The 230,686-nt window shown below is 67.3% G+C and carries 190 protein-coding genes, 2 tRNA genes and 3 riboswitches (1 of these 195 cut by a window edge); of the genes, 66 read left to right on the forward strand and 126 right to left on the reverse strand.

Annotated features, from left to right (window positions below; translation table 11 throughout):
• Positions 1-135 precede the first annotated feature (135 nt).
• From dnaG to QRM95_RS14030, 9 genes are all read right to left on the reverse strand, one after another.
• A complete protein-coding gene (gene dnaG / locus QRM95_RS13990) occupies positions 136-2,070 on the reverse strand; it encodes a DNA primase (RefSeq protein ID WP_285248167.1) in 1,935 nt (644 codons plus the stop codon).
• A gap of 15 nt (positions 2,071-2,085) precedes the next feature.
• Entirely contained in the window at positions 2,086-2,346 is a 261-nt protein-coding gene (locus QRM95_RS13995) for a ferredoxin (RefSeq protein WP_285248168.1), read from the reverse strand.
• On the reverse strand, positions 2,343-3,599 hold the full coding sequence (locus tag QRM95_RS14000) for an NADH-ubiquinone oxidoreductase-F iron-sulfur binding region domain-containing protein (RefSeq protein ID WP_285248169.1): 1,257 nt from the start codon (positions 3,597-3,599) through the stop codon (positions 2,343-2,345). Before QRM95_RS14000 ends, QRM95_RS13995 begins: the two co-directional genes overlap by 4 nt.
• Positions 3,596-4,153, reverse strand: a complete 558-nt coding sequence (locus QRM95_RS14005; RefSeq protein WP_285248170.1) for a ferric reductase-like transmembrane domain-containing protein — start codon at positions 4,151-4,153, stop codon at positions 3,596-3,598. The genes QRM95_RS14000 and QRM95_RS14005 overlap by 4 nt, the downstream gene beginning before the upstream one ends.
• The gene (locus tag QRM95_RS14010) at positions 4,146-5,207 is read right to left on the reverse strand and encodes an FAD:protein FMN transferase (protein WP_285248171.1); all 1,062 of its coding nucleotides are present in this window, start codon (positions 5,205-5,207) and stop codon (positions 4,146-4,148) included. The genes QRM95_RS14005 and QRM95_RS14010 overlap by 8 nt, the downstream gene beginning before the upstream one ends.
• Positions 5,208-5,283: 76 nt before the next feature.
• On the reverse strand, positions 5,284-5,598 hold the full coding sequence (locus tag QRM95_RS14015; protein WP_285248172.1) for a hypothetical protein: 315 nt from the start codon (positions 5,596-5,598) through the stop codon (positions 5,284-5,286).
• A 123-nt stretch (positions 5,599-5,721) separates the two neighbouring features.
• Positions 5,722-7,053 carry a deoxyguanosinetriphosphate triphosphohydrolase gene (locus QRM95_RS14020; protein ID WP_502934968.1) on the reverse strand — a complete coding sequence of 444 codons (1,332 nt, stop codon included), beginning with the start codon at positions 7,051-7,053 and terminating at the stop codon, positions 5,722-5,724.
• A complete protein-coding gene (gene dusB / locus QRM95_RS14025; RefSeq protein ID WP_285248173.1) occupies positions 7,046-8,224 on the reverse strand; it encodes a tRNA dihydrouridine synthase DusB in 1,179 nt (392 codons plus the stop codon). The genes QRM95_RS14020 and dusB overlap by 8 nt, the downstream gene beginning before the upstream one ends.
• A 105-nt stretch (positions 8,225-8,329) precedes the next feature.
• On the reverse strand, positions 8,330-9,736 hold the full coding sequence (locus QRM95_RS14030) for a YibE/F family protein (protein ID WP_285248174.1): 1,407 nt from the start codon (positions 9,734-9,736) through the stop codon (positions 8,330-8,332).
• Between the two features lie 140 nt (positions 9,737-9,876).
• Here QRM95_RS14030 and QRM95_RS14035 point away from each other — a divergent pair, with 140 nt between their 5' ends.
• Together QRM95_RS14035 and QRM95_RS14040 are read left to right on the forward strand one after the other, a co-directional pair.
• Positions 9,877-10,659 carry an alpha/beta hydrolase gene (locus QRM95_RS14035; protein WP_285248175.1) on the forward strand — a complete coding sequence of 261 codons (783 nt, stop codon included), beginning with the start codon at positions 9,877-9,879 and terminating at the stop codon, positions 10,657-10,659.
• Positions 10,660-10,670: 11 nt separating this feature from the next.
• On the forward strand, positions 10,671-11,498 hold the full coding sequence (locus tag QRM95_RS14040; protein ID WP_285248176.1) for a lysophospholipid acyltransferase family protein: 828 nt from the start codon (positions 10,671-10,673) through the stop codon (positions 11,496-11,498).
• Positions 11,499-11,574: 76 nt separating this feature from the next.
• Here QRM95_RS14040 and QRM95_RS14045 read toward each other — a convergent pair whose 3' ends face one another.
• The 3 genes from QRM95_RS14045 to QRM95_RS14055 all read right to left on the reverse strand — a co-directional run bounded on the left by QRM95_RS14045 (position 11,575) and on the right by QRM95_RS14055 (position 15,118).
• Positions 11,575-12,606, reverse strand: coding sequence for a GNAT family N-acetyltransferase (locus QRM95_RS14045; RefSeq protein ID WP_285248177.1), 1,032 nt, complete (start codon positions 12,604-12,606; stop codon positions 11,575-11,577).
• A 2-nt stretch (positions 12,607-12,608) separates the two neighbouring features.
• Entirely contained in the window at positions 12,609-13,994 is a 1,386-nt protein-coding gene (locus QRM95_RS14050) for a glycine--tRNA ligase (protein ID WP_285248178.1), read from the reverse strand.
• A 128-nt stretch (positions 13,995-14,122) separates the two neighbouring features.
• Positions 14,123-15,118: a DMT family transporter gene (locus tag QRM95_RS14055; protein WP_285248179.1), complete on the reverse strand. Its 996-nt coding sequence runs from the start codon at positions 15,116-15,118 to the stop codon at positions 14,123-14,125.
• A gap of 32 nt (positions 15,119-15,150) precedes the next feature.
• Between QRM95_RS14055 and QRM95_RS14060 the strand changes: the two genes are divergently transcribed.
• On the forward strand, positions 15,151-15,384 hold the full coding sequence (locus QRM95_RS14060) for an RNA-binding S4 domain-containing protein (RefSeq protein ID WP_018763404.1): 234 nt from the start codon (positions 15,151-15,153) through the stop codon (positions 15,382-15,384).
• 31 nt (positions 15,385-15,415) lie between these two features.
• On the opposite strand, the gene QRM95_RS14065 is transcribed toward QRM95_RS14060, so the two are convergent.
• On the reverse strand, positions 15,416-16,066 hold the full coding sequence (locus QRM95_RS14065) for an alpha/beta hydrolase (protein ID WP_285248180.1): 651 nt from the start codon (positions 16,064-16,066) through the stop codon (positions 15,416-15,418).
• A 77-nt stretch (positions 16,067-16,143) separates the two neighbouring features.
• On the opposite strand from QRM95_RS14065, the gene QRM95_RS14070 reads away from it, so the two are divergent.
• Together QRM95_RS14070 and QRM95_RS14075 are read left to right on the forward strand one after the other, a co-directional pair.
• The gene (locus QRM95_RS14070) at positions 16,144-17,013 is read left to right on the forward strand and encodes an SGNH/GDSL hydrolase family protein (protein ID WP_285248181.1); all 870 of its coding nucleotides are present in this window, start codon (positions 16,144-16,146) and stop codon (positions 17,011-17,013) included.
• 49 nt (positions 17,014-17,062) lie between these two features.
• Positions 17,063-17,641 (forward strand): hypothetical protein, encoded by a 579-nt coding sequence (locus QRM95_RS14075; protein ID WP_285248182.1) that lies wholly within the window; start codon positions 17,063-17,065, stop codon positions 17,639-17,641.
• 39 nt (positions 17,642-17,680) lie between these two features.
• Here the strand turns inward: QRM95_RS14075 and QRM95_RS14080 are convergent, their stop codons facing one another.
• The 3 genes from QRM95_RS14080 to QRM95_RS14090 all read right to left on the reverse strand — a co-directional run bounded on the left by QRM95_RS14080 (position 17,681) and on the right by QRM95_RS14090 (position 21,610).
• Positions 17,681-18,817 (reverse strand): zinc-dependent alcohol dehydrogenase family protein, encoded by a 1,137-nt coding sequence (locus QRM95_RS14080; protein WP_285248183.1) that lies wholly within the window; start codon positions 18,815-18,817, stop codon positions 17,681-17,683.
• Positions 18,818-18,941: 124 nt separating this feature from the next.
• Entirely contained in the window at positions 18,942-20,057 is a 1,116-nt protein-coding gene (gene metX, locus QRM95_RS14085; RefSeq protein ID WP_285248184.1) for a homoserine O-acetyltransferase MetX, read from the reverse strand.
• A gap of 12 nt (positions 20,058-20,069) precedes the next feature.
• A riboswitch (SAM riboswitch) is annotated at positions 20,070-20,185 on the reverse strand.
• 99 nt (positions 20,186-20,284) lie between these two features.
• A complete protein-coding gene (locus QRM95_RS14090; RefSeq protein ID WP_285248185.1) occupies positions 20,285-21,610 on the reverse strand; it encodes a bifunctional o-acetylhomoserine/o-acetylserine sulfhydrylase in 1,326 nt (441 codons plus the stop codon).
• A gap of 43 nt (positions 21,611-21,653) precedes the next feature.
• Positions 21,654-21,768, reverse strand: a riboswitch (SAM riboswitch).
• A 186-nt stretch (positions 21,769-21,954) separates the two neighbouring features.
• Here QRM95_RS14090 and QRM95_RS14095 point away from each other — a divergent pair.
• Together QRM95_RS14095 and QRM95_RS14100 are read left to right on the forward strand one after the other, a co-directional pair.
• Positions 21,955-22,593 (forward strand): VOC family protein, encoded by a 639-nt coding sequence (locus QRM95_RS14095; RefSeq protein WP_026265047.1) that lies wholly within the window; start codon positions 21,955-21,957, stop codon positions 22,591-22,593.
• A 216-nt stretch (positions 22,594-22,809) separates the two neighbouring features.
• Positions 22,810-24,462, forward strand: a complete 1,653-nt coding sequence (locus QRM95_RS14100; RefSeq protein WP_285248186.1) for an HNH endonuclease signature motif containing protein — start codon at positions 22,810-22,812, stop codon at positions 24,460-24,462.
• A 43-nt stretch (positions 24,463-24,505) separates the two neighbouring features.
• Here the strand turns inward: QRM95_RS14100 and QRM95_RS14105 are convergent, their stop codons facing one another.
• The 6 genes from QRM95_RS14105 to tdh form a co-directional block, all read right to left on the reverse strand.
• On the reverse strand, positions 24,506-25,285 hold the full coding sequence (locus QRM95_RS14105; protein WP_285248187.1) for a CPBP family intramembrane glutamic endopeptidase: 780 nt from the start codon (positions 25,283-25,285) through the stop codon (positions 24,506-24,508).
• A 134-nt stretch (positions 25,286-25,419) separates the two neighbouring features.
• Complete coding sequence (locus tag QRM95_RS14110; protein WP_285248188.1) at positions 25,420-26,208, reverse strand: DeoR/GlpR family DNA-binding transcription regulator; 789 nt, start codon at positions 26,206-26,208, stop codon at positions 25,420-25,422.
• A 98-nt stretch (positions 26,209-26,306) separates the two neighbouring features.
• Complete coding sequence (locus tag QRM95_RS14115; protein ID WP_285248189.1) at positions 26,307-27,518, reverse strand: amidohydrolase family protein; 1,212 nt, start codon at positions 27,516-27,518, stop codon at positions 26,307-26,309.
• An 11-nt stretch (positions 27,519-27,529) separates the two neighbouring features.
• The gene (locus tag QRM95_RS14120; RefSeq protein ID WP_285248190.1) at positions 27,530-28,645 is read right to left on the reverse strand and encodes an NAD(P)/FAD-dependent oxidoreductase; all 1,116 of its coding nucleotides are present in this window, start codon (positions 28,643-28,645) and stop codon (positions 27,530-27,532) included.
• Between the two features lie 109 nt (positions 28,646-28,754).
• Positions 28,755-29,951, reverse strand: coding sequence for a glycine C-acetyltransferase (locus QRM95_RS14125; protein ID WP_285248191.1), 1,197 nt, complete (start codon positions 29,949-29,951; stop codon positions 28,755-28,757).
• A 9-nt stretch (positions 29,952-29,960) separates the two neighbouring features.
• Complete coding sequence (tdh, locus tag QRM95_RS14130; RefSeq protein ID WP_018763023.1) at positions 29,961-31,007, reverse strand: L-threonine 3-dehydrogenase; 1,047 nt, start codon at positions 31,005-31,007, stop codon at positions 29,961-29,963.
• Positions 31,008-31,139: 132 nt separating this feature from the next.
• Between tdh and QRM95_RS14135 the strand changes: the two genes are divergently transcribed.
• Positions 31,140-32,051, forward strand: coding sequence for a LysR family transcriptional regulator (locus QRM95_RS14135; protein ID WP_285248192.1), 912 nt, complete (start codon positions 31,140-31,142; stop codon positions 32,049-32,051).
• A 100-nt stretch (positions 32,052-32,151) separates the two neighbouring features.
• Here QRM95_RS14135 and QRM95_RS14140 read toward each other — a convergent pair whose 3' ends face one another.
• The 5 genes from QRM95_RS14140 to QRM95_RS14160 form a co-directional block, all read right to left on the reverse strand.
• Positions 32,152-32,781 (reverse strand): hypothetical protein, encoded by a 630-nt coding sequence (locus QRM95_RS14140; RefSeq protein ID WP_285248193.1) that lies wholly within the window; start codon positions 32,779-32,781, stop codon positions 32,152-32,154.
• 209 nt (positions 32,782-32,990) lie between these two features.
• Positions 32,991-34,499, reverse strand: coding sequence for an Asp-tRNA(Asn)/Glu-tRNA(Gln) amidotransferase subunit GatB (gatB, locus tag QRM95_RS14145; protein ID WP_285248194.1), 1,509 nt, complete (start codon positions 34,497-34,499; stop codon positions 32,991-32,993).
• Complete coding sequence (gene gatA / locus QRM95_RS14150; RefSeq protein ID WP_133830279.1) at positions 34,499-36,070, reverse strand: Asp-tRNA(Asn)/Glu-tRNA(Gln) amidotransferase subunit GatA; 1,572 nt, start codon at positions 36,068-36,070, stop codon at positions 34,499-34,501. Before gatA ends, gatB begins: the two co-directional genes overlap by 1 nt.
• A 2-nt stretch (positions 36,071-36,072) precedes the next feature.
• On the reverse strand, positions 36,073-36,369 hold the full coding sequence (gene gatC, locus QRM95_RS14155; protein ID WP_018763018.1) for an Asp-tRNA(Asn)/Glu-tRNA(Gln) amidotransferase subunit GatC: 297 nt from the start codon (positions 36,367-36,369) through the stop codon (positions 36,073-36,075).
• A gap of 145 nt (positions 36,370-36,514) precedes the next feature.
• Positions 36,515-38,017 (reverse strand): CitMHS family transporter, encoded by a 1,503-nt coding sequence (locus tag QRM95_RS14160; RefSeq protein ID WP_285248195.1) that lies wholly within the window; start codon positions 38,015-38,017, stop codon positions 36,515-36,517.
• A gap of 212 nt (positions 38,018-38,229) precedes the next feature.
• Between QRM95_RS14160 and QRM95_RS14165 the strand changes: the two genes are divergently transcribed.
• Positions 38,230-39,999: a sensor histidine kinase gene (locus QRM95_RS14165; RefSeq protein WP_285248196.1), complete on the forward strand. Its 1,770-nt coding sequence runs from the start codon at positions 38,230-38,232 to the stop codon at positions 39,997-39,999.
• Positions 39,992-40,654, forward strand: coding sequence for a response regulator (locus QRM95_RS14170; RefSeq protein ID WP_018763015.1), 663 nt, complete (start codon positions 39,992-39,994; stop codon positions 40,652-40,654). The genes QRM95_RS14165 and QRM95_RS14170 overlap by 8 nt, the downstream gene beginning before the upstream one ends.
• Before the next feature lie 13 nt (positions 40,655-40,667).
• Here QRM95_RS14170 and QRM95_RS14175 read toward each other — a convergent pair whose 3' ends face one another.
• From QRM95_RS14175 to QRM95_RS14265, 19 genes are all read right to left on the reverse strand, one after another.
• Entirely contained in the window at positions 40,668-41,048 is a 381-nt protein-coding gene (locus QRM95_RS14175) for a RidA family protein (protein WP_285248197.1), read from the reverse strand.
• A gap of 47 nt (positions 41,049-41,095) precedes the next feature.
• Positions 41,096-41,599 (reverse strand): GNAT family N-acetyltransferase, encoded by a 504-nt coding sequence (locus tag QRM95_RS14180; RefSeq protein ID WP_285248198.1) that lies wholly within the window; start codon positions 41,597-41,599, stop codon positions 41,096-41,098.
• A gap of 146 nt (positions 41,600-41,745) precedes the next feature.
• Positions 41,746-42,555 (reverse strand): inositol monophosphatase family protein, encoded by an 810-nt coding sequence (locus tag QRM95_RS14185; protein WP_285248199.1) that lies wholly within the window; start codon positions 42,553-42,555, stop codon positions 41,746-41,748.
• The gene (gene ligA, locus QRM95_RS14190) at positions 42,552-44,807 is read right to left on the reverse strand and encodes an NAD-dependent DNA ligase LigA (RefSeq protein WP_502934974.1); all 2,256 of its coding nucleotides are present in this window, start codon (positions 44,805-44,807) and stop codon (positions 42,552-42,554) included. Before ligA ends, QRM95_RS14185 begins: the two co-directional genes overlap by 4 nt.
• A gap of 178 nt (positions 44,808-44,985) precedes the next feature.
• Positions 44,986-45,609: a hypothetical protein gene (locus QRM95_RS14195; RefSeq protein ID WP_285248201.1), complete on the reverse strand. Its 624-nt coding sequence runs from the start codon at positions 45,607-45,609 to the stop codon at positions 44,986-44,988.
• A gap of 122 nt (positions 45,610-45,731) precedes the next feature.
• Complete coding sequence (locus tag QRM95_RS14200) at positions 45,732-50,177, reverse strand: type VII secretion EssC family protein (RefSeq protein ID WP_285248202.1); 4,446 nt, start codon at positions 50,175-50,177, stop codon at positions 45,732-45,734.
• A complete protein-coding gene (locus tag QRM95_RS14205; protein WP_018763009.1) occupies positions 50,174-50,878 on the reverse strand; it encodes a hypothetical protein in 705 nt (234 codons plus the stop codon). The genes QRM95_RS14200 and QRM95_RS14205 overlap by 4 nt, the downstream gene beginning before the upstream one ends.
• A gap of 88 nt (positions 50,879-50,966) precedes the next feature.
• A complete protein-coding gene (locus tag QRM95_RS14210) occupies positions 50,967-52,721 on the reverse strand; it encodes a serine/threonine-protein kinase (protein WP_285248203.1) in 1,755 nt (584 codons plus the stop codon).
• A complete protein-coding gene (locus QRM95_RS14215) occupies positions 52,718-54,778 on the reverse strand; it encodes an FHA domain-containing protein (RefSeq protein ID WP_285248204.1) in 2,061 nt (686 codons plus the stop codon). Before QRM95_RS14215 ends, QRM95_RS14210 begins: the two co-directional genes overlap by 4 nt.
• Entirely contained in the window at positions 54,765-55,700 is a 936-nt protein-coding gene (locus QRM95_RS14220; protein ID WP_285248205.1) for a PP2C family protein-serine/threonine phosphatase, read from the reverse strand. The genes QRM95_RS14215 and QRM95_RS14220 overlap by 14 nt, the downstream gene beginning before the upstream one ends.
• Positions 55,697-57,466: an RDD family protein gene (locus QRM95_RS14225; protein WP_350223885.1), complete on the reverse strand. Its 1,770-nt coding sequence runs from the start codon at positions 57,464-57,466 to the stop codon at positions 55,697-55,699. Before QRM95_RS14225 ends, QRM95_RS14220 begins: the two co-directional genes overlap by 4 nt.
• Entirely contained in the window at positions 57,463-59,997 is a 2,535-nt protein-coding gene (locus QRM95_RS14230; RefSeq protein WP_285248207.1) for a transglutaminase-like domain-containing protein, read from the reverse strand. The genes QRM95_RS14225 and QRM95_RS14230 overlap by 4 nt, the downstream gene beginning before the upstream one ends.
• Complete coding sequence (locus tag QRM95_RS14235; protein ID WP_285248208.1) at positions 59,994-61,337, reverse strand: DUF58 domain-containing protein; 1,344 nt, start codon at positions 61,335-61,337, stop codon at positions 59,994-59,996. The genes QRM95_RS14230 and QRM95_RS14235 overlap by 4 nt, the downstream gene beginning before the upstream one ends.
• Positions 61,338-61,411: 74 nt before the next feature.
• Positions 61,412-62,383: an AAA family ATPase gene (locus QRM95_RS14240; RefSeq protein WP_285248209.1), complete on the reverse strand. Its 972-nt coding sequence runs from the start codon at positions 62,381-62,383 to the stop codon at positions 61,412-61,414.
• A 51-nt stretch (positions 62,384-62,434) separates the two neighbouring features.
• A complete protein-coding gene (locus QRM95_RS14245) occupies positions 62,435-68,557 on the reverse strand; it encodes an Ig-like domain-containing protein (protein ID WP_285248210.1) in 6,123 nt (2,040 codons plus the stop codon).
• 330 nt (positions 68,558-68,887) lie between these two features.
• Positions 68,888-70,066, reverse strand: coding sequence for an adenylate/guanylate cyclase domain-containing protein (locus QRM95_RS14250; RefSeq protein ID WP_285248211.1), 1,179 nt, complete (start codon positions 70,064-70,066; stop codon positions 68,888-68,890).
• Positions 70,056-70,652 carry a PH domain-containing protein gene (locus QRM95_RS14255; RefSeq protein WP_285248212.1) on the reverse strand — a complete coding sequence of 199 codons (597 nt, stop codon included), beginning with the start codon at positions 70,650-70,652 and terminating at the stop codon, positions 70,056-70,058. Before QRM95_RS14255 ends, QRM95_RS14250 begins: the two co-directional genes overlap by 11 nt.
• Complete coding sequence (locus QRM95_RS14260; RefSeq protein ID WP_285248213.1) at positions 70,645-71,553, reverse strand: biotin--[acetyl-CoA-carboxylase] ligase; 909 nt, start codon at positions 71,551-71,553, stop codon at positions 70,645-70,647. Before QRM95_RS14260 ends, QRM95_RS14255 begins: the two co-directional genes overlap by 8 nt.
• Positions 71,554-71,670: 117 nt before the next feature.
• Positions 71,671-72,558 (reverse strand): SDR family oxidoreductase, encoded by an 888-nt coding sequence (locus QRM95_RS14265; protein ID WP_285248214.1) that lies wholly within the window; start codon positions 72,556-72,558, stop codon positions 71,671-71,673.
• 215 nt (positions 72,559-72,773) lie between these two features.
• On the opposite strand from QRM95_RS14265, the gene QRM95_RS14270 reads away from it, so the two are divergent.
• The 4 genes from QRM95_RS14270 (at position 72,774) to QRM95_RS14285 (ending at position 78,125) form a co-directional block, all read left to right on the forward strand.
• Positions 72,774-74,357, forward strand: a complete 1,584-nt coding sequence (locus QRM95_RS14270) for an acyl-CoA carboxylase subunit beta (protein WP_018762994.1) — start codon at positions 72,774-72,776, stop codon at positions 74,355-74,357.
• Positions 74,354-74,596 carry an acyl-CoA carboxylase epsilon subunit gene (locus QRM95_RS14275; RefSeq protein ID WP_285248215.1) on the forward strand — a complete coding sequence of 81 codons (243 nt, stop codon included), beginning with the start codon at positions 74,354-74,356 and terminating at the stop codon, positions 74,594-74,596. Before QRM95_RS14270 ends, QRM95_RS14275 begins: the two co-directional genes overlap by 4 nt.
• 97 nt (positions 74,597-74,693) lie before the next feature.
• Complete coding sequence (locus QRM95_RS14280; RefSeq protein WP_285248216.1) at positions 74,694-76,379, forward strand: DUF885 domain-containing protein; 1,686 nt, start codon at positions 74,694-74,696, stop codon at positions 76,377-76,379.
• A 306-nt stretch (positions 76,380-76,685) separates the two neighbouring features.
• The gene (locus QRM95_RS14285) at positions 76,686-78,125 is read left to right on the forward strand and encodes a dicarboxylate/amino acid:cation symporter (protein WP_285248217.1); all 1,440 of its coding nucleotides are present in this window, start codon (positions 76,686-76,688) and stop codon (positions 78,123-78,125) included.
• A 112-nt stretch (positions 78,126-78,237) separates the two neighbouring features.
• Here the strand turns inward: QRM95_RS14285 and QRM95_RS14290 are convergent, their stop codons facing one another.
• Positions 78,238-78,798, reverse strand: coding sequence for a hypothetical protein (locus QRM95_RS14290; RefSeq protein ID WP_285248218.1), 561 nt, complete (start codon positions 78,796-78,798; stop codon positions 78,238-78,240).
• Between the two features lie 175 nt (positions 78,799-78,973).
• Here QRM95_RS14290 and QRM95_RS14295 point away from each other — a divergent pair, with 175 nt between their 5' ends.
• From QRM95_RS14295 to QRM95_RS14320, 6 genes are all read left to right on the forward strand, one after another.
• Positions 78,974-79,645: a TetR/AcrR family transcriptional regulator gene (locus QRM95_RS14295; RefSeq protein WP_285248219.1), complete on the forward strand. Its 672-nt coding sequence runs from the start codon at positions 78,974-78,976 to the stop codon at positions 79,643-79,645.
• 16 nt (positions 79,646-79,661) lie between these two features.
• Positions 79,662-82,184, forward strand: a complete 2,523-nt coding sequence (locus tag QRM95_RS14300; RefSeq protein ID WP_285248220.1) for an MMPL family transporter — start codon at positions 79,662-79,664, stop codon at positions 82,182-82,184.
• Positions 82,185-82,193: 9 nt separating this feature from the next.
• Positions 82,194-82,838: a Maf family protein gene (locus tag QRM95_RS14305; protein ID WP_285248221.1), complete on the forward strand. Its 645-nt coding sequence runs from the start codon at positions 82,194-82,196 to the stop codon at positions 82,836-82,838.
• A 129-nt stretch (positions 82,839-82,967) separates the two neighbouring features.
• Complete coding sequence (locus QRM95_RS14310) at positions 82,968-84,779, forward strand: acetyl/propionyl/methylcrotonyl-CoA carboxylase subunit alpha (protein ID WP_285248222.1); 1,812 nt, start codon at positions 82,968-82,970, stop codon at positions 84,777-84,779.
• A 17-nt stretch (positions 84,780-84,796) separates the two neighbouring features.
• Positions 84,797-85,234 (forward strand): YybH family protein, encoded by a 438-nt coding sequence (locus QRM95_RS14315; RefSeq protein WP_109863418.1) that lies wholly within the window; start codon positions 84,797-84,799, stop codon positions 85,232-85,234.
• Positions 85,235-85,311: 77 nt separating this feature from the next.
• Positions 85,312-86,043 carry a glutamine amidotransferase gene (locus tag QRM95_RS14320; protein WP_285248223.1) on the forward strand — a complete coding sequence of 244 codons (732 nt, stop codon included), beginning with the start codon at positions 85,312-85,314 and terminating at the stop codon, positions 86,041-86,043.
• Between the two features lie 56 nt (positions 86,044-86,099).
• Here QRM95_RS14320 and QRM95_RS14325 read toward each other — a convergent pair whose 3' ends face one another.
• Complete coding sequence (locus QRM95_RS14325; RefSeq protein WP_285248224.1) at positions 86,100-87,509, reverse strand: MFS transporter; 1,410 nt, start codon at positions 87,507-87,509, stop codon at positions 86,100-86,102.
• A 279-nt stretch (positions 87,510-87,788) separates the two neighbouring features.
• On the opposite strand from QRM95_RS14325, the gene QRM95_RS14330 reads away from it, so the two are divergent.
• The 3 genes from QRM95_RS14330 to QRM95_RS14340 are packed head-to-tail and all read left to right on the forward strand — an operon-like array spanning position 87,789 to position 93,023.
• Entirely contained in the window at positions 87,789-89,264 is a 1,476-nt protein-coding gene (locus tag QRM95_RS14330; RefSeq protein ID WP_285248225.1) for an MFS transporter, read from the forward strand.
• A 1-nt stretch (position 89,265) separates the two neighbouring features.
• Positions 89,266-91,473, forward strand: coding sequence for a molybdopterin oxidoreductase family protein (locus QRM95_RS14335; protein ID WP_285248226.1), 2,208 nt, complete (start codon positions 89,266-89,268; stop codon positions 91,471-91,473).
• Positions 91,470-93,023 (forward strand): FAD-dependent oxidoreductase, encoded by a 1,554-nt coding sequence (locus tag QRM95_RS14340; protein WP_285248227.1) that lies wholly within the window; start codon positions 91,470-91,472, stop codon positions 93,021-93,023. Before QRM95_RS14335 ends, QRM95_RS14340 begins: the two co-directional genes overlap by 4 nt.
• Positions 93,024-93,046: 23 nt before the next feature.
• On the opposite strand, the gene QRM95_RS14345 is transcribed toward QRM95_RS14340, so the two are convergent.
• The gene (locus QRM95_RS14345; RefSeq protein ID WP_285248228.1) at positions 93,047-94,462 is read right to left on the reverse strand and encodes an NAD(P)H-quinone dehydrogenase; all 1,416 of its coding nucleotides are present in this window, start codon (positions 94,460-94,462) and stop codon (positions 93,047-93,049) included.
• A gap of 104 nt (positions 94,463-94,566) precedes the next feature.
• Here QRM95_RS14345 and QRM95_RS14350 point away from each other — a divergent pair, with 104 nt between their 5' ends.
• Complete coding sequence (locus tag QRM95_RS14350) at positions 94,567-95,385, forward strand: purine-nucleoside phosphorylase (RefSeq protein WP_285248229.1); 819 nt, start codon at positions 94,567-94,569, stop codon at positions 95,383-95,385.
• A gap of 58 nt (positions 95,386-95,443) precedes the next feature.
• Positions 95,444-97,186 (forward strand): phospho-sugar mutase, encoded by a 1,743-nt coding sequence (locus tag QRM95_RS14355; protein WP_285248230.1) that lies wholly within the window; start codon positions 95,444-95,446, stop codon positions 97,184-97,186.
• Positions 97,187-97,235: 49 nt separating this feature from the next.
• Here QRM95_RS14355 and nirD read toward each other — a convergent pair whose 3' ends face one another.
• On the reverse strand, positions 97,236-97,616 hold the full coding sequence (gene nirD, locus QRM95_RS14360; protein ID WP_285248231.1) for a nitrite reductase small subunit NirD: 381 nt from the start codon (positions 97,614-97,616) through the stop codon (positions 97,236-97,238).
• A 258-nt stretch (positions 97,617-97,874) separates the two neighbouring features.
• Here nirD and nirB point away from each other — a divergent pair, with 258 nt between their 5' ends.
• From nirB to QRM95_RS14390, 6 genes are all read left to right on the forward strand, one after another.
• Positions 97,875-100,517 carry a nitrite reductase large subunit NirB gene (gene nirB, locus QRM95_RS14365; protein ID WP_285248232.1) on the forward strand — a complete coding sequence of 881 codons (2,643 nt, stop codon included), beginning with the start codon at positions 97,875-97,877 and terminating at the stop codon, positions 100,515-100,517.
• Between the two features lie 2 nt (positions 100,518-100,519).
• Positions 100,520-101,551, forward strand: coding sequence for a uroporphyrinogen-III C-methyltransferase (cobA, locus tag QRM95_RS14370; protein WP_285248233.1), 1,032 nt, complete (start codon positions 100,520-100,522; stop codon positions 101,549-101,551).
• A 14-nt stretch (positions 101,552-101,565) separates the two neighbouring features.
• On the forward strand, positions 101,566-102,714 hold the full coding sequence (locus QRM95_RS14375; RefSeq protein ID WP_285248234.1) for a uroporphyrinogen-III synthase: 1,149 nt from the start codon (positions 101,566-101,568) through the stop codon (positions 102,712-102,714).
• Between the two features lie 201 nt (positions 102,715-102,915).
• On the forward strand, positions 102,916-103,809 hold the full coding sequence (locus QRM95_RS14380; RefSeq protein WP_285248235.1) for an FAD-dependent oxidoreductase: 894 nt from the start codon (positions 102,916-102,918) through the stop codon (positions 103,807-103,809).
• Between the two features lie 132 nt (positions 103,810-103,941).
• Positions 103,942-104,661: a deoxyribose-phosphate aldolase gene (gene deoC / locus QRM95_RS14385; RefSeq protein WP_133832162.1), complete on the forward strand. Its 720-nt coding sequence runs from the start codon at positions 103,942-103,944 to the stop codon at positions 104,659-104,661.
• 53 nt (positions 104,662-104,714) lie between these two features.
• Entirely contained in the window at positions 104,715-104,978 is a 264-nt protein-coding gene (locus QRM95_RS14390; protein ID WP_018762970.1) for a hypothetical protein, read from the forward strand.
• A gap of 78 nt (positions 104,979-105,056) precedes the next feature.
• Here QRM95_RS14390 and QRM95_RS14395 read toward each other — a convergent pair whose 3' ends face one another.
• Together QRM95_RS14395 and mfd are read right to left on the reverse strand one after the other, a co-directional pair.
• Positions 105,057-105,872, reverse strand: a complete 816-nt coding sequence (locus QRM95_RS14395) for a metal-dependent hydrolase (protein ID WP_285248236.1) — start codon at positions 105,870-105,872, stop codon at positions 105,057-105,059.
• Between the two features lie 3 nt (positions 105,873-105,875).
• Positions 105,876-109,571, reverse strand: a complete 3,696-nt coding sequence (gene mfd, locus QRM95_RS14400; protein ID WP_285248237.1) for a transcription-repair coupling factor — start codon at positions 109,569-109,571, stop codon at positions 105,876-105,878.
• Positions 109,572-109,783: 212 nt separating this feature from the next.
• On the opposite strand from mfd, the gene QRM95_RS14405 reads away from it, so the two are divergent.
• The 3 genes from QRM95_RS14405 to QRM95_RS14415 are packed head-to-tail and all read left to right on the forward strand — an operon-like array spanning position 109,784 to position 112,056.
• Positions 109,784-111,289 (forward strand): SDR family oxidoreductase, encoded by a 1,506-nt coding sequence (locus tag QRM95_RS14405; protein WP_285248238.1) that lies wholly within the window; start codon positions 109,784-109,786, stop codon positions 111,287-111,289.
• A gap of 44 nt (positions 111,290-111,333) precedes the next feature.
• Positions 111,334-111,831: a DUF2505 domain-containing protein gene (locus QRM95_RS14410; RefSeq protein ID WP_285248239.1), complete on the forward strand. Its 498-nt coding sequence runs from the start codon at positions 111,334-111,336 to the stop codon at positions 111,829-111,831.
• Between the two features lie 3 nt (positions 111,832-111,834).
• Positions 111,835-112,056: an SCO4848 family membrane protein gene (locus QRM95_RS14415; RefSeq protein WP_285248240.1), complete on the forward strand. Its 222-nt coding sequence runs from the start codon at positions 111,835-111,837 to the stop codon at positions 112,054-112,056.
• A 90-nt stretch (positions 112,057-112,146) separates the two neighbouring features.
• On the opposite strand, the gene sufU is transcribed toward QRM95_RS14415, so the two are convergent.
• The 9 genes from sufU to QRM95_RS14460 form a co-directional block, all read right to left on the reverse strand.
• Positions 112,147-112,596, reverse strand: coding sequence for a Fe-S cluster assembly sulfur transfer protein SufU (gene sufU, locus QRM95_RS14420; RefSeq protein ID WP_285248241.1), 450 nt, complete (start codon positions 112,594-112,596; stop codon positions 112,147-112,149).
• Positions 112,597-112,619: 23 nt separating this feature from the next.
• Entirely contained in the window at positions 112,620-113,945 is a 1,326-nt protein-coding gene (locus tag QRM95_RS14425; RefSeq protein ID WP_285248242.1) for a SufS family cysteine desulfurase, read from the reverse strand.
• Positions 113,946-114,501: 556 nt separating this feature from the next.
• Positions 114,502-117,159, reverse strand: a complete 2,658-nt coding sequence (locus QRM95_RS14430) for a helix-turn-helix transcriptional regulator (RefSeq protein WP_502934975.1) — start codon at positions 117,157-117,159, stop codon at positions 114,502-114,504.
• On the reverse strand, positions 117,146-119,881 hold the full coding sequence (locus tag QRM95_RS14435) for a helix-turn-helix transcriptional regulator (RefSeq protein ID WP_285248244.1): 2,736 nt from the start codon (positions 119,879-119,881) through the stop codon (positions 117,146-117,148). Before QRM95_RS14435 ends, QRM95_RS14430 begins: the two co-directional genes overlap by 14 nt.
• A 109-nt stretch (positions 119,882-119,990) precedes the next feature.
• On the reverse strand, positions 119,991-120,596 hold the full coding sequence (gene pth, locus QRM95_RS14440; protein ID WP_285248245.1) for an aminoacyl-tRNA hydrolase: 606 nt from the start codon (positions 120,594-120,596) through the stop codon (positions 119,991-119,993).
• Positions 120,597-120,698: 102 nt separating this feature from the next.
• Entirely contained in the window at positions 120,699-121,322 is a 624-nt protein-coding gene (locus tag QRM95_RS14445; RefSeq protein WP_285248246.1) for a 50S ribosomal protein L25/general stress protein Ctc, read from the reverse strand.
• 270 nt (positions 121,323-121,592) lie between these two features.
• Positions 121,593-122,573, reverse strand: a complete 981-nt coding sequence (locus tag QRM95_RS14450; RefSeq protein WP_018762958.1) for a ribose-phosphate diphosphokinase — start codon at positions 122,571-122,573, stop codon at positions 121,593-121,595.
• Between the two features lie 2 nt (positions 122,574-122,575).
• Complete coding sequence (gene glmU, locus QRM95_RS14455; RefSeq protein WP_285248247.1) at positions 122,576-124,054, reverse strand: bifunctional UDP-N-acetylglucosamine diphosphorylase/glucosamine-1-phosphate N-acetyltransferase GlmU; 1,479 nt, start codon at positions 124,052-124,054, stop codon at positions 122,576-122,578.
• A 103-nt stretch (positions 124,055-124,157) separates the two neighbouring features.
• A tRNA-Gln gene (locus QRM95_RS14460) sits at positions 124,158-124,229 on the reverse strand.
• A gap of 134 nt (positions 124,230-124,363) precedes the next feature.
• Between QRM95_RS14460 and QRM95_RS14465 the strand changes: the two genes are divergently transcribed.
• Entirely contained in the window at positions 124,364-124,990 is a 627-nt protein-coding gene (locus QRM95_RS14465; protein WP_285248248.1) for a TetR/AcrR family transcriptional regulator, read from the forward strand.
• Between the two features lie 73 nt (positions 124,991-125,063).
• Here the strand turns inward: QRM95_RS14465 and QRM95_RS14470 are convergent, their stop codons facing one another.
• The 5 genes from QRM95_RS14470 to QRM95_RS14490 form a co-directional block, all read right to left on the reverse strand.
• Positions 125,064-126,896: an ABC-F family ATP-binding cassette domain-containing protein gene (locus tag QRM95_RS14470; protein ID WP_285248249.1), complete on the reverse strand. Its 1,833-nt coding sequence runs from the start codon at positions 126,894-126,896 to the stop codon at positions 125,064-125,066.
• A gap of 35 nt (positions 126,897-126,931) precedes the next feature.
• Complete coding sequence (locus QRM95_RS14475; RefSeq protein ID WP_285248250.1) at positions 126,932-127,894, reverse strand: 4-(cytidine 5'-diphospho)-2-C-methyl-D-erythritol kinase; 963 nt, start codon at positions 127,892-127,894, stop codon at positions 126,932-126,934.
• A complete protein-coding gene (gene rsmA, locus QRM95_RS14480; protein WP_285248251.1) occupies positions 127,891-128,763 on the reverse strand; it encodes a 16S rRNA (adenine(1518)-N(6)/adenine(1519)-N(6))-dimethyltransferase RsmA in 873 nt (290 codons plus the stop codon). Before rsmA ends, QRM95_RS14475 begins: the two co-directional genes overlap by 4 nt.
• Before the next feature lie 109 nt (positions 128,764-128,872).
• Positions 128,873-130,039, reverse strand: a complete 1,167-nt coding sequence (locus tag QRM95_RS14485) for a resuscitation-promoting factor (protein ID WP_285248252.1) — start codon at positions 130,037-130,039, stop codon at positions 128,873-128,875.
• 280 nt (positions 130,040-130,319) lie between these two features.
• Complete coding sequence (locus QRM95_RS14490; RefSeq protein WP_285248253.1) at positions 130,320-131,222, reverse strand: TatD family hydrolase; 903 nt, start codon at positions 131,220-131,222, stop codon at positions 130,320-130,322.
• A gap of 163 nt (positions 131,223-131,385) precedes the next feature.
• On the opposite strand from QRM95_RS14490, the gene QRM95_RS14495 reads away from it, so the two are divergent.
• The 3 genes from QRM95_RS14495 to QRM95_RS14505 are packed head-to-tail and all read left to right on the forward strand — an operon-like array spanning position 131,386 to position 136,499.
• Entirely contained in the window at positions 131,386-132,486 is a 1,101-nt protein-coding gene (locus tag QRM95_RS14495; protein WP_285248254.1) for an AAA family ATPase, read from the forward strand.
• A 9-nt stretch (positions 132,487-132,495) separates the two neighbouring features.
• On the forward strand, positions 132,496-133,959 hold the full coding sequence (locus tag QRM95_RS14500; RefSeq protein WP_285248255.1) for a DUF58 domain-containing protein: 1,464 nt from the start codon (positions 132,496-132,498) through the stop codon (positions 133,957-133,959).
• Positions 133,956-136,499, forward strand: coding sequence for a transglutaminase TgpA family protein (locus tag QRM95_RS14505; RefSeq protein ID WP_285248256.1), 2,544 nt, complete (start codon positions 133,956-133,958; stop codon positions 136,497-136,499). The genes QRM95_RS14500 and QRM95_RS14505 overlap by 4 nt, the downstream gene beginning before the upstream one ends.
• Positions 136,500-136,560: 61 nt before the next feature.
• Here the strand turns inward: QRM95_RS14505 and QRM95_RS14510 are convergent, their stop codons facing one another.
• A complete protein-coding gene (locus QRM95_RS14510; RefSeq protein WP_109863442.1) occupies positions 136,561-138,060 on the reverse strand; it encodes an NAD-dependent succinate-semialdehyde dehydrogenase in 1,500 nt (499 codons plus the stop codon).
• A 183-nt stretch (positions 138,061-138,243) separates the two neighbouring features.
• Positions 138,244-139,119, reverse strand: coding sequence for a 16S rRNA (cytidine(1402)-2'-O)-methyltransferase (rsmI, locus tag QRM95_RS14515; protein ID WP_285248257.1), 876 nt, complete (start codon positions 139,117-139,119; stop codon positions 138,244-138,246).
• A 45-nt stretch (positions 139,120-139,164) separates the two neighbouring features.
• Between rsmI and QRM95_RS14520 the strand changes: the two genes are divergently transcribed.
• Together QRM95_RS14520 and QRM95_RS14525 are read left to right on the forward strand one after the other, a co-directional pair.
• The gene (locus QRM95_RS14520; protein WP_285248258.1) at positions 139,165-140,889 is read left to right on the forward strand and encodes a dolichyl-phosphate-mannose--protein mannosyltransferase; all 1,725 of its coding nucleotides are present in this window, start codon (positions 139,165-139,167) and stop codon (positions 140,887-140,889) included.
• Positions 140,890-140,956: 67 nt separating this feature from the next.
• Positions 140,957-142,786, forward strand: coding sequence for an AMP-dependent synthetase/ligase (locus tag QRM95_RS14525; RefSeq protein WP_285248259.1), 1,830 nt, complete (start codon positions 140,957-140,959; stop codon positions 142,784-142,786).
• Positions 142,787-142,798: 12 nt separating this feature from the next.
• Here the strand turns inward: QRM95_RS14525 and QRM95_RS14530 are convergent, their stop codons facing one another.
• Together QRM95_RS14530 and QRM95_RS14535 are read right to left on the reverse strand one after the other, a co-directional pair.
• Positions 142,799-143,911, reverse strand: a complete 1,113-nt coding sequence (locus tag QRM95_RS14530) for a TIGR01906 family membrane protein (RefSeq protein ID WP_285248260.1) — start codon at positions 143,909-143,911, stop codon at positions 142,799-142,801.
• A gap of 124 nt (positions 143,912-144,035) precedes the next feature.
• Positions 144,036-145,028, reverse strand: coding sequence for a stage II sporulation protein M (locus QRM95_RS14535; protein WP_285248261.1), 993 nt, complete (start codon positions 145,026-145,028; stop codon positions 144,036-144,038).
• Positions 145,029-145,114: 86 nt separating this feature from the next.
• Between QRM95_RS14535 and QRM95_RS14540 the strand changes: the two genes are divergently transcribed.
• Positions 145,115-145,915: an RDD family protein gene (locus QRM95_RS14540; protein WP_285248262.1), complete on the forward strand. Its 801-nt coding sequence runs from the start codon at positions 145,115-145,117 to the stop codon at positions 145,913-145,915.
• A gap of 1 nt (position 145,916) precedes the next feature.
• Here the strand turns inward: QRM95_RS14540 and QRM95_RS14545 are convergent, their stop codons facing one another.
• The 4 genes from QRM95_RS14545 to QRM95_RS14560 form a co-directional block, all read right to left on the reverse strand.
• Positions 145,917-147,155 (reverse strand): L,D-transpeptidase, encoded by a 1,239-nt coding sequence (locus QRM95_RS14545; protein ID WP_285248263.1) that lies wholly within the window; start codon positions 147,153-147,155, stop codon positions 145,917-145,919.
• A gap of 64 nt (positions 147,156-147,219) precedes the next feature.
• A complete protein-coding gene (gene ahcY, locus QRM95_RS14550) occupies positions 147,220-148,686 on the reverse strand; it encodes an adenosylhomocysteinase (RefSeq protein WP_109863448.1) in 1,467 nt (488 codons plus the stop codon).
• A gap of 73 nt (positions 148,687-148,759) precedes the next feature.
• Positions 148,760-148,987 carry a Trm112 family protein gene (locus QRM95_RS14555; protein WP_285248264.1) on the reverse strand — a complete coding sequence of 76 codons (228 nt, stop codon included), beginning with the start codon at positions 148,985-148,987 and terminating at the stop codon, positions 148,760-148,762.
• A 79-nt stretch (positions 148,988-149,066) separates the two neighbouring features.
• Positions 149,067-149,453 (reverse strand): DUF3499 domain-containing protein, encoded by a 387-nt coding sequence (locus QRM95_RS14560; protein WP_285248265.1) that lies wholly within the window; start codon positions 149,451-149,453, stop codon positions 149,067-149,069.
• Positions 149,454-149,571: 118 nt separating this feature from the next.
• On the opposite strand from QRM95_RS14560, the gene QRM95_RS14565 reads away from it, so the two are divergent.
• The gene (locus QRM95_RS14565; RefSeq protein ID WP_285248266.1) at positions 149,572-150,084 is read left to right on the forward strand and encodes a metallopeptidase family protein; all 513 of its coding nucleotides are present in this window, start codon (positions 149,572-149,574) and stop codon (positions 150,082-150,084) included.
• 71 nt (positions 150,085-150,155) lie between these two features.
• Here QRM95_RS14565 and QRM95_RS14570 read toward each other — a convergent pair whose 3' ends face one another.
• The 3 genes from QRM95_RS14570 to QRM95_RS14580 are packed head-to-tail and all read right to left on the reverse strand — an operon-like array spanning position 150,156 to position 155,768.
• Complete coding sequence (locus QRM95_RS14570; RefSeq protein ID WP_285248267.1) at positions 150,156-151,850, reverse strand: DUF5719 family protein; 1,695 nt, start codon at positions 151,848-151,850, stop codon at positions 150,156-150,158.
• Positions 151,843-155,208 (reverse strand): glycosyltransferase, encoded by a 3,366-nt coding sequence (locus QRM95_RS14575; protein WP_502934969.1) that lies wholly within the window; start codon positions 155,206-155,208, stop codon positions 151,843-151,845. The genes QRM95_RS14570 and QRM95_RS14575 overlap by 8 nt, the downstream gene beginning before the upstream one ends.
• Positions 155,209-155,237: 29 nt before the next feature.
• A complete protein-coding gene (locus QRM95_RS14580) occupies positions 155,238-155,768 on the reverse strand; it encodes a WhiB family transcriptional regulator (protein ID WP_285248268.1) in 531 nt (176 codons plus the stop codon).
• Between the two features lie 388 nt (positions 155,769-156,156).
• Between QRM95_RS14580 and QRM95_RS14585 the strand changes: the two genes are divergently transcribed.
• Positions 156,157-156,858: a TIGR03089 family protein gene (locus tag QRM95_RS14585; RefSeq protein WP_285248269.1), complete on the forward strand. Its 702-nt coding sequence runs from the start codon at positions 156,157-156,159 to the stop codon at positions 156,856-156,858.
• Positions 156,859-156,870: 12 nt separating this feature from the next.
• Here the strand turns inward: QRM95_RS14585 and QRM95_RS14590 are convergent, their stop codons facing one another.
• A complete protein-coding gene (locus tag QRM95_RS14590) occupies positions 156,871-157,428 on the reverse strand; it encodes a GtrA family protein (RefSeq protein ID WP_285248270.1) in 558 nt (185 codons plus the stop codon).
• Between the two features lie 171 nt (positions 157,429-157,599).
• Between QRM95_RS14590 and QRM95_RS14595 the strand changes: the two genes are divergently transcribed.
• From QRM95_RS14595 to manA, 4 genes are read left to right on the forward strand one after another with little or no spacing between them, the layout of a single operon-like run.
• On the forward strand, positions 157,600-158,796 hold the full coding sequence (locus tag QRM95_RS14595) for a 5-(carboxyamino)imidazole ribonucleotide synthase (protein ID WP_285248271.1): 1,197 nt from the start codon (positions 157,600-157,602) through the stop codon (positions 158,794-158,796).
• Positions 158,793-159,377, forward strand: coding sequence for a 5-(carboxyamino)imidazole ribonucleotide mutase (gene purE, locus QRM95_RS14600; protein WP_285248272.1), 585 nt, complete (start codon positions 158,793-158,795; stop codon positions 159,375-159,377). Before QRM95_RS14595 ends, purE begins: the two co-directional genes overlap by 4 nt.
• 10 nt (positions 159,378-159,387) lie before the next feature.
• On the forward strand, positions 159,388-161,031 hold the full coding sequence (locus QRM95_RS14605; RefSeq protein ID WP_285248273.1) for an LCP family protein: 1,644 nt from the start codon (positions 159,388-159,390) through the stop codon (positions 161,029-161,031).
• Between the two features lie 33 nt (positions 161,032-161,064).
• Positions 161,065-162,306, forward strand: coding sequence for a mannose-6-phosphate isomerase, class I (gene manA, locus QRM95_RS14610; protein ID WP_285248274.1), 1,242 nt, complete (start codon positions 161,065-161,067; stop codon positions 162,304-162,306).
• Positions 162,307-162,312: 6 nt separating this feature from the next.
• Here the strand turns inward: manA and QRM95_RS14615 are convergent, their stop codons facing one another.
• Positions 162,313-163,347 carry a lipid II:glycine glycyltransferase FemX gene (locus QRM95_RS14615; RefSeq protein WP_285248275.1) on the reverse strand — a complete coding sequence of 345 codons (1,035 nt, stop codon included), beginning with the start codon at positions 163,345-163,347 and terminating at the stop codon, positions 162,313-162,315.
• Between the two features lie 89 nt (positions 163,348-163,436).
• The gene (gene glpX, locus QRM95_RS14620; protein WP_285248337.1) at positions 163,437-164,459 is read right to left on the reverse strand and encodes a class II fructose-bisphosphatase; all 1,023 of its coding nucleotides are present in this window, start codon (positions 164,457-164,459) and stop codon (positions 163,437-163,439) included.
• A gap of 138 nt (positions 164,460-164,597) precedes the next feature.
• Here glpX and QRM95_RS14625 point away from each other — a divergent pair, with 138 nt between their 5' ends.
• The 5 genes from QRM95_RS14625 to QRM95_RS14645 all read left to right on the forward strand — a co-directional run bounded on the left by QRM95_RS14625 (position 164,598) and on the right by QRM95_RS14645 (position 169,983).
• On the forward strand, positions 164,598-165,365 hold the full coding sequence (locus tag QRM95_RS14625; protein WP_285248276.1) for a DUF4245 domain-containing protein: 768 nt from the start codon (positions 164,598-164,600) through the stop codon (positions 165,363-165,365).
• Positions 165,366-165,374: 9 nt separating this feature from the next.
• Positions 165,375-165,989 carry a carbonic anhydrase gene (locus QRM95_RS14630; RefSeq protein WP_285248277.1) on the forward strand — a complete coding sequence of 205 codons (615 nt, stop codon included), beginning with the start codon at positions 165,375-165,377 and terminating at the stop codon, positions 165,987-165,989.
• Positions 165,990-166,076: 87 nt separating this feature from the next.
• On the forward strand, positions 166,077-167,504 hold the full coding sequence (locus QRM95_RS14635) for a class II fumarate hydratase (protein ID WP_285248278.1): 1,428 nt from the start codon (positions 166,077-166,079) through the stop codon (positions 167,502-167,504).
• Positions 167,505-167,632: 128 nt separating this feature from the next.
• A complete protein-coding gene (locus QRM95_RS14640) occupies positions 167,633-168,301 on the forward strand; it encodes a TetR/AcrR family transcriptional regulator (RefSeq protein ID WP_285248279.1) in 669 nt (222 codons plus the stop codon).
• Complete coding sequence (locus tag QRM95_RS14645; protein ID WP_285248280.1) at positions 168,298-169,983, forward strand: MDR family MFS transporter; 1,686 nt, start codon at positions 168,298-168,300, stop codon at positions 169,981-169,983. The genes QRM95_RS14640 and QRM95_RS14645 overlap by 4 nt, the downstream gene beginning before the upstream one ends.
• 161 nt (positions 169,984-170,144) lie before the next feature.
• Here QRM95_RS14645 and QRM95_RS14650 read toward each other — a convergent pair whose 3' ends face one another.
• Together QRM95_RS14650 and QRM95_RS14655 are read right to left on the reverse strand one after the other, a co-directional pair.
• Complete coding sequence (locus QRM95_RS14650) at positions 170,145-170,615, reverse strand: NUDIX hydrolase (RefSeq protein ID WP_285248281.1); 471 nt, start codon at positions 170,613-170,615, stop codon at positions 170,145-170,147.
• 44 nt (positions 170,616-170,659) lie between these two features.
• Positions 170,660-171,208: a prepilin peptidase gene (locus tag QRM95_RS14655; protein ID WP_285248282.1), complete on the reverse strand. Its 549-nt coding sequence runs from the start codon at positions 171,206-171,208 to the stop codon at positions 170,660-170,662.
• Positions 171,209-171,268: 60 nt separating this feature from the next.
• On the opposite strand from QRM95_RS14655, the gene QRM95_RS14660 reads away from it, so the two are divergent.
• Positions 171,269-172,063 (forward strand): hypothetical protein, encoded by a 795-nt coding sequence (locus tag QRM95_RS14660; RefSeq protein ID WP_285248283.1) that lies wholly within the window; start codon positions 171,269-171,271, stop codon positions 172,061-172,063.
• A 42-nt stretch (positions 172,064-172,105) separates the two neighbouring features.
• Complete coding sequence (locus tag QRM95_RS14665; RefSeq protein WP_285248284.1) at positions 172,106-172,753, forward strand: GNAT family N-acetyltransferase; 648 nt, start codon at positions 172,106-172,108, stop codon at positions 172,751-172,753.
• A 262-nt stretch (positions 172,754-173,015) separates the two neighbouring features.
• Here the strand turns inward: QRM95_RS14665 and phoH2 are convergent, their stop codons facing one another.
• Positions 173,016-174,434, reverse strand: coding sequence for an RNA 5'-3' helicase PhoH2 (gene phoH2, locus QRM95_RS14670; protein WP_285248285.1), 1,419 nt, complete (start codon positions 174,432-174,434; stop codon positions 173,016-173,018).
• A gap of 239 nt (positions 174,435-174,673) precedes the next feature.
• A complete protein-coding gene (locus tag QRM95_RS14675) occupies positions 174,674-175,435 on the reverse strand; it encodes an isoprenyl transferase (RefSeq protein WP_018761888.1) in 762 nt (253 codons plus the stop codon).
• Positions 175,436-175,584: 149 nt separating this feature from the next.
• Between QRM95_RS14675 and trhA the strand changes: the two genes are divergently transcribed.
• The gene (gene trhA / locus QRM95_RS14680; RefSeq protein ID WP_502934970.1) at positions 175,585-176,328 is read left to right on the forward strand and encodes a PAQR family membrane homeostasis protein TrhA; all 744 of its coding nucleotides are present in this window, start codon (positions 175,585-175,587) and stop codon (positions 176,326-176,328) included.
• 7 nt (positions 176,329-176,335) lie between these two features.
• On the opposite strand, the gene QRM95_RS14685 is transcribed toward trhA, so the two are convergent.
• Both QRM95_RS14685 and mca read right to left on the reverse strand, forming a co-directional pair.
• Positions 176,336-176,665 carry a hypothetical protein gene (locus QRM95_RS14685; RefSeq protein ID WP_109863465.1) on the reverse strand — a complete coding sequence of 110 codons (330 nt, stop codon included), beginning with the start codon at positions 176,663-176,665 and terminating at the stop codon, positions 176,336-176,338.
• 98 nt (positions 176,666-176,763) lie between these two features.
• A complete protein-coding gene (gene mca / locus QRM95_RS14690) occupies positions 176,764-177,669 on the reverse strand; it encodes a mycothiol conjugate amidase Mca (RefSeq protein ID WP_018761891.1) in 906 nt (301 codons plus the stop codon).
• 128 nt (positions 177,670-177,797) lie between these two features.
• On the opposite strand from mca, the gene QRM95_RS14695 reads away from it, so the two are divergent.
• Both QRM95_RS14695 and greA read left to right on the forward strand, forming a co-directional pair.
• Positions 177,798-178,256: a DUF4307 domain-containing protein gene (locus tag QRM95_RS14695; protein ID WP_285248286.1), complete on the forward strand. Its 459-nt coding sequence runs from the start codon at positions 177,798-177,800 to the stop codon at positions 178,254-178,256.
• A 151-nt stretch (positions 178,257-178,407) separates the two neighbouring features.
• Positions 178,408-178,902, forward strand: a complete 495-nt coding sequence (gene greA / locus QRM95_RS14700; RefSeq protein ID WP_018761893.1) for a transcription elongation factor GreA — start codon at positions 178,408-178,410, stop codon at positions 178,900-178,902.
• 108 nt (positions 178,903-179,010) lie between these two features.
• Here the strand turns inward: greA and QRM95_RS14705 are convergent, their stop codons facing one another.
• From QRM95_RS14705 to QRM95_RS14720, 4 genes are read right to left on the reverse strand one after another with little or no spacing between them, the layout of a single operon-like run.
• Positions 179,011-179,625 (reverse strand): rhomboid family intramembrane serine protease, encoded by a 615-nt coding sequence (locus QRM95_RS14705; RefSeq protein WP_285248287.1) that lies wholly within the window; start codon positions 179,623-179,625, stop codon positions 179,011-179,013.
• Between the two features lie 8 nt (positions 179,626-179,633).
• Positions 179,634-180,872: a threonine ammonia-lyase gene (ilvA, locus tag QRM95_RS14710; RefSeq protein ID WP_285248288.1), complete on the reverse strand. Its 1,239-nt coding sequence runs from the start codon at positions 180,870-180,872 to the stop codon at positions 179,634-179,636.
• Positions 180,873-180,875: 3 nt separating this feature from the next.
• A complete protein-coding gene (locus tag QRM95_RS14715; protein ID WP_285248289.1) occupies positions 180,876-182,192 on the reverse strand; it encodes an AI-2E family transporter in 1,317 nt (438 codons plus the stop codon).
• A 25-nt stretch (positions 182,193-182,217) separates the two neighbouring features.
• On the reverse strand, positions 182,218-183,192 hold the full coding sequence (locus tag QRM95_RS14720) for an aldose 1-epimerase family protein (protein WP_285248290.1): 975 nt from the start codon (positions 183,190-183,192) through the stop codon (positions 182,218-182,220).
• 100 nt (positions 183,193-183,292) lie between these two features.
• On the opposite strand from QRM95_RS14720, the gene galT reads away from it, so the two are divergent.
• Positions 183,293-184,447: a galactose-1-phosphate uridylyltransferase gene (gene galT / locus QRM95_RS14725; protein ID WP_285248291.1), complete on the forward strand. Its 1,155-nt coding sequence runs from the start codon at positions 183,293-183,295 to the stop codon at positions 184,445-184,447.
• Positions 184,444-185,625 carry a galactokinase gene (gene galK, locus QRM95_RS14730; protein WP_285248292.1) on the forward strand — a complete coding sequence of 394 codons (1,182 nt, stop codon included), beginning with the start codon at positions 184,444-184,446 and terminating at the stop codon, positions 185,623-185,625. Before galT ends, galK begins: the two co-directional genes overlap by 4 nt.
• 103 nt (positions 185,626-185,728) lie before the next feature.
• On the opposite strand, the gene QRM95_RS14735 is transcribed toward galK, so the two are convergent.
• The 28 genes from QRM95_RS14735 to QRM95_RS14870 form a co-directional block, all read right to left on the reverse strand.
• Positions 185,729-186,646 carry a Bax inhibitor-1/YccA family protein gene (locus QRM95_RS14735; RefSeq protein WP_285248293.1) on the reverse strand — a complete coding sequence of 306 codons (918 nt, stop codon included), beginning with the start codon at positions 186,644-186,646 and terminating at the stop codon, positions 185,729-185,731.
• Positions 186,647-186,794: 148 nt separating this feature from the next.
• Positions 186,795-187,508, reverse strand: coding sequence for an ABC transporter ATP-binding protein (locus tag QRM95_RS14740; protein ID WP_285248294.1), 714 nt, complete (start codon positions 187,506-187,508; stop codon positions 186,795-186,797).
• On the reverse strand, positions 187,495-188,442 hold the full coding sequence (locus QRM95_RS14745) for an ATP-binding cassette domain-containing protein (RefSeq protein WP_285248295.1): 948 nt from the start codon (positions 188,440-188,442) through the stop codon (positions 187,495-187,497). The genes QRM95_RS14740 and QRM95_RS14745 overlap by 14 nt, the downstream gene beginning before the upstream one ends.
• Positions 188,439-189,683: a branched-chain amino acid ABC transporter permease gene (locus QRM95_RS14750; RefSeq protein WP_285248296.1), complete on the reverse strand. Its 1,245-nt coding sequence runs from the start codon at positions 189,681-189,683 to the stop codon at positions 188,439-188,441. The genes QRM95_RS14745 and QRM95_RS14750 overlap by 4 nt, the downstream gene beginning before the upstream one ends.
• Positions 189,680-190,687 (reverse strand): branched-chain amino acid ABC transporter permease, encoded by a 1,008-nt coding sequence (locus QRM95_RS14755; RefSeq protein ID WP_018761904.1) that lies wholly within the window; start codon positions 190,685-190,687, stop codon positions 189,680-189,682. The genes QRM95_RS14750 and QRM95_RS14755 overlap by 4 nt, the downstream gene beginning before the upstream one ends.
• A 153-nt stretch (positions 190,688-190,840) precedes the next feature.
• Entirely contained in the window at positions 190,841-192,073 is a 1,233-nt protein-coding gene (locus QRM95_RS14760) for a branched-chain amino acid ABC transporter substrate-binding protein (protein ID WP_285248297.1), read from the reverse strand.
• 246 nt (positions 192,074-192,319) lie between these two features.
• Positions 192,320-192,393: transfer RNA gene (locus QRM95_RS14765), tRNA-Leu, on the reverse strand.
• 107 nt (positions 192,394-192,500) lie between these two features.
• A complete protein-coding gene (locus tag QRM95_RS14770) occupies positions 192,501-193,967 on the reverse strand; it encodes an NAD(P)/FAD-dependent oxidoreductase (protein ID WP_285248298.1) in 1,467 nt (488 codons plus the stop codon).
• Positions 193,968-194,001: 34 nt separating this feature from the next.
• Positions 194,002-195,408: a S8 family serine peptidase gene (locus QRM95_RS14775; RefSeq protein ID WP_285248299.1), complete on the reverse strand. Its 1,407-nt coding sequence runs from the start codon at positions 195,406-195,408 to the stop codon at positions 194,002-194,004.
• A gap of 4 nt (positions 195,409-195,412) precedes the next feature.
• The gene (locus tag QRM95_RS14780) at positions 195,413-196,360 is read right to left on the reverse strand and encodes a Ppx/GppA phosphatase family protein (protein ID WP_285248300.1); all 948 of its coding nucleotides are present in this window, start codon (positions 196,358-196,360) and stop codon (positions 195,413-195,415) included.
• Positions 196,357-197,028, reverse strand: coding sequence for a DUF501 domain-containing protein (locus QRM95_RS14785; protein WP_018761909.1), 672 nt, complete (start codon positions 197,026-197,028; stop codon positions 196,357-196,359). The genes QRM95_RS14780 and QRM95_RS14785 overlap by 4 nt, the downstream gene beginning before the upstream one ends.
• Positions 197,029-197,055: 27 nt before the next feature.
• Positions 197,056-197,736 (reverse strand): FtsB family cell division protein, encoded by a 681-nt coding sequence (locus tag QRM95_RS14790; RefSeq protein ID WP_018761910.1) that lies wholly within the window; start codon positions 197,734-197,736, stop codon positions 197,056-197,058.
• A 137-nt stretch (positions 197,737-197,873) separates the two neighbouring features.
• A complete protein-coding gene (gene eno / locus QRM95_RS14795; RefSeq protein ID WP_018761911.1) occupies positions 197,874-199,154 on the reverse strand; it encodes a phosphopyruvate hydratase in 1,281 nt (426 codons plus the stop codon).
• Between the two features lie 118 nt (positions 199,155-199,272).
• Positions 199,273-199,845, reverse strand: coding sequence for a MazG nucleotide pyrophosphohydrolase domain-containing protein (locus QRM95_RS14800; RefSeq protein ID WP_285248339.1), 573 nt, complete (start codon positions 199,843-199,845; stop codon positions 199,273-199,275).
• 79 nt (positions 199,846-199,924) lie between these two features.
• A complete protein-coding gene (locus QRM95_RS14805; RefSeq protein ID WP_285248301.1) occupies positions 199,925-201,061 on the reverse strand; it encodes an adenosine deaminase in 1,137 nt (378 codons plus the stop codon).
• Between the two features lie 39 nt (positions 201,062-201,100).
• A complete protein-coding gene (locus tag QRM95_RS14810; RefSeq protein ID WP_285248302.1) occupies positions 201,101-201,832 on the reverse strand; it encodes a DedA family protein in 732 nt (243 codons plus the stop codon).
• A gap of 134 nt (positions 201,833-201,966) precedes the next feature.
• On the reverse strand, positions 201,967-202,596 hold the full coding sequence (locus QRM95_RS14815; protein ID WP_285248303.1) for a DedA family protein: 630 nt from the start codon (positions 202,594-202,596) through the stop codon (positions 201,967-201,969).
• Between the two features lie 6 nt (positions 202,597-202,602).
• The gene (locus QRM95_RS14820) at positions 202,603-203,925 is read right to left on the reverse strand and encodes a thymidine phosphorylase (RefSeq protein ID WP_285248304.1); all 1,323 of its coding nucleotides are present in this window, start codon (positions 203,923-203,925) and stop codon (positions 202,603-202,605) included.
• Positions 203,922-204,353: a cytidine deaminase gene (locus QRM95_RS14825; protein WP_285248305.1), complete on the reverse strand. Its 432-nt coding sequence runs from the start codon at positions 204,351-204,353 to the stop codon at positions 203,922-203,924. The genes QRM95_RS14820 and QRM95_RS14825 overlap by 4 nt, the downstream gene beginning before the upstream one ends.
• Before the next feature lie 4 nt (positions 204,354-204,357).
• Positions 204,358-205,866: an ABC transporter permease gene (locus tag QRM95_RS14830; protein ID WP_285248306.1), complete on the reverse strand. Its 1,509-nt coding sequence runs from the start codon at positions 205,864-205,866 to the stop codon at positions 204,358-204,360.
• On the reverse strand, positions 205,863-207,257 hold the full coding sequence (locus tag QRM95_RS14835) for an ABC transporter permease (RefSeq protein ID WP_285248307.1): 1,395 nt from the start codon (positions 207,255-207,257) through the stop codon (positions 205,863-205,865). Before QRM95_RS14835 ends, QRM95_RS14830 begins: the two co-directional genes overlap by 4 nt.
• Positions 207,250-208,845, reverse strand: a complete 1,596-nt coding sequence (locus QRM95_RS14840; RefSeq protein ID WP_285248308.1) for an ABC transporter ATP-binding protein — start codon at positions 208,843-208,845, stop codon at positions 207,250-207,252. Before QRM95_RS14840 ends, QRM95_RS14835 begins: the two co-directional genes overlap by 8 nt.
• A gap of 226 nt (positions 208,846-209,071) precedes the next feature.
• Positions 209,072-210,184, reverse strand: a complete 1,113-nt coding sequence (locus QRM95_RS14845; RefSeq protein ID WP_285248309.1) for a BMP family lipoprotein — start codon at positions 210,182-210,184, stop codon at positions 209,072-209,074.
• 264 nt (positions 210,185-210,448) lie between these two features.
• On the reverse strand, positions 210,449-211,465 hold the full coding sequence (locus QRM95_RS14850) for an NADP-dependent oxidoreductase (RefSeq protein ID WP_285248310.1): 1,017 nt from the start codon (positions 211,463-211,465) through the stop codon (positions 210,449-210,451).
• The gene (locus tag QRM95_RS14855) at positions 211,462-211,893 is read right to left on the reverse strand and encodes an organic hydroperoxide resistance protein (protein WP_285248311.1); all 432 of its coding nucleotides are present in this window, start codon (positions 211,891-211,893) and stop codon (positions 211,462-211,464) included. The genes QRM95_RS14850 and QRM95_RS14855 overlap by 4 nt, the downstream gene beginning before the upstream one ends.
• Before the next feature lie 44 nt (positions 211,894-211,937).
• Positions 211,938-212,372 (reverse strand): MarR family winged helix-turn-helix transcriptional regulator, encoded by a 435-nt coding sequence (locus QRM95_RS14860; RefSeq protein WP_285248312.1) that lies wholly within the window; start codon positions 212,370-212,372, stop codon positions 211,938-211,940.
• A 158-nt stretch (positions 212,373-212,530) separates the two neighbouring features.
• Positions 212,531-213,748 (reverse strand): amidohydrolase, encoded by a 1,218-nt coding sequence (locus tag QRM95_RS14865; RefSeq protein ID WP_285248313.1) that lies wholly within the window; start codon positions 213,746-213,748, stop codon positions 212,531-212,533.
• A gap of 99 nt (positions 213,749-213,847) precedes the next feature.
• Positions 213,848-214,981, reverse strand: coding sequence for a mannose-1-phosphate guanylyltransferase (locus QRM95_RS14870; protein ID WP_285248314.1), 1,134 nt, complete (start codon positions 214,979-214,981; stop codon positions 213,848-213,850).
• Positions 214,982-215,263: 282 nt separating this feature from the next.
• On the opposite strand from QRM95_RS14870, the gene sdhC reads away from it, so the two are divergent.
• The 5 genes from sdhC (at position 215,264) to QRM95_RS14895 (ending at position 219,727) form a co-directional block, all read left to right on the forward strand.
• A complete protein-coding gene (gene sdhC, locus QRM95_RS14875) occupies positions 215,264-215,644 on the forward strand; it encodes a succinate dehydrogenase, cytochrome b556 subunit (RefSeq protein ID WP_081624141.1) in 381 nt (126 codons plus the stop codon).
• Between the two features lie 3 nt (positions 215,645-215,647).
• Positions 215,648-216,109 (forward strand): succinate dehydrogenase hydrophobic membrane anchor subunit, encoded by a 462-nt coding sequence (locus QRM95_RS14880; protein ID WP_018761927.1) that lies wholly within the window; start codon positions 215,648-215,650, stop codon positions 216,107-216,109.
• A 108-nt stretch (positions 216,110-216,217) separates the two neighbouring features.
• The gene (gene sdhA / locus QRM95_RS14885) at positions 216,218-218,017 is read left to right on the forward strand and encodes a succinate dehydrogenase flavoprotein subunit (protein ID WP_285248315.1); all 1,800 of its coding nucleotides are present in this window, start codon (positions 216,218-216,220) and stop codon (positions 218,015-218,017) included.
• Position 218,018: 1 nt separating this feature from the next.
• The gene (locus QRM95_RS14890) at positions 218,019-218,801 is read left to right on the forward strand and encodes a succinate dehydrogenase iron-sulfur subunit (protein WP_018761929.1); all 783 of its coding nucleotides are present in this window, start codon (positions 218,019-218,021) and stop codon (positions 218,799-218,801) included.
• 161 nt (positions 218,802-218,962) lie between these two features.
• Positions 218,963-219,727, forward strand: a complete 765-nt coding sequence (locus tag QRM95_RS14895) for an alpha/beta hydrolase family protein (RefSeq protein WP_285248316.1) — start codon at positions 218,963-218,965, stop codon at positions 219,725-219,727.
• A 39-nt stretch (positions 219,728-219,766) separates the two neighbouring features.
• Here the strand turns inward: QRM95_RS14895 and QRM95_RS14900 are convergent, their stop codons facing one another.
• Positions 219,767-221,068, reverse strand: coding sequence for an ABC transporter substrate-binding protein (locus QRM95_RS14900; RefSeq protein ID WP_285248317.1), 1,302 nt, complete (start codon positions 221,066-221,068; stop codon positions 219,767-219,769).
• 292 nt (positions 221,069-221,360) lie between these two features.
• On the opposite strand from QRM95_RS14900, the gene QRM95_RS14905 reads away from it, so the two are divergent.
• A complete protein-coding gene (locus QRM95_RS14905; RefSeq protein WP_502934971.1) occupies positions 221,361-223,628 on the forward strand; it encodes a hypothetical protein in 2,268 nt (755 codons plus the stop codon).
• 17 nt (positions 223,629-223,645) lie between these two features.
• Here the strand turns inward: QRM95_RS14905 and QRM95_RS14910 are convergent, their stop codons facing one another.
• From QRM95_RS14910 to glyA, 7 genes are all read right to left on the reverse strand, one after another.
• Positions 223,646-224,752: a YihY/virulence factor BrkB family protein gene (locus QRM95_RS14910; RefSeq protein ID WP_502934972.1), complete on the reverse strand. Its 1,107-nt coding sequence runs from the start codon at positions 224,750-224,752 to the stop codon at positions 223,646-223,648.
• A complete protein-coding gene (locus tag QRM95_RS14915) occupies positions 224,676-225,380 on the reverse strand; it encodes a 2'-5' RNA ligase family protein (RefSeq protein ID WP_285248318.1) in 705 nt (234 codons plus the stop codon). Before QRM95_RS14915 ends, QRM95_RS14910 begins: the two co-directional genes overlap by 77 nt.
• A gap of 4 nt (positions 225,381-225,384) precedes the next feature.
• Positions 225,385-226,428, reverse strand: coding sequence for a tryptophan--tRNA ligase (trpS, locus tag QRM95_RS14920; protein ID WP_285248319.1), 1,044 nt, complete (start codon positions 226,426-226,428; stop codon positions 225,385-225,387).
• A gap of 16 nt (positions 226,429-226,444) precedes the next feature.
• A complete protein-coding gene (locus QRM95_RS14925) occupies positions 226,445-227,278 on the reverse strand; it encodes an exodeoxyribonuclease III (RefSeq protein ID WP_285248320.1) in 834 nt (277 codons plus the stop codon).
• Positions 227,279-227,288: 10 nt separating this feature from the next.
• Positions 227,289-227,852 (reverse strand): hypothetical protein, encoded by a 564-nt coding sequence (locus tag QRM95_RS14930; protein ID WP_285248321.1) that lies wholly within the window; start codon positions 227,850-227,852, stop codon positions 227,289-227,291.
• A 192-nt stretch (positions 227,853-228,044) separates the two neighbouring features.
• Positions 228,045-228,947, reverse strand: coding sequence for a bifunctional methylenetetrahydrofolate dehydrogenase/methenyltetrahydrofolate cyclohydrolase (locus QRM95_RS14935; protein ID WP_285248322.1), 903 nt, complete (start codon positions 228,945-228,947; stop codon positions 228,045-228,047).
• Positions 228,948-228,950: 3 nt separating this feature from the next.
• Positions 228,951-230,249 (reverse strand): serine hydroxymethyltransferase, encoded by a 1,299-nt coding sequence (gene glyA, locus QRM95_RS14940; protein WP_285248323.1) that lies wholly within the window; start codon positions 230,247-230,249, stop codon positions 228,951-228,953.
• A gap of 146 nt (positions 230,250-230,395) precedes the next feature.
• Positions 230,396-230,481, reverse strand: a riboswitch (ZMP/ZTP riboswitch).
• Positions 230,482-230,524: 43 nt separating this feature from the next.
• Between glyA and purU the strand changes: the two genes are divergently transcribed.
• Positions 230,525-230,686, forward strand: the start of a protein-coding gene (gene purU / locus QRM95_RS14945; protein WP_285248324.1) for a formyltetrahydrofolate deformylase. 699 nt of this gene lie beyond the right edge of the window; the window shows 162 of its 861 coding nt (coding positions 1-162); its start codon is at positions 230,525-230,527; the stop codon falls past the right edge of the window.

Consider the following 230,686-nt stretch of genomic DNA (forward strand, 5'->3'; position numbering starts at 1 on the left):
AACCCTTCGATTAACAGTCGAATGCTCTGCCAATTGAGCTAAGGAGGAATGAAGCGGGTATTAGCCTAGCAAACACCTGCGGCGGAAACGAAATCGGGACGCTGTTCGGCCCGCCCACCCGGCGTGCGTGGCCGGCTACGCCTCGGCGCGCAGGGCCCGGCGTTCCATTTCCAGCATCATCAGTTCACGGTTGAGGCGCTGGTAGGTTTCCGGATCCGCCGCCGGATCGAGCCGCTGCAGCTGCCCCATCTTGTCCGCCTTGACCCGGGTGATCTGCAGCTCGAACAGGCGGGAGAGGATGTCGCGGCAATACTTCAGCACGGCTTCCTCCGTGTGCGCGGGCAGCGGCACCACCGCCAGCTCCGAGACCAGCGGCCGGAGGGGTTCGGGAACCTCGTGCATCACGTGTTCCACCCAGCGCACCGGATCACCGGCCGCCTGCCCTGGACCGGTGGCGCGCATGGCGTCGTGGACGGCCTGGAAGGCGGGCGTGGCGAACCGGGCGTCAGCGAAGCGGTCCCAGACGGCGCCGGCCAGCAGGGACGGCTGCTGGAGTGCCACCTCCAGGGCCTGGCGTTCCATCGACGCCACCGGGTCCCGGGGGTCCGGCCGGTGGAAGGAAGGGACCGCGCCCGACGACGGCCCGGCAGCAACGCCGGGGCCGCCGGGTTGGGCTGCGCCCGGCTGGGCGGGGTTGCCGCCCTGCGGGTGGCCGGAGGCGGCCGGACGTCCGGTGTCCCCCCGTTTCACGGCGGCCGTGACCAGGCGGAGGACTTCGTTGGGGTCCGGCATCCCGAGCCAGCCGGTCAGCGCCTGGCAGTAGCCGGTCCGGGTGGAGGCGTCACGAATGGCGGCCACCACGGGCACTGAGGCTTTCAGGCCCTGCACCCTGCCCTCGACGGTGTCCAGGTTGAACTGCTTCAACGTGGTGCGGATGGCGAATTCAAACAGCGGCCGGCGGGACTGGATGAGGGCGTGCACTGCTTCGTCCCCCCTGCTCAGGCGGAGGTCGCAGGGGTCGGCGCCCGTGGGTTCCACCGCCACGTAGGTCTGGGCCGTGAAGCGCTGGTCTTCCTCGAAGGCCCGCAGGGCCGCTTTCTGCCCCGCGGCGTCCCCGTCGAAAGTGAACACCACTTCTCCTCCGGTGCCGTCGTCGGACAAGAGCCGGCGGGCGATCTTGATGTGCTCGGTGCCGAACGCCGTTCCACAGGTGGCCACCGCCGTCGTAATTCCTGCCAGGTGGCAGGCCATCACGTCCGTGTAGCCCTCCACCACCACCAGCTGGCGGTCCTTGGCGATGCTGCGCTTGGCGAGGTCGATTCCGTAAAGGACCTGGGACTTTTTGTAGAGCGTGGTTTCGGGGGTGTTGAGGTACTTGGGGCCCTGGTCGTCCTCGTAGAGCTTGCGGGCGCCGAAGCCGATGGTGTCGCCGGCGATGTCCTTGATGGGCCAGATGAGGCGGCCTCGGAAGCGGTCGTAGATGCCGCGGTTGCCCTCCGAGAACATGCCGGTGAGCTTCAGCTCGGCGTCGGTGAAGCCGCGGCCCCGGAGGTGCTTCAGCAGCGCATCCCAGCCTTGGGGGGCGTACCCGCAGCCGAAGTGCTCGGCCGCTGCCCGGTCGAAGCCCCGTCCGTGCAGGAAGCTCCGGGCCTCGGCGGCACCAGGCGTGAGCAATTGGGCGCGGAAGAACTCGTCGGCAATTTTGTGGGCATCCAGCAGGCGCTGCCGCCGGCCCACTTCCTCCCGGTTGGGCCCGCTTCCGCCATCCTCGTAGCGCAGCTCGTAGCCGATCCGGGCGGCGAGTTTTTCCACCGCCTCGTGGAAGGAGCTGTGGTCCTGCTTCTGGACGAAGGCGATGACGTCACCGTCCTCGCCACAGCCAAAGCAGTGGTAGCGGCCTACCTGGGGGCGAACGGTGAAGGACGGCGAGCGCTCGTCGTGGAAGGGGCACAGGCCCTTCCAGGTTCCCAGTCCGGCGCCTTTGAGCGTGACGTAGCCGTCAACCACTTCCTTGATGTCCGTGCGCTGGCGTACTTCGTCGATATCTTCACGTTTAATCAGCCCAGCCACACAGCAATCTTAGTGTCACCGTCCCGGCTTACGGCTTTCACGTGCCGGCGCCATGCGTTCCTGGAGGCTCAGGGCCAGCTTGGGGCAGAGGAACACGGCCTCCTGCGCGGCTTCCCGGTCCGCGTCCCGCAGCGGAACGTCCGTCCGTTCGCGGCCCGACTTCCCGCGTGCCACGGGGTACCCCCAGTCATCACGGTCCAGTACGCCGGGAAGCAGTTCCGTGCACAGGCCGCGGCCGTCGCAGCTCGTCCAGTCGATATGCAGGATGGCCGTCATGCCGCCACTCCCCCCACGGCGGCACAGTATCCGGAGAGGTGCGCACGGAAGTCCGCGGCGAACACCTCGAGGGCGCTGCTGACCAGTCCAGTGGTCCCCTCAGGATGCCGGCAGGCGCCGCGGCCGGACACCAGCCGTCCCAGGCGGTCCAGTTCGGAGGCGAGGCGGGGGTTGCGTTCCCCGCCCGCGATCCGGTTGAGGACGGACGCCATGGCCGGCAGGCCGAACATGCAGGGTCCGCATTGCCTGGCCGATTCATTGGCGAGGTAGGTGAGGATCCGGGCGGTTGCCCCGATACCGCAGGCTTGCGGATCAAGCGCATGGATCACGCCTGCTCCGGGCCGCACCGTCCCGGCCACCGGCCCCACCGGCGAGAGCACATGGGCTGCGGGCCTTACCCAGCGGCCGTGGTAGCCGCCTACCAGGACGGCGGAGAACGGTTCCGGGTCCATCCCCGCTTCCTTGAGGACCGCGGACAGTTCCACCCCGCCAGGGACCTCAAGCACCACGTCACGGACCGGGGCGGGCCCGGAGACTGACACGAGCCGGGTTCCCGGATCGGTCGCAGTCCCCGCTTCGCGGAACCACTGGGCCCCGTAGCGGGCGATCAGGGCAACCTGTGCCAGGGTTTCGACGTTGACCACCAGCGTGGGGCGGCCGTTCAGTCCCGATTCGCTCAGGCGCCGGCGTTGGTCAACGGGCACCGCATTTCCGGTCGCAATCATGTTGACCACCGCGCTCGACTCGCCCGAAATGAACGTTTCCGGTGCCTCCACCACCCGGACCCGCTTGGTGCCGGGACGCCCGGCAAGGGCCTGCCTGACGCTGGGAAGGCCCGGGGCCGGGGCGTACACGTACGTGCTGGCGCTGCCCAGGGCAGCCGCCAGGGTGAGCAGGCCGTCGATGACCAAGTGCGGTGCGTGGTTCAGGAGCGTCCGGTCTTTGAAGCTGAGTGGTTCGCCCTCGGCGCCGTTGGCGATCACCACCGGCCGGGCCGCAAACAGGCCCTTCCGGCCGGACTCCGCCGTCGCGGTCGCCTTGCGCCACGTTTCGAACGCTGCCCCGCCCCGGCCGGTCAGCCCCGATGCCGCGAGTGCGTCAAGCAGCCCCGGTGCGGCGGCGTCCGCGTCCAGGGGGCCGAAGGTATCCAGGTGCTGGTCCCAGCCGGCTTCCGGGCCGGCCGCGAGGAGACGCGGTTCCTGCCGTGCCGCATCCGGGGGCGCCGGCTGGGAGGTGTCCCTGGCGTGGCTCACGGGAGGTTTCCTTGCCTGGCAGCTGAGGTTTCAAGAAATGTCGGGGAGAGCCGCCACAGCAGCGCCGCGGCCACGGCGACGGCGGAGGCCGCGGCAAGCAGCAGGAACCAGCCGCTTGAGACGTCGGTGCCGTTTCCGAGGGCGTGCGCCATCGCCACCGGCCAGACGCCATAGGTCAGCCAGTGGACTGCCTTGAAGGTCCGTTGTCCGATCCGGTGCCGCAGCAACCCGGTGACAACCACGGCCAGGACCAGGTCAAAGGCCACCGTTCCCAGACCCTGCCAGAACGGTTGGAAGGAGCCCAGGAAGGGCACCACGATGTCCACCGGGTTCAGCTTGGCGAAGGAGTCCAGCAGCAGGGAGCCCACGTGGAGCCCCAGGAAGACAGTGGCGAGCAAGGCGATGTTCCGGTGCAGGAGGCTGATGGAGAACCGCGGCAGCACCATCAGGGGACGGCCGGACCTGTTGAGGATTCCCAGCAGCACGGACGCGGTGAACAGGGCCAGGGAGATGAAGCCGCTCACCCGGCCGAAAGCCCACATTGCCTCATCCATGGCGGCCACCCCCCGCCGCGCCGAGGCCGGCTGCCTGGCGGGGTGGGTCTGCAGGATTGGACCCGGCGCCGCGGGAGCCTTGGCTGTCGGTGGGCCAGCCGCCGGTGGTGACAATCCGGCCGCGGCGGTCCACGAGCCGGGCCACGATATTTTCGGCTCGGAACCAGTCCACGGCGGCGTGGCCGCGGACAATGGCGGCCGTGCTGTAGGCGTTGGCTTCCAGGCATGTGGGTGCGGCCACTGTCACGGACCGCCAGACGGGCTCGGCCGGGAGCCCGAAGCGCGGGTCAAGGATGTGGTGCACGTCGGTTCCCCGGTGCGTCCAGCGCCGCTTTTGCGTGCTGGACGTGGCCAGGGCATATCCGGGCGCGAGGGAGATGTGCTGGGCGGGGTCGGCGGGCAGGTCCTGGACAAGGATTTGCCACTGGCCGGGTTGGCCATCCTCGTGGGGTCCCTGCCCTGCGCTGGCCAGGTCTCCCCCGAGACCTACGAGGACCCCGCAGCCAAGCCGCTGGTGCACTTCGGCGGCGGCGAGGTCCGCCGCGACCGCCTTGGCAGTGGCACCGAGGTCAAGCCGGAGTTCGGCGGGCAGGGTCAGGGTGGTGGTATCGAGGCCGAGCCTGGTCCATCCGGGTGCCCGCGTCGCGGGCATGTCAGGGGATGCGGCCGACGCCGGCGCAGGAGTTCGCGCCGCTCCGTTCGCCAGTGCCGGCACCGGCACGCTGCGGAGCCCTGTCGTGCCCAGTTGGTCCGGGCCGTGGCCCAGTGCGGCCAGGTCCGCCCCGAGGGTGGGGTCGACGTCGCCGCCGGTCATCGCCGCCGCGTCCAGGGCCCGTTGCAGGAGCAGCCGGAACATCGGGCTGACGGCGACGCCTTGCGCCATCCGCGGTTGGAGGACCAGAAGTTCCGAGTCACTGCGGAAACGGCTGCAGGCGGCGTCAACGGCGGCCACAACGTCGCGGACGATCCGTTCCGCGCCAGCCAGGGCGCCGGCGTCGGTAACGGTGACGGAGGCCTCAAGCTCCCAGACTGTCCAGGTTGATTGCGCCGCCATACCGCGTTCCGCCGCCCCAGTGCCGGCCGGGCCGGACCGGCCCATGCGGGCACCGTGCGTGTCAGGACCGTTCATCTCAGGATCCCGAGGACCTGCCGTGGACCGTTCCGCCGTTGCCGGGTTGGACCGGGGTGGTGCTGCCGTAGCTCTTGGAACGGCGCGTGCCGTCCTGCCGGCTTCCGTAACTGTCGTTGCCGGAACCGGTGGAACCGCCCGATTTTGGCGTGGTGCCTTGGGTGCTGTTGTCCGTGGCGGGAGAGGTCCTGGCGATGACGGAGGGCGTGGCGGCGTACACAGCGGCCGCGCTGACGCCGGCAACTGCGACGCTGCCCACGCCCACCGCCACGGTAATCCCGGTGGCGAGGCGCTTGCCCCTGCTGCGAGTACTCATGACCTGCTCCCGTGCTTTAACGGCCTGCCTTTTCCCCTATCTTGCCCCTCGTTCCTGTGGAAACTCTTTGAGCAGGCTGTTGATCTGTCGGGTGTTGGCAGGATCCGCCGTGGCCCCGCGGGGCTACCAGAGCGAAGGCAGGCTCCCCACCAGGCGTTCGTACATGGCCAGCGCCGAACCGTCTGTCAGGGACGCCACCTGGTCGATGACCACCCGGAGCCGTGCGCCGTCGTCGGCAGCGTCCCGCCAGTCGGCGGCAAACATCGGTTCCAGGTGCCTGTCCCCCGTGGCGCTCAGGGCAGTGACCAGGGCGTGGAGCACTTCGCGCTGGCGCTCGTAGATGGGCTGCCGGTGTTCGGTGGTCATCACGAACGTAGTGGCGAGGCCTTTCATGACCGCGATCTCCATCACCGTCTCATCCGGAACCATGAGCTCGGCGCTGTACCGGGTGAGGTTTTCGGGCCCGTAGACGGCTCGGGTGGTTTCCAGGGCGCTCTGGCAGAACCTGCCGATCAGCTGGCTGGTCATGTTCTTCAAGGCGGCCATCGACTTGCGGCTGCCGTCCGCCTCGCGCACCCACACGTCCGTGGCCTCGAGCCGGGCCAGGGCGGCGTCGATCGCTGCGGGATCGTTGTGCGGCAAGTACCACTGCTTCGCATACCCCACAACGCGGGCACGGTGGTCCGGGTTGTCCAGCCAGCGCAACTGGAAGTGGCCGGCCACGATCGCGTCCTCCACGTCGTGCACCGAGTAGGAAATGTCGTCCGCAAGGTCCATCACCTGGGCTTCCAGGCAGGACCGGCGCTCCGGGGCACCCTCGCGGATCCAGTTGAAGATGGGGAGATCGTCCTCGTAGGCGCCGAACTTGCTGGTCCGCTGGCCGTGGATCACCGGGGCCTCCAGGGCAGACCACGGGTATTTCGACGCGGCGTCGAGGCTTGCGCGGGTGAGGTTCAGCCCGGCCGGATGACCGTCAGCGGTGAGCACCTTGGGTTCGAGCCGGGTGAGCAGGCGGAGCGTCTGGGCGTTGCCCTCGAACCCGCCGATCGCGTGCGCCACCTCGTTCAGCGCCGATTCGCCGTTGTGGCCGAACGGCGGATGGCCGAGGTCGTGGCTCAGGCAGGCCGTGTCCACCACATCGGGGTCGCAGCCCAGGGCCCGGCCCAGTTCGCGGCCCACCTGCGCTACTTCCAGGCTGTGCGTGAGCCGGGTGCGGACGAAGTCGTCCGTGTCCGGGGCAACCACCTGGGTTTTGGCGCCAAGGCGGCGCAGGGCCGAGGAGTGCAGTACCCGGGCGCGGTCCCGCTCGAAATCGGAGCGGTACGTGTTCTTGGGCGGTTCCTCCACCCAGCGGGCGGAATCGTGCAGCTCGTAGCCGGGCAACGCGAGCGCCGCGGTAGGCGTTCCGGGTGCCGGAGTGCCCGCGACCGGGGTGCTCAGGGAAGCTTCAGCCACCGGAAACGTCCAGCTCGGCAGCAGCGATGTCCCGGGACTGGTCATCGTTCAAGGCGCGGGAGTCGAGCCAGTCCTTGGGCAGGGCAGGGCGTTTCGGGGAGCCGGCACGTCCGCGCGGGCCCTCGGCGTCCACCCCGGGGTAGGGCGAGTCCAGGTCCAGCTCCGCGAGCGTATCCCGCAACACTTCCAGGCTGGTGACCAGGGCCAGCCGGGTGCGCAGTTCGCCGCCCACCACGTAGCCCTTGAAGTACCAGGCGATATGCTTCCGGATTTCACGCAGCGCCTTGCCCTCGTCACCGAAGGTCTCCACCATCAGTTCGGCGTGCCGGTAGACACCCTCGGCCACCTGGCGCAGGTTGGGCCGGTGCCGGACGTCGCTGCCTTCGAATGCCGCCTGAAGGTCGCCGAACAGCCATGGGCGCCCCTGGCAGCCGCGGCCCACCACCACGCCGTCCACGCCGGTTTCGCGGACCATCCTGACGGCGTCCTCCGCTGACCAGATATCGCCGTTGCCCAGCACCGGGATGTCCGGCAGGGCCTCGCGGAGGCGGGCGATGGCGGACCAGTCCGCCTTGCCGGAGTAGAACTGGGCGGCCGTGCGGCCGTGCAGCGCGACGGCGGCAACCCCGGAGTCGCGGGCGATGCGGCCGGCATCGAGGTACGTCAGGTGGTCATCGTCAATGCCCTTGCGCATCTTGATGGTCAGCGGGATGTTGCCCTTGGAGGCTTCCTTGACGGCGGTCTGGACGATCGAGGTGAAGAGGTCGATCTTCCAGGGCAGGGCGGACCCGCCGCCGCGCCGGGTCACCTTGGGGACAGGGCAGCCGAAGTTGAGGTCGATGTGGTCCGCCCGGTCTTCCTCCACGAGCATCCGCACGGCGGCACCGACGGTGCCCGGGTCCACGCCGTACAGCTGGACGGAACGGACTTTCTCGTCGTCGTCATGCGAAATGATGCGGAGTGATTCAGGGGTCCGTTCCACCAGGGCGCGGGAGGTGACCATCTCCGCCACGTACATGCCGCCGCCGTATTCACGGCAGAGCCTGCGGAAGGCGGAGTTGGTGATGCCGGCCATGGGGGCCAGGATCACCGGGGTGTCAACGGTGATGGGTCCCAGCTTCAGGGGCGGGAGTTCCAGCTTGGGGGCGGGAGGGGTTGCTGCAACAGTCACCTGTCCATTGTTGCAAAGCCGGGCAAATCGGAGGTTCCCGCAGTGGCACGAGGCCTCTCCGGCGGGGCCCCGCCCCGCGCCGCAGGCAGGTTGCCTCGCGTCACGTCAGGCGCGGTCCGCCCTCCGGCCCCGGCGGGTGGCGGTTTCCCCAGCTGGTTCGACGCCGGCCCGCCGGTTGCGCTCCCCCAGCGCGGCTGCGGCGAGCGCCCCGGTGTCCGTCACGTCTCCGGCGTGGACGTGGCCGTCGTCGTGCGCCCCGACCCCGGCACGGCCCTCAACTGCCCTGATGCCGGTGGCCTTGACCACGAGCACGGCGATCAGGGTGGTGACCGGGATGGCCAGGACCAGGCCGATGGAGCCCACCAGCGTGCGGATGACCTCCTCGGACAGTTCCGAACTGGTGAGGGTGTCCATCAGGGGCCGGTCGTAGAGCATGACGATGATCAGGATGGGCAGCGCAGCCCCCGCATACGCGAAGGCGATGGTGTACACGGTGGAGGCGATGTGGTCGCGGCCGATCCGCATGGCGGAGGTGAACAGTTTCCGGGCGCTGCTGCCCGGTGCCAGTTCGTAGAGCTCCCACACGGCCGAGGACTGGGTGATGGTGACGTCGTTCAGGACCCCGAGTCCCGAAATGATGAGCCCGCACAGGATCACGCCGGAGATGGAGATGTTCGCCGAGGTGTTCACCAGGGTGGCGGCGTCATGGCTGCCGACGCCGGCGAGGTTGGCGGCGTCCGTGGCCCAGGCGGCCAACAACGACGTGATGCCGAGCCCGAAGATGGTGCCCAACAACGCCGTGGACGTCCTCGCCGAGAATCCGTGGGCAAAGTAGAGCACCCCGATCATGATCACGGTGGAGCCCACCAGGGTCAGGAGCAGCGGCGGTTTGCCCTCCACCAGGCCCGGGAGCAGGAAGTTGGCCAGGACGAAATAGGCGCCCACGAGTCCGACCAGCGCGCGGAGCCCGCGCCACCGGGCGACGGCGATGACCACCGCGGCATAGAGCACGGCGAGCAGGACAATGGGCAGCGTACGGACGAAGTCCACGAAGACGTAGGCCGGCGAACCCTGCGACCCGGTGGCCCCCTGGACCTTCGAGAGGTTCAGGTAGCGGATCTGGTCCCCGGGTTTGACCCCGTGCGAAGAAGCCACATCCGGGTTGATGACCACCTTGACCGGGCTCCCGCCCTTGTCCGGCTCCGTGAACGCGAACGTACAGTCCGAGCCCTGGCGGGGAGCCTGCCCGGCGGTATCCTGGCCGGATTGCTGGCCGCTGCCCTGCTGGCCGGTGCCCTGCTGGCTGGTCCCCTGCATGCAGTTCTCGGCCACCACGCTTTGGATGGTTCCCGTATCGAACGTCACGCCCGGAGCCGTGGAATACGGGTTGGCGAGCGTGATTCCTTCCTTGCTGCCGGACGGCCACAGCGCGGCCATCCCGGCCAGGGTCAGCAGCGCCAGCGGGATGAGGACCGCGGCCAGGATGCGGTTCGCCTTGCTGCGGGCAGCCATCGCTTGGGGTGTCGGCTCCGAATGGCTCTCGGAAGTGTGGGAGTGACCGGCGCCCATCAGCAGTACAACCTCATGGCTTGTACTCTACGTGCGGCGCCATAGGGTTTATAAATGGACCATCGGATGGGGAGGAACCAGGCATGGACAACGGTGGGACACATGGAACCGATACCCGCGGGACGGGAAGAAGCGGCGGGGAACAGGGCGGGCACGCTCCTGCGGCTCCCCAGCACCGTCCCGTCCTGAGCGTCCTTGAGGCATCCGGTGCCACCAAGGGAATGGTCTTGGTCCTGCACGGCGGGAGGGCGCACAGCCGCGCACCCGTGGAGGCCCGGCACCTGAGCCCGGCCAGGATGGTCCCGTTCGCCCGGGACCTGCACCGCATGGGCAGGAAACACGGATTGGCGGTCTGGTCCTTGCGCAACAGCGTCCGCGGCTGGAATGGCCCGGACATGACCCCGCTGCAGGACGCACGGTGGGCGCTCCGGCAGATCGAGGAACAGCACCCCGGCGTACCGATCTTCCTGCTGGGCCATTCGATGGGCGGACTGACGGCCGTCTGCGCCGCCGACCACCCGCAGGTTGAAGCCGTGGTCGCCCTTGCGCCGTGGCTAAGCCCGGAGACCCCGACCACCCGGGTTGCCGGGCGGAAGGTGCTGATCGTGCACGGCACCACGGACCACATGACAAGCCCCAGGCAGTCGCTGGCGTTCGCCCGCCGCGCCACCGCGGAAGCGGCAAGCATGCAGTATGTGTCCCTGCAGGGTGTGGGGCACTTCATGCTCCGCAAGATCCGGGTGTGGCAGACGCTGGCCTCCGGGTTTGTCATTAAGTCCTTCGCGGAGAGCACGGGCGCCCCTGTCCGACCGCCCCGGGCTTTTACGCAGCTGCTGCCGGAATCGTCCGTGCACGTTACCCTCTAGGCGCGGTCCCGATGCCTTGGCGTCCTCCGCCCAACGACACCTTCTACCGGGTCATCGTCCGTACCGGGCAGTTCCTGCGCTGGGCCCTCCGGCTGGACATTCAGGCGACCGGCCTGGAAAACCTGCCCGCGAAGGAACCGGCCACCGGCCCTTCCCGCCGGGCGTCCCCCGGAAAAGGAGCGGTCTTCGCGGTCACGCACTTCGGCTACGTGGACTTCGCGGTGGTCGAGCTGCTCCTGTGGGGGCGTACGCGTGCCCAGCTGCGGTTCCTCGTCCATCAAGGGGCCGCGGACCACTGGCTGGCCGGCCCCGCCATCAGCGCCAGCGGCCATGTGGTGGTGGGCTATGCGGACCGTTCAGACGCCTACGATGCCGCGGTGGCCAAGCTGGGGGCCGGCGAGTACCTCGCGGTCTTCCCGGAGGCCGGGGTGAGCCGCAGCTTCACCGTCCGCGAATGCAGGACCGGCGCCGTGCGGATGGCTGCCGAAGCCGGGGTTCCGGTCATTCCCGTTTCGGTCTGGGGTGCCCACCGGGTGATGACCCGCGGCCACGGATTTTCCCTCCGGCGCAGCTGGCGGGCGCCGGTGCGGCTTGAAGTGGGAGCGCCGATCGTCTTTGCGCGTGACGTTGACGTGGAGGAAGCCACGGAGGGGCTGCGCGGCACGCTCCAGGCCGGGATCGACCGGTGCACTGCAGGCTTTCCGCTGCAGCCGGAGCCCGGGGCGTGGTGGATGCCGGCGCACCTAGGCGGCGGCGCACCTTCGGACGCCGAGCGGCAGCGCCTGGACGCCGCGGACGCCGCCGCGGGCCGGCGTCGTGGTTCCCGCCAAACCAAGTAAGCGCCAGGTTTTGCCGTGAAGGTCACGGCAAAACCTGGCGCTGCCTTGGCTGCCCGGGTGGGCAGGCCGGCCCCGGTCAGTCGGAGACCACCAGGGTTTCCGCCGCGGCGAGGCGGGCCTTGCCGGACTCCAGGAGGGGTTCGACGGCGGCGCGCAGCGCGGTCATGGAGTCGTCAAGTTCCAGCATGACCGGGTGCTGGTACGCGATGAGGGCGAGCATGTCGCGCACGGCCTCGGCGGCGTCCGCGGCGGACAGTGCCGGCTCGTGTCCCACGAAAACGTCCGTGGGCGTGTCCGGTCCTGCGGACTCGGTCCCCGGGGCGGCGTCGGGATCGGCGGGGGCCGCGTAGCTGACGGCGAAGGCCCGGATGCGGCCCTTCTTGCTCGGCGCCACGCCGGCCCCGAAAGCCGATTCCGGTTCGGCCCGCAGCACGATGGCGCCGTGTGCGCCGGTGAGCTCGTCCAGGAACAGTTTCTGCACCTGTCCCACGGAGAGGACCCCGGGTGAATCCCAGTCATGGATGGCGGTGTAGTAGCGTCCCACCACGTCGGTGAGCTCCACCGAACCGGTAGCCAGGTCCATGACAACGTCGGAGCCTGCGTTCTCGCCGCCGGCCGCACCGTCGCCGTCCTTGGCCGGGAAGACGGGCAGCCGGAGGGCGCCCGGTTCCACGACCACCAGGCGCGAGCGCTGGATGGGTTCCAGCCCGAACGCTTCGGCGAAGGCGGCCCCGGCAGTACCGGGCTCCACCTTGGCGCGCAGCCTGGTGACACCCGACGGCGCGTTTTCGGCTTCGCGGCGCAGCATGGTCAGCAGGCTGGCGCCGATGCCGGCGCGGCGGTGGTCCCGGGCCACCTCGATGTAGGTCCAGAGGCGTTCCGGGTGCAAGGACGCTTCGTAGACGACGCCGGCGGCAACCGGGATGCCGACGCCTTCAATGACGTCCTCGGCCACGATGCAGCGGCGCCATGGGGTGCCATCCCTGCCGTTGGAGGACAATGCCAGGGCGCCGCGGAACTGGCGGGCCTCGCCGGTGTCCGGGTCACCCCAGATTTCCAGCAGCGCAAGGTCGTCCCCGTCGCGCCATGGGCGGTATTCGATGGCCACGCTCAGGCGCCGATCAGCCGCGCGGCCAGGTAACCCTCCACCTTGTCCAGGGACACGCGTTCCTGGCTCATGGTGTCGCGCTCGCGGATGGTGACGGCCTGGTCCTCGAGGGTATCGAAGTCCACGGTGATGCAGAACGGGGTGCCGATCTCATCCTGGCGGCGGTACCGGCGGCCGATTGCACCGGCGTCGTCAAAGTCGATGTTCCAGTTCTTGCGCAGCTGGGCGCCGAGTGCCTTGGCCTTCGGTGACAGGTCCTCGTTGCGGCTCAACGGAAGCACGGCGGCCTTGACGGGGGCCAGGCGCGGGTCAAGCTTCAGCACCGTGCGCACGTCCACGCCGCCCTTGGCGTTGGGGGCCTCGTCCTCGTTGTAGGCGTCCACCAGGAACGCCATGAAGGAACGGGTCAGGCCGGCCGCGGGCTCGATCACGTACGGGGTGTAGCGCTCGTTGGTGGCCTGGTTGAAGTAGCTCAGGTCCGTGCCGGAGGCCTTCGCGTGGGTGGAGAGGTCAAAGTCGGTCCGGTTGGCGATGCCTTCCAGTTCGCCCCATTCCGAGCCCTGGAAACCGAAGCGGTACTCGATGTCCGTGGTGCCCTTGGAGTAGTGGCTCAGCTTCTCCTTGGGGTGCTCGAAGAAGCGCAGGTTCTCGTCGCGGATGCCCAGGCCGGTGTACCAGGCCATGCGCTCGTTCATCCAGTACTTGTGCCACTCTTCATCCGTGCCGGGCTCGACGAAGAACTCCATTTCCATCTGCTCGAACTCGCGCGTGCGGAAGATGAAGTTGCCCGGCGTGATCTCGTTGCGGAAGGACTTGCCGATCTGGCCGATGCCGAACGGCGGCTTCTTCCGGGACGTGGTGAGGACATTGTTGAAGTTCACGAAGATGCCCTGGGCGGTTTCGGGGCGCAGGTAGTGCAGGCCTTCCTCGCTGGCGACCGGTCCCAGGTAGGTCTTGAGCAGGCCGGAGAACTCCTGCGGCTCGGTCCATTCGCCGCGGGTGCCGCAGTTGGCGCAAGCAATGTCCTTGAGGCCGTTTTCCGCGGGGCGGCCCTTCTTTTCCTCGTACTCTTCCTCGAGGTGGTCGGCGCGGTACCGCTTGTGGCAGGAGAGGCATTCCACCAGGGGGTCGGAAAAGACGTCGACGTGGCCGGAGGCCTCCCACACCTGGCGGGGCAGGATGACGGAGGAGTCAAGTCCCACCACGTCCTCGCGGCCGCGGACCATGGACTGCCACCACTGGCGCTTGATGTTTTCCTTCAGCTCAGCGCCCAAGGGGCCGTAGTCCCAGGCAGAACGCGAACCTCCGTAGATCTCACCGGCCTGGAACACGAAGCCCCTCCGCTTGGAGAGGGAAATGACCTGGTCGAGAACGGATTTTGCTGCCATGGGGTAACTCCAATTTCTACAGGGCCGCTGGGTGCGGTCCGCGGTGTGCAAACCCCGGCTGCGGCGTGCAGGGCACACCGGGCACCGGGTGGGCGGATGAGGGAAAGATGCGTCGAAAGCTGCGTGTACTAGCCTACCGGCCGGCGCCCCCGGAGCGCGCCCCGGGGCCAGGGCAAGGTTGCCAGGATGATGGCGCAGAGGGTGAGCAGGGTCCCCAGGACCGTGGCGGGGGCGACGACGGTGCCGGGCGCGGGCAGCACCAGGTCCAGTGCCAGGGACCCCAGGAGTTGGCCCGCGATCATGCCAAGCCCGGTGACCAGCACGCCGAGGCTGCGGACCAGCAGGGCGCCCAGGCCGATGAACACGCAGCCCATGGGACCGCCCAGGTAGTACCACCAGTCGGCGGGCAACGGATTGCCCGCCCCGGCTACCGCGAGCTTCACGGCGAACGCCGCCCACAGCACGATGGTGCCGGCAACGAAGTTGACCAGGGTGGCGGCGATGGGGGTGCCGTAGTGGACGGTGGCGGTGCCGTTCATGGCCTGCTGGAAGCTCATAAGGAAGCCTGCCGCCACCGGAAGGAGCAGCGGAACGAGCAACGCACCCGGGCCGGCGTCGGTGCCGGCGCCTCCCCCGCTGAACCGCGGCGACACTGCCCAGGCGACGGCGGCGATGGTCAGAACGCAACCGATGATCCGGATTCCCGTGACGGACTTCTTCCCGGCCGGGCCGATCCCCAGCCGGTCCACCAGCAGCCCGCTCACTGTCTGTCCCGTGACGGTGGCGACGGTGAAGAGGGCCACCCCGAGGAGGCCCACGGTAAAGGACTGGGCGAAGACGAACAGCGCGCCGATGGCACCGGCCAGCACGTAGATGCGGGGAAAAGCCCTGGTACGGACGGCCGGGAGGATGGCCGCCAGCCCGGCCCGGCCCCGCGGCAGGACCAGCGAGATCAGGATCATCACCAGCAGGCCGGTGCTGAAACTGACCACGGCTGCGGCTATACCGTCGTTGAGGCGGGCGCCGAGCGCCCCGTTGATGCGGCCTTGGACGGGGATGGCCAGGCCGGCACCCACCGCCAGGGGCAGGCCTGCGAGGACGGGCAGGCGTGGAGGGGAGGTCATTGGATCCACCTTAGTTCAGGCATTATTGCTGTATGAGCAACCCCATTGACGACGTCCCCATCCGCGACAGCATGATCCGGCTGGGCCAGCTGTTGAAGCTTGCCAACCTCGTGGAGGACGGCGTGGAGGCAACGGAGCTCATCAAGAACGGGCTGGTGAAGGTCAACGGCGAAATCGACGACCGCCGCGGCCGCCAGCTGCACCACGGCGACACCGTCACCGTGAACGGGCACACCGTGAAGGTGGTCGCGCCGGAGGCGGGCTGACCGCCAAGGCCGCGGCGCCGTCGTCGTACGCCTATTTGTTGAGCACCTCGTGGGTGAGGAATTCCCCCACGTGGCCGATCTCTTGCTGGTTGATGCCGTGCCACATGCCTGTGTAGAGCACCTTGGTGAGCTTGACGTGCTTGCGCACCCAACCCATGGTGAACTCGATCTTGTCCTGGGTAATCACCGGGTCCTGCTGGTCCCGGCCCCAGAACATGGGGATGGTTCCGTCCAGTTCGGCGTCCTTGAAAGTGGGGTCGCCGGCGGCGTCCACCACGAAGCCGGAGAGTCCGACGACGGCTGCGAAGTCCGTGGGACGCTGCCGGAGGAGGGTGGTGGCCATGGCCATGCCCATGGAGAAGCCCAGCAGCGAGACGGAAGGGTGGGCCTGTTTGATGGTGTCGATCCATTCCAGGACGTAGGCCGACGCCGCCTTGACCCGGTCCAGGGAGTAGTCGATGGACGCCGTCAGCGGGAACCAGGTGAAGCCCGGGCCCATGGCGATCGGCGCCCGGACGGACGCCACCGCGAAGTCCCCCGGAAGCATCCCGGCAAGGCTGAACAGGTCCTGTTCGTTGGCGCCGTAACCGTGGAGCAGCACCAGCAGCGGCTTGCCGGCACGCTGGTCTTCGGGGTGGGACCACAGGACAACGGGAGCGGGAAATACTTCGGCGACAGTCATGGTTTCCATTCTTACAGTTACCCGAAAGTAACAACCTACGTTGGCGTAGCCATTGAAGCGGAAGGCAGGATAGGACAGTGACTGACGCAAGTGCCATCCAGACCCCGTCCGTGCACCCCGGATCCCACCCCTGGAGCCGGTACGTGGCGATGGGCGATTCCTTTACCGAGGGCATCGGCGACCCTGAGCCCGCAAGCCCCGGAGGCCACCGCGGCTGGGCCGACCGGGTAGCCGAAGAACTGGGCCGCACCAAGCCGGACTTCGCCTACGCCAACCTCGCCGTCAGGGGCCGGCTCCTGCAGCAGATCGTGGACCAGCAGCTGGCTCCGGCCTTGGAACTGAAGCCGGACCTGGTCACCTTGTCCGCCGGCGGCAACGACCTCATCCGCCCGGGCGGCGACCCCGACGCACTGGCCGAAAAGCTCGATTCCGTAGTCCAGATCCTGTCCATGGGCGGCGCCACCGTGGTCCTGTTCAACGGACCGGACACCGGTTCCTCGGTCCTGGGCAGGATCCGGAGCAAGGTGGCCATCTACAACGAGAACCTGCGGACTGTCGCGGCCCGGCACGACGCCATCATCGCCGATATGTGGTCGCTCCGGCAGCTGAGCGACCCGCAGATGTGGGACCAGGACAGGCTGCACTTCTCCCCGTTGGGGCACCACACCATCGCGGCCATGGTGCTGGACTCGCTTAACGTTGAACATTCGCTGGAACCGCTCCAGCCCAAGGAGCTGCCGCCCCGGACCTGGCGCGAAGCAAGGACCGGGGACCTGGTGTGGGCGCGCGAATACTTCGTGCCCTGGGTGCTGCGCCGGCTCCGGCACCAGTCCTCCGGTGACGGCATCACGGCGAAACGGCCGACGCCGGGTCCCGTCTTCGGCCCGGGCGTTCCGCTCGGATCCGGCGAGGGTCCGCTGGGAACCTCGGAACCCAGCCGCCGCTAAGACCACCCGGGGTTACGCTGGAAGGACAACCTTTGAGAGGCGCGGCACCGTGAGCAGCTTGTTTTTGTGGATCATCATCCTGTCCTTCGTTGTCCCCACGGCCATGCGGATGTACCGGCGGTCCATGGCACGGCGGGACCGGGACCAAGGCTTGCCGGGCCAGTACCCCGGCCAGTTTCCGGGGCAGTACGGGCCGGGAGGGTTCCCCGGGTCCGGCCAGTATCCGGGCCAGTTTCCCGGGTCCGCGGGGCCGCAGAGCAACCAGCCCCGCGACGGCTACACCCAGCAGGACTACTACTCCGGCGGCTTCCGCCAGCCCCGGCCGGCCGGTGAATCACAGCCACAGCCCTACCAGTACGGGCAGCCGCCCCTGCCGGACAACGGGTACGGCGCTCCGCAGGAACCGCCGTTCCAGCAGTTCCCGGGTCAGCAGCAGGGTATGGGCCAGCAGTTCCCCGGCCAGCAGCAGGGTACCGGCCACACGCCGGCTGGCCCGGCGGTTCCCCCGCCGGGAGCGCCCCAGGGATTCCGTGCCCGGAAGCTCGCAGAACTGGACCAGCAGTACAGCAACGGCGAAATGTCCATGGAGGACTACATGAAACGCCGCGGCGACATCATGAACGGCTGACTGCCTGCGGCCGCCACGCCTCAAGCCCGGAGCAACGCCTCAAGCCCGGAAGAGCCGCCTGACCACTTGCCCGTACGCCAGCGCATCCAGGCCTTCATTGATGTCGGCCAGCGGCCGGGTATCGGTGTGCAGCAGTTCCACCGGAAGCCTGCCTTCCCGCCAGTAGCCGAGGTACGCCGGGATGTCTCGGCGGGGAACCGCGTCACCCATGTAGGAGCCGAGGAGCCGTTTGCCGGCTCCTGCGAACTGCAGTGCGGGAACGGCCAGTTCAGCTGACGGATGGGGCAGTCCCACCGAGACAACCGCGCCACCCCGTGTCACCAGATCAAGGCAAGTTGCTATCACGCCGGCCGAGCCGACTGCTTCGACGGCAACATCCACCCCGTCACCGGCAGCCTCGGCAACAAGACGGGGCGCATCCGCAGGCGTTCCCACCGCCGTGGCACCGGCGTCCAGGGCCAAGGGGTGCTTGCCCGGATTGGGATCGATGGCAATCACTGCGGCGGCCCCGGCGAGGCGGGCCGCCATGACGGCCGACAAACCTACTGCGCCGAGGCCGAAGACTGCCACGGACTGACCCGGACGGACGGACGCCGTGTTGAGCACGGCCCCCATTCCGGTGAGCACGGCGCAACCGAACATCGCCGCGACGGTGTCAGGGACGTCGTCGTCAATCACCACTGCCGATTCCCGCGCCACCACGGCGTAATCCGCGAACGCCGAGACGCCCAAATGGTGGTTGATGCGCTCCCCCGCCGGCGTGCGCAGCAAGGCCGGCCCGTGCAGCAGGTCACCGGCGCCGTTGACCTCCGCTGCGCGGTGGCAAAGCGCGGGCCTCCCGGCCCGGCAGGCACGGCAGTGGCCGCAACTGGGCACGAAAACGAGGACCACGTGGTCTCCCACGGACACATCGGCCACGCCGTCGCCCACGGACACCACCCGCCCCACCGCTTCGTGGCCCAATGCCATCGGAAGCGGCCGGACCCTGGAGCCGTCCACCACGGACAGGTCCGAATGGCACAGGCTCGAATAGGTGATGGCAACCCCAAGCTCACCGGCGCGCGGCTTTGGCTGGTCCAGGTCCTGAACGACCAATGGCTTCGCGTCAGCGTAGGTGGGGTTTCCCGATGCCTGTCCGGCGGCGGGAACGGTCGAATACAGGACGGCGGCTTTCATGACACGATCATGCCGTACTTCTGCTCCGGGCCTGCTGCACTGCGGCGCCGCGGCGTCCACGGCAGCGTGCACCGGAAGCGCCGCCGTGGGTCAGCGGCCCGCTGCCGGGAGACGGCGGGCGCGGTTAGACCAGGAACGACGTCCGGAGCTGGTCCCCCAGCTGTCCGATCTCGGTCAGGAAGCCGTCATGGCCTATCGGTGCCGTGATCATGTGCACGTCAACATCACCGGGCAGGGCCTGGGCCAATTCGCGGGACTGGGACGGGAAGTAGAGCCGGTCCGAGTCCACGGCGGCAACGAAGAACCGGGCGGTGGCGGATGCCAAGGTTTTGGCCAGCGGCCCGCGGCCACGGCAGATGTCGTGGCTCATCAATGCCTCGGTGAGGGCGATGTAGCTGTTGGCGTCGAACCGGCGGACGAGCTTCCTGCCCTGGTGGTCCAGGTAGCTTTCCACCTGGTAGCGTCCGCGGTTTGCCAGCAGTCCGCCGTGCAGCGGCGACTCGGGGGCCTGGGGTTCCCGGCCGAAGCGTCCTTCCAGTTCCGCGGCGGACCGGTACGTGATGTGGGCAATCCGCCGTGCAAGTGCCAGTCCGTCTTCCGGGCACGGGCCGCCGTAGTAGTCGCCGCCGTTGAAGTTCGGATCCTGGCGGATGGCCAGTGTCTGGGCCTGGGCGAAGGCGATCTGTTCAGCCGTGCTGGCAGCGCCGACCGAGATGACGGCGCAGCGCTGCACCCGGTCGGGGTAGGTCACCGCCCATTCCAGGGCGCGGGCACCACCCATGGAGCCGCCAAGGACGGCGTACCAGCTCCCGATGCCCAGCTGGTCCGCCAGCCGGGCCTCAGCCACCGTGCTGTCCCGCAGGGTGACCAAGGGGAAGCGGGAGCCCCAGGGTGCTCCGTTGGGCGCGGCCGACGACGGGCCCGTGGACCCGTAGCAGCCGCCCACAATGTTGACGGACACCACGAAGAACCTGTCCGTATCGACGGGCGCCCCGGGACCGGCCAGCTGTTCCCACCAGCCCTCTTCGTCGGTGTCGCCCCGGGTCACGTGGGTGCTGCCCGTCAGGGCGTGCTCGATCAGGATGGCGTTGCTGCCGTCCGCGTTCAGCGTGCCCCAGGTTTCGTACGCCAGGGTGACATCCGGCAGGTAGCCGCCGCCCTCGAGCTCGAGTCCTCCAATGGAGGCGTAGCGGACAACTCCGTGTTCGGGAATGGTGGTACGGGCGACGGTAACCGTCATGGCAAGACCTCTTCTACGCGCTTGCCTGCCGTCATTTGACCGGCAGGCCAGGTCTTCACCCGGGGCACCCCACCGCGGAAGGAGGGTTGCCGGCCAGCAAGCCGGGGCTGTCACTGGCACTCATGACCTGGTTCGAGTGTACGAAACACCCCCCGGTCCAGGCCAAGAGTGTGACTGGTTGTGACTTCCCGGCGCTGCCGGCCGGCAGCGCTCCAGCGTGCCTGCGGTCAGGCGTCGGCGCCGCCCTTGGCCGCGCGGAAACCGGCCTCCAGGTCGGCCAGGATGTCGTCGATGTGCTCCAGGCCCACCGACAAGCGGACCAGCCCCGGATTGACCCCGGCCACCACCTGCTGCTCGGGCGAGAGCTGGCTGTGCGTGGTCGACGCCGGGTGGATGACAAGCGAGCGGACGTCACCGATGTTGGCCACGTGGGAGTGCAGTTCCAGGGCGTCGACGAAGCGCTTGCCCGCCTCCGCGCCCCCGGCCAGGTTGAAGGCGACGACCGCGCCGGTCCCCTTGGGGCCGTACTTGCGGCCCCGTTCGTACCAGGGGCTGGACGGCAGCCCCGCGTAGGCGACCGATTCGACGTCGTCCCTTCCCTCCAGCCAGCGCGCCACCTCCGTGGCGTTGGAAACGTGCCGTTCCACCCGCAGGCTCAGCGTTTCCAGGCCCTGCGAAATCAGGAAGGCGTTGAAGGGCGAAACCGCCGAGCCGAGGTCCCGCAACAACTGGACACGGGCTTTGAGGATGTAGGAAAGGTTGGCGCCCAGTGCGCCGCCCTCGCCAAGATCCCGGGCGTAGACCAGCCCGTTGTAGGTGGGATCCGGGGTGTTGAAACCGGGGAACCGGCCGGGGTCCTTGCCGAAATCGAACTTGCCAGAGTCGACGATGACGCCGGCAATGGCCGAGCCATGGCCGCCCAGGTATTTGGTGGCGGAGTGGATCACGATGTCCGCACCCCACTCCAGCGGCCGGATCAGGTAGGGCGTGGACAGGGTGTTGTCCACGATCAGGGGAACGCCGGCGTCGTGGGCCACCTGGGAGATGCCTTCGATGTCCAGGACGTCCTGGCGCGGGTTGGAGACCACCTCGCCAAAGAACAGTTTGGTGTTAGGCTGCACCGCATCGCGCCACTGGTCCAGGTTGTCCGGATCTTCCACGAAGGTGACGGCGATGCCGAACTTCTTCAAGGTGTGGGCGAACAGGTTGTAAGTGCCGCCGTACAGGCTGGGGCTTGCCACGATGTGGTCCCCGGCCTCGGCGATATTCAGGACGGCGAAGGTCTCCGCAGCCTGCCCCGAGCTCAGCAGCAAAGCCGCCAGGCCGCCTTCGAGGCTGGCGATCCGCTGCTCCACCGCGTCCTGGGTGGGGTTGCCGATGCGGGTGTAGATCGGCGCCAGTTCGGCCAGGGCAAAACGGTTGGCTGCGCTCTCGGCGCTTGGGAACACGAAGGACGTGGTCTGGTAGATGGGCAGGGCCCGGGCTCCGGTGGCGCTGTCAGGCTCCTGGCCGGCATGGATCTGGCGGGTTTCGAAGGACCATCCGTTGGACATCTCAGTCTCCTATGACATGGGCCCGGCATGCTGGGAGCACCACGGGCCGCGCTTGCTTCCGGCAATTGCCGGACAGCCTGGTCCTCACCCGGGGCACCCCACCGCGGATGGAGGGTTGCCGGCCAGCGAGCCGGGGCTTGGCGCTGGCACTCATGACCTGCGCCCAGTGTAGGAAGATCGCTCCGGCCGGGACAGCATTGTGACGAACATGGTCTTGCCGCGGCGTGCGCGCCGCGCGGCCCGCGAGGGTCGCAGCTGACGGGCGGGGGACGGCCCGAACAGCCACGATTCCAGTAAGGGTATCCTTAGCTGAGAGCCCGATCACAAAGTGCCAAGATGTTGCCATGCGCATGGATCACGTCTCTTACGCCTGTGAACACGATGGCCTCGCGGCCACTACCGAACGTATTTCAACTGCCCTCGGCGTTGAGGCAGTGAAGGGCGGGGTCCACCCCCGGTTCGGCACCCGGAATATGATCATCCCCCTCGCCGGGCACAAATACCTCGAAGTTGTGGAGGTACTGGACCACCCTGCTTCGGACAAGGCACCGTTCGGACAGGCAGTCCGTGCCCGGTCCGCTGCGGGCGGCGGCTGGATGGGCTGGTGTGTCGAAGTTGACGACCTGGCCCCGTTCGAGGAACGCCTGGGCCGAGCTGCCGTGAACGGCAACCGCAAGTTCCCGGACGGCCGCGAGCTCGTGTGGAAGCAGATTGGCATCCTGGGCCTAATTGCGGACCCCCAGGTCCCCTACATGCTCAAATGGGAAGGCGACCCGTCCCTGCACCCCTCCAACGCCTACGAGAGCAACCTCAAAATGAGCTGCCTGACCATTGCCGGCTCCGCGTCGCGGGTGACCGAGTGGCTGGGCGAGCCGGTGGAGAAGCCGCTTGAGGACGTTGCGGTCGAGTGGGTAGCCCCGCACGGCACTCCCGGCATTCTGTCCGTCACTTTTGAAACCGCCAACGGGGCCGTCACGATCTGATTACCCCTCCCGCTCTCCGGCTTGTTTCCGGAGAGGGGCCGTAGGTACCTGCGCCCAAAGAGCTTCGGCCGCCATCGGGTGGTGACAACGGCGTCACCACCCGATGGCGGCCGAATTCATTTAAGCGTCCCCGGGGAGGATCGCTGAATTATTCGGAAGGGCGCTGAACCACAAGCCTCTTCCATAAATGTCGGACCCTGGTTGGATGATTTCTTTATGGGAATCGTTGCGGATCTGGCGGTGGTGATGGAGGGTGTTTCTGCCTCTGTTGCTGCGCTGTGCGGGCTGGTTCTGGAGGATGCTGCGCTTTGTTCCGGCGCCGATGTTGGTGCTGAAGTGGACGTGGTGCAGCGGCGGTATGGGCTGCGCCTGGAGCGGCTGGAGCTGGTGGCCAGATTGGAAGCTCAGCTCGCGGCGGTGAAAGCCCAAGACGTGGCGGATGCCGTTGACATCCAGCATGCTCTGCTGCCGCCGGACGCCCCGGTGGATGAGCGCACCTACGCGGAGATGTCCGCGGTGGAGGAGATCGCCGGGATCCTCACCATCAGCTCGGGGGCGGCCGGGGCGCTGGTGGAGCAGTCCCGGCGGGTCTGTTCACTGCCACCAGTGTTCGAAACCCTGTCCACGGGTGGGGTGTCCTGGCAGCACGCCCGGATCGTCGCCGACGAAACCGAAGGACTCACCCCCGACTCTGCCGCCGGCCTGGTGGCGCATTTCTTCGACCCCGACACCCCCCCGGCCCGGGGCGCCGCGCCCGGCGACCTTGTCCCGTCCCGGTTCCGGGCGAAGGTCCGGGCCTGGCGGGAACGCCACCACCCCGAGTCCTTGGAGAAACGGCATGTGAAGGGGGTGGCGGACCGGCGGATGGACTACGCCCCGGACCGCGACGGGATGGCCTGGCTCTCGCTCTACCTGCCCGGGGACACCGCGTGCGCGATCTGGAACCGCAGCACCGCCACCGCCCGCGGCCTCCAACGCCCCGATGAGCCCCGCACCCTCACCCAGCTCCGCGCCGACGTCGCCGCGTCCCTCCTCCTCGGCGCCGGGCTGCAGCCCACCACCACCACCGCCGCCGCGGCCGCTGACACCGAGCCCGCCGCCGCGGCTGCTGGTGCCGCTAATGACGCAGGTCCGGGATGCGCTGCCACTGACATCGGCAAGATCCCCACACCCCGGGCCGACGTCCTGGTCACGGTCCCGGTGTTCTCACTGCTCGGCCTCACCGAGGAACCCGCGGTGCTGGACGGATTCGGGCCGGTCCCGGCGTCCATGGCACGGAGGCTCGTCGCCGGCGGGGCGGAAACGTTCTACCGGGTCCTGGTCGACCCCCGCGACGGGGCGCCCCTGGAAATCGGCCGCACCCGCTACCGGCTCCCCGAAACCATCAAACAATGGATCCGGCTGCGGGACCGCACATGCACCTTCCCCGGCTGCACCAACCACACCCCCGACAACGACACCGACCACCTCAACCCCTGGCACCACGGCGGCACCACCGATGCCCGGAACCTGGCCCAGCTCTGCCCGAGGCACCATAGGCTCAAACACGCCCGGCCCTGGACCCCCGACCCGGCCACACGGAATGAACCACCCGGCTGGACCTCACCCACCGGCCGCCACTACCAACCCGAACACCACGACCCCCAACCAACCCACTGGCCACCAGGAACCCTGCCACGTGCCGAAGTTCAAGCGTGGCCGGCTCCGGAGACGGAGGATCCGGAAACGGAGGAGCCTGACGGAAACAACCTGCTGGATCCCGACGAGCTTTGCGCGACTGATGCCCTCTGGGACGACTTCTACGCGAAACCCTTCGTGTTGCCACCAGACCCGCAAGCACAGTGGCCCTTGCTGTTGTCGCTGATGTGACAGCACATGTACGGGTTGAGCCGCCGAGGCTAATTCACCACTCCTACCCCAACCCCACGGCCTTGCCAAAGAGACTGAAACCGACGAACGCCACGATGTCCAGCAGCGCGTGGGCGATGACCAGCGGCATGACGCGGCGGGTTCGGGTGTACAGCCAGGCGAAGACCACCCCCATGATCGCGTTGCCGATAAATGGCCCAAAACCCTGGTAGAGGTGATAGCTGCCGCGGAGCAGGGAACTGACAGCGATAGCGAGAGGCGTGCTCCAACCGGACTTGCCGAAGCGGTCCAAGAGGTAGCCCACCACAATGACTTCTTCCAGGACGGCGTGCCTGATTGCGGACAGGATCAGGACAGGCACCGTCCACCAGTAGGCGTCGAGCGCACTGGGAATGATCGCCGTCGTGATTCCCAACGCACGGCCGGCGGCGTACAGCCCCAGCGACGGGATCCCGATCAGGGCCGCCAGCCCCAGGCCCTGCAGCAGGTCCCTTCCGGGCCGCGCAAAGTTGAACCCAAGCTTCCGGAATGCCGAACCTGATGGACCGGCGTCGCCCGGCGCGGCCTGGCGCTGGTCCGTGAGGAAGTAGAGGACCAGCAGCACGGGAACCAGCGCAAAGATGATGTCCAGCAACTGGTAGGTCAGGTCGAAGTACTCCCGCGTACTCTGCGACCGGTTCAGCGTGGAAGTGCCCTCCGCCAGCGGCGCACGGGTCATCTTATCGAGCAGCTGCACCACGGAGTACACAGCCGATTGGCCGAGTGACAGGCCCAGAACGATCCAGACTTCGAGCCGCAGGCGACGGCGGGAGGGAACCAGCATGTTCCCATCTTGCCCTCAGTTTCTGGATCCGGGCTGATGGAGCGGCCGTAGGGAACCATAAGCCGGGGCAACACCAAGGAGCCAGGCAGCACACCAGAGGGCGCACGGGCCACGCTGGCACCAGCTGCCGGGCGTTAGGCAGGCGCGATAATTACTTCCGTACCCCGGGCTTCGAAGGCCGCCTTGTCGTGCGCAGAAATGCCGGAATCAGTGATGAGCCGGGTGAAGTCGTAACCGTCCATGGTGGCGAAGGCCCGGACGCCAACCTTGGACGAATCTGCCAGAACGTACGAGATCCGGGCGCGGCTGGCGAGCAACGCATTGACCGAGGCCTCGCCTTCCCCGGTGTTGGTGGGTCCCACCTCGGGGTCGATACCGTTGACGCCGATGAATGCGATGTCCAGTACCACTTTTTGCATGATGATGTCCGTATAGGGCCCAACCAGCTCGTAGGAGCGGGGGTTGAGGATGCCCCCGGTGACCATGACTTTGATGTTGGGCCGCACCGCGAGCTGGCCGGCGATGTTGATGGCGTTGGTGACCACGGTGAGGGTTGGCTGGTTGGACGGGGCGTTCAGGTCTTCCCGCGTCGCCAGGATCTGCGCCAGGGCTGTGCTGGTGGTTCCCCCGCACAGCCCAATGACTGCTCCAGGCCGGATCAGGGCTGACGCACACTGCGCGATTTGTTCCTTGGCCTCTGCGTGGTCGTCACGGTTGTAGCGTCCGGGCAGGTCATAGGCCAATGCGCCTGTGGTGGCGCCGCCACGGGTCCGGGTTAGCAGCCGCCGCTTGGCGAGGCTGTCCAGGTCGCGGCGGGCAGTGGCCGGAGAAACATTGAGGCTGCTGACGATCTCATCAACTTCCACCTGGCCGGTCTTGGCCAGGAGGTCAAGAATGGCCGTCAACCGGTCAGTGCGCGTCATGCAGGAGGCCTTTCAGTACACCAGCCACCCTATCGGATGACGTTTCCTGATTATAAGCACAGGCAAACAATCAAGAACAATCACAAATTCGGCAACTTTTACCGCGCCCGCACTCCGGCCCGCCACACAGCGTACGTCAGGGGCATGCCCGGGCGGTAAGCGAGGTGGGTGGCGGAGGGTGCGTTGAGCAGGTGAAGGTCGGCCCGGTGGCCGACGACGATCGAACCTACGGCCCGTTCGCCGTCCGCGTCACGCCCCGCCTCCCGGTGCAGCGCCAAGGCACCGCCATACGTCGCAGCACGGACCGCCTCGTGAACGCTCAGGTGCATCTGCAGAACGGCGGTGGTCACGCAGAATGCCATGGAACTGGTGTAGGACGTGCCTGGGTTGCAGTTGGAGGCCAACGCCACCTGCACGCCGGCATCAAGGAGTGCCCGCGCGGGGGCCAGCGGCTGGCGGGTGGACAGGTCGCACGCAGGCAAGCAGGTGGCCACCGTACCCCGCTCCCCGGTGCCGGTGGCGGGGTCCCACGCAGACCACGAGGCCGCCAGGGCTTTGACGTCTTGCCCGGATAGGTAGTTCACATGGTCAACACTGGCGGCACCCACCTCGACGGCTAGTTGCACTCCCGGCCCTTCGCCCAACTGGTTGCCGTGCACGCGCAGGCCGAGTCCGGCGTCGCGGCAGGCCAGGAGCACGCGGCGCGACTGTTCGGCAGTGAAGGCGCCTTCCTCGCAGAATACGTCCGCCCACTGGACATAGGGCCTGGCGGCGGCCAGCATCGGCCCACAGACCAGGTCGGTGTAGGCCTCGGCATCCTGGCCGGCGGGAACCAGATGGGCACCAAGGTAAGTCACCTGGTCTGCCACTGTGGATGCGATCCGGGCGCTCCTGGCCTCATTCTCAATGTCCAGGCCGTACCCGGTCTTCGTCTCCAGGTAGGTGGTCCCCTGCGAGACGGCCTCAGCCACCCGGCCCATGGCCAGGCGCGTGAGGTCAAAATCGGATGTGGCCCGGGTGGCCTTCATGGTGACGGCGATGCCGCCGGCAGCGTAGGCCTCACCGGCCATCCTGGCTTCGAACTCGGCGGTGCGGTCCCCGGCAAACAGCAAATGGCTGTGGGAGTCCACCCATCCCGGCAGCATGGCCCGCCCGCCGGCATCGACGGCGTCGTCCGCGGCAGGTGCATCGGCCGCCGCGCCGATCCACGAGATCCGTTCCCCTTCCACCACCACGGCGGCGTCCCGCAGGACCCGATGTTCAAGGTCCTGCGTCATCAGCTCGGCGATATTGGTGATCAGGGTGCTCATGGGACCATTCTTCAGCGTCGAATGGACCAGCGTGTGGCAGCCAGTGCCTCCACTGTCCGGGATGCCGGACCGGCCCCGCTCGCACCGCCGCCACCGGATTGCCCGGCAAGGATCTGGGTGGCTGCAAACTCCGCCATGGCTGCGGAGGTCTGGAATCCGTAGCCGCCCTGCCCTGCGAGCCAGTAGAACCCCGGCGCTTCGGCGTCGAAGCCCGCCACCGGCACCCCGTCCGCCGCTTCGGTGCGCAGGCCCGTCCAGGCACGCCGGATGTGGGTGATCCCGAGGGCGGTCGTGGAGTTCAACATGGCCACCAAGCGTTCCACGTCGCCTGGCCGCGGACGCGCATCCTCGGGGCCGCTGGGCACCGTTTCGGACGGGGAAATCAGCACATCCGGGCCGTCCGGCCGAAAATAGAAAGAATTGTCCGCGGCGGCCACCATGGGGCTGTGTCCAGGCAGGGAGCGTTCGACGGCGGCAATCGCCGCAGTCCGCCGGTACGGCTGGAGGCCGAGCTTCTCGACGCCGCTGATCACGGCGAGTTCATCGGCCCAGGCACCGGCCGCATTGACCAGGATCCCGGCCTCAAAGCCTTCGCTTCCGGCGCCCACCTGCCACCCTGAGCCCTGCCGCTGGGCCGAGTGGACGCGCGCGCCCGTGATGATGTCCGCCCCGGCGGCGAGCGCCCTCTCGCGGTGATCCGCCAGCAGGACGGGGGCGTTGCATCCGAAGGACCCAGTGTCCAGCCCTGCGGCGGCAAACGTGTCCGGCAAGAGCGCCGGGGAGAGCTCGAGGGCACGGTCCACCGTGATCGGCTGCATGTGTCCGCTCGCCTCGGATGCCACATCCGGCTCCGAGCCGATCAACATGAAACTGCGCGGCGCCAGAACCGGTTCGGGCAGTTCCCTGTCGCGGGCGGCAAGCAGTTCGAGGGTCCGGACGGTGAGTTCCTGCACCACGGGAGGCCCGTAACTGGGGATGAGCTGGCGGGCGGAGCGGGAGGACGTGTGGTACGCCAGTTCGTGCTCCGCCTCCACCAGCGCAACGTTGCAACGCCCCGCCAGCGCGGACGCCAGGGACAGGCCGGCGATGCCGCCGCCTACGATCAGGACATCGTAATGTGCTGCCATTGGTCCATCCTCGCAGAGTTCACGCCAAGCGGGGGTTCACGCCAGGCGGGAGTTCAGGCCACGCGTGGGTCCATGCCGGGCGTGGGTTCAGGCCAGCCGGCGCTGCCGTCTAGGCTGCCGCCTCGGCACGGCTGGCGACGAACGCACTCACGCATGCTTCGACGTCGTCCGCTGTATGCGCGGCGGACAACTGCACCCGGATCCGGGCGGCACCGCGCGGTACCACCGGGAAGCTGAAGGCGGTGACAAAGACACCGTGCTGCAGCATCCGGTCCGCCACCTTGGCTGCCATGACGGCGTCCCCAAACATGACGGGCACGATGGCGTGCTCGCCCGGGAGCAGGTCGAAGCCTTCCTCGGTCATCCTGCGGCGGAACTGCGCGGCGTTCTCGAACAACCGGCGCCGGAGCTCCGCGGAGTTCTCCACAAGGTCAAGGGCTTTGAGCGTCGCGGCCACGATGGCGGGCGCCAGTGAGTTGGAAAACAGGTACGGGCGCGCCTTTTGCCGCAGCATGGCCACAATCTCGCCGCGGCCGGACACGTAGCCGCCGGACGCCCCGCCAAGTGCCTTGCCGAAGGTTCCGGTGTAGATGTCCACCCGGTCCGAAACCCCTGCATGCTCCGGGGTGCCCGCGCCGCTTGCCCCCATGAAGCCCACCGCGTGGGAATCGTCCACCATGACCATGGCACCGTATTTTTCGGCGAGGTCGCAGATGGCCTCGAGCGGGGCGAGGAAACCGTCCATGGAGAACACGCCGTCGGTGACGATCAGCTTCCGCCGCGCGTCCTGGGCCTCCTGGAGGCGGGCCTCGAGCTCGGCCATGTCCTGGTTGGCGTACCGGTAGCGGCGGGCCTTGCACAGGCGGATGCCGTCGATGATGGAGGCGTGGTTGAGGGCGTCTGAAATGACGGCGTCGTCCGGGCCGAGGAGGGACTCGAAAACGCCGCCGTTGGCGTCGAAGCAGCTGGAGAAGAGGATGGTGTCCTCGGTTCCCAGGAAAGCGGAAACCCTGGCCTCGAGGCTGAGGTGCAGGTCCTGGGTTCCGCAGATGAAACGTACGCTGGCCATGCCGAAGCCGCGCTCGTCCATGGCGGTTTTTGCGGCGCTGATGATGTCCGGATGGTCGGCAAGGCCTAGGTAGTTGTTGGCACAGAAGTTCAGCACGTCACTGCCTTGACCGCCGATCCGGCCCGCGGTGATGTGGCTTGACTGCGGTGAACTGATGCTGCGTTCGGTCTTGTAGAGTCCCGCGGTGCGGATCTCCTCCAGCTCGCCGCGGAGCTGGTCCTTGATGGAGGTGTACATGGGGGTTCCTTAGAGTCGGGTCCAGTCGAGGACAACTTTTCCGCCCACGCCGCTGCGGGCAATGTCGAAGCCCTTCTCCCAGTCCGTGGCGGGCAGCGTGTCCGTGACCACGGCGGAGATTCCGGCGTGCAGTACCGGGTTGGAGGAAAGCATGGCGCTCATGGCGTACCAGGTTTCGTACATCTCCCGGCCGTAGATGCCCTTGAGCGTGAGCATGTGGGTGACCACCTTGCCCCAGTCGATGGTGATGTCCTGGCTGGGCAGGCCCAGCATGGCGATCCGGCCGCCGTGGTTCATGTTGTCGATCATCTCAGGCAGGGCGGTGGGGTGGCCGGACATTTCCATTCCGACGTCGAACCCCTCCCGCATGCCCAGCTCCCGCTGGGCATCGCGGACGCGGGTCGTGGAGACATCGATGGCAAGGTCGGCGCCCAGCTGCTTGGCCAGTTCCAGCCGCGGCACCGACACATCCGTGATGGCGATCTTGCGCGCGCCTGCGTGGCGGGCAACAGCGATGGCCATCAGGCCGATGGGACCTGCGCCGGTGATGAGCACGTCTTCGCCCACCAGGGGGAAGCTCAGCGCCGTGTGGACGGCGTTGCCGAACGGGTCGAAGATGGCGCCAAGCTCAGGGGTGACCGAGGGGTCGTGGTGGACCCAAACGTTGGTCTCCGGGATGACCACGTATTCGGCGAAGGCGCCGTCCCGTTGGACTCCCACGCTGACCGTGTGGATGCACATCTGCCGGCGCCCTGCACGGCAGTTGCGGCAGATACCGCAGACCACGTGGCCTTCGCCGGAGACACGGTCTCCCACCTTGACCTCGCGGACGTCCTCGCCCACCTCCACCACTTCTCCATAGAATTCGTGGCCGGCGATGAGCGGAGCCTCGATCATGCCTTGCGCCCAGGCGTCCCAGGACTGGATATGGAGGTCGGTTCCGCAGATCCCGGTGGTCATCACGCGGATCTTGACGTCGGCCGGACCCGCCGTGGGTTCCGGCCGGTCGACGAGTTCGAAACCGGCGTGCGGGCCGGCCTTGTACAGGGCCTTCATTGGCGTCCTTACTTCTTGGCATTCACATCAGCGGGGTTGGTGTCCTCCTCATTGAAGCCCCGCGAAAGCATTAGCACAACAGGAATCTTCTCAATCGACGATTTAGATTTTCCTAATGGATACACTGGCGGAGTGGAAATACATCAGCTGGAAATCCTCCGCGAACTCGGGGCGCTGGGCAGCGTGAAGGCGGTGGCCGACACCCTTATGGTCACCCCGTCGGCGGTCTCCCAACAACTGGCGCACCTGCAACGGACGGTTGACGTGCCGTTGACGCGCAAGGAGGGCCGGAACCTTGTACTGACCGAAGCCGGCCAGGTCCTCGCCGACGCCGGCGCCGCTGTCCTCAGCGCCATGGCCGATGCCCGTGGGGCTCTTGGCACTTACCACGGTTCGCCCGCCGGCCGGGTCACCGTCAGTGGGTTCCACAGCGCCGGGCAGGCCCTGTTTGGCCCGCTGGCACGGATGCTGGACCAGCCGGGACATCCGCGGATCGAACTCTCCGACGAGGACGTCGCCCAGCAGGACTTTCCGGCCCTCACCGCCCGGTACGACCTCGTGCTGGCGCACCGCATGGACCACAGCCCCCGCTGGCCCACCGAGCGAGTTGCCGTGATCCCGCTGGCCCACGAGCCGCTGGACGTGGCCCTCCCTGCCGGGCACCCGCTGGCCAGGCAGGACACCGTCACGGTGCACGACGTCGGCGCCGAAGCCTGGGTGACCAGCCACCCCGGCTACTCCCCCGCCGACGTGCTCTCCGCCGTCGCGGCCGTCTCCAGCCGGGAACCGAACATCGTCCACCGCATCAACGACTACTCCACGGTGGCTGCCCTGGTGGCCGCAGGCGGGGTGGTGGGGCTACTGCCCAGGTACACCGCCGGGCCGGTCCTGAATCCAGACATTGTCCTGCGCCCGCTCGAAGGCATCAGCACCCGGCGCCGGATCGACCTGCTCGCCAGGCCGGAAAACCTCAAGCGGCGTGCAGTAGTGCTGGTCTGTGAGGCCCTCGAGGACATCATGGCAGGACTGGTGCAGCAGGGGTAAGCGGGGCTGGCTGGTGCAGCAGGGGTAGGCGGGGCTGGCTGGTGCAGCAGGGGCAGGCAGCGGCCATCGACCCGAGGCAGGCGTGGCCGGACCGGCGCAGTTACGCCCCTTCACCATCCTGCTGGTTGCCCGCACCCATCTTCTTGCCCATGCCATGCCCGCGTCCCGACCCCAAGCCCGGGCCGTCACCGGCACCGTCGACGATCCGCTTGGCGGTGGCTTTGTCACCGTCCTTCACGCCGGCCACGCGCACGGTGTCGCCGGTGGCGATGTCCGCCGTCGTTCCGGCGGCCGGCTTGCGGCTCGCACCATTGTCTGCCGCCGGAAGCTTGGTGATCTTGGTGTCCGCGTTGACGGCGTAGGACTGGATGAAGCCGTCCTCGCTCTTGACGGTGATGGCGGAGTCGCTGACGGATTCCACGGTTCCGCGCTGTTCGAGGACCGTTTGGAAGGTCCCGTCGGGCTGCTTGACCACGGCCTCACCGTGGAGCGGTTGGGCATGCCCAGGCTTCTGCTGCCCGGGCGCCTTCTGCTGGCCCGGCGCTTTTTGCTGCCCGGGCGCCTTCTGCTGGCCCGGTGCAGTCTGGGAGGGGTTCGGCGCGGCCTGGGAGGGGGACGGCGTTGGCGTCCCGGTGGCCGACCACGCCAGGGCAGCACCGGTTCCGGAAAGGGCCAAGGCCACCGCCCCGGCCAGCATTGCCTTGCGCATCCTCAATGGGTCCCGGACCATGGTTGTTCCCTCCGCAGCACTGCCAGGGCATCACCGCCCTGTGCCCTCCTGTGCCCTGTGGGCTCCAGTCTAAGTCCGCCGCGCCCGTGCGGCCACGGGTACTTTGCGGCCGGTGGCACCTGAGTACTTAAAGCCCAACCGGGCCACAGTCAATATCGTTATGGATGCTTCAAACGACATCTGCTGCGACCCGGTTGGGTATGGGAGTGCTAAGCGGTGACGCCCAGCTTTTCCAGGATCAACTCCTTGACGCGTCCTGCGTCGGCCTGCCCGCGGGTGGCCTTCATGACCCCGCCCACGATCGCTCCCACGGCCTGCACCTTGCCGGCGCGGATCTTGTCCGCGACGCCGGGCTGCGCGGCCAGTGCGGCGTCGATGGCTTCCAGGAGGGGTCCGTCGTCGGACACAACGGCGAGGCCGCGCGCTTCGACGATCTCTTCCGGGGTGCCTTCGCCGTCGAGCACGCCGTCCAGTACCTGGGAGGCCATCTTGTTGTTGATCTTGCCGGCCTCCACCATGCGGCTGAGCTCCACCACCGTGGCAGCCTCGACGCCCAGCTGGCCGGGGTCGACATCGGCAGCCTTGGCGCGGCCGACGATCTCACCCATCCACCATTTGCGGGCCACGGAGGCGGACGCCCCGGCGGCGATGGTTTCCTCGATTTCGTCCAGGACACCGGCGTTCACCACGTCGCGGAATTCCAGGTCGGAGTAGCCCCAGTCGGCCTTGAGCCGCTTCCGGCGCTCGGCGGGCGGCTCGGGCAGCGTGGCACGCAGTTCCTCCACCCATTCGCGTGAAGCGACCACCGGCACCAGGTCAGGTTCCGGGAAGTAGCGGTAATCGTCGGCGTCGGACTTGGGCCGGCCCGAGGTGGTGGTGCGGGTGTCCTCGTGCCAGTGGCGGGTTTCCTGCACCACCGGGTTTCCGGAGTCCAGGACGGCGGCGTGGCGCTGGATCTCGTAGCGCACGGCGTGTTCGACGGCGCGCAGCGAGTTCACGTTCTTCGTTTCGGAGCGGATGCCGAAGCGTTCGCGGCCGTGCGGGCGCAGCGAGACGTTGGCGTCGCAGCGGACGTTGCCTCGTTCCATCTTTGCGTCGGAAACGCCGAGGTTCTTGACGATTTCGCGGATGGCGGCCACGTACGCCTTGGCGAGCTCCGGTGCGCGGGAGCCCGCACCCTCGATGGGCTTGGTGACAATTTCCACCAGCGGCACGCCTGCACGGTTATAGTCCACCAGGGAGAAGTCGGCACCCTGGATGCGGCCGGTGGCGCCGCCCATGTGCGTCAGCTTTCCGGCGTCCTCTTCCATGTGCGCGCGCTCGATTTCCACCCGGAACACGGTGCCGTCTTCGAGTTCAATATCCAGGTAGCCGTCGTACGCGATGGGCTCGTCGTACTGCGAGGTCTGGAAGTTCTTGGGGGTATCCGGGTAGAAGTAGTTCTTCCGGGCAAACCGGCAGGATTCGGCGATCTTGCAGTTCAGCGCCAAGCCGATCTTGATGGAGGACTCCACCGCCGTCTTGTTGACCACCGGCAGGACACCGGGCATCCCCAGGTCCACCTCGTTGACGTTGGTGTTCGGCTCGTCGCCGAAGACGTTGGGCGCGGAGGAGAACATCTTGGTCTTGGTGTTCAGTTCGACGTGGACCTCGAAGCCGAGGACGGGGTCGTACTTCTCCATGGCCTCTTCGAAGCTCAGGATTTCGTCGGTGCTCATTATTTTGCCTCCTGGGTTTCGAGGGATTCAGCGCCCAGCGCGGGAGCCTGAGCCAGCAGCGGGCCGCCCCACTTTGCTTCCAGCAAGGACTCCAGGACAGCACCCACCCGGTAGAGGCGGGCATCCTCGCGGGCGGGGGCCAGCAGCTGGATGCCCACGGGCAGGCCGTCCTCGTCCGCCAGTCCGCCGGGCAGGGACAGCCCGGGGACGCCGGCGAGGTTCGCCGGGATGGTGGCGACGTCGTTGAGGTACATGGCCAGGGGGTCGTCCAGTTTTTCGCCGAGCGGGAAGGCCGTGGTGGGGGCGGTGGGCGAGATCAGGACGTCGGCCTGCTCAAAGGCGGCCTCGAAGTCCCGCTGGACCAGCGTGCGCACCTTCTGGGCGGACCCGTAGTAGGCGTCGTAGTAGCCGGCGGAAAGGGCGTAGGTGCCCAGGATGATGCGGCGCTTAACCTCGTCGCCGAAGCCGGCGGCGCGGGTGGCGCCCATGACGCGTTCAATGGTCATGGGACCGTCTTCCGGGAGGACCCGCAGGCCGTACCGGACGCCGTCGAACTTGGCCAGGTTGGAGGAGGCCTCGGACGGCATGATCAGGTAGTAGGCGCCCAGGGCGTACTGGAAGTTGGGGCAGGAGACCTCCACGATCTCGGCGCCGGCTTCCTTGAGCAGCTCCAGTGCATCGTTGAAGCGGTTTTCGACGCCGGCCTGGTAGCCCTCGCCGTGCAGTTCCTTGATGATGCCGATCCGCAGGCCCTCGACGTTGCCGGTCTTCGCTGCGGCAACGAGGTCAGCCAGCGGTTCCGGCAGGGAGGTGGAGTCGCGTGGGTCATGGCCGCCGATGACCTGGTGCAGCAGGGCGGAGTCCAGGACGGTGCGGGTCACGGGGCCGATCTGGTCCAGGGAGGACGCCATGGCGATGGCGCCGTAGCGGGAGACACTGCCGTAAGTGGGCTTCACGCCCACGGTGCCGGTGACGGCGCCGGGCTGGCGGATGGATCCGCCGGTGTCCGTGCCGAGCGCCAGCGGGGCCTCGAAGGCAGCCACGGCCGCAGCCGAACCGCCGCCGGAGCCGCCCGGGATCCGGTCCAGGTCCCAGGGGTTGCGGGTGGGTCCGTAGGCGGAGTGCTCGGTGGAGGAGCCCATGGCGAACTCGTCCAGGTTGGTCTTGCCAAGGATCGGCATCTTGGCCGCGCGCAGGCGCTCGACGACGGTGGCGTCGTACGGGCTGTGCCAGCCTTCGAGGATCTTGGAACCGGCAGTGGTGGGCTGGCCGATGGTGACGATGAGGTCCTTGACGGCGATGGGCACGCCGGCGAGGACGTGCAGGGCTTCGGCCTCCGCACCGCCGGCTGCGCGGATGGCGTCCACCTCCGCGGCGACAGCAAGGGCTTCCTCGGCGTTGACGTGGAGGAAGGCGTTGACCTGCCCGTCGACGGCGGCGATGCGGTCAAGGTACGCCTGGGTGGCCTGGACGGCGGTGACCTCGCCGGCAGCCAGCTTCTCAGCGAGCTGCGCGGCGGAAAGGCGGATCAGGGTTTCGGCGCTGACGCCGGTGGAGTTCTGTTCAGTCATGGTTATGCCTCATCCAGGATGGCCGGGACCTTGAAACGGTTGTCATCGGAATCCGGGGCGCCGGAGAGTGCCTGTTCAGCCGTGAACGTGTGTCCCACGACGTCGTCGCGGAAGACGTTGGTCAGCGGGATGGGGTGGGAGGTCGCCGGGACGTCATCCCCTGCGGCCTCGCTGACGGACTTGACCGAATCGACGATGACGGCAAGTTCGCCGGCCATCCTGTCCAGCTCTTCGGCACTCATCTCGATGTGAGCGAGCCGCGCGAGATGCGCGACGTCGTCACGGTTGATCGCAGCCATGGATCTCCCCTGCAAAGTTCGAATTGTTTTCCGATCCAGTCTAGTGGGGAAACGCCGATGCCCGTCTGACATCCCCCAGCGGGCGTCAGACGGGCACCTTCGTGCCAGGCCCTGCCTCGGGGACAGGAGCACAGGCAGCTACAGACTAACCGATTCCGATGGCTCCGGTCAGCATCCCGACGCCAAGCATGACAAGGGAGATGACGGCGGTACGCCACAGGACTTTCTTGTGGTGGTCGCCCAGGTCCACCTTGGCCAGCGAGACCAGCAGCAGGATGGCCGGAACCAGGGGGCTCTGCAGGTGGAACGGCTGGCCGGTGATGGAGGCCCGGGCCATGTCCGCGGCGCCGACACCATAGTGCGCGGCCGTCTCGCTGAGGACGGGAAGGACGCCGAAGTAGAAGGCGTCGTTGCTCATGAAGAACGTCATGGGGATGCTCAGCACACCGGTGATGACGGCCATGAACGGGCCCATGGATGACGGGATGATCTGGACCAGCCAGGCGGACATCGCTTCGACCATGCCGGTGCCCTTGAGGACGCCGGTGAGGACGGCGGCGGCCATGACCATGCTGACCACGGCGACGATGGAGGGTGCGTGCGCAATGAGCTGGGCGCCCTGGTCCTTGACCTTGGGGAAGTTGACCAGCAGGGCGATGGCCGCGCCCACCATGAACACGAACGGCAGCGGGATGACGTTGGCCACGAGGACCACCATGACGGCGACGGTCAGGGCCAGGTTAAACCAGAACAGCTTGGGACGCAGGGTGCTGCGGTTCGGATCCAGGGCGGTATCGGTGAGCCCGGCACCGCTGTCCTCAAGGAGGGCGTCGGTGCGCTCCAGCACGGCCACGGAGGATCCTGCCGGGGAGCCGCCGACGGCGGGGGCTGCTCCGCCGGGGTTGCCGCCCTTGCGTCCGGTACGGGGCGCCGTGCCGCCGGTGCGCGAACCGCCGGCGGTGGTACCGCCGTCGAACCCGTCCGCCGTGAAGGGCTCTGCCGAAGACGGCGTTCCCCAGATTTCCGGAGCAACAGCACGGAGGCGGTTGCGTTCCTGAAGTCCCAGGAGCCAGGCGAAGGCGAATACCACGACCAGGCCGGCCACCAGGGACGGGATCATGGGGACAAAGACGTCGTTGACATCGATCTTCAGGGCGGTGGCGGCGCGGGCGGTGGGACCACCCCACGGCAGGATGTTCATGGTGCCGTTGGCCAGGCCGGCCACGCAGGTGAGGACCACGGGGCTCATCTTCAGGCGGAGGTAGACCGGCAGCATGGCGGCGGTGGTGAGGATGAAGGTGGTGGACCCGTCACCGTCCAGCGACACGGCGGCCGCGAGTATGGCGGTGCCCAGGACCACCTTGGCGGGGTCGTTGCCCAGCTTGCGGAGGATGAACTTCACCAGCGGGTCAAAGAGTCCGACGTCGATCATCAGGCCGAAGTAGATGATGGCGAACATCAGCAGGGCCGCGGTGGAGGTCATGGACTTCATGGAGTCCATGACCATGTCGCCGATGCCCAGGCCGGCGCCGGCAAAGAGGCCAAAAACGGTGGGGACAATGATCAACGCCAGCACTGGCGTCAACTTCTTCGTCATGATCAGCACCATGAAAACCGCGATCATGGCGAATCCAAGTATTACCAGCACAGCCGGCTCCTTCTTGTGAACAGCGGCACAGCGGTGTGACGCGTGCTACAGACTGTAGGGTGGCGTCCGTCACGGCGGTGCCTTTGGCGCAATTGATTGGCATACTGCTTATTGGGAGCATTTTGCTCATTGTGCTCACGCTGATTCGGCGCCTGCTGGCAGCCGATACGGTTGAGCCATACCCGTCACGCCACGCCCGTCAAGGAGGATGAATGCAGCGCCCCGCGCCCCGAAAGCCGCTGCGCTTTTCCACCCAGACACTCCTGCTGCAGGTGGCCGTCGTTCTCCTGGTGGTCCTCCTGAGCGCCACGGTGCATGCCTGGCTGACGTACGACCGGGTGGGCAGCGACGCGGAGAACCAGGCCCTGACGCTTGCCCGGACGGTGGCATCCGATCCGGAAGTCAGGGCAGACGTTCTGGCCATCAGCGAACAGCCAGGCACTCCCCCGCCGGCCGCGCTCCTCGCGGGTCCGCTGCAGGCCTCCGCAGAGGCCGCACGAACCAGGACCGGGGCGCTGTTCGTGGTGATCACCGACGAAACCGGGATCCGGCTGGCCCACCCGGATCCGCAGCGGCTCGGCGAGAAGGTGAGCACGGACCCGTCCGAGGCGCTGTCCGGGCAGGAAATCACCACCCGGAACACAGGAACCCTGGGCCCTTCCGCCGGAGCAAAGGTTCCGGTGTACGCCCCCGGCACCGCGACGGTGGTGGGTGAGGTGAGCGTGGGCTACTCCATGGAGACCGTGGCCCAGAGCGTGAGCCGCGACATCGGCCCGGTGGCCCTGACCGCCGCCGGCGCCCTGCTGGCCGGGGTCCTCGGATCCTTCCTGCTGCGCCGCCGCCTCCAGCGGCTCACCCTGGGCCTGGAACCGGAAGAGATCAGCACCCTGGTCCACGACCAGGTGGCGGTGCTGCAGGGCGTGGACGACGGCGTCATCGGCGTCCGTGCCGACGGCCGGGTCAGCGTGTTCAACGCCGCGGCGCAGCGCCTGCTCGATTTGCCCGACCTGTCCGGGACGCGGTGGGAGGACGCCCCCGTTCCTGCGCAGCTGAAGTCCCTCACCAGCCCCGCCCCCGTTGCTGCCGCTCCGCGGTTGGCTGCCGCCGGGCCGGAAGGGAATGCCGCGGGGCCGGATGCCCTGGAACTGGTGGCGGCCGGCCGGGTCCTGGTGGTGAACGCCCGCAAGGCGCTGCACCGCCGGGAGGACCTGGGCTGGGTGATCATGCTCCGCGACCGCACCGAGCTGCAGGAGCTCACCCGGCAGCTGGACGCCGTGGGCACCATGTCCACGGCACTGCGCGCCCAGCGGCACGAGTTCGCCAACCAACTGCACACCCTGGCCGGTTTCCTGGGCATCGGGCAGCACCAGGAGGCGCGTGACTACCTGGCCGGGCTGGCCGCCACCGGTCCGCTGAAGTTCCCCGTGGACCAGGCCGAACTGCTCCAGGACCCCTACCTGCAGGCGTTTGTGGGGGCCAAGGGCGTGGAAGCGGACGAACGCGGCGTCGCCCTCCGCATCGGGCCCGAAACCCTGGTCCGCGGCCAGGTCACGGAGGCCCAGGATGTGACCACTGTGCTGGGGAACCTGATCGACAACGCCGTCAACGCCGCCGTGGCGGGATCCTCAACGGACCGCTGGGTTGAGCTTGAGGTCCTGGATGAGCCGGGCGACGACGGCGGGACGCTGCACATCGTGGTGGCGGACTCGGGCGACGGGCTGGCGGACGGAACCGATCCGGAAGGCGTCTTCGCCGAAGGATTCACCACCGCCGCGGGCCCGGTCCGCGCCGGTGGCGGGCAGGGCTTCGGCCTGGCCCTGGCCCGGCAGCTGGCACGCCGCCGCGGCGGCGACGTCAAAGTATTGGATCGTGGCACCGCCGGCGGCCCGGGCGCCGTCTTCATGGCGGTCCTCCCGCACACGACGGCGGGAAACCCTGCCGCGAAGACCCCCGGGGCAGCCGGAAAGGACAACAATGGCTGATGATTTTCGGGTCCTGATCGTGGACGACGACTTCCATGTGGCCAAGCTCCACGCAGCCTACGTGGACTCGGTGGCCGGGTTCCTGGCCCTGGCCCCCGTTGGCACGGCCTCGCTGGCACTGCAGGCGATCCACAGCCTGCGCCCGGACCTGGTGCTGCTGGATGTCTACCTCCCCGATGCGTCCGGCCTCGACCTGCTGCAACAGCTGGATGTGGACACGATCATCCTCAGCGCCGCCTCCGATGCCGCCTCCGTCCGGGTGGCATTCCGCCGGGGCGCGTTGGGGTACCTGCTCAAGCCCTTCACCGCTGAGTCGCTGTCCCAGCAGCTTCGTTCCTATGCCAGGTACCGGCGCCTCCTGGGCCAGGCCGGGGCCCTGGACCAGGAGGCCGTGGAGCGCGCCAAACGGTCGCTGATCCCGGGGGATGTCACGTCGTCGTCGAAACCCCGCTCGGCAACCGAAGCCGCGGTGCTGGAATCACTGGCTCCGGGCGAACAGTATTCCGCCGCCGAGGTGGCCGCCCGGGTAGGCGTCTCCCGCGCCACGGCGCAGCGCTACCTGTCGTCGCTGGCCGACGACGGCGCGGTGGACATCCAGCTGCGCTACGGCACCACGGGCAGGCCGGAACACCGCTACGGCCTGCCGGCAAGGTAGGGCTGGGAGAGCGTCAGGCAGCTTTCTGGGCGACCAGTTCGATCTCGACGAGCATGTTCGGGTCCAGGAACGGCAGCACATGGACCAGGGAGAGGGTGGGGCGGATCTCGCCGAATACTTCGCCGTGCGCCCGGCCGGCCTCTTCCCATTTGCTGATGTCGGTCAGGTACAGCTTGGACTGCACCACATCTTCGTAGGCGAAGCCGGCGTCGGCCAGGACCTTGCCGAGTTTCTGCAGGATGTACTGGGTCTGCGTGTAGAAGTCGTCTCCCACGATCCCGTCGTCGCCGCTGGCCGCGGTGGCGGAGATGTAGAGGGTGTTGTCCACCTGGACGGCGCGGGAATAGCCGAGCGTCTGTTCCCAGACGGAGCCGGTGCCGAAGGTTTTACGCATGGGTGGGCCTTTCAAAGCTGGAATGGGTCGCCACCACTGTAGGGCCGCTACAGGTCGCGCCGGTAAACCAGCAGTTTTGTGTCGGTTCCGGGAACGAACCAGTCCCGTTCGGGCACCCGGTGGAAGCCGGTCCTGCGGTACAGGCCATGCGCGCTTTCCCAGTCTTTCCCCGTGGTCAGTGCCACCGCACGGATACCCGGCAGGGTTCGGGCGTGGCTGATGATGGCTTCCACCATGGCGCGTCCGGCGCCGCTGCGCTGGACGGCAGGGTCCACCACCAGCATCCGGAATTCCAGTTCGTCCGGCAGGGCAATGTCAGCGTACGGTTCACCGGCGAGTGCCAGGGTGACCGAGCCAATGACCGCCCCCTCCCGTTCAGCCACCCAGATGGTGGCCTGCTCCGCGCGCGCCGCAACGTCCATGACCTTGATCATGTACGGGTGGGCGGCGTCGTCGAAATACCCTGCGGCGAGGTAGGAGTCGGCGGTGATGCGGGCGACGTCGCTGAAGTCGGCTTCGACGGCGGGACGGATGGTTGGCTGCGGCTGCACCCGTCAATGGTAGTGGCGGGTGGGGCCGCCGCGGGCCCAAATCGGGCTTTCCGTGATCGAACTATCAGTACCGGGACCAGTTACCGCCGCGCCGAGGCCGGCCGGCCGGGGGGGCAGCCGGGGGCGGCACGCCCGGCTCGGTACACCTAGAGCGGAAACTTCCCTGACAGTTCCAACCCGGCCGCGCAGGTCCAGGCGTCCAGGCGTTCGTCGTCGGAGGGACCGCCGTCGAGCGGACTGGTCAGCCGCGGCCGGCGCACCCAGCAGCCTGCTTCCTCGGCGATCAGGGCACCGGCCGAGAAATCATGCTCGTTCAGGCCGCGTTCGCCGTAGGCGTCGTGGGTTCCGTCCGCCACCATGCACAGGTCCAGGGCAGCGGAGCCGAGCCGCCGCACGTCGGCGAAGCCGTCCATCAGCGTGGCGAACGCTGCCGCCTGCTCGGAGCGGACGGCAGGCTCGTAGCTGAACCCGGTGGCCAGGATCTGCCCGGTGCGGCCCGAAACCGGCCCTTCCAGCCGGGTGAGCGCTCCCCGCTCCTCCAGCCACGCGCCTTGGCCGCGGGCGGCGTAGTACACCCGCCCCAAGGCTGGGGCGTTGACGACGCCGGCCTGCCAGACGCCGTCGGCATCGGCCACCGCCACGGAGGTGGCGTAGTAGACGATGTTGCGGATGAAGTTGGTGGTTCCGTCCAGCGGGTCGATGGACCAGCGGTACCCGGTGGGTTCAGCGGGGCGGGTCGTTCCTTGTTCCTCCCCGGTGACAAAGTCGCCGGGGCGGGCGGCGGCGATCACGGCGCGCACGGCGTCCTCGGCGGCGACGTCGAAGGCAGTGACCCAGTCCCCGGCCGCACCTTTGTTACTGGGATCCAGGGCATTGCCGTCCCGGCCGGACAGTACCTGCGCACCGGCTGCAGCGGCCTGCCGGGCCACATCCAACAGTTCAGAAGCGGACGTCATGCGCTTTCCTCCACGGTGGTGTCATCGGGTGCGGCGTCGCCGGCACTGTCTTGGTCCGCGGCGTCGGCGTCCGATGGAGTCCCGCCGGGTGCGGCGTCGCCCAGGGCTGCCGGCCCGCCGTCGAGCAGCTGCCTGAAGCCGTCCTCATCCAGCACCCGGATTCCCAGCTGTTCGGCCTTGTCCAGCTTGGTCCCGGCACTTTCTCCCGCCACCACGTAGCTGGTGTTCTTGGAAACGGAACCCGCGGCCTTGCCGCCGCGCAGCAGGATGGCTTCCTTGGCTTCGTCGCGGCTGAAGTTGGGCAGCGAGCCGGTCACCACCACCGTGAGGCCTTCAAGGGTCCGCGGCGTGGACTCGTCCCGTTCGTCCTCCATGCGGACGCCTGCCGCCGCCCAACGGTCCACGATCTCCACGTGCCAATCTTCGGCGAACCACTCTTTGAGTGCGGCTGCGATGGTAGGTCCTACGCCGTCAACGTGGGCGAGCTCCTCCTCGCTGGCTGCCCGGATGCGGTCCATGGTGCCGAAGGCCTGCGCCAGGGCGCGTGACGCCCGCGGGCCCACGTGCCGGATGGACAGCGCCACCAAAACCCGCCACAGGGGCTGCGTCTTGGCCTTTTCCAGTTCCTTGAACAGTTTCTGGGTGTTGGCGGTTGGCTTGGATGGCGACTTCGCGGTGCCCTTGCTGTAGAAGTACGGCACCAGCTCGAACTCCCCGGTGGGGACGCCCTTGGACTTCTTTTCCCGGCGGATCCGTACCTCGGCCAGGTCCTCGGGCGTGAGGTCGAACAGCCGTGCTTCAGACGTCAGCGGAGGCACTTCAGGTTCAGCCGGCTGGGTCAGGGCGATGGCCGCTTCCCAGCCCAGGGCCTCAATGTCGAACGCCCCCCTGCCGGCCACGTGGAATACCCGCTCGCGGAGCTGGGACGGGCAGGACTTGGAGTTGGGGCAGCGGACGTCCACATCGCCCTCTTTGGCGGGGGCCAGCGGGGTTCCGCAGGAGGGGCAGTCGGCGGGCATCACGAAGTCCCGGACCGGCGGATCCTGCTGGTCGCGGAGGGCCAGGACCGGGCCAACGATCTCTGGGATGACGTCCCCTGCCTTCCGCAGGATGACGATGTCGCCGATCTTGACGCCCTTGGCTTTCACCACGTCCTGGTTGTGCAGGGTGGCCATTTCCACGGTGGATCCTGCCACCTTGACCGGCTCCATGACACCGAAGGGGGTTACACGGCCGGTGCGGCCTACGTTGACCTGGATGTCCAGCAGCTTGGTGTGCACTTCTTCGGGCGGGTATTTGTAGGCCACCGCCCAACGGGGAACGCGGGTGGTGTTGCCCAGGGCGCGCTGGGTGGCGAAATCGTCCACCTTGATCACGATGCCGTCGATTTCGTGGAGCAATTTGTGGCGCTGGTCCCCGTACCGCTGGATGAAACCCAGGACGTCCTCGCGGGCCGCCAGCACCTCGAAGTACGGGCTGACGGGCAGCCCCCATTCTTTGAGCTGCTGGTAGGTTTCCGACTGGCTGCGGGCTTCAAGCCCTTCACGGGCGCCGATGCCGTGCACGAACATTTTCAAGGGCCGCTTGGCGGTTTCGGCAGGGTCCTTCTGCCGCAAAGAACCCGCCGCCGCGTTGCGGGGGTTCGCCAGCGGGGCCTTGCCGGCCTCGATCAGGGCGTCGTTGAATTCGGCGAACGCCTTGGAGGGAATAAAGACCTCGCCGCGTATTTCCATCTCGGCGGGAAAGCCGCTGCCGTGCAGTTCCTGCGGGATTTCCTTGATGGTGAGCAGGTTGTGGGTGATGTCCTCGCCGGTGGTACCGTCGCCGCGGGTGGCCGCGCGCACCAGTTTTCCGTCCCGGTACAGGAGGTTGACGGCGAGGCCATCGATCTTGAGTTCGGTCAGCCACGCGGCTTTGGTGCCGCCATTGCCGATCTTCCCGATGCTTGCCTCCGCCCGGTTGAGCCAGGCTTCGAGTTCCTCCAGCGAGAAGACGTCCTCCAGGCTGTACATCCGCTGCAGATGCTCAACCGGGGCGAACGCGGCGGAAACCTCGCCGCCGACTTCCTGGGTTGGCGAGTCATTGGCCACCAGTTCAGGATGCAGGGCCTCGATCTCTTCCAGTCGGCGGAAGAGGGTGTCGAACTCGGCGTCCGACACCAGGGGTGCATCCTCCTGGTAGTAGGCGAACCGGTACTTCCGCACCAGGTCCGCGAGGTTTTCGTATTCCTCGCGGAGGGCTTCGGTGGGGATGGCCTCGGGCTCGTGCGGGGCCGCGGTCCGGGCGGCGGTCTGTTCTGCGGGTCCTGGTCCTGTACTCACAGACCTATCTTGCCCTACCCCTCCGACGTTTTCCTTGGCAGGGCGGCGCGGCACGGGACAGGGCGGTGCGGGACAGGGCGGTGCGGGACAGGGCGGTGCGGAGGCGGCGTCAGTGCGACCGGAGCCGGTTGCGGTTCCACCAGGCGAACGCGCCGGCCGCTATGGCCAACAGCACCGTTCCCAAGGCGATGGGCAGGAGCGCCGGGCCCCCGGGGCCTTCGCCCCGGGCTGGGGAAACGGCAGCCAGCTGGGTTGGCGCCGCGGACCGGGTGACCGGGCTGTTCCAGTCCTTCCCGCTGGACGGACCGGTGGGCGGGCGGTACCCGGCGTCAGCCGATGGGACTGCCGAGGCCGCACCGTCGGTTGTTGCTTCCGCGTCTGCGGGCGGCACCGAAGCGTCGGCCGGGGGTGCGGTGGCCGCCGGTGGCCCGGCGGGCTGTGGCGGCTGGACCGTTCCTTCGGCGGGGGGAGGCGCGGGCTGGGCGGTCGGCGGTACCGGGTCCCTGGACCTGCGCGGCCGCCCGCTTTGGCCGGTGTCCGGGCTGCTGGCAAGGACGGGCAGGCAGAGCAGCCCGCAGTCCGGCGTCGTTTGGGTCCCCGACGCCTGGGTGGGTGAAGGCTGCGGGGTGGCGGCGGCCGCCGGGCCGGTCGGGAAGATGCCGAAGGCCAGGGCCATGACAGCTGCTGTTGCCGTCGTCGAAACAGTGCGGAGAACCGGTGCGGACGGGGCCATTGCTACCTTTCGCTGCGCGCAGTCCCCCCACCGCGGCTTTCTGGTGTCCCCGGTAGTCTTCTACAGCGCCCTGCGGGGCCGCAAATCAACGGCTGCGGCGGCCCCGCCCATCCCCGGGCGGCTCAGTCCCGGTTTTCAGGTGGCAATGCCACCTGGATCTTCCGTGCCTTGCCGCGTCCCACCACGTAGCCCCGGCCGGGAATGAAGTCCGGGCTGACCCGGCCCAGGGAGGTGTTGAGCAGGCTGTCGCCTTCGATGTCCCCCGGGTTGAGCAGCAGTCCCCGCCGGCCGGATTTGAAGGGCTGGGCAAGCTGCCAGGCCGAGGACCAGGTGGAGGACTCGGACTCGCCGATCACCCACTGGTCTGCCTTGAGGGACGCCGTGACCAGCTGGGCAATGCCCGATTCCGCGATGGTGTCCGTGAACTCGGTGAGGCCTTCGATGAAGATGGCCACCGAACTGGGATTGCCGGTGGAGTGCTCCACCAGGTCCTCCACCACCTCGGCGAGGTCGTCCGGACCCACCACGGAACGGTTCCAGATGGGCAGGGAGGCGACGGCGGAGCGGCGGGAGCCGAGGTAGATCAGCTCGGTGGCGGGGTTGGACCGGCGCAACGCGTAGGCCAGGGTGACCAGCGCAACGGTGCGCCCGGAACCTGGCGGGCCCGCCAGGAGCAGCGGGCCGCGGGCCATGACCTCGGCCGGCTGCAGCGATTCGTCGTCCACGCCGATGACGGGCAGGTCAGGGCTGCCGGCGGGCAGGACGTCCAGGTCCACCTGGTCCGGGAGCCGTTCGATTCCCGGAGCGGTATCCAGGCCCTGGCGCTGCATGGCTTCGCTGAGCTTGTGGACTTCGCGGGCCTGCAGGGCCAGGTTCGAGTTGCCGCCCAGGACTGCCAGCTGGACTTCGAGCCCGTCGAGGAGCCCGCGTCCCGGGGGCGAGGTGGCGGTGAGGACGTCCCTGGGCACATCCAAGGAAATGTAGTCGTCCTCGGAAGAGAGGCGCAGGACCAGCCTGCGCTGGATCGAGGCCAGCAGGGAGGCCGGCACGGCGTTTGGCCGGTCGCCCGTCACCACCAGGTGGATGCCCAGGGTGCGGCCGTCGGTTGCCAGCTGGAGGAAGATGTCCCACAGTCCGGAGAGCTTGCTGTGCTCGTACGCCTCACGGAACGCCGACATGCCGTCAACCAGCACGAAGATCCGCTTCTCGTCCGGCCGGTTCGCGAGCTTCCGGTATTCAACGATGGTGGACGCCCGTACCTCGGCGAACTGCGCTGACCGCAGCTCGGCGATGTCGCGCAGGAGCCGCAGCAGCCGCCCCACGCGTTCGACGTCGTCGCCGTTGATGATTTCGCCGACGTGCGGAAGCTCCTCGAGCATCCGCAATCCCGCGGAGCCGCAATCGATGCCGTAGACGTGGACCGGTCCGCCGCGCGGAGTCACTGCGGCGGCAATCGCGATGCCCCGCAGCGCGGCCGACTTGCCGGAGCCGCCCGTGCCGTAGATGGCCATGTTGCCGTCCCTGTCCGGTTCGTAGAACACGGTGGGCTGGTCCTGGTGCACGGGATCGTCGGCAACGCCCAGCAGCAGCTGTTCGTCCGTGCGGGGGTTGGGCAGTTTGGAGAAGTCGTAGGTCTTTGCCAGTTCATCCAGCCACGGCTTGCGCGGCGGCCTGATGTCCAGCGAATCCGCCGCGTGCACGATCGTGGACGTCATCCGTGCAATGTCGTTGGGGCCGGCGGGCTCCTGCGCCACAGGCTTTTCGGGCGCGGGCGCCTCCCAGCTGGGACCGGAGCCGAAGGCCATCTCCACGATGTCGATTTGCGGCCGCTGCGGCTTGTCCGTGGTCCAGCCGCCGGCGTAACCGGTCTGGAACCCCTGGATCCTGCCCGGACCGGTTTTGGCTGCGCCGCGGCCGGGGATGGCGGGATCGAAATAGGCGGCGTCCGGGACGCCGAGGATGTCCGTGGCGTCCTCCTCGTCGGCCATGCGCAAGGCCACGCGAAGGTTGGTGTTGGCGCGGAGGTTGTCCTTGATAACACCGGCCGGCCGCTGGGTGGCCAGGATGAGGTGCAGGCCCAGGGACCGTCCACGGGCCGCCACGTCCACCACGCCGTCAACGAACTCGGGAACCTCGTTGGCCAGGGCGGCGAACTCATCCACGATGATGATCAGGTAGGGCGGTGCGTCCGGGTCGGCTTCCCGCTGCAGTGCCAGCAGGTCCTTGGCTTTCTTCCGGTTCAGCAGCTGTTCCCGGTAGTGCAGCTCGGCGCGCAGGGACGTCAGGGCCCGGCGCACCAGGTGCGGGGAAAGGTCGGTGACCAGGCCCACCGTGTGCGGCAGGTTGATGCAGTCCGCGAACGCGGCGCCGCCCTTGTAGTCGACGAACAGGAAGCTCACCCGGTCTGGGCTGTAGGCGGCGGCCATGCCCATGACCCAGGACTGGAGGAACTCGGATTTTCCTGCACCGGTGGTGCCGCCCACCAAGGCGTGCGGGCCCTCATTCTTCAGGTCGAGGTAGAGCGGTTCGATGCCTTTGGAACCCACGAGGGCGCGGAGGGTGCCGTTGTCCTTGCGGTTCGCCACGGCGGTGGCGTGCACGGAGTTGTTTTCGGTCCAGCGCTCGGCCACAGCCTGCGGGTTGTCCAGGAAGTCCTTGCCGATCAGGGTGGCGTAGGAAACGGCCCGCGGCAGGTCGGAATCGTCGTTGACCGGCTTGCCCACGTCCACCACGGGAGCCAGCATCCGCGCGAGCTGGGCCGCCAGCTCCGCGTCCACGCTCTCGCAGCTGACCGGGTAGGTGTGCCGGCCCAGGCGCACCTGTCCGGTGGTGGTGCCGTGGTCGCCGTCCACCACCATGAAATCTCGGCATGCTGCCGGCAGCGCCTGGATGTCCGTGGCCACCCACAGGACGTGGACGCCCGAATCGGGTCCCCGCTCAGCCAGCCGGGTCAGCCGGCCACGGTCGACCGGCGCATCATCCTCCACGACCACCAGTACGGCGGGCAGGACAGGTTCTTCGAGGTCGTGCTTGGCGGGGTCGACGCCCGGGCGCAGTTCCGGGCCTGACCGCTTGGCTGCGGCTTCGCGGGCATCCACCAGGTCCTCAAGCCGGGCCAGCAGGGAGGATCCGCCGGCAGAGCCGGCCGCAAGGTGGTCCCCGCCCAGCGGGCTGTGGCCCGAACCGACATGCGGCAGCCACTGCAGCCAATCCCAGCGCCCGCGCGACTGGGCGGACGTAATGGCGGTGAGGACAACCTCGGCCGGTGAGTGCAGGCCTACCAGTTGCAGCACCATTCCGCGGGCCACATCGTCCACCAGGCCGCGGGCACCGGCGATGCCCAAGGCACCGGAGGTCCGCAGCTGGGAGACCACGGGAACGCCTTCGATCTCGCTGAACTGCTTGATGCAGTCCTGGATTTCGCGGCTGTACTGGACTTCGGTGTCATTGCTGGAGGGTTCCTCCAGCGGGATGCGGGACGGCGCCGTGCCCAGCCCGAACCGGAGGCCCAGGAACGAGGAGTGCTCCGGACGGTGGGTCCACAGCAGCGGGCCCAGCTTGTAGATGGCGTCCACCGTGTCACTGACCGACGGCGCTTCCTGCAGCCGGACAGCACGTTCCACCTGCTGCAGTTCCGTCAGGTCCTGCCGGAACGCCGCCATGGATGCCCGGAACTGCTTGAGCTGTTCCTTCTGCTGCTTCCTGGTCCGCATCTTCTGGTCCACGTAATGGCCCACGATGAACAACGGCATCATCAGCATGAAAATCATGGACAGCACGTTTTGCGTGACCGCGAAGATCACGGCGCCCATCATCAGCGGGGCCACCAGCATGATGTACGGAAACGGGTGGTCTTCGGGGCGTTTGGGGCCGGCGGGCACCACGCGTTTGGGCACCTCGAAGCGGGGCACCACCCGCGGGGATCTGTTGAAGTCCACCAGGGGCGACGTCGGCGCTGCCGCATGGTTGTGGCCCAGCGGAACCACGGTGATCGTGGTGTCCCCCAGTGTCACCGTGTCGGAGGAGTTCAAGGTTGCGCGCGTGACGGGAAGACCATCCATCAGCAGGCCGTTGGCGGAGTTCGTGTCCACGATCTCGATGCCCTCCGCCACCGTGATCCGGGCATGCCGCTTGGAGGTGAGCGGGTCCGTGAGGCGGATGTCGACGTCCCGGTCCCGGCCGATGTAGCTGGTACCGGTAGGCAGCGAAAATTCGCGGCCGACGTCGGGCCCGGACAGGACACGCAAGGTGGCCGCAGCCGGTCCGCGGCCGGCGCCGGGCTCATGGAATTGTTCGCTGACCTGGGCCAGCGATACCACCGAGCCGGGGCGCAGGCCCGACTCGAGCAGGTTGTCCTGGCGGGCCAGGACATTTCCGCTGATGCCGGCACCGACGAACGCTTCGTCGATGCGCAGCGAGAGGTTCTCCGGAGGGGGCGTTCCCTTGCGGTCCGGATCAGCAGCCCACAACACGGTGGCGATGTCGGCCACGGTGGCCAGGCCGTCCACCGTGACGGCGAGGTCCTTGGCGTCGGCCGGCTCGCGGCGGAGTGTCAGGCGGATCCTCATCCTTCGTCCACGCCCCTCATCTTCTCCAGCAGGTACAGGTCATCGGGTGTTACCAGGTGGGTGGTGACGGCGTGCTCCACCAGCCGGGCACGGCGGTTGGTGGCCAGTTTGCCGCCGCCTCCGCGCAGCCCGACGACGCCCACCCGGTCCAGCTTGTCGCAGACGTTGTCCAGTTTCCGGTTGAAGCGGGTCAGCGCCCAACCCAGCGTCTTGGCGGCCGCGGCCGAGGACGGAATGGTGCTGAAGCCGGTGCCTTCGCGCCGGAGGACCGGCTCGGCGAGCGCCACGATCAGGGCCTTCTGGGCATCCGTGAAGACCACCGGTCCGATCGTCGTGTCGCCGCCGCTGCTGTCCTCACGGGCTTCCTGCCGGAAGGACGGCGTCTTTAGGTGCACGGCGAACTCGTAGGTGGTGGGGCCGGCCGTAAAAATAATGTTGGTGTGGCTGAACACCAGCGGGATCCGGGCGCCGGGGGAAAGCCACGCCTGCATGCCACCGGAAGCGTCGGCCACGGTGGCGGAGAGCATGCTGCCGACGTTGCTGAGCCACCAGATGCCGTCGTACCGGGCAACCTGCAGGAACTGCCGGTGCAGGTACGGGTTGTCGTCCACTTCGAGGTCGCCTTCGCGGCCGATGTTGAAGATGTCCTCGTCGGATGGCTCGTACCATTCGCCACAGAAATCTATTGCTAGATCCCCCATGATCTGTGCCTCCTCAAGGCAGAAGTGTTGCGGTAACCGTCAGTGCTGGTGGTGCGGAGCGTCCGCCCCGCTGGTGCGTGCAGGCCGCTCATTGGCCGGCGCAGGCGATGGAGCCCTCCTCCATGGGTGAAAAGGCGCCGTCGGTGCGCACGATCATCACCTGGATGCAGGTCTGTCCGCCGGGATTGGGCCGGATCTTCACGGGCGGTTTCGCGACGGACGTGAATTCCGCGCTGTTGCCGCCGATGGTGTACACCTTCCACTTGTAGGTGTCCCCGTCCTTGGGCTGCGGGTTGGTCCAGGTGAAGGTGGCTTCCCCGTCGGCCCCGATGGCACCCTTGAGCCCTTCGACGTCGGGGACGGTGCCGTTGTCCAGGGCGTCCGCGGGAGGTTTGCTGACCTGTTGGGTTTCCACGGCCTTGGGGGTGCCGGTGGCCGAGTTCGCCACCACGACGCCCACCACCGCCGCAAGTGCCAGCAGGGTTCCGCCGGCGAGGGCGAGCCAGAGGTTGCGTTTGCCGTGGTCGGCCTCGGGCGCCTGCCGGGGCTCCGCGGTTTTTACCGCCCGCTGGACCGTAGCGTCCGCGGCGGACGCCGGATCTTCCCTGCTGCCTGCCGGGCCGGTGACGGGTGCGCCATAGTGTGGTGCCGCGGCGCTGCCCCGGAGCACGGTGGACTGTGCCCACTCCCCCGCCCCGGCGCCGTCGGCTGCCTCCGGTGCGGCCGGCCCGGCAGGAAAGTTGGGTACGGACGGGGCGGCCTGCCATTGGCCTGGCGCGGCGGGAGTGAAGTGCGACGGCGGGGCCGCACCTCCCCTGGGACTGGTTGCGTCCGTGCCGCCGGCCTGGCTGGGCCGGGTGCGCGCGGGGAACGTCGGTGCGCTGCCGGTCCTTTCGGGATCGATGGCGGCAATGCTGCGGACCCGGGTTTCCTCGGTTCCGTCGTCCGGGTGGCTTTCCTCCTGCTGCGGCTCTTCCAGCACTTCGAACGGTGTGACGGAGAGGTTCAGTTCGGCCTGGATGCGCTGCAGTGCCAGGGCGAACGCGTGCGCGGAACTGTAGCGGGACTGTGCGGACTTGGCCATGGCCGTGGACAGGGCCAGTTCCAGGGATTCCGGCACGTCCGCCCGGCCCAGCCGCGGCAGGGCCATGTTGCTGATCCTGTTGATCAGTTCGCGTTGGGAGTTGTCCGCCCCGGGCATGACGAAGGGCGAGCGGCCGGCCAGCAGGGTGTACAGGGTGGCGCCGAGGGCCCATACGTCCACCATGACGCCGTCAACGCTTCCATCCCGGAACTGCTCGGGCGGGGACCACGGGATGGACATCCCCGAGTCGTCGTCCGTGTCGCCTGCCAGCGTTCCGGAGATTCCGAAGTCGGTCAGGGCCGGGCGGTTGTAGTCCGTCACCAGGATGTTGGCCGGCTTGATGTCGCGGTGGGCGATGCCGGCACGGTGCGCGGTTTCGACGGCGGACGCCACCTGGATGCCGACGGCCAGGACCTCGTCCACGCTGAAGCGCTGCCGCCGGTAGCGCACATCCAGGCTGGGCCGGGAGCAGTACTCCATGGCCAGGTAGGAATGTCCGTCGTCGGTCACTTCCGCTTCGAAAATGGTGACGATGTAAGGGTGCGAGGACAGCTGGGCCATCAGGTTGGCTTCGGACTCGAAACGCCGGCGGGCGCCCTCGGTCTTCAAATCGGAGAGCAGTACCTTGACCGCCACCTTGCGGCGCGGCCTGTCCTGTTCGTACAGGTAGACGTCGGAGAACCCGCCCGAGCCGAGCAGGCTGATGTACGTGAACCCCTGGATCCGGGGCGGCGGCGCTACTGGCCGTTTGGAACTCAAGGAATCTCCTCAAAACGCAGTGAGATGTTCTCGCCCAGCTCCGCGATGTCGCCGTCGAGCAGGATGGCCATCTCGTTCTGGGCCAGGCGGCGCGGCGGCTGGCCCTCACGCACCAGGACGGTGCCGTTGGTGGCTTTCAGGTCGCAGAGCATGACGTGCCAGCCTTCGAGCCGGACCTCGACGTGGGACCGGGAAATGTCACCGCCCGGGCTCGCCACCTGCACCAGGCGCGGCATCACACCGCCCTGGACGCGGGATACCGACGGTTGCCGCCCGATGACCATCGACTGGTCGAGGTCCAGCACGTCGCCGGTGGACAGGCGCACCCGTCCCAGCCTGGGGCGGGCCACCTGGACGGCATCCGGCAGCAGGCTGCCCCCGCAGGCGCTGCACAGGGCGCGGGTAGGCGGGTTGGCGTGACCGTGCGCGCAGACCCGGGCCAGCACCACTGGTCCATTGGCGGGGTCCTGGCCGGCGGCCGGAGCCGCCGGATGCGGAGCCATGCCGGGGAGGCTGCTCTTCATGACCGTCTCGCCGTCATGGTCGGGATCGAAGCCGGCGGCAGGGGCCTGGCTTGCGGTGAAGGCCTGCGCGGGACCAGGGTTCGCTGACGCTTCAGGGCCTGCCAGTGGAGTGAAGGCGGGCGGTGTACCCAGGGGTGGGCCGGATGGGGCCGACGACGGAGCGGTCGCCTCTCCGCGCGTGCGCCACGGTACGGAATCGATGAGGCCGCCCGCGGCAGGCGGGGCGGGAGCCTGCGCTTCCGGCCCGGGATCCGGGGCGGGGTTGGGGGCCTGCCTGGCGCCCAGGGCTGGGTCGCTGCCTGCTGAACCGTCTGCCCCGGCGCCCGGCCCGGCGTCGGAACCGGTCTGCTGTCCGGCCGTGGATGCGTCGCCGCCCGCGCCCACGGCGGCGGGCTGTTCGGCCGCCGGCAGCGCGGGCTGCTGGCTGACAGCCACGAGGCCGGAGTCGGCGTCGGGGTCCTCACGGACTGCCGCGTCCTCGATATTCCGCATCACGGTGCGGTCCCACAGGTGGTCGTAGGAGGTGGTCATTTCCACCGCGGGAGCGGCGTCAGACAGTCCGGCGTCACCGGCCGGCGGCGCCTCCTCCGCCGGCCCAACGTCGTCCCCCCTGCCGGACGCGTCCGCCGGGTCCGTGGGGATGATGGCGCCCGGGGCAATCGTGGCATCGGGGTCGGCGGCTTCCCCCGCCGTTTCCGGGGCGTCTCCGGTGTCCTCGGGGAGCCCCTCCTGGTCTTCCTCAAGCACTCCCAGCACCGTCTCGGCGGATGCCCCGTGCTCGGGAACGAGGGTACCGGGGAGCTCGTCCAGCCCGGCAAAGTCGGTACCTGTTGAGCTGGCTTCTGCACCCGGGTCCCCGGCCGTCCCTGCGGAATCCAGCGCAACCACACTCTCGACGACAACGGGAGTTTCGACCGGAACGGGGTTTTCGACGACAACCGGGTTGTCGACCGCAACCGGGTTGCCGGCGTCGTCCGGGCCCTGTGCCTCGCCAGGACTTTCTCCTGCAACCGCGTCTTCCGTGGCTGCAGCCGGGCTTTCCGTGGCTGCGGCCCCTTCCTGGGCGGCTGGGGCTGCAACGGCGGCGGGCCCGGACGGGACGCCGAACGTCAGCGCCTGCAGCAACACCACCCCCTCGCCGAGCGGCAGCTCGGGCTGGCCACCGCCGGCGTCAGCGATGTCCAGGCGGCACATCCCGGGGACGACAAACCGGCGTTCATTCCAGGTGGTGACGTCACGGCCGTCCAGGTCCACGGCTCCGCCGGGCTGCTCCACGCGAAGGTCGAGGTTACCGCGCAGGAAGACCCTCAGCGAGCCATTGAAGTCCAGGATGCCGAAGGAGGGTATGCGGGCCAGTGACCCGCCAGAGCTGCTGCTCACGGCAGCGAGGACCTCATGCGGTTCCGGGCGGGCCGCCAGGAGTTCCCAGAGGGCACCGGCGAGTTCGGCCGGTGACTCGGGACCCAGGAGGACGGCGGTGCCGGACCGGACGACACCAAGCCAGCTGCCCGGAATGTAGCTAGCGGCCGTCATTGCCGGCCTCCCCCTCGACGTCCCTGCCGGCCTCCGGCTGCTCAGGCAAGGGCTGCGTCGACGCGCCGTTGGCCAGCGGACGCGGCAGCGTCTCCTCGTCCCGGTCCGCAGGGCTGTAGCGTGGCGCGGTGGTGCCGGCGCCGTCGTCGCTCGCCACGTTCCTGGCGTCCACCACGATGGCCGTGACGTTGTCCCTGCCGCCGCTGCGCAGGGCGGCCTGGATCAGCGCATCCACGGCGTCCTGCGGTTGGGCCACTGTGCTGAGGATGCGAAGGATGTCCTCGTCCGCCAGTTCACCGGTCAGCCCGTCCGAGCAGACCAGGACCCGGTCTCCTTCCTCGACCGGGAGGAGCCAGTAGTCAGCCTCCGTCTCGTCCCCCGTGCCCAGGGCCCGGGTAACCACGTGCCGGCGGGGATGCACGGTGGCTTCCTGGGCGGTGATCTCGCCCGCGTCAACAAGTTCCTGGACCTCGGAGTGGTCCACGCTGATCTGCTCGAACCGGCCCTGGCTGAGCCGGTAGGTGCGGGAGTCGCCGATGTTCAGCACCAGCCAGTAGGGCATGCCCATCTGTTCCACCACCACCGCGCCCGTGAGGGTGGTGCCGGCGCGTGCCCCGGCGGCTTCACGGATCGAGTTGTCCGCCCGCACCAGGTACTGCTGCAGGACCGCGGCCGTAATGCTCCGCTCACCGGTGGCGAGCTGCGGAATCCCGGCCAGGGCCCTTACGCACAGGCCGCTGGCGATCTCGCCGGCCTCGTGGCCGCCCATGCCGTCCGCCACCGCGAAGACGGGATCCGCCGCAATGTAGGAATCCTCGTTCAGCTCCCTGCGGAGTCCCCTGTCCGTCCCGTAGCCGTAGGTGAGGCTAAGGCCCGGCCCCGGCTGGATGGTGGAGGAAACACTGGCGGGGTGCTGGTTCATGCCTGTCCTAGGTAAAAGGTGCGGTCTCCAAAATGCACGCTGGAGCCGGGGGTAACAAACGTTGGGACGCCCGGCGCCAAGGGGGTGCGGAGGCCGTCAGGGGTGGTCACGGCGCTGCCGTTGGTGGACTGCCGGTCCGTAACCCAGATCCCCGCACCATCGGTGAGCAGATGCATGTGGGTCTTCGAGATGGAGCGTCCGGGATCGTCCACAGTCAGCAGCTGGGCATGCTGTTCCCCGGGCTGGCCTACCGGGTTGCGGCCCACCAGGACGCTGCGGTCCAGCTGGAAGTCGCGGCCGTCGTCCAGGCGGATCCGCAGGACCGCCACGGGGGCGGGCCCGCCGGCATCCGAACGCACCTGGGTGCGTTCGACGTCGTCGTCAACGTGCGGCCCGGGCACCCGGTGGCCTGCCGTGGACGCCTGGACCCCCGGGGCGAACCCGTGGCTTCCGGCGGCCGGCTGGGCCGCGTTCGGCGGGACGGGCTGAGGGTTCTGGGTCGTTGCGGGATACGGGGTGGCAGGATACGGGGCGTCCTGCACGGACGGCGGTGCGAAGGAAGCAGGGCTGGTGTAGGGCATGGTCGGCGATGGAGTCGCGGCGGCCGGTGCCGGAGCCTGGTGTGCCGCCGCCTGGGGTGCAGCAGCCTGCGGTGCAGCAGCCACCTGCGGCGGCGCGAATTGCGGCAGCGGAGCCTGGGCGGCCGGCGGCTGGGCCGCCAGCGGCTGCGGGGCGGCCTGCGGCGTTGACTGCCGGGCTGCCGTGGCGTGGGCCGTCGCGGCCCCGGCCACCGGGGACAGTACCTGCTGGACGGGCGGAAGGTCCAGCGGCGCGAAGCTGTAGGGGCCTTGGATGCCCCCCGTGGTGATGGGGTCGCGGCCCGCCTTGACATCGAACATGAGGGTCTTGGCGGCGGTGTCGTTCCAGGCCCGCACGCCGCCGTTTTTGTCCCACTGGCTGGAAACCACCACCAGCACCGCCCACACGGCACCCAGCAGGAGCAGGGGGCCGAGGATGAACAGGGCGGCGTCAAACCACTTGAACACCACCACCAGGACGGCAGCCAACAGGGACAGCAGGACACCCGCGCCAGTGATAACGCCCCGAAGGAAGACACCTCCGGCCCCGGGCGCGTAGCCGTCCTGGTCCGCGCTGCGGATGCCCATCAGCAGGTTGCCGGGAGTCTTGCCGGTACGGGCTTCGAGGCCCAGCACCACAAACAGGTAGGCAAGGGTCAGCCCGAGGCCGATGCCGCCGAACAGCACCAGGGACGAGGTGTCATAGACAATGAAGCCGCCGCTTCGGGTACGGGTGATCCCGGCGAAGCCGATGGCGAACGTCACCACCAGCACCGCCACGCCGGGCAGCCAGTCGATGACGGCAGCGCCCAACCGCTTGCCCGCCGCAGCCGGAACAAGCTCGAGGTTTACTGCCATTCCCGTTCCTCCCCCTGGAGCGGCCCCCACCCTGGTGGAACCGCCGGCACTGCCCGGATCGGTGCCCGCACGAGCGGTACCCGGATATGCGATGCCCGCCGGCTGTGCTGCCGGGGGCCTTTCTACTACCGGGATAGTACCGGGAATCCCCGGCGCATGCGCGGCATGCCCGTCCCGGGCGCCGGCCTGGTCATCGTGCGGGCCGGGGCCCTGGGCACGGTTGCGGCGCGCCGCCCGGTTGGGCAGCGGCGCACCGCAGGCCGCGCAAAAGGTGGCTCCCGCGCGAACCGTTTGCTGGCACCGCGGGCAACGGTCGACGTCGGAGGTCACTGCTGGCTTGGTCCTTGCTCGTTGGTTCCCGGCTGGTTGGTTACCTGCTGGGTGGTCTCAGGGCGGCGACGGCCGGCGGACAGGGCCGCCAGCGCAGGCAACCCAGCCCGGAAGCGGCGAAGGGACAGCCCACCGCCCGAGTTCATCGCGGTTCGGGCGTCGCTAAGCAGCGAACGGGGTGAGAAACGTGCCTGTTGCCGGCGCCAGAACCCCACGGTGGCAGTCATCTCCTTGAGCGAGCCGTCCACGATGGTCCAGTACTCCTTGACTTCCTCTTCCGTGGGCTGGCCGGCGCCGAAGATGGAGGCATCGGCCCGGCGGGCCAGGAGTGTTGTGGTTCCCTGGCTGGCAGGGAACGCCTCGGCCAGCACAGCGGCGCTTTCCCGGCGTGTCGACCGGGCGTCGACGGCGGCACCCATGTCCGTGGCGAGGCTCACCACTTCGCTCCATCCTCCGCCGACGCGCTGGGCCGGATGGCCGTCGCGGAAGCGCTGTTTCCGGCGTCGTGTCTTCAGCAGGGCGATCAGCAACAACGGCAGCGCCAGGATCACCACGGGGATGGCGACGACGCCCAGGGCACCCAGCAGGGCGCCCCAGAACAACCACGGATTGTTCTTCTTCTGGTCGGCGTCCAGTGCGTCCGGCGACGAGTCCGGTGGCAGGTCCGCGGGCTCCTGCGGCGGGGGCGGCGGCTGCAGCACCTGCGGCTTGGGCTTTGACTTGCTTTCCGGGTCCGGCGGAATGGGGATGTTGTCCTTGGGCGGGGTGGGGTCAAAGCTGACCCAGCCGACGCGCTCGAACGCAACCTCCACCCAGGCGTGGACGTCCTTTCCGGTGATCTTCACTTCGCCGGCACCGTTTTCCGGGCTGGTGGGCTCAGGATAGAAGCCCATCACTACCCGGGACGGGATGCCCAGGTGCCGGAGCATCAGGGACATGGCCACGGCGTACTGCTCATCGTCGCCCAGCATCTGCTTGGCGGTGAGCAGGCTCCGGATCCGGGCCGAACCGTGGCCGGAAACGCTGGGCAGCTGTCCTTCGCTGACCAGGCCGTTGCTGAAGGCACCCGTCTTCTGGAAATGGGCCTCGATCTGGCGGACCCGGTCGATTGCCGTGGGGGCGTCCGCGGAGAGGTCGTTGGCCTGGGAGCCGACCACGGGCGGCACTTCCAGCGGATCCGGGAGGGAGACTTTCGCGAAGTCGTACTGGGTCAGCTGGCCGTGCTCAAGCTTGACGGGCTCCGACACCTGGACGCTGTACGAATCACCGCGGGTGAGGCCGTTGGTGGTGACGGCGGTGTCCGTCCCGGGGTTGAAGTAGAGGCCTGCGGCCGCAGCGGAACCGGACTGGTCAAAACTGATGCCGGTGGTCTTCCGGCCGCCGGGGACGAAGAAGCCCTGGTAGTCCTCAATGTTGATGTTGATCGAGTAATCCTTGGTGGGCACTCCCCCGGCCGAATCGGCAAGGGTGTTGATGGACTTGGCATCGCCCACCTTGCTGAAGTTGCCGGAGCCGTTGGGGTCCATGTTGTAGTTGGTCCCGTTGAAGGCGTCCAAGGCACCCAGCCGGACCCGGCCGTCCCGCGGCAGCCCCTTGACCACGAACAGGGTGTCGTCCTTCTTATCCTTGACGTAGGTCCGGAAACTCGCCAGCGGCGTGACGTAGTCCTTGGGGTCGAACGGCGGGACCACCACGTTCCGGAGGACTTTCCGGTCCTCGCCGGCGTTGACCAGGGGCGCGGCCACGGCGGTGACGCCCACGCTGAGGGCAATCACGCCCGCTGCCATTCCCAGCCGCCGGATTTGGGCACGCCGGGCCGTGCCGCTGTCAGCCTGCGGGGTGTTAACGGCAACCCGTCGGGTGCTGTCCCGCCTCAGGATGTCACGGCGGAACGTGGCCCAGGCTATGCCGAGGACTGTCAGGCCAATGCCGCGCTCCAGGGTCAGGAACGCCGCGTTGGTGCTGAAGGCAATGCCGGCGACGAACAGGACCAGGACCGGCAGCAGGGGCAGGTAGGGGCTCCGCGCGCGCCACGTCAGGAGCGCGGCCACGAGTGCGGTGATAAGCGAGCTGAGGAACGGCACGATGAGAACGCCGCCGGCAGTTCCCACCGGCACCCCGACGGTGAGCATATCCTTCCAGGCGAACACGACGCCCAAGAGCAGGGTCCGCAGGGAATCCAAGGAGGGGACAAAGCCGGCGATGGCCGAGTCCGGCACCGCAAGCCAGGTCCCGAAGACCAGGTACGCTGCCAGCGCCAGGGCCGTGGTGATCAGCAGGCCCAGGCGCAGCTGCGCGTTGGCGGCGCCAATGCCCAGGCCAAGCATGATGCCGCCGAATCCGGACAGCAGGTAGTAGGGATCGCCGCCGAAGCTCAAACCGAAGCCGAGCAGGCCCAGCCCCAAGAGAACAACCAATGCGCCGGCGTCGAGCAGGAAATGCCACGGCCGGCCGTGGGCAAAGGCGGACTCCGGGCTTGCGGCCTTGCGGCGTGAACGGGTTTGCGGGATCTGGCCCGGTGCGGCGCTCATGCGGCAGCCTTTCTCAGCACGATGGCAAGGTCGGCCAGGTCGCCGAGGGTCAGGACGGTCAGGTCTGCGATGTTGGCCCGGGTGGGTGCTGCCCCGGCTTCCACCCGGACGGCCAGACTGCGGACTCCGGGCGGGACGGAGGCGGCTGCGGAACGGAGTTGGGTGGCGGTCACGTTGCTTCCCACCACGAAGAACACCACGGACGCGTTGGGGACGGTGTCCGCCAGGGTCCGGGCAAGGTCGACGGCGGTGCGGCGCATTGGGGCGCCGACGATCCGGGTCATGTCATCGAGCAGGTTGCGGCCGGTTTCACAGCGCAGCGGCCCCTTCTGGGTGAGGACATCCAGTTCGCGCTGTTCTCGGATGGCCTGCCGGCCGATGGACCCTGCCACCGAGATGGCCAGCTCGAATTCGTTCTCGGAGGCGTATTCCTCCGTGTTGATGGACAGCGAGATGGCCAGGTGGGCGCGGCGGGTTTCCTCGAACTGGCGCACCATCAGCTTGTTGGTCCGGGCGGTGGTCTTCCAGTGGATGTGCCTGCGGTCGTCCCCGGGCACGTAGTCGCGCAGGGCGTGGAAGGAAACGTCGGCGCTGGACAGGTCCGTGGTTGGCATGCCCTCAAGGTCGCGGATGAAGCCCGCCGCCGAACCGGCGAGGGCTACGGTCCGCGGATGCACGAACAGGTCTTCCGGCTCGGTCCAGAGGACCTGCCGGCGCAGGAGGTGCAGCGGGTCGGCCCGGACGGAGCGGACCGGTCCCACCACGATGACGGCACGCCGTGCGGTGGGAATGGTGAAGAGGTCCTCGTGGACCTGGCCCGGCTTCATCCGGGGCAGGTGGAATACGGCGGTGGTGCTGCCAACCGGAAGTTCCAGGGCCGCAGGCAGCAACGGCCGGGCGGAGGTATTGGAGACGGCGATGCTTCCGACGGCGCTGTCCCCCACCGCCACGCGGGTCCGGGCAAGGTCCAGGACCACGCCGTAGGAGGACCGGCCCAGGATGAAGGCGACCGCGATCACGAACATGGCGAAGGCGGCGATGGCGGCTGCCGTGGCTTCCTGCCAACCGAACGCCTGGCCGGTGGTCCACAGCAGGACGGCAGCGGCGATCACGGACCAGCCCAGGATGCTGACCACGGACAGCACCGGCCAAACGTACTTCAGCCAGGTGGTCCGGATGGTCCGCCAGGCCGGGGTCAGGGCAAGGAGGGCCGTGTTGCTGGCTTCAGACCACACCGCAGCGGGGTGCAGGCGGGTGGGGCGGCCGTTCCGGTGGAAAAGGAGCTGGATCCGCTCCCCGAGCCGGGTCAACGGGGTGCCGCTGGACGTGCCGTCGGACATGTGGGTGTGCCTTCGTTGTTGCGGTGGAAAGGAAAAGGGGCCGGCGTGCAGCCGTTGGTTGCGCGCCGGACCGGTCAGGCGTTGGTGCGCTGCTGCGGGGCGGCGACGTCGGCCAGGATCCTGGCCAGGACGGCCTCGGCGGTGGCGCCGGAGAATTCGGCCTCCGGGTCCATCACGAACCGGTGCGTCCACACCACGGGCGCCAGTTCCTTGATGTCATCCGGCAGGACGAAGTTCCGTCCCTGCGAGGCAGCCCAGACCTTGGCGGCCCGGACCATGGCCAAGGCACCGCGAACGGACACGCCCAGCCGGGTCTCGGGAGCGCTGCGGGTCTCCTCGCACAGCCGCGAAATGTACTCCAGCACCGCGGTATCCACGTGCGCGGTGGCGGCGAGGTCTGCCATGTCCGCCACAGCCTGGGTGGTGATCACGGCGGACAGTTCCTTGGAGCGGTCCTTCAGGTTGTTGCCGCCCAGCAGACGGACCGTGGAGGCGTGGTCCGGGTACCCGATGGAGGTCTTGATCAGGAACCGGTCCAGCTGGGCTTCGGGCAGGCGGTAGGTACCGGCCTGTTCGATCGGGTTCTGGGTTGCCATGACCATGAACGGCCGGCCGGCGGAGTAGGTGACGCCGTCCACAGTGACCCGGGACTCTTCCATGACTTCCAGGAGCGCCGACTGGGTCTTGGGCGAGGCGCGGTTGATTTCGTCAGCGAGCACGATGTTGTTGAAGACCGGCCCCTTGTGGAACTCGAACTTCTGCGTCTTCTGGTCATAAATGGTCACGCCGGTGACGTCGGACGGAAGCAGGTCAGGGGTGAACTGGATGCGGTTGTTGGACCCCTGCACGGTGGCCGCGAGGGCCCGGGCCAGTGAGGTCTTGCCGGTTCCGGGCGCGTCCTCGAACAGGACGTGGCCCTCCGCCAGCATCGCCGTGAAGGTCAGCCGGATGACGTGTTCCTTGCCCAGCACCGCCTGCCCCACGTTGGCAACCAGCTTTTCGAACGTACCGGCAAACCACTCGGCCTGCTCCATGGTCATGGTCATGAAAAGTTCCTCACTTCATAAGACGTTTCGGTGAAAGTAAGCCCGGTGAAATCAACATCTGCCGACGTCCGGGCCACTGATGTCGATGGTTGCCAGCTTCACGTACCAGCCCGGGTGCGGACCGCCGTCCATCCGATACCACTTGTAGTAGGTGGGCGGATTGGATGATTCGCTTGAACCGTAGATGTTCATCCAGCATGCGCTGGGGATCCAGCCGTCCGAGTAGGACACCCAGTTCGCACTGTTGCCTCCACACGAAGGAGGCGGCGAGCTGAAGCGGTCGGGGACCCCCGGTTTACCGGGACAACTGTTGACGTCGGAAGCCTTGACCCTGACCTTGGTCTGGGCGGGGGGCGGGGCGGGGTCTGCACCGGAGGTGGAGGTTGCGGGACCCCCCACGGCGCCATCCACCACCGTTACTGCTTTGACCCGGAGATTGTGGCTCTTGCTCCAGCCCCCTGCACCGGCATCGAACTTGTTGGCCGTGCCGACATTTTGCCACCCGCCATTATCCAGGCTGACTTCGTAGTGGTTGAGCGCACGGCCATTGGTAGCGGGATCATTCCACGTCCAGTGCACCTGGCCGTCGCCCTTGGTGGAGTTTTGGCCATTCACGTTCGGCGCGTTTGCCGGTCCGTACGGATTGCCGGTACCCACAGCCTTGGCGTCGCTGGACATAGTGTTCTTCGTGGACGTCGCCACAATGGTCACCGTGATGTCCCGGCCGTTGGTCATGCCGCCGATGGTGCCGCCGCCTGCGGCGATCGGGCCGCTCTTGCCGTCGGCGTTGTACGAGTAGGTGATCTCGCTGGCCGTGGAGCCGTTGCGCTGGGCCTCGCCCAGCGGCGTGAAGGTCACCTTGAGCTGACCGCTGGTGCCCGTCTCAGCGACGGAGCCGCTGCTCACCGGGCTCGGCTTGCCGGCCGCCCGGATCGCCGCGGACTGCGGACTGGTGCCGCCGGTCCCCGCCTTGTTGGTGGCGGACACCGTGAAGGTGTAGTTCGTTTCTGAGTTGTCAACGGTGACGTTCTGCGAGGTGCCCGAAACCTGCTGGCTGGCCACCGGAGCCCCACCCCGCAACGTAGTCAGGGTGTAGGCGGAGACGGCGTCGCCGTTGTTGTTGGGGGCGGACCAGACCACCCGCAACTGGCTCTGGGAGCCCAATGGGGTTGCCTGGGACACGTTCGGAGCGGTGGGCGTCGCGGGAACTCCGGCGGGGACCTCGGCCGCCGAATACGGGCTCCATTCGGACGGTTCCTTGGCGTCGTTGCGCGCCAGGACCCGGACCTTGTAGGACACCCCGTTCTGCAGCCCCTTCCACACGTAGCTGACTGACGTCAGGTTCTGGATCTGTGCGTTCTGGCCGGCCGGTGCAGGAGAAATCTCCAGGTCGTAGGACTTCACCGGTGATCCCTTGCTTGCCGGCTGCGTCCAGTTGACGGTCAGCTGTTTGTCGCCGAAGGCCAGCGAGGGCGCCATGGGGGTGTCGGGCTTTACGTCCGGCCGGACATCGGCCGAGGCCGGGGAGCGGTCGGACTCACCGAACTCATTCGTGGCCGTCACCTGGAAGTGGTAGGTGGTGTTGTTCGTCAGGCCATTTAGGGTGCAGGTGTTGGCCGGACAGTCCTGGCGGAACCCGCCCTCGCCGTACACGGTGTATTTGGTGATGACAGAGCCTCGGTCCGCCGGGGCGGTCCAGTTCAGCAGCGCCGTGCGGTCACCCACGCTCTGCGCCTGCGGTGTGGTGGGTGCCGCCGGCTTGTCCTTGACAGTCAGCCGGATCCTTGCTGTTGCGTTGCGGGAATCGTCACCGGTCTTGTCTGCCACCGTGTAGGCCACCACCATGGTTCCCGTGAAGCCCGGGGCGGGCGTGACAGTCACCGAGTCGCCGTTGACACTTACAGAGCCGCTGCCCGTTTCGGTGTTGGCGGCAATGATCTTCAGCGGGGTCTCGGGGAACGGGTTGGCGTCGTTGGCCAGCACGTTGATGGTGACGGGCTTGCCCGCGGCGGCGTTCGCTTCGACGTCGTCGTTGGCTACCGGTTTGGGCCGGTTGGAGGCCGTCACCGACAGCTGGTAGGTGGCCTTTGCCTCAAGGCCGCGCGGATCAGTCGCCTTGACCTGGACGGCGGCCTTGGTACCCGTGGCGGTGGAGTCTGCCGCCGAGGCCTTAAGGGTCTTGCCGTCGATGCTTACGTTGAAGCCGCCGGGCGATCCGCCCACCAGTTCATATTTCATCTTCTCGACGTCGCCGTCGTCAGGGTCAGAGGTCAGCTTGCCCAAGTCGGTGCCGGCCGAGTCACCCTTGGGAACGTCCACGTTGGCGCCCAGCAGCTCCGGCGGGTGGTTCTTGTTGGGGTCCGGCAGGACCTTGGTGCGGATGCTCAGGGTGGATTTCAAACCGGCGGGATCGTCGGGTCCGGTCCCGTCGGTCACTTCGAACGTGAGGGATCCAGGACCCACGTAATCCGTCCCGGCGGTGTATTTCAGGCCGGTGCCGTCGCCAATCACGGGGTTGCCGCCGTCGGCGCCGATGAGTTTGATCCGGTCCGCCTGGGTCAGCCGCGGCGACCTGCCCTCGCGGACCTTCACCCATTCGCTGAGCTTCACGTCAAGAGACTGACCAGCCACCACTTCCAGGACGTCGTCCTTGGCCAGGGTGGGAACCTGCTGTCCCAGGCCCGGCACCCAGATGATGGCCGTGGACTGCAGCCCGTCCACGTCTTCCACGGTGTACGGGATGAGCTGTGGATCCTTGGTCAGGTCAACCAGGACGTTGCGGTTGCCGCCAGGCCTGGCGGTGGTGGCCTCCGTGCTGATCTTGAGGTTCTCGCCCACGCCGTCAGGGTCCTCGTCGTTCTTGAGGACCGGGACGTCCACGGCGGTCTTGCCCATTGCCTGGGCGGACGTCACCCGGTCATCGCGGGCGATCGGCGCCTTAAGGGGCACGTCGTTATCGACCACCAGGCGGATGGTGGCCTGGGCGGTGGCGTCCCGGTCATCGGCGATGGTGTACCGCACACTGTAGGTCCCGGCTTCGTTGGGAGCCAGCAGGATAATCCGTCCGCTGTTCTTGCTCACGGTGGCCTGCAGCGCGGGGTCGGCCTCTATACCGTCGGTCATGATGCGGATGCGGTCGCCGTCGGGGTCGGTGTCGTTCGCGATGGCGTCGACGGCGATCTGCCGGCCGGGGCGCACCCGGACTTCGTCGTCAACGGGGGTGGGCTTTTGGTTCGTGTCACCGCGCGGCGCGATGCCCACCGTAACGGTGCCTGTGTTCACTGCCCCCTGGCGGTCCACCACCTTGTAGCGGAACGTATCGGTACCGGCCCCGTCGCCCGCGGCTATGAAGTCGATGAAGTTGCTGCCCACCGTGGCTGTTCCCATAGCCGGGGTGCTGTCGATTCCCGTTAGTTGGACGGAGTCGCCGTCGGGATCGATGCCGTCCAAGGGAACCGGGATCCGGACCGTCCCGGCAGCCACCACCCGGGCGGTGAGGTTCCTTGGCTGGGGCCGGGAGTTCTGGGCGCCTTCCAGCGGAAGGATGTGGATGGTCACCGCGGCGGCACTCTTCTGGCCCTGCGGATCGACGGCGTTGTAGATGGCGCGCACCGTCTTGGGCTGGCTGCCGGCGATAAAGCGGACGGTGTTCTCGGAGACGAAGCTCTTGCCGTCAGCCGGGTCCACGGCCTGCGGCAGGACGGGGTCCACGGTCAGTTCCTGCCCCTGCGGGTGGGTGTCGTTGTCAAGGACGGGAATGGTGACGACGTCGTTGACGCGGACGTTTACTTCATCAGGCTTGGGCTGGGGTGCTTCGAGCACGGCCGGCGCCGGGACGGGCACCACGGAAACACTGCCGGTCGCGGATTTCTTGCCGTTGGACATGGTGTACTCGAACAGGATGGGATCCTTCGTCCCCCGGATGTCGGTGATCCGCAGGACGCTGTGGTTGATCACGCTGACCGATACCGGGGCGTTGTCCGGGATTTTGACGGATTGCAGCACCAGGACGCCACCGGAGGGGTCGGAGTCGTTGGCCAAGGGATCCAGCAGGACACTGCCTCCGGTGGGCATCAGCGCGACGTCGTGGACCGCGACGGGGTCGCCGCCGTCATTGCCGGATTCGACGTCGACGCGGATCAATCCCTGGCTGCTCTGCGGCCCATTGCTGGCAATGTACGTCAGGTACACCGGCCCGGGGGTGCTGCTGCGAAACGTGAAGGTGCCGCCGTCCGTGACGGGCCCGAGTTCGGCCGGTCCGTTGGCTTCCACCTGGGCCAGCCGGAGGGCACCGCCGTTCGGGTCGACGTCGTTCTTCAACGGCGAGATGACCAAGTCCTGGCCCACGACGGCGGTGACATGGTCCGCGTTGACCACCGGCGCCAGGGCGCCGGGGGGCTGGACGTTGACCACCACCTTGCCGGTGACCGTGGCGCGGCCGTCCCAGATGGTGACCTGGACGTTCTTCTTGCCGGCGGTCGCACCGGAATCCTGGAAGGTGAGCAGGCCGTCGCGCCGGACCTTGACCTGGTCCTGGTCGTTGTCGGCCTTCGCGTCGAGGAGGACCAGATCATCGCCGTCGGGGTCGATCCAGTCCGTCAGGATGTTCTGGCTAACCGTCTTGCCCTGCTCCACCAGCATGGTGGTGTCCTCGCCGCGCTTGAACTTGGGCGGCTTGTTTTCGTCAGGCCCCACAACGCTGAGCGTGACCTGCCCGGTGGCGGAGAGCCCGCGGCCGTCGGAGGCGCTGTAGTTAAAGGTCTCAGTGCCTGGTTTGGCATCCGCCGGAACGGTGATCTGGAAGGCAGTGCCGCCGTAGATGCTTTCGAGGGTGCCCGATTTGGGTGCTGCTTCCGGCGCCACGGCAGCGGTCAGGACGTCGCCGTCGGGGTCCGAGTCGTTGTCCAGGACGCTGAGGATCGTAGTGCGGCCAGGGCGGACGCCGATGGCGTCGGGCTTGGTTTCCGGTGGCCGGTTGGGTTTAGTGCGGTCCGGCAGGACGTTGATGGTGTTGTTGTCTGCCGATTCCTGGTCCTGGTCATCGGACTGGTTCTTGGGGGGGACGACGTCGTCCCAGTTGTTGACCAGCTGCATGTTCTGGTTAACCAACCACACATTGCCCGAATTCACATCATTCAGGACCACCAGGTCCCGGTTCACCCGGAACACATACGACGGCGACGCACTCGCCTTCGGCACCGCAACATTCTTGTCGTCCGCATCATTGGTGCAGTCCCGGATGTACTTGTTGGCTCCCGACCACGCCGCGTGCACACACCCGCCCAACTGCACCGGAGCCGCAGGCACGCCCTCACCATCGAACGAGACCGTCTTCGCCGTCGCCCCGTCCAGGGGCTGCTTCAACAACGCCTTCCGCGTCGCAACGGCAACAAAATCACTGCCCGGCCCTGACTGCTGCAACTTCGCATCCCGCGCATTCTCCAGCACCAGCCGCTTACCGCCCGGCAAAAACAGGTTCCCCGCCGCGGCATCCAGCACCACCGGTTTGTCCCCCACCACCGTCATCTGCAGATCGCCGGAACCCTTAAGCCCCTCCCAGGTACTGGACTCGGAGGACGTCACCGCACCATTGGCATCCACCCCTGTCACGGACACCACACCGGACTTCGGGTCCGCCGAATAAATCCGGTCATCAGACCCCACCGCGGAAACAATTCCCTCAGAACCCACCATGACGGGCTCCGATGCTTCCTCATCAAAACCATTCACCGTCGACGGCGACACGGCCCAGACCTTGCCCGACGCCGGATCCGTCACCGAAATTGTCTGCGCCCCAAAGCTCACTGCCGCGGAACCCGGCAGCTGCTTGTCTCCACCCAGGCGCATATTCGCCGGGGACACCTGGTTCAGCGTCGAACCGGTCGCGTCGTCAACAAACACCTCGCCTGCATGCTGCAACACATCAAACGTGGTGGACGCCGGCGTCACAGCACCATCAAGCACCCGCGAAGGATAATTCAACCGCCCAACAGCGTTCTTGGACTTTGACACCACCCACACGCCGCCATCGTTCAGCTCAACCTCAGTGGTCTTGAACCCCGGGTACAACACCGCACCGGTCACCACCACTGCCACCGCCACACCAAACGCAGTCCCGGCGGCGGCCTTCTTGTGTCGCTTCTTCAGCCCAAGCTTCCCCAGCAGAGTTGTCACAGCGTTACTTTTCCCTCAGATTGTGTTGCCAGATACGGTCCTGTTCGCGGGACAGGCAGTAGGCTTTCTTTCCCCGGGCCAAGAGTACCGAAGCCCCGCAAGACCCCGCGATGGGGACCTCTATCCGGGGCTTCCAGGGCATGGCGGAACCAGGATTTTCAGCGCGCGTTTGGTCGCGTCGGTTCATGCAGTCTTATCCCCCGATAGCTCTCTGCCCCTGCCGGCAGCCGGTGGCACTGGACCCCGGGCACCACAACCATACCGCCATCCGCCAACAAGTGGACAAATTGTTTTCGGGCCGCCCTCGGCACCCGTGGCCGGATGGTGCCCTTAGTCCAGGACCAGGCCCTGGCCGCGCCCGCGGGTGAGGCGGACCGGTTTAATTTCGCCGAAACCGCGGACATTTTCCGGATCCTGGGGAATCATGACGAACCGCTCGTCGTGCTCCAGTGCGGAGGCGGTCATCGAGTCCACCAGCACGGTTCCCGGGTCCGCGAGCGTGGTGAGGCGGGCCGCCAGGTTGACGGTGGGGCCGTAAATGTCACCGAGGCGGGACAGGATCCTTCCCCACACCATGGCCACCCGGGCTTCCGGGAGGATTTCGTCTGCGGTGAAGGCTTCGGCGAGCGCCAGGGAGATCTCGGCACCGGCTGCGGGTGTTTCGGCAATGTACAGGACTTCGTCGCCCACGGTCTTGACCAGCCGGCCGCCGCCCACCGAAATGATTTCAGCGCATTTGTTTTCGAACCGCTGGACCAGGCGGGCCAGGGTTTTTTCGTTCATCCGCCGGGACAGGCTGGTGTAGGACACCAGGTCGGCGAAGCCAACCGCGCGTGCCAGCGGCAGCGGCGCATCGTCCTCGTCGCCTTCCCGGCCTTCCTCGCTGGCCTGGAGGCCGGCCTCGGCGCGCACGGCGAGCCGCTGGACGCCTGCGTTGAGCTGGCGGCGCCATGAGTACACGAGCACTTCCTCGAGCGCGTCCACGAGGGCCGGCAGTTCGTTGACCAGGCGCTTGCGGGCCACGGCGTCCGTGACCCCCTGTTCGTGGACCATGTCCTCCACCAGGGCCTCGATCTGCCACACGACCATGCGGTCCGTCATTTGGCCGATCGCGCGGGTGACTGAAATCGCCGCTTCCTCGGTGAGTTTTCCGGCGCGGACAAGGTCCACCACGGTGGACAGTGCCGCCTGGTCGCGTTCGGTGAAGGCAACGTCTTCGTCGCCAAAGTTCGGGAAGCCAAGGGCGCGCCATAGTTTGCGGGCGGAGAGGAGGGAAAGACCGGCGCCGGCGGCCACTTCACGACGACGGAGCTTGCGTTCCCCGCCAAGGAGGCGCGCTTCCAGGGCCTTCATGGCGAGGCGCTCGGCGGACATGGCCCCGGTGGGCGGGTGCCTGTCCGCGCCGGTATCGTGCGCGGAGGTGTCGGGCGCGACGGCGGCGGCGTCGTCCATGGCGGCGATGCCGGGATCGATGCTGCTGACGCGTTCCTGCTGGTCCTCATCGGTCATCCCGTCCACCTTCTCTCATGTCCTCCGGAAAAGCACCGGCGGGATAAAACGTCGCACCCGGCACGGCATCTGGCTGGTCCGGCAGTTCCCCGATGGCGTCGAGGATAAAGTCGCGGAACCGGGCAACCTCGGGCACGTCCGGAAAGGTCACCACGCCCTGGTACCCGGTTTCCAAGGATATATTCCCGGAGCGCACCAACCGCTGAAGGAGCGATTCGTGGACGGTCAGGTTACGCACGGATACCAAGTTCACTTGTTGGTCGCGCCGGTTCAGCATGCCGCACCGGGCCACCATCCGCTGGCTGGTCAGGGTGTAACGGGTTCCCTGCCAGCGGAGGAGCCGCGGCAGGCAGTAGCCCAGCCACACGGCGGCGACGGCAAGGACGCAGCCGGCCACGAGCCAAGATGTCCATTGCCGGTTCAGGACCGGCGCCACCCGGGCAGCACCGCCGCGGATGATCCAGGCGCTGGCAAAGGCTGCCAGCGCGGGGGCGAGCACGAAGGCTGCGGCGGCACCGGCGAGCTTCCTGGGCTGCGGGCGGGTGGTGACGATGACTTGTTCCCCGGGAAGGAGGCTCTTACGCATAACCGCCTTGGCCGGAGTCTTCCGGTGCTGTCCACGCCCTCAGGTGCACCACGTCGCCGGCCGTCACCACATGCTCCCGCGCATCGCGGTCCACCACCAGCAGGGAGCCGTAGTCATCCAGCCGGGAAGCGTGTCCAATGATCTCGTGGTCGCCGGGCAGCTGTGCACGCACCTGCTTGCCCAGCGTGACCATCACAGCCTCTATCCGCTTGTGCAGGGAAGGGCCGCCGGCCATCCCGGCAGTGGGGTCGCCGTCGGCGTTGCAGAAACTGCGGTACAAGGTGGCGAAGTGGGTGAGGTAGCTCTTGAGCAGGACGGTGCGGTCGGTGGTCCGGGCGCCTTCGAGTGCCACCGAGGTTGCGGTGGGAACCGGGAGTTCGCGTTCACGCAGGGTGACGTTCAGGCCGGTGCCGAGGACCACCGCGGGCACCTTGCCGTCAGCCATCGGACCAAGCTGGGCCAGGATGCCGGCGATCTTCCGGCCGCGCACCAGGACGTCGTTGGGCCATTTGAGCTCGGCCGGGATGCCGGCGGTATCCAGCAGGGTCTCGCGCAGTGCGAGGGCGGCGATGAGGGACAACCAGGAGTAGCTCTGGGTGGGGAGGGGCCGGCCCTCCGCATTGACGGGACGCAGCACCACGGAGACGGACACCGAGCTCAGCGGCGGTGCTTCCCAGCGCCTGTCCAGCCGGCCCCTGGCGGCTGTCTGGTATTCGGCGGTCAGGACTGAGAGGTCCGGCCAGGCCGACGGGTCCACCGTGACGGCACGAAGGAGGTCCGCGTTGGTGGAACCCGTCGAATCCACGACGTCGATCCGGGGAATGCCTGTGGCGGAGAGGAAACGCTGGTCGGCCAGGTCCACTCGGTTCAGGGGGGTGCCCGGTACGTGCGTGTCATCCATACCTGAATCCTACCGAGCGAAGCTGGAGACCACCCATCAGCGCAGATTCCTCCCGGGACCACGCCTCACCGGCCGCAACGGGGCGGCGGTCCGGGCGGTCCGGGCGGAACCACCGGCCTAGAGGAAGATGTCCGGAACCAGTTGGTCCTCGGCCGCACCGAGGCTGTAGGGCCGGAAATCAGCGACGCCGGCGCCCGCCAGGACCTGCTCGTCCGTGTAGAAGTTGCCCGATTCCGCGTCTCCGGCGGCAAGGTGGCTTCCGGTCAGGATGGCGTGGGCGGCATCGGCCATGATCTGCGGGCCCCGCGCGGCCAGCACCATCGTCGAGCCGTGGGGCATATTGCGAATGGCGGCCGTGTCGATCAGGGTGCACGGCCAGAGCGAGTTCACCCGGACGCCGTCGGCCTTCAATTCCTCGGCCAGGCCCAGCGTGGTCAGGCTCATCCCATACTTGGCCATGGTGTAGGCGAGGTGCTTTCCCGCCCAGGAGGGGTGGAGGTTCAGCGGCGGGGACAGCGTCAGGATGTGCCCGTGCGCCGAGGCCCGGAGCGCGGGGAGCGCCAGCTTGGAGAGCAGGAAGGTACCGCGGACGTTGATGTCCTGCATGAGGTCGTACTTTTTCATGTCGACGGCGTCCGTGGTGGACAGGTCGATGGCCGAGGCGTTGTTGATGACGACGTCGATGCCGCCGAAGCGCTCCATGGCTGCGGCCACGGCTCCGGCCACGTCCTCGTCCCGGCGGACGTCGCCCACCAGGGGCAGCGCCTGGCCGCCGGCCTCCACCAGTTCTTCGGCGGCGGTAAAGACTGTTCCCGCCAGTTTGGGGTGGGGCGTGCCGGTCTTGGCCAGCAGCACGATATTGGCGCCGTCCCGGGCCGCCCTCTTGGCGATGGCCAGGCCGATTCCGCGGCTTCCGCCGGAGATGAGGATGGTGCGTCCTGCCAGGGAACCGGCTGCCCGGTAAGGGCTCCGGGGTGCCTGCAAAGCCTCGTCGCTTGAAGTCATGGGAACACTGTAGCCCAACTAAGTTACTGGCGGGTAACATAGCGGAGAGGGTGCTGGAACGGCAGAAAATTGTAGGTTCCCTACAGCTGCGGGCGCACAAACCGTCATTAGACTTGCCACCAGGGTTCTTCTTTTGTGTGGATGCTACTTAAAGCTCCCGCGAATGCGGACCGCCAGCCAACAGAACTGACTTGCTACAGAGCCGGAGACACTTGATGAGCCACGATCTGACAACGACAGCGGGAAAGATCGCAGATTTCCGCGACCGCCAGGCGCGTGCCGCACAGCCCTCCGGCCCCGAGGCCATCGAAAAGCAGCATGCCCGGGGCAAGAACACGGCCCGCGAGCGCATCGAGCTGCTGCTGGACGAAGACTCGTTTGTGGAATTCGACGCCCTCGCCGTGCACCGTTCCACGGCGTTCGGCATGGAAAAGAAGAAGCCGCTGGGCGACGGCCTGGTCTCCGGCTACGGCACCGTGGACGGCCGGCTGGTGGCCGTCTACAGCCAGGACTTCAGCGTCTACGGCGGCTCGCTGAGCCAGGTCAACGGCGAAAAGATCGTCAAGGTCCAGGAATTCGCCCTCCGCAATGGCTGCCCCGTGGTGGGGATCCTGGACGGCGGCGGCGCACGCATCCAGGAAGGCGTGGCATCCCTTGCCATGTTCGCGGACATCTTCCGCAACAACGTGCACGCCTCAGGCGTCGTGCCGCAGATCTCGCTCATCATGGGCCCCTCAGCCGGCGGTGCCGCCTACTCCCCTGCCCTCACCGACTACGTGGTGATGGTGGACAAGACGTCCCACATGTTCATCACCGGCCCGGACGTCATCAAGACCGTCACCGGCGAGGACGTGGACATGGAAACGCTGGGCGGTGCCCGGCAGCACAACGCCACCACCGGAACGTCCACCTACCTGGCCTCCGACGAAACCGACGCCATCGAGTTCGTGCGCGAACTGCTGGACTTCCTTCCCTCCAACAACCTGTCCGAGGCACCCGTGCTGGGACACCAGCAGGAATTGGAGGTCGACGACGACGACCTCGCCCTGGATGCGCTGGTTCCGGACTCCGCCAACCAGCCCTACGACATGCGGGCCGTCGTCGAACAGATCGTGGACGACGGGCACTTCCTGGAGATGCAGGCCCTGTACGCCCCCAACGTGATGATCGGCTACGGCCGCGTCGAGGGCCACACGGTGGGCATCGTGGCGAACCAGCCGCTGCAGTTCGCCGGCACCCTGGACATCGCCGCCTCCGAAAAGGCGGCCCGGTTCGTGCGCCACTGCGACGCCTTCAACATTCCCATCATCACCCTGGTGGACGTTCCCGGCTTCCTTCCGGGCAAAGACCAAGAGTTCCAGGGGATCATCCGCCGCGGCGCCAAGCTCCTCTACGCCTACGCCGAGGCGACCGTCCCCAAGCTCACGGTCATTACGCGCAAGGCCTACGGCGGCGCCTACATCGTGATGGGCTCCAAGAAGCTCGGCGCCGACCTGAACCTTGCATGGCCCACCGCGCAGATCGGCGTCATGGGCGCCCAGGGCGCCGTCAACATCCTCTACCGCCGCGACCTTGCCGCCGTCGCGGAAAACGGCGGGGATGTCGAGGCGCGCCGCGCCGAGGTCATCCGCCAGTACGAGGAAGAACTCCTCAACCCCTACCAGGCGGCAGAGCTGGGCTACGTGGACGCCGTGATCGCCCCCTCCGATACCCGGGTCCAGATCATCAAGGGCCTGCGGGCACTGCGCGACAAACGCGCCAGCCTCCCGGCCAAGAAGCATGGGAACATCCCGCTGTGACGCCGGGTCAGGAGCCGGTGGTTGAGCCTGCCGAAACCCCGTCCGCGCCGCTGTTCTCTGTCGTCAAAGGGCAACCGAACGCCGAGGAACTCGCCGCGCTGGCCGCCGTCGTCCTGTCCCTTGGGGGCCCGGCGCCGGACAAGCCTGCCGCACCCAGCGTGCGGCACTGGGTGCGCCGGCAGCAGTTGCGGCTCGCCCCGTCACCCGGCCCGGGCGCCTGGAAGCGCAGCCACGGCTGACCCTCCCCACCGCCTCCCAGGTACCGCTTCACCTGACGCGGGTCCATCCCCACCGGCATGGGGCCGCCCTGTCCGCCCGGCCGGGTAGTCTCGGAATGTGACTACAGACACTGCACCCGCCGCGCGCCCGCATACCCGCATCGACGCCGTCGCCGACGACTACACGGACACCCTCATCAGGCTCAACCCGACCTTCGCCACGACTCTTGGCCTGCCGGGCCACGAGACGGAATACCAAGACTTCTCGCCTGCCGGCATCGCAGGTTTCGCCGAGGCCGCGCGAGACGCGCTGGCCGCACTGGAGGGCCTGGAGCCGGAAGACGACGTCGACGCCGTCACCCTGGACGCCATGCGGGAGCGCCTCGGGCTGCAACTGCTGATCCATGCCTCCGGTTGGGAGTATGCCGAGCTCAACAACATCGCCTCGCCCGCCCAGGACATTCGGGCCATCTTCGACCTCATGCCCTCCGACACCGCGCAGGACTGGGAGCACATCGCGGGCCGGGCCGGCAACGTGCCGGCGGCCATCAGCGGCTACATCGAGTCCCTCCGCGTCGCCCGGGACGCCGGCAAAGTGGCCGCCGCGAGGCAGGTCCGGATCGTCATTGAACAGGTCACCAAGTACGCCGCCGACGACGGATTCTTCGCCAAGCTGGCCGCCGGTGCAGCCACCCCCGACGGCCCGCTGCCCGCGCCGCTCCAGGAAAAGCTCGACGCCGGAACCGGCGCGGCCCGGACCGCCTATGTGGGACTGGCAGAGTTCCTGCGCACCGAGCTGCTCCCGGCAGCACCCGAAAAGGACGCCGTGGGCAGGGCACGGTACGCACTGGCGTCACGATCCTTCCTCGGCGCCGAAGTGGACCTGGAAGAAACCTACGCCTGGGGCGTCCAGGAGCTGGACCGCCTCATCGCCGAACAGGAACGCGTCGCCCACAGCATCAAGCCTGGCGCCACCATCGCGGAGGCCAAAGACATCCTCAACAACGATCCCGCCCGGCAACTCAAGGGGACCGATGCCCTGCAGGCCTGGATGCAGGACCTCTCGGACAAGGCCATGGCCGGGCTCGCCGGCGTCCACTTCGACATCCCCGACGTCATGAAGACCCTCGAATGCCGGATCGCCCCCACGGACGAGGGCGGCATCTACTACACCGGCCCGTCAGATGACTTCAGCCGTCCCGGCCGCATGTGGTGGTCCGTCCCGGCCGGCGAGGACACCTTCACCACCTGGGCCGAGACCACCACCGTCTACCACGAAGGCGTCCCAGGCCACCACCTCCAGGTGGCCACTGCCACCTACCGCCGTGAACTGCTCAACAACTGGCGGCGCAACGTCTGCTGGACCTCCGGTCACGGCGAAGGCTGGGCCCTCTATGCCGAGAAGCTGATGCAGGAGCTGGGCTACCTCACGGATCCCGGCGACCACCTGGGAATGCTGGACATGCAGCGCATGCGGGCCGCCCGCGTGGTCTTCGACATCGGCGTCCACCTCGAACTGGACATGCCCGGGCGCTGGGGATCCGGCACCTGGACAGCAGAGACGGGCTACGGCTTCCTCAAGGAAAACCTCCCGATCAGCGACGGCCAGCTAAACTTCGAGTTCACCCGCTACCTTGGCTGGCCCGGCCAGGCACCCTCCTACAAGGTGGGCCAGCGGCTCTGGGAACAAATCCGCGCCGAGCTCGAAGCCCGCCCAGGGTTCGACCTCAAGGAGTTCCACACCAAGGCCCTCAACATCGGCTCCGTAGGACTGGACACCCTCCGCCGGGCGCTCTTGTCTTGACCCTGAACTGCGCGGCCCCAAGGGGCCCATCCTCTGCGCGCTGCTCGTTCCTCGCGGCTGGGCCCACGCCGGCAGGGTTCCCTGGCCGAGCTTGCGAGGTTAGGGGCCGGTGGGGAGCGCGCTGCCGGATGGGCCCCTTGCTGCCTCCGCGCGAGACATTAAGCACACCCACCGCGGGAATAAGTAACAAATGCCGCCGCCTGCCCTGTATTTCCTAGTATTTCCAGTGCATAGCACAATTGCTGCCGCGTAATATTTCTCAATATTCTTTCGACGTGGTATGCGTGACAGGTCTAGCTTGTTCTGGTGACCACTCAGACAAGCACCCCATCCTCCGCGGGGAAGACCGGATTCCAGTTGCCCAAGTGGGCTTCCTCCTTCGGCTTCCAGATCATTGCGGCCCTCATCGTGGGCCTTGGCCTCGGCCTGCTCGCCAAGTACACCGGCAGCACCAAGACCAACCCGAACGCCCTCGGCGCCACGCTGCAGACCATCGGCTCGAGCTACGTCTCGCTGCTGCAGACCGCCGTGGTCCCGCTGATCTTCACCGCCGTCGTCAGCTCCATCTCCAACCTGCGCCAGGTATCCAACGCGGCAAGGCTGGCATGGAACACGCTCCTGTGGTTCGCCATCACGTCCCTGATCGCCGTGCTGATCGGCATCGGCCTGGGCGTGCTGCTGCAGCCCGGCGCCAACACCGGCATCACCGAGGAAGCCAAGTACACCGGCAAATCCGGTGACTGGTGGGCGTTCCTCGTGGGCCTCTTCCCGAAGAACTTCTTGGGACTCGGCGCCAGCTCCACCGTCGGCGACTCCGGCGCAGTGACCACTTCGGTCAGCTTCAACGTGCTCCAGATCCTGGTGATCGCCATCGCCGTCGGTGTTGCCGCCCTCAAGGTGGGTAAGGCCGCCGAACCCTTCCTGAACCTGAACGCCTCGGCCCTTGCCGTCATCCAGAAGGTGCTGTGGTGGATCATCCGCATCGCCCCGCTCGGCACCATCGGCCTGATCGGCAACGCCGTCGCAGTCTACGGCTGGGACACCATCGGCTCCCTCGGCAAGTTCGCCGTCGCGATCTACGTGGGCCTGGCCCTGGTCCTGTTCGTGGTGTACCCCATCCTGGTGCGCAGCCACGGCCTGTCCATCAAGCAGTACTTCTCCGGTGTATGGCCGGCCGTTCAGCTGGCCTTCGTGTCCCGCTCCTCGGTGGGCACCCTGCCGCTGACCCAGCGCGTCACCGAACGCAGCCTGGGCGTCCCCCGGGCCTACGCTTCCTTCGCAGTGCCGCTGGGCGCCACCACCAAGATGGACGGCTGCGCGGCCATCTACCCGGCCGTGTCCGCCATCTTCGTCGCCCAGTTCTTCGGCATCCACCTGGACTTCAGCCAGTACGTGCTGATCGCCCTGGTCTCCGTGCTGGGTTCCGCAGCGACCGCCGGAACCACCGGCGCCGTGGTGATGCTGACGCTGACGCTCTCCACGCTGGGACTCCCGCTGGCCGGCGTCGGGCTCCTGCTCGCCATCGACCCCATCCTGGACATGGGCCGGACCGCCGTGAACGTGGCCGGCCAGGCACTGGTTCCCACCATCGTGGCCAAGCGCCAGGGCATCCTCGATGAATCGCTGTACAACGCACCGCGCAACGGCACCCCGTTCGTGGATGACAACGAAACCGCTGCCGGTGAGCCCACCGACGGCACCAGTGCCGACACGGCACCGCGCGAACTGCAGGACGCGAAGGCCTAACGGCAGCCGCACAGCAGCATGAAGTCCCCCGGGAAAACTTCCCGGGGGACTTCATGCTGTTAAGCGCTCCTGCCGCTCAGGGGAACCGTGGTCCCCCAACCGCGGGCTTCAGTCAGCGTCCGCCGCCACCGATCACGCCGTTCTGGACCGCCTTGGTCACGGCATCGGCTTCAGCCTGCGTCAGCTTCCCGTCCGTCACAGCCTTGTCCAGGCGGGTCTTGAGCTCAGCAGCGTGCTCAGACTGCTCATCGCTGCGGATCTCCTGGAGGGCCGCCGTCACCTTCGCTTCGTCGATGCCCAGTGCGGCGGCCAGCGACTTGGCCAGCGCCGCTTCCCTGGCGGCCGGGTCCGGCTTCTGTCCCTCAGCCGGGGCGGAGGGCTTGTTGGCATCACGGAAGGCCTTGAGCGCGTCCTGGACCTTGGTTTGGTCCACGCCGAGTTTCGTGGCCAGCGCAGCAGCCTGGTCCTCGCCGTGTCCGCCGCGGCCACCGTGCCGGCCCATGCCATCGGGGGCGGCGCCGTTGCCTCCGTCGGTCGGAGCGCTTGAGCTCGCGCTGGGCGTAGGCGTGGGCGTCGTGGTGGTTGCGGAGGCCATGCCGGCCACTCCGATACCGGCGCCGAGGACCAGCGCAGCCGCTGACAAGCCCAGGGTCATCTTCTTGGTACGTGACATCTTTCGTCTCCTGATTCGCCGTCCTGCGACGGCTGTAGGTTTATGCCTCTCTCACTGAGACATTCCAAGCATCCACCACGAGCTTCAGGAAAGGCTGTTGGGAACCTTTCGTTCTCCTGTGAATCCACGCGCAAAATACTTGCATGTAGTGCAAAGTTGCACGTAGTGTAATCCTGTGCCAACCACCTCCCCCGACGCCCAGCAGGCACCCCCTTCGAGGCGGGAGCTGAACAAGGCAGCCACCCGGCAGGCCATCACGGACGCCGCCCTGGAACTGCTGCGCGCCAAAGGGCCGGGCAACTTCACGGTGGAGGACATCGCCGACGCCGCCGGGATCTCGCGCCGCACCTTCTTCAACTACTTCAGCAGCACCGACGCCGCGCTGGCGTCCATCGTCCACGGCTTCCTGGACACCGCCATCCAGCAGTTGCGGCTCCGCCCGGCCGACGAACCGATGCTGGAATCGGCCCAGGCGGCCTTGGTGGCCCTGGCCGATCCCGAGGCCGTCGCCCCGTTGGCGGAACTGTTTACCTTGACCCAGCAAAGCCCGCTGATGGCCCACTCCGAACTGGAGGCATGGGACCACTGCCGGGCACAGGTCTTCGCCGTCGCCCGCGAGCGCCTCGCCGGCACCCCGGGCGGGCAGGACGAACTCTATGTCCACGCCTTGGCCGGCTCCATCATCTCCTGCGGCAAGGCTGCCATGGAGGTCTGGTTCAGCCGGCGCGGGCCGGACCTCACGGCAGGTTCCCTGACCGAGCTGCGTCAACTGTTGATTGACTCGATCGCCCTCCTGGGCACAGGCTTCGCTCCCCCTGCTTCATCTTCCGCTGTCCGCACCTCCTGATCAGATCGGTTTCCGCATGGCACTCCTCCTCTACCGCCTGGGCAAGTTCTCCTACCGCCGGCGCTGGCTTGTCATCTCCTTGTGGCTTGCCGTGCTGGTGGCCGTTGGCGGCTCGGCCGCAGCGTTCCACGGCACCCTGTCCAACAACTTCCAGATCCCGGGCACAGAGACCCAGCGGATCGCTGACAAGCTCAAGCAGGACCTGCCGTCGGCTTCAGGCGGCAGCGCCACGATCGTATTCGAAGCCCCGCCCGGCGGGTTCACGGACCAGGGCCGCGCAGCCGTCACGGACGCGCTGAAGAAGCTCCAGGCCCTGCCCGAGGTCCGCGGCACGGTTGACCCGTTCGCCACCCAGGCCCAGGTGGACCAGGCAGCCAAGGCGATCACCGACGGTGAACAGCAATTGGCCGCCGGCCAGGCCCAGCTGGACTCCTCACGGGCACAGCTGGAGGCAGGCAAGGCCCAGCTGGCCGCGGCTGAGCAGCAGCTCACGGCCGCAGGGGCACCGGCTGCGGTGATCGACGCGCAACTGGGCCAGCAGAAGGCGGCACTGGCAGCAGGCCAGGCCAAGCTCGACGCCGGAACCCGGGACCTGGAGGCCAGCAAGGCCAAGCTGGAGCTCGGCAAACGCCAGGCCCAGGCGGCCTCCGCCATCCGCTTTGTCTCGGAGGACAACCAGGCCGCCGTCGCCCAGGTCCAGTTCAACACCTCCATCAACGGGCTCTCCCCGGCGGTCCGGAAACAGGTCCAGGACATCGCCCATGAAACGTCCTCAGCCGGCGTCACGGCACTGGCCAGCAAGGAGATTACGGAGGACATCTCGGCCCTGTTCGGCACGGCGGAGATCGTGGGCATCGCCGTCGCCGCGCTGGTCCTGATCCTCATGCTGGGTACCCTGATCGCCGCCGGCCTCCCGCTGCTGATGGCCATCATCGGCGTCGGAGTTGGCGTCGGCATCACCTTCGCACTCTCCGGCCTGTTCGACATGAGCTCCATCTCCCCCATGCTGGCCCTCATGCTCGGCCTCGCCGTCGGCATCGACTACTCGCTGTTCATCGTCAACCGGCATCGGACCCAGCTCCTCGCCGGGATGGACGCCGAGGAATCGGTGGCCCGGGCCAACGGCACCTCGGGCAACGCGGTGGTCTTCGCCGGCCTCACCGTGATCATCGCCCTCGCCGCCCTGGTGGTCCCCGGGCTGCCGTTCCTCACCGTCATGGGCCTTGCCGCAGCAGGGACCGTAGCCGTGGCCGTGCTCGTGGCCATCACGCTGACCCCCGCCATGCTGTCCCTGATCGGCCGCCGCATCATCTCCCGGCGGGCCTGGGCCAAGGCCGAGGCGCACAACGCCGAGCCGGGCCATGAAGCCGCGGACCTCGCCACCGACCGCCAGCGCAGCACCCGCGGCTGGGGCGGACTCGTCACCCGGCACCCGTGGGTGGCACTGGTGGCCGGCGTCCTGGTACTCGGCACCCTGGCGCTGCCGGCAACCCAGCTCCAGCTGGCCCTGCCGGACGGCGGCTCCGAGCCCGTGGACTCGGAGGCCTACCAGGCCTACGACCTGACGGCGCGCAGCTTCGGCGAGGGTGTGACCGGTCCGATCGTGGCGGTGGGCGAGTTCCCGGCGAACCTCGACGCGGCCCAGGCACAAAAGCTGCAGTACGACATCGCGGACAAGCTCCGCGCCGTGGACAACGTGGTGGCCGCCGTGCCGGTGGCCCTCAGCGATGACCGCCGGACCGCCGTGTTCCAGGTCATTCCCAAGGAAGGCCCCGCCAGCGCCAGCACCGTCAAGGTGGTCGCCGAACTGCGCGGACTCAACGGCGAAATCCAGTCGGACTACGGCGTGGCCATGGGCCTGACCGGTCAGACGGCCGGCAACGTGGATGTCTCCACCAAGCTCGGTGCCGCCCTGCCGCCGTACCTGGCGATCGTCGTCGGTCTCTCCCTGGTCCTGCTGTTGCTGGTCTTCCGCTCCATCGTTGTCCCGCTGCTGGCCACCGGCGGCTTCCTGCTGTCCCTGTCCGCGGCCTTCGGCGCGGTGGTGGCGGTGTACCAGTGGGGCTGGCTGGGCGGCGTGTTCGACGTCGCCAACCCGGGAGCCGTGCTCAGCTTCCTGCCCATCATCCTGATCGGCGTGTTGTTCGGCCTGGCCATGGACTACCAGGTGTTCATCGCCTCCGGGATGCGTGAAGCGTACATGCACGGCTCCGAGGCCAAGGAAGCTGTCCGGGTGGGCTTCCGGCACGCAGCCGCCGTGGTGACGGCCGCCGCGATCATCATGGTCAGCGTGTTCTCCGGCTTCATCTTCAGCCACCTCACCATGGTCCGGCCGCTGGGCTTTGCCATGGCTTTCGGTGTCCTGTTCGACGCCTTCGTGGTCCGGATGACCATTGTCCCGGCCGTGATGTACCTGCTGGGCGCCAAGTCCTGGTGGCTGCCGCGCTGGCTGGACCGGATCCTGCCGGACGTGGACGTCGAAGGGGCCAAGCTCAACCGCGGCCAGGCCGCTCCCACCCCCGGTGAACTGGTCCACTAGGCTGGAACCGTGCACCACCTGATTCTCGCGTCCCAGTCCCCCGCCCGCACCAAGCTCCTGGCCGAGGCCGGCATCCGGCACACGGTCCTGGTGTCCGACGTCGACGAGGAAGCCGTCCAGGAGCGGTACGGCGTCACCGACCCGCATGACACCGCACTGCTGCTCGCCCGGGCCAAGGCCGAGGCCGTGGCGTCCCTGCCGGAAGCGGAGGGCGCCCTGGTGCTGGGCTGCGACTCCGTCTTCGAGTTCGACGGCGAGGCGCACGGCAAGCCGTACACGGCCGACGTCGCCCGGGGCCGGATGCTGCGGATGAGCGGCAGCGCGGGGGTGCTGCACACGGGACACTGGCTGGTGGATTGCAGGGACACGGACGACGACGGCCCCGGCGGCCGCGGTTCGGGCGCCACGCTCGGGGCGGTCGCCTCCGCCGAGGTCACCTTCATGGACATGGACCCGGCGGAAATCGACGCCTACATCGCCACCGGCGAGCCGCTGCACTGCGCCGGTTCGTTCACCATCGACGGCCTGGGTGGGGCCTTCATCCGGAAGGTCGACGGCGACCCGCACGCCGTCGTCGGCCTGTCCGTCTCCACCCTCAGGGGCCTCCTGGCCGCCGCCAATGTGCGCATCACGGATCTCTGGCCCGCGGGCTAAGTCCTCCATTTTCGGGGCGCCTTGTAGCTTCCCTACAAAGGAAGGCTGGTTTACACGCGGATTCCGCAAGTAATATCGGCGGAACCCTCAAAACCGCGCTAGGCTCCCTGAAGGAAAGAAGGAGACGCCTTGTCAGCAAATTTGGAGCAGTCCGCAGGTCCCACGCAGTCGACGACCCTCACCAAGGTGCTGATCGCCAACCGCGGGGAAATCGCCGTCCGCATCATCCGTGCGGCCCGGGACGAAGGCATCGCCTCGGTGGCCGTCTACGCCGACCCCGACCGTGACGCCCTGCACGTCAAACTCGCCGACGAGGCCTATGCCCTGGGTGGCACCACGGCCGCCGAGTCGTACCTGGTGATGGACAAGATTCTTGACGCCGCCCGCCAGTCCGGCGCCGACGCCATCCACCCCGGCTATGGATTCCTGGCGGAGAACGCCGATTTCGCCGCCAAGGTCATCGCCGCCGGGATCACCTGGATCGGCCCCTCCCCCGAGGCCATCTCCGCCCTGGGCGACAAGGTCCAGGCCCGCCACATCGCCGAGAAGGTCGGTGCCCCGCAGGTCCCCGGCACCGCCGATCCGGTGGAATCCGCCGAGGAAATCCTCGAATTCGTGGACAAGTTCGGCCTGCCCGTGGCCATCAAGGCGGCCTTCGGCGGCGGTGGACGCGGCATCAAGGTTGCCCGCACCCGCGAGGAAATCCCCGAGCTCTTCGAGTCCGCCGTCCGTGAAGCCGTCGCAGCCTTCGGCCGCGGCGAGTGCTTCATCGAGCGCTTCCTGGACGCTCCCCGGCACGTCGAGACCCAATGCCTCGCCGACGCACACGGCAACGTGGTGGTGGTCTCCACCCGCGACTGCTCCCTGCAGCGCCGCAACCAGAAGCTTGTGGAGGAGGCCCCGGCCCCCTTCCTCACCCCGGAACAGAACCAGCGGCTCTACGAATCCTCCAAGGCCATCCTCAAGGAAGCCGGCTACCTCGGTGCCGGCACCTGCGAGTTCCTGGTAGGCCAGGACGGCACCATCTCCTTCCTTGAGGTCAACACCCGCCTCCAGGTGGAGCACTGCGTCTCCGAGGAAGTTACCGGAATCGACCTGGTCCGCGAGCAGTTCCGGCTGGCCCGCGGCGAGGAACTCGGCTACGGCGACCCCGAGGTCCGCGGCCACTCCTTTGAATTCCGCATCACCGGCGAGGACCCGGGCCGGAACTTCCTGCCCTCCCCCGGCACCATCAGTGTCCTGAAGAACCCCACCGGGCCCGGCGTGCGGATCGACTCCGGCGTGGAGCAGGGCGATGTCATCAGCGGCAACTTCGACTCGATGCTCTCCAAGCTGGTCGTTACCGGCGCCACCCGCACCCAGGCACTGCAGCGCTCCCGCCGTGCCCTGGAGGAAATGGTGGTCGAGGGCATCCCCACCGTCATCCCGTTCGATCTCGCCGTGGTCAGCAACCCCGACTTCGCCCCCGCGGAAGGCCCGTTCAAGGTCCACACCCGCTGGATCGAGACCGCATTCGTCAACGACATCCCCGCCTGGACACCCAGCGGCACCACGGAAGTAGAGCCCGACGCCGGCGAACGCCAGCGCGTCGTCGTCGAGGTGGGCGGCAAGCGCCTGGAAGTGGTGCTCCCCGCATCCCTGGGCACCCCCGGCACCGCCGCAGCCGCCGGCAAGCCCGGCAAGTCCAAGAAGCGCTCACGTTCAGCAGGTCCCGCCGCAGCCACGGGCAATGCCCTCACTTCCCCCATGCAGGGAACCATCGTGAAGGTCGCCGTTTCGCACGGTGACGTGGTGTCCGAGGGCGACCTGGTGGTGGTCCTGGAGGCCATGAAGATGGAGCAGCCGCTGACGGCGCACCGTTCCGGCACCATCACGGGCCTGACGGCAACGGCGGGCGAAACGGTGTCCGCCGGCGCCATCATCGCCACGATCGAAGACTAGAAAGCGCCGCGCCGGACATGCTCGCACCAAGCTTCCAGGAAGAAGTGGACCGCTACCACCAGGCGGTTCCCGAAATCACCCGGGGCAACCCGGCCCCGATCAAGGACCTGTACTCCCGGCAGGACGATGTCACCCTGGCCAACCCGTTTGGCGGCATCGCCCGCGGCTGGGCACAAGTGGAGGCCCGTCTTGACCAGGCGGCCCGGCAGTTCCGCGACGGCGAGATGCTGGGCTTCGACACCGTCACCTCCTACACGGCCCGCGACACCGCCTACCTGGTGGAAACCGAGCACTTCCGGGCGCGGCTGGACGCCGCGGCCGCCACGGAGGAATTCGCCCTGCGCGTCACCAGCATCTTCCGCCGCGAGGAAGGCTACTGGAAGCTGGTGCACCGGCACGCGGACCCTGCCGCCCGGCCCCAGTCCCGGCGCTCCCTGACGCAGCCCGCCGCCTGACCTGCCCCCGCACCCGGTTCGCCGTCGGGACGGCCCGGGTGCTGGCAGGGCTCGGCAACAGCAGGCAGACTTAGCAGATGCTGCCTTTCCTGCTTCTCGCATCCCGCGCCGAGGATGCCGCCGCCGACGACGAATACGCGGCCTACCTGAGGTACGGCGCACTGGAAGAGCGCGAACTTCACCGGGTCAGGCTGGAGGCCGCACCGCTGCCCGAACTGGACCTTTCGCGGTACTCCGGGGTGATCGTCGGCGGCAGCCCGTTCACCTCCAGCGATCCACCCGGGGACAAGAGCGCAGTACAGCACCGGGTGGAACGGGAACTTTCGGGCCTGCTGGACCAGCTCGTGGCGCTCGACTTTCCGTTCCTGGGCGCCTGCTACGGCGTGGGCACCCTGGGCACGCACCAGGGCGCGGTGATCGACCGGACCTACGGGGAACCGCTGGGAGCGGTGGAGATCGAACTGACGGAGGCGGGGCTGCAGGATCCCCTCCTGCAGGGGCTGCCCCGGACGTTTACGGGCTTCACCGGCCACAAGGAGGCCGTCAGGTCGCTGCCGGCGCACGCCGTCCTGCTGGCGCGCTCCGCCACCTGCCCGGTCCACATGTTCCGCATCAACGCAAACCTCTACGCCACGCAGTTCCACCCCGAACTGGACGCGGAGGGGCTGGTGACCCGGATCGATATCTACCGGCACGCCGGGTACTTCCCGCCGGAATCCGCCGGGGAACTGATGGCGGCGGCACGCCGGTCCACCGTGACCGAGCCCATGACCGTCCTGAAGAATTTCGTGGCACGCTACGCCCGCTGAGCATGAAAATGCCCGGCGGGCCGGATGGCCTCGCCGGGCATTGTGGCGTTGGAGAATCAGGCCACGTTGTTCTCGTAGTCAAGGTCGCGGGTTTCGCGGGTGAGGAACAGCGCGATCAGGGTCAGCACGGCCATGGACGTCAGGTACACGCCGACCAGGACGGGGCTGCCCTTGGCCGCTTCCCACAGCGCGACGGCGATGAACGGCGCCACGGCTGCACCCAGGATGCTGGAGAAGTTGTAGCTGATGGCAGAGCCGGTGTAGCGGACATTCGTGGGGAACAGTTCCGGCAGCAGCGCCCCCATGGGCCCGAAGGTCAGGCCCATCAGGGAGAAACCGAGGATCAGCAGGCCCATGGTGCCCACGAAGCCGCCGCTGAACAGCGGGACGAACAGCAGGCCGAACACGAAGATGCCGGCGGTGACGGCCATCAGCATCTTGCGGCGGCCATACTTCTCGGCCAGCGGGCCGGAGACCAGGGTGAAGATGCCGAAGAAGACGACGCCGGCGATCAGCATCCAGAGGAAGTCGTTGCGGGTGTACCCCAGGCCGGGGACGAACGAGGCAGCGGCCGCCTCCGTCATGGGCTTTCCGGCCTTTTCGGCGGCCGCCTGCGCACCGGCCAGCGTGGGCTTGGTGCCGTAGGTGAGGGTGAACGTGGTCATCAGGTAGAAGAGCACGTAGGTGGCCAGCATGATGAAGGTGCCCAGGATCAGCTGGCGCCAGCTGGTCTTGAAGACGCGGCCCAGCGGAAGTTTCGCCACCTCGTTGGATTGCACCACCTTGGTGAAGGCCGGGGTTTCGATCAGCTTCAGCCGGACGTACAGGCCCAGGATGACCATGACGGCGCTGAGCAGGAACGGCACGCGCCAGCCCCAGGCCGCGAAGGCTTCCGGCGAGAGGGTGTAGCTGGCCACGAGGAAGATAACGTTGGCGATGATGAAGCCGATGGGGGCGCCCAGTTGCGGGAAGGTGCCGTAGATGGCGCGCTTGTTGGCGGGGGCGTTCTCCGTGGCCAGCAGGGCCGCGCCGCTCCATTCGCCGCCCAGGGCCAGGCCTTGGGCAAAACGCATGATGACGAGCAGGGCCGGTGCCCAGAACTCCCAGCCGGGTACCAGGGCGGTGGGGAGGCAGCCGATCAGGAAGGTCGCGATGCCCATGGTGAGCAACGACGCCACAAGGGTTCCCTTGCGGCCAAACTTGTCACCGAAGTGGCCGAACACGATGGAGCCAAGCGGACGTGCGACGAACGCCACGCCAAAGACGGCGAAGGAGCTCAGCAACTGGGTGGTCTCGTTCTGGCCCGGGAAGAAGAGCTTCGGGAAGACGAGCACGGCGGCAGTGGCGTAGACGTAGAAGTCGTAGAACTCCACGGTGGTGCCGATCAGGCTCGCCACGATGACGCGGCCGCGGGAGTTCACCGGCTGGTGCGAACCGGGCACCGTGGTGGTATCGGGGGATGACATAGGTAAGCGCTTTCGTGAGACCGGCCGGGCACAGGCAGGTCCGCCTCCCGGCTCGAATAGTTAGAGTTCGATCTTACTTCGCCGCGTCCAGTCAATGGACGAATCGTCCACCATGTGGACCTGTGTTGTGCGTCTCACCATGCGGGCCACCGCGCCGGGCCTCACGCCGCCGTGCAGGCCCGGATAGGCAAAAGTCACAGCGCGTTAACAAACATCGTCCGTCCGCGAAACGAGCCGTCCCTACCTTGGAGGAACAACATCCCCTGAAGGAGGTAACCCGTGACTGTTGACCGCACCGTTGATGCCGGCGCCGAAAATACCCTTGACCTCGAAGAGGCCGCTGGACCGGCAGCCGTTGCCGCATCCGCCAGCGCACAGCCCGGCCGTACCCGCACCACAGACGCCCCTGCCCTTGAATTCCGCCCCGGCCGCTGGATCGCCAACTGGGATGCCGAGAACAAGGAGCAGTGGGAAACCGCCGGCCGCGCCATCGCCCGCCGCAACCTGAACTGGTCCATCTTCGCCGAGTTCCTCGGCTTCGTCGTGTGGCAGCTGTGGTCCATCGTGGTGGTCCAGCTTCCCGCCGCCGGCTTCACCTTCTCCACCTCGGAGATCTTCTGGCTCATCTCGATGCCCAGCCTCGTGGGCGCCACCCTCCGCATTCCCTACACGTTCATGGTCCCCCGCTTCGGCGGACGGAACTGGACCATCGTCTCCGCACTGTTGCTCCTGATCCCCTCCACCGGACTGGCCCTGTGTGTCTCCAACCCGGACACGCCGTTCGGCGTCATGCTCCTGGTGGCCGCCCTCGCCGGCTTCGGCGGCGGCAACTTCGCCAGCTCCATGGCCAACATCACGTTCTTCTACCCGGCGAGGGAAAAGGGCTGGGCGCTGGGCCTGAACGCCGCCGGCGGAAACCTGGGCGCCGCCGTCGCACAGCTTGCCGTCCCGATCGTCATCACCCTCCTCGCTGCCGGCACCGTCAACCTGCCTATGGCCGGCTGGATGTGGGTCCCGTTCATCCTGCTGGCAGCATTCGGCGCCTTCAAGTACATGAACAACCTCACCAGCGCCAAGGGCGACGTGGCCGGCTCGGTCGCGGCGCTGAAGGAACCGCACCTGTGGATCATGGCCCTGCTGTACATCGGCACCTTCGGCTCCTTCATCGGCTTCGCCGGCGTGTTCCCCAAGCTCATCAAGGACTACTTCCCCGCGTTCTCCTCCATCGGAGTGGGGACCGTGGCCCTGTCCCTGGCCTTCCTCGGCCCCCTGGTGGGTTCGCTGGCCCGCCCGTACGGCGGACGCATGGCGGACCGGATGGGCGGCGCCCGGATGACCGTTGCCGCCTTTGCCTCCATGGCTGTGATCACGCTGACCATGATCTGGACCCTCCCGCTGAAGAACTTCCTGCTCTTCCTGGTCCTTTTCCTGATGCTGTTCACCGCCAGCGGCTTCGGCAACGGCGCCACCTACAGGATGATCCCGGTCATCTTCGCCACCTCCAGCCGGGCCGCCCGCAACGGTGCCAACCCCGTGGCCACCCAGCGCCTGGCATCCTCAGCCCTGGGCCTGATCTCCGCGATCGGAGCCTACGGCGGCTTCGTCATCCCCCAGGTGCTGAATGCCTCCAGCACCGCCAGCGGCTCCTACACTCCGGCCTTCTACGGATTCGTCGGCGCGTATGTCCTCATGCTGGTGGTCTGCTGGACCTGCTACATCCGCAACGCCGGCCGGAACGCGATGGGGCACGTCTAACATGACCAAAAGCGCCGACACGCACTGCCCCTACTGCGCCCTGCAGTGCGCCATGACGCTCACGTCCCCCGCGGACCTGGCCCCGGCTGCACAGCCGGGGCCAGGCCCCGTGCCTGGCATGAACCCCGCGCCCGCACTGGAAGTTGCCGGCCGGGACTTCCCCACCAACCGCGGCGGCCTCTGCCGCAAGGGATGGACCTCCCCCACGCTCCTGAACCACGCCGGCCGGATCACCGAGCCGCTCCTGAAGGGTCCCGACGGCGTCCACCGGCCCATCGGCTGGGACCAGGCCCTGGACCTGGCCGCCTCGGCAGTCCGGGATGCCCGCGCCCGCCATGGGGCCGACTCCGTAGGTGTTTTCGGTGGCGGCGGACTCACCAACGAGAAGGCCTACCAGCTGGGCAAGTTCGCCCGGCTGGCCCTGGGAACCTCCCGGATCGACTACAACGGCAGGTTCTGCATGTCCTCGGCAGCGGCCGCCGGCATGCGCGCCTTCGGCGTGGACCGCGGCCTGCCCTTCCCGCTCGAGGCCCTGGATTCCGCCGGCACCATCCTCATGCTGGGTTCGAACGTCGCCGAGACCATGCCGCCGTTCGTCCAACACCTGCAGGGTGCCCGCAATGCCGGCGGACTGATCGTGGTGGATCCGCGCCGCTCCGCCACGGCAGCCTTCACGGCCGACGGCGGCGGCATCCACCTCCAGCCGCTGCCGGGCACCGATCTGGCCCTGCTGCTGGGACTGGCGCACGTGGTCATCCACGAAGGCCTGGTGGACACCGGCTACCTGCAGGAGCGCACCACGGGCTACGACGCCGTAGCCCGCAGCGTCAACGCCTTCTGGCCCGAGCGCGTGCAATCCCTCACCGGCGTGCCCGCGGACCTGATCCGGGAAACCGCCCGCAGGCTGGCCGCCGGAGCACAGGCAGGCGGCAGCTACATCCTGACCGGCCGCGGCGTGGAACAGCACGTGGACGGCACCGACACCGCCACCGCCGCCATCAACCTCAGCCTCCTGCTCGGCCTGCCGGGCTCGGCCCGCAGCGGCTACGGAACGCTCACCGGGCAGGGCAACGGCCAGGGCGGCCGCGAGCACGGCCAGAAGGCGGACCAGCTCCCCGGCTACCGCAAGATCACCGACCCCGCCGCCCGGGCGCACGTCGCCGCTGTCTGGGGCGTCCCCGAAGCGTTGATCCCCGGGCCCGGCCTGCCCGCCGTCCAGTTGCTGAAGTCGCTGGGCCAGCCCGACGGCGTCCGGTGCCTTTTCGTGCACGCCTCCAACATCGCCGTGGCCGCCCCCGACGCCAACGCCGTCATCAAGGGCCTGCGCAGCCTGGACTTCCTGGTGGTGTGCGACTTCTTCATGTCGGAGACCGCTGCGGAGGCCGACCTCATCCTTCCGGTCCTCCAGTGGGCTGAAGAGGAAGGCACCCTGACCAACCTGGAAGGACGCGTCCTGCGCCGGCGCCGCGCCATCTCCCCGCCCTCCGGTGCCCGCAGCGAACTGTGGATCATGGCCCGGCTGGCTGAGCGGCTGGACGCCCCCTCCACCTACAGCGAGGACCCCGAGACGGTCTTCGAGGAACTGCGGCTTGCCTCCGCAGGCGGCCTTGCCGACTACTCCGGCATCGACTACGCCATGCTGGACCGGGGCGAAGCCGCCTACTGGCCCTACCCCGCCGGCAGCAACGGCACGCCGCGGCTCTTCCGGGACGGCTTCGCGCACCCCGACGGCAAGGCGGTCATGGTCCCGGTGGTTCCCCGCCGCCGTCGTCCTTCCGCTGCGGACGCCGGCGCAAACGCGGCGGCCGGCGCCAAGGAAATGACCCTCATCACCGGACGCCTCCTGGAGCACTACCAGTCCGGCGCGCAGACCCGTCGGGTCGACGAACTTCTCGCCGCCCAGCCGGACGCGAAGGCCCAGATCCATCCCGCGGCCGCCGAGGCACTCGGCATCACCGCCGGCTCGCTGCTCTCCGTGGCCAACGGCCGCGGCGAGGTGGTCTGCCGGGCGGAACTCAGCACCGCGATCCGGCCCGAAACGGTCTTCCTGCCCTTCCACTTCCCGGGATCAGAAAGCGCCAACCGGCTGACCGAAGCCGCCACCGACCCCATCTCCGGGATGCCTGAATTCAAGTTCAACACCGTGTGGGTCCGGCCCGTGGCCGCCCCCGATTCCGCCCTTATGCTGCAAACGACGGAGGCCTCATGAGCGAGCAGATTGTGATCGTGGGATTCGGCCCCGTGGCCGCCAGGCTGGTGGACGAGCTCCTGCCCGCCGTCCGTGACGGGCACGCCCGGCTCACAGTGGTGGGTGGGGAGTCCGAGGCCGCCTACAACCGCGTCCTGGTGGCGGACCTCGGCGTCGGCCGCACCACCGCCGGCGCCCTGGCCCTCGCCGACGCCGCCGGCCTGGCAGCCCAGGGGGTGGATGTCCGCCTGTCCGTGCGGGTCAAACGGGTGGACCGGGCGCGGCAGCAGGTCCTGCTGTCCGACGGAACCGCCGTGCACTACGACCGCCTGGTGTTTGCCACCGGATCCCGGCCCGTCATCCCCAACCTCACCGGCATCAACCCCGACCCGGCCTCCCCCGTGCTTCCCGCCGGGGTCACGGCCTTGCGCGACCTCCGCGACGCGGACGTGCTCCGGCAGGCGGTGGACGGCGGCAAACGGGTGGTGGTCCTGGGCGGCGGCGTCCTCGGCCTGGAGACGGCGCTGGCGGCCGCGGAAGAAGGGGCTACGGTCACCGTCGTCCACAACGGGCCGCACCCCCTGGGCCGCAACATCGACCGCGGCGGCGGCGCCGTCCTGGCCGCCGGACTGCGCCGCTGCGGCGTGAGGGTGGCAGGCAACGCCCGCTCCACCGGCGTTGAGCACAACGCGCCCGACGGCGGATTCTCGGCGTTGCTGCTCGACGACGGGTCCGCGATCGACGGCGACCTCCTGGTCATCTCGTGCGGGGTCCGTCCCCGGACCGAGCTGGCCGAAGGCTGCGGACTGTCCACCGGCACCGGGATCCTGGTGGACCACCGGCTGCGGGCGCACCACGAACCGCACATCTTTGCCATCGGCGACTGCGCTGAGGTTCGCTGCCCGGATCCGGGCTGCGCCGCATGCAGGAACGCCGTGGGCCCGTCCGGGCTGGTGGGCCCCGGCTGGCGCCAGGCCGAATGGTTGGGCGGCTACCTCACCCTGCTGGCCGAAGGGGCCGCTGCCGAGGCGGACCTGCTGCCGGCCCTGCCTGCGGAACAACCCGCCGTCGTGGTGTTGAAGGCCCGCGGCCTGAACATGGCGGTGGCCGGGAACAACGGCGCCGACCCCTGGGACGAAGAAGCGCTCACGGCAGGTGCCGTCAACGGCAGGCCGCGCCTGCAGATCGCCCAGTGGGCCGATCCGGAACACGGCCGCTACGTCAAGATGACCACCCGAGGCGGCGTCCTTGAGGGCCTGGTGTCAGTGGGAATGCCGCGCACCGCGGCCGAACTGGTGGGCCTTTTTGAACGGGGCGCGGAACTGCCCGCCGACCGTTCCCTGCTCCTGCGCCTGGACGGGCCGGACCTGGTCCCTGGCGCCGCCGACCCCGCGGGCACCGTTTGCCGGTGCGCCGGTGTCAGTGGAGCGGCGATCCAGGGCGCCGTGGAGGGCGGCTGCTCAACGGTGGCGGACGTGTCCAAGGCCACCCGGGCAGGCACCGGCTGCGGCGGCTGCCACGAAGACATCAAGGGACTTATCGAGAAGCACTTCTCCCCGGCCTTCCCCTAACCCCGCAAGGACACACGGGCCGCCTACATGTGGACGTGCAGGCGGCGGGCGGCCTCGGAGATGGAACCGGTCAGTGACGGGTACACGGTGAAGGTGCTGGCAAGGTCATCCACGTGCAGCTTCTGCTTGACCGCGATAGCGATCGGGAAGATCAGCTCCGACGCGTTGGGACCGACCACCACGCCGCCGATTACGGTTCCGGAGCCCTTCCGGGCAAAGATCTTCACGAAGCCGTCCTTGGCGTTGCGCATCTTGGCGCGGGCGTTGCTGCGCAGGGAAAGCTTGATGATGTCCGCCTGGTACTTGCCGGACTCGATCTCCGACTCGGACACTCCCACGTTGGCGATTTCCGGGGACGTGAAGATGTTCGATGCCACCTGGTGGAGCTTGAGCGGGGTCACGCCGTCGCCCATGAAGTGCGCCACCGCGATGCGGCCCTGCATGGCGGCCACGGAGGCCAGCGGCAGGACGCCGGTGCAGTCCCCGGCAGCGTAGATATTCGGGGCCGTGGTGCGGGATACCCCGTCAACCTTGATGTGGCCGCTGTCGCTGACGGCCACGCCGGCTTCTTCAAGGCCCAGTCCGGCGGTGTTGGGGATGGAGCCCAGGCAGAGCAGGCAGTGGCTGCCGGTCACGGTGGAGCCGTCGGCGAGGGTCACCACCACGCCGTCGTCCGTGCGTTCCACGGACTGGGCGCGGGAGCGGGAGAGGACCCGGACCCCACGGCGTTCGAAGACTTCCTCCAGTACCACCGCGGCGTCGACGTCGGAGCCCGGCAGCACCCGGTCGCGGCTGGAGACCAGGGTGACCTTGGATCCCAAGCCGTTGTAGGCGGACGCGAATTCGGCGCCCGTCACGCCGGAGCCGACGACGATCAGTTCCTCGGGAAGTTCGTCAAGGTCGTAGATCTGCGTCCAGTTGAGGATCCGCTCACCGTCCGGGCGGGCAGTTTCCAGTTCGCGGGGGTGCGCGCCGACAGCCAGCAGGATGGTGTCAGCTTCCACCGTCTCGGTGCCGTCAGCGGTCAGGACCTCGATGGTGTGGTTGTCCACGAGGCGGCCGGACCCGGCGATGATCCGCACGCCCACCTTCTCCAGGCCGTCGCGGATGTCGTGGGACTGGGTGCGGGCCAGGTTGAGGAGGCGGTCGTTGATGTGCTTGAGGTCAGCGTGCATCACCGGCACGAAGTCCCCGCCATCGACGTCGAACTTCACGCCCAGCTCGCCCGCCTCAGCCACCCGGGCCATGAGGTCGGCCGTGGCGATGAGGGTCTTGGAGGGAACGACGTCGGTCAGCACGGCGGAGCCGCCGAGCCCGGCACGTTCGATGATGGTGACCTTCGCCCCCAGCGAGGCGGCGACCATGGCCGCTTCGTATCCGCCGGGACCGCCTCCCAGGATCGCGATTCGGGGGGAACTGAAATCTGGATGCGTAGTCACAGTCATCCATTCTCGCCCATCTCCGGCCGGACCACCAAGAAAACAGGGCGCTTTCCGGGCCAGCCGTGATGAGGGCAACAGTGGCGGCAGGATAACTTGTACTGGTGAGTACAACAGACTTCCTGAACACGGACCCTTTTGCCGCCGCCCGGGCCGCCGCTGACTACATTGCCGAGGAGACCGGGGTGGACCGCCACGACGTCGCCCTGGTCCTCGGTTCCGGCTGGGGCGAGGCCGCCGACCTGATCGGCGAGACCACCGCCACACTCTCGGCGGAGGAGGTCCCCGGTTTCCATGCCCCCGCCGTGGAAGGCCACGTGGGAACCATCCGGTCCGTACTGGCCAAAGACGGAAAACGCGCCCTGGTCCTGGGTGCGCGGACCCACTACTACGAAGGCAAGGGCGTCCGGGCAGTCGTGCACGGCATCCGGACCGCTGCGGCGGCCGGCTGCAAGACCCTGGTCCTCACCAACGGCTGCGGCGGACTCAATGAAGACTGGACACCCGGCACCCCCGTACTGATCAGCGACCACATCAACCTCACCGCTGCGTCCCCGCTGGAGGGCGCGACGTTCGTGGACCTGACGGACCTGTACTCACCGCGCATCCGTGGGCTGGCCCGCGAGGTGGATCCCACCCTGGACGAGGGCATCTACGCCCAGTTCCCCGGCCCGCACTACGAAACCCCGGCTGAAGTGCAGTACGCCAAGCGGATCGGGGCGGACCTGATCGGCATGTCGACGGCACTGGAGGCCATCGCCGGCCGCCACGCCGGAATGGAAGTGTTCGGCATCTCCCTGGTCACCAACCTGGCAGCGGGCATCAGCCCCCAGCCGCTCAGCCACCAGGAAGTCATCGAATCCGGCCAGGCCGCGGGCCCGCGCATCTCCCGGTTGCTGGCTGACATCATCGCCCGGCTCTGAACGCCCCTGGCCGCCGGGGTGCGGGCAACGGACCTGCAATGACGATAGCGTTAGGCCCATGACGTCTTCCGATGCCGAACTTCGCCTGCTTGCCGAGGCCCGGGAATGGGCCGCCCTGGATCCGGATCCCGCAACACAAGCATCGCTGCTTGGGCTTGTGGGCCTCGTTGAAGAGGGAGACCCCGCGGCCCGGCAGGAACTCGAAGACAGCTTCCGGGGCACGCTGCAGTTCGGCACGGCGGGGCTGCGCGCCGCCCTCGGACCCGGGCCGAACCGGATGAACCGGGTGGTGGTCCGCCGCGCCGCAGCCGGACTGGCCGCCTTCCTGGTGGACGCCGTGGCCGAAGCTGCTTCCGGCACCCGGCCGCGCGCCGTCGTCGGCTATGACGCCCGGCACAACTCGGATGTCTTCGCGGCCGAAACGGCTGCCATCTTCACCGCTGCCGGCATCGAGACCTTCCTGCTCCCGGCAGCCCTCCCCACTCCCCTGCTGGCCTACGCCGTCCGCGCCCTGGAATGCGACGGCGGCGTCATGGTCACCGCCAGCCACAACCCGCCGCAGGACAACGGATACAAGGTCTACCTCGGCCGGCACGCAGTGTCCGCCGACGGCGACGGTGCCCAGATCGTGGCGCCCTATGACGCCCGGATCGCCGCGCGGATCAGCTCCGTGGGCCCCGTCGACTCCATCGAACTGGCGGCAGGCGGGTGGACCGTGCTGGACGGCTCGCTGGCCGCCGACTACCAGCGGGCGATCGCTGCGCTGGCCATGCCGGACCGCTTCCCCGCCCGCGACCTGCGGATCGTCCTGACCCCGCTGCACGGCGTGGGTGGCGCGACGGCACTGGAGGTCCTGGACGCGGCAGGTTTCACGGATGTCACCATGGTGGCCGAACAGGCCGAACCGGACCCCGAATTCCCCACCGTCAGCTTCCCCAACCCGGAAGAACCCGGGGCACTCGACCTGGCCCTCGAATCGGCCGAACGGCTCGACGCCGACCTCGTCATCGCAAACGATCCCGACGCCGACAGGGCTGCCGTCGCCGCCAAGGACCCGGACACCGGTGCCTGGCGGATGCTCCGCGGAGACGAAGTGGGCGCCCTCCTGGGGGCCCATATCGCCGCAAGGCTCGCCGACGCCGGCACTGAAGCGGACCACCAGGGTGTCTTCGCCAACTCGATCGTGTCCTCCCGCCTGCTGGCGCGCGTTGCCACCGCCGCCGGCTTCGCCCATGAAGTAACCCTGACCGGGTTCAAATGGATCTCCCGGGTTCCGGGCCTCACCTACGGCTACGAGGAAGCGCTGGGCTACTGCGTCGCACCGGACCTGGTGAAGGACAAGGACGGCATTTCCGCCGCCGTGCTGATCGCCGAACTCGCTGCCGCCGCCAAGGCCGCCGGCAAGACCGTCCTCGACACCCTCGATGAGCTGTACCTCCAGCACGGCCTGCACGCCAGCGACCAGCTGAGCATCCGGGTCGCGGACCTGGGCCTCTTGGACGCCATGATGAACCGTCTGCGGGTTTCGCCGCCGGAATCGTTCGGGCAGTCCGCCGTGGAAGTCTTCACCGACCTGGCAGAGGGAAGCGGCCAGCTGCCGCCCACGGAGGGCCTGCTGTATATCACCAGGGACCTGACCCGCGTGATCATCCGGCCCAGCGGCACGGAGCCCAAACTCAAGTGCTACCTGGAAGTGATCCACCACGTGGGATCCGCCGCCGAACTCCCGGAGGCACGCCAGGCGGCGCGTGCCTCCCTGGACGAGGTCCTGCACGACGTCAGCGAGGCACTGGGACTTTAACCGAGGAAAGGGGCGCCGCCTGGCGCCCCTTTCCTGTGTGCGGGAAATCCTAGAGTTCCACCTCGACGAACCCATCGGTGATCCGGGTGCTGAAGGCGGCCAGGCGCAGGCCCGGGGTGGTGAAGCATTCACCGGTCTCGAGGTCGTAGATCTCTTTATGCAACGGCGAGGCGATCGTGGGGCGCGTTCCCTTGGAACCAAGGATGCCGCGGGCCATGACGTGGGCTCCGGTGGCCGGATCCTCATGCGCCACGGCGAAGACTTCGCGTGGACCGGTGCGGAACAGGGCCACCTGGCGGCCGGCAAGGAGTGCTGCCTCGCCCCAGGCGGGTTCGAGGTCGTCCACCGCGCAGACGCGGTGCCAGCCCGTCCCGGATCCGGCGGTGTCTGATTCGGCGGCGAGCGCCCCAAGTTCCAGTGTTGCCGTCATGTCCGGCTCCTCTCCTGTGCCTGTCATCCCTGCAAGCGGCTGCTTGTGATGCCGTGTCCAACGCTAGGTTCCGGGTGTTTCACAGGGGTGCGGTGAATGTGTCCGGCGGGTAAAAGAGACCTCACGCGGCCGGAAATGCGTTCGTGATGCAGAAGTTAAGTTGACGAAACAAATGGGAAACTGAGGCGAAACTGCCCCTCCCTAGGCTGGAAGCACAAGCTGCAGAGCACCGTCTGCGGCCCATGCGAAAGGCCCACAGTGACCGAACAGACTTCAAGCACCGAGACTCCGCGCCGCATCGTCGTCGCCGGCGGCGGCCCTGCGGCCCACCGTTTCGCGGACGCCATGCATGCCCGCGGCCTCGACGGCTGGGATGTCACGGTCCTCACCGAGGAAGCCCACCTCCCCTACGACCGGGTGGCCCTCTCCAAGGCCCTCACGGACACCGGTGTGGACCTGACGCTGGGAACGGCCACCATGTGGGAGCACGGCTCCTTGTCACTGAAGACCGGCGAACGCGTCGTAAAGGTCAACGCCGGCGCCAAGACGGTGGAGACGGCCGCCGGCAACACGTACGAATATGACGAACTGGTAGTGGCCACGGGCTCGGACGCCGTCCGCCTGCCCATCCCCGGCGCCGGGCACGCCCACGTCTACCGGACGCTTGAGGACGTGTGGGCCATCAACAAGGCCGTCGCCGACCTCACCGCGAAACTCGGCCGCAAGATCAACGCGGTCACCATTGGCGGCGGACTCCTGGGACTGGAATCCGCAGCCGGCACCGAACAGCTCGGCGCCACCCCGGTGGTCATCAACGGCGCCCCTTGGCTGATGAATACCCAGCTGGACGAGGGCGCGGGCCAGGCCTTGGGACGCCTGATCGAAGCCAAGGGCTTCGAGGTCCACGGCGGTGTCTTCCCCTCGGAGATTCTGGCGGACGACGACGGCCAGGTCACCGGAGTGCTGATGGCCGACAACCGGATCATCCCGGCCGACCTGGTCATCGTCGCCGTCGGCGTCAGGCCCCGTGACGAACTCTTCCGCGCGGCCGACGGCGAAGAGCAGCTTTTCAGCCTGGGCCAGCGCGGCGGCGTGGTCATCAACGACTACTGCGCCACCGAAGTCCCCGGCATCTGGGCCATTGGCGAGGTGGCCAACTTCGGCGGCATGTGCCTTGGCCTGGTGGCGCCCGCCAACACGATGGCCGAGATCGTCGCCGACCGGCTGCACGGCGGCGACGCCACGTTCCCCGGTTTCGACACCGCCACCAAGCTGAAGCTCTCCGGCGTGGACGTGGCCAGCTTCGGTGACGCTTTTGCCCGCACCGAACACGCCCTCGAAATCGTCTATGCGGACCCCGCCCGCGGCGTCTACCAGAAGATCGTCACCACGGACGACGCCAAGACCCTCCTGGGCGGCATTTTCGTCGGCGACGCCTCTCCCTACATGAGCCTGCGGCCGCTCCTGGGCCGTGAACTCCCCGCAGAGCCCGGCGCGTTCCTGACCGCGGCCGGCGGCGGCGAAGCTCCCGAGACCGAGCTCCCGGACGACGCCACCCTGTGCTCCTGCAACAACGTCACTGCAGGCACCATCCGCGATGCCATCAACGGCTGCGGCGCCTGCGACGGCAACGCCCCGGTCCAGGAACTGGGCGAACTGAAGGGCTGCACCCGCGCCGGCACCCAGTGCGGCTCCTGCGTGCCCATGCTGAAGAAGCTGCTGGAAACCGAGCTCACCAAGTCCGGCGTCGAGGTCTCCAAAGCCCTGTGCGAGCACATCGAACTGTCCCGCCAGGAACTGTTCGACGCCATCCGCGTCCTGGAGCTGACCTCCTTCGAGGAGATCATGGCCAAGTACGGCACCGGGGCCGGCTGCGACATCTGCAAGCCGACCATCGCCAACATCCTGGCCAGCCAGAACAGCGCCTACGTGCTGGACGCCGGCCGCGGCACCCTGCAGGACACCAATGACCGCGCCCTGGCCAACATGCAAAAGGACGGCACCTACTCGGTGGTCCCCCGCATCGCCGGCGGGGAGATCACCCCCAAGAAGCTCGGCGTGATCGCCGCCGTCGCCGAAAAGTACGGCTTGTACACCAAGATCACCGGCGGCCAGCGGATCGACATGTTCGGTGCCCGGCTGGAGCAGTTGCCGGAGATCTGGAAGGAACTGGTGGACGCCGGCTTCGAGTCCGGCCAGGCGTACGGCAAGAGCCTGCGCACGGTGAAGTCGTGCGTCGGGTCCACCTGGTGCCGGTTCGGTGTCCAGGACTCGGTGGCCATGGCCATCCAGCTGGAGCTTCGCTACCGTGGCCTGCGCAGCCCGCACAAGCTGAAAATGGGTGTCTCCGGCTGCGCCCGTGAGTGTGCCGAGGCACGCGGCAAGGACGTGGGCGTGATCGCGACCGCCGACGGCTGGAACCTGTACGTGGGCGGCAACGGCGGAGCCACCCCGGCCCACGCCCAGCTGCTGGCCAAGGACCTGGACGACGAGACCCTGATCAAGTACATCGACCGCTACTTCATGTACTACATCCGCACGGCGGACCGCCTGCAGCGCACGGCCCGCTGGCAGGAAGAGCTCGACGGCGGCATCAAGCACGTCGAGGACGTGGTGGTCAAGGACACCCTGGGCATCGCCAACGAACTCGAAGCCGCCATGGCCAAGCACGTGGACACGTATGTGGATGAATGGGCAGACACCCTCAAGGACCCCGAACGCCTCCGCCGGTTCCGCTCCTTCGTCAACGCTCCCGACCAGAAGGACGACTCGATCACCTTCGTCCCGGACGAGCGCGGCCAGATGCGCCCCGCCACTCCGGAGGAAAAAGGCAAAGTCCTGATCGGCGCTTCCATCCCGGTCCGCTCCGCCACCACGGAAACCCCTGGAAACGAGGCATAGCCATGCAGCTCAGTATCGACCTCACCGGCCGGAACGTCCTGGTGGCCGGAGCCCCTGATGCCGCGCGGCAGGCGGTGCGGCGGTACGAAGCCGCGGGCGCCGTCGTCCACCGCCTTGGAAGCCCAGCCGAGGCGCGGCTCGTCCATGTGCCGGAGCGGCTGTTCCTGGTTGCCGCCGTCGAGGACGGTCAGCACGGCTGGGACGCTTTCCTTGACCGCTGCCGGGACGCCGGCATCCCGGTCGCTGCCGAGCCCGCCGCCGGCCCGGCCGGACACGTCACCCTGGTGGGCGGCGGCCCCGGCACCGGCGACCTGCTCACCGTGGCTGCCGTCAAGGCGCTCCGGGATGCCGACGTCGTCTTCTACGACCGGCTGGCCCCGTACCAGGAGCTGCCGCTGCTGACCTCTGCGGAGCTGGTGGATGTCGGAAAGAAGCCGGGCCACCACAAAGTCAGCCAGTCGGACATCGAACAACTGATGGTCGAAAGCGCCCTGGCCGGCAACAACGTGGTGCGCCTCAAGGGCGGTGACCCCTATGTCTTCGGCCGGGGCGGGGAGGAAGTTGCCGCGTGCGTGGCCGCCGGCGTCAAGGTGCACGTGGTGTCCGGCGTTACCAGCGCCATCTCGGTCCCGGCCGCGGCAGGCATCCCGGTCACGCACCGCGAGGTCAGCCACATGTTCACCGTGGTGTCCGGGCACGCGCCGCTGACTGAGAAGGAGCACCACCACCTGGCCGGCCTGGGCGGGACCATCGTGGTGCTTATGGGCATCGGCACCTTGCACCAGCTGGCAGCTGGCTTGCGCCGCGCCGGAATGCGCCCGGACATGCCCATGGCCGTGGTGGAACGCGGCTACCGGCCCGGCCAGCGCACCACCATCGCGGACCTGGGCACCATCACCTCCGCCGCTGCGGGCTGCAGCAACCCCGCAGTACTGGTGATCGGCGAGGTGGTCCGGGTGGCCGAAGCCAACCGGCAGCACGCCGGAGCCGCCGCCGACCTGGACAGGCTGGCGGCCTCGCTGCTGGGATCATGAAAGGATTGACCCCCATGAATGCACTTGCACCGGCCGAACCCACGCAGGTTGAAGAAGCAACAGATGCCGCGGAATCGCCGCTGGAGGGGTTCCGTATCGGCGTCACCTCGGACCGGCGGTCCCGGGACCTCATCGAGGCGCTGGAAAGGCGCGGTGCCGAGGTGCTGCATGCTCCTGCCTTGAAGATCGCCCCTGTCCAGGAGGACATGCGCCTGATCGAAGACACCCGGGCCATCATCGCTGCAAAGCCGGACCTGTGCATCGCCACCACGGCCTACGGCATGCGCCGCTGGTGCGAAGCGGCAGACTCCTTCGGCCTCGGCGACGAGCTGCTGGAAACGCTGGGAGGCTGCCGGATGTTCGTCCGGGGCCCCAAGGCCCGCGGTGCCGTGCGTGCGGCCGGCCTCGCCGACGTCGGGATCAGCAGCGACGAAACCACTGCCACGCTGGTGGACATGCTGCTCACCGAAGGCGTCCGGGGCAAGACCGTGGCCATGCAGCTGCACGGCTACACCGACGTCCGCCAGATCGAACGGCTGCGGATGTCCGGCGCCACGGTCCTGACCGTGACGCCCTACCGCTGGGTCAAGCCCGACGGCGAGGACAAGCTGCCGCGGTTGATCGAGGCCGCCTGCAACGGAAACCTGGATGTCCTCACGTTCACCAGCGCCCCCGCGGTGGACGCGATGTGGAGCACGGCCCACGAGATGGGCCTGTACAAGCAGCTGGTGGAGAGCCTGAAACTGAATGTCACCACCGCGGTGGTGGGGCCCGTCACGGCGCAGCCCCTGCTGGACGCCGGGGTGACCCCGCTGATCCCGGAACGGTTCCGGATGGGAGCACTCATCCGCCTGGTGTGCGAGCACCTGGCCTTGAACCACGTCCGGCGGCTCGACACCCGCTCCGGAAACATCGAACTCCGGGGCCGCAGCCTTCGCATCGACGGCCGGCAGGTGGAACTGGCCCCGGCTCCGCTGCTGCTCCTGCGGGCGCTGCTCGGTGCCGGCGGCGCGGTCCTGTCCCGCGAGTCCCTCTCGGACCTGCTGGAACTCCGTGGATCCGTCCACGCGCTGGACATGACCGTGAGCCGGCTGCGGTCATCACTGCCGGACGGCAAGCTCATTGAAACCGTGGTCAAGCGGGGCTACCGGATCCGCGTTTGAGGTCCGGGGACGGCCGAATGTGTCCGCCCGCTCCCGGATGAGAGGTGCGTCACGGGTTCTGTTACCGGCCGGTAAATACTGGCGAACAGCACCCTCCGAAACAGCAATGGACGGGTAACACAACCGAAAAGGCAGGCCCCTACGCTGGGTTGCATCACGAAGTTCCGGCCGGTTACCGGCCACCAGCGAAAGGGCCAGCACATGTCCGCTCCGGCACCCTCCCCGTCCACCTCCGAGGCAACCCGCATCGTCATCGCCGGGGCCGGACCGGCCGCCCAAGCCCTGGTCGCCCAGCTGGACCGCGCCCGCTTCACCGGCACCATCACCGTGCTGAGCAACCGGGACGACACTCCCGCCGAACTGCTGGAGCTGGCCATGCTGCCGCAGGTTTCCGTGCGCTTCGGCCAGCCCGCAAGCCACATCGACGCCGCCAACCGCACCGTGGCCACCGCCGACGGCATGGAGTTCGCGTACGACCAGCTGGTCATCGCCACCGGTTCCGCCCCCGCAGCCAGCCCCGTGGACGGCGCCGCGGAGTGCCTGAGCTACTCCACCATCGATGACGCCCCGCGCATCGCCGAAGGCGTCCAGGACATCACCCGTGAACTGGGGCGCAGGCCCGTCGGCATCCTCGTCGGCACGGGCGCCGCCGCCGGACAGGCCGAAGCCGTCCTCCGGGCCAAAGGCGTGCGGCCCATCCGCACCACGGCCCGGCCCGCCGCCGTCGTTCCTTCCGTTGTTCCGGGCGGGTCCGCTTCCGGTCTGGCTTCCTCGGCCGTCGTCTTCGAGGACGGCAGCAGCATGACCGGAGACCTGGTGGTCCTGGCCGAGGAACGGGTCTCGCGTGACAGCCTCGCCGCCACGGCCGGAGTCCGGACGGCCGCCGGCGGCGGCATCGTGATCAGCCGCGACTTCCGCACGTCGGTCCCCGGCATTTGGGCCATCGGTGATGCTGCGGCGTTCGACGGCGTGCGGCTGGGCCTGCTGGTGGCGGCCGCGTCCGCGGCGGGGGCCTGCGCCACCCAGTTGCTGACCGCCGTTGCCTCTGCAGTCCCGTCCGCCGTTCCCGGGCCGGCGCTGCCGGTGGCCGCCTGACCGGTCCGGCCGGGTTCGCGCCCGGCGTCCGCCTCCGGGCATCCGGTGCGGTCCCGGCGCGCTGTGACAAGATGGTTTCCGAAACGAGTCACTGACGCGCCGGGCCCACGAAGCCCCTCGAGAGGACCATCCATGAGCAATGAAGCCACCGTTCACGCAGGCACCGCCACACCGGCCGGTGACGGGAACATCGCCTCCTATATCGACCACACGCTGCTCAAGCCCGAGGCTTCGGAAGCCGAGGTGCTGAAAGTCTGCGCCGAGGCCGCCGAGTACGGGTTCAAGTCGGTTTGCGTCAACCCTGTCTGGGTCAAGACCGTCACCACCGCGCTGAAGGGCTCAGGGGTCCTCACCTGCTCCGTGGTCGGCTTTCCGCTGGGGGCGACCCCCACGGACGTGAAGTCCTTCGAGGCCCGCGGCGCGGTACTGGACGGCGCTGACGAGGTGGATATGGTGATCAACATCGCCGCTGCCCGGGCAGGCGACAAGGGCGCCCTGGCCGATGACATCGCCGCCGTGGCCGAGACCGTGCACGCCGGTGGCGCCATCCTGAAGGTCATCATCGAAACCGCGCTCCTGACCGACGAACAAAAGGTCCTGGCGTGCCAGGCGGCAGTTGAGGCCGGCGCGGACTTCGTCAAGACGTCCACAGGCTTCAACGGTGGCGGCGCCACCGTTGAAGACGTGGCGCTGATGCGCAAGGCCGTGGGCCCGAACGTGGGGGTCAAGGCCTCCGGCGGTGTACGGTCCCTGGCCGACGCTCAGGCTATGATTGCTGCAGGTGCAACACGAATCGGCGCCAGCTCCGGGATTGCCATCGTCAAGGGTGAACAGGGTTCAGCCGCTTACTGACCGGGACCGGACGGCCGCCACAGACCAAGCCCCGCGGGGCCGAGGAGGAACACATGTCCAGCAAGATCAACGCGTCCAGCCGGGACACGACGTCGAACCAGGACATGGTCCGCACCCCGCAGAACGAGAACAACACGGCCACCAGCGCTGTCCTTTTCGTGGTCAGCTTCGCCCTGTTCCTGGGCGCCATCTACTCCCTGTCCTTCCTCAGCCTGGACAACCCCTGGCCGATGGCGGTGTGCCTGGTCCTGTTCGCCCTGGCGTTCTGGATCCCGCAGACCATCCTCGGACGGTCGGACTCCGCAGGCGAGCACTGATCCCCACGCAGATAGCAAAGGACCCCGGACACAGTGTCCGGGGTCCTTTGCTGTCTGCTGCGCGAAACCTGCCTGCCGCTAGAACCACAGCCTGATCCAGGCCCCCGCGGCGGCGGCCACCGGGCGCCAGTGGTCCCTGGCGATGGCCCAGCCGGCCATGGACATGCCCACCATGGCGTAGGCACTGACCGGGATCAGCACCAGCCACTCCCGCTTGGATCCTGCCCGTCCCAACAGGGGCACCGAGAGGGCGCCGTTGGGGCGCCAGACGTTCCGCAGCAGGGGCAGCCGTCGCAGCAGCCGGGGTGGCCTGATCACCAGCGGCCACAGCAGCGGCACTCCCCCGGTGGTGACCAGGTCGCCGACAATATGGACCACCACGCCGATCAGCATCGAGGTGGGCAGCCAAGTCCATTGGTCCGGCGCGAAGAACGTGACCAGTCCGGCCATCGCCAGGGCGAAGATCCAGTTCGAGATGAAGCCGCCCTTGGGAAAGAGCTTCAGCGCCTTGGCCGCGATGTTGATCAGGAACATGCACAACAGCCCGGCGCCGACCGACAGGTGGCCCCACGGGGTGTCCATATGGACCTGCGATGCCAGGCCGGCCAGGAACACGAACACGGCGGCGCCCAGGATGGAATGCGTGCCCTGCCGGTGGCCGCCGCTGGCGTTCTCGATGCCACGCGCGATCACATTGGACAGCGGCGGGAGCGAGTGCGCCACCGTGCTGGCGCGGTGGTCCCAGTCGCACACCAGGGCCGTGCCCGCCGTCGCCATCCCACCGATGAGGATGCCGGTGGGATCCAGCGGATACCAGCCCAGCGTGTACGGTCCCGTGGACGCAACAGCAACCCACGCCGCAGCTCCCGACGCGGCGTGGTGTCCTCCCATCATCCCCTAACCGACAGTCAGGGGAGCATCGGAGAAGATGTTCCGGATCACACCGTTGGCCCAGTCGAGGATCTCGGCGTCCTGCAGGTCCCGGCCGCCGATCCGTGCGGTTTTCGGTTTGGGGATGAGGACCGCGTCCAAGGCGGGCTTGGATTGGGCGCCCGGGTACATGCGGTTCAGTCGCATCACCTTGGATTCCGGCAGGGTGGCCGGGGAGAACTTGATGAAGTTGCCCTGCAGCGCGACGTCGGTCAGGCCGGCCTCGCGTGCACCCACCCGGAACCTGGCCACGGCCACAAGGTTCTGCGCCGGCAGCGGCAGTTCGCCGTAACGGTCCACGAGCTCCGCCATGACCTCGTCGATGGCCTCGTTGGTGACCGCGGAGGCGAGCTTCCGGTAGGCCTCCAGGCGCAGCCGCTCGCCGGGGACGTAGTCGTGCGGCAGGTGCGCGTTGACAGGCAGTTCGATCTTCATCTCCGCAGCCTTCTCTTCGGCTTCGCCGCGGAAGTCCGCCACGGCCTCGCCCACCAGGCGGATGTACAGGTCGAAGCCCACCCCCTGGATGTGCCCGGACTGTTCACCGCCCAGCAGGTTGCCGGCGCCACGGATCTCCAGGTCCTTCATGGCCAGCTGCATGCCGGCGCCCAGTTCGTTGTGGGCGGCCACAGCTTTGAGCCGCTCCAGGGCCACCTCGCCCAGCGGCTTCTCCGAGGGGTAGAGGAAGTAGGCGTAGGCGCGCTCCCGGCCACGGCCCACCCGGCCGCGAAGCTGATGCAGCTGGGACAGGCCGTACTTGTCCGCGCCATCGACGATCAGCGTGTTGGCATTGGAGATGTCCAGCCCGGTCTCGATGATGGTGGTGCAGACCAGGACATCGAACCGCTTCTCCCAGAAGTCCACGATGATCTGCTCCAGCCGGCTCTCGGACATCTTGCCGTGCGCCACCTCCACGCGCGCCTCCGGCACCAGTTCGCGGATCTTCGCGGCGGTGCGTTCAATCGTGGAGACCCGGTTGTGGACGAAGAACACCTGTCCCTCGCGCATCAGTTCGCGGCGGATCGCGGCGGAGGTCTGCTTGTCCGTGTAGGGGCCCACGTAGGTCAGCACCGGATGCCGTTCCTCCGGCGGGGTGGCCAGGGTGGAGGTTTCCCGGATGCCGGTCAGGGACATCTCCAGGGTGCGCGGAATCGGGGTGGCGCTCATGGCCAGGACGTCCACGTTGGTGCGCATCTTCTTCAGCGCTTCCTTGTGCTCGACGCCGAACCGCTGCTCCTCGTCCACGATCACCAGGCCAAGGTCCTTGAACTCGAAATCCTTGGAGAGCAGCCGGTGCGTGCCGATCACCACGTCCACCGTGCCGTTCTTTACGCCCTCGGCCGTCTCCTTGGCCTCCTTGGCGGCCTGGAAGCGGGACAGCGGCTTGACCCGCAGCGGGAAGCCGGAGAACCGTTCGGTGAACGTCTCATAGTGCTGCTGCGCGAGCAGGGTGGTGGGCACCAGCACGGCCACCTGCTTGCCGTCCTGGACAGCCTTGAACGCCGCCCGCACCGCAATCTCGGTCTTGCCGTAGCCGACGTCGCCGGAGACCAGGCGGTCCATGGGGATCTCCCGTTCCATGTCCGCCTTGACCTCGTTGATGGTGGTGAGCTGGTCCGGGGTCTCGACGTAGGGGAAGGCCTCCTCCAGTTCCCGCTGCCAGGGCGTATCCGGGGCGAACGCGTGCCCGCGGGAGGCCATCCGGGCCGAGTAGAGCCGGATCAGTTCACCGGCGATCTCCTTGACGGCCTTCCGGGCCTTGGACTTGGTGCTGGCCCAGTCGGCGCCGCCCATCTTGCTCAGGACGGGAGCGTCACCGCCCACGTAGCGGGTCACCTGGTCCAGCTGGTCCGTGGGGACGAACAAGCGGTCGCCGGGCGCCCCGCGCTTGGCCGGCGCGTACTCCAGCACCAGGTACTCCCGCACGCCGTCACCGCCGCCGGCCACCTTCCGCTGGATCAGTTCCACGAACCGGCCGATGCCGTGCTGTTCGTGCACCACGTGGTCCCCGGCCACGAGCTGCAGCGGGTCGACGGCATTGCGCCGCTTGGAGGGCATCCGCCGCATGTCCTTGGTTGACCCGGCGGAGGTCCGGCCCAGGAGGTCGGCCTCCGTCAGCAGGCCCAGTTTGAGCCCGTCAAGGACAAAACCGCGGCCGACGGCGGCGGTGGTCACTTCGATGATGCCCGCCTGGGGTTCGTGGTCCAGGCTGTCCACCCGGGCGCACGGAATGTCCGCGTCATGGAAGAGCTCGGCCAGGCGCTGGGCCGGGCCGGGACCTTCGGTAGCCACCACGATGCGCCACTGGTCGCGGACATGCGAGCCGATGAACTCCATCATTTCCGCCACATCGCCCTGGTAGCCGCGGGGTTCGCGGGCATGCAGGTTCAATACGTCGATCTCGGGGAGCAACTCCGCGTCCTGGGCCAGGGAGGTGATGGACCACCAGGAGACCCCGTGCCCCAGGGCGGACGCGCGGGTTTCTGCAAGCGACCGGAAGCTCGCCGAGTGCAGCGCCGCGCTGGCCTGGGAGCTGAGGTCCAGGGGCGCCGTCCCGCCGTCCGAGGCCGTGGACCAGGCCGCCTCGAGGAACTCCTCGTTGGTGGCGGCGAGGTCGTGGGCGCGGGTGCGCACCTTCTCGGGCTCGATGACCACCGCGATGGAATCGGCGGGCAGCTGGTCCACGAACGGCACCATCGCGTCCACCAGCACCGGGGCCAGGGATTCCATGCCTTCCACGGCGATGCCGCCGGCGATCTTTTCGAGCATGTCCGCTGCAGCCGGCAGCTGGGCCTTCAGCGTGGCGGCGCGGGACATCACGGACGGCGTGATGAGGATTTCGCGGCATGGCGGCGCATGCAGCTCCGTGGGGTGGTGGATGCCCGGTGCGGACAGCGAGCGCTGGTCGGCCACGGCGAACCAGCGCATCTGGTCCACTTCGTCCCCGAAGAACTCCACCCGGATGGGGTGGTCCTCGGTGGGCGGGAAGACGTCGATGATGCCACCTCGGACGGCGAATTCGCCGCGGTGCGTCACCATGTCCACGCGGGCGTAGGCAGCGTCCGCGAGGCGCTTCACAACATCGGAAAACGGGACCTCCTGGCCCACTTTCAACGTGACCGGCACCAGGTCTCCCAGGCCGGCCACCACCGGCTGGACCACGGCGCGGACGGGCGCGACGACGACGCGCAGCCGGGCCGTCGTCGAACTTTCCGGATGGGCCAGGCGGCGAAGGACCGAGAGCCGGCGGCCCACGGTATCCGAGCGCGGCGAGAGCCGCTCGTGCGGAAGGGTTTCCCAGCTGGGGAACTCGGCCACGGTGTCCGCCGGCAGGTACGCGCGCAGGGCCGCGGAGAGGTCCTCGGCTTCCCTGCCGGTGGCGGTCACGGCCAGCACAACGCCCGGTTCACCGCTGCCCGCCGCTGCCGCCAGGCCGTCTGCCATCTCCGCCAGCAGCACGGGCCGCAGGCCGGCGGGGGCGCTGATCTGGTAGTCCTGTCCACGAACTTCGAAGCCCCGTGCAGCCTCGGCCCGGACCCGGCCGAATGTCCGGTCCGGTTCAAGGGCACGGCGCAGGCCATCCAGCGTAGGGACGGCGCCGGAGGAGCCGGCGCGTGTTTTGCCGGTGCTGGACGTGCCGGCGGCGGACTGGCCGGAAAGACTCATGGCAGTAGCTCCTGTGCTGTTCATCAAATCGCAGGCAACGCGAAAACCCGAAATTCGCTGCGAATCCCGGGGAGCTTCCAGCCTACCGCGCGGGACCGACATGGCAGTCCCGCGATTGCAGGCCTAGGCTGGCAGTGCCACCGCATTCGGCGTCGGAGCAGCCGTCCGGACAAGCCGCCGCTCCGAACCACAAGGGACGAACAGGAGCCAGTATGAGCGAAATGACTTCCCGGCCTACGCCCAAGACCGTCCTTGTCACCGGGGCCACCGGCTACATCGGTGGCCGGCTCGTGCCAAGGCTGCTGGAAGCGGGCCATACGGTGAAGGTCCTGGTCCGCTCCCCCGACAAGATCGCCGGTGTGCCTTGGCGCACCAAGGTTGAAGTGGTGGAAAGCAGCCTTGACGACGGCGACGCCCTCCGCGCGGCCCTTGCCGGCGTCGACGTCTTCTACTACCTGGTGCACTCCATGGCTGCAGGTGCCGGTTTCGAGGCGAAGGAAAAGGCGATGGCCCGGACGGCGGCGGATGCCGCCACGGCGGCGGGCGTCCGCCGGATCGTCTACCTGGGCGGCCTGCACCCGAAGGGCGTGGAGCTGTCCACCCACATGCGCTCACGCGAGGCGGTGGGCAAGGTCTTCCTGGACAGCCCGGTGGATTCGATCGTGTACCAGGCGGGTGTGGTGATCGGTTCCGGCTCCGCTTCCTTCGAGATGATCCGCCACCTGTCCGAGACCCTGCCCCTCATGCCGGCGCCAAGCTGGGTGCGCAACCGGATCGAGGCCATCGCCGTCCGCGATGTGCTCTACTACTTGGTGGCTGCGGCGTCCCTGGAGGGCCCCATCAACCGGACCTTCGACATCGGGTGCCGGCAGGTGCTGACGTACGCCAGGATGATGCAGGAGTACTCAGCAGTGGCCGGCCTGCCATACCGGGTGGTGTTGGCCCTGCCCGTGCCGGCGCCCAAGCTGGCCGGCATGTGGGTGGCCCTCACAACCCCCATTCCGTGGTCCATGGCGGTCCCCCTGGTCCAGTCGTTGCAGCATGACGCGGTATCCAACGAGCATGACATCGACCAGTTCATTCCGCAGCCCGACGGCGGCCTTACGCCCTACCGCACCGCGGTGGCCTTGGCCCTGGGCAAGGAACGGGACGGCCAGGTGGAGACCACTTGGGCGAATGCCGGCGCGGATTCCGACCCGCTGCCCAGCGACCCCGAGTGGGCCGGGCACAAGGTGTACATCGACGAACGGACGTTCCACGGAGACGTGGACCCGGCGCACGTCTGGACCATCATCGAGGGGATCGGCGGCCGCAACGGCTGGTACTCGCTGCCCTTGGCCTGGCAGGTCCGGGGCTGGCTGGACAAGTTAACCGGCGGCGCCGGGCTGCTGCGGGGCCGCCGGCACCCGCACTCGCTGGCCGCCGGCGAAGTGGTGGACTGGTGGCGGGTCGAGCGGATCGACCGCGGCCGGCTGCTCCGGCTGCGGGCCGAAATGCGCGCGCCCGGCCGTGCCTGGCTGGAGCTCTCCGTGGAGCCCGACGGCGGAGGCAGCCGGTACCGGCAGCGGGCCATCTTCTTCCCGAAGGGCCTGAGCGGACGGCTCTACTGGCTGGCCGTACTTCCCTTCCACAGCCTGATCTTCCCGGCCATGGCCCGAAACATCACCGCGGCCGCCCAAAAACTGGCCGATGCGGACCGCGCAGAGGTGACCCCGTAGGATGTTGGAGGCGTAAATCCTTTCCCGACGTCCCAGGAGGACCCATGGCGCTGAGCGCAACCACCACCCTTCCGCACTCCGTTGACAGCGTTGCCGCTGTGCTGGTGAACGAGGATTTCCAGCGCCACGTCAGCCAGCTGGTGGGCGGCGAACTGGAGTCCTTCAAGGTCGACGGCGACACCGCCGGGGCGTTCAGCGCCACGTCGGTGCGGACCCTGCCCACCACCCGGCTGCCCGAGATTGCCCGCAAGTTCGTCGGCGAGCACCTCAAAGTGACCCAGGTGGAAAACTGGGACGCACCCGCCGCTGGCGGCTCCCGCCAGAGCAACATCTCGCTGAAGATCGCCGGCGCCCCGGTGGATGTCACGGCCGTGCAGCGGCTGGTGGCCGACGCCGGCGGAACCCGGGTGGAGCTTGAGGGCGCCGTGAAGTCCTCCGTTCCGTTCCTGGGCGGCAAGATCGCCGACGCCGCCGAGCCCATGGTGGCCAAGGCGTTGAACCTGCAGGCCACGCAGGCGCAGGCCTGGCTGGAAAGCCACTAGTCCATGGAGCTGCCCGTTTTCGCTGCGCTGGTCCTGATTGTCGCCGGCGTCTGGTCGCTGGTGGTCTGGCCGCAGTTCCTGCGCCGGGTCATGAACGACCCCCGTGCCCGCGACAGTGCAGGCAAGGCCACCAAATTCCTCACGGTGCACGTGGTGCTGGTCAGCATCTCCATGGTGCTGGGACTCGCCACCGCAGTCATCGGCATCCTGGGGCTGTTGGGCTGACCCTTCCGCGCGGCAGCCACGGCTCCGGCATGACACAGCCCGGGCCTTCCTCCGGAACGAGGAAGGCCCGGGCTGTTCTGTTCCCTTTGGTTATGCCGCCTGGTTGAGCGCGTCCTCCGCCGCCACCCAGGAAATCATGGCGCACTTGACCCGGGCCGCGTAGCGGGCAACCCCTTCGAAGGCGGCGGCGTCCCCCAGCACTTCGGGATCGGCCTGGACCTTGCCGCGTGAACGGAGCACCTCGCGGAAGCTCTCGATCACCTGGTGCAGTTCGGCAACGGTCATGCCGTCGGCGAGTTCGGAGAGGACCGACGCCGAGGCCATGGAAATGGAGCAGCCGGCTCCGTCCCACGCCACCTGGACCACCTTGCCGTCCTGCACCGCCAGCCGCAGGGTGACTTCGTCTCCGCATACCGGGTTGAGCTGGTGGGACTGGCCTGTTGCCGCGCCGGCCGGGGCGTCGGTGGCGGCCAGCCCGCTGCCGTGGCGGGCCTTGGAATGGTCCAGGATGATCTGCTGGTACAGCTGGTCGAGGCTCATGGTGTCACCCTTCGTATTCTCCGCTAGGCGCGGAAGTAGGCCCGGACGCCGGCCACGGCTTCAAGGAAGCGGTCCACGTCGTCGGTGGTGTTGTACAGGTAGGCGCTGGCGCGGGTGGTGGCGGTCAGTCCCAGCCGCCGGTGCAGCGGCTGGGCGCAGTGGTGCCCGACGCGCACGGCGATCCCGCGGGCGTCCAGGAATTGCCCGACGTCGTGGGCGTGGACGCCTTCGACGTCGAACGCGGCCAGGCCGATCCGTTCCCTGCCTGCGGCCGGGCCAAGGACCCTGACGCCGGGAATGGCTTCCAGGCCCACCACCATGCGCTGGCCGAGTTCGGATTCCCAGGCGTGGATCCGGTCCAGCCCGGTTTCGGTGAGGTAGTTGGCTGCAGCGGCCAGTGCCACGGCCTGGGAAATGCGCTGGGTGCCGGCTTCGAAGCGTTGTGGTGCCGGCAGGTATTCTGCCCGCTCCATGGTGACGGTGGTGATCATGGATCCGCCGGTCAGGAACGGCGGCAGGATGTCCAGGAGTTCCTGCCGCCCATACAGCACGCCGATGCCTGTGGGGGCGAGCATTTTGTGGCCGGAGAGGACCGCGAAGTCCACGTCCAGTTCCTTGACGTTCAAGGGCAGATGCGGGGCGGACTGGCAGGCGTCCAGGACCACGAGGGCGCCGGCGGCGCGGCCCAGGGCCGTCAATTCCTGCACCGGGTTGATGATGCCCAGCACGTTGGAGGCATGGGTGAAGGCCAGGACCTTGGTCCGGGGTCCGATGACCGCGGCCGCAGCGTCCATGCGCAGGCTGCCGTCGTCATTGATGGGAATATGGCGGAGCGTCGCACCGGTACGGAAAGCCAGCTCCTGCCACGGAATCAGGTTGGCGTGGTGCTCCATCTCAGTCACCACGATCTCGTCGCCGGGCCCCAGCGCCAGTTCCCGCAGGCCGCGATCGCCGCGGCCTTGGGCAGCCCAAAGGGCTGCGTTGGACAGGGCATAGCTGATGAGGTTCAGCCCCTCGGTGGCGTTCGAGGTCCAGATGGTCTCTTCATAGCGGGAGCCGATGAAGTCGGCGATGGTTTGCCGGGCATCTTCGAACGCTTCCGTGGCCTCCACCGCAAGATGGTGCGCGCCGCGGTGCACGGCGGCATTGCGCTGCTCGTAGAACTCCTGCTCGGCTTCGATGACGCTGACCGGGTTCTGCGAGGTGGCGCCGGAGTCGAGGTAGACCAGCGGCTGACCGTTGACCAGCTGGTTCAGGACGGGGAAGTCGTTGCGGATGCGCAGCACTTCCGCGTTGTCCATGGCCGGCAGGGCACGTTCCAGCGTGGCTGGCGTTGATACTACGGCCAAAACGAACTCCTTGGGCTGCCAATGTCTGACACCCAATTGTCCCACAACACGGCTGTGGCGGCCGCCCGGAGGGGCTGCCGCCACCGCTGCCCCGGGCTTCGGCCGAGGGAGCAGAGGGCCGGCGACGGCTGGGGGGAGAGTCTCGGTCTCAGAAGACTCTGACGTCGCCGGCCCCGTCTGTGCCCGGTCCGTGGGGACCGGAAATCTGAGGGGCCTCAATGTCCTGATCGGCTGCTCCGCGGCTTCCAGCCTGCCGCTTTGCTTTGCCTCCTTAAGTAAATCCGGTAGCGCCCTCCCGTACACGAGTAGGGTGTACTCGAATCCTCGGGGGTGCACTACCGGGCCGCGGCCAGGTGGCCATGCAGGGGCGCATGCTGCGGCCGGGGCCCGGTTCCGCGGCGCGCGGAAAAGGGCGTCACAGGGCACCTACGACGCGGTGGCGTACGGCGCGCGGAAACGGCGTGCAAGGCACCCGCGGCAAGGGGCGGCCGCGGCAAGGGGCGGCCGCGGCAAGTGGGCGGCCGTGCAGACCGGTACCGGGGAAAGGCAGCCGGGGCTACTTGGGCAGGGCCGTCTCCAGCTCATCGCGGCTGCGGACGCCAAGCTTGACGTAAGTACGGTAGAGGTGGCCTTCCACCGTGCGCACCGACACCATCAGGCGCTGGGCGATCTCCCGGTCGGTCAGTCCCTGGACGGCAAGTTCGACAATGTCCTGCTCGCGGCGGGTGAGGTGAACCGCCGGTGCGGCGGCGATGAAGCGTCCCTCGCGGAAGCGCTCGCCGAGTTCGTGGTCGCACTTTTCCCGCTGGGCCACCGCCTGCCGGGACCGGCGGCGTTCGCCGGCCTGTTCCAGCACCGTGCTGGCACGGGCATATGCTTCCCGGGCCAGGTTGACAAAGGCTGCTTCCTCCAGCGAGGCAGCCGTCGCCATCAGGGCGTCGCCGTCGGCGTTTTCCCACGCCGTGGCCAGCGCACGCAGCGCCTCCGCCCAGCGGCCTTCCACGCCACGGGCAACCGTCTGGACCATGGGGATCACCGAGGGGTCCCCGAGGTCCCAACACATGGCCAGGACTTCGAGGAGGTTGCCGGCCCTGGCGGCTGCCTCCGTCGTCGTCATCAGCGTCTGCAACGCAGCCAGTCCCTTGCCGTCACGGGCGGTGTACTCTGCCCCCGCTGCCACGTACGCCTCGGCCAGGAGGTCATGGGCGGGGCCGCCGGCGAAGGCGTCCTTGTGATCCTGTTCCAGCCGTCTTGCCTGTTCGGCATCCCCGAGGCGGGCCGCCACGTAGTAGCCCAGCGCCGTGCCAAAGCGGTACAGCTGCAACGGATCGTTGAGCCTCAAGGCTTCCACGGCAGGCAACAGGACCTGATAGGCCCGTTCCATCCGGCCTTGCCGAAGCAGGGAGTAGCCGCGGAGTATGTTCAGGCTCCCGTCAAAAGTGGCCGCACCGGCGCCGTGGCCTGCCGCGTAGCCGTTCAGTTCCCGCTCGGCCGATTCCCATTCGCCCATGGCCAGGTAGTTGGAGACCAGCCGTCCCAGCACAAACTCAGGGAAGAAGAACAGGCTGCCTTCCAGCGGAGGAAGCTCCGACGCCGCCATCATGGCAGCATCCAATCCCTGGACGGGACGCCCTGCAGCTGCCAAGGCATGGGCCAGGAGCGCCTCGGCCAGGGCACGCAGCGGCTCTCCTCCGGAGCCGGCTGCGCCACGTTTCCGGATCCTGTCGACTTCCTCGCCCAGTGCCTGGAAGTTGACCTCGGCCCCGAGCTGCAGCACCTTGAGCAGCTCCGCCTGCCAGCTTCCATCCTGGCCGAATTGGGGAATGGCCCGCTCCACGTCCTCCGCTACATCTGCCAGCATCCGGCCATTGGCCTGGTGTGCCGATACCCGGAGCACCAGGGCTGCCGGCCCCTGCGGGTCCCCTGCCAGCGGGAGCCAGCACTCGTCCAGGAGGGCCGCCGCTTCCTGGTAGGAGCCGTCGTTATACAGGGCCCGGGCCTGGACCGCCTGGGCCAGGGGAATCAAGGCGGGATTGCGGATCTTGGCGGCGATGGACCGTGCGCTGTGGTTGCGGTACTTGAGCAACGCCACTTTGGCGGCCGCCAGCAACTCGTCGTCGCCTACCCGGAGCCCGCACTCCAGCGCCCACTCCACCGAACGGAGCCGGCCTTCCCCCTGCAGCAATCCGGGGTCCTGGTGTGCCGTGACCTTCTCCAACAGCTGGAGGCTCCGGGAGACCGATACCGTGTTCCTGATGGCACCGGCGAAGAGCGCGTTCCAGAGGTACAGTTCCGAGGGAACTCCTGGCGTCTCGACGATCATCTGCTGGTCCAGCAGGGACCGGACAACCGCTGCCCCGCTGATGTCTTCGACCACCTTGCGGCCCACCGGGCCGGCCAGGGCAATAAGCTTCAGGGCTTCCTGTTCCTCGGGTCCGCGGCGCAGGTGGTCCTTGGCAACCACCGCTGCCAGCCGGGGCCCGTCGGCAGGAAGGTCACCGAGCAGGATCCAGATGCCGTTGCGTTTGGCCAGTACCCCGGCCTCCGCGGAGTCATGCAGCAAGGCGTCCAGGATCCGTGGATTTCCGCTCGAGGCGCTCCACATGGCGTCCACCGTGGCAGCCGGAACGGTTCCGTCCAGGACGTGGGCCAGGACTTCCTCTATTTGCTCCCGGTTCAAGGGTCGAAGATCGACGCGCTCGGCAAGGCCGTCGTACCAGAGCTGCTCCAGCGGCTGCGGAAGGCCGGGCCGGGGCCGGGCGGCCGCCAGCACAGTGGCCCAGCCCGCCGAGATCAGCTCAGCCAGTACCCCTGCCGAGGCCTCGTCCAGGTGATGTGCGTCATCCACCGCAAGCAGGACTGCCGAGCCATTGCCGGTTTTCAACTTTTCAAAGTAGGACCACATCGACCGCAGGACAGCCACCGGCGAGACCGACTCCTCCGCCGTGAGTTCGCCGGTATAGGGGGTCAGGACCCCGAAGGGCACCCCGGAGAGCGCGGAACTGGCATGGATGCGCACCACGTTCAGGTGCCCGGCGAGCCGTTCGGTGACGGCGTCGGTCACCGCCGATTTTCCAATCCCCGGGCCTGCCATGACGAAGACCGCATGGCTGGTGCCATTGCGCACCAGGTTGCAGATCCGGTCCACGGGCTCCCGCCGTCCGGTCAGGAGCCGGTGGGCAGATGTGGGTTTGTGGCCATTAGACGAGTCCAGTCAGATCACCCCTTGAAGTTACGCCCAGCTTGGTGAACACCTGGTACAGGTGGCCTTCGACGGTGCGGACTGAGACACCCATTTCCAGGGCAATGTCACGGTTTGAGGCACCCCTGCCGGCCATTCGCGCAATCTGACGCTCGCGGCTGGTCAGCAACGGGCTGCCGCTGCTGGGCACGATGGGGAGGTTGGCTACCGTAGCGGCCAGGATGTCCAGCCTTGCCTGCGCGGTCCGCGCCGACAGGGCGTCCCCATCCTGGCGCGCGAAGTCCACCGCCAATGCCATGCAGCGGGCTTCGACGGCGTCGAGTTCCAGGGTGGCCGCGAGTTCGCCGCCGGCGAGCAGCGCCTTGGCATCCTTAGTCCGGCTTCCCACCGCTATCAGCCGGGAAACTTCGGCCAGCGGGCCTTGCCGGTGGCCCGCGATCTCCTCCAGGAAGCGGAAGTCTGCGTCGTTGCCGTTCACCGTTGCCGCCAGCAAGTAGATCCCTGCCATGGTGTACCGGCCTGCTTCGGCGTTCGCACGGGCCCCCTGTTTGAGGCTTGTCACGGCGTCGGAGTCGCCCAGCCACCGTCCGGCCACCAGCGTGCAGAACTCGATGATGCTCTCCACGGCAAACCCCGACCTGCCGGGCATCCGCTGGACTTTCGTCAGGTACTTGCGTGACAGCGCGGCGTTTCCGGTCTGCGCGTAGGCCAGGGCCGTGGCCGCGTACGCGGTACGCAGCGCACCCTGGACCGGCTGCAGCTCCAGCTGCGCTGCGGCAGAAATCAGGGGTTCCAGGGCAGCTTCGCCCCGGCCGGAAAACGCGAAAGCTATTCCGGCAGCGATTTCCGTGGCCGCGCTGCGGTAAGGAAGCCGGAAGGGCTGGCCGGCGCTGAACGGGGCCATGAGGTCAATGCAGCGCCGCCACTGGCCGGCCAACAGAAAGACGAGGTAAGCCTCCCGGGTAAACCGTTCCCGAAGGCCCACAATGTGCGAGGCATCGCTGAGTTGGCCGCCGATCTGGCGCACGAGGCCCAGGGCGTCCATCTCGCGGCCCGTCATGGCAAGGGAGCTCATCAGGATTATCGCGCACTGGAGCCGGTAGCCGGTGTCAGGGTTGCCGGCTGGATCCACGGCCCGTTCAAGGGCCGGAATCATGGCGGCGTACCTTCCCGCGTGCGCCTGGTACTCGAATTCACTCAGCGAAATGCGGTTGGCCGCCACCGCGGCCGGCGCAGGCCAGTCTTGGTGGTTTCCCGCAGCGGACAGGCGTTCGCGGGCAGAGGCGAAGAGCGCCTCCACCGAGCCGGACCGTTCCGGAAGGCAGAGCATGACCCGGGCCTTGGCGGCCACCACGTGGGCGTACTCTTCGAGGTCGAGGGCCTCCAGTTCCGGTTGGGTAATGTCCTCAAGGGCGGAAAGGGCCTGGACCGCCATGTCCAGCTCCAGGTACGCTGCGGCCTTTTGCCGCTGCGCGGATGCCCACAGGGTATCCGTCCGCTGGATCATCTCGGCATAGGTTAATGCGAACCGGGGATCGAAGAGCTGGACGGCGGCCTGGGCGGCCGCAAGCGCCAGCGCCGGGCTGAGTTCCGCCTCGCATTCATGGGTCCAGGCGGCGAACGACATCAGTTCATCGACGGTCATGGCCGCGGGGTCGGGCTCCGTGCCGCCCAGCAGCACGGAGCGGAGCTCCCGCCGCCGGGAAATGCTCAGCCAGGTCCTGACGACGTCGCCGATGTACTTCTCCCGAAGCGACACCCAGCGGTACTCGGAGCCGTCGATCTCGAGCAGCCCGGCGTCCTCCATGTCCGCCACGACGTCGGCGCCATAGATGGCAGTCAGCCGGGACAGTTCCACCCGGCGGGCGCAGGACAACATTTCAATGACTTCGCGGGTCTCCGGTGTTTCCCTTGTCCAGCGCGACCTGACGATGTCATCCAGGCTCGCGGCGCCGTCGAGCACCACTTTGTCCCGGAGCGTCCAGACCGATTCGGACAACACGAGGTTCCCGGAAAGCTGCTGCTCGGTGACCAGGGCTTTGAGCAGCAAGGGGTTGCCCCCGACCATCTGGTGGTAGGTGGTGACCAGGGACGATGCGACACGGTGCCCCAGGAGGGACAGCAGGACCTGCCGGGTCTGCAGTTCATTGAGGTTGCTGAGCCTGACTTCGGTGAGCTTGCGGTCCGTCAGGAGCCAGTGGAAGTCCGCCGGCAGGTCGCTGGCTTTGGGAGCGACGGCGATGATCCGTGCCGTGCCGGTCAACAACACGTTCAACAGCACCCCGGCGCTCATGTCATCGACGGCGCCGGAGGTGTCCAGCGTGATGACGCACGGCCTGCCCGCCGCATCGCTCCGGATCAGGGAGGTGATCCCGCGCAGGATGGCCGTGGGTGAACCCATGTAGGCCTGCGGCAACCGGGCCAGGAGGAAGGAAAGGCAGCCATAAGGGGTGTTGGAGCCGGAGGGTGCGCTCCGGAGTTGCAGCGACCAGATGTCCGGGCCCAAGTCTGCTACTGCCGCCCTGGCCAAGGAGGATTTACCCACTCCGCGGGCGCCCGTGATCACGGCTCCGAAAGAGTGTTCGCTGGTCAACGCTGTGCGGACGGCGTCAAGATTGGCACCTCGTGCCGGCACGGACCATTGCCGGCCCTCCGGCACTGCGGAGGATCCCGTGGCCTGCCCATCACCCTGAGGTGTTGACCCACGTCCCCAGCTGAGTGGCTCGATTGACATGAACTTGTCCCCTACATCCTGCAATAGCGGGATGTAGCCCCATTGCTCCCCCGCATAGGAAGAAGAGTACCCCTTGCCACTAACAAGGAAACAGGGCACAAGGGAACTTTTACGATTCTCCCTGGCGTGATCCGGACTTGGCGGGGTGGAATTTCTGCTGCGTGGCAGTGAGTCCTTCCCGGAGCAAGGACTCAACGGCATCCGCTGCGTCGTCGAGCAGGAAGGGCAATTCCTTCCGTTCCGCGGTGCCGAAATCGCGCAGGACGTAGTCTGCCGTGTCCATCCGGCCGGGCGGCCGGCCCACTCCCACCCGGACCCGCAGGTAGTCCTTGGTGTCGAGTGCTTTGGAAATGTCGCGCAGGCCGTTGTGGCCGCCTTCGCCGCCGCCGAGCTTGAGTTTCACCGTGTTGAAGGGGATGTCGATCTCATCGTGGACGGCCACCACATGGTCCGCGGCGATCCCGTAGAAGTTGGCGAGGGCAGATGCGGGGCCGCCGGAGACGTTCATGTACGTCATCGGTTTGGCCAGGACCACCCGCGGACCCCCGATTCCCAGGCGGCCCTCAACGACCTGGGCGCGGGCTTTGTGGGCCTTGAAGCCTGCGCCCATCCGGGAGGCGAGTTCATCGAGGACCATCTGGCCAATGTTGTGCCTGTTGCCTTGATACTGGGCCCCGGGGTTGCCGAGGCCGACGATCAGCCAGGTATCAGTCATGGATCAATCCTATGGGGGCGGTTGGGCGGGAACGGCACTGTGCGGACACGACAGTGGCCGGCCCCGTGCGGGGTCCGGCCACTGTCAGGGAGTGCGGAGTGCTTACTCTGCGGCTGCTTCTTCGGCTGATTCGGAAGCTTCCTCGGCTGCGCCCTCGGACGCACCTTCGGTTTCCTCTTCCTCTGCGATTTCAACGGCCTCGGAGATGTTGATGACCAGTGCCTCGGCGTCGGTCAGCAGGACGGTGCCCTTGGGCAGGACCAGGTCGGAGCCGTGGATGTGCTCGCCGGCGCCGCGGCCTTCGATGCTCACGACGACGGACTCGGGCAGGTGGGTGGCCTCGGCTTCGAGGGACACGACCGTCAGTTCCAGGTTGTGGACGGTGCCGGGAGCGGATTCGCCCTCAACGTGCACGGGAACGTCGACGGTGACCTTCTCGCCCTTGCGGACGGTCAGGAGGTCGATGTGCTCGATGATCTGCTTTACGGGATCACGCTGGATGTCCTTGACCAGGGCCAGGTGGCCTTCGCCGTTGATGTCCAGGGACAGCAGGGCGTTGGGGGTGCGGACAGCCAGGGTGGTGGCCTTGGCCGGGAGGGTGACGTGGATGGGCTCTGCGCCGTGGCCGTAGATGACGGCCGGGATCAGGTTGGCCATCCGTGCGCGGCGGGCGTAGCCCTTGCCGAATTCGGTGCGCAGTTCTGCTGCGAGCTTCTGCTCAGACATGGAAATCTCCTTGAAGACGAAACGGTGTTCAGCAAGGGCGGAGGTCTGGTGTGACCTTCAACGCCGGGCGGCCGGTAAGCGGCCCTTCAAGAAGGCAGTCCCTCTTATCAAGGAACAAGCAGACCCAGTCGATAACGGAGACATTGCTCTCCCTCGCCAAGGTATCGGAGTCAAGCCTACCAGCGCCGGGCCCGAATATTGAAAACGATGAGGCGGCGGTGGTTGCCTGCCGAAACCGCTGTCCCGGGTTCCGGCAGGCTCAACCGGCTGCTAGGCCTTGCCGTCGAAGAGGCTGGTGACGGAACCGTCGTCGAATACTTCGCGGATGGCGCGGGCGATCAACGGCGCGATGGACAGCACCGTCAGCTGCGGGAACCGCTGGGATGCGGTCAGCGGCAGGGTGTTGGTGACCACCACTTCGCGGGCACCGGACTCGGAGAGGCGGCGGGCGGCCGGCTCGGAGAAGACGGCGTGCGTGGCCGCGATGATGACGTCCTTGGCCCCGGCGTTCTTCAGCACGGTCACGGCCCCGGAAATGGTTCCGCCGGTGTCGATCATGTCATCGATCAGCACGCAGGTGCGGCCCTCGATCTGGCCCACCACCGTCTTGGAGACAGCCTGGTTGGGGACTGTAAGGTCCCGGCTCTTGTGCACGAAGGCGAGGGGTGCCCCGCCCAGGCGTTCGGCCCACTGTTCGGCGACGCGGACGCGGCCGGTGTCCGGGGAGACAACCGTGATGTTTTCGGCGTCCACCCGGGTGCGGATGTAGTCGGCCAGCAGCGGGATGGCCATCAGGTGGTCCACCGGACCGTCGAAGAAGCCCTGGATCTGGGAGGTATGCAGGTCAACGCTCATGATGCGGTCCGCGCCGGCAGTCTTGTAGAGGTCTGCCACCAGCCGGGCGGAGATGGGCTCGCGGCCGCGGCCCTTCTTGTCCTGCCGCGCATAGGGGTAGAACGGCGAAACCACGGTGATGCGCTTGGCGGAAGCCCGCTTCAGCGAATCGATCATGATCAGCTGTTCCATCAGGTGGTTGTTCAGCGGTGCCGGGTGGGCCTGGATCACGAAGGCATCGGTGCCGCGGACGCTTTCACCCGCGCGGACGTAGATCTCGCCGTTCGCGAAGTCGTAGGCATCGACGGGCAGGAGGTCAGTGCCGAGTTCCTTGGCGATTTCCCGGGCCAGCTCCGGATGGGCCCGCCCGGTGGCGAGCACCAGCTTCTTTTCGCCGTGCGCCGTAATTTCGCTCATTGTTACTTGCCCTCTTCTGTAGATGCCTGGGTACTGGAGGAGTTCTGGGTGGCCGCCTGGGCCAGTTCGGCGGAGCGGGTTCCCGGACGGTTCGCGGGGACCCAGCCCTCGGCGTTGCGCTGCGCGGCGACGCTCAGTGCGAGCGCGCCTGCAGGGACGTCCTTGCGGATCACTGCGCCGGCGCCGCTGTAGGCACCGTCCCCCACGGTGACCGGGGCAACAAAGACCGTGTTGGAGCCGGTACGCACGCCCGAGCCGATTACCGTGCGGTGCTTCTTCTCGCCGTCGTAGTTCGCCGTGATGTTTCCACAGCCGATGTTGGTGTCTTCGCCGATTTCGGCGTCGCCTGCGTAGCCCAGGTGCGACAGCTTGGAGCCGCGGCCGATGGTGACGTTCTTGGTTTCGTAGAACGCACCGATCTTGCCCGTTTCACCAAGCACGGTGCCTGGCCGCAGGTAGGTGAAGGGGCCGACGGCGGCGCGCGGACCGATCACCGAGCCGGAACCGTGGGTACGGACCACCGTTGCGCCCTCGCCGACTTCGACGTCGGTCAGCGTGGTGTCTGGGCCCACGACGGCGTCCCGGGCCACGGTGGTGGCGCCGTGCAGCTGGGTGTTGGGCAGCAGCCGCACGTCCTCGTCCAGGGTGACCGACGCGTCGATCCACGTGGTGGCCGGGTCAACTACGGTGACGCCTGCGCGCATCCACGCTTCGACCGTGCGGCGGTTCAGTTCGGCGCCGAGGGCGGCCAGCTGGACGCGGTCGTTCGCGCCTTCCACCTGCCAGCGGTCAGCGGTGACGACGGCGGCAACCCGGCCGCCGGCCGCACGCGCCAGGGACAGGACGTCGGTGAGGTATTTCTCGCCCTGGGCGTTGTCCGTGGTGACCTTGCCGAGGGCGTCCCGGAGCACTGCGGCGTCGAAGGCGTAGATACCGGAGTTGACCTCGCGGATCAGGCGCTCGGCATCGGTGGAGTCCTTGTGTTCGCGGATGCCCGTGACGGAGCCGTCCTCGCCCCGGAGGATGCGGCCGTAGCCGGTGGCGTCCTCGAGGATGGCGGTGAGGACGGTGACCGCGTTGCGGTCACGCTCGTGGGTGGCCACGAGTTCGTCCAGGAGTTCCCCGGAGAGCAGCGGCACATCGCCGTAGGTGACCACAACCGTGCCGGCCAGGCCTTGTTCCGCGTGAAGGGCGTCGAGGGCGGCTTCCACGGCGCGGCCGGTGCCCGGCACGTCGTCCTGGTCCACGATGACGGCGTCGGGGTCCAGTGCCGATACATGCCCGGCAACCAGGTGACGTTCGTGCCGTACCACGATGGCGAGCCGCTGAGGTTTGATGCTGCGGGCCGCACGGAGGGCGTGGCCCACCAGGGAGAGGCCGCCGATTTCGTGGAGGATCTTGGGTGTACGCGACTTCATCCGGGTGCCGGCGCCTGCTGCCAGAACGATGACAGCGGCCGGGCCGGCATTCTCGGGGATCACGTACGGGCTCTCCTTGCTAGGTTGTGCTGGCGCATTGGGGTGTCCGGCGGCCATGTCCGCCCGGCACCGGGTGCCATCCTACTGAACGCTCCTCGCACAGCAGTTCCGCCCATAGGATTCGAACCTATACTCCACGGCTCCAAAGGCCGGGGTGCTGCCGTTACACCAGAGCGGACCGTGCCGGAGGACTCAAGGCCCGGGCACAAGTCCCTATTTTGCCATGGGTTCGGGGCACCGCGCGACACCGGCCGGTTCCCCCCTGCCGGCCGGGCGGAATCGGGCCCGTTGCCGGTGGGGCATGATGGGATTGTGAGCAACAACCTGCCGCGGATGCGGATGACCGGCCTGCAGCGGCGTAGCCAGTTGATCGACGTCGGCCGGGGCCTTTTTGCCGTCCGCGGACTCGACGGGACCACCATTGAGGAGATCGCTGCCAGCGCGGGCGTGTCCAAGCCGGTCATCTACGAGCACTTCGGATCCAAGGAAGGGTTGTACACGCAGGTGGTGGAGTGCGAGTTCCATATCCTGCTGGACGCCATCAATACCGCCCTCACCGAGGAAGCCAAACCCCGGGTCCTCGTCGAACGCGCCGCCCTTGCCCTGCTGACCTATATCGAGGAGCGCACGGAGGGCTTCCGGATCCTCATGCGCGACGCTCCCCCGTCCCAGCCCGAGGGTGCCTTCTCCACCCTGCTTTCCCAGGTCACCGCCCGCGTGGAACACATCCTCTCCGACGAGTTCTCCCGGCGCGGCTTCAGCGGCGAGGACGGCGCCATGTACGCCCAGATGCTGGTTGGCATGGTGGCCATGACCGGGCAGTGGTGGCAGGACAGCCGCCAGCCGGACAAGCAAACCGTCGCCGCGCACCTGGTCAACCTCGCCTGGAATGGCCTCACCGGGCTGAAGAAGGAACCTGAGCTGCAGTCTGAGGCGTAAGCCCAGGCCGTTTTCGCCGTGGTCACTTACGCGGCGCAGGGGCCCAGCTCCGCTCTTGCCCGCGTCGCCTTTGTCAGTCCCCCAAGAGTTCTGAGGACTCCAACCATTCCATTTCCAGGGCGTCTTTTTCGTCCGTGAGGTTCTTGAGCTGCTTGTTCTGGTCGGCGAGCTTGTCGAAATCGCCGGCCTCGGTGGTCTTCAGCATCAGGTCGTGAAGCTTCTTTTCCTCTTGATCCAGCTTCTTGATTTGCCGCTCGATCCGGTTGAGGGCCTTGCGGGCCTCCCGCTTCTCCGCCTCGGAGGGGCCTCTCCCGGTGGCTGGGGCCGCGGTGCCCTGGCCCGCACTGGTGACGGGGTTGCCGCCGCCGGACACCGTGGAGCCGGCCAGGGCGGCCTCGCGCAGCTCAAGGTACTGGTCCACGCCGCCGGGCAGGCCGCGGAGCTTGCCGTCGCCCAGGAGGGCCATCTGGTGGTCGGTGACGCGCTCGAGCAGGTAGCGGTCGTGACTGACGACCACCAGCGTGCCGGGCCAGCCGTCCAGGACGTCCTCCACGGCCGCGAGGGTGTCGGTGTCAAGGTCGTTGGTGGGCTCGTCGAGCATCAGGACGTTGGGCTCCCCCACCAGCAGCCTCAGCAACTGCAGCCGCCGCCGCTCGCCGCCGGAAAGGTCCTTGACCGGGGTCCACTGCTTTTGGTTGGTGAACCCGAGCTGCTCCACCAGCTGGCCTGCGGTGAATTCCTTGCCGCCCACGTTGAAGGAACGCTTTTCCCGCTCGATCACCTCGATGACGCGCAGGTCCGCGACGTCGTCGAGCTCCTTGACCTCCTGCGTGAGCACCGCGGTGACTACGGTCTTTCCCCGCTTCAGCTTCCCGGCGTCGGGCGCGATCTCACCGTTGAGCAGCTTCAGCAGGGTGGTTTTGCCGGCGCCGTTGACGCCCACCAGCCCCAGCCGCTCTCCCGGCGCCAGGCGGAGGGTGATGTTGTCGAAAAGCTTGCGGCCGTCGTCGCTGCCCCGGAAGTTCAGGGAGATGTTTTCCAGGTCCAGGACGTCCTTGCCCTGGCGGGCGGTGGCCATTTTGTTCAACGCCATGGAGTCGCGGGGCTCGGGGACATCGGCGATCAGGGCGTTGGCGGCCTCGATCCTGAACTTGGGCTTGGCGGTCCGGGCCGGGGCGCCGCGGCGAAGCCAGGCCAGTTCCTTCTTGACCAGCTGCTGGCGCTTGCCTTCGACCACGGAGGCCATCCGGTCACGCTCGGCCCGGGCCAGGACGTAGGCCGCGTATCCACCTTCGAAGGGGTCCACGATGCCGTCGTGCACTTCCCAGGTCTTGTTGCAGACTTCGTCGAGGAACCAGCGGTCGTGGGTGACCACCAGGAAGGCGCCCTGGTTGGCCCGCCAGCGGGTCTTCAGGTGCCGGGCAAGCCAGGCAACTCCTTCTACGTCGAGGTGGTTGGTGGGTTCGTCGAGCATGATGACGTCGTGGTCCTCGATGAGGAGCTTTGCCAGGGCCACGCGCCGCTTCTGGCCGCCGGAGAGGGCGTGCACGTTGGCATGCCAGTCGACGTCGGACACCAGCCCGCCCATGATCTCCCGGATTTGCGGGTTCCGCGCCCACTCATGATCCGCTTGGTCGCCCACGATCGCGGCGCCGACGGTCAGGTCGCCGTCGAGCACGTCGCTCTGGTCCAGGTAGCCGACATTGACGTCGCCGCGCTTGGTGACGCGGCCGGAGTCGGGCGTGGAACGCAGGGCCAACAGGCGCATCAGGGTGGACTTGCCGTCGCCGTTCCGGCCCACCATGCCGATCCGGTCGCCCTCCTCAAGGCCCAGGGTGATGCCGTCCAGGACGGTGCGGGTCGCGTAGGAGACTGTGAGGTTCTCGCCGCCAAGAAGGTGTGCCAAAAGGAACTGCTTTCTGCTGCCGAACTAAAAGGGGTCTAGAGATGCGTGTCGGAGATGATGCGCGCCCCGGGAACCGGGCCGTGCACGTGGAGGGCTGCCAGGCCCTGGTGCCGCAGGTCATCGGCCAGTGCTTCGGCCGCCACGGGATCCTCGGCGAGCAAGGCCACGGTGGGGCCGGAACCTGACACGATTCCGGCGATCGCGCCGTGGGATTCGCCGATGCCCAGCGTATCGCGCAATGCAGGGGCCAAGGAGATGGAGGCACGCTGCAGGTCGTTGACCAGGACACGGCCCAGGGATTCGGCGTCGCCGCTGCGCAGGGCCGCCAGGATGTGCGGGTCCACGCCGCTGGGCTCCTCCGCAGTGATGCCTTCGGCATCCCGCAACCGGTCCAGGGTGCGGTACACCTCCGGGGTGGACAGGCCGTAGTCCGCCGCCACCAGCACCCAGTGGGTTTGCGCCTTGGCCAGGGCCGGGGAGAGTTTGTCGCCCAAGCCAAGGCCCACGGCGGTGCCGCCAAGCAGCGAGAAGGGCACGTCCGCACCGAGTTCCGCGGCAAGGTGGGCCAATTCTTCGCGGGACAGCCCGCTGTTCCACAGGGCGTCGCAGGCCAGGAGCGTGGCGGCGGCGTCGGCTGACCCGCCGCCCATGCCGCCGGCGACCGGGACGCGTTTGGTGATCTCCAAGTGCACGCCGGTGGCGTGCTCGGAGACGTCAGCCATGATGGCGGCTGCCTTGTAGGCCAGGTTGTTGCTGTCCAGGGGAATGTCGACGGCGTCGAGGTCCAGGGTGCTTTCCGCGCTGAGGCTGAGCGTGATTCCCGGCGTCGCGGTACTGGTGGCGGCAACTTCCTCGTAGAGGGATACCGCGAGGTAGACACTGGCGACCGAGTGGTAGCCGTCGGGACGGAGCGGACCCACGGCCAGCGATACGTTGACCTTGCCGGGTGCTTTGACCCGGACCGTCCTGGCCGCAAAGCGACCTGCCGGGGCGTTCACTGCCGTGATTCCTTGGCTTCGGCAATCCTGGCGAAGGCTTGGATATCGATGACCTCGCCACGGGCAGTGGGGTCCACGCCGGCTGCAACGAGGCAGCGCTCCGCTTCGGGGGCTCCGCCCGCCCAACCGGCGAGGGCGGCCCGCAGCGTCTTGCGGCGCTGCGCGAACGCGGCGTCCACCACCGCAAACACCTGCTCACGGGTGGCAGTGGTGGCCGGCGGCTCGCGGCGGGTGAAGGCCACCAGGCCGGAGTGGATTTTGGGCGCAGGCCAAAAGACGTTCATGCCGATGACGCCAGCCTTGCGCATCTGGCTGTACCACGCCGCCTTGACGGACGGCACCCCGTAGGTCTTGGACCCCGGGCCCGCGGCCAGCCGGTCCGCTACTTCGTCCTGCACCATCACAAGTCCGTGCCGCAGGCTTGGGAAATGCTGCAACAGGTGCAGTACCACCGGAACCGCCACGTTGTAGGGCAGGTTGGCCACCAGCGCGGTGGGTTCGACCGGCAGTTCAGTGACCTTCATGGCGTCGTCGTGGACCAGGTGGAACGCGTTGGCGGCGGCCGGGCGCCATTCCTTGACGGTTTCCGGCAGCTTCGCGGCCAGGACGGGGTCAATTTCGACGGCGACGACGGTCCTCGCGGCGTCCAACAGACCCAAGGTCAGGGAGCCCAGGCCCGGGCCTACCTCGAGGACGGTTTCATCCGGCCCCACACCGGCAGCGGTGACGATCCGCCGGATGGTGTTGCCGTCGATAACGAAGTTCTGGCCCAAGGTTTTGGTCGGTCTGATCCCGATTTCCTCTGCCAGCCGGCGGATGTCGGAGGCGCCGAACAATGGTGCGGGCACGGCAGGGATGGGTTCAGTCACCTAGGTATCCTATCCCGCGCGGCAGCTCCGCCCTGTCGGCTTAACGGCAGTGGCCGGGCCCGGATATCCGGGCCCGGCCACGCTGTGGGCGTCGTGTTCGTCCGCTGAATCAGCTGCTGGCTGCCCAGCCGCAACCCCACGGTGAGAGCCCGCGCTGGGCGTAGACCCGGTTGGCGATGTCGATCTGCTGCGCCTTGGTGGCGAGGCTGGCGTTCGGGGCGTACGCGCCGCCGCCGGCTCCGATCCAGGTGCGGATGTCGAACTGGAGGCCGCCGTAGTAGCCGTTGCCGCTGTTGATGCTCCAGTTTCCGCTGGATTCACACTGGGCGATCTTGTCCCACATGGCTTCGTTCATCATGGCTGGCGCTGCTGCCCCGGTGTTGGCGGCTGCTGCCGCGGGCGCTGCCTGGACGGCGGGCTTGGCCTTGGTGCCCACGGTGACCTTTTCGGTTACGGGCTGCACCGCCACGTTCTCGGACACGAGGGTGCGCGACGCTTCCCGGCCGTCAACGAGCACCAGCTTGAAGGTGCGCTCGATCTTTCCGGCCGCCCCGGCCTGGGTCACCTGCTTGTCACCCTTGAGCATGTCGGCGCTTTCGGCGGTGACCGTGTCGAAGGGGACGTCTTCGCTGGTAACGGCGGTCTTGCTGGTGTCCACCCGGGAGACCTTGATGACCATGTTGTTCACCACGTTGGCGTTGGCCGGCTGGGAGGAGCGGTCGTTGGCGCCCAGGGTGACACCGGAATCCTCCAGGACCTTGCCCACGGTTGCGGCGGTGGTGGTGGCGGTGTTCACCTTGCCATCGGCCACGATGCTGACGGTCTTGGGCGTGGAGATGGAGACATAGGAGCCGGCCAGTGCGAGTGTGGCATCCTTGGGCACGGAGACGGCCGATGCGCTGGCGACGCCGAGCTCGCTGACGAGGCCTTCCACGTCCTGGGCGGTGGTGTTAACGGTCTTTTCGGCCCCGTCAAGGCTGACCTTGACCTCTTTGGCCTGGTTGACGTTGATGACGGTGCCGTTTTGCACCGAGGCATCCAGGGAGGGTGATACGCGGTCGCCGGGCTTCAGGTCCAGGTTGGCACTCTTGACCACCTGCGCCACTGTTCCACCAAAGGACTGCACGGACGAGGCTTTGCCGTCCACGTTGAGCGTGATTGTTTTGTTATTGCCCACGAAAGCCACGAGGCCTGCGACCAGGCCGCAGAGCACCAGGAGTTGGGCGCCAACCTTGATATAGCTGAACTTGCCGTCCGTTGTGAAGAACTTGATCACGATTGCCCGTAACTCTAGGTCCATCCGGGCACGGGGAATCGCGCAAGGGAATGCCCGGAACAACCTCAAATGGACCGTCCGGGCATCGATGCACCGCCACACTCCGCGCAACGGCATGGCCGGGAACTGACGTTCCCGGAGCGGCTGCGAATGGAGCGAAATTACCCGTTGGCCTTCCCCGACCCCGGCTAATAGTTGTCCACTGTAACCGTAGCGTTATAAAGCGACCAACATTTTTGCATACCAGGTATTGCCCAGGATCACGGAACGGTGTGGGATTTCAGGTCCAGGATCCGTATGCCCGCACGGTATTTTCACTGATGGCGTTGCATAGCCCGGCGAGGTCGGAGCCTGTCAATTCTGCCATGGAGCGGACCGTGTACGGGACCATGTAGCTGGCATTTGGCCGCCCGCGGTGCGGATGCGGCGTCAGGAACGGCGCATCCGTTTCCACCATGATGAGTTGGCGGTCAGCGACGGCAAGCGCGGCGCGAAGGTTCGCGGCGTTCTTGAAGGTCAGGGTCCCGGCAAAGGACATCCACCAGCCCTGTTCGTTGCAGGTCCTGGCAAGCTCCTCGTCACCGGAGAAGCAGTGGAACACCACCCTCTCCGGGGCGCCTTCCTCCCGCAGCACCCGCACCACGTCGTCGTGTGCGTCCCGGTCGTGGATCTGGAGGGTGAGGTCCAGGCGCTTGGCGATGTCGATGTGGCGCCGGAACGAATGCTCCTGGTGGCGCAGTCCTTCGCCTTCCGTGCGGTAGAAGTCCAGCCCCGTCTCGCCGATCGCACGGATCCGCGGATGCGCCGCGAGGCGTTCGATCTCGGCCAGGGCCGCTTCCAGTTCGCCCCGGGCGGCGTAGTGCGGGGCATCATTGGGATGAAGGGCCACGGCGCCCAGGAGACGGTGGTCCTGGTCCACGGCTTCCACCGTGAACCGCGACGACGCCAGGTCGCAGCCCACCTGGACCGCGCCCTGGACTCCCACCGCCGCTGCGGCATCGAGCGCGGCCTTGATTCCCACCGGCGCCGTTCCATCAGGAAAGTCCAGGTGGGTGTGGTTGTCCATGACGGGGACAGGCAGGGGTTCAGGCGCGGGCGGATACTGCTTGCGGGGCGGAGCTTCCGGGTCCAGGGGGCCTGTGTCAGGTGCCCGGTAGGCGGCGGGAGTCAGCGGATTGCACATCCAACCAGCCTATCCGCCGAAAGCGGTGGCATATTTGCCGGAACTCTCTGTCAGGCATGGCAGTTGTGTTAGTAGTCTGGAACGAACACACGCGCACGCCCACCGACGGGCGAAGGCAGGCTTGCTGTCCCGTCCAGGTGAAACCCGGGCTGAAAGGTTGCCGATGGAACCCCACCGACGCACTGCCAACAATGGGAGCGCACCAAACCTCAACCTTGCCGGCGTGACGGATGCCGTCAGCCGGCTGAACGGGCACCGGGCCGCCGCCATGGACCCCGAGTCCTTCCATGCCGCGGCCCAACGAATCCTCACCACCGTCAACACGGTGATTGACGGCAAATCGGATGCCGCCAAGCTGGCGCTGACTGTCCTGCTCGCACAGGGCCACCTGCTGCTGGAGGACGTGCCCGGCGTCGGAAAAACCCTCCTCGCCAAGACCCTCGCCCGGACCATCGACTGCACCGTCAACCGCATCCAGTTCACCCCGGACCTGCTGCCCTCGGACGTCACCGGGGTGTCCATTTACAACCAGGCCTCCCGGCTTTTTGAATTCCGGCCCGGCGCCGTGTTCGCGAACATCGTGATCGGCGATGAAATCAACCGCGCCTCCGCCAAGACCCAGTCCGCCCTGCTGGAATGCATGGAGGAGCACCAGGTGACGGTGGACGGCAATACGTACAAGCTTGATGAACCCTTCATGGTGGTGGCCACCCAGAATCCCATCGAGATGGAAGGGACGTACCCCCTGCCCGAGGCCCAGCGGGACCGTTTCATGGCCCGGATCTCCATGGGCTATCCGGACAAGGAAGCCGAGATCGAAATGCTCGAGACCCACCAGGCGGTATCGCCCCTGGCCACCGTCAGCCCGGTGGTGACGGCATCTGATGTGGCGGCCATGACCACCACCGTCCAGCAGGTCTACGTGTCCCAAGCCGTGAAGGAATACACGGTGTCACTGGGCCGCGCCACCCGGGAAAGTCCCCTGCTCCGCCTGGGGGCGAGCCCCCGTTCCATGCTCCAGCTGCTGCGTGCGGCCAAGGCCACGGCCGCGTTGGACGGAAGGGACTTTGTCCTGCCGGACGACGTCGCAGGCGTCGCCGAGGCCGTGCTGGCGCACCGGATCATCGTCGAGCGGAAGGCTGCCGGCTCGGGTGAAAACCCGCACAGCGTCCTGCAGGGAATCCTCTCGCGCCTGCCCGTGCCGCAGGCGCCCCCCGGCCAGGCGACGCGGCCCGCGGCGGCGGCCGGCGGCAGGAACCGCTAGGGGCGGACCATGGCGTTCCTGGACAAGCTTCCCCGGCACCTGTTCACCGGGCGCGGCTGGGGCATGCTTGCCGCCGGGGCATTCGCGCTGGCCGCCGCGCAGGTCATGGGCCGCCGGGACCTGTTGACGCTGGCGCTGCTGCTGCTGGTGCTGCCGCTGGTGTCCTTGGCCGGAATCCGGCTGGTGAAACCGAAATTCCGGGTGTACCGCGAGTTCAATCCTTCACCCGTGGAAACATCCGCGCCAACCATCGTCCACTTGGCGGTGGGCCGGACGGGCCCGGGAACCGGCCAGGTGATCATGGAGGAGCGCCTGCCCCCGCACTTTGGCCAGGCGCCGGCCTTCCGCTTTCCTTCCCGTTCCGCAACTGGCGGCACCAGCCGCTACGAATACCACTTGACGTCCGGCTACCGCGGCTTGTTCCGGATCGGGCCGGTCACGGCGGAGTTCACGGACCCGTTCGGACTGTCGCTGCACCGCCAGGCCATCGACGACGGCGACATCCTCACCGTGACGCCGGCCGCCGTCGTGCTGCCTGCCACAGAGCTGGACGGAGCGCGGGGCAACGACGGCGTCACCGCCACACGCACCCGCGCGAATCCGAGCGACGACGACGTCATGACCCGCGAATACCGGCACGGGGACCCCATGCGCCGGGTCCATTGGGCCGCCACGGCAAGGCACGGCGAACTGATGGTGCGCCAGGAGGAATCGGTCACCACGCCGGAAGCCACCATCATCCTGGATCATCGTTCCGCTGCCTTCGGCGGCGCCTCCGGGACGACGATGCCAGGGCTGCCTGGGCGGCACGGGCATGGACTGGCCACCAGCGACACGTTTGAATGGTCGGTCGTTGCCGCCATGTCAGTCAGCGCCCACTTGGCGGAACGAAACTACAGCCTCCGGATCCTCGATGCCGGCGGCAACCCGGCCTTCCTGCATTCACCGTCGTCCCCGGAACCCGGGGCCGAAGAGTTCAGTGGCACCTCCGGGCTGCAGTCCATAGCCGAGAGCCTCGCCGCGGTCCACCTGTCCGGGCCATCCCACGCGCGGCGGGACGGTGCGGGCCGGGACGCCCAGGGCAGGAACAGTCGGCACCTTAGCGCCGGTGGAGGAATGCCTCCGGGCGCGGACCAGGAGACGCCGGCCTTTGACGACCACCTGATGGACAAACTGACCGCACACCGGATGCGCGGACCGTTGATCGCCGTGCTGGGAAGGATCAGTGCCGAGGAAGCGACGGCGCTGGCACCGGCCGCAGCCTTCGGAACCAACGCGTTCGCCCTCCTGGCCGTGGACAAGCCGGCCGACTTCGCCGGCGTGTTGGACGTGTTGCGGCAGAACGGCTGGCGCGCTGCCGCCGTGACGCCGCGTTCCGGGCTCGCGGCGGCCTGGGGACAGTTCGGCGAGGACCCTGCCGTGCCCGTGGCCCCTGCATCCGAGGTCCGGCGTGGAGCAGGAGTGGCCACATGACAATGGCACCGGCCCGGCCCTCGGGCACCGGGAATGAAGCCCGCAACCAGCCCGCACCGCCGGCCGGGCGTTCGCGGGCGGGTGCCTATCCGTGGGCGATGGCGTTGGCCATTTCGGTGGCTGTCTGCGGGGCGGCCTTGTCGCTGAACGGCGTACTTCGGGGCTGGAACTGGTTCTGGCCCGTCCTGACCACCGTGCTGGCGGTCAGCGTAACCCTGGCGGCCCTGCGTTCGGTCCGCGCCCAGCCCCTCCTGGTCACGGCAGGCGGATTCATCTCCCTGGCTGCCGTCCTCACGCTGACGTTCTTCCGCGGTTCAAGCTTCCTGTGGGTCTTTCCGACCGGCGCCACGCTCCCCGACCTTGACCGGTTGATGCGGCGGGCCAGCGAAACCGTCCTGTCGGAGACAGCGCCGGTGGCTCCCAACGCCGGAATCGTCATGGTGGTCTGCGCGGTCCTGGGCCTGGCGGTCATCCTGGTCGATGCCCTGGCCGTGCCCCTCCGCATGCCGGCCGCCTCAGGGGTGGGCCTGCTGGCGCTGCTGGTGGTTCCGGCCATGATCAAGCCCCAGAGCGTGGGTGGGTGGAGCTTCGCCGCCACTGCGGCCGGCTACCTGCTGATCCTGGCCTGCAGCCAGCGGTTTGCACCGGACGGCCGGCTGCAGTCCGGCGCGCCCCGCAGCCCCGGCCTGGCCAGGCGGGCAGCGTTGACCGGGGCCGCCGCCCTGGTGGCCACCCTGCTGCTGCCGCTGGCGATTCCCGGTTTCGACCAAGGCACTTTCCCGCAGGGGTCCAGGCTCAACCCGTGGGGCGGCGCCACCGGCCTGAACCCGATGATCACGCTGGGCAGCAGCCTGCGCGCACCGGACGGGAGCGGACGGATCACCTATGCCACGAATTCCCCCACGCCGCTTTACCTGCGCTCTGTCACCGTGGACAATTTCGACGGCGACTCGTGGGGTCCGGATGACCGCACCGCGTCCCGGGTCCCGCTGGACGGCCGGATCGATCCCGGTTACGCAGTGCTCGCGGACGAGCAGGTGCGCCTGGTCACCGCCGTCGACACCGGTTCCTTCACCAGCCCCTACCTGCCGGTCCCGTATGCGCCCGAAACCATCCGGGGCCTCGGCGGCGAGTGGACCTGGGACCCTGCCACGCTGAGCATCAAGGGCACCGACACCACCACCCGGCGCCAGGAGTACGTCGTGACGTCGACCGAGCCAAAGCTCTCGGCCGCGCTCCTGGCCCAGGCGACCGGCCCCGTCCGGGGAATCCCTGACGATTTCAGCCGAATTCCGGGCAATGTCCCGGACATCGTCAAGTCCACCGCCAACACGGTGGCCGGCACTGCGGGAACGCCGTACCAGAAAGCGATGGCCATCCAGAGGTACCTGCGCTCCTCCGAGTTCACCTATTCCCTCCAGTCCCCGGTCCAGGGCGGCTATGACGGGAACGGGCTCTCTGTCCTGGCGGATTTCCTGCAGCAAAAAAGCGGATACTGCATCCATTACGCCTCCGCCATGGCCGTGATGGCGCGGCTGGAAGGAATCCCCAGCAGGATCGCCGTGGGATATGCCCCGGGCCGGCTGACAGGCGCGACCATAACCGTGGCCGGGCAGGGCGCGCTCCCGGAATACGAAGCGGACGCCCGGGACGCCCACGCGTGGCCCGAGCTGTACTTCCAGGGCTTGGGCTGGGTGCCGTTCGAACCTACGCCGTCGCGGGGCGTGGTCCCGGACTACGCCACCGACGCGCCGGCGCCCGCGGTCCCGGACACCTTGGGCAACAATGACGGCCTCGTCCCTGAAGCTGCCCCGGCGCCCTCCGCCTCCCCAAGCGCCACGGCCTTGCCGGTCCCCGGCGGGACGGGCGGCGGCGAAGGCGATTCGGCCGGCGTGATGCCGTGGCTCCTCGGCACCGCAGCGTTGCTGGGCGCCTTGCTCCTGGCAGCCGCACCGCACCTGGTCCGTTCCGGGTCCAGGACGCGCCGGTTGAACCCGAGGTTCCCGGAACAGGCCGTCCCCTTGGCGTGGAACGAGCTGACGGACCTTGGCATCGATTACGGCCTTCGAGCCGCACCCAGCGAGACTCCAAGGGCGTATTCCGCCAGGTTCCGGCAAACACTGCTGGGGGAACCCGACGGGTTGGACCATGAAGCGCACCAGGCAGTGGCGCTCCTGACGTCCGCCTTCGAGCACCACAGGTATGGCCGGCCGGACACCAGCTCCGCGGCAACCAACCAGCCGGGCCACCCTGCCGGCCAGGACATCCAGGACGGGGTCGCCGCACTCGCGGCCTCGCTCCGGCAGAACGCCACCCTGCCGCGCCGCCTGCGGGCGGACTGGCTTCCGCCGTCCGTCATTCGCCGCTTGGGCCTGCTGCTGGGCCTGCCGTTCCGGGCAGCCGGCAGCGGCATCCGGAAGGCCGCCCATGCGGCCGCCCATTCCCGAAAGGGCCGTGCCGCCACAACGTCCGGAGCACCGGTGGCGGGGCGTCCGGAAGCAGCGGCGGACGACGGCTGGCGTGGGCCGGGCAGGGGCTGAACGCAAAAGTGCCGGCCAGGAAGGATCCCGGCCGGCACGTTCGGAATTGGAACAGCCGAAGCTATCCCGCGTAGGGGTCGGCGATGCCGATGTACTGGGTGTAGAGGTACTCCTCGATGCCTTCGAGTCCGCCTTCACGTCCGAGGCCGGACTGCTTGACGCCGCCGAACGGCGCGGCGGCGTTGGAGATCACCCCGGCGTTCAGGCCGAGCATGCCGGTCTCAAGCCGCTCACCCATCCGGAGGCCTCGGTTGAGGTCCTTGGTGAAGACGTACGCCACCAGTCCGTACTCGGTGTTGTTGGCCAGCCGCACGGCTTCATCCTCGGTGGAGAAAGTGATGATCGGGGCGACGGGCCCGAAGATCTCCTCCGAGAGGATACGGGTGCCTTCGGAGACGCCGGACAGGATGGTGGGCTGGTAGAAGTAGCCCGGGCCCTCCACCGGTGCGCCGCCCAGGACCGCCTTCGCGCCGGAGGCGACGGCGTCGGAGACCAGTTCGTGGACCTTGTCCCGGCTCTTGGCATCGATCAGCGGGCCCACCTTGGACTCGGGTTCGGTGCCGCGGGCGGTGGTCATGTCCTTCATCTTCGCCGCGAACTTCTCCGCGAATTCGGCGGCCACGGATTCGTGCACGATGAAGCGGTTGGCTGCGGTGCACGCCTCGCCCATGTTGCGCAGCTTGGCCAGCATCGCACCGGTCACGGCGGCGTCCAGGTCGGCGTCCTCGAAGACCAGGAACGGGGCGTTGCCACCCAGTTCCATGGAGGTACGCAGCACAGTTCCGGAGGCATCGGAGAGCAGGCGGCGGCCCACCTCGGTGGAACCGGTGAAGGAGAGCTTGCGCAGCCGGGAGTCCTTGATCAGCGCCCCGGTGGTCTCTCCGGCCGTGGAGGTGGGGATGAGGTTCAGGACCCCGGCGGGCAGGCCGGCCTCCTGCATGACGGCGGCGAACAGCTGGGACGTCAGCGGCGTCAGGTTGGCGGACTTCAGCACCATGGTGCAGCCTGCGGCAACCGCCGGGGCGATCTTGCGCGTGGCCATGGCCAGCGGGAAGTTCCACGGCGTGATCAGCAGGCAGGGGCCCACCGGCTTCTTGGTCACCAGCAGCCGGGACTTGCCGTCCGGGGAGACCGAGTACCGGCCGAAGGCCCGGACGGCTTCCTCGGAGAACCACCGCAGGAACTCGGCTCCGTAGGTGACTTCGCCGCGGGCTTCTGCCAGCGGCTTGCCCATTTCCAGGGTCATCAGCAGCGCAAAGTCCTCGGCCCGTTCGGTGACCAGCTCGAACGCGCGGCGGAGGATTTCACCGCGCTCACGCGGGGGCACCTTGGCCCAGGATTCCTGGGCAGCAGCGGCAGCGTCCAGGGCCGCAGCGGCATCGTCCGCGCCGGCGTCGGCAATGCTCAGCAGCACCTTGCCGGTGGCGGGATCCTCGACGTCGAACGTCTTGCCTGAGGCGGCGTCGCGCCACTCACCGTTGATAAGCAGCCCGGTGGGAACAGAGGCCAAAAGCCGGGTTTCGCGCTCGGCGGTAACGGCCGGCTGTGCAGTGACAGTCACGATGACTCCCTCGTCAGTAGGGTTTCTGGCAGCCCTGCGCCGCGGCCGGAGTGACCGGGATCATTGGGCTGATTAACAGCCAGACTACTGCGGGCCCCTCCCCCGGTCTACGCCGTTGCGCACTGCCACATCGGCCCTACGCTGTGCATCTGCACAGATTCGAAGGCGTTCCGGGAGAGGCCGCTACCGGGCTGCGAGAACTGCCGAGTAGAGCTCCCGCTTGCTGACCCGGACGTCCTCGGCCACGGCTGCAACCGCTTCCTTCAACCGGATGCCCTGGGCCACCAGCTCGTTGACGGCGGCCACATGGTCCTCCGGCTTGCCCGCGGCCTGTTCCGGAGCGCCGCCGAGGACAACAGCGATCTCGCCGCGGACCTCGTTGCCTTCGGCCCACTGGAGCAGATCACCGGTGGTTCCGCGAATCACTTCCTCGTACGTCTTGGTCAGTTCCCGGCACACGGCGATAGGCCGGTCCGGGCCGAACCGCTCGCGCAGCGCCCGGAGCATCGCTTCGAGGCGGTGCGGGGCTTCGAAGAACACCATGGTGCGGCGTTCCGCGGCGAGGTCGGCCAGGCGCGACGCCCGCTCTCCGGCCTTACGCGGAAGGAAACCCTCAAAGCAGAACCTGTCCGTAGGCAGGCCGGATAACGCCAGTGCCGTAAGGACCGCGGACGGACCGGGGACGGCGGTGACCGGAAGCCCGGCCGCGATGGCGCCCTCCACCAGCCGGAAGCCGGGGTCCGAGACGGCCGGCATACCTGCGTCGGTCACCATGACCAGCGTGCTGCCGGCCCGCACCTGGTCAAGGAGCTCTGCCGTCCTGGTCGCCTCATTGTGTTCGTGGTAGCTGATAACCCGGCCGGACACTTCCACGCCCAGGCTCTGGACCAGGCGGTGCAGGCGCCGGGTGTCCTCTGCCGCCACGATGTCAGCGGTACCCAGCAGCTCCACGAGCCGGGCAGAGGCATCACCGGTATTCCCGATCGGGGTGGCGGCCAGGACGATCCGTCCCGTCGTCAACAGCACTGGATCAGGAAGGGGGCTGGGGTTTGGGTCCACCCGTCAAGCCTACTGCCGCCGGGTCTTCCAGCCGCAAAAGGTAGCATGGGGCTCGTGACGCAGACCTCGACGCGGCCGGCCGGCGCCGGTGAACCCACCCCGCCGCCTTCCCCGGCCGGAGCCGCTGCAACGGCTGCCGGGCGCGGAGAACCCACCCATCGATGGGTCAGCAGGCCGGAGGAAGCGTTCACCGTCCAGGCCCTGACGGCACGGCTTCTGGGCGCACACGCATCCTGGCGGGACCACCCGGCATCCCTGCGGCTCTGGTTCATCCTGGTTCCGGTCCTGACGGCGCTCATCGGCGGGGTCCTCCGGTTCGTGCGGCTCGAGGTACCGCACAAGCTGGTCTTCGACGAGACCTACTACGTCAAGGACGCATACTCCTACCTGATCAGCGGCTACGAGCGCAGCTGGCCGGACAAAGCCAACGACTCGTTCAATACCGGCAATCCGGACGTCCTGCTGAATACGCCCGAATATGTAGTCCACCCGCCGGTGGGCAAGTGGATGATCGCGGCAGGGATGTGGCTCTTCGGGCCGGAGAATCCGTTCGGCTGGCGCTTCGCCGCGGCGCTCACGGGAACCCTCACGGTGCTGCTCGTCTCGCTGATCGCCCTGAAACTGTTCCGTTCGCTTCCGCTGGCGGGCGCGGCCGGGCTGCTCCTCGCCGTCGACGGCCACCACCTGGTCATGTCCCGCACATCGCTGCTGGACGTCTTCCTGGCGTTCTGGATCCTTGCAGCATTCGGCGCCCTGCTCATGGACCGGGACGACGGCAGGCGCCGGCTGGCGGCACGGCTGGCGCGGATTGCCGCCGCGCACGGCGGGCAGCCGCCGGGCGGAGCGCTGCTGGCCGGGCCATGGCTTGGCGTACGCTGGTGGCGGATCGCCGCCGGGATCTGCCTGGGCCTGGCCGTGGGCACCAAGTGGTCCGGCCTCTTCTTCCTGGCCGGGTTCGGCATCCTCACGGTGCTGTGGGACCTCAACGCGCGTCGGGTCGCGGGCATCCGGGGCTGGATCAGTGGCGGTGTCATCCGGGACGGCATTCCGGCCTTCGGCGCGTTGGTACCCGTGGCCGGCGTCGTCTACTCGGCCACATGGACGGGCTGGTTCCTCTCGGACAACGCCTACTTCCGCCATTGGGCCGAGAGCAACCCTTCCACCGAATGGGGCTGGCTCCCGGACTCCGTCAGGTCCCTCATCCACTACCACCTCGAAGCGTACAAGTTCCACCAGGGCCTGAGCTCCGAGCACCCGTACCAGTCGAGTCCCTGGAGCTGGCTGGTGATGGGACGGCCGACGTCGTTCTTCTATGAATCCCCGCCGCAGGGCACCCCGGGCTGCGACGTGGAAAAGTGCACCTCCGCCATCCTGTCCGTGGGGAACCCCCTGATCTGGTGGGCGGCGGCCATCTCGCTGGTGGTCCTGCTGTTCTGGTGGGCGGGCCGCCGGGACTGGCGTGCGGGCGCAGTGCTGGCGGGCGTGGCGGCCGGTTACCTGCCGTGGTTCATGTACCCCGAGCGCACCATGTTCTACTTCTACGCGGTGTCCTTTGAGCCGTTCCTGATCCTTGCCCTGGTGTATTGCCTGGGCCTGGTGCTGGGCCGCGCCACGGACCCGCCTTGGCGGCGGCGCTCAGGCCTGTACCTGGTGGCGCTCTACCTGGCCGCCGCGGTCCTGCTGTCGGCATTCTTCTACCCGATCTGGACCGCCGAGGTCATTCCCTATGTCGACTGGAAAGTCCGGATGTGGATGCCGTCCTGGATCTAGGGCAGGATGGCAATAGAGACCTGTTAGAGCCGCCGCCGCGGCGTGGCAGCGGAAACGGAGACCTGCTGTGAGAGAAGCGAGCACGGAACTGCTGGTGGAGCTTGATGCCAACAGCAACGTGACTGACCTGCTGCTGGAGCAGCATGCCGCCAACCCCGCCCACGCCCTGTACCGGCGCAAGGGCCCAAACGGTTGGGTGGACGTTTCCGCGCAGAAGTTCCGCCAGGACGTCAGCGCCTTGGCCAAGGGGCTCATCGCCGGCGGCCTTGAGCCCGGCGACACGGTGGCGGTGATGTCCCGCACCTCCTACGAGTGGACCCTGGTGGACTTCGCCATCTGGTTCGCCGGCGGCGTCACCGTGCCGATCTACGAAACGTCATCCGCCAGCCAGGTGGAGTGGATCATTCAGGACGCAGCGGTCCGCCGCGTGTTCGCCGGCGACCACGCGACGGTACAGCTCGTGGGCGGCGTCCTGGCAGGTTCCGACGCGCTCAGGGACCGCCTGGTCAACGTGGTGCGGATTGATTACGACGGCGAGGCCCCGAACCTTGCCAGCCTTGCCGCGGCCGGCGCCGGAGTCAGCGACACGGAGCTGGAACGGCAGCGCAGCCACGCCGGACTGGCCGACCTCGCGTCCCTGGTGTACACGTCGGGCACCACCGGCAAGCCCAAGGGATGCGAGATCACGCACGGGAACTTCGCACTGGTGGCCAAGAACATCGTTGCTTTCCTGCCGGAAATCCTGCAACAGGGCCAGCCCCGCACACTGATGTTCCTTCCGTTGGCCCATGTGCTGGCCCGGGCCGTCCAGGTGGTGTGCCTCACCGCAGGGGCAACCCTGGGGCACACCCCGGGCGCGGCGCAGCTGCTGGAAGACCTGGGCTCGTTCCGGCCGACGTTCCTCTTGGTGGTGCCGCGGATCTTCGAGAAGGTCCGGGCAACGGCTGCCCATAAGGCTGCGGTGGCGGGGAAGGGCCGGCTGTTCGAGGCGGCCTCGGCGGCAGCGATCGAATACTCAAAGGCGCAAGACCGGCAGCACCGGGGCGACGGGCCCGGCCCCGGCCTGCTCAACCGCGTGCGGCACGGACTGTTCGACCGGCTGGTCTATCCCCGGCTGCGGCAGGTGCTGGGCGGCGAGGTGGGATACACCGTGTCCGGGGCCAGTCCCCTCGCATTGGAGGACGCGCACTTCTTCCGGGGTGTGGGCATTCCCGTCCTGGAAGGTTACGGGCTGACCGAAACCACGGCGCCGTGCACGGCCAACACGCCGACCCGCACCAAGGTGGGAACAGTGGGGATCCCCGTTCCGGGTACCACCATCCGGGTGGCCGAAGACGGAGAGATCCTGGTCAAGGGAATTGGCGTGTTCCGTGGCTATCACGCAAACCCGGCCGCGAACGCCGAGGCGTTCGTGGATGGTTTCTTCCGGACCGGAGACCTTGGCGTGCTGGACAAGGACGGTTTCCTCACCGTCACCGGCCGGAAAAAAGATCTGCTGGTCACCGCGGGCGGCAAAAACGTGGCGCCCGGGCCGCTGGAAGAGAAGATCCGGACCCACCAGCTGGTGGGACACGCGGTGCTGGTGGGCGACGGAAAGCCGTTCGTGTCCGCCTTACTCACCCTTGACCCGGAAGGCGTGGCCAACTGGCGGGAGGAGCGCGGCCTCCCGCCGCTCCCCCTCAGCGAGGCCACCAGCGATCCCCAGGTCCTGGCCGCCGTCCAGGAAGCGGTGGACCTGGCCAACCAGCTGGTGTCCAAAGCCGAGTCGGTGCGCACCTTTACGCTGCTCAACACCGAATTCAGCGTGGAGTCCGGGCACCTGACGCCGTCGCTGAAACTGAAGCGGGCCACCGTCGTTCAGGAATACCAGGCGGAAATCGCCAAGATCTACGGCTGATCAGCCGGCGATCTACGGCTGATCAGCTGGCGCCGGCTCCGCGGCGGAGTCGGCGTCTTCCCGGACAACACCGCGACGGCGGCGGGTGGGCCAGGTCAGCACCAGAGTGATGATGGATGCCAGGAGCACCATGCCGCCGATGCCGATGCCGGCGTCGATCCAGAACTGGCTCGGGAACAGCCGGATCAGGGTGTCGTCCAGGCTGAAGGTCCAAGACCCGTCGGCAAAGAAGATCCGGTGGAATTCGGTAAAGAACTGCTGCCAGCCCAAGGCCGCCAGCGTGCCCAGGCCCAGGATCAGCACGAGGGTAATGATGGAACCGGCGAAGAGGGCGCGCCGGATTCCGCCGGTGCTGCGCCTGCGCAGGTACACGATGGCGATCAGGGCGAGGATAAGCAGCGCGGTGCCGGCGCCGAAGGTGGAGAGGATGACCACCTTGACATCAGCCATGTGGCTGACTTCGCCGTCCTTGAAGAGCTTTTCGCCGCCGCGCTGCACCAGGTCCCCCAGGTACCGCGGGCCGGCCCAGTTACTCAGGTAGTCAACGGCGTAGGAGCCATAGGTCATCCTGTCGTCGGTGCTGAAGCCGTATCCGTCTCCGGGGAAACCGGGACGGTTGTATTCCACCCACAGGAAGAGCGGGCTGGTCACGGCCCGGACAGCCAGGATGAGGAGAATAAAGGGGTAGATGATGGCCAGCAGGACCTGCATGACGCGGGGGGCAACCGGTTTGGCGTTCGCAGCGCTTTCGCGCTGCGCGTTGCGGCGTTCCACCTCTTCCTCGGGCGGCCGGACGTGCAGGGCGGAGGTGGGAAGCGGTTCCTTGAAGACCTGGCCGGCGGTGCCGCGCGGTTCATCGACGGAGGTCCCGGCAGCCACCTGCGAGGACCCTTCGGCCGGAGATCCCGTGCCGGAGGAGGCGGCGGATTCGGCCGCCCGGCGGCCTGCCCTGCTGTCCGCCTGCGGTGCTTTGGTTTCCTGTACAGCCTCTTCCCGGCCGGATTTCTTGCCGCCGGCAGGTGTCAGCCAGGAAAACGCGGGCTCGTCGGAATCCCCGGAGGTGTCCAGGATCGGTTCCGGCTGCGGCGCTTCGCTTTTGGCGCGGGCCGGTGTTTCGTCGTTCACAGCAGCGTCACTTCCGTCAGGTTCCGCACCGGTCCAAGTCTGCCGGCGCGATTCATTCTGCCCTCGAGCCTACCGTCCGGAACTTCTGCTGGGCGAGGAACCACCCCGGCTGGATTACAACGATTCAGGCAGCGATTTCCGCGTAACCGGCATCTTCGCTGCGAAGGTCCCCGCGTTCCCCTGCCAGGAAGGCCCGGCGGCCCCACACCAGGACATAAACCCAGTACGCAGCAAGAACCGCCGCGCCGATGCCGATTCGTGCCCACGCCGGCAGCGGACTCGGCGTCACAAAACCTTCCACAAGGCCGGAGACGAGCAGCACCAGGACCAACCCCAAGGCCACCGTAACCAGCGACCTGCCCTCTTCCGCCACGGCGCGGCTCCGGGTCCGCGGACCCGGTGAGACCATTGCCCAAAAGATGCGCAGGCCGGCGGCCGCGGCCACGAAGACGGCGGTGAGCTCCATCAGGCCGTGCGGCAGGATGTAGCTGAAGAACACATCGGATTTGCCGGCCGATGCGAAGATCCCGGCCGCAATCCCCACGCCCTGGGCGTTGTTGAACAGGATCATCGGCACCCAGACGCCGGTAATTCCGAGGGCCACCGCCTGGGCGCAGATCCAGGCGTTGTTGGTCCACACAGCACCGGCGAAGGACGCTGCCGGATTTTCCGAGTAATAGTTGATGAAGTCCTGGTCGACATACTGCGCAGCGGCGGATTCGGATGCCACCGCACGGAGGGCATCCGGGGACGTTCCGATCCACGCCGCGTAGGCGGCAGCGACAAGCACGAAGACTGCGCCGCAGGCCACTGTGAGCCACCTGAGCCGGTACAGCGCCGCCGGCAGGGCCGCCACGAAGAACCTTGCGAGGTCGGCCATCGCGTTGGACCGTGCACCGGTGAAGCGGGTCCTGGCCAGGGCGAGCGTGGCGGAGAGGGAGGCGGACAATGCACTCTCCGGGGCAATGGAACGGACCAGTGACAGGTGTCCGGACACGGATTGGTAGAGGGCCAGCAGTTCATCGGCCTCGGCACCCGTGAGCCTGCGTTTGGCAGCGAGCTCCTTCAGCCGCGACCATTTGTCCGCATTCACAGCGGAGAAGGCGTCCATGTCCACGGCTACAGCCTAGCGCCCGGCATTAGACTTTGACCGTCCACACCGTGCGGTCGTCCGCATCACCAGCTGCGAAGGGCAGGGACGCAGTGAGTCCGATCATCACCGGCGAGGCAGTCGTCCTCGAACTTCGGCCGGCCACCTTCGCCGCCCGCGCTCTGGGCCTGGTCATCGACGTCGTCTTGCACGTGGTCCTGCTGGTGGGATTCATGTTTGGCCTGGCCGCCGCCGGCAGGGGCCTGGATGAGGCCGCCGCACGTGCGCTGGCCCTGGCCGCCGCGGTGTTCTGCCTCGTGGTTGTCCCGGTGGGTGTGGAGACCCTGAGCCGGGGCAGGTCGCTGGGCAAGTTGGCCACCGGCCTCCGGGTTGTCCGCGAGGACGGCGGCAGTATCAGGTTCCGGCACGCGCTGATCCGGGGGCTGACTGGCTTCCTCGAAATTTACCTGACGTTTGGCGGCTTGGCATGTGCCGTGGCGCTCTTCAACGACAAATCCCGCCGCCTGGGCGATTTGTTGGCCGGCGCCTACGCGGTCCGCAGCCGGGTGCCTGCCGACGAGGCAATCCGCGTGTTCGTGCCGCCGCACCTGCAGCCGTGGGCAGCGGCCGCGGACATCGGCCGGATTCCGGACGCCACGGCCCGCAGGGCCGCACAGTTCATTCGCCAGGCCGGCCGGATGGCGCCGCATTCCAGGGCGCAGATGGCCGCGGCGATCGCCTCCGAACTGTCGGCGCACGTATCCCCCGCACCACCCCCGGGGACCGGCCCTGACCATTTCCTGGCGGCCGTCGTCGCCGAGCGCCGGAACCGGGAGTTCACCAGGCTTTCTGAATCGCGCCGCCGGAATTCCTCGGTGGGTCAACGGCTCCAGCGGCTGCCGTTCAACGGCTGACTCAGTTGGCGTACTCGTTCCACGGGATGTTCCAGTCCCCGTAGCCGTCGGTGTTGGCCGCGTAATCACCCTCGGTGTTGATGATCTGGACCACGTCTCCGGTTCCCATGTTGTCGAACACCCAGGCTGCGCCGTCGGGCAGGAACCCGATGCAGCCGTGGGAGACGTTGGTGTTCCCGATATAGGGATAGGCGGATTCGAGCGCCTGGTGGATGTAGGCGCCGCTCAGGGTGAGGCGGATGGTGTATTCGACGTCGGCTTCACCGTAGTAGGCGGGGTCACCGGGTTTCAGTCCGATGGTGGAGGCCCGGAAATGGTCAAACCTGTTCTTCTCCATCAGCACCGCGTACCCCTTGGCCGAAGGGAACCGCTTGTCCCCCATGCTGACAGGCAGGGTCTTGACCGGCTGGTCGTTGACGCTGAGCGTGAACGTGTGCGCGGTGGCATCCGCGACCGCCACCTTCTTGTCTCCGATCGAGACGTTGACCTTCTTATTGAAGTTTGCGATCTGGCCGTTGCCCAGGTCCACACCAAAGAGCTGCATGTCCATGGTGATGGTGGAATTGGCTGCCCAGAAGTTTTCAGGCCGGTACCGGACCATGGTGTCGCTGTGCCAGTGGAACGCACCACTTTGGCCTGCCGTTGTGGTGACCTTGATGGCCTTTTCGACGGCGGCGCGGTTGACTACCGGCTCGCTGAAGATGATCTGCAAGGGCTGCCCCACGCCCACCTTCATGCCGTTGAGCGGATAGATGGCGGCATCCGCCTCATGCGAGCTGGACACTGTGTTGAAGGCCTGGGTGGTGCTGGTTTCGCGTCCGGCCGAGTCCTTGACCACGTACGTGTAGCTGTAGTCCGTGTTGAACTCCAGGGGGCCGGAGGCGGTCCATGCCGTCCCGTTGGCGTCGATGCTGCCTTCGACGATCTTCCCGGCGGTACTGGTTAGGGTGACTCGCTGGATGGTCCCGTTGGCCACTTTGAGGGAAACCGGGGCCGCGGGGTTGACCTGCTTGGCGCCGTTGGCCGGCGACGCATCCAGTGTCACCGGGGGCACGACGGGAGAAGCGATTCCGGGGGACGTGCGCAGTGCGGAGGCTGCTTCAGATTCGAGCGGACCCCCTGCAAGGCCCGGTGCGACGGCGGCGAAAACCCCGCCCACGGCAGCCAGGACACATACGGCTGCTACGGCGAGAATTTTCTTTACGCTCCCCCGGCGGCGGGGCTTTTCCTCAGGCTCCATAGTGTCGATCCTACGTGCAGAAAATAACGGCCCGGGCGCGTTGCTGCGCCCGGGCCCTCACGTGTCAGTAACGATAGTGCTCGGGCTTGTAGGGGCCTGCCGCGTCAATGTCCAGGTATTCAGCCTGGTCCTTGGTCAGCTCGGTAAGCTCCACGCCCAGGGCATCCAGGTGCAGCCGGGCGACCTTTTCGTCCAGGACCTTGGGCAGGACGTACACCTTGTTTCCGTACTCGTCCTGGTCCTTCTTGGTCCACAGCTCGATCTGCGCGATGGTCTGGTTCGCGAACGAGTTGCTCATCACGAAGGACGGGTGGCCTGTGGCGTTGCCCAGGTTGAGGAGCCGGCCCTCGGACAGCACGATGATGGAGCGTTCGGCATCACTGCCGGCGTCGAAGACCCACTCGTGGACCTGCGGCTTGATCTCAACCTTCTTGACGCCGGGAACGCGGGCCAGGCCGGCAATGTCGATTTCGTTGTCGAAGTGGCCGATGTTGCCCACGATGGCCTTGTTCTTCATGCCCGCCATGTGCTCGGCCATGATGACATCCTTGTTGCCCGTGGTGGTGATGAAGATGTCGCCCTGTGCCAGGACTGATTCCAGCTTGGCCACCTGGTAGCCGTCCATGGCTGCCTGCAGCGCGCAGATGGGATCGATCTCGGTGACGATCACCCGTGAGCCTTGGCCGCGGAGGGCCTCCGCGGCGCCCTTGCCGACGTCGCCGTACCCGCAGACGACGGCGACCTTGCCGCCCATGAGCACGTCGGTGGCACGGTTGATGCCGTCGGGCAGGGAATGGCGGATGCCGTACTTGTTATCGAACTTGCTCTTGGTGACGGAGTCATTGACGTTGATGGCCGGGAAAAGCAGCTTGCCCTGGTCCGCGAGCTGGTACAGGCGGTGGACGCCGGTGGTGGTCTCTTCGCTGACGCCCTTGATGGTGGCCGCGGTACGGGTCCACTTCTGCGGGTCCGCGGCGAGGGAGCGGCGGAGCACCTCGAGGAAGATGCCGTACTCCTCGGAATCTTCGGGGTCTGCGGAGGGGACGTTGCCCGCGGCCTCGAACTCGACTCCCTTGTGGACCAGCATGGTGGCGTCGCCGCCGTCATCCAGGATCATGTTGGGACCCAGTTCGGGGTTGGACTCGGCACCGGGCCAGGTAAGGATCTGTTCGGCCGTCCACCAGTATTCTTCGAGGGTCTCGCCCTTCCAGGCGAAAACGGGCACGCCCTGCGGGTCCTCGACGGTGCCCTTGCCCACGACGACTGCCGCTGCGGCCTCGTCCTGGGTGGAGAAGATGTTGCAGGAGGCCCAGCGGACCTCCGCGCCCAGCGCGGTGAGGGTTTCGATCAGCACCGCGGTCTGCACCGTCATGTGCAGGGAGCCTGCGATCCGGGCGCCCTTGAGCGGCTGCGTTGGCCCGAATTCTTCGCGCAGGGACATCAGGCCGGGCATTTCGTGCTCCGCCAGTCGGATTTGGTGCCGCCCGGCTTCCGCCAGGGAGATGTCGGCAACTTTGTACTCAAAAGTCATGAATGGTCCTTTGCTTGAGGCGGGGTCCTGGTCCCCGTCCTGCTGTTTCTCGTTGCGGGCTGGTGCAAGTGGATTATTGCCCTGCCGCGGCAGGATCGTGCTGGTCCGAGCCCGCTGTTGCCGCTGCCGCCAGCAGTTCCGGCGGCAGGAGCAACGGAATTCCGTCTTCGATGGCGTACCGGTTATTGACGCCGGCTTCATCTGCCGTGGTGGCCACCAGTTCTTCGCCTTCCTGGACCAGGGGCGAGCCGGTCACGGGGCAGCGCAGGACGGACAACAGCTCGGGACTGATCTTTGGCATGTGTTCTTGCTCCCTGGCGGGCGCGCTCGCGCCGGTAGCGGAAAAGATGTGCAGCAACCAGCCTACCGCCAGATGCCGGTCAGGAAGGTTCTCGAAGGACGCGCAGGTGCCCCCGCCGGGTCCCTTCGGTTCCGGCCGGCGCTTCGAGGGCGGAATGGTGCCCGCGCTGGGTGGGCGGCTGTGGCTCCGCCGGGCGCGCCGCGGCATCACGGACGGCGTTTGCGAGGGCCAGGAGGTCGTCCGGGCCGGGCTGTTGCGGGGTGGTCGGCATGGCCAGCCGCAAAACTTCCCAACCGCGCGGAACCGTCAACGAGCCTGCATGCTGTTCACAGAGGTCGTAGCAGTGCGGCTCGGCGTAGGTGGCCAGCGGACCGAGGACGGCGGTGGAGTCCGCGTAGACATACGTCAGGGTCGCTACCGCCGACTGGCGGCAGGCGGACCTTGAACATTGACGGATAGCTCCCACGACATCACAGACTACCCTTATATCCCTCGAAACCCGTGCATTGGCTGCAGTCACCGACGCGCACGGGCCGCCACGGGAATATATCGCGTAAATCCGCCCCCGGGTTTAGAGTCGGTATATGCAGTCATCGAACCATGAATCAGGTTTTTCGGTCCGGTTGGCTGACCCGGACGCCTCGGCTGCGCCGGGCGTGGAAACCACCGGCAGGAGCTTCCTGCGGCGGCGCCGGAACCGCCACGGACGCGGCCTGCGCGGCGAAGTAATGCTTCCCACCCACCCCGGCTACCGGACCCGCGGCGACCGCTTCGACGATCTGGTCCTGGACTCGGCGCATCGGCTCCATGACATTTGGGGCAAGACCCTTGACGGCGTCCGGTTCGGCGTCGACGAAATCCCGCCGGACCTCGAACAGTTGGCCGCCAGCGGCACCACTGCGCCCATGGGGGCTTACACGCCCGCCGCTGGTGGCGAGGGGCCCATGATTACGGTGTACCGCCGCGTTGTTGAGAACGCGTGCTCCAGTGTGGAGGAGCTGCAGGACCTGGTCCACGACGTCGTGGTGGAGCACACCGCGGAGATGCTCGGCGTGGCCCCGGAGACCCTGGACCCGGTGTACCGCCGCCGCTACTGACCCCGGCGCCGGGCAGCCGCGCGGCGGCCACTCCTTGGGTCCTTGGGCGGGCATCCCGGCTGTGGGGAATCCTAGTAGCCCAGGGTAACCGGGACGGTTTCCTGTCCGGCGGCAGCCGGCAGGAATGCCAGGGTGGAGACGTCGTTCCGCCCGTCCTGGCCCAACAGCACGGAACCGTAGGCGGCGTCCCCCGACGCCGACACCACATACCCGACGACGTCGGCTCCCTCAGCCTGGTCCGGAACGGTGATGGTGGCAGTGGTTCCGCCGGCGATGTCCGCAGTGGCGGACGGCCGGACCTTGCCATCGGCGGTGATGGGCGCGTAGGTAATGGTGGCCCGTGTGTCCAGGGCGCCGAACACCAGCTGGCGCAGGCCGCCCTTGGGGACCGGAACAACATGCTGGCTGCCCAGCCGCACGGCGGACCCCGCCCACGCCACATCCGAGGGTTGCCCGGCCTGGAGGCCGCGGCTCATTCGGGCGGCCGCCACGAAGGAAACGTCCGATGAGGCGGCAACGGTGTACTGGCCCGCCGGAACCCCGGCCAGGGACACTTCCGTGACGGAGCCGGCCTTGGCGGTGACCACGCCGCCGGCGGGGAGTGCGGTTTGGCCGTCCCGTCCATACAGCTTGATCTCCACCACGGCGTCCGAAGCGCCTGGAACCGTCAGCTGGAGCGCCGGGGCGGCATCCCCGTAGCCGTTGCGGGACGTCAGCGCGGCGAGCCCGGCCGGATCCTGGATATCCACTCCGGGCACTACCTGGCGGACGGCCGGCGCCGTCCCCGGCGCAATGAAGTCCACGCCGCCGGGGGTCAGCCCGCGCAGGACGCTTTGCTGGATCGAGGCAGCCACGGGCCCACCGGCGCTGCGGACGCGCACGGTGAGCTGGGGAACGTTGGGCGCCAGGCCGGCAAGGACGACGCTGCGGGTGGTGCCTGGGGCCACCAGCAGGCCACGGCTGCCCGGCGCCTGGATCTGCCCTGCGCCACCGTACAGTTCCAGGCTTACCGTGGCAGGGGTGCTGGAGGCGTTGGTCAATGCCAGGACGGAAGTCCGGCCCACTGTGGTGCTGGCACCTGCCAGCCACTGGTCGTTGGAAGGTTGTCCGCAGGTGGCTGCCGCACTCCCCTGCAGGTCGCCGTCGGTGGCGGTGTACTTCATGGCCCCGGCTGCGGACGCGTTCTGGTTGGCCACGGCATTGGCACTGAGGACGTTGACCTGGTCTGCGGCCCGGTCCGCCACCACTCCGGCGCGGAGTTCCTGCGGTGTTCCGGCCGCCGGAGACTGCCCGGCGTCCTTGGCGATCTCGACGACGGCCGTCCCGTCCAGGCGGGTCAGGCGGCTCGCAGGCAGCACGCCGCCGGCGCCCAGCACGGCGGCGGTGACCTTGGTCGCGGCGGTGGCCGACTCCGGCCGGAACTGGGCGTCGGTACCGGTGCCCGTACCCTCCAGCAGCCTCGCAGGCCCCGGGCACACGCCAACACTGGCTCCTGCCGGAACAGCTGCCCGTGCCACCGGCAGAACACGGCTCGACGCCGGCCCCTGCACCAGCGACCCGGCAGCCACTACGGCCCCAGCGCCCGCGAGGATGAGCACCCCTGCGGCTGCTCCGGCCACCCGCGCTGCCCGGCCCCTGCCGCGAGGCACCCGGGTGGAACCGCGGCCGGGCCGTTGGGCGTCACCGCCGGTTTCGCTTTGGACTGGAGCCGGTGCGTGGACCGGGGCGGGAGCCTCGGCAGCCGCCGGCGGGGTGTGCTCATGCATTTTGGTGTTCCTTACGCAGGGAGCCCTCGTCGCGTGAGAGGCCGGTCCGCGGCCGTTGCGTCGGCATCGGGACAGCGAGGATCACGGTCAGGCCGATCACCGTGATTTGGCCTGCAGCTGCCCAGAAAGCCCACGGGTTGTCGTAGCGGACCGTCAGCTGGCCGGCCGAGGCCGGAAGGGTGAAGGCCTGGGCCCAGCCGGACGTGGTTGATGTCAGCTTGCGGCCGTCGAGCCAGGCGCTCCAGCCCGGGTCCGCGCGCTCGGCAAGCACCACCAGGCGGCCCTCCGGACCGGCGGGGACGGCAGCGTCAACGCCGTCCCGGCCGGAGGGGACGGAGGTTGTGGTGGCACCGCGCGGATCCACGATGCGGACGCGGTGGGCGACGTCCGCAGCCTGCAGCACCGCCTGGTTCGACGGGCTGATGCGCCAGAGCCAGCCGACGTCCGTCTGCCCCACCGCCACCAGGCCAGGTACGGCATCCATGCGGCTGGCCGTCAGTTGGGCTGCCGTGTCTGCGGCCCGCAGCACCACGAAGCCGATGCCAAGTTGTTCGAGATCGGCACGGGGATCCACTCCCTGCCCGGCAACCAAGGTGGCGACGACACGGCGGACAGAGGCCGTGACGTCGTCGTCGTCGCGGACCTCTTCGGCGCCCGGGGCACCGATGATGGTGCGGGCGGACGCTATGGCCGAGAGGTTGTCCAAGGTGGTCCCGGACCCCCGCATCAGGGAAGCCTTATAGGTGCCGTCGTCACTGGTGCTGATGAGCAGGGTGCGGGTCTGTTCGGGTCCGGTACCGCGGTCGATTGCCGTAGCAGGCAGGGACCGTGCGTTCGCGGCTTCCACCAGCCGGGCGGCGCCGAGTGCTCCGCCGGTCCCGGAGCCGGATGGCGCAGGAGTACCCGCCGGTGCTGCCGGTGCAGCTGCGGGGGCCGCCGCAGGACGCAGGAGGTTCTGCGCGGACCACGCCGCCATCCCGGCCAATGGTCCGGCCAGCAGGACTATCAGGCCCACTGCCAGCCCGGCGCGTGCCGCAGTGGTGGCCTTGGACCCGGCAGCGGACCGGCGGTCCACTGCCGACATGACTTGGCCGGCGCCCAAAATTGCGGCGGACAGCAGGGCGAAGGAGGCAGCCGAGACCGCCGGGCCCGGGAACGGGGTCACCAGGGAATCGGCATTGATGCCGGTGGCAACGTGGCTGGTCAGCCATCCGCTGGCCAGTGACACCAGTGCCGCAATCCAGAACCAGCGCACGGCCCGGGCCGGGCGTCCCGCGATAAAGAGGCCAAGGATGGCGAGGGCCACAACCGGGACAGCGATCAGCAGTGCCATCAGCAGGGCCCAGGGCACCTGTCCGCCGGAGAACAGTCCCAGTCCCTGCAATCCGCCGGCGGGGTCGAATGCCAGGGGCTGCCCGATAATTTGCTGCCACAGCGGCGCGGAGTCGAAGCTGAGCGGGAGTCCGGGGTCGGCCAGGAGTGCGCGCGGCCTGTCTATGGTGGAAAGGGCGAAGGGTACGAACAAGGCCGCACTGGGCAGCAGGGCCCACCAGACGGTCCGCCCCCGACGGCCCAGCAGGACCCCGCAAAGGACAATGAGCACAACGGCCGGGACAAGCAGGGAAGGGGCAGAGGCTGTGGTGACGGCCAGGGCCAGGCCGGCTGCGGCGGATGCAGTCCAGGACGGCATGCCGTTGACGCCCGGTTTGGCAGGCGTTTGGTCGGCCGGACGTGCATCACCCGGGGTTTCCAGGCTGAAGCTGCCGTGGCCCACGGCTGAACCAGTGGCCCGCAGCAGGCCCAGGACCACCAGCGGGATCATGATGTGGGCTATGAGTGCGCCGGCGCGGCCTTGGTTGAGTGCTACCTGCAGGGCCGGGGCAGCTGCCCAAAAGATGGCGGCTGCGAGCCGGAGCCGGCGCCGGGCAGTCAGGCCGCCTGCCGCAAACCAGGCGGTAAGGCCGGAGAGCGGGGCGCCCAGGAGGAGGAGCCACGCCATGGCCGGGTTGGCATCGCCGCCACCCAGGACACCTATGATCCACAGCACATAGCCAAAGGGGTCGCCGTGGCCGGGGAGTCCGGCTCCCAGGCTGATCCACCAGCCGGAGGCGTTGTGCCAGATGTCGCCCAGGCCGGCCGAAACCGGGATCAGGCCGCCGCCGGTGACGGCATTGGCCCGGAACAGGCCGGTCAGGGCCAGGAGCGAGGCGATGGACGCAATGATGACGGCGGCGAGGGCGCCGTTGCCCACCCATCCCCTCCTGGCGGTGGCGAGGGCGGCAAAGTCATCAGCGGCGTCACCGGTGGGCTGGTGCGCGAGCGGATCCTGCACCAGGTGGTCAGCGCCGGATCCGTCCGAGCCCAGCGCCTCCATCAGGGACCGGCGGTGGCTCCACACCTCGCGGCGTGGTGTTTGCAGCTTGCGGATCACCGAGCGGCGGATCCGCCGGGTCCGTTTGGCCGCCCTTCGCGCTTTTGCCACCGCCCGTGGACGGCCCAGGGCCGCACAGGTGGCCACGAGCTGTGAAATGCCGTGGCCGGGATCCTTGACCACAATGCTCAGGATGAGTTTGAAGAGGCTGCCCAGCAATGCGCCCAGGGCGTGGACGGGCACCATCCAGAGCGGGCTGTGCTTGAGCCGCAGGTGCACCTGTGCCTTGCGGGCTGCTGCGGGGTTTCCCAACGCGTGGGGCCGGTGCGCGACGTGGAACATGCGGGCTGCGGGGACCACCACGACGCGGTGGCCGGCCAGCCGGTTCCGCCAGCAGAAGTCAACGTCGTCGCCGCTGCCAGGCAGGGCGGGGTCGAAACCGCCCAGTTGTTCCCAAACATCGCGGCGGACCAGCATGCCCGCGGAATTGACGGCGAAAGTGTCGGTGCGGCCGTCGTACTGGCCTTGGTCCAGCTCATCGGCGTCGATCAAGGTGAGCCGCTCAGCCCAGCGGCTGGTGGAAAGTCCGACGTCGATGAGCCGGCGCGGCGAATGCCAGTCGAGCTGCTTGCAGCCGGCCACGGTCACGGAGGGCGCGCGCTCCACGGCACCGAGGAGTTCAGCGAGTGCATCAGGCGCCGGGGCGGCGTCGTCGTGCAGCAGCCAGATCCATTCCGTTCCGTCGCCGCTGCCCGACCCGGCTTTGGGAACCAGACCGGCGAGTCCTGCGGAGATGGCAGCCCCCATGCCGCCCTTGGTCCGCGGGCAGGCCAGGACGCTTGCGTCGCCCAAGGATTCCCGAAGCAGGCTGTAAGAGTCGTCGGCGGAACCGGCGTCAACGCCGATGGCACGGTCGACAGGCCGGGTCTGGCCAGCCAGGGCTGACAGGGTTCTGGGCAGATAGGCACTGCCGTTGTGGGCGACCACAACGGCAGTGACATGGACATCCTGAAGAATTAGATCGCTCGCTTCCTAAGCCGCCGGCGCTCACGCTCGGAAAGGCCTCCCCAGATGCCGAACCGTTCGTCATTGGCCAGCGCGTACTCCAGGCATTGCGACCGTACGTTGCAGGCGCCGCACACCTTCTTGGCGTCGCGGGTGGAACCGCCCTTTTCCGGGAAGAACGCCTCCGGGTCAGTCTGGGCGCACAAAGCGTCAGTCTGCCAGCCCAGTTCGCCTTCGTCATCGAAGTCCTGCTGGAGTGGCAGCCCGATCCATACCGGCTGCGCACTGCCGGGGGCGGCAAGCTCCATGGGCGGATCCAGATCGTCCTCCGGCTCCGCGCCGTCCAGCAAGGCCTCATGGGCCGCGAGGAAGGCCGTGGCCTGGTCTTCAAGGACGCTGCCGGAATTCCTTTTGTACCGTTCCGCAGCATCAGGATCGGCAGGGTCAACGTACCAATCGCTTGGCACCCCCCGCGCACGGTACTTTGCCGTTGCCTGGCCGGCTACGACGGCATCTTCCTGGATACGCTCTGCTTGCCCCACGGCGACCCTCCTGACGTTGCAGCCACTGCCTTGATACATGGACACTCGGTTGTGTGCCGGTATTTACGCAATTGCTTTAGATACCTAATTACACGCGTGTAACTAGGGCGAGTCAAGCCGTAGCCGGGATAATAGACAGTTAAGCCTAAGAACTTTGCGCACGCCACGCCCGGGTTTTTTGCCGGCCCCGGCGTGGCGCGTGCCGGAAGCAGCATATTCCGGGCAGGAAAGCCGCAAAAACAGCGCAACGACGGGGAAAATACCTTCTACGGGCTAAAATAGCAAGCACACTTAGCAGGTATGGTGATAAACATCACTCCGGCGGTGGAAGGGGAAGCACTGTCCCGCCGCTGGCGACCCGGGGAATCCGGGATGGCAGGATGAAGCCATGACATCGATCCCCGCCATCACCCTGATGGGCAGCCTCCGTTCCGGCAACTCCACGGCACCGCGCCTGACCTGGTACGGGCCGGATTCGGAACGCGTTGAATTGTCGGGCCGGGTCCTGGACAACTGGGTGGCCAAGACCAGCAACCTGCTTCAGGACGAGCTCGACGCAGAGCCGGGCATGCGCCTCGGACTTGCGCTTCCGGCGCACTGGAAGGCTTTGGTCTGGGCGCTGGCAGGCTGGCAGCTTGGCCTGGAAGCAGTGCTCGACGGCGGCCCGGCAGACTTCCTGGCGACAGCCGCCCCTGCCGACGCGCCAAAAGGGCAACACGCCGTGATCGCCGTCGCGCTGCCCGCCCTCGCCATGCGCTGGCCGGGGGAACTCCCGGGTGGCTGCATCGACTACGCGGCAGAGGTACGGTCCCACGGGGACGTGTTCATGCCGCACGGGGACCCGGATCCCTCAGCCCGCGCGCTCCTTACGGGCGATGGGCGCCCGGTGGAGCACAAAGACCTGCTCACGGACTTTGGCGCATCCCATGGGGAAGGCGTCCGCCTCCACATTCCAGCGGGCAACGGCCTCGAGTCGGCGCTGTCCAACGCGCTGGGCGCCTGGCAGCACGGCGGCTCCGTGGTCCTTACCCACCAGGATGTTGAACTCACGGACAAACTGCTGGCCGACGAACGCATCCACGGCAGCTAGCAAGCGCGGGGCTTAGGCCTTCGGGCCACCGTCGACAGGGGCGGAAGCGGGACGTTCAGCGCGGGCTGGCTCCCGGTGCGGATGCGCTTCGATGAGTTCGTGGTCGTGCGAGAACTCCGGCTCCTGGTCCAGTTCCTGGTTGAACACCAGGAAGCGGTACGCGAAGAATCGGACCACAGTGGCGACGAGGATGCCCGCGACACCTGCCAGGAACAGCAGGTTCTTGTCGTCGATACCCATCCCATACTTGGCCAGCGCGGTGAATCCGGTGGAGATCCCGATCCCGATGCCATTGATGATGACGAACATGACGAACTCGCGAAGCACATTGGCCTGGCGTCTGTGCCGGAAGGTCCAGAAGCGGTTCGCGACCCACGAGAAGACCGTGGCCACGGTGGCACCCACGAAGCGCGCCTTCGCTTCGCTGTCCGACATCGGGCCGTGCATCAGGTAGTACGTCAACCCGTTGTCAATGACGAATGCCACACCGCCTACGGCCCCGAATTTGGCCACTTCCCGCCAGAAGAGCGAGGCAAGCCCCCGGATACGATCTGCAAGTGCGCTAAACATGACCCTCCATGGCCGTCCGAACTGTGGGCCACTCGGCCAAGGACCTATTTTAGCCCCCAAAGCTTTGGACTGGCCCCGGGCTGCCCCCCGCTGCCGGCCACAGCAGAAAATGTCGCGCTGCTGCCGGGCCGTAAAAGCGGGATACGGTGCGTCTTCGGTAGGCTGGCATACGTGACTTTTCCAGTAATAGGTGTAGTTGGCGGCGGCCAGCTTGCGCGAATGATGGCCCCTGCCGCTACAGCACTCGGCTTCGAACTCCGTGTCCTTGCCGAAGGCGAGGACGTTTCCGCGGTCTCTGCCGTACCGGCCACGCCCGTGGGCGATTACAAGGACCTGCAGACCCTCCTGGACTTTTCCCGGGGCCTGGACGTGATGACGTTTGACCACGAGCACGTGCCGACGGCACACCTCAGGGCGCTCCAGGAAGCCGGGGTCAATGTCCAGCCCGGACCCGACGCCCTGGTCCATGCACAGGACAAACTGGTCATGCGCGCAGCCATCGACCGGCTGGAGCTGCCCAACCCCGCCTGGGCGTCAGTGGACAACGTCGCGGACTTGGTCAGCTTCGGCGAGGAAACCGGCTGGCCCGTGGTGCTGAAGATGCCGCGCGGAGGGTACGACGGCAAGGGCGTCCGGATTGTTGCCTCCGCAGAGGAAGCTGCCGGCGCCGACGAGTGGTTCGCCGCCATGAGCCCCTTGCTGGCCGAAGCGAAGGTGGAGTTCACCCGCGAACTGTCCGCCCTGGTGGCGCGGACCCCGGACGGCGAAGCCCGGGCCTGGCCGGTGGTCCACACCATCCAGGTGGATGGTGTCTGTGACGAGGTAATCGCACCCGCACTGGACATCCCGCTGGAGGTGGCCGCAGCCGCCGAGGACGCCGCGTTGCGTATCGCAGCGGAGCTCAACGTCACCGGCGTCCTCGCTGTTGAACTTTTCGAAACGCCAGGCGCGGGCGCCGGCTTCCTGGTCAACGAACTGGCCATGCGGCCACACAACACCGGCCACTGGACCCAGGATGGCTCCATCACCAGCCAGTTCGAACAGCATCTGCGCGCAGTCCTTAACCTTCCACTGGGTGCCACCGACGCGTTGGCCCCCGTCACCGTGATGAAGAATTTCCTGGGCGGGGAAAACCAGGACCTCTTTTCCGCCTACCCGATGGCCCTGGCCAGCGAGCCGGCCGCCAAGGTCCACTGCTACGGCAAATCTGTGCGGCCCGGACGTAAGATCGGCCATGTCAACCTGGTGGGAAGTTCGACGACGGACGTTGACTCGGTCAGGCGCCGGGCAACGGCGGTTGCGGCCATCATCCGTGATGGACGTGCCGGCGCCGAGGAACCTTCCCCTATCTTCGAGGAGAACGCATGAGCGCCGAAGCCACCCCAGCCGCCGGTACCGGGGCCAGCCCCCTGGTGGGCCTGGTGATGGGCTCCGACTCGGACTGGCCCGTCATGGAGGCAGCGGCCGAGGCCCTCGCCGAATTCGGCATCCCGTTTGAAGCCGACGTCGTCTCGGCACACCGGATGCCGACCGAGATGATCCGCTACGGCCAGACGGCGCACGAGCGGGGGCTGCGCGTCATCATCGCCGGGGCCGGTGGCGCTGCGCACCTGCCGGGCATGCTGGCCAGCGTCACTCCCCTGCCGGTCATTGGTGTCCCCGTCCCGTTGAAGACCCTTGACGGCATGGACTCGCTACTGTCCATCGTCCAGATGCCTGCAGGGGTGCCGGTGGCAACGGTATCCATCGGCGGTGCACGCAATGCGGGCCTCTTGGCCGTGCGGATGCTTGCCTCCGGTACGGATGAACTCGCCGCGTCACTGCGCGCCGACCTCCTGGATTTCGCCGCCGACCTCAACGCCGTCGCCTCGCGCAAGGGCGCCAACCTGCGGCAGAAAGTCAGCGAAGTCTTCCCTGACGTGTCCGGCTCACTTCGGGGCAGCCGTTAGGGCGGCGGGCATGGCCAGCAGCACGCAGCAACCGGGCACCGGAGCGATCTTGACTGATCCGGTCCGTTACCCGGCCGGCGCTTCCCCGGCAGTCCGCACCAAACGGGCCTTTGTGCTGGTCCTCCTGACGCTGCTGGTACCGGGGAGCGCCCAGCTCGTGGCCGGCGACCGGAAGCTGGGCAGGATCGCGTTGCGCGTCACGCTCTGCGTCTGGGCGCTCCTGGTCCTGGCAGTGGTCCTCTTGCTGCTGGACCGGACGCTGGTGATCAATGTGTTCACCAACCCCGTCACGTCACTGGTACTGGTGATCCTGCTGACGGCCCTGGCTGTTGGCTGGGCCCTGCTGTTCGTCAACACCCTGCGAATCATCCGCCCGGTCCTGCTGGCACCGCCGGCCCGCCCCGCCGTCGGAATCGCCCTGGTGCTGGCTTTGGTCCTTGGCAGCGGGTCCCTTGGCTACGCCGCCTACCTTCTGAACGTGGGTCGGAATGCGATCGGTAGCATCTTCTCGTCCGGGCCCGCCATTGAGCCAGTGGATGGAAGGTACAACTTCCTGATGATGGGCGGCGACGCCGGCGACGACCGCACCGGTCGCCGCCCCGACAGCCTCTCCGTGCTGAGCGTTGACGCCAAGACCGGCCAGACGGCCATCATTTCGATCCCCCGTAACTTCCAAAATGCCCAGTTCAGTGCGAATTCACCCATGCGCGCCCTCTACCCAGACGGCTACGACTGCGGGGACGAATGCCTGATCAACGCCATCAACACCGAGGTCACCAACGAGCACGCCAATCTCTACCCGGGCGTGGCGGACCCGGGCGCACAAGCCACCCTGGAGGCCGTATCCGGAACGCTTGGCATGGACATCCAGGCCTACGTCCTGGTGGACATGGACGGCTTTTCCAAGTTGATCGATGCCATGGGCGGCATCAGGATCAAGGCCGGCGGCTGGGTGCCCATCAGCGGTGAAACCATCGACGAAGCCAACGGCATCCACGGCATGCCCTTGGGCTGGATACCGGCCGGCGACAACACCCTGGACGGCTACCACGCCCTCTGGTACGGGCGGTCACGCGAATTCGTGGACGATTACGCCCGCATCGCCCGCCAGCAGTGCGTGCAGCAGGCCATGCTCAAGCAGCTGGACCCGGCCACCCTGCTGTCCAAATTCGAGGATATTGCCAACGCTGGCACCAAGGTGGTGGAGTCCAACATCTCCTCCACCCAGCTGGGCAGTTTTGTGGACTTGGCCATCAAGGCCAAGGGCAAGGAGGTCAAGCGGCTCACCATCGGGCCGCCGGACTTCGACCCCGCATTCTCCACCAACCCCGATTTCGACCAGATCCACAACCGTGTGGACCAGCTGCTCGCGTCAGCGTCCGGAGCCCAGGCAACGGGGGCGGCCGACGACACGATCAACGCACCGGCAGCCGGTGCCGGGCACGTCCAGGCGGCTGGGCCGGCCGGGCTTTCGCGGGCCATGACCGGAGGACTGCCGCAGGAGTCCACGGCGCCGTCGGACTTCACACCGGTGACCACCACCCCCGACGGCGAGCCGATCACGGAGCAGATGCTCGACGATTTCAAGCGCCAGGGCAACGAGCAGGCCATCCGCAACCTCGTGGCCACCAACGGCCAGTGCGCCGCACTGTAGCCGTCCCAACACACCTAGGGAAACGGAACATCCTTGTACGAGATCGAGAACGTCCTTCGGGATTACGCATGGGGCTCGACGACGGCGATCGCCTCGCTGCTCGGCCGCCCCGAATCCGGGCGGCCCGAGGCCGAACTGTGGATCGGCGCGCACCCTGATTCGCCGTCGGTGGCCCACACTCCCGACGGCGGACGACGCCCGCTCGACGACCTGATCGCCTCCGACCCTGAGCATTTCCTGGGCGCGGAATCAGTGGCCGCTTTTGGCCCCCGGCTGCCCTTCCTGGCCAAGATCCTGGCAGCAGCCCAGCCGCTGTCCCTCCAGGTCCATCCCAGCCTGGAGCAGGCAAGGGCCGGGTTCGCGCGGGAAAAAGATGCAGGGCTCGACCCCCATGCCGCCAACCGGAACTACAAGGACGACAACCACAAGCCGGAAATGATCTTCGCCCTCACGCCGTTCGAGGCGTTGTGCGGATTCCGCCCGGCGGCCGAGACCCGGAAGATCCTGGACCACGTTGCCGGGGCCTTCCCATCGCCGAACGAGTGCCCTGCCCTGGTGCAGGACCTCTTGTCCGAGCTCTCCGCGGCAGATGAAGGAGCCGGCCTCCACGCCGCCTTCGAACGGCTCATCACCGGCGGGCAGGCCGTGGCCGAGGCTACGGCCCTCGTGGTGGCAGCATTGCTTTCAGGTGCTCCCCTGGCGCCGTACGAGGCCGAGCTCGGAACCGTCATCAGCCTCAATGAGAAGTACCCTGGCGATCCCGGCGTCCTGATCTCGCTGCTGCTGAACAGGATCTCCCTGCAGCCCGGCGAGGCCGTCTACCTGCCGGCAGGAAACGTCCACGCGTACCTGCATGGCCTCGGCGTAGAGGTCATGGCGTCCTCGGACAACGTCCTGCGCGGCGGCCTGACCCCCAAGCACATCGACGTGCCGGAGCTCCTGAAGACCATCGACTTCCACCCGGTGGGCGTTCCGATGCTTCATGCCGGGAAGACCATGATGGACCAGGAAGTGTACCGGCCGCCGTTCGGGGAGTTCCAGCTTCAGCGCATCGAGTTGGGCCCGGACTCCGGCCCCGTCCCGTTGGCCCAGTCGGGCGCCTCCGTGGTCATAGTGGTGGCCGGTGCCGTCTACCTGGACTCACCCAAGGGCGACCTGGAACTGTCGCGCGGTTCCAGCGCGTTCGTGGCTGCTGCCGAGGCCCCGGTCAACGTCCACCGCGCGGCAGGCAGCAATGAGCCCGCCCTCGCCTTCGCCGTGACTACGGGACTCTAGCGCCGCTTAATCAGCGCCTGCCGCCCGGCCCGCCGCGCCCTTGACCAGCCGGCGGGCCGTCTGGAGGCCTTTGCGGGCCAGCGGCATGGCTGTGGAGTACGCGGGGTAGAACGGCGACAACGGCTTCTCCCACGTGCCCAGGAGCATGTCCTCGTGCTTGGCGAATTGCTTCTTGAAGTCGGAGATGCCGTCGTTCAGGAGGCCGTTGAAGTCATAGCGGCTGCAGCCGTCTTCCCGCATCGACTGCAATGCCGCCCACTTGACCCCGTAGTTCACGCGCTGCTTCTGGCCCTCGGCGGACACGCCGCCATAGAGTTCGAACGCGGTGGTGCCGCTGCGGGAAAGCCAGGTGAACGCAAGCATCTGTTCGCCGTCGAACGCGGCGATGATGGGCGAGGCATCCCCCAGGTTCCGGAAGATGTCGCGGTAGTACTGGTCCTCGTGGATGCCGAAGCCGGCACGTTGGGCCGTGTCGTGGTAGATGGCAAGCACCTGCTCAAGCTCGGCGTCGTTCTTGACCTTGCGGAATTCCACGTCGCTGCGCATCGCCTTGCGGATGTTGGCCCGCGTCGACTTGGACATCTCCGCCATCAGTTCGTCGTCTGACCGGGTGAGGTCCAGGATCAGTGTCCTGGGGATCAGGACGGTGTTGGCTGATTCCCGGAAGCCGGCAGCGGCGACGGCACCGGCGAAGGCAGAGCCGCGGTCCCAGTCCGGTTCGATGCTCAGGGCAACGCCCCGGTGGCGGAGGGCGGCGTGCTCGGCCAGCCGGTTGAGCACCTCCTGCGCATTTTCCACGGTGCACATCGGACCGCGCGGGATGTAGACCAGGGCGCGGAACGGTGCGGGCAGCTTCCGGACCAGCAGCTGGGCGCAGCCAATGGTTTCGTCGCCGGCCTTGACGAGGACCCGGTCCACCGACCAGCCGTGCATCGCCTTGGTCTCTCCCCAGCCCCACAGCTGCTGCGGGTGGCCCTGGAACCGGTCGACAAATTCGTCCCAGAGGGCGCGGTCAATACAGGGCACAACGGCAGGAATCATGGCTTAAACCCTATACCAAGGCGTTAACGCCAAAGCCCCGGGAACGCGCACGGCGCCCCGGGGCCCTGGTATCCGTTTCCGGACGCGGATCAGCTCTTGCGGGCGTAGCCCTCCCACTTGCTGGCCTGGTGCTCGCCGTCCACAAAGCGGATGGTTCCCGACTTTGAACGCATCACGATGGACTGGGTCAGGACCTTGTCCTTGGAGTAGCGGACGCCCTTGAGCAGGTCGCCATCGGTGATGCCCGTCGCGGCGAAGTAGCAGTTGTCGCTGGAGACGAGGTCGTTGGTCGAAAGCACGCGGTCCAGGTCGTGGCCGGCGTCGATGGCCTTCTGCTTCTCTTCGTCGCTGGTGGGCCAGAGGCGGCCCTGGATGACGCCGCCGAGGGACTTGATGGCGCAGGCGGCCACGATGCCCTCAGGGGTACCGCCGATGCCCATCAGGGCGTCCACGCCGGTGCCGGAGCGGGCCGCCGCGATGGCCCCGGCGACATCACCGTCCATGATGAACTTGGTGCGCGCGCCGGCCTCGCGGATTTCCTCCACCAACGGGCGGTGCCGGTCCCGGTCCAGGATCATGACGTTGAGCTGGTTCACCTTCACGCCCTTGGCCTTGGCGATCAGGTGCAGGTTCTGCTTGACCGGCAGGCGCAGGTCCACCATGTCCGCCGCTTCAGGACCGGTGACGAGCTTTTCCATGTAGAACACGGCGGAGGGATCGAACATGGAACCCCGCTCGGCTACGGCCAGGACGGCCAGCGCATTGTTGATGCCCAGGGCGGTCAGCCGTGTTCCATCAATGGGGTCCACGGCCACGTCAACCTCGGGGCCGGTGCCGTCGCCGACGCGTTCGCCGTTGAACAGCATCGGGGCTTCGTCTTTTTCGCCTTCGCCGATGACCACGACGCCGTTGAAGTGGACCGTCTGCAGGAAGGAGCGCATGGCATCGACGGCCGCACCGTCGGCGGTGTTCTTGTCGCCGAAGCCGACCCAGTGGCCGCCGGCAATGGCCGCGGCCTCGGTGACGCGGACGAGTTCAAGGGCAAGGTTGCGGTCCGGCTCGTCGTGGCCCACCGCAAGGGACGGTGAAATCGTGGAGTACTTCTGGGTCATGGACGCTGGTGACACGTGAACCTCTTCTTCGAGTGGCGATCATTGAACCCGCTTGCCGGTGCAGCAGAGCGGTGATTCCTCTGGTACCGATCATAGTCGCGGCGCCGCGCGGCGGGCGGCCCATGACGCGACGGCGCAATGTGCCCGGACATCCGCCGCCGCGGCCTGCTGACCCCCGAATGGAACTACGGCTCCGGGATGGGCGACTATAGAGAAGTGAATGACATGCAGGAAGCCACCAGCCCCAATTCCGGCCAGGCACAGCCCGGGGGCCGGCCCGAGGCCGCAAGGACCGGTGCGGAAACCCCCGTAAAGCCCGTCATTCCGGCGGCGGCCGCCAAACGGGCCAACGCCTCGGTGATCGGCATGATCATTGCCCTGGTACTCAGCATTGCCGCGTTCCTGCCTGTGGTCCTGATGAACCCACAGCCGAAGAGTGACGGCTACCGGCCGGATATCGACGTCGCGTCGGTGGCCCGGAACGCCGCGGATGTGGCTGGATTCACACCCGTCGCGCCGGATACCGGCAACGCCTTCCGCGCCAACTACGCGCGGTGGGAGGCCGGGACGGGCAGCGGGGTGCCCACGTGGGAAGTTGGCTATCTGACGCCCAAGACCTCGTTCATCGCCCTCGTGCAGACCAAGAGTGCCAACCCCACCTGGCTCCTCCAACAGACCAAGAACGCCCCCGTTACGGGTACCCGGAACGCCGGCGGCCAGGACTGGGAACTGCGTGACACCGGCAAGGGCGAAAAGTCGATGATCCTGAACTACCGGGGCAGCACCGTCATCCTCTCCGGCGCCGCCCAACTGGACGAATTCTCCACGCTGGCGGCCGCCGTCGTGACCTCCCTGGACAGCAGCCCGGCCGTCACAGTTTCACCCTCGGCGGCCCCCACGCCGTAAGGTGGGGCCGTGACGACTAACCTGACCCCTGCACTGGCCTGGCGCCGCCTGCGCGAAGGCAACGAACGTTTCGTAAACGGCGAGTCCTCCCATCCGAACCAGAACGCGTCCCGCCGTTCATCGCTGGTGGAGACGCAGAATCCGTTCGCGGTGATCTTCGGCTGCTCCGATTCCCGGCTTGCGGCGGAGATCATCTTCGACGTCGGCCTGGGCGACGTCTTCGTGGTCCGCACCGCCGGCCAAGTGATCGACGACGCCGTCCTGGGCTCCCTGGAGTACAGCGTGGGAGTGCTGAACGTGCCCCTGATTGTCATCCTCGGCCACGACAGCTGCGGCGCCGTGACGGCCACCAAGGACGCCGTAGAGACCGGCGAGATGCCGGCAGGCTTCATCCGCGACCTCGTCGAGCGCATCACGCCCTCTGTCCTGACCTCGCTGCGCAACGACCAGCACGAGGTCAACGACATGGTGGTGGAGCACGTCAAGCAGACCTCGCAGCGCCTGGCGGACAGCTCCCGTGTGATTTCCGACGCAATCGAGGCCGGCCGGACCGCCGTCGTGGGCCTTTCCTATCGCTTGGCGGAAGGCCGCGCTGACTTGGTTTACGGAATCGGCGAGCTGTAGCCACACCGTCCAGGGGGCTGCACGGGACCTCCGTGCGGCCCCCTTAACGGTTTTCGATGGGGCGCCTGATCGCCATAAGCTAGCCCCATGACTTCCACTGAAGAGTTCCGCATTGAACATGACACGATGGGCGAAGTCCGCGTCCCCGTGAACGCACTGTACCGCGCGCAGACGCAGCGGGCAGTGGAGAACTTCCCCATTTCCGGCAAGACCCTGGAACGCACCCACATTGAGGCGCTGGCCCGGGTCAAGAAGGCTGCCGCCCAGGCCAACGCAGAACTGGGCGTGCTCGACGGCGAGCTGGCCAAGGCGATTGCAGACGCTGCCGATGAGGTGGCCGCCGGCAAGTACGACGGCGACTTCCCCATCGACGTTTTCCAGACCGGCTCCGGCACCTCCTCGAACATGAACACCAACGAGGTCCTGGCAGAGCTGGCCACGCGCGCCCTGAAGGCTGCCGGCAGTGACAAAGTGGTCCACCCGAACGACCATGTCAACGCTTCGCAGTCCTCCAACGATGTGTTCCCCACCTCGGTCCACGTCGCCGCCACCTCCGCCCTGATCAACGACCTGATCCCCGCGCTGGGCTACCTGGCCGAGTCGCTGGAGCGCAAGGCCGTCGAGTTCAAGGACGTGGTCAAGTCCGGCCGCACCCACCTCATGGACGCCACCCCGGTAACCCTGGGCCAGGAGTTCGGCGGCTACGCCGCGCAGGTGCGCTACGGCATCGAGCGCATCAACGCCTCGCTCCCCCGCGTCGCCGAGGTTCCGCTGGGCGGCACCGCCGTGGGAACCGGCATCAACACCCCCGCAGGCTTCCCGGAGCGCGTGATCGAACTGCTCGCCACGGACACCGGCCTGCCGCTGACCGAGGCGCGCGACCACTTCGAAGCACAGGCAAACCGCGACGGCCTGATCGAAGCCTCCAGCCAGCTGCGCAACATCGCCATCTCCTTCATGAAGATCAACAACGACCTCCGCTGGATGGGCTCCGGCCCCAACACCGGCCTCGGCGAAATCGCCATCCCGGACCTGCAGCCGGGCTCCTCCATCATGCCGGGCAAGGTCAACCCGGTCATCTGCGAGGCGTCCATCATGGTGGCAGCCCAGGTCATCGGCAACGACACCGCCATCGCCTGGTCCGGCACCAACGGCGCGTTCGAGCTCAACGTGGGCATCCCGGTCATGGCCGCCAACCTGCTCGAGTCCATTCGGCTGCTGGCCAACACCAGCCGGGTCATGGCGGACAAGATGATCGACGGCATCACCGCCAACGTGGAGCGCGCCCGCTTCCTTGCCGAGGCTTCCCCGTCCATCGTCACCCCGCTGAACAAGTACATCGGCTACGAGAACGCCGCCAAGATCGCCAAGACGGCCGTCAAGGAGGGCTTGACCATCCGCCAGGCCACCGAGCAGCTTGGCTTCGTGGGCGAGGGCGACGGCAAGGTTTCAGAGGCAGACCTGGAGAAGGCCCTGGACGTCACCACCATGACGGCTCCGGCGCACAAGGCATAACACGCCACAGCGTCCGACGGCGGCCGGAACCTTTCGCAGGAAAGGTACCGGCCGCCGTCGTCGTTTAAGTCCCCTGCGGCTTCCCAATAAACTTGCACTTGTTTAGACTTAGTGCAAAACTTTACTTTGTGAATAACAGTGCAACTTCGGACCCTGGCCTCCGTGAACGCAAACGGGCCGCCACCCGGCGCGCCATCACAGCCGCTGCCCGCAGCATGACCGCCGAGCACGGGCTCAACGGTTACACCGTGGAGGAAGTCTGCGAGGCTGCGGGTATCTCCCGCCGGACCTTTTTCAACTACTTCCCCACCAAGGAAGACGCCATCATCGGCCACGCCGAGGACGACGTTCCGGCCGATGCCATCGAGGAATTCGTGGCCGGTGCCGCCGGCTCCCGCCCCGGCGAAATTTCGCCCACCCTGTTCAGCGACCTGGTCCGGCTCTCCCTCCGCCTGGCCGAGGGCATGACGGAGTCCGAGGAAGAAACGCGGCAGCTGATCGGGGTCGTCAAAAAGGAGCCGCAGCTCATCCTGAAAATCATCGGGGTCACGGAACAGCGCGAAGCCCAGTTCGCCCGGGACGTCGCCAGGCGTGAGGGCGTGGCGCCGGACCACCCAGTGGTGCAGATGGCAGTGGTCCTGCTCAGCACCATCGCCCGCAAGAGCAGCATGGCCTACTTCTCCGACGGCAATACCCGCAGCTATCCGGACCTGCTGCTGGAGAACATTTCCGCCGCCAGCCTCCTTTTCTCCCAGCCATTCGACAGCACGGCCACCGCCGCAGAAGGAAACCAATGAGCACCGCAATCGCCAAGCCGCCGGCAGGACCCCTGCTGTTGACGCAAAAACGCATCTGGATCATCTTCTCCGCGCTGATCGCCGGAATGCTGCTCTCCAGCCTGGACCAGACCATCGTCTCCACGGCAATGCCCACCATCGTGGGCAAGCTCGGCGGCGTGGAGCACCAGGCGTGGATCACCACCGCCTACCTGCTGGCCACCACCATCGTGATGCCGATTTACGGCAAGTTCGGTGACATCCTGGGGCGCCGCAACCTGTTCCTGGTGGCCATCGCGCTGTTCACCCTCGCGTCGGTGGGCTGCGCCCTGGCCACCGACTTCTGGGGATTCGTCATCTTCCGCGCCATCCAGGGCCTGGGCGGCGGCGGCCTGATGATCCTCTCGCAGGCGATCATCGCCGATATTGTTCCCGCCAAGGAGCGCGGGAAGTACATGGGTCCGCTCGGTGCAATCTTCGGCCTCTCCGCCGTGGCCGGCCCGCTGCTGGGCGGCTTCTTCGTGGACCACCTGACGTGGGAATGGGCGTTCTACATCAACATCCCCGTTGGCCTTGCCGCCTTTGCCATCGCTTGGTTTGCGCTGACCCTGCCCAACAAGAAGGCGGAGAAGCGGATCGACGTCCTCGGCGTCGTCCTGCTCTCCGCCGCCACCACCTGCCTGATCTTCTTCACCGACTTCGGCGGCAAGAAGGACGAGGGCTGGGATTCACCCCTCACCTGGGCGTTTGGCGCGGGCCTGCTGGTTTCTGCCGCCGCGTTCGTCATGGTGGAGCGGCGCGCCGAGGACCCGATCATCCCGTTGAGCCTGTTCCGGAACCGGATCTTCATCAACGCCACCGCCATCGGCTTCACCCTTGGCCTGGGCATGTTCTCCGCCATCGCGTTCGTCCCCACGTTCCTGCAGATGTCCTCCGGCACGTCCGCTGCAGAATCCGGCCTCCTCATGCTCCCTATGATGGCCGGCCTCATGGGCACCTCAATCTACTCCGGCATCAGGATCTCCAAGACCGGCAAGTACAAGGTGTTCCCCATCCTGGGCGCCGTCTTCACCATGGCGGCCATGCTCTGGATGACCACCCTTGCGGCCAGCACCCCCATCTGGGTCATCTGCCTGCAGCTGTTCGTTTTCGGAGCCGGCCTGGGCCTGATCATGCAGGTGGTGGTCCTGGTGGTCCAGAACTCGGTACCGGCCGACCAAATCGGCACCGCCACCAGCACCAACAACTACTTCCGCGAAGTGGGCGCCGCCATGGGCGTGGCCGTCTTCGGGTCCATCTTTACCACCCGCCTCTCCGAGGCCCTGACCAGCGCTTTTACCGGCGCGGGAGCCTCCGCCGAGCAGGCCGGGCAGTCCACCCGGACGCTGGACCCGCAGGCGTTAAGCCAGCTCCCCTCACAGTTGCGCGACGCCATCGTGAACGCCTACGCGGATTCGCTTGCACCCGTGTTCTGGTACTTGCTGCCGTTCATTGCCCTGGCGCTGCTGCTGGCCCTGACGCTTAAGCAGATCCCGTTGTCGGATACCGCAGGTATGGTGGCACGCGGCGAGGCGGTCGGCGGGGAGGAGGCAGAACGGCTCGCCGCCGGGCTGCCCGCCAACTCCGCGGCCCGCGCTGCGGACGCCGGCGTGGACGAGCATGCCAGGGACGACGACGGCGAGCTGGTCTCCCCGGGCCGCTGACCGTCGTCGGACGCCTGGGGCAGCCGTGGCCGGCCGGGTGCCGGTCCGGGGGCCTCAGGGCGGCCTGAGGCCAACAGGGACGCCGCAATCTTGGGGGTTGCGGCGTCCCTGTTCCGTACCGCCAACCTTGGCGTCGGGCGCGGAGCCGGGTCCGGGCACTCCTACGGCTCGAAGTAGACGGCTCCAGCCGGCGTCAACGCCTGTCGGATGCTGATGAGGTGGCCCGGCATGAGCTCGGGAAGCTCGTCCAGTCCGAACCAGCCAACCGCCAGGGATTCGTCATCGTTCACCCTGGCTTCGCCGGACACATACCGGCACAAGAACACGACGTCCAGGAATTCGCAGACGTCGCCGTTCGGGTAGGTCACCGGACCCACCGCCCCCACGGATACCACGCGCTCGGCTTCCGCCACCACGGCCGTTTCCTCGAAGATCTCCCGGACCAGACCCCGGGCAGGCTGCTCCCCCGGGTCCAGCATCCCGCTGATCAGAGCCCACTGCCGGTTGTCTGCCCGCTGGGCCAGCAGGATCCTGCCCCCGTCATCGACCACCACGCCCCGGACGCCGGGAACCCAGAGGGGGTCGTTGCCGATCTTCTCGCGCAGTTTCAGGACGTATTCAGGTGCAGGCATAATGCCAGCCTACCGAAGGTCAAAGACGGCCCAAGGCCGTACACCTACGCCGGCAGCAGCATGGCGGCCGCGGCCCCTGCCAACATGAACGGGCCAAACGGTATGGCGGACTTGAGCGTTCCCCTGCGGGCGGCCAGGAGCGCCAGCGACCACAGGCCGCCGAGCAGGAACGCCAGGAAGGTACCGGCAAAGAGATGTCCCCAACTGAGGTAGCCAAGGTACATGCCCAGGACGCCCGCCAGCTTCACATCGCCGAATCCCATCCCGGGCGGATAGGCGAGGCGAAGGACGAAGTAGAAGAGCCAGAGGATCGCGGCCCCCGCCAACACCCTGACGATCGGCAGGATGGGGTTGCCGTTCGGATTCCCCACGGCCGCCACCGCCCCGCCCCAGGCCGCCACCGCCGCTGCGGCCAGGAGAAGGAATCCCGCCACGGCATAGGAGGGGAACACGATGCGGTTGGGCAGGAGATGGTGCCGGACATCGATAACGGTGAGCCGCACGGCCATCACCACAAAATAGAGGCAGGCGGCCAGCACCAGCCAGAAGGCCACGGGGGTGTACTGCCAGAGGTCGCCCAGTCGTCCGATCACCCCTCGGATGCTACTGGATCCAGCCGTACCGGCCGTAGCGCTGCCGCGTAAACTGTGGATATGTCGACCTGGGAGTCCCGGCGCCGGACGGTTCCGGACCCTCCTGGCACGCCCGCGGACCCGGCTGCCGCGTTCCGGAACCTGTGCCGGTCATCCCCCTGGAAGTGGCAGTCCCTGAGGTTCGAGTACTGGGACCAGCCATTCGATGCGGCTCCCGGACCGGGGGCGCCGTTCGTCCGGGCCTGGCTGCGGCGGCCCGGGGCGCTCCGGCTGGAAAGTCCGGATGGCCTGGTGCTGCACAGCACCACGGGCATCAACGATTCCCGTGGCGACTTCTACGTCAGCGCCACCCGCAAGTCCTGGCTCCTGCCGCCCCATTTGGTCACGCCCGTCTACGACGACGCCGGACAGGTCCGCCGGAGGCCTGAGGCAGCGTACGGCGAACCGGGCTTCGGCAACGGTCGCTTCTCGGCCGCCCTGGACCCCGTTGAGCTCGCCGGCAATGCTCCGGTTCCCATCGAATTCCCGGGCAGCAACGCGCTCGATATCAAGGAGGTCCAGTATGTCGAGCACGAGGGCAGGCCCGCCCTGGAAGCTGTGGTGGTCCCGAACGCCGCCTACCACCCGGGGGATGCCGCTGCTCCGCTGTGCCTTCCCGGGCGCACGCGCCTCCGCGTGGACGTGGGCACCGGGGTCTGCGTCGCCAGCCTGTCACTGGAACCGGGGACCGGGGATTATGGGCACTGGATCCGGATCATCGCCGTGGACGAATACATGCTCGATGACCTGTTCCTGGCCCAGTCCATGAACCTCACGGACGTCCGGCGGCATATCACCTGGGACCTCCCCGCCTGAGTGTGACAGGTACCGGTGGCAGCGATCAGCTAGGCTTCGCGGATGACTTCCCTGAGCTCCATCTGGCCCCTTTTCGACCTTCGGCTGGCCACGCCCCGGCTGGAGCTCCGGCCCATCACCGATCAGGACGTGCCCGCCGCCGTGGCAGCGGCCCGCAGCGGCATCCACGAGGCCGGCCGTAACCCGTTCAGTATGCCTTGGACCGAACTTCCGGAAGACGAACTGGGCCCGAACATGGCCCGCTGGTACTGGCGCTGCAGGGCGGAATGCTCGGCGGAAAACTGGACGTTGCTGCTTGGCATCTGGCATGAGGGACGGTTTGTCGGCTGCCAGGACATTGGCGCCAAGGACTTCGCAAACCTCAAGACCGTCCGCACCGGCTCCTGGCTTCAGCAGTCCGTCCAAGGGCGCGGACTGGGGAAGGAGATGCGTGCCGCCGTCGTGCTGTGGGCCTTTGACTGGCTGGGCGCAGAGGTGGCCGAATCCGAGGCCGCGGCCTGGAACGACGCCTCCTTGGGAGTCTCGCGCTCCCTTGGCTACGAACTGAACGGGATCACCCGCAAAGCCTGGGGCACCAAGGTCGAAACGCTCCAGCACGTCCGCCTCACCCCGCAAACCTTCCACCGCCCCGGCTGGACGCTGCAGGTTGAGGGCCACGAGGCGGCGGCGAAGTTCCTGAAGGTCACGTAAGTCCGGGCTGGGTTGGGCGGGCAGTGGCCGGGTCCGTCCGCTTCGAGCCCTTCGCCGTCGCTTAGACACCTCCCGGCGCGCCGCTACGGTCGCTGGGCGACCTGCGCAACGCTCTGGTCGGCGATGCGCTCCTACGCGAAGGACTCGAACCGGACATGTGCGCAACTCGCCGAACGACCGCAGGTGCCCCTATGCGTCGTGTCTAAGCGACGGCGAAGGGCCGTGGCCCGGCGAACCCGGCCACGGCCCCTCACTAAGCGACCTACCCTTCGAGCATCTCTGTCACCAGGGCGGCGATTGGGGACCTTTCGGAGCGGGTGAGGGTGACGTGGCCGAAGAGCGGGTGTCCTTTCAGGGTTTCGACGACGGCGGCGATTCCGTCGTGGCGCCCGACGCGGAGGTTGTCCCGCTGGGCGACGTCGTGGGTGAGGACGATCTTGGAGTTCTGGCCCATCCGGCTCATGACCGTCAGCAGCACGTTCTTCTCCAGCGACTGGGCCTCGTCCACGATCACGAAGGCGTCGTGCAGGGAGCGGCCGCGGATGTGGGTGAGCGGCATGACCTCGAGCATGCCGCGGTCCATGACTTCCTCCACCACTTCCTGGCTGACCAGGGCCCCGAGCGTGTCGAAGACGGCCTGGGCCCAGGGGTTCATCTTTTCGGATTCCGAACCGGGCAGGTAGCCAAGTTCCTGGCCGCCCACGGCGTAGAGCGGGCGGAACACAATCACCTTCCGGTGTTCCCGGCGTTCGAGTACGGCTTCCAGGCCCGCACAAAGGGCGAGCGCCGATTTTCCGGTGCCGGCGCGTCCGCCAATGGACACGATGCCGACGCCCGGATCCATCAGCATGTCGATGGCGAGCCGCTGCTCGGCGGACCGGCCGTGGAGCCCGAAGACATCGCGGTCGCCCTTGACCAGGCGCACCTGCTTGTCCGCGCCCACCCTGCCCAGGGCCGAGCCGCGGTTGGAAAGCAGGACCAGTCCGGTGTTGACCGGCAGTTCCGCCGCGGCGGGGATGAACACGGGTTCGTGTCCGTACAGGGTGGAAATTTCCTGTTCGTCGGCTTCGATTTCGGCGACGCCGGTCCAGCCTGAGTCCTTGACGAGCTCGTTGCGGTACTCGTCGGCGGTGAGGCCCATGGCGGACGCTTTGACCCGCATGGGGAGGTCCTTGGAAACCACCGTGACGTTGCGGCCCTCGTTGGCGAGGTTCTTGGCGACGGCAAGGATCCGGCTGTCGTTGTCACCGCTGCGGAAGCCGAGGGGCAGGACCTCCGCCGAAATGTGGTTGAGCTCCACCACCAGGGTGCCGCCGTCGTCACCAATGGGAATGGCCTGGTTCAGTCCGCCGTGCTTGACCCGGAGGTCGTCCAGGAGCCGCAGGGCCTTCCGGGCGAAGTAGCCCAGTTCGGGGTCGTGCCGTTTTGCCTCAAGTTCGGTGATGACAACGATTGGCACCACGACTTCATGCTCGGCGAACCGCAGGAGTGCCCGGGGGTCCGAGAGCAGGACGGACGTGTCGATGACGAAGGTGTGGATGTCGGCTTCCCTTCCGGAGACAGCGAAACCGGCCGCAGCATCAGTTGCTGCGCCGGTTTCAAAAGTGGCGCGCTCGGCGCGAGAGGTAGCTTTTCCGCCCTGTCCAGCCAGGACCTCGGGCAGTTGTTCAGAAGTAGCCACATCGACTCCAGCCCCGGGCACCAGCCCGGAATTGTTATTGGTGAGGCGGCTCGGCCACGAGGCCGGGTCCGGCCTCCCATACAACCGGTGCGATGTTTCGCTCCATGTATTGGCCTCCCCGATCAGCCGGCGGTTTTGCCTGCTGATGGATATAACGTAAATCCACCCGGGCAAGTTTCCGCAACCATTACGCGGCGATTCCCGTTGCGCGTCGATTAACTCGTTCTGAACCGTGGTTGTCAGGCGCCGAAGCGCCGCTGCCGGCCGGCGTAGTCGCGCAGGGCACGGAGGAAATCGACCTTGCGGAAGGCCGGCCACAGGGCTTCGCAGAAATAGAACTCGCTGTAGGCGCTCTGCCACATCAGGAAGCCGGAGAGCCGCTGCTCCCCCGATGTCCTGATTACCAGGTCCGGGTCAGGCTGGCCGCGGGTGTAGAGGAAGCGGGAGATGTCGTCGACGCACAGGTCGTCGGCGAGCTTGGAAATGTCCATGCCCTTGGCGACGGCGTCGTGCAGGAGTTCGCGGACGGCGTCGACAATTTCCCGTCTTCCCCCGTACCCGACGGCCACGTTGACGTGGATCTTTTCCCGCACCGGGGTCCGCGCAGTCAGCTTGTTGAGCCGCTCGGCCAGGTAGTCCGGAAGCAGCTCAGGGGCACCCATCGCGTGGACGGAAATGTTGGCGTCGTCGTCGAGCCGGTCCAGCGTGTTGGCGATGATGCCCATCAGGAGGTCCAATTCTTCGCTGGACCGGTTCATGTTGTCAGTGGACAGCATGTACAGCGTGACCACCTTGACGCCGAGTTCCTGGCACCAGCCGAGGAACTCATGGATCTTGTCCGCTCCCGCCTGGTGGCCCTGGCTGGTGGGGGCGTTGAACTGCTTGGCCCAGCGCCGGTTGCCGTCCACCATGACGCCAATGTGGCGGGGAATCCGGTCGCGCGGGAGATCTTTCAGCAGCCGGCGTTCGTAGTAGCCATAGAGGAACCCGGGCAACTCCACGCGTCCACTCACCTGACTTTCCTGCCGTACGTACATCCACATCCTAGGCTACCGCCAGCAGCGCTCCGGGACGCGCCGGGGTCCGGGAGGCGGGCCGAACGGTAAGTTACCGACAAGTAACTTACCGTTGCGTAAGTTATTCTGGACCAATGAACAGCGACGCTCCGCACAGTTCCCGGCCGTCCGGGCCCGAGGACAGGAACCCCGGCGACGGGCCCGGGCCCAACGCAGTGGATGATGCTGCCGTCCGACTGGCGGAACTGCTGATGATCAAACCGAAATGGCGGGGCTGGATCCACACAGTCACCGCCCCGCTGGCGCTTGCCGCGGGGATCGTCCTGGTTGTCCTGGCCCCTACTGTGGACCGGCGGATTACGTCTGCCGTCTTTGCGGCCACCGGCGTGCTGTTGTTCGGCGTCAGCGCCGTCTACCATCGCGGCAATTGGTCTCCGCGGGTCAAGCTGGTCCTCAAGCGGCTGGACCACACCAATATCATGCTCGTCATCGCCGGCACCTACACGCCGCTTGCATGGACGCTCCTGGAACGCCCGCAGGCGGTGATCCTCCTGTGGGTCATCTGGTCCGGTGCCATCCTTGGCGTGCTGTTCCGGTTGTTGTGGACCGATGCGCCCCGCTGGCTGTACGTGCCCATCTATATCGCACTGGGCTGTGGCGCCCTGTTCTACCTGCCTCAGTTCTTCCAGGCGAGCCCGGCTTCAGCGGTCCTGATCTGTGTGGGCGGAGTTCTCTACATCACGGGCGCCGTCTTCTACGCCCTGAAAAAGCCAAACTTCAGCTACCACCACTTCGGCTTCCACGAACTGTTCCACGCACTGACGGTGTTCGCCTTCGCTGCACATTTCGTTGCCATCGCCCTGGCCGTCCTCGCCTGAGGGCGGTTTACTCCCCCGGCCGCTGGAGCCCGTTTCCGTTGGACTCCGGCGCTGCCGGGCGCGGGCCGTCGTCGAGCCCGTCCTGCGCGTCAGCCGCCTCCACGTCTGCCGCGGTTGCGGCCGCCATACGTTCTTCCTCCACCTGGGCCCGGTAGCGCACCCGGCGGATCCGCCGCACCATATCGACGATCAGCAGGGCCGTGGCCACCACGAAGAAGGCCGTCATGACGAACCCCAGCAGGCCGGGGGTTACCTGGTCCTCGGAGATCCCGTCCCGCAGCGTCGGCGTGGGCAACGGGGTCGGCGTGGTGGCGAGGCGGAGGAGCAATGAATGCACGATTGATACCTTTTGGTGGAACGGATGCAGCAGGAGGCGGACAGCACGGGCCTGGGCCGCACCCGACTTCTACGCTGGATAGAAAAAGCCTGCTCTGACTATCTTAGCCCGGCGAACAGGTCCTTCTCCGGGAGCTCGGACGGCACCCTCGAATGGATCAGGGAGTAGTCCTCCCAGGGCCAGGTCCGGCGCTGCATGTCGGGTGAGACGGCGAAGAAGAACCCCAGCGGGTCCACCTGCGTCCGGTGGGCGCGCAGGGCGTCGTCACGAACTTCGAAGTAGTCGCCGCAGTCGATCTGTGTGGTGGTGGGGTGCGGCGCCGGCGGCGGGGTGTGGCCCTCGGCATCGGATTCGAGCCACGCGGCCAAACGCTCGGCATACGGGGACTGGAGGCCCGCCTCTTCCAGCGCAAAGTGGAGCGCCCGGAACCGTTCGGGGCTGAAGGCACGGTCATAGTAGAGCTTGCTCGGCTCCCATGCCTCCCCGGCGTCCGGGTAGCGTCCGGGATCGCCGGCGGCTTCGAAAGCTTCCACCGCCACGCGGTGGGCCATGATGTGGTCAGGGTGGGGGTAGCCGCCGTTTTCGTCGTAGCTGAGGATGACGTGCGGCTTGAAGGAACGGACCAGCCGCACCAGCGGTGCCGCAGCCCGTTCCAGGGGCAGCGTGGCGAACGAACCAGCCGGAAGCGGCGGAAGGGGATCGCCTTCCGGAAGTCCCGAGTCCACGAATCCAAGCCACGCCTGCTTGATGCCCAGGATGGAGGCTGCGTTGGCCATTTCCAGCCTGCGGGCACCGGCCATGTCCCGCTTCGGGTGTGGCTCGCCTTCGACTGCCGGGTTCTGGATGTCGCCGCGCGACCCGTCCGTGCACGTTGCCACCATGACGTCCACGCCCGTGGCTGCGTACATGGCCATGGTCGCAGCGCCCTTGCTGGATTCGTCGTCCGGGTGGGCATGGACTGCGAGCAGCCGGAGCGGCACCTGGGAGTTGCTGGACGCTGTCATGGAAAGGACGGCTCCTTATTCTTGTTTCGCGGCTGGTGGCAGCCGAAGGATATTGTCGCGGGCGTAGTGCCTCACCGGCGGCCACGGCCGCCGCAGAGGGCCGGCGGAAAGGGCACTAAACTGGTCTGGTGACTTCCCCGGACCAGCCGGCCCAACCCGCGCCCGCAAACACTAGCCTAGCCAATCGGTATGGTGCTAAAAAGCGCCGGTTCACTCCCAAGGCCACCCGCACCGCCATCGGAATCGCCCTGGCGGCCGGAATCGGGTTCCTCGCCTGGGTTTCGACGTCGAATTCGTTGTCCGGGGTGACGTATAAGGACATCGGCTACAGCACCACCGATTCCACCGTCGCCGAGGTCGACTTCCAGGTCACCCGCGAGCCCGGGAACGCCGTAAAGTGCGCCGTCAAGGCGCTGGATTCCAAGTTCGCCGTCGTGGGCTGGAAGGTGGTTGACATCCCGCCGTCGGCGGCGGACGGAACGGCCGACGGCGGCAGGACAGTCGCCCAGCGCGTCACCCTGCTGACCGAGTCCGAGTCCGTGTCGGGCCTGGTGGACAGCTGCTGGATTCCCAGCCAGGCGCAATAAGGGATGTGACCCGCGACTCGTCCAGGTTGGGTTATCTCCAAGTGATTGACTACACTGGAGAGATACCTTTACCCCGCTGAGCTGGTTGCTGCTCCACAAGTGGCCACCATGGCGGGGTCTTTTGCATGTAGGACCACCAGAGGAGAAGTCCGTGTCTACCACCAACAGCGCTTCTGCGGCCTGGCTCACCCAGGAAGCTTTTGACCGCCTGAAGGCAGAGCTGGACCACCTTTCCGGCGCAGGCCGGGCGGAGATCGTCCAGAAGATTGAAGCAGCGCGGCAAGAGGGCGACCTCAAGGAAAACGGCGGCTACCACGCAGCCAAGGAGGAGCAGGGCAAGATTGAAGCCCGCATCCGCCAGCTGACGGTGCTGCTTCGGGATGCCCACGTGGGTGAAGCACCTGCCGATGACGGCATCGTGGAACCGGGCATGATCGTGGTGGCCAAGATCGCCGGGGACGAAGAGACGTTCCTGCTGGGCTCCCGTGAAATCGCCGGCGACTCCGATCTGGATGTCTTCAGCGAAAAGTCGCCGCTGGGCGCCGCCATCGTGGGCCACAAGGAGGGCGACACCCTCAGCTACGTCGCCCCGAACGGCAAGGACATCAAGGTGGAGATCCTCTCCGCCAAGCCCTACGCAGCCTAGCCTTCGCCCGCCTGGTTGACGCCGGTACACTGCGGCGGCCGTCCCCTCAGGGGAGACGGCCGCCGCAGTGTTTTAAGTGCCGCCCGGGTCGGCGAACCGTTACCCCGCTCAGGGCTCCACGGCTGCTGGGATGCGGGGCCGAAGGAGGAGCGCCGCCACGACGCCGCCGGCAGCACCGCCCAGGTGGGCTTGCCAGCTCACGTAGCCCGCAACGAATGGCAGTGCGCCCAGCAGGATGCTCCCGTATCCCATGAACAGGACCACGGCGAGCAGGATCTGCCGCCAGCTCCGGTTGAAGAACCCGCGCACCAGGAGGAACGAGAACAGCCCGAAGACCAGGCCGGATGCCCCCACGGTAACGCCGTCGCCAATGAACCACACGGTCAGGCCGCTGCCCAGCCAGCTGAAGGCCAGCGCAGTCAGGAAGACGCGCAGCCCGGACAGGAACACCAGGAACCCGAAGATAACCAGGGGAAAACTGTTGGAGAGCAGGTGGTTCAAGTTGGCGTGCAGCAGCGGGAAGGTGAAGATGTCCAGCAGCCCGTCGACGCTCCTGGGCCGCAGCCCGAACGTCCTCACCAGCGCGCCCATCATCAGCGAGTTGGCCACCTCCAGGGCGAACAACAGGGCAAGGAAGCCGCCCAGCACCGCCAGGCCGCCCTTCGCGCGCGACGCCAGGGTTTGGCGCCCGGGGAAGCGTGCGTTACCAGCAGGTCCGGCCATGCGCTGTCCTAATGCACCACGATCGGCTGGAAACCTTCAGCGCGGAGTGCGCTGAGGACCTGCTCGCCGTGCTGGTGGCCCTTGGTTTCAAGGTTCACCGTGATGGATACGTCGCCCATGCTGATGGAACCACCCACGCGGGTGTGGTCCAGGCCGGTGACGTTCGCATCGTTTTCGGCGATGATGCGCGCAATGGTGGCCAAGGAGCCGGGACGGTCGTCCAGCATCATTCGGACGGTCATGTAGCGGCCCGCGGCGGAGAGGCCGCGCTGGATGACCTTGAGCATCAGCATGGGGTCGATGTTGCCGCCGGAGAGAACCGCCACCGTGGTTCCCGGGTTCTCGATCTTGCCGTCCATCAGGGCCGCGACGCCCACCGCGCCGGCGGGCTCCACCACCATTTTGGCCCGTTCCAGCAGGAAGATCAGGGCGCGGGCCAGGGAGTCCTCGCTGACGGTGACCACGTCATCGACCAGTTCGCGGATGATGCTGAAGGGCAACTGTCCCGGGCGGCCCACGGCGATGCCGTCAGCCATGGTGGAAACCTTCTTCAGGGGCACCAGGGCATCGGCGGCCAGCGAGGGCGGGTAGGCGGCGGCATTCTCCGCCTGGACCCCGATGATGCGGATCTCCCGGCCGAGCTCCCTGGCCCGGGCCTTGATGGCGACGGCGACCCCGGCAAGGAGCCCTCCGCCGCCCACGCCCATGAGTACGGTGTCAACGTTGGGTACCTGTTCCAGGATCTCAAGGCCAACGGTCCCCTGCCCTGCCACGACGTCCACGTTGTCGAACGGGTGGACAAAGACCATACCGGTCTCGTTGCTGTAGCGCTGTGCTTCGGCGAGCGCTTCGTCAACGTTGTGGCCATGCAGGATCACTTCGGCGCCATGGCTGCGGGTTGCCGCGAGCTTGGGCAGCGCCACTCCCAGGGGCATGTAGATACGGGCTTTGATGCCAAGGCTTTTGGCGGCAACTGCAACGCCCTGGGCGTGGTTGCCGGCCGAAGCTGCCACGACGCCCCGCTTTTTCTCTTCCGGGGAGAGCCGAGCCATGCGGACGTAGGCACCGCGCACCTTGAATGACCCGGCCCGCTGCAGGTTTTCGCATTTGAAGTAGACGTCGCCGCCCACCATGCCGCCCAGCGCGCGGGACGATTCCACGGGGGTGCGCGCAATAATCCCGTCAAGCAGCTTCTGCGCCTCAAGGACATCGTCCAGTGTGACGGGAAGGGTTTCAAGGATCTTCACGGACTACTCTCCTCTGGATTCGGCTCCGGTGCCCTCTCGGGAGGCGGTGCGGGCATCGCGGTGTTCGGCTGTTGCGCCGGCCGCCTCGAGCCCGGCATCGGATGCAGCCTGCGGTTCAACGTCCTCGATGGTGTTGTCCCCGCCCGCTCCGGCTGTGATGGGCTTTCCGGCGATGACCGGCACCTGTTCATGTTCCCACGTTCTTGCGGCAATGTAGCGAACGGCCGAGTTTGCTACGGCCAGGATGGGTACCGAGAACAGCGCCCCGGGGATTCCGGCGAGGTACGAGCCCGCCGCCACACTGAGGATTACCGCCACCGGATGCAGCGAGACTGCCTTGCCCATGACCAGGGGCTGCAGGATGTGGCCCTCGAGTTGCTGGACCAGCAGGACGATGGCCAGCATCACCAGGGCATTGACCCAGCCGTTGGCCACCAATGCGAGCAGGATGGCGACGGCGCCCGTCACCAGGGCGCCCACCACCGGGATGAAGGAACCGAGGAAGACCAGCACGCCGAGCGGAAGGGCCAGCGGGACACCGATGATGGCCGCTCCGACGCCGATTCCGATCGCGTCGACGGCAGCCACAAACATCTGGATGCGCGCATAGCTGACCATTGACGCCCAGCCCTTCCGGCCTGCACCGAAGGTCGCGGCCCGGGCCTTTCGGGGCAGCAGCCTGACCAGGAAAGCCCAGATCCGGTCTCCTTCCAACAGGAAGAAGATGAGGATGAACAGCGACAGGAGCATCCCGGCGGCGAAGTGGCCGGCGGTGCTGCCGAAGGAGAGCGCACCGCTGAGGATGCTGCTGCTGTTGTTCTGCAGCGCGTCGCTGGCGTCCTTGACGTACTGGTCCACCTGGGCGTCCGTGAGGTGCAGGGGGCCGGTGGACAGCCAGTCCTGGACCTGCCGTATGCCTTCGAGGGCCTGTGACCAGAGCTCTCCAAACCCGACGGCAAGCTGGCGGCCCACCAGTGCCAGCGCACCCGCGATGACCCCAATGAAGCCCAGGACCGTCACGGCGACGGCGAGCCCGGCGGGCAGGCGACGGCGTTTCAGCCAGTGGGTGACGGGGCTCAGGAGTCCCGCGAGGAGCGCGGCCACCATGATCGGAATGATCAGGAGCGTGATCTTGCTCAGCAGCCACACGAGGGTTCCTGCCATCAGCAGGATCAGGCCCAGCCGCCAGGACCAGGATGCCGCAATGCGGACGCCGTAGGGAATGTCCTTGTCGAGTTCACGATCCGTCAGCACCCTCAGCGGGGCGGCGGTGGCAGAAGGTCGGCTTGCCTGGGTCACGGCGTCCTCATGTGGCGTCATAACCCAATCCTTCCGCAGCCTTGCGCTAATGGGAAACCAACGCCCCGGCCTGGGCCGGGACATAGTCGATCCCCCATTCGATGCTGAAGGATTCGCCCGGCACCAGCCAGCGAAGGCCGTCTCCGGAGTTGAAGGCGTTCGCTGGACCGGTCATCGGTTCCACGGCCACGGCGCGGGCCCGTCCGGGGTACTCGGTGCTCACGAAAACGTGGACGTAGCGGCAGGCTTCATCCTGCCAGAGCGACACTGCGGCGCCGTCGGCGGCGGCCAGGGTGTGCCGCGCCCTGCCCCCTTCGTAGCGCAGGCCGGTCAAGGCAACATCCACTGCGAGATTGGCAATGGCGCTGCCGGAACGGAAGTCGGTATCTCCTTCCACCGGCGCCGTGCTGCGCGGAATCAGGCGGTCATCGGCCACCAGCCGGGTTTCGGCGGCGACTGTCAGCACCAGCTCCTCAACCGGGGTGTCGCCGACCCGCAGGTAGGGGTGTGCGCCCAGAACGAACGGGGCCGGCGCCGTGGCATCGTTGATGAGCGTCTGCCTGACGTGGAGTCCCAAGTCTTCGGTGAGCTGGTACTGCACCCGGTGCCGGGCCAGGAAGGGGTACCCGTGCTGGGGAAAGATGGTGGCTTCAAGTTCCACCGAGTCCTCCGACTTCCCCACGAGGGAGTAGCCGGTGTTCCGGAGGAGTCCGTGGCTGGCGTTGTTGCGGGACACTTCCGTGATGTCCAGCTGTTGCTTCTTCCCGTCCAGGTACCAGGTCCCGTCCTCCACCCGGTTGGCCCAGGGCGCCAGCGTGATACCGGTGGCGCCGGGAGCGATCTGGTCATCGCCGTACGTTTCGGTGAGCAGGACACCGCCACGGCGGTACGAGCGCAGGCCTGCGGCCAGCTCGGTGACCACGGCCGCGGCATCACCGCGGCGCAGTTCGTATTGGCGGCCGGTGGCGCAGGACGGGAGGGACGCGGCACCCTGGTTTTCGGGTTGGGAAGAGGCAGTCATGGGCTTACCGTACAACGGGCGGCGTCGCACCCGCATGAGCGTCACTGTTACTTTTTGTTGTTAACTATTCTTTATTGAGCGTTTATGAGAAACTTTTGCCATGACAGGGATGACCACCACCACGCTCTCCGACGGTCGGGAACTGATGTACTTCGACGATGCGGGCACCACCACGCCACGGACCGCGGAACTCACCAAGGACCATCGCGGGCTGCCGCCCAGGGGCGAGCCGGGCGAGCTCCGCTTCGACGCACTGACCGGGGAATGGGTGGCTGTGGCTGCCCACCGCCAGACACGAACACACCTGCCTCCGGCGGACCAATGCCCCATTTGCCCCACCACGGACTCGAACGCGTCAGAGATTCCGGCTTCCGACTACGACGTGGTGGTATTCGAAAACCGCTTCCCGTCCCTCGGCCCTGCGCTGGGGCCCGTTCCGGCAGATCCGGGATGGGGAACGAAAGGTCCCGCCTACGGCCGCTGCGAGGTGGTCTCCTTCACCCCGGAACACACCGGTTCTTTCAGCGGACTGACCCGGGAACGGTCCCGCACCGTGATCGAGGCGTGGGCACAGCGCACCGCTGCGCTCAGCGCCATGGCCGGCATCAAGCAGGTGTTCCCGTTTGAGAACCGGGGCGCGGATATCGGCGTGACGCTGCATCACCCCCACGGACAGATCTACGCCTACCCCTACGTCACACCCCGCGCCGGCGTCCTGGGCGCTGCCGCCCGGAAGTACTACGACGCCAAGGACGGGAGCGATACCCTGACCGGCTCCCTGCTGCGTGCGGAACGCGAAGACGGCAGCCGAATGGTGGTGGAGGGCACGCATTTCAGCGCCTATGTGCCCTTCGCCGCCCGGTGGCCCTTGGAGATCCACTTGGTCCCGCATCGCCACGTCCCCGACCTCGCTGCCCTGGACGGGGAGGAAAAGGACGAACTCGCGGAGGTGTACCTCGACCTGCTCAAGCGGGTGGATGCCCTCTACCCCACGCCCACGCCCTACATCTCCGCATGGCACCAGGCTCCCCTGGATGATGTCCTCCGCCCGGCCGGCTACCTCCACCTGCAGCTGACCTCCCCGCGCAGGGCAGCGGATAAGCTGAAATACCTCGCCGGCTCGGAGGCAGCGATGGGCGCGTTCATCAACGACACCACGCCGGAGAGCGTGGCGGAGCGCCTGCGCAGCGTCTCTGTCCCGTCGTCGACAAAGCCGTCCGCCATGGCGGCCGCACCAGAAGGAGCTTCCGCGTGAGCAGCCAGGACCAGGCCGGCACAGCCCCGGTCTCCGCCGACGATCTCGCCGCCCGCTTCGCCGAGGCTTTCGGTGGCACTCCCGACGGCGTGTGGCAGGCGCCGGGACGGGTCAACCTCATCGGCGAGCACACCGACTACAACGAAGGGTTCGTCCTTCCGTTCGCCATCGACCGCACGGCCCGGGTGGCCGTCGCGGTCCGCCCGGACCGGACCGTGCGGCTGCTGTCCACCTACGGTGACCAGGGCACCGTGACCACGTCACTGGACTCCCTGCACCCCGGAACGGCCAAGGGCTGGACCAAGTACCCCTTGGGAGTCATGTGGGCCCTCCGGCAGCGGGGCATCGACGTCCCCGGCCTGGACCTGCTCCTGGACTCCACCGTGCCGCTGGGCGCCGGCCTGTCGTCGTCGCACGCCATCGAATGCGCCGTGATCTCAGCCCTCAACGACCTCACCGGCGCCGGGCTTGGGGCCGAGGAGATGGTGCTGGCAACGCAGCGTGCGGAGAACGACTTCGTGGGCGCGCCCACCGGGATCATGGACCAGTCCGCGTCGCTGCGCGGCGCCAAGGGCCATGCGGTGTTCCTCGACTGCCGGGACCAGAAAGCCGCCCTGGTTCCGTTCGAGACAGAACCCGCCGGCCTGGTGCTGCTGGTCATCGACACCAAGGTGTCCCATTCCCACGCCGACGGCGGCTACGCCTCCCGGCGCGCGTCCTGCGAGCTCGGGGCGGAAGTCCTCGGGGTCAAGGCGCTGCGGGACGTCCAGGTGGGTGACCTTGAAGAGGCTGCCGGGCTGCTCGATGAGGTGACGTTCAGGCGGGTACGGCACGTGGTGACCGAAAACGACAGGGTGCTCCAGACCGTCGAACTCCTGGACGGTGCCGGTCCGGTTGCCATTGGGCCCCTGCTGGACGCCAGCCACGCCTCCATGCGCGATGATTTTGAAATTTCGTGCCCGGAGCTGGACCTGGCCGTTGACACGTCCCGGGCGAACGGGGCCCTCGGCGCCCGCATGACCGGTGGCGGATTTGGCGGGGCCGCGATCGCCCTGACCCCCGTGGATGCGGAGCATCAGGTTCGGACCGCCGTCGCCAAGGCCTTCTCCGACGCCGGCTTCAAGGCACCGGACATCTTCACTGTCTCCCCGGCCGCCGGAGCCATGCGTATCGTCTAGGCGCGCGGCCCTGACGGGCTGCGGCACGTAAAAAGGCCGTGGGCCCCACCGTTTGGTGGGGCCCACGGCCGTTGCTGACGACGGCGGCAGTAGCCGCCGGTGCCTAATCGTCGCCGCGCAGGATGGCCAGCAGGCGGATGATCTCCACGTACAGCCAGACGAGCGTGACAGTCAGGCCGAAGGCGGCGGTCCAGGAGAAGCGCTGCGGAGCACCGCTTCGGACTCCGGCCTCGATGCTGGTGAAGTCCATGACCAGCGAGAAGGCTGCCAGGCCGATGGCCAGCAGGCCGATGAAGACACCCAACGGGATGCCGAAGATCTCAAAGGAAGTGCGGAGGCCGAACGGAGACTGCACGGCTCCGGTCCACATCATCACCATGTTGATCAGCGCGAAGACGGCATAGCCGATCAGGGCGATCATGAAGAAGCGCATCGCACGGGGCGTAGCGCGGACTTTGCCGCTCTTGAACAGCACCAGGGTCACGGCGAAGACGGAGAGGGTGCCGATAACGGCCTGCAGGCCGACGCCGGGGAACATGCCGTCCAGGATCCGTGTCAGGCCGCCGAGGAACAGGCCCTCCAGGGCGGCGTAGGCCAGGATCAGCGCGGGTGAGGGCTGCTTCTTGAAGGTGTTGACCATGGCCAGCACGAAGCCGCCCAAGGCGCCGACGATCATCAGCAGGGAAGCCAGGCCCTGCGCCACCACCAGGGTGACTGCTGCGCCCACCACCACTGCACCGAGGCAGGCTGCGGTCTTCATGATGACGTCGTCGAATGTCATCCTGCCGGTGTCGGCGGGGCCAGCAGACGGCTGGTTGTACATCTGCTGGAGTTGTTCGTCCGTCATGCCCTGGGGTTGGGTGCTCCACCCCTGCTGGCCATACGACGGCTGGCCGTACGGCTGCTGACCGTAGGGTGCCTGGCCGTAAGGAGCACCGTAGGGTGCCTGCGGGACAGGCTGTGCCTGGGTGGCGCCACGGAAACTCTTTCCGTTGAAGATCGGGTTGCCGCCAAGTGCCATTGCGGAATTCCTCCATGTGGGTGTGGGTGATGAGCTGTTGGTTACGCTACCAAGTCCCACGTGGCGGCTGTGGTGAAAGTTCCCGCGGGGCCCGGTTGCAACCGAACCGTGACCGTTGCCTCCCGGACAACCGGGCCCCGCCGGGCGACTATCCCACGCCCAGGTAGGCCTCTTTGATGGAGGGATCTTCCAGCAGTTCCTTGCCGGTGCCGCTGTGCGTGATCTCGCCGGTCTCCAGGACGAAGGCCCGGTGCGCTCCCGCCAGGGCCTGGTTGGCGTTTTGCTCCACCATCAGCACAGTGGTTCCCTGGTTGTTGATCTCCTTGATGATCTTGAAGATCTGCCGGATGAACTGCGGCGCGAGGCCCATGGACGGTTCATCCAGCAGGAGCAGCTTCGGGTTGGACATCAGGGCCCGTCCGATGGCGAGCATCTGCTGCTCACCGCCGGACATGGTTCCGCCGAACTGCTTCTCGCGTTCCTTCAGGCGTGGGAACAGGTCAAAGACGCGGTCCAGGTCCTTGGATACACCGCTTCTGTCCTTGCGCCCAAAGGTGCCCATGTCGAGGTTTTCCATCACCGTCATGCCCGGGAAGATCCCGCGGCCCTCGGGCGCCTGCGAAATCCCGTGCACCACCCGGATGTGCGCCTTCATCTTGGTGATGTCCTGGCCCGCGAAGGTGATCTTTCCCTCGGAGCAGTTCAACAGGCCGGAGATGGTGCGCATGGTGGTGGTCTTGCCGGCACCGTTGGCGCCGATCAGCGCCACCACTTCGCCTTCCTCCACGGTGAAGGAGATGTTCCGCAGTGCCTGGATGCGGCCGTAATGGACGGAAACGTCCTCAAGTTCAAGCAACGTCATCTTCAGGCTCTCCTAGGTAGGCGGCAACGACCCTCGGGTCTTCGCGGATCTCGCGCGGCAGTCCGTCCGCGATCTTCTTGCCGAACTCCAGCACCACGATCCGGTCGGTCACACCCATCACGAGCTTCATGTCGTGCTCGATCAGCAATACGGTGTAACCCTCGTCCCTGATGGTGCGGATGAGCGCCATCAGCTCCTCTTTCTCGGCCGGGTTGAAGCCGGCTGCCGGCTCGTCGAGGCAGAGCACCTTCGGATCAGTGGCCAGTGCCCGGGCGATCTCCAGCCGGCGCTGGAAGCCGTAGGGCAACTGGCGGGACAGGACGTGGGCGTGGCTGCTGATGCCCACGAAGTCCAGCAGGGCCATGCCGCGCTCGATGGCGGACTTCTCCTCCTTGATGTGGGTGGGCAGGCGCAGCAGGGCCCCGCCCACGCTGGTCCGGTGCCGCGCATCCAGGCCCACCACCACATTTTCCAGCGCCGTCATCTCGCCGAAGAGCCGGATGTTCTGGAAGGTGCGGGACAGGCCCAGGCGCGTGATCTTATGCTGCTTGATGCCGTTCAGGACCTGGCCCTCCAACACCACTTTCCCGCTGGTTGGCTTGTAGACCCCGGTCATGGCGTTGAAGCACGTGGTCTTGCCGGCGCCGTTGGGACCGATAAGTCCCAGGATCTCGCCGCGCTTGATGTTGAAGCTGATGTTGTCCAACGCCACGAGGCCGCCGAACTTGATGGTGAGGTTTTGGACCTCCACGATGTTGTCGCCCACCGCAACCGCGATATCGCGGTCCGGCGCCACTTTTTCGGCCAGTTCCTGGTCCACCCCTGCTTCGGCCAGGGCCTCGATGTCTATTTCGGGTGCTACAGCTGCGGGGCTGCCCTTGTCCGGCTGCTCCTCGACGCTGCCCGGGCCGGCCTGCCGTTCCTCGGAACTCATGCCTCCGCTCCCCTCTCTCCGGCCGTGCGGGTCCCGGGGCCGGCTGTTGGATTGTCCGTGTCTTTGGTTTCCGTGTCCCGGGCCGTGACCTTATTGAAAGCCGTCCGGCCGTAGGCGAGCAGGCGCTGCCGTGCCGGGAGCAGCCCCTGCGAGCGGAAGATCATGATCAGCACCAGGGCGATTCCGAAGATCAGGTACTTGTATTCGGCGATGGCCGTGAACCTCAAGGGAATGTAGCTGACCAGGGCCCCGCCCAGGATGGCACCGACCTTGTTTCCGGCGCCGCCGAGCACGACGGCAGCCAGGAACAGGATTGAGGTGGTGACGTCGAACTTCTGGTTGTTGACGAACCCCACCTGCCCGGCGAAGAGCGCCCCCGAAAGGCCGCCGATCGCGGCGCCGATGGCGAATGCCCACACCTTGTACTTGAAGGTGGGAACACCCATGATTTCAGCTGCGTCCTCATCCTCGCGGATGGCGATCCAGGCCCGGCCAACCCGGCTGCGCTCCAGGTTGCCCACCAGGAGGGTGACGATGATGATGATGGTCAGGGTCAGCCAGTACCAGGGCACACCGTTCGAGTTGGAGAAGATGGGCGTACCGTCAGCTTCGGTGCCGGGCGGATGGCCGACGTTCTGGAAGCCGACCTGGCCCTTCATGGCCGGAATGATCGTGGCCAGGATGCGGACGATCTCACCGAATCCAAGCGTCACGATGGCCAGGTAGTCGCCGCGAAGCCGGAGGGTGGGGACACCCAGCACCACGCCGAAGAACATTGTCACGGCCATGGCCACCGGAATGGTCCACAGGTACGGGATGTGCAGGAACGGTGAGTCGGGGCTGGTCAGCATCGCCGCGCAGTAGGAGCCGACGGCGAAGAAGGCGACATACCCAAGGTCCAGCAGGCCTGCGTATCCCACCACCACGTTGAGGCCTACCGCGATGAGGGCAAACCGTGCCATGTCGAAGCACGCCAGGGCGAAATTGTTGCCCGGTTCGGTGGTGATGATGGGCGGGTTGAGCAGCGGGAGCAGGTAGGCCAGGACAACGACGATGACCAGGAAAGCCCACTGTTGCTGGCGGGACAGGGCGTGCCAACGGTCGGAGAAGTACCCGGATTTGCGTTTCCCGCGCTGGCGCAGATCGCTCTTGCCGGCCGCCTTGGACGAGGCTTCCCGGTCCTCAGCCGCCTGCGCGGCGGCCGCCGTCTGCAGCGGCGTGGGTCCATCCGTCATGCTCATGCTTTGCTCCTTCCAAGGGACGTTCCCAGGATGCCTTCGGGCCGCAGGAGCAGCACGAGCACCAGCACCACAAAGGCCACGACGTCGGTCCACTGCGAGTTTCCGAGCAGGATCTGGCCGTAGTTGCCGATCAAGCCAAGCAGCAGTCCACCCAGCAGGGCGCCGCGGACGTTGCCGATGCCGCCGAGCACGGCTGCGGCGAAGGCCTTGATGCCGAGGACGAATCCGCCGCTGTACTGGACACCGGAAGGGATTTTCATGACGTAGAACAATGCGGCGGCTCCTGCGAGCAGGCCTCCGATGATGAAGGTGGTAATAATGATGCGCTCTTTGTTGACACCCATCAACGTCGCGGTGTCCGGGTCCTGGGCGACTGCCCTGATGCCGCGGCCGGTGCGGGACTTGCTGATGAAACGGTCAATGCCGACCATCATGATGACCGCCGCGATGATGATCACCAGCTGCTGGGAATCGACGATGGTGCCGAAGACATCGAAGATGGGGGTTGGCCGGAACATTGTCAGCGCAAGTTCGGGGCTGGGGCCGCGCCACAGGTAGATGAGGTACTGGATGGTGAATGAAGCGCCGATGGCGGTGATCAGGAAGACCAGGCGCGGGGCGTTGCGTTGCCGAAGCGGTTTGTATGCAATCCGCTCCAGCAGGAAGGCCGTGACTGCGGAGGCCAGCATGGCCAGGACCAAGGCCAACAGCAGGTTCAGGATGATGGCCCAGATGTCGAGGCGGGGAACGGAAGGGCCGAAGCCAAGGCTGCTCAGGGTGAAGAAGACGGCGTAGCAGCCAACGATGAACACCTCAGAGTGGGCGAAGTTGATCAGGTTCAGGACGCCGTAAACCAGGGTGTAGCCAAGGGCCACCAGCGCGTAGATGGCGCCGAACGTCAGGCCGTCAAAGGTGGCACTCCAGAAATTCTGGGCCAGGGACGGTATATCGAAAGTAATCCAGTCATTTTCAGTCGGGAGCAGTGGGACGAGAGAGGGAAGCATGGGAACATCCTGATCCAGTTGCACGGGGCCTTGTGGGCCCGGCCGTGGGACTTGTGTCTAGTGACGTAGCTTGGTCCTGGGTTTGTTGCCAAGCGAAGAAAAGGCTGTGGGGGCCCGCAGTGCTGGCCCCCACAGCCGATTCCCGCCGGGTTGCTACTCCCCGATGGGGCCGATCGGAACGATCTTCCCGTTTTCCACCTTGTAGCCGTAGACGGTCGGAGCCTGGAGCTCGCCCTTGGCATCCCACTTGTAGTGCTTGCTGAAGCCGTCCTTGTCGTAGGACTTCACCCACGACAGCAGGTCTGCGCGGCTCTGCTTGCCCGCGTCGATGCCGGACAGGAGCACCGTTGCGGCATCGTAGCCTTCAATGGAGTATGTGCCGGGCTCGGCACCCTTTGAGACGTCCTTGTACGCGGACGCGAAGTCCGGGATCAGTTCACCCGGGAGGCAGGGGCAGGTGAAGTAGGCGTTGTTCGAGGCGTCGCCTGCCTGCTTGATGAACTGGTCATCCTTGACACCGTCGGGTGCCACGAACGTTCCGGTGAATCCCTTTCCGACCAGCTGCTGGTCGAACGGTGCGCCTTCGGCGTAGTAGCCGGCGTAGAAGACGGCGTCGGCCTTGGCGTTCATGATCTTGGAGATGACTGCGGAGAAGTCCTTCTGCCCCGTGGTGACCTTCTCCGTGCCGGCCAGGGCGCTGCCCAGGCCTGCGGAGGTGGAGGTTCCCAGGCCGATGCCGTAGTCGGAGTCGTCCTGGACCAGGTAGACCTTCTTGGCCCCGAGCTTGCCGGTGAGGAACTTCGCGGCCGCCGGGCCCTGGACGGCGTCGTTGCCGAGGCCTCGGAAGAAGGTGGTCCAGCCGTTTTCGGTCAGCGTGGGGTTGGTGGCCGACGGGGTGATGTGGACCAGGCCCTTCTGCTCGAAAATGTTGCCGGTTGCCTTGGACTCACCGGAGAACGGCAGGCCGATGACACCAAGGATGTCGGACTCGCTCACCAACTGGGTCACCGGGCCGGTGGCCTTGTTGGGGTCACCTTCGGTATCGAACTTCTTGAACTGGACCTGGCAGCCGGGGTTGGCTTTGTTGTGCTGGTCGATGGCGAGCTGGATGCCGTTGAAAATGTTGACGCCCAGCTGGGCGTTCGGGCCGGTCTGCGCGCCGGCATAGGCCAGCGTGGTGGTGGCCGGGCAGGTTGCCTTGCCGTCGCCGGCCGGCTTGACCGCGCCGGAAGGAACATCCACCTTCGAAATGGCGGGGATGTTCACTTTGCTGGAGGAGCCGGAGCTTTCGGTGGTGCCGGGGCCCGCCTGGTTGGCGCAGGCCGACAGCAGCATGCTGAATGTGGCTGCTGCTGCCAACGAGGTGAGGACTTTCTTTCGGTACATTTGTCTGCCTTCCGAAACAGGGCCATGCGATGCGCGTGCGGATCAATGGGGCGCTGCGGCGCCCGAAAATGGGACCAGGTATTCCTGATTTAGGTTCAAGCTAGTGCATGGAGGGCAGCGAATCTAAGTGACTGAGGTCACAGCCTTATAACAGTCGTTGCCTATGTGGAATTAAATGGCGAAAGCCGCCTGCAATGCAGGCGGCTTTCGATCGTGGGGGCGTCGGTTCCCCGCGCGTGGCAGTTGTACCCCAGGTGGGACTCGAACCCACAACACGCGGATTTTAAGTCCGCTGCCTCTGCCAATTGGGCTACTGGGGCGCCGGGTCAATGGTACCTGCCGGCGACGCATTGCCGGGAAACGCGGACGGCGGCCGTCCCCGGAAAGGGGACGGCCGCCGTCGGCGTGCTGATGCGGCGTGGACGCGCTACTTGGCGTTGGCCGCCACCGCTTCCTTCGGAGCGGGCGTGGCGGATGAACCGGAGCCGGACGCAGGAACGGCTGCGGGTGCAGCCGCAGGCTTGGGAGCCGGGGTGGCCGCCGCGACGAAGGCGCCGCGCGGGTTGTCCAGGTCCAGCAGCTGCGTGGTGTCGCGGCCGGCAAAGAAGCTGATGATCCAGTTCAGGATGACGCGGAACTTGCGCTCAACGGTGGGCATGGCCATGCCGTGGTAGCCGCGGTGTGCCAGCCACGCGAGGCCGCCCTTGAGGCCGATCCGGCCCAGGAGGTTGATGTTGGCAACACCCTTCCATTCGCCGAAGCCGGCCACAGCACCGAGGTTCTTGTGCTTGTAGTCCCCCAGCGGCTTCTCCCAGCGCGAGGCCCAGAGGTTTTTCGCGAGGCGCTTGGCCTGGCGGAGGGCGTGCTGGGCGTTCGGGACGCAGGTGCCGTCCGGAAGGCCCTTGCCGGTGAGGTCCGGAACAGCCGCGATATCACCGGCTGCCCAGGCGTTCTCCACGATGCCTTCGTCGCCCGCGATGCGCAGGTCCGGCAGGACGCGGACGCGGCCGCGCGGCTCGAGCGGGAAGTCGGTGGAACGGACCATGGGGTTGGCCTGCACGCCTGCAGTCCACACCAGGGTGTCGGCCTCGAATTCCTGCGCGGGGGTCTTGTCCGGCAGGTTGATGAGCTTCAGGCTGCCCTCGGCGCTGTCCAGCGACGTGTTCAGCAGGACCTCGATGCCGCGGCTGCGGAGGTGCTCCACTACCCAGTCGGCCTGCTTGGCGGTGACCTCGGGCATGATGCGGCCCATGGCTTCAACGAGGACGAAGCGGATTTCCTCCTGCTTGACGCGCGGGTTGTTGCGCACGGCGGCGCGGGCGAGGTCTTCCATTTCGGTGATGCATTCGATGCCGGCGAAGCCGCCGCCGACCACCACGAAGGTGAGGGCCTTGGCGCGTGCAGCGGGGTCCGTCATGGTGGAGGCAACTTCGATGCGCTCCAGCAGCTTGTTGCGCAGGGCAACGGCTTCCTCGATGGTCTTCAGGCCGATGCCCTTATCCGCCAGGCCCTTGATGGGGAACGTGCGGGTGATGGCGCCGGCTGCGAGGACGACATCGAAGTAGGGAACCTCAAAGTTCTCGCCGCCGTCGGAGGGAGCCACCACAGCCGTCCGGTTGACGTGGTCGATCGAGGTGACGCGGCCCTGGATCAGTTCCGTCTGCTTGAGGTGCTGGCGGTGGGACACCACCGCGTGGCGGGCTTCGATGTTGCCGCCGGCTACTTCGGGAAGGAAGGGCTGGTAAGTCATGTAGGGCAGGGGATCAACGACGGTGACGATGCCACCGGCATTCGCGATCTTCTTCTGCAGTTTCAGTGCTACGTACAGGCCGACGTACCCGCCGCCGACGACGAGTACCCTGGGACGGTCCTGGAGCTGTGGGGTGGTTGCCATAGTTTAAGGATAGCGCAGTTTGTGAAAATCTTCACTAACTTGGTCGCTGGTCCGTAACGTGGGATTCACGGGGCAGATTCACCCGTTCCACCACTCCTGTTTCCGGGTCCTCCCCGGCCAGGGCCGGGTTGCGGGATGCCCGCCTGAGCTGGAAGGCGGCTGCCGCGACGATGGCCACGAACAGGGCGGCGAAACCAATCACGACGGCGGCGCCGATGGCACTGTCGCGCTGCGAGGGGGCCTTGGCGGCCGGGACGGTTGCCTCCGGCAGGGTCGGCGCCGCGCTGGGCGCCGGGGTGGCGGAGGGAAGCGGGGTTGCCGGTGCTGCGTTGCCGCGCCGGTGGACACGGATCCATTCGGCAATGGTGCCCAGCGGGTTCACCGACACTTCCGGGACGTCGGCCTTGAGCGCGGCCTCCGCGTTGAGGATGCCGTAGCCGTACAGCGGGTCCTTGCCGGGCGCACCGGCATCCCTAGCCGTCGAGACGATCCTGTTAATGACCTGCTCCGCACTCATGTCCGGCCATTTGGACCGGATCAGGGCGGCCACCCCGGCAACGATCGGCGTGGACCCCGACGTTCCGGCCCACTCCGCGTAGCTCCCGCCGGGGAGCCCGCCCACCAGGTTCTCCGCCGGCGCGGCCACACCGATGCTGATCCCCTGCGACGAAGCATCCACGCTGGCGGTGTTCTTGCGGTCCAGGCCGGCGACGGTGAGGACACCGGGAATGGTTGCAGGAGCGCCCACCTGGGTGTTGCCACCCACCCGGTTGCCGGCCGCGGCCACGATGACCACATCCTTTTGTTCGGCATACAGGAACGCCGCGTCCCAGCTTTGGGGCCACTGGGGTGTCGTGCTGCCGAGCGAAATGTTGATGACCTTGGCACCGTTGTCCACGGCCCAGCGGACGGCCTCGGGAATCTGGTCCTGGTCGCTCTTGCCGGACGGGTTCGGTGAACCCAGCCAGGTGGAGACGGAAAGGAGCTGCGCTTCCGGTGCCACGCCCATGATCCCGTCCGGCGGCGTGCCCGCAGGCCCGGGGCTGGGGGTGGGTGAGGCATTGGCCGGCTGGTGCCCGCGGCCTGCCAGCATGGTGGCCACCAAGGTGCCATGTTCGGGCTTGGAACCAACGCTTTTCTGGCCGTCCGGCTGGCCCGAGCCGGACGCGTCATATCCGCCGGTGACCGCACCCTTGAGGTCCGGATGCTGGGCGTCAATGCCGCTGTCGATGACGGCTACCTTGACTCCGGCGCCCTTGGAGACCTCCCAGGCCTTGGTGATGCCGGAATCTGCCAGCCAATATTCTTTGTCGCGCCAATCGTCGGCCTTGGCCGCGGGGGCGGTAAAGAGGCCGGCGCACAGGAAACATGCTGCGAGCAGGACAGCGACAAGGGCGGCGGCCCGGCGCGGAAGCGGGGTCGGAGCTGGGGTGGACTGCATGGGACTAGCCGATGCTCAGGGCGATGCCGTCAAGGATGTCGTGCTCGCTCGCGGTGGCGGACGTGATCCTGCCGCCGGTCAGCGTGCCCATCCGTTCCAGGATGCGGCGCCATACCAGTCCCCCGGCGCCAATCACATCCACCCGGCCCGGGTGCATGTACGGCAGTCCGGCGCGCTGGGTCCGCGTCATGGTGAGCAGGTCGGTGGCAGCGGCGCGCACTTCCCCAAGGGGCAGCTCAGCGCCGTGGATGGCCTGCGGCGAATATTCGGGCAGGCGGAGGGCGTGCGCGGTGATGGTGGTGACGGACCCGGCCACACCGACGACGGCGGCGGCGCGTTCCAGCGGAACGTCGCGTCCGGCACGGGCCAAGGCGGCGTCGACGTCGGCTTCGGCGGCCGCCACCTGTTCGGCGGTGGGCGGATCGTCACGCAGGTGCCGCTCAGTGAGGCGAACGCAGCCGATGTCCACGGACTTGGCGGCCGTAACCCCGAAGGCGGTGCCGAGGACAAATTCGGTACTTCCGCCGCCGAGGTCCACCACCAGGACTTCGCGGCCGTCGAGGATGGGCAGCACACTGCTGGCGCCGGCGAAGGACAGGGCCGCTTCCTCGTCACCGGAGATGACCTCAGGTTCGACTCCCAGCAGCTCCCGGATGCCGTCCACGAAGACGTCACGGTTGCGCGCGTCGCGGCTTGCCGAGGTCGCGACGAACCGGGTGCGTTCCGCCCCGTGCTCACGGATGAGGCGGGCATAGTCGGCGGCGGCGGCAAAGGTGCGTTCCAGCGCTTCCGGAGCCAGCTCGCCCGTGGCGTCCACCCCCTGGCCCAACCGGACCACGCGCATTTCCCGGACGACGTCGGTCAGGGCCGCGCTGCCGCTGCTGCGGTCGATATCCGCGATCAGGAGCCGGATGGAGTTGGTGCCGCAGTCGATGGCGGCCACGCGCGTCATTCCGCCACCCCGGCGTCGCGGGAAGGCTTGCGGACGGGCGCAGGGCGGCCGACGATGCCCGGCAGGCCCTGGGGGCCGTGGCGGCTGAGGTCCCTGGACGGGGCTTCCCCGGTGGTGTCCCAGGCGCCGTCGCAGTAGCACTTGTCCGCCGTCCACCACTCGCTGATCATTCCAAGGGCCTGGTCGCCGAGCGGGTTGACGCCGGGACCGGACGCCAGGGAGTGGCCCACCAGGACGTGCAGGCACTTGACGCGTACGGGCATACCCCCGGCCGAGACGCCGTCGATTTCCGGCACCGGGCCGATGCCGGAACGCTCGCCGATCGCATTCCGGGCGGCCAGGTATTCGTCATGGGCCGAACGGTAGGCCGCCGCGAGCGCGGGGTCCCCGGCGAGCTGGTCATTCATCTCATTCATGACGCCTGAGGCTTCCAGCCGGGACACTGCGGAGGTGATCACCGGGTGGGTCAGGTAGAACGTGGTGGGGAACGGGGTCCCGTTGCTGAGCCGGGGTGCGGTCGCGGCGACCAGCGGGTTGCCACAGACGCACCGCGCCGGAATTTCCACGACATCGCGGACAGGACGCCCCAGCTGCCTGCTCAGTACGTCAAGGTCGTGTGCTGTCGGTTGGCGGGATTCGTCCCGGGCGGCTTCCGTGCTGTGTTCCATTGTCGCGGGCCGTCCTTCCTGTGCGGTTCAGTCTGTGGCCGCACGCCTGATGGACTCCCACAGGGAATCCACCCACGGCAGATCGGCGGGGTCTTGTGCTGTTGCGCCGGCGGGGCTACTGCTTTCTCCAGCCGGTTCATCGCTGCCAAAAACCCAGTAGCCGGTTTCGCCCGGCATAACCATGTTAATGCGGTCGCGGGCCTGCTGCTTGACGTAGTTGGGGTCCTGCCACCGCGAAACCTGCTGCCGGAGGGCATCACCCTGGGCCTGGCGTGCGGCGATATCGGCGTTCAGCGCGTCGATTTCGGCCTTTTTGTCGAAGAAGATCTTCACCGTGGGCGCCAGCATGATGGTGATGGCCACCATCACCACGGCCAGGGCCAGCATGCGGCCGGAGAACGCCTTGGCGGGGACAGGGTGCTGATCGTCATCGCCGCCCCGGCCGTCCTTGCCGTCAACGGAGCTGCTGCCCTTGCGTCCGGCGGACGTCTTCGTCGTGGTTGCGTCCCCCGGTTTTCCGGCGGGCCGGGCTGCAGTTCCGCGGCTCCCGTAGCCGTGCCCCGGTGACGCGCCTGCTGTGCCGGCGTCCTTCGCCGGGCGGAAATCCGCCCGGATGACCTCGGCCCCGCCGGAGGTACCGTCGTCGGCCGTATCCTTTGCCGGACGTGCGGGGGCGACCTTGGGAACTTTGGGGCGGCGGGTAGCCATGACACTCCTGAAACGCAGCCTCCCTGGGCCGCCACTATCTGTGCTGGACAAACACTGCTGAGACCAAAGCTGCGGAAAACAACAGCGGTGGCTATGGTCTTCCAACCATAGCCACCGCCGGTGCGTTTAGCCGGTTACTAGCCCTTGAAACGCGGGAACGCGCTGCGGCCGGCGTAGCGTGCGGCGTCGTCGAGTTCCTCTTCGATGCGCAGCAGCTGGTTGTACTTGGCAACGCGCTCGGAGCGGGCAGGTGCACCGGTCTTGATCTGGCCTGCGTTGGTGGCCACCGCGATGTCGGCGATCGTCGTGTCCTCGGTTTCACCGGAACGGTGCGAGGTGATGGTGGTGTAGCCTGCGCGCTGGGCCAGGCTGACGGCATCCAGGGTCTCGGTCAGGGAACCGATCTGGTTGACCTTGACCAGCAGGGAGTTGGCCGTCTTGGTGTCGATGCCGCGCTGCAGGATGGACGGGTTGGTGACGAAGAGGTCATCGCCCACCAGCTGGACCTTGTCGCCGATGGCGTCGGTGAGGGTCTTCCAGCCTTCCCAGTCGTTCTCGTCCAGCGGGTCCTCGATGGACACCAGCGGGTAGTCTGCAACGAGTTCGGCGTAGTAGGCGCTCATCTCGCTGGCGGACAGGGCCTTGCCTTCGAACTGGTAGGCACCATCCTTGAAGAACTCGGAGGAGGCGACGTCCAGGGCCAGGGCGATGTCCTTGCCCGGGGTGTAGCCGGCGTTCTTGATGGCTTCCTGGATCAGGTCCAGTGCCGCGCGGTTGGACGGGAGGTTCGGGGCGAAGCCGCCCTCGTCACCCAGGCCGGTGGACAGGCCCTGTTCCTTCAGGACGGACTTGAGGTTGTGGTACACCTCTACGCCCCAGCGCAGGCCCTCGGAGAAGGTTTCGGCGCCGATGGGGGCGATCATGAATTCCTGGATGTCGACATCGGAGTCGGCGTGGGACCCACCGTTGAGGATGTTCATCAGCGGCACAGGCAGGACGTGGGCGTTCGGGCCGCCCAGGTACTTGTAGAGGGGCAGGTCGGCGGATGCTGCGGCAGCGTTGGCGACGGCCAGGGAGACGCCCAGGATGGCGTTCGCGCCGAGCTTGCCCTTGTTGGGGGTGCCGTCCAGGTCCAGCATGGCCTGGTCGATGCTGCGCTGGTCGGTAGCGTCGAAGCCGGTCAGGGCGGGGGCGATCTGGTCGATCACGGCGTCGACGGCCTTCTGCACGCCCTTGCCGAGGTAGCGGCCCTTGTCGCCGTCGCGCAGTTCAACGGCTTCGTGCTCACCGGTGGAAGCACCGGAGGGAACTGCGGCGCGGCCGATCTGGCCGTCGGACAGCAGGACCTCAACTTCAACAGTGGGGTTGCCGCGGGAATCAAGGATCTCGCGGGCGTGGATGGCATCGATAAGCGCCATGAATTTGCTCCTTATGGGCGATTAACGGGGGGAATCAGGCAGAAAACTCGACGTACTCGTCAGGGACTAGCGTAGTCGAGAGTGCTCCGGGTTACTCAAACCGGTCAAGGCCCGGACGTCATGATGCTGCTTGGTCGCCGTGGTAGCGGCGTACGGCGGTACGGAGGGCACGCTCGGCGTCCATGCCGCGGTCCCGGGCGGACCGCACGACGGCGAGCAGCAGGGTTCCCAGTTCCTCCTCGCTTTCGGGGACGGGAACCCCTGCGGGCAGCCCGAGTCCTGCCCGGGCTGCACGGTCGAGCGATTTTTGCGCCTTGGCCAGTGCCGGGAGGGCAGCGGGGACTCCTTCGAAGGCATGGCGCCGCTCCGGGCGCTCTGCCCGTTTGACCGCGTCCCACGTCTGCTCAATTTCCGCCACCGTGGCAGGGAAGGTGTCCTGCAGGGATCCGTCGGGCCGGAAGACGTGCGGGTTCCGGCGGACCATCTTGGCAGCCAGGCCGCGCGCCACGTCGTCGAACGTGAACGCCCCGCGTTCCTCTGCCAGACGGGCGTGCAGCACCACCTGGAGCAGGACGTCACCGAGCTCGCCCTGGAGTTCGGCGTCGGGGTGGCCCTCCTCGATGGTCTCAGCCACCTCGTAGGCCTCCTCGAGGAGGTATTCCACCAGCGAGGCGTGCGTCAGGGCAGCCATCCAGGGGCAGTGCTCGCGCAGCTGGGCCATCTTTTCCAGCAGCTCCGCGGTGGCGGAGCTGCCGGGAGGAGGAACCTGGTCAGCCAAGATTGGCGTAGGCGTCGTTGATGTATTCCACCAGCGCTTCCTTTTCCTCCAAGGGCAGGAAGGATGCCTCGGCGGCGTTCAGGGTCAGTTCCAGCAGGTCGTCAAGGTCGTAGTCGAACGTCTCCACCAGCAGGTTGAACTCGTCCGTCAGCGTGACGCCGCTCATCAGGCGGTTGTCGGTGTTGATGGTCACGTTGAAGCCCAGCTGGTACAGCATGTCCAGCGGGTGGCTCTCGATACCCTCGCCGAATTCGGCGATGGCTCCGGTCTGGAGGTTGGAGGACGGGCAGATTTCCAGGGCGATGCCGCGGTCACGGACCCAGCTGGAGAGGTCGCCGAGGGTGACCAGGCCGACGGTGTCGCCGGCCTCGTCGTTCTCGTCGAATTCCACCATGATGTCCTCGGCGATCCGGACGCCGTGTCCCAGGCGGAGGGCCCGGCCGTCCACCAGTGCGGACTGGATGCTCTCCAGCCCCGCGGCCTCGCCGGCGTGCACCGTGGCGGGGAAGTTGTGCTGGGCCAGGTACGTGAAGGCGTCCTTGAAACGGCTGGGCAGGAAGCCGTCCTCCGCGCCTGCGATGTCAAAGCCCACAGCGCCCTGGTTGCGGTGGCGCACGGCGAGTTCGGCAATTTCCTGGCCGCGGTCTGCGTGGCGCATGGCGGTGATCAGCTGGCCCACCTGGATCTCCCGGCCGGACTCGGACACGGCCTCGACGCCGGCTTCCAGGCCGTCCTGGACCGCTTCCACGGCTTCATCCAGGCTGAGCCCCTTCTGCAGGTGCTGCTCGGGTGCCCACCGGACCTCGCCGTAGACAACGCCGTCATCCGCCAGGTCTTCGACGAACTCCTTGGCCACGCGGAACAGGCCGTCGTAGGTCTGCATCACGGCCACGGTGTGGTCGAAGGTTTCCAGGTAGCGGACCAAGGAGCCGGAGTCGGCGGATTCGCGGAACCACTCGCCCAGGGCAACCGGGTCCGTCGAGGGGAGGGTGTGCCCTACGGCTTCGGCCAATTCGATGATCGTGGCCGGACGGAGTCCCCCGTCCAAGTGGTCGTGAAGGGAAACCTTGGGCAGGCTCTTCAGGTCGAAATCAATGGCAGGGGCAGCGTCAAGAATGGGCTCAGTCACGTTCCCACCTTAGGGTGGGGCGGGGTTCAAAGCCAGCCGCTACTTGGCTGCGGGACCCGCATCCGCCGATGGCACCGTGAGGGGCCGGGTGCCGGGCCGTCCTTCCTGGCCCGGGGCGTTTTCGGCCCACCCGTCCACGTCGGCGTCAGCCTCGGGCGCATCATGGCGTCCCAGCCGTTTGTGCCACCAGCGCAGGGCGTGGTCGATCACGACGCCCAGGACTATCGCGAAGATGACGGCGATGCCGGCGCTCAGGAGCGGGTTGTGGTGCAGCCACGGGAAGGAGCTGGCCAGCACGCCAATGCCCAGCGAGTAGCCCACCCACGTGACGCAGGCAAAGGCGTCGAAGACGAAGAACCTGCGGTGTGAGAATCCGGTGCTGCCGGCCACGTAGTTGACGGCCACCCGTCCCCAGGGGATGTACCGGGCGGTGAAGATGAGTACCGCTCCGCGCTTCTCGAGCTCGTAGCGGGCCCAGGCGAAGACTTTCCGGACCTTGGGCCGGCGCATCCACGCCCACCGGTCCAGTCCGATCTTTCGGCCGAGCATATAGGCCATGTTGTCGCCGCAGATCGCGCCGATCAGGGCCGTCAGGCCAAGGATCCAGAGATTGGGTTCGCCGCTGTGCCGGGAGAAAGCCGCCAAAGCCACAATGAGGGTTTCGCTCGGGACCACCATGGCGAAGCCGTCCACGAAGAAGAACACCAGCAGCACGGGGTAGATCCACCACTGGCCCGCTGCATGGAGCACGGCCTCATTAATAAACTCCACGCGGTGTTGCTCCTGTAAAAAAATGGCACGGCCGAAGCGCCGCAGCCAAAGCGGAAATCGTTCCTAAGTGTCCCATGGCGGGGACGCAGTCCGCTACGCCCCGGCGCGCGGAATTATCCGGTTAAACGCGGGGCTCAGGCCCCGGGTTCCCGGATCCGTTCCACCACATTGGGTTTACCCCGGAATTTGTTGATCACCAGGTCCACCAGAATGCCCAGGGCTACGGCACAAACAATGGCGATCGCGGCACCCAGGACATGGTTGTCCTCGAACCATTGGCCGAAGAACAGCCCGATCGTCACGGAGTATCCGGCCCACAGGCTCGCGGAGAGGACGGTAAGGCCAACGAACCGCAGGTGCGGATAGTGGGTGACGCCGGCGGTCAGGTTGACCGCCACGCGGCCGATCGGAACGAACCGGGCCACCAGGATCAGCGACGCCGGCCGCTTACGCAGTTCCCGGCCCGCCCAGCGGAAGGCGGCCTGCATCCGCGGTCCGCGCATCCAGGCCCAGCGGGTGGTGCCCACCCGCCGGCCCAGGAGGTAGGCAATGTTGTCGCCCGCGAAGGCTCCGGCGGCAGCCACTCCGGCCAGGAGCAGGGGGTTGGGTACATCCGCGGTGGCGGCGACGGCGGCGAGGCCCACCACCACGGATTCGCTGGGCACGGGCGGGAAGAAGCCGTCAATGACGCAGCAAGCCAGCACCAGGACCAGCACCCAGGGCTGTCCGGCTGCGGCGAGGATGAAGTCGTTGATGGCCTGCATGGGTCCCTATGCTATGCGGTCGATGATCAGCTGCTGGGCAGGCCGCGAACCATCCGGAGCGATGACCACCGCGTGTTCGAGTGCTTCCCGGGCGCGGGCAAACCGGTCCGGGGTGTCCGTGAGCAGGGTCATCAGGGGTTCTCCGGCCCGGACGGTGGCGCCCGGTTTGGCATGCATCCGTACCCCGGCGCCGGCTTGGACGGCATCCTCCTTGCGGGCACGGCCTGCCCCCAGCCGCCACGCGGCCACACCGACGGCCAGGGCGTCGAGCTCCACCAGCACCCCGTCCGCGGGGGCGTAGACGACGTCGGATTCAGCGGCCACCGGCAGGGCTGCGTGCGGATCGCCTCCCTGGGCGGAGATCATCCGGTTCCACACGTCCATGGCGCGGCCGTCCTTGAGCGCGGCGGCGGGGTCGGCGTCGTGCACTCCTGCGGCGGCGAGCATCTCCTCGGCGAGCCGGACGGTCAACTCCACCACGTCTTCCGGGCCACCGCCGGCGAGGACCTCCACGGACTCCTCGACTTCGATCGCGTTGCCGGCGGTGAGGCCCAGCGGCGTGTTCATGTTGGTCAGCAGCGCCACCGTGTTGACGCCGGCGTCCTTGCCCAGGGCCACCATGGTCTCGGCCAGTTCCCGGGCCCGGGACTCGTCCTTCATGAACGCTCCGCTGCCCACCTTGACGTCCAGGACCAGCGAGCCCGTGCCCTCGGCGATCTTCTTGCTCATGATGGATGAGGCGATGAGCGGGACGGCTTCCACGGTGCCGGTCACGTCACGGAGCGCGTAAAGCTTCTTGTCTGCGGGGGCCAGGCCTGCACCGGCGGCACAGATCACTGCCCCGACGTCCTGAAGTTGGGCCAGGATCTCGCGGTTGGTCAGGTTTGCGCGCCACCCGGGAATGGACTCGAGCTTGTCCAGGGTGCCGCCTGTGTGGCCCAGTCCGCGGCCGGAGAGCTGCGGGACGGCGACGCCGAACACTGCCACGAGCGGGGCCAGCGGCAGGGTGATCTTGTCCCCCACCCCGCCGGTGGAGTGCTTGTCCGTCGTGTACTTCAGGCCGCCATCGGGGCGTCGAAGGCTGGAGAAGTCCATTCGCTCCCCGGACGCGATCATGGCGGCGGTCCAGCGGGCAATTTCCGCCCGGTCCATGCCGTTGAGCAGGATGGCCATGTTCAAGGCCGCCATCTGTTCGTCGGCAATGGCTCCACGCGTGTAGGCGTCGATGGTCCAGTCGATCTGTTCGGGGCTCAGCGTGCCTTTGTCCCGCTTGATGCGGATGATGTCCACGGCGTCGAATGCCTCGGCGTTGCTGGTGGTTTGGGTCACCGGGTCTCCTCCAGATGTTGGGGGCCAAATGCGTCGGGCAGCACCTGGTCCATCGTCCTGATGCCTTGGGTGGTCATGATTTCCATGTCCGGGGCGCGGAATTCGTACAGCAGCTGCCGGCAGCGGCCGCACGGCATCAGGACCGTGCCGCCGGCGTCGACGCAGTAGAACGCGCGCAATTGGCCGCCGCCGGTCATATGCAGGTTGCCTACGAGGGCGCATTCGGCGCAGAGGGTAAGGCCGTAGCTGGCGTTTTCCACGTTGCAGCCGCTGACGATCCGGCCGTCCGTGGTGAGCGCGGCCGCCCCCACCGCGAAGTTCGAATACGGCGCGTAGGCATTCGCCATGGCGGCTACGGCGGCAGCCTCAAGCGCGGCCCAATCGACGCCGGGATTCCCTTGGGTGCCGGGGGCTTCGGTTTCCGTCACCTGCTCACCCCTTGACGTACGGGATGCCGTCGGCTGCGGGCGGCCGGGACCGCCCCACCAGGCCTGCCACGGCGATGACGGTCAGGGCGTACGGCAGCATCGCCATGAACTGGCTGGGCACGGGCGAGCCAATGATGGTGATGATGCTCTGCAGGTTGTCGGCGAACCCGAAGAGCAGCGCGGCCAGGAAGGCTCCGATGGGATTCCAGCGGCCGAAGATCATGGCGGCAAGGGCGATGTAGCCGCGGCCGCCGGACATGTCCTTGCTGAACGCGTCGACGGAGACGAGGGTGAAGAAGGAGCCGCCGATACCGGCGATCGCCCCGCCCATCAGGACGTTGATGAACCGGGTGCGGTTGACGTTGATACCCACGGTGTCCGCTGCTTGGGGGTGTTCACCGACGGCGCGGACGCGCAGGCCCCACTTGGTGTGGAAGAGCCCGACGTACACCACGATTACGGCCACGTACATCAGGTAGCCCACCAGGGACTGCCGGAACAGGATGGGTCCGATGATCGGGATGTCGGCGAGGAACGGGATATCCACTGCCTGGAGCCGGCCGGGCTTGTTGAGGTGTTCCGGATCCGCCGTGAGCAGGGTGGAGAACAGGAAGCTGGTGAGCCCGCTGATCAGCACGTTGAGGACCACGCCGACGATGATCTGGTTGACGAGGTACTTGATACTCACCACGGCCAGGACCAGGGACACAAGTGCACCGGCCACCGCCGCCGAGATCAGTCCCACGTAGACATTGCCGGTCACGGTGGCTACGACGGCGGCGGAGAACGCACCGAGCAGGAGCTGGCCTTCGATGGCGATGTTGACCACGCCGGCCCGTTCGCACAGCACGCCGGACAGCGAGCCGAACACCAAGGGTACGGCCAGCGTCACGGCACCTGCCATCAGGCCGCCCAGGGAGATGGAGGGTTCGGGGTCACGGCCCCCGGCGACGATCCAGATCATGAACCCGACCAGGAAGACGACGGCGAAGAGACCGCCCAGCCATCCGGGGGTGCGCCGCCGCTGCAGGGTCAGCAGGATGGCGTACCCGGCCAGGCCGAGCAACAAGAGGGCGCAAATCCAGCCGAAGACCATCGACGGCACGGTGATCTTTTCCACCTGGGCGACGCCGAGGGCGGCCAGTCCCAGGACCACGACGGCAGCGATGGTGGTGGCGGGAATCCAGCGGTCCACTCCCCCACCCTCGCGGCGCTGGCTGATCCAGCGGTAGCCGACGTAAGCGGCGGCAGCCAACGCCACGACAAGGGTGATCCACGCCGCGGTGGAGGAAGCGTTTGGGTCGCGGGCTTCAGCGATCCGGAATCCGGCAGATTTTGTGTTGGCGAGGAATCCAAACAGCACGGTGCCCAGGATGGCGAGCAGGCCCAGGCCGACGCCGGCCTTCCAGCTCACCAGTTCCGTTGTCCCTGCCCGGCCTCCGGCACGGTTGGCTCCGGTGGTTTTCCCGGTTCCAGGTTGTTTGCTCGCGGGAGATTGTGTGGTGGCGCTCATGCTGCCGCTCCGCTCTTGACGCCGCCGGTATGCGAACCGGCGGTCCCACTTGTGGTGGTCTTCTTCTTACGGGGGTTGAGTCCGAATATCGCACGGACCAGCGGCGGTGCTGCGATAAACAGCACGATCAGGGACTGGATGACGAGCACAATGTCGATGGGGGTTTGGGTCTGTGCCTGCATTGCCACGCCGCCGGCACGGAAGGCGCCGAACAGCAGGCCCGCAAAGAAGGTTCCCCACGGCGTGGAGCGTCCCAGCAGTGCGACGGTAATGGCGTCAAAACCGATGGAGGCGGCGACACCGCCGGAGAGGTACTTTTCCGTGCCGGACACCTGCGCCACACCGGCCAGGCCGGCCAGCGCACCCGCGATCGCCATCACCAGGATGGTGCTGCGGGCAACGTTGATGCCGGCGGTACGGGCAGCACTGGGGTTCGCCCCAACGGCGCGGAACTCAAAACCGATCGTGGAGCGGTTCAGCAGCCACCAGACGAAGGCGGTGGCCGCTATCGCGACCAGGAAACCGGCGTGCAGGCGGAACTGCGGTCCGAGCAGCTCCGGGAACAACGCGGTGGAGTCAAGGAACGGGGAGATCGGGTTGGTGGAACCCTTGCGCTGGAAAGCGGGGGTGGTGAGCAGGAAGAGCAGCAGGAAGTTGGCGATGTAGTTGAGCATGATGGTCACGATCACCTCATGGGCCCCAGTCCGCGCCTTCAGCAGGCCCACGACGCCGCCCCAGACCGCGCCGCCAACCAGGCCGGCGAGGATGACGACCAGCAGGTGCAGGCCGATGGGCAGGTGCCAGGCGAAGCCGACGTAGGCGCCGAAGAGCGCGCCGAAGATGATCTGCCCCTGGGCGCCGATGTTGAACAGGCCGGCGCGGAACGCCAGCGCGACGCCGAGCCCGGCGCAGATCAAGGGGGTTGCGACCGTGAGGGTCTCGGTGATCGGGTACAGCTGGGCGGCCAGGTCGGCGCCGGCCCAGTTGAAGATGGATCCCTGCACCAGTGCGGTATAGGGACGGATGACCTCGGCCAGGAGGTCTCCGGGCTGGGCGAAGAAGTAACCGGCCGTGACGGCGACCTTGGGGTTGGTCACCGCCATCAGGATGCCGCCGAGCACGATGGCGAGCAGCACGGAGAGGAAGGAGACCATGGCGTTGCCGGTGAAGATCTGGTGCAGGACGGATCCGTCCCCGTCCCGGTGGTCCCGGCCGCGCAGCTGGGTGGCCGCCGGAACGGCGGACGGCGGCATCTGGCCCCCGGCGGTGTCCAGCGCGACGTCGGAGGCGACGGCCTCGGAGGTGGTGCCGCCTGGCACCGGGGCAGGGGCAGGCTCGGGGGCGCTGTTATGGCCCGTGGCCTGCGGGTCCGGGGTTGTCTTCTCAGACATGGGTTTCTCCTTCGTGGCCGGCAGGCTCGGATACCGTCGGTGCGACCGTTGCGCCGGAAGCATGGGCGGCGGCATTGGCTTCGGCTTCCGCGGCCGGGACACCGGCCATCATCAGGCCCAGGACGTCGCGGGACGTGGTGGCAGGCACAATTCCCACCAGCCGGCCGCGGTAGAGCACCGCGATCCGGTCTGCCAACTGCAGTACTTCGTCAAGTTCCGTGGACACAATCATGACGGGTGTTCCGTGGTCACGTTCGGCGATGACGCGCTTGTGGACGAATTCGATCGAGCCGACGTCAAGCCCGCGCGTGGGCTGCGAAGCGATAAACAGGCGCAGCGGGCGGGAGAGCTCACGGGCCAGGACGACCTTCTGCTGGTTGCCGCCGGAGAGGGTGCCCACCGCGGCGGACACGGAAGGGGTGCGGACATCGAATTCCTCGACCTTCCTGGTGGCGTTCTCCGCGATGACGCCCGGTTTCATCCCCACGCCGCGGGCGAAGGGTGCCTTGTCGTAGAGGTCCAGGATCATGTTCTCGGAGATGGTGAACGTGCCCACCAGGCCGTCAAGGGTGCGGTCCTCCGGGACGAAGCCCACGCCCGCACCGAGCACATGCTTGACGCTCTTGCCCAACAATTCCTCGCCGTCGAGCGTGATGGACCCGGCTACGTGCGGCTGCACGCCGAGGATCGCCTCGGTGAGCTCCGTCTGGCCGTTGCCCTGCACCCCCGCGATGGCGAGGACTTCGCCCTTGGCGATGTCGAATGACAGGTCATCGACCACGTGCTGGCCGTTGTGGTCCGTGACGGTCAGGTTGCGGACTTTGAAGGTCACGTCACCGGTCTTCGCCGGTGCCTTGTCAAGCGTCAAGCTCACGGTGCGGCCCACCATGGCGGACGCCAGTTCGGTGGGGGAAGCTGTGGGGTCAGCCTGCCCCACCACCTTGCCGCGGCGGATGACCGTGATGGTGTCCGAGATGGCTTTGACTTCACGCAGTTTGTGGGAGATGAAGACGATCGACTTACCGTCGCGCTTCAGCTGCCGGATGATGTCCAGGAGTTCGTCGGTTTCCTGCGGCGTCAACACGGCGGTGGGTTCGTCCAGGATGAGCACCTCGGCGTCGCGAACCAGTGCCTTGATGATCTCGACCCGCTGCTGGACGCCGACGGGGAGGTCCTCCACCATGGCGTCGGGGTCGACATCGAACCCGTATTGATCCGAGATGCGGCGGATCTTCTCGCGCGTGGCTTCCAGGTTGAGCAGGCCGGCGGCCTTGGTGGTCTCATTGCCCAGCGCCACGTTCTCGGCCACGCTGAAGACCGGGATGAGCATGAAGTGCTGGTGGACCATACCGATGCCGGCCGCCATGGCCTCGCCGGGGTCTTTGAAGACGACGGGCTTGCCATCGACCAGGATTTCGCCTTCAGTCGGATCGTACAGGCCGTAGAGCACGTTCATCAGGGTGGATTTCCCTGCGCCGTTCTCTCCCAGGAGGCAGTGCACCTGCCCCGGTTCGACGACCAAATCGATGTGGTCATTGGCTACCAAGGACCCGAATCGCTTCGTGATCCCCTTCAGTTCGAGTTTCAAAACCCCAACCAATCTGTGTGTGTATGGATCTGCTCCGGCGCGCTGTCGGCGGCAAGGCAGCGGGTAGTCCCAGCCTAGTGTCACGGGTGGTTCCTGGGCAGGGCGGGCAGGCGGGAAAAAGGACCGCCTGCATGGCGCTGGCGGCAGTGCGTTGCCAGCAAAACAGAACGCGCTGCCCTCCGGCCGGGGTAACGGCGGAAGGGCAGCGCGCCCCGCTGTTCAGTGCTTACTTGGTGGGGCTGGACTTCGACTCGACCTTGACGGTGCCGGAGATGACGTCCTTCTTGAGCTGGTCCAGTTCGCTCTTCAGGTCCGCCGGCACGGCGGAATCGAGGTCGTGGAACGGAGCCAGGGCAACACCGCCGTTTGCAAGGGTTCCGATGTACGGCGAGGCGTCGAACTTGCCGTCCTTGTCGTCCTTGATGACCGTCTCCACAGCGGTGGCCATGGTCTTCTGGACAGAGGAAAGGATCACGGACTTGTAGTCGGGGGCCGTCAGGTAGCCATCGGAGTCAACCCAGATGAGCTTGGCATCCTTGCCCTTGGACTTGGCGTCGAGGATCGCGCTGCCCGCGCCGCTGCCTACGGGTCCGGCCACGGGAAGGACGATGTCTGCGCCCTGGTCAAGGAAGCCCTGGGTGAGGACCTTGCCCTTGTCCACCTGCTTGAAGTCGCCGACGAACGTGCCGTCCTGCTTGTCCTTGTCCCAGCCGATGAGCTGGACGCTCTTGCCCTTCTTCTCGTTGTAGTACTTCACGCCGTCGGCGAAGCCGTCCATGAAGATGGTGACGGTGGGGATGTTGATGCCGCCGAAGGTTGCGACCTTCCCGGTCTTGGAGGTGCCTGCTGCCAGGTAGCCGGCCAGGAACGCTGCCTGGGCCGTGTCATAGACGATCGGCTTGACGTTCTTGGGGAACGTGGGGTCGTTGTAGTCGATGATCGCGAAGTGGCTGTTCGGGTTGGCCGTCGCGATGGACTTGGTGGCATCGCCGAGCAGGAATCCGACGGTCACGGTGAGCTTGCAGTCCTGCTGGACCATGGAGCGGAGGTTGGGGTCGTAGTCGGTGTCAGCCTTGGACTGGACGTGCTTTTCCTTGATGCCAAGGTCCTTGACCGCGGCCTGCAGACCCTCGTAGCCGGACTGGTTGAACGACTTGTCGTCGAATCCACCGGAGTCGGACACCATGCAGGCGGTGTAGTCCGAGGCGGTGGCTGAACCCGAAGGGCCGGACGCGGACGGGGCGGCCCCGCAGCCGGTCAGCAGCAAGGCGGACGCACCGAGGGTGGCCACACCGGCCATTGAACCGCGCTTGAAGCCGGCACGCAGTGATTTCTTCAATTTTCCTCCAGGGATGATGCGAGTGGCACTACGGGCTGGAATTCAATGAGTGTCCGTTTCGGCGCTGAAATTCTGTTTTCACTGAAGGCACGCAGCACTGCGCCGGAGCGCACTGATGCCACTTACTTTAGTGGCCTGCGCCACGTCCCCATAGCACGTCGGAAGCCGACCCCGGAGATTGTTTACAAGTTGTTACCAAGCAGTAGGGGCGCCCCCTTAGGAGGCGCCCCTGCTGCTGATGGTTCTTGAGTTGTGACCGCCGGACTACAGCCGGACGAGCATCTTTCCGGTGTTGGCACCGTCCAGGAGATCCATGAACGCCTGCGGCGCGTTCTCCAGTCCGTCCACGATCGTCTCGTCGTAGCGCACGGTGCCGTCAGCCAGCCAGCCGGACATCTTCTCGGCGAACTCCGCCGCGTGCTGCCGCTGACCGCCTACCAGGAAGCCGCGGAGCGTCAGTTGCTTGCCGATGGCCTGCATCAGGTTGTGGGGCGCCGGAGTCGGCTCGGTGGAGTTGTACTGCGCGATGGCACCGCACATTGCCACCCGGCCGCCGACATTGAGCACTGCCAGGGCCGCCTCGAGGTGTTCGCCGCCCACGTTGTCGAAGTAGACGTCGATGCCGGCCGGGCCTGCGGCCTTCTGCAGCTGTTCCAGCACGGGACCATCGTGGTAGTCGAAGGCTGCGTCGAAACCGAGCTCCAGCAGCCGGGCCACCTTGGCCGGCGAACCGGCGGAGCCGATCACGCGGGAGGCGCCCATGGCCTTGGCGATCTGGCCCACCAGGGAGCCCACAGCACCGGCGGCACCGGAGACGAACACGGCGTCCCCCGGCTTGAATTCGGCGACCTTCAGGAGGCCGGAGTAGGCGGTCAGTCCGGTCATGCCCAGGGCGCCAAGGAAGGCGGAGGCCGGGGCAAGGTCCGTGCGGGCCGGGGTGGCGGCAGCACCGTCAACCACGGCGTACTCCCGCCAGCCGAGGGAATGCACGACGACGTCGCCCTCCTTGTGTGCCGACGAACGGGACGCGATCACCTCGCCTGCCGCACCGCCGTCGAGCGCTTTGCCCACGGCGAAGGGCGCGGAGTACGACTTCACGTCATTCATCCGGCCACGCATGTAGGGATCGACCGACATGAAGAGGTTCCGGACCAGGATCTGGCCGTCCTCGAGGGCGGGCAGTGGGGACTCGGCGAGTTCGAAGTTGTCGCTGGTGGGACGGCCCACAGGGCGCGAGGCCAAGCGGATTTCACGGGTGGTGGTGGCCAGTGCTGTGCTCATGCTGCGTACTCCAAAATCTTGATGTCAACGGTGATGTTGCCCCGGGTGGCGTTTGAGTAGGGGCATACTTCGTGCGCCTTGGCCACCAGCTCCTCGGCGGTGGACAGGTCCAGCGCCGGCAGGGCGATTTCCAGTTCGGCGGCAAGCCCGAAACCTGTTCCGCCGTCCAGCTGTCCCAAGTGGACTATCGCCGCCACGGCCGAATCGGTGAGGTCGGCGCCTGCCTTGCGGCCCACCAGGCGCAGTGCGGAGTGGAAGCAGGCGGCGTACCCGGCGGCGAAAAGCTGTTCAGGGTTGGTGCCGCGGCCGCTGCCGCCCAGCTCCACGGGGCTGGCCAGGTCCACTGCCAGCTTGCCGTCGTTGCTGCGTGCGGTGCCGTCGCGGCCTTCGCCGGAGGCAAGTGCCTCGGCGGTGTAGAGAGTCTTCACGAAAATGTCCGTCCTGTAGGTGGGATGGTGCAGTGTGGCGCCGCTTAGAGCGACTCGTGCAGCGCGGCCGTGAGCTTGCCCAGGGTGGCGCGCAGTTGTTCGAGCTCTCCGTTCGAGAGCCCTGCGGCGTCAGCCAGCCGCTGCGGAATGGCCCGGGCCGGGACGCTGAGGTCCCGGCCTGCCGCCGTGAGGTGAATGGCAACACGCCGTTCGTCCTCGCCTGACCGCCGGCGTTCCACGAGCCCCAGTGCTTCCAGCCGCTTGAGAAGGGGCGACAGGGTCCCCGAGTCCAGTCCGAGTTCCCCGCCAAGTTCCTTGACCCCTCGGGGCTCGTCCTCCCACAGCACCAGCATCACCAAGTACTGCGGGTAAGTGAGCCCCAGCTCGTCCAGCACGGGCCGGTACACGGCGGTGGCGGCCCTGGAAGCCGAATACAAGGCAAAACACACTTGGCGGTCCAGGCGGGGAGCTTCGGTCATGAAAAGATAATAGCCCACAATTAAATTGTGCACAACTTAACTGAACCGCGAGACCGTCCCGTTGACCGTCGTCGTGATCCACCGGCGTTACCGGGCCCGGGGCAAACAATCCGCTGGAGTCTGGACGCCGCGGCGGGCGCCTACGACGCGGCCGGCGGCTACAGCGCGGGCGGCTGCTCGATGTCCCTGATGGTCCTCAACGCTGCCGCGGTGAGTACGCGGATCCCCAGGCCGAGGGATCGCTCGTCGAGGATGTAATCGCCGCGGTGGAGGTCGTAGTCCTCCCCGCCTGGCGTCTTGGTACCCAGCCGCATCATGGCGCCGGGAAGCTCCGCGAGGAACCAGGCAAAGTCCTCGCCACCCATGGATTGCGGGGTCAGCACCACGGCGCTTTCGCCGATCTCTGCGCGAGCCGCCGCCTCAATAATCGCCGTTTCGTGTTCGGAGTTCACCACGGGGGGCACTCCCCTGGTGTGCTCCAGGTGGACGTCCACCCCATACGGAGCGGCCACCTGGTGGACCACCTCGTCGAGGAGCTCGCCGGCGGCGTGCCAGGCGTCACGGTCCAGGCAGCGCATGGTTCCGGCCATGTAGCCCGAGCCGGGAATGGCGTTGGGCGCCGACCCGGCGGTGATCTGGCCCCACACCACGGACACCCCGCTGCGGACGTCCACCCGGCGCGACAGGACGGCCGGAACGTTGACGGCGATCTGGGCAAGCGCGAAGACGAGGTCCTCGGTGAGATGCGGTCGGGACGTGTGGCCGCCGCGGCCGGACAGTTCAATCCGGATGGTGTCCGAGGCCGACGTGATGGCGCCAATCCGGGTCCCGACCTTGCCCACCTCGATGCGGGGGTCGCAGTGCAGCGCGAGGATCCTGGGAACTCCCTCCAGCACGCCCTGCTCAATGCACGCATGCGCCCCGCCGGGCATGGTTTCCTCGGCGGGCTGGAAGATGATCCGCACCGTCGCGCCCAGGGGCGATTCCTGGTGCATGCGCTGCAACACCAGGGCAATGCCCAGCATGGTGGTGGTGTGCACGTCGTGGCCGCAGGCGTGGGTGACGCCGTGGTTCTTGGACGCGAATTCCAGGCCGGTTTCCTCGATGATGGGCAGGGCGTCGATGTCGCCGCGCAGCGCGGTGGCGATGGGGCCTTCGCCGACGTCAACGGTCAGGCCGGTGCCTTCGAGCCGGCGGGGGCTCAGCCCAGCGGCCTCCAGCCGCTCCGCAAGCTTGTCAGTGGTGCGGAACTCCTTGAAGGAAAGCTCCGGGTGCGCATGGAGGTCCCGCCGGAATTCGATCAGTTCCGGCAGGAGCGGTTCAAGCCACGGCGCCACCAAGGCGGTGGGCTCGGCTTCAGTAGTGTAGTTGCGCACTGTTTTACTCTAGCGATCACGGCCCCGATAAGGGCCATTCACTGACGCCCCGTTACAACGTGAACCTGCCGGCGCCGAACGCGCCGGCAGGTTGGGCGATCAGAGGACGTCCGTGTCCCCGCTGGCTTTGAGTGCGTCGACCGCTGCCTTGACCCGCTGGGAATTGGCCATGGTGGTGACCAGCAGGGCGTCCGGCGTGTCCACGATGACCACATCCTGGATGCCGATCAGGGCGATGACGCGCTTGGTGTCCGTGACCACCACACCGCTTGAGTTCTCCGTGAATACCCGCGCGCCTTCGCCCAGGACGGTGACGTCGTCCACTTCCTTGGCGCTGTTGAGCCGACCGACGGAGGCGAAGTCGCCGACGTCGTCCCAGCGGAAGGTCCCGGGCACGACGGCGACGTCCCCGGCCTCGGCGGCGGGCTCGGCCACTGCGTAGTCGATGGCGATCTTGGGCAGGGTGGGCCAGATCCGGGCAGTGACCTCGTCGCGTTCGGGGGTGTCCCAGGCCTGCGCGATTTCCTGCAGGCCCTTGAACAGCTCGGGCTGGTTGGCCTCGAGGTGCTTGAGCATCAGTGCCACGGGGGCTACGAACATGCCGGCGTTCCACACGTAGTCACCGCTGTCGACGTACTGCTGGGCCACCACTTCGTCGGGCTTTTCGACGAACTCCACCACATCGTGGGCGCTCGGTGCTCCGTCGATGTGCAATGCCTTGCCGGAGCGGATGTAACCGAACCCGGTGGATGGGTGCGTGGGCTTGATGCCGATGGTCACGATCTTGCCGGCCGCGGCGGTATGGATTGCCTCCCGGACGGCGTCCTGGAAGAGGTGGTCCGGGCTGATCACCTGGTCCGCGGCGAAGGACCCCATGATGGTGTCCGGGTCCCGCTCGTGCAGGATGGCCGCGGCAAGGCCGATCGCCGCCGCGGAGTCCTTGGGCTCCGATTCCAGGACAAGGTCCGCGTCCTGGACCTCGGGAAGCTGGCGGCACACGGCGTCGCGGTGCGCTTTTCCGGTGACCACCAGCACGCGGCTGCCCGCGAGCGGGTGGAGCCGGTCATAGGTGGCGCGCAGCAAGGTGCTGCCCGATCCTGTGAGATCGTGAAGGAACTTGGGAGCTGCTGCTCGTGACAGGGGCCAGAGGCGGGTCCCCACTCCGCCTGCCGGAATCACCGCAATGAAGCGGTCAAGGGGTGAGGCCGGGCTTGTCACTTTGTCTGTACTCATCACCGCTACTTTAGCTGACGGCCCCCGGCCGGCGGCGGCGGCCCGCCACGGGCTGCCCACCGGCGTGATCCGTCATCCCGGAGCCCAAAACAGCGCATCCGTGTGGCGTTCGTCTCATTCCCGCCGAAAAACCGCTCCAGCACTGGTCTCCAAGAATCTCCTAAATTGAATAAGCTGTAAGCGAAGCCTAGATTTAGGCCTGAGCTACGAGTGCTCTCGCAGCAGGCGTTCCCCCCGCATGGATCTCATGCCAGCGCCGCTGTGTTGCAGGGAGGTTTATCAGTGCCGACAAAACCAGCTGGCACCTTGTACCGCGGCCGTGAAGGCATGTGGTCCTGGGTAGGACACCGCATTACCGGTGTAGTGATCTTTTTCTTCTTGTTGGTCCACGTCCTGGACACCTCCTTGGTGCGTGTGTCGCCGGAGGCCTACACCGCGGTGATCGGCGCCTACAAGAACCCGCTGATGGCGCTGGGCGAGACCGGCCTTGTCGCCGCGATCGTGTTCCACGCCTTTAACGGCTTGCGGATCATTGCGGTCGACTTCTGGAAGAAGGGCGCCAAGTACCAGCGGCAGATGCTGTGGGCAGTCCTGGCTCTCTGGATCGTGACCATGCTTGCGTTCTCCATCCGCCACCTGTCCCTCGCCCTCGGAGGTCACTAAGCCATGACTGCAACCATCGAGAGCCCCCGCAGCGGCCGGGTAGCTCCCCAGTACCGCCGCAGCGGCGGTTCGCGCGGCAACTTCGAGATGATCGCCTGGCTGTTCATGCGCCTCTCCGGCGTGGTGCTGGTGGTCCTCATCTTCGGGCACCTGTTCGTGAACCTCATGGTCGGCGAAGGCATCCATGCCATCGACTTCGGCTTCGTCGCCGGCAAGTGGGCGGACCCGTTCTGGCAGTTCTGGGACCTGGCCATGCTGTGGCTGGCAATGCTGCACGGCACCAATGGCGTGCGGACCATCATTAACGACTACGCCGAAAAGACGGGGACGCGGCGCTGGTTGAAGACCGTCCTCTATGCGGCCGCCGTGGTCATCATCCTCCTGGGCACCCTGGTGATCTTCACCTTCAACCCCTGCCCCGTGGTGGACGGCGTGGCCCTTCCGGGCGGATTCTGCCCTGCCTAGTTCAGGCACAACCCCGGGCCCGCGGGCTTACCCGCGGGCCTTGTTTTGCGGAGCAGGCGAAGCCGCCCCGTTGTTTGATAGCGAATTTTGAGAGAAAGAGCGTCTGGTATGCAGGTCCATAAGTACGACGTCGTCATCGTCGGTGCCGGTGGCGCTGGCATGCGCGCCGCGATCGAGTCCGGTCAGCGCGCGCGCACAGCAGTACTGACCAAGCTCTACCCCACCCGCTCGCACACGGGTGCGGCACAGGGTGGCATGTGTGCAGCCCTTGCCAATGTCGAGGAAGACAACTGGGAATGGCACACGTTCGACACCGTCAAGGGCGGCGACTACCTGGTTGACCAGGACGCCGCAGAGGTCATGGCGAAGGAAGCCATCGACGCCGTGCTGGACCTCGAGAAGATGGGCCTGCCGTTCAACCGCACGCCCGAGGGACGCATTGACCAGCGCCGCTTCGGCGGCCACACCCGTGACCACGGCAAGGCTCCCGTGCGCCGTGCCTGCTACGCCGCAGACCGCACCGGCCACATGATCCTGCAGACCCTGTACCAAAACTGCGTCAAGCACAACGTTGAGTTCTACAACGAGTACTACGTCCTGGACCTGCTGACGGTCGAAGAGGATGCTGTCCGCGAGGACGGCACGCCCTACAAGCAGAAGCGCGTGGCCGGCGTCGTATCCTACGACCTCGCCTCCGGTGAACTGCACGTCTTCCAGGCAAAGTCCGTGGTGTTCGCCTCCGGCGGCGCCGGCAAGGTCTTCAAGACCACCTCGAACGCACACACCCTTACGGGCGACGGCATGGGCATCGCCTTCCGCCGCGGCATCCCGCTGGAGGACATGGAATTCTTCCAGTTCCACCCCACCGGCCTCGCCGGCCTGGGCATCCTGCTCTCCGAAGCAGCCCGTGGTGAAGGTGCCATCCTGCGCAACTCCCAGGGTGAGCGCTTCATGGAGCGCTACGCTCCCACCATCAAGGACCTGGCGCCCCGCGACATCGTGGCCCGCTCCATGGCCAACGAGGTCCGTGAAGGCCGCGGTTGCGGTCCGAACAAGGACTACGTCCTCCTGGACCTGACCCACCTGGAACCGGCGCACATCGACGCGAAGCTCCCGGACATCACCGAGTTCGCCCGTACCTACCTGGGCGTGGAACCGTACACCGAGCCCGTACCCGTGTTCCCCACGGCGCACTACGCCATGGGCGGCATCCCGACGAACATTCAGACCGAGGTGCTGCAGGACAACGACACCGTGGTGCCGGGCCTCTACGCCGCCGGTGAAGTGGCATGCGTGTCCGTCCACGGCTCCAACCGCCTGGGCACCAACTCCCTGCTGGACATCAACGTGTTCGGCAAGCGGGCCGGCGTGGCCGCCGCCGAGTACGCGAAGACGGCCGATTTCGTGGAGCTGCCGGAGAACCCGCTGGCCTACACCACCGAGCTTCTGGACATTGCCCGCAACGGTACCGGTGACGAAAAGGTTGCCCAGATCCGCAAGGAACTGCAGGACACCATGGACGCCAACATGCAGGTGTTCCGTACCGCCGATACCCTGACCCAGGTGCTGCGCGACATCGCCTCCTTCGAGGAGCGGTACAAGCGCATCAACGTGCAGGACAAGGGCAAGCGCTTCAACCTGGATCTGCTGGAGGCCGTTGAGCTCGGCTTCCTGCTGGAACTGGCCAAGGTGATGACCGTGGCCGCCCTGCACCGTGAGGAATCCCGCGGCGGCCACTTCCGCGAGGACTTCCCCGAGCGTGACGACGAGAAATTCATGAAGCACTCCATGGCGTACAAGGATGACCATGCGCCGGCCGACGGATCGGCGGAATCAATCGCCGGCATCCGCCTCGCCACCAAGCCGGTTGTCTTTACCCGCTACGAGCCGATGGTGAGGAAGTACTAAGATGACCGCTGAAATCGCTGAGCCAGCCTCAAAAGTTGAACTGCCTGCCGGCGTTGGCGGGGGCGGGGAAATCCCCACGTTCGATGTCCACCTGCGGGTCCGCCGGTACAACCCGGAGGTTTCCGAGGAAGCCACCTGGGACGACTTCCACCTCACCATGTACGGCACGGACCGTGTACTGGACGCCCTGCACAAGGTGAAGTGGGAGACGGACGGAACCCTCTCCTTCCGCCGCTCCTGCGCCCACGGCGTGTGCGGTTCCGACGCCATGCGCATTAACGGCCGCAACCGCCTCGCGTGCAAGACCCTCCTGAAGGACCTGGACACCTCCAAGCCCATCACGGTGGAGCCCATCAAGGGCCTGCCGGTGGAGAAGGACCTGATCGTGGACATGGAGCCGTTCTTCCAGTCCTACCGCGAAGTCATGCCGTTCCTGATCAACAAGGGCCACGAGCCCACCCGGGAGCGCCTGCAGTCCGCCGAGGACCGTGAGCGCTTTGACGACACCACCAAGTGCATCCTGTGTGCGGCGTGCACGTCGTCCTGCCCGGTGTTCTGGACGGACGGGCAGTACTTCGGCCCCGCCGCGATCGTCAACGCCCACCGTTTCATCTTCGATTCCCGTGATGACGCCGGCGACATGCGCCTGGAGATCCTGAACGACAAGGAAGGCGTGTGGCGCTGCCGCACCACCTTCAACTGCTCAGAGGCGTGCCCCCGCGGCATCCAGGTGACCCAGGCCATCGCAGAGGTCAAGCAGGCCATCCTCGCCCGCAAGATCTAGCAGGTCCAACAAAAGCAAGAACGGCCGACGGCGTCACCCACCACATGTGGTGGGGGCGCCGTCGTTGTTTCTCCCCACCCGCCCCCTGACCGTGCACGCTCGGCCCGGGAACCCTGCGGGCATGGGCCCACAGCCATTCCTACCAAGCGAAAGGGAACAGCATGTCCCGCTCCGAAAAAGTATCCTTCGCAGGCTCAACCGGTGAGACGCTGTCCGGAATTATCGACGTCCCGGAAGGCGCGGTCAAGGGCTGGGGAGTGTTTTCGCACGGGTTCACGCTCGGCAAGGACAGCCCATCCGCGTCCCGGATGTGCAAGGCCCTGGCGGACAGCGGCATTGGCATGCTTCGGTTCGACAACCTTGGCCTGGGCGGCTCGGCAGGCGAATGGTCTGCCGGCTCGTTCAGCCACAAAGTGGCCGACACGGTGAAGGCCGCGGAGTTCATGCGTGCGGAGGGAAAGGAAATCTCCCTGTTGGTGGGCCATTCCTTTGGTGGTGCCGCCGTGCTGGCGGCCGCACGGGAGATCCCCGAGCTCGACGCCGTGGCGACGGTGGGCGCGCCCTTCTCCCCCAAGCATGTGGCACACGTTTTTGACGCCGCCCTGGACAAGATCCTCAGCGACGGGAGTGCCGAGGTGGACCTGGGCGGGAAGCGGGTGGAGATCCGCCGGCACTTCGTGGAGGACCTGGAGAACGCCGACCTGACTGACTGCATCCGGCAGCTTCACAAACCGCTGATGGTGCTGCACTCCCCCACCGACAACACGGTGGGGATCGAGAACGCCAGCACGATCTTCCAGACCGCCCGGCACCCGCGCAATTTCGTCTCCCTCGAGGGAAGCGACCACCTGCTGACCGGAAAGGGCCAGGCCGCCCGCGCCGCCCGGATCATCGCGGCGTGGGCCGACCAGTACCTCGACGCCTAAATCACATCCCGTTCCAGGGAGCGCGCCCGGGCACCTTGGCTATTTGCCGATGGCAGCCTTGCTCTCGCTGATCCACTGGTCTGCCGCCTTGTCCGGCGCCAGCCTCTTGAACAGGACATCGGTGTTGATCCGGGCCGTGATTTCGGAGACGGCCGTTGAGCCTGTGGGTCCGATGTACGTGGGGGCGAAGTCCATCTTGCCGATCTGGTTGATGTAGTCGGCCTCCACCTTTCCCTGCGGCGTGAGCATGTCCTTGATGGCGTTGCGCATGTCGGCGTTGCTGGGAACGCCCCTGTCGCTCTGGATGATCTTGGCCGCCGACTGGTCGTTGACCAGGAAGCTGACGAGCTTTGCCGCAGCATCCGCGTGCTTGCTGCGGGCCGAGATGGTGTAGAACTGCGAGGACTGGAGCCAGATTCCGGGCGTGGGTTTTTCACCCGGGAGCTTGAGCAGCTTGAGGTCGGCGCCGGATGCCTTGCTGAGGGCGGACAACGAGTTGCTCCAGGTCAGCATCATGGCTGCTTTGCCCATGCCCATGAGAGTTTGCTCGGTGCTGACGTTGAGCTTCTCGACGGTCTCGGAGGCGCTTGGGGCCGCCCCGGTTTCGCTCAACTTCAGTGAGTAGTCGAAGTAGTCCTGGACCGTTTCCTTGCCGAGCCCCAACTGGCCGTCCTGGGTGTACAGCGAGTCACCCCGCTGGCGGGCGAAGGCGTCCAGGGAGTCGTGGGTGAGTACCGTAGCGGTTCCGTAGGTCCCCTTGGGACTATGGGCCGTGACATCCGCCGCGATCTTCGCGAAGTCGTCCCAGCTCCAGGAAGTATCGTCCGGCAGCGGAACTCCCGCCGCCGAGAACACCGCCGGATTGGCGACGATCGCCAGGGCATTGGCGCCGGTGGACACCCCGTATTGCTTGCCTTTGACCTGGCCGTTTTCCAGTGCTCCCTGGTCCATCTTGGACAGATCCAGCGGGCCCTTCACTGTGGCCAAATCCAGCAGGGCACCCCGGTTGGCGTACTCCGCCGGGTAGGCGCCACCCATGGTGATGACGTCGGGAGCGTCATTGGCGGCCACCTGGGTGGCAAGCTTGTCGAAGTATCCGCCGATGTCGCCGTACTCCGGCTTGACCTTGATGTTCGGGTTGGCCTGCTCGAATTCGGCGATGGCCTTGTTGGTCAGGTCGGCGCGGCCTGCGTTGCCCCACCAGGAGAACCGGATTTCAACAGGGCCGTCCTCAGGCTTGTTGGATGGGGTGCTGGAGCATGCCGCGGTGAGGCCAAGGAGTGCCGCGGCTGTCAGGATGGCAGTTGATTTACGAAGGGTTCGGATAACTTTTCGCGTCATTGGGCAAGCTTCTTCCGAGATGGGAAAGCGATTTCGTGAAACGTATCAAAGGCCTGCTTCCGACGTCAAGGACCCATTGTCGGGCACATGTGCAACATGAGCTTTCCCTGCAACTCCGATAGTTGTGTGCTCCGCACCTCGCGGGCGGACCGTTGACAGTCGCCCCTTCACGCCCCGAGGATAGGAAGCGGGAAAACGCTTTCTACTCCCCCCATCCCGCACCCTAAGCTCCCCGGCCGGGCGGCTTTTCGTAACCGTGCCCTCACCCCCACTCCTCAGGAGGCCGTTCAGCGTGCACAGCCAAGGCGCCACCGACCGTCCGGTTAGGCCCAAGGCCGCGCCGGGCAGCACCGTGCCCATCGACAGGAAGGCGCTGGTCAGCAAGCACAACGTCAGCCAGCGAACCCTGGACCCGCGAAGCCCGGTGTCGGTGGGGAACGGCGAGTTTGCCTTCACGATGGACCTGACCGGCGTGCAGACCTTCCCGGCCGAATATCCGGTGGGTGCCCGCGACGACGCCCTCGCGCCCGGGACACTCCTCGGCACGCTGTCCCAGTGGGGCTGGCATTCCCGTCCCGCCGAAGAGCCCTACGGACTGGCCGGCTCCACCGTTTCCTACGATTCGCCCCGCGGGCCTGTGCCCTACGTGGACATGGTGGGCGACATCGTCAACGACCGCGAGACCGGCACATCGGCCGCCGAAACATGGCTGCGGGCCAACCCGCACCGGCTGGACCTGGCACGCATCGGCTTCATGCTGGCACCAGGCCCAACCGAACAGGCGATCAGCCGAATAGACCTGGCAGGCACCGCGCAGACCCTCGACCTGTGGACAGGCACCGTCCACAGCGGCTTCACCCTTGGTGGCCGGCCGGTCAACGTCCTCACCGCCTGCCATCCGCGTCGCGATGAACTGGGCCTCCACGTGGAATCAGCTGCCCTCCACGTGGGGCTGGTGCTCTGCGTTGATTTCCCTTACGGATCCGAGGCCTGGCACAACGCCGCCGATTGGAACCGGCCGGAGGCCCATACCACCACCCTCGGGGAGCCTGTCGCGTCTGAGGTCCATCCTGGCTCGACAACGTGGACCGTTCACCGTGAACTGGACGACGCCCGGTACCGGATGGTGGTCAGCGGCAGCGGACTCGTCGTGGAACAAACGGGCAGGCACCGGATCCGGATCAGCACCCTGCCCGGGGCGCCCGCCGTGCTCGACGTCGCGTTGGCCTTTGTACCCGCCGGCGACGGCGACTGCATCCCGCGAACCGGTGACGACACCTTCCCGCCGGCGGAACTGCCGCGCGGAGTGGCAAAGACCGGTGCCGCCGTCGGGCCCTTCCCCGGCAGCAACAGCCCCGGCAACAGCATCGCCGCTGCCTCCGCGGACCATTGGGAGGGATTTTGGAGCACGGGGGCCGCCGTGGAACTGGATGCCACCGCGGACGCCCGTGCCAAGGAGCTTGAGCGCCGCATTGTCCTCTCCCAGTACCTGACAGCGGTCAACTGCGCCGGCTCCCTCCCGCCCCAGGAAACCGGGCTCGTCTGCAATTCGTGGCGCGGACGGTTCCATCTTGAGATGCACTGGTGGCACGCTGCACATTTCGCCCTCTGGGGCCGTGCAGACCTCCTGCTGCCGTCCCTGCGGTGGTACTCCACGGTCCTCGAAACGTCGCGGCAGACGGCGAGGGTCCAGGGGTTCGACGGCGTCCGCTGGCCCAAGCAGGTGGGCCCGGACGGGCGGGAGAGCCCCAGTCCGATCGGCACCTTCCTTCTCTGGCAGCAGCCGCACCCCATCTATCTCGCAGAACTCGCCTATCGCGCCAATCCGTGCAAGGAGGTCCTGGCGGAGTTCGCGGAGATTGTGTTCGAGTCGGCCTCCTTCATGGCCAGTTTCGCGCACCCCACAGCGCGCGGATTCGAATTGGGGCCGCCCCTCGTTCCGGCCCAGGAAAGCTACGGCGCGCTCCGGGCCTCCGTCACGAATCCCACCTTTGAGCTGGCCTACTGGCAGTGGGGCCTCCGGACCGCCGCCTCATGGCGGGAACGGCTGGGCCTTGAACCTGTGGCGGCATGGCAGGACGTTGCAGGAGGACTCGTTCCGCCGCGCATCATGGACGGCGTCTACGCAGCGATAGACGTGGAGCCTTTCACCATCAGGACTGACCACCCGTCGATGCTGTGCGCATTGGGGGTCCTGCCGCTGACGGACCTCATTGACGAAGACATCATGCGGGCCACACTGGCCGATGTCCTGGCCGGCTGGGATTGGGAAAGTACCTGGGGTTGGGACTACCCGGTCATGGCCATGGCCGCTGCGCGCCTGGGTGATCCGGAGGCCGCTGTGGACGTCCTGTTGCGGGATGCGGGCAAAAACACGGTCCTGCCCAACGGGCACAACCGCCAAACCGATTCCCTGCCGCTCTACCTGCCCGGCAACGGCGGTCTCCTGGCCGCCACAGCACTGATGGCCGCCGGATGGGACAACGGCCCTGACCGTCGCTCCCCCGGCTTCCCGCCGGGCTGGACGGTGCGGTGGGAAGGGCTGCTGCCCTTCCCCTAGGAGCCCGTTTCCCCGGGTCAGGTCTGGGGTGTGGCCCGGCGGGCACCAAGGATCGTCTTGCGGGGCTTGCCGCCGGACGCGAGGTCCGCCTCGCGCACCGCTGACCACCCTGCGGACACGAGGTAGGCCTGGCTGACCAGGTTGAACCAGATAAGCAGGCCGATGATGATGGCAAACGGTGCCAGGATGGGGTTCCGGCTGGCACCGCCCAACAGTTCCGTGCTGAAGATCTGCAGCACTGTGGTGCCCACGGCGGCAAGGATGGTTCCCTCAAGCAGGGCCTGGCGGGAAAGCTTCAACCCGGCAGCCAGCCGGAACATGATCAGCGCGGTGACCCAGTTCAGGACCAGTGGCACCACAATCTTGACGGACGTGGTCAGCGGGCCCGCCAGGGCGTCGCTGAGATGCAGGAAGTCGGCAACCCAACCGGCGGCCGTGCCGAACACCAGCGATGCGCCCGCACTGATCACCAGCGCCACGCCCAGCAGGAGCAGGGTCCCGGCGTCGCGCAGCTTGAGCAGGATGGGATTGACCACCAGCGGAGGCAACTCAACAATCCCGCGGAGTCCGTCCCGGAGGCCGTTGATCCAGCCGAGCGAAGTTACCACGGTGACCACAGCGCTGATCACGGCCGTCCAGCCCAGTCCGCTGGGATCCAGCAAGTCCTTGGGGTCCACCAGGCCATCGCCGCCATTGACCTTCAACAAGCCCGGCGCGCTCCTGGCCACGCTGCTGATGATGGTGTCCAGCAAGGCCGGCTGGCCGCGGAGTACCAGGCCCGCCACGGAAAAGCCGGTGGCCAGCAGGCCCGTGATGGAGAAGAACATGTTGAAGCCGATGCCCGCGCTCATCAACGGCCCGTAGTGGAGTCCGTAATGCCTGAACGCCCGCATGGGCCGCAACACATTCAGCCGTGCAGTGAACAACTGAACCCACGCGAGCAGGGCAGGAACCTTGCCGCCGGAGCGGCGCGCCTTGTGCCAGTCGCTGCGCTTCTGGATGACGTCCAGCTTCAGCCGGGCGATTTCGGTAGGCAGGGGCTGCTGGTCAGCCGGCGTCCGTTGCGGTGTTCGCGGCAGCGTCCGTGAAGGGGGTGCCGGCGTCGTTGTTAGTTTCGGTCCCAAAATCCAGCTCTTCCCTTAGCTGCCAGATGCCGTCGGCATCATGCTCATAGAGTCCCATGCTAACCACGGGGAAGGTTGCCTTATAGTTCTTCAGTGCCGTTTCGGCCTCGTCCAGGCTTTCCGGGGCGACGTCGTGGGCAATGGTGACGTGGGGATGGTAGGCGAACGGCAACTCGCGGTGCAGGGGACCCTGCTGCAGCCTGCGGTGCAAATCCACGCAGTGCTCGAAGCCGTCCTCCACTTTGATGAAGACAACAGGCGAGACGGGGCGGAACGTTCCTGTCCCGGCGATGGTGACTGTGAAGGGCCTTTGGCACCGGGCAACCTCGCGGACGTGCCGTCGGGTTGCCTCCCAATCCCGGGTGGGCGTGGTGGTGATCAGGGTGATGTGCGCCGGTATAACTCCGGCCATCGGGTCCCCGAACGACGCACGCCAGCGCTGCAGCTCCGCGGCAATCTCGTCCGGGAAACCCAGGATGACGCCCACGCTGACGTCTTCGGTCCCGGCGGCGTCGCCTTCCGCCACGGCATCCTGCCCGGACCGATCCTCGTAACGGTTACGCCGGGTCCGCTCCGCCTCGCCGGCAGGGCACGCGCCTCCCCTGGCGGTAGCGTTTTTCGAAGACATGGCGCTAGCGGACTCCAGCGAGGCTGAGGGACGGCAGGAAGCCCATGCGCTCGTAGACCCGTGCGAGGGTGACCGAAGCGATCTCCCGGGCCCGGTCGGCGCCCAGGGCCAGCAACCGGTCGAGCTCTGCGGGATCGGCCATGAGCTCGTTCGTGCGGTTGCGGATCGGGGTGATGAAATCCACCACCACCTCGGCGAGGTCCACCTTGAGGTGGCCGTACATCTTTCCCTGGTACTCGGCTTCCAGCTCGGCGACCGATTTGCCGGTGAGGGCGGAATAGATGGTCAACAGATTGGACACCCCAGGCTTTTCCTCGGCGTCAAAACGGATCTCCGTTCCGGCGTCGGTGACCGCGGACTTGATGCGCTTGGCTGCGATCTTGGGATCTTCCAGCAGCTGGATGGCACCGTTGGGCGACTCACCCGTCTTGGACATCTTGGCGCTGGGGTTTTGGAGATCGTAGATCTTGGCGCTTTCCTTGACGATCGTTGCCTCGGGCACCGTGAAGGTCTGGCCAAACCGGGTGTTGAAACGCTGGGCCAGGTTGCGGGTCAGCTCAAGGTGCTGGCGCTGGTCCTCGCCAACGGGGACAAGGTCGCTCTGGTAGAGCAGGATGTCGGCCGCCATCAGCGTGGGGTACGCGAACAGGCCCAGCGTGGCGGAATCTGCCCCGGATTTCTGGGTCTTGTCCTTGAACTGCGTCATCCGCGATGCCTCGCCGAAGCCCGTGATGCAGTTCAGTGCCCAGGCAAGCTGTGCGTGCTCCGGAACATGGGACTGGACGAAGAAGATGCTCTTGTCCGGGTCGATACCCGCGGCAATGTACTGGGCCGCGACGATGCGGGTCCGCTTGGCAAGTTCCCCGGGCTCAAAGTCCACCGTAATGGCGTGCAGGTCCGGGACGAAGAATACGGCGTCGTACTCTGCCTGCATATCCACCCAGTTGCGCACGGCTCCGATGTAGTTGCCCAGGTGGAGGGAATCGGCGGTCGGCTTGGCGCCGGAGAGGATGCGCTTCTTGGCTGTCTGGGAAGTCTGGCTGGTCATCGAAGAACTTTCGGGCTTAGAGCTGGTAGTCCACTACCAGCGGGGCGTGGTCGGAGAAGCGGGTGTCCCAAGAGGCGGCGCGGTCGACGACGGCGGACAGGGCGCCGGCCGCCAGCCCGGGCGTGGCCAGGTGGTAGTCGATGCGCCAGCCGGTGTCGTTGTCGAAGGCTTTTCCGCGCTGGGACCACCAGGTGTAGGGCCCGTCCATCTCGCCGGACAGGTTTCGGTGGACGTCGTGCCAGCCGATTTCCCCGCCCAGGAAACGGTCAAAGTACTCGCGTTCCGCCGGCAGGAACCCGGCCTTTTTCACGTTGCCCTTGGCGTTCCGGATATCGAACGGAGTGTGGGCGACGTTCAGGTCTCCCACCACGAGCGCATGGTCGCTGTGCTTAGCCAGCTCCGGCAGCCGGGTGGCCATGGCGTCCAGGAAACGGAATTTGTCGTCCTGCTTTGGCGTCCCCACCTCGCCCGAATGCACGTAGGCGCTGGCTACGGTGAGTTGAACGCGGTTCCCGGCGGCGTCCGGGTACCGGAAGTCGGCCTCCACCCAGCGCCCGGCCGTGGCAAAGTAGTCGTCGCCGATGCCGTTCCTGGTGGCGAGGGGTTCCTGCCGGGACGCGATGGCGACGCCGGCACGGCCTTTCGCTTCCGCTTCGGCGTGCAGGATATGCCAGTCGTCCCCGAGCAGCTGCCGGACGATCGCGTCAGGGGCGCGTACCTCCTGCAGGCAGAGAATGTCCACGTCCCGCGGCTCAAGCCATGCCGCCATGCCGTTCTTGTAGGCAGCCCGGAGGCCGTTTACGTTGACGGATGCGATGCGAAGGTGGTCCTTGTTCAATGCCGAGCTCACCCGCTCCACTCTAGTCGATGATGGTTCCGGCGACCGGCTCTCCGCTGCCGCCGGAGGACTTGATCATGTCCCGGGCGTTGGTGGCTGTGATCTCGATGGTCTCCAGGGCGCGGTTGATGGTGTCCTGGTTGGCGGCCGCACCCTTGGCGCGCTCCTCTTCCACCACGCGGACCTGCACCTGGACGATCTTGAAGGAGTGGTCAAGCTTGAGGTCACGTACTTCGTCGGCTTCGGAGCGTTCGTAGATCACACGGGTTCCGCCGTGATCGGCGGAAGCGGGCGCGGGAGCGCGGCCGGTGGCAGTGTTGAAGGCGCTCTGCGCCTCGGTGAGCTTTGCCCCCGCCTTCCTGGCGGCCCGTTGAATGCTGAAGACCACGAACGCAGCCAAGGCCAGCCAGAAGCCGGCAATGATGGCAACAACCCAACCCACGACGTCGTTCTGGTTTGCCGCAAAGAGGACGGCCACGATGAACGCCGTTACCAGGACCATCAGGCCCGGCCCGCTGATGCGGAACATCGAAAAGCCGCCCCTGGCGGGTTTGGAGGATGACGGTGAGCTGCCCAAAGTTCGCATGCAGCCATTGTCTCAAATGGCCGGCAGTGCTCCGGCCCTCTTCCACCCCCGGCGAACAGGGGCACTCCCCCCGGAACAGGCTCCGGCGGCGCGCAAGTGGCAGGACGCCGGCAGTTTCGTTAACGGCCGACGGCGGCACGGCGCCTTCCCTGCGAAAGGTGCCATGCCGCCGTCGTGCGCCCGGTGGCGGGACTACTGCGCGATGCCGGCTGCGCGTTCTGCCGCCTCAACCACGTTGGTCATCAGCAGCGCCACGGTCATGGGTCCGACGCCGCCGGGGTTCGGCGAGATCCAGCCGGCCACCTCGGCAGCGGCGGGATCGATGTCGCCGTACACGCGGCTCTTGCCTGTCTCCGGATCCGTCTCGCGGGTAACCCCGACGTCCAGCAACGCGGCGCCCGGCTTGACGTCCGCCGCCTTGACGATGTGCTTGACGCCGGCAGCACCCACGATCACGTCCGCCTGCCGGAGCAGTTCCGAGAGGTTCGTGGTGCCGGTGTGGGTCAGGGTCACAGTGGCGTTGACGTCCCGGCGGGTCAGCAGCAGGCCGATCGACCGGCCGATCGTGACGCCGCGGCCCACCACCACAACATGCTTGCCCGCCAGGCTGTACCCGTTGCGCTCAAGGAGCTCGATGACGCCGCGGGGCGTGCACGGCAGCGGCGTGGTGATCTTGTGGTTGACGTTCAGCACCAACCGGCCGAGGTTGGTGGGGTGCAGCCCGTCGGCGTCCTTGGCGGGATCGATGCGTTCCAGGATCGCGTCGGTATCCAGGTGTTTGGGCAGCGGCAGCTGCACAATGTACCCGTGGCAGGTCGGGTCCGCATTGAGTTCGTCAATGAGGGCCTCCACCTGCTCCTGGGTGGCGTCCGCGGGAAGTTCGCGCTGGATGGAGTTCATCCCGATCTGCGCAGATTGCTTGTGCTTCATGGACACATACAGCTGCGAGGCCGGATCCGCCCCGACCAGAACGGTGGCGATCCCCGGAATGACGCCCTTGGCCTTGAGTGCGGCCACGCGGTCAGTCAGCTCGGCTTTGATGGCAGCGGCGGTGGCCTTGCCGTCAAGGATCTGCGCGGTGGTGGTTTCAGTCATTGGTCACCACTGCTCGTGCTGCGGGTAGAGCGGGAAATCGGCTGCCAGCTTGTCAACGCGGGACTGCAGGGCCTCGACGTCGGCGCTGTTGCCTGCCTTGAGGGCGGTGGCGATGATCTCGGCGACCTCGGTGAACTCTGCAGCGCCGAAGCCGCGGGTGGCCAGGGCCGGGGTACCGATGCGCAGGCCGGAGGTGACCATCGGCGGGCGGGGGTCGAAGGGCACGGCGTTGCGGTTGACGGTGATGCCCACGGAGTGCAGGAGGTCTTCTGCCTGCTGGCCGTCCAGCTGGGAGTTGCGCAGGTCAACCAGTACCAGGTGGACGTCGGTGCCGCCGGTGAGGACGGAGACGCCTGCCTCGGCGACATCGGCCTGGTTCAGCCGGTCGGCGATAATCCTGGCACCTTCGAGGACGCGCTCCTGGCGCTCCTTGAATTCCTGGGTGCCGGCGATCTTGAAGGCAACGGCCTTGGCGGCGATGACGTGCATGAGCGGGCCGCCCTGCTGGCCCGGGAAGACGTTGGAGTTCAGCTTCTTGGCCCACTGTTCCTTCGCCAGGATCACACCGGAGCGGGGACCGGCGAGGGTCTTGTGCACGGTGGAGGTGACGACGTCGGAGTGCGGCACCGGGCTGGGGTGCAGTCCGGCGGCAACCAGGCCCGCGAAGTGTGCCATGTCGGTCCAGAGCAGCGCACCCACTTCATCGGCGATGGAGCGGAACGCGGCGAAGTCCAGGTGGCGGGGGTAGGCGGACCAGCCGGCGATGATGACCTGCGGCTTCTCGGCGATGGCCTGCTCACGCAGCTTGTCCATGTCGATGCGGAAGTTGTCTTCCTCGACCTGGTACGCGGCAACCTGGTACAGCTTGCCGGAGAAGTTCAGCTTCATGCCGTGGGTCAGGTGGCCGCCGTGTGCCAGGGACAGGCCCAGGATCTTGTCGCCCGGGGTGATCATGGCGGAGAGGGCAGCGGCGTTGGCCTGGGCACCGGAGTGCGGCTGGACGTTGGCGTACTCCGCATCGAACAAGGCCTTGACCCTGTCGATGGCCAGTTGCTCGGCGACGTCGACGTACTCGCAGCCGCCGTAGTAGCGGCGGCCCGGGTAGCCTTCGGCGTACTTGTTGGTAAGGACGGAGCCCTGGGCTTCCATCACGGCGCGGGGCGCGAAGTTCTCGGAGGCAATCATTTCCAGGGTGCCGCGCTGGCGGCCAAGCTCCTGGTCCAGGACTGCGGCGATTTCGGGGTCGAGCTCTGCCAGCGGCTGGTTGCTGACGGCTGTGGTTGAGGTGGCTGTAGTAGTCACGAAGAACTCCTGGCTAGGGATACGGGCACTGCTTAGGTCAGGCTACCGGCTGGCGTGCCCCCGCACCGCGTTGATGACACCGCGTGGAAGCACTGGGCATGGTGCTGCTGCGCTGACGCAAGGCAGCCCACAACCGGCAAAACATGACCCTCGGCCCAGGCGTACGATCCGTGGTCTTCGTGATTGCCGCTCCCTGGTGGTTAGCCACCCAACGCCAGTTGCGACCACTCCAGCCTACCAAAAGCACCGTCCGCCGCGCGGGTAGGCTATTACGCGTGAATGAACAGCTGCTGAACCAAGCGTACGTGGTAACCCTGTCCTGCCCGGACCGTCCCGGAATCGTCCACGCGGTGGCCGGCGCACTGCTGGTGGCGGGGTGCAACATTACTGATTCACAGCAGTACGGCAGCCCCTCAACCGGCAACTTCTTCATGCGC

Origin of the sequence: Pseudarthrobacter sp. efr-133-R2A-89 (assembly GCF_030209315.1) — a bacterium.
GTDB lineage: Bacteria > Actinomycetota > Actinomycetes > Actinomycetales > Micrococcaceae > Arthrobacter.

Coding starts and splice junctions, on each gene's coding strand:
- QRM95_RS14015 (WP_285248172.1), bottom strand. CDS start 5,598: ATGAGTACTCGCAGCAGGGGCAAGCGCCTCGCCACCGGGATTACCGTG.
- QRM95_RS14715 (WP_285248289.1), bottom strand. CDS start 182,192: ATGACGCCACATGAGGACGCCGTGACCCAGGCAAGCCGACCTTCTGCC.
- QRM95_RS14590 (WP_285248270.1), bottom strand. CDS start 157,428: ATGTTTAGCGCACTTGCAGATCGTATCCGGGGGCTTGCCTCGCTCTTC.
- QRM95_RS14645 (WP_285248280.1), top strand. CDS start 168,298: ATGAGCACCGCAATCGCCAAGCCGCCGGCAGGACCCCTGCTGTTGACG.
- pth (WP_285248245.1), bottom strand. CDS start 120,596: ATGACTGATACCTGGCTGATCGTCGGCCTCGGCAACCCCGGGGCCCAG.
- QRM95_RS14115 (WP_285248189.1), bottom strand. CDS start 27,518: ATGAGCACCCTGATCACCAATATCGCCGAGCTGATGACGCAGGACCTT.
- gatB (WP_285248194.1), bottom strand. CDS start 34,499: ATGAGCACCGACGAAATCCTGAGCTTCGAAGAGGCCATGGAGAAGTAC.
- deoC (WP_133832162.1), top strand. CDS start 103,942: ATGAGCAATGAAGCCACCGTTCACGCAGGCACCGCCACACCGGCCGGT.
- QRM95_RS14790 (WP_018761910.1), bottom strand. CDS start 197,736: ATGGCTACCCGCCGCCCCAAAGTTCCCAAGGTCGCCCCCGCACGTCCG.
- QRM95_RS14555 (WP_285248264.1), bottom strand. CDS start 148,987: ATGCCAAAGATCAGTCCCGAGCTGTTGTCCGTCCTGCGCTGCCCCGTG.
- QRM95_RS14735 (WP_285248293.1), bottom strand. CDS start 186,646: ATGGCACTTGGCGGCAACCCGATCTTCAACGGAAAGAGTTTCCGTGGC.
- QRM95_RS14200 (WP_285248202.1), bottom strand. CDS start 50,177: ATGAGGATCCGCCTGACACTCCGCCGCGAGCCGGCCGACGCCAAGGAC.
- QRM95_RS14720 (WP_285248290.1), bottom strand. CDS start 183,192: ATGACTGCCTCTTCCCAACCCGAAAACCAGGGTGCCGCGTCCCTCCCG.
- QRM95_RS14390 (WP_018762970.1), top strand. CDS start 104,715: ATGTCCAGCAAGATCAACGCGTCCAGCCGGGACACGACGTCGAACCAG.
- QRM95_RS14340 (WP_285248227.1), top strand. CDS start 91,470: ATGAGCGAGCAGATTGTGATCGTGGGATTCGGCCCCGTGGCCGCCAGG.
- QRM95_RS14665 (WP_285248284.1), top strand. CDS start 172,106: ATGACTTCCCTGAGCTCCATCTGGCCCCTTTTCGACCTTCGGCTGGCC.
- QRM95_RS14650 (WP_285248281.1), bottom strand. CDS start 170,615: ATGCCTGCACCTGAATACGTCCTGAAACTGCGCGAGAAGATCGGCAAC.
- QRM95_RS14325 (WP_285248224.1), bottom strand. CDS start 87,509: ATGTCATCCCCCGATACCACCACGGTGCCCGGTTCGCACCAGCCGGTG.
- QRM95_RS14080 (WP_285248183.1), bottom strand. CDS start 18,817: ATGAAAGCCGCCGTCCTGTATTCGACCGTTCCCGCCGCCGGACAGGCA.
- QRM95_RS14220 (WP_285248205.1), bottom strand. CDS start 55,700: ATGAACCAGCACCCCGCCAGTGTTTCCTCCACCATCCAGCCGGGGCCG.
- QRM95_RS14335 (WP_285248226.1), top strand. CDS start 89,266: ATGACCAAAAGCGCCGACACGCACTGCCCCTACTGCGCCCTGCAGTGC.
- QRM95_RS14165 (WP_285248196.1), top strand. CDS start 38,230: ATGCAGCGCCCCGCGCCCCGAAAGCCGCTGCGCTTTTCCACCCAGACA.
- QRM95_RS14750 (WP_285248296.1), bottom strand. CDS start 189,683: ATGAGCATGACGGATGGACCCACGCCGCTGCAGACGGCGGCCGCCGCG.
- QRM95_RS14740 (WP_285248294.1), bottom strand. CDS start 187,508: ATGACGTTGCTTGAACTTGAGGACGTTTCCGTCCATTACGGCCGCATC.
- QRM95_RS14850 (WP_285248310.1), bottom strand. CDS start 211,465: ATGAGCACAGCACTGGCCACCACCACCCGTGAAATCCGCTTGGCCTCG.
- QRM95_RS14450 (WP_018762958.1), bottom strand. CDS start 122,573: ATGAGCGAAATTACGGCGCACGGCGAAAAGAAGCTGGTGCTCGCCACC.
- QRM95_RS14830 (WP_285248306.1), bottom strand. CDS start 205,866: ATGAGCGCCACCACACAATCTCCCGCGAGCAAACAACCTGGAACCGGG.
- QRM95_RS14415 (WP_285248240.1), top strand. CDS start 111,835: ATGGAGCTGCCCGTTTTCGCTGCGCTGGTCCTGATTGTCGCCGGCGTC.
- QRM95_RS14065 (WP_285248180.1), bottom strand. CDS start 16,066: ATGACTGTCGCCGAAGTATTTCCCGCTCCCGTTGTCCTGTGGTCCCAC.
- QRM95_RS14860 (WP_285248312.1), bottom strand. CDS start 212,372: ATGACCGAAGCTCCCCGCCTGGACCGCCAAGTGTGTTTTGCCTTGTAT.
- QRM95_RS14625 (WP_285248276.1), top strand. CDS start 164,598: ATGTGCCCGGACATCCGCCGCCGCGGCCTGCTGACCCCCGAATGGAAC.
- QRM95_RS14705 (WP_285248287.1), bottom strand. CDS start 179,625: ATGGCCGGACCTGCTGGTAACGCACGCTTCCCCGGGCGCCAAACCCTG.
- QRM95_RS14270 (WP_018762994.1), top strand. CDS start 72,774: ATGAGCCACGATCTGACAACGACAGCGGGAAAGATCGCAGATTTCCGC.
- trpS (WP_285248319.1), bottom strand. CDS start 226,428: ATGACCAGCCAGACTTCCCAGACAGCCAAGAAGCGCATCCTCTCCGGC.
- QRM95_RS14090 (WP_285248185.1), bottom strand. CDS start 21,610: ATGTCCAACGGATGGTCCTTCGAAACCCGCCAGATCCATGCCGGCCAG.
- QRM95_RS14635 (WP_285248278.1), top strand. CDS start 166,077: ATGACTTCCACTGAAGAGTTCCGCATTGAACATGACACGATGGGCGAA.
- QRM95_RS14215 (WP_285248204.1), bottom strand. CDS start 54,778: ATGACGGCCGCTAGCTACATTCCGGGCAGCTGGCTTGGTGTCGTCCGG.
- glpX (WP_285248337.1), bottom strand. CDS start 164,459: ATGACCCAGAAGTACTCCACGATTTCACCGTCCCTTGCGGTGGGCCAC.
- QRM95_RS14565 (WP_285248266.1), top strand. CDS start 149,572: ATGCAGTCATCGAACCATGAATCAGGTTTTTCGGTCCGGTTGGCTGAC.
- QRM95_RS14120 (WP_285248190.1), bottom strand. CDS start 28,645: ATGGCAGCACATTACGATGTCCTGATCGTAGGCGGCGGCATCGCCGGC.
- sdhA (WP_285248315.1), top strand. CDS start 216,218: ATGCAGGTCCATAAGTACGACGTCGTCATCGTCGGTGCCGGTGGCGCT.
- QRM95_RS14760 (WP_285248297.1), bottom strand. CDS start 192,073: ATGTACCGAAAGAAAGTCCTCACCTCGTTGGCAGCAGCAGCCACATTC.
- QRM95_RS14125 (WP_285248191.1), bottom strand. CDS start 29,951: ATGTACACCTCCATCAAGGACCAGCTCCGCGGCGAGCTGGAGGAGATC.
- QRM95_RS14895 (WP_285248316.1), top strand. CDS start 218,963: ATGTCCCGCTCCGAAAAAGTATCCTTCGCAGGCTCAACCGGTGAGACG.
- QRM95_RS14775 (WP_285248299.1), bottom strand. CDS start 195,408: ATGCAGTCCACCCCAGCTCCGACCCCGCTTCCGCGCCGGGCCGCCGCC.
- eno (WP_018761911.1), bottom strand. CDS start 199,154: ATGGCGCTTATCGATGCCATCCACGCCCGCGAGATCCTTGATTCCCGC.
- QRM95_RS14250 (WP_285248211.1), bottom strand. CDS start 70,066: ATGACCGATGAGGACCAGCAGGAACGCGTCAGCAGCATCGATCCCGGC.
- QRM95_RS14095 (WP_026265047.1), top strand. CDS start 21,955: ATGCGCATGGATCACGTCTCTTACGCCTGTGAACACGATGGCCTCGCG.
- QRM95_RS14355 (WP_285248230.1), top strand. CDS start 95,444: ATGACGTCTTCCGATGCCGAACTTCGCCTGCTTGCCGAGGCCCGGGAA.
- QRM95_RS14265 (WP_285248214.1), bottom strand. CDS start 72,558: ATGACTTCAAGCGACGAGGCTTTGCAGGCACCCCGGAGCCCTTACCGG.
- gatA (WP_133830279.1), bottom strand. CDS start 36,070: ATGACTGAACAGAACTCCACCGGCGTCAGCGCCGAAACCCTGATCCGC.
- QRM95_RS14615 (WP_285248275.1), bottom strand. CDS start 163,347: ATGATTCCTGCCGTTGTGCCCTGTATTGACCGCGCCCTCTGGGACGAA.
- galT (WP_285248291.1), top strand. CDS start 183,293: ATGACAGGGATGACCACCACCACGCTCTCCGACGGTCGGGAACTGATG.
- QRM95_RS14300 (WP_285248220.1), top strand. CDS start 79,662: ATGGCACTCCTCCTCTACCGCCTGGGCAAGTTCTCCTACCGCCGGCGC.
- QRM95_RS14030 (WP_285248174.1), bottom strand. CDS start 9,736: ATGGCTGCCCGCAGCAAGGCGAACCGCATCCTGGCCGCGGTCCTCATC.
- QRM95_RS14170 (WP_018763015.1), top strand. CDS start 39,992: ATGGCTGATGATTTTCGGGTCCTGATCGTGGACGACGACTTCCATGTG.
- gatC (WP_018763018.1), bottom strand. CDS start 36,369: ATGGCTGCGATCAACCGTGACGACGTCGCGCATCTCGCGCGGCTCGCT.
- mca (WP_018761891.1), bottom strand. CDS start 177,669: ATGACAGCGTCCAGCAACTCCCAGGTGCCGCTCCGGCTGCTCGCAGTC.
- QRM95_RS14745 (WP_285248295.1), bottom strand. CDS start 188,442: ATGAGTTCCGAGGAACGGCAGGCCGGCCCGGGCAGCGTCGAGGAGCAG.
- trhA (WP_502934970.1), top strand. CDS start 175,585: ATGAACAGCGACGCTCCGCACAGTTCCCGGCCGTCCGGGCCCGAGGAC.
- QRM95_RS14490 (WP_285248253.1), bottom strand. CDS start 131,222: ATGTGCAATCCGCTGACTCCCGCCGCCTACCGGGCACCTGACACAGGC.
- QRM95_RS14240 (WP_285248209.1), bottom strand. CDS start 62,383: ATGACCATGACCATGGAGCAGGCCGAGTGGTTTGCCGGTACGTTCGAA.
- QRM95_RS14320 (WP_285248223.1), top strand. CDS start 85,312: ATGCTGCCTTTCCTGCTTCTCGCATCCCGCGCCGAGGATGCCGCCGCC.
- QRM95_RS14110 (WP_285248188.1), bottom strand. CDS start 26,208: ATGACGCGCACTGACCGGTTGACGGCCATTCTTGACCTCCTGGCCAAG.
- QRM95_RS14890 (WP_018761929.1), top strand. CDS start 218,019: ATGACCGCTGAAATCGCTGAGCCAGCCTCAAAAGTTGAACTGCCTGCC.
- QRM95_RS14930 (WP_285248321.1), bottom strand. CDS start 227,852: ATGCGAACTTTGGGCAGCTCACCGTCATCCTCCAAACCCGCCAGGGGC.
- QRM95_RS14235 (WP_285248208.1), bottom strand. CDS start 61,337: ATGTCCGACGGCACGTCCAGCGGCACCCCGTTGACCCGGCTCGGGGAG.
- QRM95_RS14195 (WP_285248201.1), bottom strand. CDS start 45,609: ATGGCCCCGTCCGCACCGGTTCTCCGCACTGTTTCGACGACGGCAACA.
- QRM95_RS14375 (WP_285248234.1), top strand. CDS start 101,566: ATGAATGCACTTGCACCGGCCGAACCCACGCAGGTTGAAGAAGCAACA.
- QRM95_RS14770 (WP_285248298.1), bottom strand. CDS start 193,967: ATGGCAACCACCCCACAGCTCCAGGACCGTCCCAGGGTACTCGTCGTC.
- QRM95_RS14060 (WP_018763404.1), top strand. CDS start 15,151: ATGAGCAACCCCATTGACGACGTCCCCATCCGCGACAGCATGATCCGG.
- QRM95_RS14175 (WP_285248197.1), bottom strand. CDS start 41,048: ATGCGTAAAACCTTCGGCACCGGCTCCGTCTGGGAACAGACGCTCGGC.
- metX (WP_285248184.1), bottom strand. CDS start 20,057: ATGACGGTTACCGTCGCCCGTACCACCATTCCCGAACACGGAGTTGTC.
- QRM95_RS14255 (WP_285248212.1), bottom strand. CDS start 70,652: ATGCGTAAGAGCCTCCTTCCCGGGGAACAAGTCATCGTCACCACCCGC.
- QRM95_RS14660 (WP_285248283.1), top strand. CDS start 171,269: ATGTCGACCTGGGAGTCCCGGCGCCGGACGGTTCCGGACCCTCCTGGC.
- QRM95_RS14755 (WP_018761904.1), bottom strand. CDS start 190,687: ATGCTTCCCTCTCTCGTCCCACTGCTCCCGACTGAAAATGACTGGATT.
- QRM95_RS14260 (WP_285248213.1), bottom strand. CDS start 71,553: ATGGATGACACGCACGTACCGGGCACCCCCCTGAACCGAGTGGACCTG.
- ahcY (WP_109863448.1), bottom strand. CDS start 148,686: ATGACTTTTGAGTACAAAGTTGCCGACATCTCCCTGGCGGAAGCCGGG.
- QRM95_RS14835 (WP_285248307.1), bottom strand. CDS start 207,257: ATGTCTGAGAAGACAACCCCGGACCCGCAGGCCACGGGCCATAACAGC.
- QRM95_RS14780 (WP_285248300.1), bottom strand. CDS start 196,360: ATGACGCGCGTGGCCGCCATCGACTGCGGCACCAACTCCATCCGGCTC.
- QRM95_RS14290 (WP_285248218.1), bottom strand. CDS start 78,798: ATGTCACGTACCAAGAAGATGACCCTGGGCTTGTCAGCGGCTGCGCTG.
- QRM95_RS14915 (WP_285248318.1), bottom strand. CDS start 225,380: ATGTCTTCGAAAAACGCTACCGCCAGGGGAGGCGCGTGCCCTGCCGGC.
- QRM95_RS14935 (WP_285248322.1), bottom strand. CDS start 228,947: ATGACTGAAACCACCACCGCGCAGATCCTTGACGGCAAGGCCACCGCC.
- QRM95_RS14800 (WP_285248339.1), bottom strand. CDS start 199,845: ATGGCTGCCCTGACGCACGCCTCGCTGGTGGAATACCTCCTCGAGGAG.
- QRM95_RS14545 (WP_285248263.1), bottom strand. CDS start 147,155: ATGGAGCCTGAGGAAAAGCCCCGCCGCCGGGGGAGCGTAAAGAAAATT.
- QRM95_RS14505 (WP_285248256.1), top strand. CDS start 133,956: ATGACAATGGCACCGGCCCGGCCCTCGGGCACCGGGAATGAAGCCCGC.
- cobA (WP_285248233.1), top strand. CDS start 100,520: ATGCAGCTCAGTATCGACCTCACCGGCCGGAACGTCCTGGTGGCCGGA.
- sufU (WP_285248241.1), bottom strand. CDS start 112,596: ATGAGCCTCGACCAGCTGTACCAGCAGATCATCCTGGACCATTCCAAG.
- QRM95_RS14445 (WP_285248246.1), bottom strand. CDS start 121,322: ATGTCTGAGCAGAAGCTCGCAGCAGAACTGCGCACCGAATTCGGCAAG.
- QRM95_RS14010 (WP_285248171.1), bottom strand. CDS start 5,207: ATGGCGGCGCAATCAACCTGGACAGTCTGGGAGCTTGAGGCCTCCGTC.
- QRM95_RS14605 (WP_285248273.1), top strand. CDS start 159,388: ATGGCCAGCAGCACGCAGCAACCGGGCACCGGAGCGATCTTGACTGAT.
- QRM95_RS13995 (WP_285248168.1), bottom strand. CDS start 2,346: ATGACGGCCATCCTGCATATCGACTGGACGAGCTGCGACGGCCGCGGC.
- QRM95_RS14035 (WP_285248175.1), top strand. CDS start 9,877: ATGGACAACGGTGGGACACATGGAACCGATACCCGCGGGACGGGAAGA.
- QRM95_RS14495 (WP_285248254.1), top strand. CDS start 131,386: ATGGAACCCCACCGACGCACTGCCAACAATGGGAGCGCACCAAACCTC.
- QRM95_RS14380 (WP_285248235.1), top strand. CDS start 102,916: ATGTCCGCTCCGGCACCCTCCCCGTCCACCTCCGAGGCAACCCGCATC.
- QRM95_RS14315 (WP_109863418.1), top strand. CDS start 84,797: ATGCTCGCACCAAGCTTCCAGGAAGAAGTGGACCGCTACCACCAGGCG.
- QRM95_RS14140 (WP_285248193.1), bottom strand. CDS start 32,781: ATGGTCCGGGACCCATTGAGGATGCGCAAGGCAATGCTGGCCGGGGCG.
- QRM95_RS14785 (WP_018761909.1), bottom strand. CDS start 197,028: ATGGAACACAGCACGGAAGCCGCCCGGGACGAATCCCGCCAACCGACA.
- QRM95_RS14050 (WP_285248178.1), bottom strand. CDS start 13,994: ATGGCAGCAAAATCCGTTCTCGACCAGGTCATTTCCCTCTCCAAGCGG.
- QRM95_RS14520 (WP_285248258.1), top strand. CDS start 139,165: ATGGGGCTCGTGACGCAGACCTCGACGCGGCCGGCCGGCGCCGGTGAA.
- QRM95_RS14880 (WP_018761927.1), top strand. CDS start 215,648: ATGACTGCAACCATCGAGAGCCCCCGCAGCGGCCGGGTAGCTCCCCAG.
- nirD (WP_285248231.1), bottom strand. CDS start 97,616: ATGACGGCAACACTGGAACTTGGGGCGCTCGCCGCCGAATCAGACACC.
- QRM95_RS14005 (WP_285248170.1), bottom strand. CDS start 4,153: ATGGATGAGGCAATGTGGGCTTTCGGCCGGGTGAGCGGCTTCATCTCC.
- QRM95_RS14870 (WP_285248314.1), bottom strand. CDS start 214,981: ATGAGTACAGACAAAGTGACAAGCCCGGCCTCACCCCTTGACCGCTTC.
- QRM95_RS14040 (WP_285248176.1), top strand. CDS start 10,671: ATGCCTTGGCGTCCTCCGCCCAACGACACCTTCTACCGGGTCATCGTC.
- QRM95_RS14410 (WP_285248239.1), top strand. CDS start 111,334: ATGGCGCTGAGCGCAACCACCACCCTTCCGCACTCCGTTGACAGCGTT.
- QRM95_RS14815 (WP_285248303.1), bottom strand. CDS start 202,596: ATGCAGGCCATCAACGACTTCATCCTCGCCGCAGCCGGACAGCCCTGG.
- QRM95_RS14185 (WP_285248199.1), bottom strand. CDS start 42,555: ATGACGTCCGCTTCTGAACTGTTGGATGTGGCCCGGCAGGCCGCTGCA.
- QRM95_RS14405 (WP_285248238.1), top strand. CDS start 109,784: ATGAGCGAAATGACTTCCCGGCCTACGCCCAAGACCGTCCTTGTCACC.
- QRM95_RS14500 (WP_285248255.1), top strand. CDS start 132,496: ATGGCGTTCCTGGACAAGCTTCCCCGGCACCTGTTCACCGGGCGCGGC.
- QRM95_RS14230 (WP_285248207.1), bottom strand. CDS start 59,997: ATGAGCGCCGCACCGGGCCAGATCCCGCAAACCCGTTCACGCCGCAAG.
- QRM95_RS14205 (WP_018763009.1), bottom strand. CDS start 50,878: ATGGGGGATCTAGCAATAGATTTCTGTGGCGAATGGTACGAGCCATCC.
- tdh (WP_018763023.1), bottom strand. CDS start 31,007: ATGAAGGCCCTGTACAAGGCCGGCCCGCACGCCGGTTTCGAACTCGTC.
- QRM95_RS14105 (WP_285248187.1), bottom strand. CDS start 25,285: ATGCTGGTTCCCTCCCGCCGTCGCCTGCGGCTCGAAGTCTGGATCGTT.
- QRM95_RS14435 (WP_285248244.1), bottom strand. CDS start 119,881: ATGTCAATCGAGCCACTCAGCTGGGGACGTGGGTCAACACCTCAGGGT.
- QRM95_RS14570 (WP_285248267.1), bottom strand. CDS start 151,850: ATGCATGAGCACACCCCGCCGGCGGCTGCCGAGGCTCCCGCCCCGGTC.
- purE (WP_285248272.1), top strand. CDS start 158,793: ATGAGCGCCGAAGCCACCCCAGCCGCCGGTACCGGGGCCAGCCCCCTG.
- QRM95_RS14585 (WP_285248269.1), top strand. CDS start 156,157: ATGACATCGATCCCCGCCATCACCCTGATGGGCAGCCTCCGTTCCGGC.
- QRM95_RS14055 (WP_285248179.1), bottom strand. CDS start 15,118: ATGACCTCCCCTCCACGCCTGCCCGTCCTCGCAGGCCTGCCCCTGGCG.
- QRM95_RS14100 (WP_285248186.1), top strand. CDS start 22,810: ATGGGAATCGTTGCGGATCTGGCGGTGGTGATGGAGGGTGTTTCTGCC.
- QRM95_RS14900 (WP_285248317.1), bottom strand. CDS start 221,068: ATGACGCGAAAAGTTATCCGAACCCTTCGTAAATCAACTGCCATCCTG.
- QRM95_RS14395 (WP_285248236.1), bottom strand. CDS start 105,872: ATGATGGGAGGACACCACGCCGCGTCGGGAGCTGCGGCGTGGGTTGCT.
- mfd (WP_285248237.1), bottom strand. CDS start 109,571: ATGAGTCTTTCCGGCCAGTCCGCCGCCGGCACGTCCAGCACCGGCAAA.